The organism is Caulobacter sp. FV2ps19 (assembly GCF_058681035.1).
The window spans coordinates 1,451,498-1,680,031 of the sequence record NZ_CM178729.1; the positions used below are offsets into that span (position 1 = coordinate 1,451,498).

At 67.5% G+C, this 228,534-nt stretch carries 198 protein-coding genes and 4 pseudogenes (2 of these 202 only partly in view); 96 read left to right on the plus strand and 106 right to left on the minus strand.

Translation table 11 applies throughout. The annotated features are described in order from the left end of the window. Positions 1–293 carry the beginning of a tetratricopeptide repeat protein gene (locus ACW18B_RS07070; protein ID WP_492050698.1) on the minus strand. The gene continues 526 nt to the left of window position 1, outside the view, so the window shows 293 of its 819 coding nt (coding positions 1–293); the start codon lies at positions 291–293; the stop codon falls past the left edge of the window. A gap of 84 nt (positions 294–377) precedes the next feature. Here ACW18B_RS07070 and ACW18B_RS07075 point away from each other — a divergent pair, with 84 nt between their 5' ends. Further along, positions 378–1,781 (plus strand): leucyl aminopeptidase family protein, encoded by a 1,404-nt coding sequence (locus tag ACW18B_RS07075; protein WP_492050699.1) that lies wholly within the window; start codon positions 378–380, stop codon positions 1,779–1,781. Further along, positions 1,778–2,614, plus strand: coding sequence for a C40 family peptidase (locus ACW18B_RS07080; RefSeq protein ID WP_492050701.1), 837 nt, complete (start codon positions 1,778–1,780; stop codon positions 2,612–2,614). The genes ACW18B_RS07075 and ACW18B_RS07080 overlap by 4 nt, the downstream gene beginning before the upstream one ends. A gap of 329 nt (positions 2,615–2,943) precedes the next feature. Here the strand turns inward: ACW18B_RS07080 and ACW18B_RS07085 are convergent, their stop codons facing one another. Beyond that, positions 2,944–3,597, minus strand: coding sequence for a c-type cytochrome (locus ACW18B_RS07085; RefSeq protein WP_492050703.1), 654 nt, complete (start codon positions 3,595–3,597; stop codon positions 2,944–2,946). Positions 3,598–3,741: 144 nt separating this feature from the next. Here ACW18B_RS07085 and ACW18B_RS07090 point away from each other — a divergent pair, with 144 nt between their 5' ends. The 3 genes from ACW18B_RS07090 to ACW18B_RS07100 all read left to right on the plus strand — a co-directional run bounded on the left by ACW18B_RS07090 (position 3,742) and on the right by ACW18B_RS07100 (position 6,005). Continuing rightward, positions 3,742–4,479 (plus strand): 3-deoxy-manno-octulosonate cytidylyltransferase, encoded by a 738-nt coding sequence (locus ACW18B_RS07090; RefSeq protein WP_492050705.1) that lies wholly within the window; start codon positions 3,742–3,744, stop codon positions 4,477–4,479. Beyond that, a complete protein-coding gene (locus tag ACW18B_RS07095) occupies positions 4,476–5,324 on the plus strand; it encodes a prephenate dehydratase (RefSeq protein ID WP_492050706.1) in 849 nt (282 codons plus the stop codon). The genes ACW18B_RS07090 and ACW18B_RS07095 overlap by 4 nt, the downstream gene beginning before the upstream one ends. A 264-nt stretch (positions 5,325–5,588) precedes the next feature. Next, positions 5,589–6,005 (plus strand): MAPEG family protein, encoded by a 417-nt coding sequence (locus tag ACW18B_RS07100; RefSeq protein ID WP_492050707.1) that lies wholly within the window; start codon positions 5,589–5,591, stop codon positions 6,003–6,005. A gap of 113 nt (positions 6,006–6,118) precedes the next feature. On the opposite strand, the gene nadC is transcribed toward ACW18B_RS07100, so the two are convergent. From nadC to ACW18B_RS07120, 4 genes are all read right to left on the minus strand, one after another. Then, positions 6,119–6,970: a carboxylating nicotinate-nucleotide diphosphorylase gene (nadC, locus tag ACW18B_RS07105; protein WP_492050708.1), complete on the minus strand. Its 852-nt coding sequence runs from the start codon at positions 6,968–6,970 to the stop codon at positions 6,119–6,121. Beyond that, on the minus strand, positions 6,967–8,499 hold the full coding sequence (locus tag ACW18B_RS07110) for an L-aspartate oxidase (RefSeq protein ID WP_492050709.1): 1,533 nt from the start codon (positions 8,497–8,499) through the stop codon (positions 6,967–6,969). Before ACW18B_RS07110 ends, nadC begins: the two co-directional genes overlap by 4 nt. A 157-nt stretch (positions 8,500–8,656) precedes the next feature. Continuing rightward, positions 8,657–9,754: a quinolinate synthase NadA gene (gene nadA / locus ACW18B_RS07115; RefSeq protein WP_492051640.1), complete on the minus strand. Its 1,098-nt coding sequence runs from the start codon at positions 9,752–9,754 to the stop codon at positions 8,657–8,659. Between the two features lie 173 nt (positions 9,755–9,927). Further along, complete coding sequence (locus tag ACW18B_RS07120) at positions 9,928–12,189, minus strand: PAS domain-containing protein (RefSeq protein WP_492050711.1); 2,262 nt, start codon at positions 12,187–12,189, stop codon at positions 9,928–9,930. Between the two features lie 196 nt (positions 12,190–12,385). On the opposite strand from ACW18B_RS07120, the gene ACW18B_RS07125 reads away from it, so the two are divergent. The 5 genes from ACW18B_RS07125 to ACW18B_RS07145 all read left to right on the plus strand — a co-directional run bounded on the left by ACW18B_RS07125 (position 12,386) and on the right by ACW18B_RS07145 (position 16,010). After that, entirely contained in the window at positions 12,386–12,865 is a 480-nt protein-coding gene (locus ACW18B_RS07125; RefSeq protein WP_492050713.1) for a Dps family protein, read from the plus strand. Positions 12,866–12,871: 6 nt separating this feature from the next. Continuing rightward, positions 12,872–14,113: a cell wall hydrolase gene (locus ACW18B_RS07130; RefSeq protein ID WP_492050715.1), complete on the plus strand. Its 1,242-nt coding sequence runs from the start codon at positions 12,872–12,874 to the stop codon at positions 14,111–14,113. A 171-nt stretch (positions 14,114–14,284) separates the two neighbouring features. Further along, positions 14,285–14,887: a DUF2975 domain-containing protein gene (locus ACW18B_RS07135; RefSeq protein WP_492050716.1), complete on the plus strand. Its 603-nt coding sequence runs from the start codon at positions 14,285–14,287 to the stop codon at positions 14,885–14,887. Beyond that, positions 14,887–15,135, plus strand: a complete 249-nt coding sequence (locus tag ACW18B_RS07140; RefSeq protein ID WP_492050718.1) for a helix-turn-helix domain-containing protein — start codon at positions 14,887–14,889, stop codon at positions 15,133–15,135. The genes ACW18B_RS07135 and ACW18B_RS07140 overlap by 1 nt, the downstream gene beginning before the upstream one ends. A gap of 26 nt (positions 15,136–15,161) precedes the next feature. After that, positions 15,162–16,010 (plus strand): alpha/beta fold hydrolase, encoded by an 849-nt coding sequence (locus ACW18B_RS07145; RefSeq protein ID WP_492050720.1) that lies wholly within the window; start codon positions 15,162–15,164, stop codon positions 16,008–16,010. Between the two features lies 1 nt (position 16,011). Here the strand turns inward: ACW18B_RS07145 and trxB are convergent, their stop codons facing one another. After that, the gene (trxB, locus tag ACW18B_RS07150; protein WP_492050722.1) at positions 16,012–17,019 is read right to left on the minus strand and encodes a thioredoxin-disulfide reductase; all 1,008 of its coding nucleotides are present in this window, start codon (positions 17,017–17,019) and stop codon (positions 16,012–16,014) included. Positions 17,020–17,079: 60 nt separating this feature from the next. Between trxB and ACW18B_RS07155 the strand changes: the two genes are divergently transcribed. Next, the gene (locus ACW18B_RS07155) at positions 17,080–17,295 is read left to right on the plus strand and encodes a hypothetical protein (protein ID WP_492050724.1); all 216 of its coding nucleotides are present in this window, start codon (positions 17,080–17,082) and stop codon (positions 17,293–17,295) included. 20 nt (positions 17,296–17,315) lie between these two features. On the opposite strand, the gene ACW18B_RS07160 is transcribed toward ACW18B_RS07155, so the two are convergent. Continuing rightward, the gene (locus ACW18B_RS07160; RefSeq protein WP_492050726.1) at positions 17,316–17,549 is read right to left on the minus strand and encodes a type II toxin-antitoxin system HicB family antitoxin; all 234 of its coding nucleotides are present in this window, start codon (positions 17,547–17,549) and stop codon (positions 17,316–17,318) included. Between the two features lie 426 nt (positions 17,550–17,975). On the opposite strand from ACW18B_RS07160, the gene pseI reads away from it, so the two are divergent. After that, the gene (gene pseI / locus ACW18B_RS07165; protein WP_492050729.1) at positions 17,976–19,031 is read left to right on the plus strand and encodes a pseudaminic acid synthase; all 1,056 of its coding nucleotides are present in this window, start codon (positions 17,976–17,978) and stop codon (positions 19,029–19,031) included. 12 nt (positions 19,032–19,043) lie between these two features. Here pseI and ACW18B_RS07170 read toward each other — a convergent pair whose 3' ends face one another. From ACW18B_RS07170 to ACW18B_RS07250, 17 genes are all read right to left on the minus strand, one after another. Further along, positions 19,044–19,904: an SDR family oxidoreductase gene (locus tag ACW18B_RS07170; RefSeq protein ID WP_492050730.1), complete on the minus strand. Its 861-nt coding sequence runs from the start codon at positions 19,902–19,904 to the stop codon at positions 19,044–19,046. Positions 19,905–19,953: 49 nt separating this feature from the next. Continuing rightward, on the minus strand, positions 19,954–21,255 hold the full coding sequence (locus ACW18B_RS07175; protein ID WP_492050732.1) for an NAD(P)-binding protein: 1,302 nt from the start codon (positions 21,253–21,255) through the stop codon (positions 19,954–19,956). A gap of 220 nt (positions 21,256–21,475) precedes the next feature. Beyond that, a complete protein-coding gene (locus ACW18B_RS07180) occupies positions 21,476–22,189 on the minus strand; it encodes a hypothetical protein (protein ID WP_492050734.1) in 714 nt (237 codons plus the stop codon). A gap of 87 nt (positions 22,190–22,276) precedes the next feature. After that, positions 22,277–23,263 (minus strand): UDP-2,4-diacetamido-2,4,6-trideoxy-beta-L-altropyranose hydrolase, encoded by a 987-nt coding sequence (gene pseG / locus ACW18B_RS07185; RefSeq protein WP_492050736.1) that lies wholly within the window; start codon positions 23,261–23,263, stop codon positions 22,277–22,279. Next, positions 23,260–23,976, minus strand: a complete 717-nt coding sequence (locus tag ACW18B_RS07190) for a cytidylyltransferase domain-containing protein (RefSeq protein WP_492050738.1) — start codon at positions 23,974–23,976, stop codon at positions 23,260–23,262. Before ACW18B_RS07190 ends, pseG begins: the two co-directional genes overlap by 4 nt. Positions 23,977–24,178: 202 nt before the next feature. Then, the gene (locus tag ACW18B_RS07195; protein WP_492050740.1) at positions 24,179–24,442 is read right to left on the minus strand and encodes a GIY-YIG nuclease family protein; all 264 of its coding nucleotides are present in this window, start codon (positions 24,440–24,442) and stop codon (positions 24,179–24,181) included. A 219-nt stretch (positions 24,443–24,661) separates the two neighbouring features. Continuing rightward, positions 24,662–25,915: a mitochondrial fission ELM1 family protein gene (locus ACW18B_RS07200; protein WP_492050742.1), complete on the minus strand. Its 1,254-nt coding sequence runs from the start codon at positions 25,913–25,915 to the stop codon at positions 24,662–24,664. 103 nt (positions 25,916–26,018) lie between these two features. Beyond that, positions 26,019–26,492 carry a transcription elongation factor GreA gene (greA, locus tag ACW18B_RS07205; protein ID WP_492050744.1) on the minus strand — a complete coding sequence of 158 codons (474 nt, stop codon included), beginning with the start codon at positions 26,490–26,492 and terminating at the stop codon, positions 26,019–26,021. A gap of 135 nt (positions 26,493–26,627) precedes the next feature. Then, complete coding sequence (locus tag ACW18B_RS07210; RefSeq protein WP_492050746.1) at positions 26,628–28,235, minus strand: methyl-accepting chemotaxis protein; 1,608 nt, start codon at positions 28,233–28,235, stop codon at positions 26,628–26,630. Continuing rightward, positions 28,232–28,579, minus strand: a complete 348-nt coding sequence (locus ACW18B_RS07215) for a hypothetical protein (protein ID WP_492050747.1) — start codon at positions 28,577–28,579, stop codon at positions 28,232–28,234. The genes ACW18B_RS07210 and ACW18B_RS07215 overlap by 4 nt, the downstream gene beginning before the upstream one ends. A 108-nt stretch (positions 28,580–28,687) precedes the next feature. Further along, a complete protein-coding gene (locus ACW18B_RS07220) occupies positions 28,688–29,350 on the minus strand; it encodes a glutathione S-transferase family protein (protein WP_492050749.1) in 663 nt (220 codons plus the stop codon). Between the two features lie 101 nt (positions 29,351–29,451). Beyond that, positions 29,452–30,678 (minus strand): TraB/GumN family protein, encoded by a 1,227-nt coding sequence (locus tag ACW18B_RS07225; RefSeq protein WP_492050751.1) that lies wholly within the window; start codon positions 30,676–30,678, stop codon positions 29,452–29,454. A 30-nt stretch (positions 30,679–30,708) separates the two neighbouring features. Then, complete coding sequence (locus ACW18B_RS07230; RefSeq protein WP_492050753.1) at positions 30,709–30,987, minus strand: DUF1294 domain-containing protein; 279 nt, start codon at positions 30,985–30,987, stop codon at positions 30,709–30,711. Continuing rightward, positions 30,987–31,415: a hypothetical protein gene (locus tag ACW18B_RS07235; RefSeq protein ID WP_492050755.1), complete on the minus strand. Its 429-nt coding sequence runs from the start codon at positions 31,413–31,415 to the stop codon at positions 30,987–30,989. Before ACW18B_RS07235 ends, ACW18B_RS07230 begins: the two co-directional genes overlap by 1 nt. A 352-nt stretch (positions 31,416–31,767) precedes the next feature. Further along, positions 31,768–35,058 (minus strand): carbamoyl-phosphate synthase large subunit, encoded by a 3,291-nt coding sequence (carB, locus tag ACW18B_RS07240; protein ID WP_492050756.1) that lies wholly within the window; start codon positions 35,056–35,058, stop codon positions 31,768–31,770. A gap of 367 nt (positions 35,059–35,425) precedes the next feature. Further along, complete coding sequence (locus ACW18B_RS07245; protein WP_492050758.1) at positions 35,426–36,601, minus strand: patatin-like phospholipase family protein; 1,176 nt, start codon at positions 36,599–36,601, stop codon at positions 35,426–35,428. Positions 36,602–36,731: 130 nt separating this feature from the next. Then, positions 36,732–36,938: a cold-shock protein gene (locus ACW18B_RS07250; RefSeq protein WP_108504542.1), complete on the minus strand. Its 207-nt coding sequence runs from the start codon at positions 36,936–36,938 to the stop codon at positions 36,732–36,734. Between the two features lie 309 nt (positions 36,939–37,247). On the opposite strand from ACW18B_RS07250, the gene ACW18B_RS07255 reads away from it, so the two are divergent. After that, complete coding sequence (locus ACW18B_RS07255) at positions 37,248–37,418, plus strand: hypothetical protein (protein ID WP_492050759.1); 171 nt, start codon at positions 37,248–37,250, stop codon at positions 37,416–37,418. Between the two features lie 5 nt (positions 37,419–37,423). Here the strand turns inward: ACW18B_RS07255 and pgsA are convergent, their stop codons facing one another. Continuing rightward, positions 37,424–38,041: a CDP-diacylglycerol--glycerol-3-phosphate 3-phosphatidyltransferase gene (pgsA, locus tag ACW18B_RS07260; protein ID WP_492050761.1), complete on the minus strand. Its 618-nt coding sequence runs from the start codon at positions 38,039–38,041 to the stop codon at positions 37,424–37,426. Between the two features lie 202 nt (positions 38,042–38,243). Here pgsA and ACW18B_RS07265 point away from each other — a divergent pair, with 202 nt between their 5' ends. Then, positions 38,244–39,890: a sensor histidine kinase gene (locus ACW18B_RS07265; protein WP_492050763.1), complete on the plus strand. Its 1,647-nt coding sequence runs from the start codon at positions 38,244–38,246 to the stop codon at positions 39,888–39,890. On the opposite strand, the gene ACW18B_RS07270 is transcribed toward ACW18B_RS07265, so the two are convergent. Together ACW18B_RS07270 and ACW18B_RS07275 are read right to left on the minus strand one after the other, a co-directional pair. Next, positions 39,877–40,434, minus strand: coding sequence for a hypothetical protein (locus tag ACW18B_RS07270; RefSeq protein WP_492050765.1), 558 nt, complete (start codon positions 40,432–40,434; stop codon positions 39,877–39,879). The genes ACW18B_RS07265 and ACW18B_RS07270 overlap by 14 nt on opposite strands. Before the next feature lie 364 nt (positions 40,435–40,798). Continuing rightward, a complete protein-coding gene (locus tag ACW18B_RS07275; protein ID WP_492050766.1) occupies positions 40,799–41,056 on the minus strand; it encodes a hypothetical protein in 258 nt (85 codons plus the stop codon). Between the two features lie 244 nt (positions 41,057–41,300). Between ACW18B_RS07275 and ACW18B_RS07280 the strand changes: the two genes are divergently transcribed. Further along, positions 41,301–41,633, plus strand: a complete 333-nt coding sequence (locus ACW18B_RS07280) for a hypothetical protein (RefSeq protein ID WP_492050768.1) — start codon at positions 41,301–41,303, stop codon at positions 41,631–41,633. A 10-nt stretch (positions 41,634–41,643) separates the two neighbouring features. On the opposite strand, the gene ACW18B_RS07285 is transcribed toward ACW18B_RS07280, so the two are convergent. Beyond that, entirely contained in the window at positions 41,644–43,350 is a 1,707-nt protein-coding gene (locus tag ACW18B_RS07285; protein WP_492050770.1) for a methyl-accepting chemotaxis protein, read from the minus strand. A gap of 301 nt (positions 43,351–43,651) precedes the next feature. On the opposite strand from ACW18B_RS07285, the gene ACW18B_RS07290 reads away from it, so the two are divergent. Next, positions 43,652–43,849, plus strand: a complete 198-nt coding sequence (locus ACW18B_RS07290; RefSeq protein WP_492050772.1) for a hypothetical protein — start codon at positions 43,652–43,654, stop codon at positions 43,847–43,849. Between the two features lie 492 nt (positions 43,850–44,341). On the opposite strand, the gene uvrC is transcribed toward ACW18B_RS07290, so the two are convergent. From uvrC to ACW18B_RS07305, 3 genes are read right to left on the minus strand one after another with little or no spacing between them, the layout of a single operon-like run. Further along, positions 44,342–46,249, minus strand: coding sequence for an excinuclease ABC subunit UvrC (gene uvrC, locus ACW18B_RS07295; RefSeq protein ID WP_492051641.1), 1,908 nt, complete (start codon positions 46,247–46,249; stop codon positions 44,342–44,344). Between the two features lie 17 nt (positions 46,250–46,266). After that, on the minus strand, positions 46,267–46,611 hold the full coding sequence (locus tag ACW18B_RS07300) for a type II toxin-antitoxin system RelE/ParE family toxin (RefSeq protein ID WP_492050774.1): 345 nt from the start codon (positions 46,609–46,611) through the stop codon (positions 46,267–46,269). After that, positions 46,542–46,838, minus strand: coding sequence for an antitoxin (locus ACW18B_RS07305; protein ID WP_492050776.1), 297 nt, complete (start codon positions 46,836–46,838; stop codon positions 46,542–46,544). The genes ACW18B_RS07300 and ACW18B_RS07305 overlap by 70 nt, the downstream gene beginning before the upstream one ends. Before the next feature lie 61 nt (positions 46,839–46,899). On the opposite strand from ACW18B_RS07305, the gene ACW18B_RS07310 reads away from it, so the two are divergent. Together ACW18B_RS07310 and ACW18B_RS07315 are read left to right on the plus strand one after the other, a co-directional pair. Next, on the plus strand, positions 46,900–47,520 hold the full coding sequence (locus ACW18B_RS07310) for a TIGR02466 family protein (RefSeq protein ID WP_492050778.1): 621 nt from the start codon (positions 46,900–46,902) through the stop codon (positions 47,518–47,520). Positions 47,521–47,609: 89 nt separating this feature from the next. Then, positions 47,610–48,638, plus strand: coding sequence for an AI-2E family transporter (locus tag ACW18B_RS07315; protein ID WP_492050780.1), 1,029 nt, complete (start codon positions 47,610–47,612; stop codon positions 48,636–48,638). Between the two features lie 9 nt (positions 48,639–48,647). On the opposite strand, the gene ACW18B_RS07320 is transcribed toward ACW18B_RS07315, so the two are convergent. The 3 genes from ACW18B_RS07320 to ACW18B_RS07330 all read right to left on the minus strand — a co-directional run bounded on the left by ACW18B_RS07320 (position 48,648) and on the right by ACW18B_RS07330 (position 52,743). Continuing rightward, on the minus strand, positions 48,648–49,952 hold the full coding sequence (locus ACW18B_RS07320) for a serine hydrolase domain-containing protein (RefSeq protein WP_492050781.1): 1,305 nt from the start codon (positions 49,950–49,952) through the stop codon (positions 48,648–48,650). Between the two features lie 160 nt (positions 49,953–50,112). Beyond that, positions 50,113–50,808, minus strand: a complete 696-nt coding sequence (locus ACW18B_RS07325; protein WP_492050782.1) for a DUF998 domain-containing protein — start codon at positions 50,806–50,808, stop codon at positions 50,113–50,115. A 264-nt stretch (positions 50,809–51,072) separates the two neighbouring features. After that, a complete protein-coding gene (locus tag ACW18B_RS07330) occupies positions 51,073–52,743 on the minus strand; it encodes a M20/M25/M40 family metallo-hydrolase (RefSeq protein ID WP_492050784.1) in 1,671 nt (556 codons plus the stop codon). Between the two features lie 321 nt (positions 52,744–53,064). On the opposite strand from ACW18B_RS07330, the gene ACW18B_RS07335 reads away from it, so the two are divergent. After that, positions 53,065–53,286: a flagellar hook protein FlgE gene (locus tag ACW18B_RS07335; protein ID WP_492050786.1), complete on the plus strand. Its 222-nt coding sequence runs from the start codon at positions 53,065–53,067 to the stop codon at positions 53,284–53,286. Between the two features lie 127 nt (positions 53,287–53,413). Here the strand turns inward: ACW18B_RS07335 and ACW18B_RS07340 are convergent, their stop codons facing one another. Further along, a complete protein-coding gene (locus ACW18B_RS07340) occupies positions 53,414–54,340 on the minus strand; it encodes an AraC family transcriptional regulator (protein WP_492050787.1) in 927 nt (308 codons plus the stop codon). Positions 54,341–54,532: 192 nt separating this feature from the next. Here ACW18B_RS07340 and ACW18B_RS07345 point away from each other — a divergent pair, with 192 nt between their 5' ends. Continuing rightward, positions 54,533–55,573, plus strand: coding sequence for an NAD(P)-dependent alcohol dehydrogenase (locus ACW18B_RS07345; protein ID WP_492050789.1), 1,041 nt, complete (start codon positions 54,533–54,535; stop codon positions 55,571–55,573). Positions 55,574–55,629: 56 nt separating this feature from the next. Here the strand turns inward: ACW18B_RS07345 and ACW18B_RS07350 are convergent, their stop codons facing one another. The 4 genes from ACW18B_RS07350 to rpoD all read right to left on the minus strand — a co-directional run bounded on the left by ACW18B_RS07350 (position 55,630) and on the right by rpoD (position 60,958). Beyond that, a complete protein-coding gene (locus tag ACW18B_RS07350; protein ID WP_492050790.1) occupies positions 55,630–56,154 on the minus strand; it encodes a hemerythrin domain-containing protein in 525 nt (174 codons plus the stop codon). A 314-nt stretch (positions 56,155–56,468) separates the two neighbouring features. Next, complete coding sequence (locus ACW18B_RS07355) at positions 56,469–58,181, minus strand: vanadium-dependent haloperoxidase (RefSeq protein WP_492050792.1); 1,713 nt, start codon at positions 58,179–58,181, stop codon at positions 56,469–56,471. Between the two features lie 37 nt (positions 58,182–58,218). Then, on the minus strand, positions 58,219–58,590 hold the full coding sequence (locus ACW18B_RS07360) for a hypothetical protein (RefSeq protein WP_492050794.1): 372 nt from the start codon (positions 58,588–58,590) through the stop codon (positions 58,219–58,221). Between the two features lie 412 nt (positions 58,591–59,002). After that, a complete protein-coding gene (gene rpoD, locus ACW18B_RS07365; RefSeq protein WP_492050796.1) occupies positions 59,003–60,958 on the minus strand; it encodes an RNA polymerase sigma factor RpoD in 1,956 nt (651 codons plus the stop codon). Positions 60,959–61,615: 657 nt separating this feature from the next. Between rpoD and ACW18B_RS07370 the strand changes: the two genes are divergently transcribed. Both ACW18B_RS07370 and ACW18B_RS07375 read left to right on the plus strand, forming a co-directional pair. Then, complete coding sequence (locus ACW18B_RS07370) at positions 61,616–61,897, plus strand: BrnA antitoxin family protein (protein WP_492050798.1); 282 nt, start codon at positions 61,616–61,618, stop codon at positions 61,895–61,897. A 332-nt stretch (positions 61,898–62,229) separates the two neighbouring features. After that, positions 62,230–62,478, plus strand: a complete 249-nt coding sequence (locus ACW18B_RS07375) for a hypothetical protein (RefSeq protein WP_492050800.1) — start codon at positions 62,230–62,232, stop codon at positions 62,476–62,478. A gap of 106 nt (positions 62,479–62,584) precedes the next feature. On the opposite strand, the gene dnaG is transcribed toward ACW18B_RS07375, so the two are convergent. Next, a complete protein-coding gene (dnaG, locus tag ACW18B_RS07380; RefSeq protein WP_492050802.1) occupies positions 62,585–64,480 on the minus strand; it encodes a DNA primase in 1,896 nt (631 codons plus the stop codon). A 213-nt stretch (positions 64,481–64,693) separates the two neighbouring features. On the opposite strand from dnaG, the gene ACW18B_RS07385 reads away from it, so the two are divergent. Next, positions 64,694–65,716, plus strand: a complete 1,023-nt coding sequence (locus ACW18B_RS07385; protein ID WP_492050804.1) for a sulfate ABC transporter substrate-binding protein — start codon at positions 64,694–64,696, stop codon at positions 65,714–65,716. Between the two features lie 210 nt (positions 65,717–65,926). Here ACW18B_RS07385 and ACW18B_RS07390 read toward each other — a convergent pair whose 3' ends face one another. After that, a complete protein-coding gene (locus tag ACW18B_RS07390; protein ID WP_492050806.1) occupies positions 65,927–66,658 on the minus strand; it encodes a 2OG-Fe dioxygenase family protein in 732 nt (243 codons plus the stop codon). Further along, positions 66,655–67,038 carry a group III truncated hemoglobin gene (locus ACW18B_RS07395; RefSeq protein ID WP_492050808.1) on the minus strand — a complete coding sequence of 128 codons (384 nt, stop codon included), beginning with the start codon at positions 67,036–67,038 and terminating at the stop codon, positions 66,655–66,657. Before ACW18B_RS07395 ends, ACW18B_RS07390 begins: the two co-directional genes overlap by 4 nt. A gap of 145 nt (positions 67,039–67,183) precedes the next feature. On the opposite strand from ACW18B_RS07395, the gene ACW18B_RS07400 reads away from it, so the two are divergent. Next, the gene (locus ACW18B_RS07400) at positions 67,184–68,269 is read left to right on the plus strand and encodes an acyltransferase family protein (RefSeq protein WP_492050810.1); all 1,086 of its coding nucleotides are present in this window, start codon (positions 67,184–67,186) and stop codon (positions 68,267–68,269) included. Positions 68,270–68,320: 51 nt separating this feature from the next. Here the strand turns inward: ACW18B_RS07400 and ACW18B_RS07405 are convergent, their stop codons facing one another. Continuing rightward, complete coding sequence (locus ACW18B_RS07405) at positions 68,321–69,025, minus strand: HAD family hydrolase (protein ID WP_492050812.1); 705 nt, start codon at positions 69,023–69,025, stop codon at positions 68,321–68,323. A gap of 291 nt (positions 69,026–69,316) precedes the next feature. Here ACW18B_RS07405 and ACW18B_RS07410 point away from each other — a divergent pair, with 291 nt between their 5' ends. Beyond that, the gene (locus tag ACW18B_RS07410) at positions 69,317–71,344 is read left to right on the plus strand and encodes a glycoside hydrolase family 43 protein (RefSeq protein WP_492050814.1); all 2,028 of its coding nucleotides are present in this window, start codon (positions 69,317–69,319) and stop codon (positions 71,342–71,344) included. Between the two features lie 76 nt (positions 71,345–71,420). On the opposite strand, the gene ACW18B_RS07415 is transcribed toward ACW18B_RS07410, so the two are convergent. From ACW18B_RS07415 to ACW18B_RS07445, 7 genes are all read right to left on the minus strand, one after another. Then, entirely contained in the window at positions 71,421–71,999 is a 579-nt protein-coding gene (locus tag ACW18B_RS07415; protein ID WP_492050816.1) for an SCO family protein, read from the minus strand. Beyond that, positions 71,999–72,448, minus strand: coding sequence for a copper chaperone PCu(A)C (locus ACW18B_RS07420; protein WP_492050818.1), 450 nt, complete (start codon positions 72,446–72,448; stop codon positions 71,999–72,001). Before ACW18B_RS07420 ends, ACW18B_RS07415 begins: the two co-directional genes overlap by 1 nt. Positions 72,449–72,476: 28 nt before the next feature. After that, a complete protein-coding gene (locus tag ACW18B_RS07425) occupies positions 72,477–73,919 on the minus strand; it encodes a PepSY-associated TM helix domain-containing protein (RefSeq protein WP_492050820.1) in 1,443 nt (480 codons plus the stop codon). An 11-nt stretch (positions 73,920–73,930) separates the two neighbouring features. Further along, positions 73,931–76,249: a TonB-dependent receptor gene (locus tag ACW18B_RS07430; RefSeq protein ID WP_492050822.1), complete on the minus strand. Its 2,319-nt coding sequence runs from the start codon at positions 76,247–76,249 to the stop codon at positions 73,931–73,933. 61 nt (positions 76,250–76,310) lie between these two features. Then, positions 76,311–76,685: a DUF2946 family protein gene (locus ACW18B_RS07435; RefSeq protein ID WP_492050824.1), complete on the minus strand. Its 375-nt coding sequence runs from the start codon at positions 76,683–76,685 to the stop codon at positions 76,311–76,313. 175 nt (positions 76,686–76,860) lie between these two features. Continuing rightward, positions 76,861–77,001 (minus strand): hypothetical protein, encoded by a 141-nt coding sequence (locus ACW18B_RS07440; RefSeq protein WP_492050826.1) that lies wholly within the window; start codon positions 76,999–77,001, stop codon positions 76,861–76,863. A 110-nt stretch (positions 77,002–77,111) separates the two neighbouring features. After that, the gene (locus ACW18B_RS07445; protein ID WP_492050828.1) at positions 77,112–77,396 is read right to left on the minus strand and encodes a DUF1272 domain-containing protein; all 285 of its coding nucleotides are present in this window, start codon (positions 77,394–77,396) and stop codon (positions 77,112–77,114) included. Between the two features lie 242 nt (positions 77,397–77,638). On the opposite strand from ACW18B_RS07445, the gene carA reads away from it, so the two are divergent. After that, positions 77,639–78,823, plus strand: coding sequence for a glutamine-hydrolyzing carbamoyl-phosphate synthase small subunit (gene carA / locus ACW18B_RS07450; RefSeq protein ID WP_492050830.1), 1,185 nt, complete (start codon positions 77,639–77,641; stop codon positions 78,821–78,823). Between the two features lie 60 nt (positions 78,824–78,883). Further along, complete coding sequence (locus ACW18B_RS07455; protein ID WP_492050832.1) at positions 78,884–79,594, plus strand: hypothetical protein; 711 nt, start codon at positions 78,884–78,886, stop codon at positions 79,592–79,594. 14 nt (positions 79,595–79,608) lie between these two features. On the opposite strand, the gene ACW18B_RS07460 is transcribed toward ACW18B_RS07455, so the two are convergent. Further along, a complete protein-coding gene (locus tag ACW18B_RS07460; protein WP_492050834.1) occupies positions 79,609–81,231 on the minus strand; it encodes a carboxylesterase/lipase family protein in 1,623 nt (540 codons plus the stop codon). A gap of 205 nt (positions 81,232–81,436) precedes the next feature. On the opposite strand from ACW18B_RS07460, the gene ACW18B_RS07465 reads away from it, so the two are divergent. Then, positions 81,437–81,784: an endonuclease domain-containing protein gene (locus ACW18B_RS07465; RefSeq protein WP_492050836.1), complete on the plus strand. Its 348-nt coding sequence runs from the start codon at positions 81,437–81,439 to the stop codon at positions 81,782–81,784. A gap of 58 nt (positions 81,785–81,842) precedes the next feature. Here the strand turns inward: ACW18B_RS07465 and ACW18B_RS07470 are convergent, their stop codons facing one another. From ACW18B_RS07470 to putA, 3 genes are all read right to left on the minus strand, one after another. Next, positions 81,843–83,168, minus strand: coding sequence for a glycoside hydrolase 5 family protein (locus ACW18B_RS07470; RefSeq protein ID WP_492050838.1), 1,326 nt, complete (start codon positions 83,166–83,168; stop codon positions 81,843–81,845). 71 nt (positions 83,169–83,239) lie between these two features. Beyond that, entirely contained in the window at positions 83,240–84,772 is a 1,533-nt protein-coding gene (locus tag ACW18B_RS07475; protein ID WP_492050839.1) for a PAS domain-containing hybrid sensor histidine kinase/response regulator, read from the minus strand. 393 nt (positions 84,773–85,165) lie between these two features. Then, positions 85,166–88,255 carry a bifunctional proline dehydrogenase/L-glutamate gamma-semialdehyde dehydrogenase PutA gene (putA, locus tag ACW18B_RS07480; protein WP_492050841.1) on the minus strand — a complete coding sequence of 1,030 codons (3,090 nt, stop codon included), beginning with the start codon at positions 88,253–88,255 and terminating at the stop codon, positions 85,166–85,168. Between the two features lie 419 nt (positions 88,256–88,674). Between putA and ACW18B_RS07485 the strand changes: the two genes are divergently transcribed. Next, a complete protein-coding gene (locus tag ACW18B_RS07485) occupies positions 88,675–89,142 on the plus strand; it encodes an Lrp/AsnC ligand binding domain-containing protein (protein ID WP_492050843.1) in 468 nt (155 codons plus the stop codon). Between the two features lie 251 nt (positions 89,143–89,393). On the opposite strand, the gene ACW18B_RS07490 is transcribed toward ACW18B_RS07485, so the two are convergent. From ACW18B_RS07490 to ACW18B_RS07500, 3 genes are read right to left on the minus strand one after another with little or no spacing between them, the layout of a single operon-like run. Further along, positions 89,394–90,791 carry an efflux transporter outer membrane subunit gene (locus tag ACW18B_RS07490; protein WP_492051642.1) on the minus strand — a complete coding sequence of 466 codons (1,398 nt, stop codon included), beginning with the start codon at positions 90,789–90,791 and terminating at the stop codon, positions 89,394–89,396. A 4-nt stretch (positions 90,792–90,795) separates the two neighbouring features. Further along, positions 90,796–93,945, minus strand: coding sequence for an efflux RND transporter permease subunit (locus ACW18B_RS07495; protein ID WP_492050845.1), 3,150 nt, complete (start codon positions 93,943–93,945; stop codon positions 90,796–90,798). A 12-nt stretch (positions 93,946–93,957) separates the two neighbouring features. Beyond that, positions 93,958–95,106: an efflux RND transporter periplasmic adaptor subunit gene (locus ACW18B_RS07500; protein ID WP_492050847.1), complete on the minus strand. Its 1,149-nt coding sequence runs from the start codon at positions 95,104–95,106 to the stop codon at positions 93,958–93,960. Between the two features lie 193 nt (positions 95,107–95,299). Between ACW18B_RS07500 and ACW18B_RS07505 the strand changes: the two genes are divergently transcribed. Beyond that, on the plus strand, positions 95,300–95,896 hold the full coding sequence (locus ACW18B_RS07505; protein ID WP_492050849.1) for a TetR/AcrR family transcriptional regulator: 597 nt from the start codon (positions 95,300–95,302) through the stop codon (positions 95,894–95,896). A gap of 557 nt (positions 95,897–96,453) precedes the next feature. After that, positions 96,454–97,275, plus strand: a complete 822-nt coding sequence (locus tag ACW18B_RS07510; RefSeq protein WP_492050851.1) for a flagellin — start codon at positions 96,454–96,456, stop codon at positions 97,273–97,275. A gap of 55 nt (positions 97,276–97,330) precedes the next feature. Here the strand turns inward: ACW18B_RS07510 and ACW18B_RS07515 are convergent, their stop codons facing one another. Together ACW18B_RS07515 and ACW18B_RS07520 are read right to left on the minus strand one after the other, a co-directional pair. After that, a complete protein-coding gene (locus ACW18B_RS07515; protein ID WP_492050853.1) occupies positions 97,331–98,947 on the minus strand; it encodes a family 43 glycosylhydrolase in 1,617 nt (538 codons plus the stop codon). Between the two features lie 335 nt (positions 98,948–99,282). Then, positions 99,283–100,719 carry a sugar porter family MFS transporter gene (locus tag ACW18B_RS07520; RefSeq protein ID WP_492050855.1) on the minus strand — a complete coding sequence of 479 codons (1,437 nt, stop codon included), beginning with the start codon at positions 100,717–100,719 and terminating at the stop codon, positions 99,283–99,285. Between the two features lie 351 nt (positions 100,720–101,070). Here ACW18B_RS07520 and ACW18B_RS07525 point away from each other — a divergent pair, with 351 nt between their 5' ends. Beyond that, positions 101,071–103,272 (plus strand): TonB-dependent receptor domain-containing protein, encoded by a 2,202-nt coding sequence (locus ACW18B_RS07525; protein ID WP_492050856.1) that lies wholly within the window; start codon positions 101,071–101,073, stop codon positions 103,270–103,272. Between the two features lie 199 nt (positions 103,273–103,471). On the opposite strand, the gene yghU is transcribed toward ACW18B_RS07525, so the two are convergent. Then, the gene (gene yghU / locus ACW18B_RS07530; RefSeq protein ID WP_492050858.1) at positions 103,472–104,347 is read right to left on the minus strand and encodes a glutathione-dependent disulfide-bond oxidoreductase; all 876 of its coding nucleotides are present in this window, start codon (positions 104,345–104,347) and stop codon (positions 103,472–103,474) included. Between yghU and ACW18B_RS07535 the strand changes: the two genes are divergently transcribed. The 4 genes from ACW18B_RS07535 to ACW18B_RS07550 are packed head-to-tail and all read left to right on the plus strand — an operon-like array spanning position 104,346 to position 106,207. Beyond that, a complete protein-coding gene (locus ACW18B_RS07535) occupies positions 104,346–104,753 on the plus strand; it encodes a ribbon-helix-helix domain-containing protein (protein WP_492050860.1) in 408 nt (135 codons plus the stop codon). The genes yghU and ACW18B_RS07535 overlap by 2 nt on opposite strands. Further along, on the plus strand, positions 104,750–105,082 hold the full coding sequence (locus ACW18B_RS07540; RefSeq protein WP_492050862.1) for a type II toxin-antitoxin system RelE/ParE family toxin: 333 nt from the start codon (positions 104,750–104,752) through the stop codon (positions 105,080–105,082). The genes ACW18B_RS07535 and ACW18B_RS07540 overlap by 4 nt, the downstream gene beginning before the upstream one ends. 10 nt (positions 105,083–105,092) lie before the next feature. Then, a complete protein-coding gene (locus ACW18B_RS07545) occupies positions 105,093–105,530 on the plus strand; it encodes a hypothetical protein (protein WP_492050863.1) in 438 nt (145 codons plus the stop codon). Then, complete coding sequence (locus tag ACW18B_RS07550; protein ID WP_492050865.1) at positions 105,527–106,207, plus strand: HTTM domain-containing protein; 681 nt, start codon at positions 105,527–105,529, stop codon at positions 106,205–106,207. The genes ACW18B_RS07545 and ACW18B_RS07550 overlap by 4 nt, the downstream gene beginning before the upstream one ends. A gap of 215 nt (positions 106,208–106,422) precedes the next feature. Here the strand turns inward: ACW18B_RS07550 and ACW18B_RS07555 are convergent, their stop codons facing one another. The 8 genes from ACW18B_RS07555 to ACW18B_RS07590 all read right to left on the minus strand — a co-directional run bounded on the left by ACW18B_RS07555 (position 106,423) and on the right by ACW18B_RS07590 (position 116,290). Further along, positions 106,423–107,979 carry a GH39 family glycosyl hydrolase gene (locus tag ACW18B_RS07555; RefSeq protein ID WP_492050867.1) on the minus strand — a complete coding sequence of 519 codons (1,557 nt, stop codon included), beginning with the start codon at positions 107,977–107,979 and terminating at the stop codon, positions 106,423–106,425. 202 nt (positions 107,980–108,181) lie between these two features. After that, positions 108,182–109,963 (minus strand): xylonate dehydratase XylD, encoded by a 1,782-nt coding sequence (gene xylD / locus ACW18B_RS07560; RefSeq protein WP_492050869.1) that lies wholly within the window; start codon positions 109,961–109,963, stop codon positions 108,182–108,184. Then, positions 109,947–110,822, minus strand: a complete 876-nt coding sequence (locus tag ACW18B_RS07565) for an SMP-30/gluconolactonase/LRE family protein (RefSeq protein WP_492050871.1) — start codon at positions 110,820–110,822, stop codon at positions 109,947–109,949. The genes xylD and ACW18B_RS07565 overlap by 17 nt, the downstream gene beginning before the upstream one ends. A gap of 124 nt (positions 110,823–110,946) precedes the next feature. Then, on the minus strand, positions 110,947–111,696 hold the full coding sequence (xylB, locus tag ACW18B_RS07570) for a D-xylose 1-dehydrogenase (RefSeq protein WP_492050873.1): 750 nt from the start codon (positions 111,694–111,696) through the stop codon (positions 110,947–110,949). A 5-nt stretch (positions 111,697–111,701) separates the two neighbouring features. After that, positions 111,702–113,138, minus strand: coding sequence for an aldehyde dehydrogenase family protein (locus ACW18B_RS07575; protein ID WP_492050875.1), 1,437 nt, complete (start codon positions 113,136–113,138; stop codon positions 111,702–111,704). Positions 113,139–113,166: 28 nt separating this feature from the next. Next, complete coding sequence (locus tag ACW18B_RS07580; RefSeq protein WP_492050877.1) at positions 113,167–114,336, minus strand: fumarylacetoacetate hydrolase family protein; 1,170 nt, start codon at positions 114,334–114,336, stop codon at positions 113,167–113,169. Between the two features lie 262 nt (positions 114,337–114,598). After that, on the minus strand, positions 114,599–115,654 hold the full coding sequence (gene xylR, locus ACW18B_RS07585) for a transcriptional regulatory XylR (protein WP_492050879.1): 1,056 nt from the start codon (positions 115,652–115,654) through the stop codon (positions 114,599–114,601). 210 nt (positions 115,655–115,864) lie between these two features. After that, on the minus strand, positions 115,865–116,290 hold the full coding sequence (locus tag ACW18B_RS07590) for a type II toxin-antitoxin system PemK/MazF family toxin (protein WP_492050881.1): 426 nt from the start codon (positions 116,288–116,290) through the stop codon (positions 115,865–115,867). 160 nt (positions 116,291–116,450) lie between these two features. Here ACW18B_RS07590 and mobA point away from each other — a divergent pair, with 160 nt between their 5' ends. After that, entirely contained in the window at positions 116,451–116,981 is a 531-nt protein-coding gene (gene mobA, locus ACW18B_RS07595; protein ID WP_492050883.1) for a molybdenum cofactor guanylyltransferase, read from the plus strand. 20 nt (positions 116,982–117,001) lie between these two features. Here mobA and ACW18B_RS07600 read toward each other — a convergent pair whose 3' ends face one another. Both ACW18B_RS07600 and ACW18B_RS07605 read right to left on the minus strand, forming a co-directional pair. Beyond that, complete coding sequence (locus ACW18B_RS07600) at positions 117,002–118,372, minus strand: sulfite reductase subunit alpha (protein ID WP_492050885.1); 1,371 nt, start codon at positions 118,370–118,372, stop codon at positions 117,002–117,004. After that, positions 118,369–119,373 carry an FAD:protein FMN transferase gene (locus ACW18B_RS07605; RefSeq protein ID WP_492050887.1) on the minus strand — a complete coding sequence of 335 codons (1,005 nt, stop codon included), beginning with the start codon at positions 119,371–119,373 and terminating at the stop codon, positions 118,369–118,371. The genes ACW18B_RS07600 and ACW18B_RS07605 overlap by 4 nt, the downstream gene beginning before the upstream one ends. Positions 119,374–119,376: 3 nt before the next feature. On the opposite strand from ACW18B_RS07605, the pseudogene ACW18B_RS07610 reads away from it, so the two are divergent. Beyond that, a pseudogene (locus ACW18B_RS07610) lies at positions 119,377–119,519 on the plus strand (hypothetical protein); the annotation flags it as partial. 4 nt (positions 119,520–119,523) lie between these two features. Here ACW18B_RS07610 and ACW18B_RS07615 read toward each other — a convergent pair. The 3 genes from ACW18B_RS07615 to ACW18B_RS07625 are packed head-to-tail and all read right to left on the minus strand — an operon-like array spanning position 119,524 to position 121,576. After that, positions 119,524–120,414, minus strand: a complete 891-nt coding sequence (locus ACW18B_RS07615; protein ID WP_492050888.1) for a DUF4198 domain-containing protein — start codon at positions 120,412–120,414, stop codon at positions 119,524–119,526. Between the two features lie 12 nt (positions 120,415–120,426). Continuing rightward, positions 120,427–120,942 carry a DUF2271 domain-containing protein gene (locus ACW18B_RS07620; RefSeq protein WP_492050890.1) on the minus strand — a complete coding sequence of 172 codons (516 nt, stop codon included), beginning with the start codon at positions 120,940–120,942 and terminating at the stop codon, positions 120,427–120,429. A gap of 10 nt (positions 120,943–120,952) precedes the next feature. Beyond that, positions 120,953–121,576 carry a PepSY-associated TM helix domain-containing protein gene (locus ACW18B_RS07625; protein ID WP_492050892.1) on the minus strand — a complete coding sequence of 208 codons (624 nt, stop codon included), beginning with the start codon at positions 121,574–121,576 and terminating at the stop codon, positions 120,953–120,955. Between the two features lie 641 nt (positions 121,577–122,217). Here ACW18B_RS07625 and ACW18B_RS07630 point away from each other — a divergent pair. The 4 genes from ACW18B_RS07630 (at position 122,218) to ACW18B_RS07645 (ending at position 131,970) form a co-directional block, all read left to right on the plus strand. Then, positions 122,218–124,143, plus strand: a complete 1,926-nt coding sequence (locus ACW18B_RS07630; RefSeq protein ID WP_492050894.1) for a M61 family metallopeptidase — start codon at positions 122,218–122,220, stop codon at positions 124,141–124,143. 343 nt (positions 124,144–124,486) lie between these two features. Next, the gene (locus tag ACW18B_RS07635; RefSeq protein WP_492050896.1) at positions 124,487–126,898 is read left to right on the plus strand and encodes a glycoside hydrolase family 3 N-terminal domain-containing protein; all 2,412 of its coding nucleotides are present in this window, start codon (positions 124,487–124,489) and stop codon (positions 126,896–126,898) included. A 165-nt stretch (positions 126,899–127,063) separates the two neighbouring features. Beyond that, positions 127,064–128,992 carry a sialate O-acetylesterase gene (locus ACW18B_RS07640; protein WP_492050898.1) on the plus strand — a complete coding sequence of 643 codons (1,929 nt, stop codon included), beginning with the start codon at positions 127,064–127,066 and terminating at the stop codon, positions 128,990–128,992. Between the two features lie 59 nt (positions 128,993–129,051). Further along, the gene (locus tag ACW18B_RS07645) at positions 129,052–131,970 is read left to right on the plus strand and encodes a glycosyl hydrolase 115 family protein (RefSeq protein WP_492050900.1); all 2,919 of its coding nucleotides are present in this window, start codon (positions 129,052–129,054) and stop codon (positions 131,968–131,970) included. A gap of 109 nt (positions 131,971–132,079) precedes the next feature. Here ACW18B_RS07645 and ACW18B_RS07650 read toward each other — a convergent pair whose 3' ends face one another. Both ACW18B_RS07650 and manD read right to left on the minus strand, forming a co-directional pair. Continuing rightward, positions 132,080–132,829, minus strand: coding sequence for a FadR/GntR family transcriptional regulator (locus tag ACW18B_RS07650; RefSeq protein WP_492050901.1), 750 nt, complete (start codon positions 132,827–132,829; stop codon positions 132,080–132,082). 122 nt (positions 132,830–132,951) lie between these two features. Beyond that, the gene (gene manD / locus ACW18B_RS07655; protein WP_492050903.1) at positions 132,952–134,163 is read right to left on the minus strand and encodes a D-mannonate dehydratase ManD; all 1,212 of its coding nucleotides are present in this window, start codon (positions 134,161–134,163) and stop codon (positions 132,952–132,954) included. A gap of 281 nt (positions 134,164–134,444) precedes the next feature. On the opposite strand from manD, the gene ACW18B_RS07660 reads away from it, so the two are divergent. The 4 genes from ACW18B_RS07660 (at position 134,445) to ACW18B_RS07675 (ending at position 142,958) form a co-directional block, all read left to right on the plus strand. Beyond that, positions 134,445–136,571, plus strand: a complete 2,127-nt coding sequence (locus ACW18B_RS07660; protein ID WP_492050905.1) for an alpha-glucuronidase family glycosyl hydrolase — start codon at positions 134,445–134,447, stop codon at positions 136,569–136,571. Positions 136,572–137,042: 471 nt separating this feature from the next. Then, on the plus strand, positions 137,043–138,623 hold the full coding sequence (locus ACW18B_RS07665) for a methyl-accepting chemotaxis protein (RefSeq protein ID WP_492050907.1): 1,581 nt from the start codon (positions 137,043–137,045) through the stop codon (positions 138,621–138,623). A gap of 52 nt (positions 138,624–138,675) precedes the next feature. Next, positions 138,676–139,575 (plus strand): alpha/beta fold hydrolase, encoded by a 900-nt coding sequence (locus tag ACW18B_RS07670; RefSeq protein ID WP_492050909.1) that lies wholly within the window; start codon positions 138,676–138,678, stop codon positions 139,573–139,575. A gap of 299 nt (positions 139,576–139,874) precedes the next feature. Beyond that, positions 139,875–142,958 carry a TonB-dependent receptor gene (locus ACW18B_RS07675; RefSeq protein ID WP_492050911.1) on the plus strand — a complete coding sequence of 1,028 codons (3,084 nt, stop codon included), beginning with the start codon at positions 139,875–139,877 and terminating at the stop codon, positions 142,956–142,958. Positions 142,959–143,442: 484 nt separating this feature from the next. On the opposite strand, the gene ACW18B_RS07680 is transcribed toward ACW18B_RS07675, so the two are convergent. The 4 genes from ACW18B_RS07680 to ACW18B_RS07695 all read right to left on the minus strand — a co-directional run bounded on the left by ACW18B_RS07680 (position 143,443) and on the right by ACW18B_RS07695 (position 149,677). After that, entirely contained in the window at positions 143,443–144,954 is a 1,512-nt protein-coding gene (locus ACW18B_RS07680; protein ID WP_492050913.1) for a tryptophan halogenase family protein, read from the minus strand. Continuing rightward, positions 144,951–146,468 carry a tryptophan halogenase family protein gene (locus ACW18B_RS07685; protein WP_492050915.1) on the minus strand — a complete coding sequence of 506 codons (1,518 nt, stop codon included), beginning with the start codon at positions 146,466–146,468 and terminating at the stop codon, positions 144,951–144,953. The genes ACW18B_RS07680 and ACW18B_RS07685 overlap by 4 nt, the downstream gene beginning before the upstream one ends. Before the next feature lie 195 nt (positions 146,469–146,663). Next, complete coding sequence (locus ACW18B_RS07690; RefSeq protein ID WP_492050917.1) at positions 146,664–148,163, minus strand: tryptophan halogenase family protein; 1,500 nt, start codon at positions 148,161–148,163, stop codon at positions 146,664–146,666. Continuing rightward, complete coding sequence (locus tag ACW18B_RS07695; RefSeq protein WP_492050918.1) at positions 148,160–149,677, minus strand: tryptophan halogenase family protein; 1,518 nt, start codon at positions 149,675–149,677, stop codon at positions 148,160–148,162. Before ACW18B_RS07695 ends, ACW18B_RS07690 begins: the two co-directional genes overlap by 4 nt. Before the next feature lie 448 nt (positions 149,678–150,125). On the opposite strand from ACW18B_RS07695, the gene ACW18B_RS07700 reads away from it, so the two are divergent. The 3 genes from ACW18B_RS07700 (at position 150,126) to ACW18B_RS07710 (ending at position 156,314) form a co-directional block, all read left to right on the plus strand. Beyond that, positions 150,126–153,263: a TonB-dependent receptor gene (locus ACW18B_RS07700; protein WP_492050920.1), complete on the plus strand. Its 3,138-nt coding sequence runs from the start codon at positions 150,126–150,128 to the stop codon at positions 153,261–153,263. A 145-nt stretch (positions 153,264–153,408) separates the two neighbouring features. After that, positions 153,409–154,572, plus strand: coding sequence for an endo-1,4-beta-xylanase (locus tag ACW18B_RS07705; RefSeq protein ID WP_492050921.1), 1,164 nt, complete (start codon positions 153,409–153,411; stop codon positions 154,570–154,572). Positions 154,573–154,616: 44 nt separating this feature from the next. Further along, entirely contained in the window at positions 154,617–156,314 is a 1,698-nt protein-coding gene (locus ACW18B_RS07710) for a glycoside hydrolase family 43 protein (protein ID WP_492050922.1), read from the plus strand. A 109-nt stretch (positions 156,315–156,423) separates the two neighbouring features. Here ACW18B_RS07710 and ACW18B_RS07715 read toward each other — a convergent pair whose 3' ends face one another. Both ACW18B_RS07715 and ACW18B_RS07720 read right to left on the minus strand, forming a co-directional pair. Continuing rightward, complete coding sequence (locus ACW18B_RS07715) at positions 156,424–157,167, minus strand: DUF1353 domain-containing protein (protein WP_492050923.1); 744 nt, start codon at positions 157,165–157,167, stop codon at positions 156,424–156,426. Positions 157,168–157,352: 185 nt separating this feature from the next. Next, complete coding sequence (locus ACW18B_RS07720) at positions 157,353–157,487, minus strand: hypothetical protein (RefSeq protein WP_492050925.1); 135 nt, start codon at positions 157,485–157,487, stop codon at positions 157,353–157,355. 265 nt (positions 157,488–157,752) lie between these two features. Here ACW18B_RS07720 and ACW18B_RS07725 point away from each other — a divergent pair, with 265 nt between their 5' ends. Beyond that, a complete protein-coding gene (locus tag ACW18B_RS07725; protein ID WP_492050927.1) occupies positions 157,753–158,256 on the plus strand; it encodes an FKBP-type peptidyl-prolyl cis-trans isomerase in 504 nt (167 codons plus the stop codon). 177 nt (positions 158,257–158,433) lie between these two features. On the opposite strand, the gene rutA is transcribed toward ACW18B_RS07725, so the two are convergent. The 4 genes from rutA to rutB form a co-directional block, all read right to left on the minus strand. Continuing rightward, the gene (gene rutA, locus ACW18B_RS07730) at positions 158,434–159,492 is read right to left on the minus strand and encodes a pyrimidine utilization protein A (RefSeq protein ID WP_492050929.1); all 1,059 of its coding nucleotides are present in this window, start codon (positions 159,490–159,492) and stop codon (positions 158,434–158,436) included. Positions 159,493–159,734: 242 nt separating this feature from the next. Beyond that, positions 159,735–160,553 (minus strand): pyrimidine utilization protein D, encoded by an 819-nt coding sequence (gene rutD / locus ACW18B_RS07735; protein ID WP_492050930.1) that lies wholly within the window; start codon positions 160,551–160,553, stop codon positions 159,735–159,737. Positions 160,554–160,759: 206 nt separating this feature from the next. After that, entirely contained in the window at positions 160,760–161,149 is a 390-nt protein-coding gene (gene rutC / locus ACW18B_RS07740) for a pyrimidine utilization protein C (RefSeq protein WP_492050932.1), read from the minus strand. 133 nt (positions 161,150–161,282) lie between these two features. Then, positions 161,283–162,044, minus strand: coding sequence for a pyrimidine utilization protein B (gene rutB, locus ACW18B_RS07745; RefSeq protein WP_492050934.1), 762 nt, complete (start codon positions 162,042–162,044; stop codon positions 161,283–161,285). Between the two features lie 77 nt (positions 162,045–162,121). Between rutB and rutR the strand changes: the two genes are divergently transcribed. The 3 genes and pseudogenes from rutR to ACW18B_RS07760 form a co-directional block, all read left to right on the plus strand. After that, complete coding sequence (gene rutR, locus ACW18B_RS07750; protein ID WP_492050936.1) at positions 162,122–162,907, plus strand: HTH-type transcriptional regulator RutR; 786 nt, start codon at positions 162,122–162,124, stop codon at positions 162,905–162,907. Positions 162,908–162,916: 9 nt separating this feature from the next. Further along, entirely contained in the window at positions 162,917–163,807 is an 891-nt protein-coding gene (locus ACW18B_RS07755; protein ID WP_492050937.1) for an oxygenase MpaB family protein, read from the plus strand. Next, positions 163,780–163,884 (plus strand): annotated as a pseudogene (locus ACW18B_RS07760) (hypothetical protein); the annotation flags it as partial. The gene ACW18B_RS07755 and the pseudogene ACW18B_RS07760, both read left to right, overlap by 28 nt. A gap of 61 nt (positions 163,885–163,945) precedes the next feature. Here ACW18B_RS07760 and ACW18B_RS07765 read toward each other — a convergent pair. Beyond that, entirely contained in the window at positions 163,946–164,719 is a 774-nt protein-coding gene (locus ACW18B_RS07765; RefSeq protein ID WP_492050939.1) for an SDR family NAD(P)-dependent oxidoreductase, read from the minus strand. 161 nt (positions 164,720–164,880) lie between these two features. Between ACW18B_RS07765 and ACW18B_RS07770 the strand changes: the two genes are divergently transcribed. Beyond that, positions 164,881–166,539 (plus strand): sensor histidine kinase, encoded by a 1,659-nt coding sequence (locus ACW18B_RS07770; RefSeq protein WP_492050941.1) that lies wholly within the window; start codon positions 164,881–164,883, stop codon positions 166,537–166,539. A gap of 53 nt (positions 166,540–166,592) precedes the next feature. On the opposite strand, the gene pbpC is transcribed toward ACW18B_RS07770, so the two are convergent. Further along, positions 166,593–168,743: a multimodular transpeptidase-transglycosylase PbpC gene (gene pbpC / locus ACW18B_RS07775; RefSeq protein ID WP_492050942.1), complete on the minus strand. Its 2,151-nt coding sequence runs from the start codon at positions 168,741–168,743 to the stop codon at positions 166,593–166,595. 54 nt (positions 168,744–168,797) lie between these two features. Here pbpC and ACW18B_RS07780 point away from each other — a divergent pair, with 54 nt between their 5' ends. Further along, entirely contained in the window at positions 168,798–169,286 is a 489-nt protein-coding gene (locus tag ACW18B_RS07780) for a YcgN family cysteine cluster protein (protein ID WP_492050944.1), read from the plus strand. Between the two features lie 254 nt (positions 169,287–169,540). On the opposite strand, the gene ACW18B_RS07785 is transcribed toward ACW18B_RS07780, so the two are convergent. Beyond that, the gene (locus ACW18B_RS07785; RefSeq protein ID WP_492050945.1) at positions 169,541–170,059 is read right to left on the minus strand and encodes a DUF1993 domain-containing protein; all 519 of its coding nucleotides are present in this window, start codon (positions 170,057–170,059) and stop codon (positions 169,541–169,543) included. Positions 170,060–170,321: 262 nt separating this feature from the next. Between ACW18B_RS07785 and ACW18B_RS07790 the strand changes: the two genes are divergently transcribed. From ACW18B_RS07790 to ACW18B_RS07800, 3 genes and pseudogenes are all read left to right on the plus strand, one after another. Continuing rightward, complete coding sequence (locus tag ACW18B_RS07790) at positions 170,322–170,759, plus strand: response regulator (protein ID WP_492050947.1); 438 nt, start codon at positions 170,322–170,324, stop codon at positions 170,757–170,759. Positions 170,760–170,813: 54 nt separating this feature from the next. Beyond that, positions 170,814–171,260, plus strand: a complete 447-nt coding sequence (locus ACW18B_RS07795) for a hypothetical protein (RefSeq protein WP_492050948.1) — start codon at positions 170,814–170,816, stop codon at positions 171,258–171,260. Next, positions 171,253–172,395, plus strand: a pseudogene (locus tag ACW18B_RS07800) (DNA-packaging protein); the annotation flags it as partial. The gene ACW18B_RS07795 and the pseudogene ACW18B_RS07800, both read left to right, overlap by 8 nt. 21 nt (positions 172,396–172,416) lie before the next feature. On the opposite strand, the gene ACW18B_RS07805 reads toward ACW18B_RS07800, so the two are convergent. Then, entirely contained in the window at positions 172,417–172,851 is a 435-nt protein-coding gene (locus tag ACW18B_RS07805; protein ID WP_492050950.1) for an endonuclease domain-containing protein, read from the minus strand. A gap of 194 nt (positions 172,852–173,045) precedes the next feature. Between ACW18B_RS07805 and ACW18B_RS07810 the strand changes: the two genes are divergently transcribed. The 11 genes and pseudogenes from ACW18B_RS07810 (at position 173,046) to ACW18B_RS07860 (ending at position 178,982) form a co-directional block, all read left to right on the plus strand. After that, on the plus strand, positions 173,046–174,203 hold the full coding sequence (locus ACW18B_RS07810) for a phage portal protein (protein ID WP_492050951.1): 1,158 nt from the start codon (positions 173,046–173,048) through the stop codon (positions 174,201–174,203). 134 nt (positions 174,204–174,337) lie between these two features. Beyond that, positions 174,338–174,580 (plus strand): hypothetical protein, encoded by a 243-nt coding sequence (locus ACW18B_RS07815; protein WP_492050953.1) that lies wholly within the window; start codon positions 174,338–174,340, stop codon positions 174,578–174,580. A 133-nt stretch (positions 174,581–174,713) separates the two neighbouring features. Next, positions 174,714–175,130 carry an HK97 family phage prohead protease gene (locus tag ACW18B_RS07820; protein ID WP_492050955.1) on the plus strand — a complete coding sequence of 139 codons (417 nt, stop codon included), beginning with the start codon at positions 174,714–174,716 and terminating at the stop codon, positions 175,128–175,130. Between the two features lie 147 nt (positions 175,131–175,277). Then, entirely contained in the window at positions 175,278–176,504 is a 1,227-nt protein-coding gene (locus ACW18B_RS07825) for a phage major capsid protein (RefSeq protein ID WP_492050957.1), read from the plus strand. Positions 176,505–176,666: 162 nt separating this feature from the next. Then, positions 176,667–176,936 (plus strand): head-tail connector protein, encoded by a 270-nt coding sequence (locus ACW18B_RS07830; RefSeq protein WP_492050959.1) that lies wholly within the window; start codon positions 176,667–176,669, stop codon positions 176,934–176,936. Further along, complete coding sequence (locus ACW18B_RS07835; RefSeq protein ID WP_492050961.1) at positions 176,933–177,334, plus strand: DUF3168 domain-containing protein; 402 nt, start codon at positions 176,933–176,935, stop codon at positions 177,332–177,334. The genes ACW18B_RS07830 and ACW18B_RS07835 overlap by 4 nt, the downstream gene beginning before the upstream one ends. A 2-nt stretch (positions 177,335–177,336) precedes the next feature. Continuing rightward, positions 177,337–177,446: pseudogene (locus ACW18B_RS07840) on the plus strand (hypothetical protein); the annotation flags it as partial. A gap of 33 nt (positions 177,447–177,479) precedes the next feature. After that, positions 177,480–177,896, plus strand: coding sequence for a phage major tail protein, TP901-1 family (locus ACW18B_RS07845; protein ID WP_492050962.1), 417 nt, complete (start codon positions 177,480–177,482; stop codon positions 177,894–177,896). A gap of 107 nt (positions 177,897–178,003) precedes the next feature. After that, entirely contained in the window at positions 178,004–178,285 is a 282-nt protein-coding gene (locus tag ACW18B_RS07850; RefSeq protein WP_492050964.1) for a GTA-gp10 family protein, read from the plus strand. Then, positions 178,282–178,464 carry a phage tail assembly chaperone gene (locus ACW18B_RS07855; RefSeq protein ID WP_492050966.1) on the plus strand — a complete coding sequence of 61 codons (183 nt, stop codon included), beginning with the start codon at positions 178,282–178,284 and terminating at the stop codon, positions 178,462–178,464. The genes ACW18B_RS07850 and ACW18B_RS07855 overlap by 4 nt, the downstream gene beginning before the upstream one ends. Then, positions 178,461–178,982 carry a phage tail tape measure protein gene (locus ACW18B_RS07860; RefSeq protein WP_492050967.1) on the plus strand — a complete coding sequence of 174 codons (522 nt, stop codon included), beginning with the start codon at positions 178,461–178,463 and terminating at the stop codon, positions 178,980–178,982. The genes ACW18B_RS07855 and ACW18B_RS07860 overlap by 4 nt, the downstream gene beginning before the upstream one ends. A gap of 86 nt (positions 178,983–179,068) precedes the next feature. Here ACW18B_RS07860 and ACW18B_RS07865 read toward each other — a convergent pair whose 3' ends face one another. Further along, positions 179,069–179,530 (minus strand): DUF805 domain-containing protein, encoded by a 462-nt coding sequence (locus tag ACW18B_RS07865; protein WP_492050968.1) that lies wholly within the window; start codon positions 179,528–179,530, stop codon positions 179,069–179,071. Between the two features lie 254 nt (positions 179,531–179,784). Between ACW18B_RS07865 and ACW18B_RS07870 the strand changes: the two genes are divergently transcribed. The 7 genes from ACW18B_RS07870 (at position 179,785) to ACW18B_RS07900 (ending at position 190,897) form a co-directional block, all read left to right on the plus strand. Next, positions 179,785–180,417 carry a phage distal tail protein, Rcc01695 family gene (locus tag ACW18B_RS07870; protein WP_492050969.1) on the plus strand — a complete coding sequence of 211 codons (633 nt, stop codon included), beginning with the start codon at positions 179,785–179,787 and terminating at the stop codon, positions 180,415–180,417. Continuing rightward, positions 180,417–181,061, plus strand: a complete 645-nt coding sequence (locus ACW18B_RS07875) for a phage/gene transfer agent baseplate hub protein (protein ID WP_492050971.1) — start codon at positions 180,417–180,419, stop codon at positions 181,059–181,061. Before ACW18B_RS07870 ends, ACW18B_RS07875 begins: the two co-directional genes overlap by 1 nt. Before the next feature lie 74 nt (positions 181,062–181,135). Beyond that, complete coding sequence (locus ACW18B_RS07880) at positions 181,136–181,732, plus strand: NlpC/P60 family protein (protein WP_492050972.1); 597 nt, start codon at positions 181,136–181,138, stop codon at positions 181,730–181,732. Between the two features lie 64 nt (positions 181,733–181,796). Further along, positions 181,797–185,603: a baseplate multidomain protein megatron gene (locus tag ACW18B_RS07885; RefSeq protein WP_492050974.1), complete on the plus strand. Its 3,807-nt coding sequence runs from the start codon at positions 181,797–181,799 to the stop codon at positions 185,601–185,603. A gap of 95 nt (positions 185,604–185,698) precedes the next feature. Continuing rightward, entirely contained in the window at positions 185,699–186,640 is a 942-nt protein-coding gene (locus tag ACW18B_RS07890; RefSeq protein WP_492050976.1) for a DnaJ C-terminal domain-containing protein, read from the plus strand. Positions 186,641–186,922: 282 nt separating this feature from the next. Beyond that, a complete protein-coding gene (locus ACW18B_RS07895; RefSeq protein ID WP_492050977.1) occupies positions 186,923–190,165 on the plus strand; it encodes an autotransporter outer membrane beta-barrel domain-containing protein in 3,243 nt (1,080 codons plus the stop codon). Between the two features lie 3 nt (positions 190,166–190,168). After that, a complete protein-coding gene (locus ACW18B_RS07900) occupies positions 190,169–190,897 on the plus strand; it encodes a response regulator (RefSeq protein ID WP_492050979.1) in 729 nt (242 codons plus the stop codon). Positions 190,898–191,021: 124 nt separating this feature from the next. On the opposite strand, the gene ACW18B_RS07905 is transcribed toward ACW18B_RS07900, so the two are convergent. The 5 genes from ACW18B_RS07905 to ACW18B_RS07925 are packed head-to-tail and all read right to left on the minus strand — an operon-like array spanning position 191,022 to position 195,533. Further along, positions 191,022–191,918: a flagellin gene (locus tag ACW18B_RS07905; protein ID WP_492050981.1), complete on the minus strand. Its 897-nt coding sequence runs from the start codon at positions 191,916–191,918 to the stop codon at positions 191,022–191,024. Beyond that, positions 191,918–193,621 (minus strand): flagellar hook-associated protein FlgK, encoded by a 1,704-nt coding sequence (flgK, locus tag ACW18B_RS07910; protein WP_492050983.1) that lies wholly within the window; start codon positions 193,619–193,621, stop codon positions 191,918–191,920. Before flgK ends, ACW18B_RS07905 begins: the two co-directional genes overlap by 1 nt. A 5-nt stretch (positions 193,622–193,626) precedes the next feature. Then, positions 193,627–193,944 carry a hypothetical protein gene (locus ACW18B_RS07915; protein WP_492050984.1) on the minus strand — a complete coding sequence of 106 codons (318 nt, stop codon included), beginning with the start codon at positions 193,942–193,944 and terminating at the stop codon, positions 193,627–193,629. Then, positions 193,941–195,218 (minus strand): flagellar hook protein FlgE, encoded by a 1,278-nt coding sequence (gene flgE, locus ACW18B_RS07920; protein WP_492050985.1) that lies wholly within the window; start codon positions 195,216–195,218, stop codon positions 193,941–193,943. Before flgE ends, ACW18B_RS07915 begins: the two co-directional genes overlap by 4 nt. 9 nt (positions 195,219–195,227) lie before the next feature. Next, complete coding sequence (locus ACW18B_RS07925; protein ID WP_492050987.1) at positions 195,228–195,533, minus strand: flagellar hook assembly protein FlgD; 306 nt, start codon at positions 195,531–195,533, stop codon at positions 195,228–195,230. 237 nt (positions 195,534–195,770) lie between these two features. On the opposite strand from ACW18B_RS07925, the gene ACW18B_RS07930 reads away from it, so the two are divergent. The 8 genes from ACW18B_RS07930 to ACW18B_RS07965 all read left to right on the plus strand — a co-directional run bounded on the left by ACW18B_RS07930 (position 195,771) and on the right by ACW18B_RS07965 (position 203,750). Then, positions 195,771–196,598: a flagellin gene (locus ACW18B_RS07930; protein ID WP_492050988.1), complete on the plus strand. Its 828-nt coding sequence runs from the start codon at positions 195,771–195,773 to the stop codon at positions 196,596–196,598. Between the two features lie 104 nt (positions 196,599–196,702). Further along, positions 196,703–198,409, plus strand: a complete 1,707-nt coding sequence (fliD, locus tag ACW18B_RS07935) for a flagellar filament capping protein FliD (protein ID WP_492050989.1) — start codon at positions 196,703–196,705, stop codon at positions 198,407–198,409. After that, complete coding sequence (locus tag ACW18B_RS07940) at positions 198,393–198,767, plus strand: flagellar protein FliS (protein ID WP_492050990.1); 375 nt, start codon at positions 198,393–198,395, stop codon at positions 198,765–198,767. Before fliD ends, ACW18B_RS07940 begins: the two co-directional genes overlap by 17 nt. A gap of 129 nt (positions 198,768–198,896) precedes the next feature. Continuing rightward, on the plus strand, positions 198,897–199,535 hold the full coding sequence (locus ACW18B_RS07945; protein WP_492050991.1) for an RNA polymerase sigma factor: 639 nt from the start codon (positions 198,897–198,899) through the stop codon (positions 199,533–199,535). Next, the gene (locus ACW18B_RS07950) at positions 199,483–199,704 is read left to right on the plus strand and encodes a hypothetical protein (protein ID WP_492050992.1); all 222 of its coding nucleotides are present in this window, start codon (positions 199,483–199,485) and stop codon (positions 199,702–199,704) included. The genes ACW18B_RS07945 and ACW18B_RS07950 overlap by 53 nt, the downstream gene beginning before the upstream one ends. A 55-nt stretch (positions 199,705–199,759) precedes the next feature. Further along, positions 199,760–200,482, plus strand: a complete 723-nt coding sequence (locus tag ACW18B_RS07955; RefSeq protein WP_492050993.1) for a response regulator — start codon at positions 199,760–199,762, stop codon at positions 200,480–200,482. Further along, complete coding sequence (locus ACW18B_RS07960; protein WP_492050994.1) at positions 200,479–202,497, plus strand: ATP-binding protein; 2,019 nt, start codon at positions 200,479–200,481, stop codon at positions 202,495–202,497. The genes ACW18B_RS07955 and ACW18B_RS07960 overlap by 4 nt, the downstream gene beginning before the upstream one ends. Before the next feature lie 173 nt (positions 202,498–202,670). Further along, positions 202,671–203,750, plus strand: a complete 1,080-nt coding sequence (locus ACW18B_RS07965) for a hypothetical protein (protein ID WP_492050995.1) — start codon at positions 202,671–202,673, stop codon at positions 203,748–203,750. Positions 203,751–203,783: 33 nt separating this feature from the next. Here ACW18B_RS07965 and ACW18B_RS07970 read toward each other — a convergent pair whose 3' ends face one another. Further along, positions 203,784–205,178 (minus strand): DUF4832 domain-containing protein, encoded by a 1,395-nt coding sequence (locus ACW18B_RS07970; RefSeq protein WP_492050996.1) that lies wholly within the window; start codon positions 205,176–205,178, stop codon positions 203,784–203,786. A 52-nt stretch (positions 205,179–205,230) separates the two neighbouring features. On the opposite strand from ACW18B_RS07970, the gene ACW18B_RS07975 reads away from it, so the two are divergent. Next, entirely contained in the window at positions 205,231–205,383 is a 153-nt protein-coding gene (locus tag ACW18B_RS07975) for a hypothetical protein (protein ID WP_492050998.1), read from the plus strand. A gap of 36 nt (positions 205,384–205,419) precedes the next feature. Here the strand turns inward: ACW18B_RS07975 and ACW18B_RS07980 are convergent, their stop codons facing one another. The 7 genes from ACW18B_RS07980 to ACW18B_RS08010 all read right to left on the minus strand — a co-directional run bounded on the left by ACW18B_RS07980 (position 205,420) and on the right by ACW18B_RS08010 (position 215,744). Then, positions 205,420–208,146 (minus strand): TonB-dependent receptor, encoded by a 2,727-nt coding sequence (locus ACW18B_RS07980; RefSeq protein ID WP_492050999.1) that lies wholly within the window; start codon positions 208,144–208,146, stop codon positions 205,420–205,422. Between the two features lie 269 nt (positions 208,147–208,415). Then, positions 208,416–209,150 carry an HAD family hydrolase gene (locus ACW18B_RS07985; RefSeq protein ID WP_492051000.1) on the minus strand — a complete coding sequence of 245 codons (735 nt, stop codon included), beginning with the start codon at positions 209,148–209,150 and terminating at the stop codon, positions 208,416–208,418. Further along, on the minus strand, positions 209,143–210,120 hold the full coding sequence (locus ACW18B_RS07990) for an N-acetylglucosamine kinase (RefSeq protein WP_492051001.1): 978 nt from the start codon (positions 210,118–210,120) through the stop codon (positions 209,143–209,145). The genes ACW18B_RS07985 and ACW18B_RS07990 overlap by 8 nt, the downstream gene beginning before the upstream one ends. Beyond that, entirely contained in the window at positions 210,120–211,283 is a 1,164-nt protein-coding gene (locus ACW18B_RS07995) for an SIS domain-containing protein (RefSeq protein WP_492051002.1), read from the minus strand. Before ACW18B_RS07995 ends, ACW18B_RS07990 begins: the two co-directional genes overlap by 1 nt. Further along, positions 211,276–212,574: a D-tagatose-bisphosphate aldolase, class II, non-catalytic subunit gene (locus ACW18B_RS08000; RefSeq protein WP_492051003.1), complete on the minus strand. Its 1,299-nt coding sequence runs from the start codon at positions 212,572–212,574 to the stop codon at positions 211,276–211,278. The genes ACW18B_RS07995 and ACW18B_RS08000 overlap by 8 nt, the downstream gene beginning before the upstream one ends. A gap of 180 nt (positions 212,575–212,754) precedes the next feature. Continuing rightward, the gene (locus ACW18B_RS08005) at positions 212,755–213,663 is read right to left on the minus strand and encodes an EamA family transporter (protein WP_492051004.1); all 909 of its coding nucleotides are present in this window, start codon (positions 213,661–213,663) and stop codon (positions 212,755–212,757) included. Next, positions 213,660–215,744: a glycoside hydrolase family 36 protein gene (locus ACW18B_RS08010; RefSeq protein ID WP_492051005.1), complete on the minus strand. Its 2,085-nt coding sequence runs from the start codon at positions 215,742–215,744 to the stop codon at positions 213,660–213,662. Before ACW18B_RS08010 ends, ACW18B_RS08005 begins: the two co-directional genes overlap by 4 nt. A gap of 132 nt (positions 215,745–215,876) precedes the next feature. Here ACW18B_RS08010 and ACW18B_RS08015 point away from each other — a divergent pair, with 132 nt between their 5' ends. Both ACW18B_RS08015 and ACW18B_RS08020 read left to right on the plus strand, forming a co-directional pair. Continuing rightward, positions 215,877–216,980 carry an amidohydrolase family protein gene (locus ACW18B_RS08015; RefSeq protein ID WP_492051006.1) on the plus strand — a complete coding sequence of 368 codons (1,104 nt, stop codon included), beginning with the start codon at positions 215,877–215,879 and terminating at the stop codon, positions 216,978–216,980. Positions 216,981–217,011: 31 nt separating this feature from the next. Then, positions 217,012–218,922, plus strand: a complete 1,911-nt coding sequence (locus ACW18B_RS08020) for an NPCBM/NEW2 domain-containing protein (protein ID WP_492051007.1) — start codon at positions 217,012–217,014, stop codon at positions 218,920–218,922. 5 nt (positions 218,923–218,927) lie between these two features. Here the strand turns inward: ACW18B_RS08020 and agaR are convergent, their stop codons facing one another. Then, on the minus strand, positions 218,928–219,737 hold the full coding sequence (agaR, locus tag ACW18B_RS08025) for a transcriptional repressor AgaR (RefSeq protein WP_492051009.1): 810 nt from the start codon (positions 219,735–219,737) through the stop codon (positions 218,928–218,930). Between the two features lie 544 nt (positions 219,738–220,281). Here agaR and ACW18B_RS08030 point away from each other — a divergent pair. The 8 genes from ACW18B_RS08030 (at position 220,282) to ACW18B_RS08065 (ending at position 225,900) form a co-directional block, all read left to right on the plus strand. After that, on the plus strand, positions 220,282–221,112 hold the full coding sequence (locus ACW18B_RS08030) for an alpha/beta fold hydrolase (protein ID WP_492051011.1): 831 nt from the start codon (positions 220,282–220,284) through the stop codon (positions 221,110–221,112). Between the two features lie 126 nt (positions 221,113–221,238). Beyond that, positions 221,239–221,721 carry a DNA starvation/stationary phase protection protein Dps gene (dps, locus tag ACW18B_RS08035; protein ID WP_492051013.1) on the plus strand — a complete coding sequence of 161 codons (483 nt, stop codon included), beginning with the start codon at positions 221,239–221,241 and terminating at the stop codon, positions 221,719–221,721. A 52-nt stretch (positions 221,722–221,773) separates the two neighbouring features. After that, a complete protein-coding gene (locus ACW18B_RS08040) occupies positions 221,774–222,454 on the plus strand; it encodes a hydrolase (protein WP_492051015.1) in 681 nt (226 codons plus the stop codon). Between the two features lie 83 nt (positions 222,455–222,537). Further along, entirely contained in the window at positions 222,538–224,394 is a 1,857-nt protein-coding gene (locus tag ACW18B_RS08045) for an amidohydrolase (RefSeq protein ID WP_492051017.1), read from the plus strand. 2 nt (positions 224,395–224,396) lie between these two features. Further along, positions 224,397–225,062, plus strand: coding sequence for a YoaK family protein (locus ACW18B_RS08050; RefSeq protein ID WP_492051019.1), 666 nt, complete (start codon positions 224,397–224,399; stop codon positions 225,060–225,062). A 4-nt stretch (positions 225,063–225,066) separates the two neighbouring features. After that, positions 225,067–225,309 carry a DUF1427 family protein gene (locus ACW18B_RS08055; protein WP_492051020.1) on the plus strand — a complete coding sequence of 81 codons (243 nt, stop codon included), beginning with the start codon at positions 225,067–225,069 and terminating at the stop codon, positions 225,307–225,309. Beyond that, positions 225,306–225,464, plus strand: coding sequence for a XapX domain-containing protein (locus tag ACW18B_RS08060; RefSeq protein WP_492051022.1), 159 nt, complete (start codon positions 225,306–225,308; stop codon positions 225,462–225,464). Before ACW18B_RS08055 ends, ACW18B_RS08060 begins: the two co-directional genes overlap by 4 nt. Continuing rightward, positions 225,457–225,900, plus strand: a complete 444-nt coding sequence (locus ACW18B_RS08065; RefSeq protein WP_492051024.1) for a DoxX family protein — start codon at positions 225,457–225,459, stop codon at positions 225,898–225,900. The genes ACW18B_RS08060 and ACW18B_RS08065 overlap by 8 nt, the downstream gene beginning before the upstream one ends. 45 nt (positions 225,901–225,945) lie before the next feature. Here the strand turns inward: ACW18B_RS08065 and ACW18B_RS08070 are convergent, their stop codons facing one another. Continuing rightward, positions 225,946–226,251, minus strand: a complete 306-nt coding sequence (locus ACW18B_RS08070) for a hypothetical protein (protein WP_492051026.1) — start codon at positions 226,249–226,251, stop codon at positions 225,946–225,948. 234 nt (positions 226,252–226,485) lie between these two features. Here ACW18B_RS08070 and ACW18B_RS08075 point away from each other — a divergent pair, with 234 nt between their 5' ends. Beyond that, positions 226,486–228,534: the 5' portion of a sensor histidine kinase gene (locus ACW18B_RS08075; protein ID WP_492051028.1), read on the plus strand. 981 nt of this gene lie beyond the right edge of the window; only the first 2,049 of its 3,030 coding nucleotides appear in the window; it begins with the start codon at positions 226,486–226,488; its stop codon lies beyond the right edge, outside the window.

A 228,534-nucleotide genomic window follows, 5' to 3' on the forward strand; every position in this document is an offset into this window, starting at 1 on the left:
GTCGTGGTGGCGATGGCGTCGTCATAGCGGCCCAGGGCGCGCAGGGCCTGGGCCAGGCCGACCCCGGCCTCGGCGTCGCGACCATCGGCCTCGAACTCCGATCCCCAGAAGGCGGCGCGGGCCAGAGGGTCGGCGCGGCGGGCCTCGGCGCGCTGGGCCGGCGTGGCCTTGCGCGGCGCGGTCTGGGCGCCGGCGACGGCCGGGCTGGACGCCTCGGCGGCCTGGGCCAGCGGGGCCGCCAGCAGCAGGGCGGGGGCGAGAAGGGTTGCGAGGCGCGTGAGCTTGCGACACATGGAAGGCGAGACTCCGGACGGTTCGCGCATCCTCGCCGCGCGCCCCTCAAGGAATCGTTAAGCATAATTTCGAAGGGCCGCGACATGTTGGACACCCATCACATCCTGCCGTCCGAGACGGAAACCGCGATCCCGGTCCATCCCCTGTTCGAGGCCGAGCTGGAGGCCTATCTGGCGGCGCGGCGGCCGTCAGCCCGCGCCTTCGCCGGCCAGGCGCAGTTCAAGGCCAAGGCCGGCCAGATTCTGGTTCTGCCGACGGCCAGTGGCGAGATCGAGCGGGTGTTGATGGGGCTGGGCGGCCACACGACGGTGGATCCGGGCCTGTTCCGCGGCCTGGCCGCCAAGCTGCCGGCCGGCGACTATCGCCTGGCCCGCCTGCCGCGTGGCCTGGACGCCCAGGAAGCGACCCTGGCCTTTGCCCTGGGCCTCTATCGCTTTGACCGCTATCGCAAGCGCACCGCCGAAGCTGGCCCCCGCCTGATCGCGCCCAAGGGCGTCGACCTCCAGGCCCTGCTGGCGATCAGCCACGCCTGCGCCCTGGCCCGCGACATGGTCAACACCCCGGCCAATGACATGGGCCCGCTGCAGATCGAGACCATCGCCCGCGAGATCGCCGAGCAACACGGCGCGACGATCTCGGTGATCACCGGCGATGACCTGCTGGAGCAGAACTATCCGGCCGTCCACGCCGTGGGCCGCGCCGCCGTCCCGCATCGCGCCCCGCGGATGATCGAGATCCAGTGGGGCGACCCTTCGCATCCCGTGCTGGCCCTGGTCGGCAAGGGCGTGGTGTTCGACACCGGCGGCCTGGACATCAAGCCCTCGGCCGGCATGCGGCTGATGAAGAAGGACATGGGCGGCGCCGCCCACGCCCTGGCCCTGGCGCGGATGGTGATGAGCGCGAAATTGCCGGTCCGTCTGGTGGTTCTGACCCCGGTGGTCGAGAACGCCATCAGCGGCGACGCCATGCGGCCTGGCGACGTGCTGCAGACCCGCGCGGGCCTGACGGTCGAGGTGGGCAACACCGACGCCGAGGGCCGGCTGATCCTCGCCGACGCCCTGACCCGCGCCGCCGAGCACAAGCCGGTCCTGACCCTGGACCTGGCCACCCTGACTGGCGCGGCCCGGGTGGCCATGGGGCCGTTCGTGATCCCGTTCTGGACCCCCGACGACAAGCTGGCCCAGCAGATCGAGGCGGCGTCGAAGACCACCTTCGATCCCCTGTGGCGGCTGCCCCTGTGGGACGGCTATCGCGAGGCGATCGACAGCGACATCGCCGACCTGAAGAACGATCCCGATGGCTGGGCCCAGGCCGGCGCGACCACGGCCGCCCTGTTCCTGCAGCGGTTCGCGCCCACCGAGGGCAGCTGGGCCCATTTCGACGTCTATGCCTGGAACCCCAAGAGCCGGCCGGGCCATCCGACCGGTGGCGAGGCCCAGGCCATCCGGGCGCTGTTTGCGATGCTCAAGAGCCGGTTCGCCGCATGAGCGCCCCCGATCGTCGTCTGACCCTGACGCGCGACGGCGTGGCCGACCAGCGCCTGGAGGGCCTGGTCGCCGCCGAGCGCTATCCCACCGTCGTCGCCATGCGGGTCGTCGTTCCTGTCGCGGCCCTTCGCAAGGCGCCCGAGCCCGAGGCGGAGCAGGAAGATCAGCTGCTGTTTGGCGAACGCTTCGATGTCCTGTTCGAGGACGGCGACTTCGCGTTCGGCCAGGCCCGGCGCGACGGCTATGTGGGCTATGTGCTGCGCGAGGCCCTGTCGCCGCCCATGCTGGCCCCCAGCCATCGGGTGGCGGCGATCCGCACCTACGCCTTCAGTCAGCCCGACATCAAGTCGGCGATTGTGGGCCTCTTTAGCCTCAACGCCCTGGTCACGGTCGAGGCGCAGGAGGACCGGTTCGTGAAGGCGGCCCGCTCGGGCTGGATCATCGCGGCTCATCTGGGCGCGATCGGCACGGGCGAGACCGACTATGTCGCCGTCGCCCAGCGCTTCCTGGGCGCGCCCTATCAGTGGGGCGGCCGCGAATCCGTGGGCCTGGACTGTTCGGCCCTGGTCCAGCAGTCGCTGGCGGCCTGCAACCGTGCCTGCCCGCGCGACACCGATCAGCAGCGGGCGTTCTTCCCGGAAATCGCCGAATCGGAGCGCCGTCGCGGCGACCTGGTGTTCTGGCCGGGCCACGTGGCCATCCTGCTGGACACCGACACCATCCTGCACGCCAACGCTCACCACATGATGGTGGCGGTGGAGCCCCTGGAGCAGGCCATCGCCCGCATTGCAGCGGCCGGCCTCGGCGCGCCGTTGGGCTATCGGCGGGTGTGAAAAAGATCCCCGCGGAGGAGAGCTGCGCCTAAGCGAGATGGGCGGGTTCAAGCCTCTGCGGGGCTTCAAAAATCTCGCCTTCCTGGGCCTTGTGCCCAGGACCCATGCTGGGGCAGGCCGTGATTGCGGTCTTAGTCGCGGCTGAACGGCCCGGAACACAGACCCAAACTCGCATCGACGGCGCCATGGGTCCTGGGCACAAGGCCCAGGAAGGCTACTTTTTGCGCCTGATCCCTGGGCGATTGCCCCCGCCTGCGGGGGCGAGATCAAAACAATAGGGCCGCGAAGCGAACTTCGCGGCCCTGATGTTCAGTGCGGTTGAAAACCGGTCAGTGCGCGGCGGCCGGAGCCGGCGCCGGAGCGGCGGCGGCGTCAGCGGCGGGAGCCGCCGCGCCTTCGGCGGCCGGAGCCGCTTCGGCGGGCGCGCCGGCCGGCTTGGGGGCCGGCACCGGCAGGGTCGAGCCCAAGGTGTGCAGATAGGCGATCAGGGCGACGCGATCTTCCGGCTTCTTCAGACCGATGAAGCTCATATTGGTGCCCGGAATGTACTTCCCCGGAGCCTTGAGGAATTCGTACATGTGGTCGTAGTCCCACTGCGCGTTCTTGGCGCCGAATTCGGTCATGGCCGCCGAATAGGCGAAGCCCGGGTGAGCGCCCGGCTTGCGGCCCTCAACGCCATAGAGGCCCGGACCGATACCGTTGGCGCCCGAGGGATCCAGCTTGTGGCAGGCCTGGCACTTGGCCGAGATGGCCTGGCCCGCAGCGATATTGGCCGGAAGCAGCAGGGCCGTGCCCCAGTCGGGCGCGACTTCCACGGCCGCGGCGGCGCCGCCGGCTGTGGGTTCCTCGACCGCGATCTCGTAGCCGGCCTTTTCGAGTTCGGGCTTTTCAAACATCACGGTCGATGCTTCACGCAGACCGAAAATGATCAGGCCGGTCAGCAGCACGCCGCCAGCAATCTTGTTGAACGTCAGGTCGCTCATCTCAGCCTTGTCAGCCTCTTACCGGGCCGCCTGGGGCGGCGCCAAACACCACGGCGGGGAATCCCCCACGCGCGCCTCTTGTTGCGCTCGCGTCTCTTACACGCTACCGCCCCTCGCGCAACCGGGCAGGAGCGATTTGAGATCATGAACCCCATTGTCCTGATCCCCGCCCGCATGGCGGCGGCCCGTCTGCCCAACAAGCCGCTGGCCGATATTGGCGGGCTTCCGATGATTGTCCGGGTGCTGAACCAGGCTTTGAAGGCCGATATTGGTCCTGTGGCCGTGGCGGCGGGCGATATCGAGATCGTCGAGGCCGTACGTGCGGCAGGTGGTCGCGCCGTGCTGACCGATCCGGCCTTGCCGTCGGGCTCGGACCGAATCCTCGCCGCCCTGGCTGACCTGGATCCCCATTTCGAGCACGATGTGGTCATCAACCTGCAGGGCGACATGCCGTTCGTGGATCCGGCCGTGCTGAGCGCCTGCGCCGGTCTGCTGGATGATTTCGGCGATTGCGACATCGCCACCGTCGTCGCGACCGAGGCCTCGATCGCCGATCGCAGCAATGTCGACGTGGTCAAGGCCGTGCTGGCCATGGAGGACGACGGCCTCAGTGGCCGGGCCCTCTATTTCACCCGCTCCACCCTCTTTGGCGACGGCCCGATCTGGCGCCATATCGGCCTTTATGGCTATCGCCGCGAGGCGCTGGAGGCGTTCACCGCCGCGCCGCCTTCGGCGCTGGAAAAGCGCGAAAAGCTCGAGCAACTTCGCGCCATGGAGCTGGGCATGACCATCCGCGCCGCCGTGGCCGCCGAGGCCCCGATCTCCGTCGACAATCCGTCCGATCTCGAAGCCGCCCGTCTCCAGGCTGGAAAACAAGCATGAGCATCCTCAAGAAGATCGCCTTCCAGGGCGAACCCGGCGCCAACAGCCATGAGGCCTGCCGCACCTTCTTTCCCGACTATGAGGCCTATCCCTGCGCGACCTTCGAAGAGGCGTTTGAGGCGATCAAGACCGGCGTCTGCGTCCTGGGCATGATCCCGATCGAGAACTCGATCGCCGGCCGCGTCGCTGACGTCCACCACCTGCTGCCGGCCGCGGGCCTGAAGATCATCGGTGAGCTGTTCAAGCCGATCCGCTTCCAGCTGATGGCCAATGCGGGCGTCAAGCTGGCCGACATCAAGGTGGTGGCCTCGATGCCGATCGCCCTGGCCCAGTGCCGCAACAGCCTGCGCAGGCTGGGCGTGACCACCGAGGCGGCCGGCGACACCGCCGGCGCGGCCAAGGCCCTGGCGCTCAAGCCCGACCCGACGCGCGGCGCCGTGGCCCCGGCCCTGGCCGCCGAGATCTATGGTCTGGACATCCTGGCCAGCGACATTGAGGACGAGCGCCACAACACCACCCGCTTCCTGGTGATGACCGCCGATCCCAACCCGCCGGCGCCGGCCTTCACCCATCGCTGCGTGACCAGCTTCGTGTTCAAGGTGCGCAACCTGCCGGCCGCCCTCTACAAGGCCATGGGCGGGTTCGCGACCAACGGCGTCAACATGACCAAGCTGGAAAGCTACATGGAGAACGGCGCCTTCACGGCCACCTTCTTCTACGCCGAGGTCGACGGCCGCCCTGAGGACCGCAACCTGGCCCTGGCCTTCGATGAGCTGAAGTTCTTCTCCGAGACCTTCGAGATCCTCGGTGTCTATCCGGCCGACCCGTTCCGGGACCGGACGTAGGGGGTCGATCTCCAACATTTAACGAGAGCTCGCCTTCCCAGGCCTTGTGCCTGGGATCCAGGGCGGCCGGGACTTCCGAGCGACGTGAGTGTTCCTGGCCCTTCAACCGCGCCAATCTCTCTCGTCTGCGCCTGCCTCAAACAGAGGGCCCTGGCGCAAGGCCTGGGAAGGCGGGCTGTGTTTGCCCCAACGTCAGGCTTCGCAATAACGTCGTTCTGCGTCTAACCTCCCCGAACAACAAAACGTCCGGGGAGGGACGCACCGATGAATACCCTGATCGCGCCGGTGATGGCGCTGGTGGCCTGGTCGCTGGTGATCTGGCTGGTGATGTATGTCCGCCGGATCCCGGCCATGGCCAAGGCCGGCGTCAAGCCGCAGGACGCGGCCTTTCCGGGCTCGCTGGACATCCTGCCGGCCGGCGCGCGCCAGGCGGCCGACAACTACAACCATCTGATGGAGCAGCCGACCATCTTCTACGCCGCCGCCCTGGCGATCAGCGTGGCGGGTCATGGCGACGATCTGGCGATGACGCTGGCCTGGGCCTATGTCGGCCTTCGGGTGCTGCACAGCCTGGTGCAGGCGACGGTCAACATCGTCAATCTGCGCTTCCTGCTGTTCGCGACCTCGACCCTCGCCCTGGCGTGGATGGTGGTGCGGGAGTGTTTGCGGATCTTTGCCTAAACGCCGCTCATCCCCGCGAAAGCGGGGACCTAAGCTGAGCTCGTGAACAAGAGCTGTGCATAGCGAACCTCCTGAACCTGCTTGGGTCCCCGCTTTCGCGGGGATGAGCGGGTTTAGGGGACCGCGTCCAGCCCGATATCCAGAACCGCCGCCGAGTGGGTCAGGGCTCCGACGCTGATCACATCGACGCCCGTCTGCGCGATGGCCCGCACCGTGGTCAGATTGACCCCGCCAGAGGCCTCCAGCACCGCCCGGCCCTTGGCCAGGGCGACGGCGGTGCGCAGGTCATCGAGGCTGAAATTGTCCAGCATCACCACGTCCGGGCCATGCTTCAGCGCGTCTTCCAGCTGATCCAGGCCGTCGACCTCGACCTCGACCTTCACGAGATGGCCGGCGAAGGCGCGGGCCCGGCGGACGGCTTCGCCGACCCCGCCGCAGGCGGCGACGTGGTTGTCCTTGATCAGGATGGCGTCATCCAGGCCAAAGCGGTGATTGATCCCGCCGCCGCAGCGCACGGCGTATTTCTCCAGCGCCCGCAGGCCCGGCGTGGTCTTGCGGGTGTCGACAATCACCGCGCCCGTGCCCTCGACCAGGCGCACATAGGCCCGGGTCAGGGTGGCGATCCCCGACAGCCGGCCCAGCAGGTTCAGCCCCACCCGTTCGGCGGCCAGCACGGCGCGGGCGTTACCTTCCGCACGGGCCAGCACAGTTCCCGGCGCGCAGTCGACGCCGTCGGGCGTGACGACTTCGAAGGTCGCCGCCGGGTCCATCGCCGCGAGGGCCAGGCGCGGGCAGGAAACTCCAGAAACCCTCCCATCCTGCCGGCTGACATAAGCCACCGACAGCCGCGCATCCGGATCGATACAGGCCTGACCGGTGATGTCGCCGGCCCGGCCCAGATCCTCGGCGAGGGCGGCTTCGATCAGGGGGCGAATGAGCAGGTCGGGGAGGGGCGAAAGGATCATTCGGCGGCGTAGCGGACGGCGGCGCCCGCACTCTCAAGGGTGACGAAGGTGCGCACGCCGAGCGCGTCGGTGGCCGGGAAGTCGGACCGGCAGTGGCCGCCCCGGCTCTCATGGCGGGCCAGGGCGGCCTCGACGATCAGGCGGGCGGCGATCAGGGTGGGGCAGGGGCCGTGCAGGGCTTCCAGGGCCGCGACTTGGCCTTGCAGTCGGGTCAGGCCGCCGGCGTCGCGGATGACCCCGGCGTCGCGGCTCATGGCCTGGCGCAGGGTCTGCAGGGCGCTCTCAGGCAGGTCGGGCAGCGCCTCGTGCGCCACCGGCGCGCCGCGGTCGTGGGTTTCCGACGCCGCCGCACGGCCGGCCCGGGCCCCGAACACGGCCGCTTCGAGCAGGGAGTTGGAGGCCAGGCGGTTGGCGCCCTGCACCCCGGTCGCGGCGCATTCGCCGGCGGCGTAGAGGCCAGGCAGGGAGGCGCGGCCCTCAAGGTCGGTGGCGACCCCGCCCATGTGATAGTGCACCGCCGGAACCACCGGGATCATGGCGCGGCGCGGATCGACGCCGCCGCTCATGCAGGCCTCGAACACGGCGGGGAATTCGGTCGGGAAATGCGCCCCGACCACGACCGTGGCGTCCAGGAAGGCGCCGCGACCGGCCTCGCGCTCGGCATGGATGGCGCGGGCCACCACGTCGCGCGGGGCCAGTTCCATCGCCGGGTGGTAGTCGGCCATGAAGGCGCGGCCATCCGCATTGCGCAGGATCGCGCCCTCGCCGCGCAGGGCCTCGGTGGCCAGGGGCGCGGGATCGCGGCCGATGTCGATGGCCGTGGGGTGGAACTGCACGAACTCGGGATCGGCGATCACCGCCCCGGCCAGGGCGGCCAGGCCCAGGCCTTCCCCGCGCACCTCCCGGGGCGTGGTGGTGACGGCGTAGAGGCCGCCGACGCCGCCGGTGGCCAGGATCACGGCGGGCGCGATGATCTCGACCAGCGCGCCGTCGATCTGCGCCAGAACCCCCACGACGCGGCCGGTGGCGTCTTGCAGCAGCCGGCGGGCGCGGGCGTTTTCGCGGATCTCGATCGACGGTTCAGCGCGTACGGCGGCGATGACGGCGGCCATGATCGCCGCCCCCGCCCCGTCGCCGCCTACGCGAGCGACGCGGGCCCGCGAGTGGGCGGCTTCCAGGCTGAGCACGAAATCGCCGCCGGGCTTGCGGTCGAAGGGCGCGCCCAGGGCGGCCAGGGCGCGCACGGCGTCGGGACCTTCGGTGGTCAGCAGGGCCACGGCCTGGGGATCGCAAAGACCCGCGCCGGCCGCCATCGTGTCCGCGGCGTGCAGTTCAGGCGCGTCCTGCGCCGACAGCGCCGCCGCCATGCCGCCCTGGGCCCAGGCGCTGGAGCAGCCGGTCGCCAGCGGCGTCGGCGACAGCACCAGCGCCTTGCCGGCGGTTCCGTCCACCGCAGCGAGGGCGGCGCTGAGGCCGGCCAGACCGGCCCCGAGGATCACGGGGCCGTCGAAGGTGAGGCGGTCGGTCATTTCACACTCCACTCCCTTCCCCCTGGATGGGGGAAGGGCCGGGGATGGGGGTGAACGCGAAGCGTTCAGCCATCGGCGAAAGGCGGGCGGGGCGGGCGTGGCTGAACCTCAGCATCACCCCCATCCCAACCCTTCCCCCATCGAGGGGGAAGGGCTTTTAGATCAGGTCCACATCCACGTGATGCCGGGCTTTCACCAGGTCGTAGCGGGCGGGAACCCGGGGCGGCGGCAGGTCGATCATCCGCTGTACGGCCAGGCGGGCGCGGTCGGCGATGGCGGGATCCACCGTCACCTCGAACTGCTCGTTGACCAGGGCGTCGTGGATGTTCTGCAGGGTGATGCGCTTCATGTGCGGGCACAGGTTGCAGGGGCCGATGAACTGGGTGCCCGGCGACTCCGCCTGAACGTTGGAGGCCATCGAGCACTCGGTGATCAGCACCACCTGCTTGGGTTTGCGCAGGGCGACATAGTCGTTCATCGCGGCCGTCGAGCCGGCGAAGTCGGCGGCGTCGAGGATCTCGGTCGGGCATTCGGGGTGGGCCAGGATCTCGGCGCCGGGATAGGCCAGCCGCATCTCGGCGATGTCGGCGGCGGTAAAGCGCTCGTGCACCTCGCAGCGACCCTGCCAGGCGATGATCCTGACGTCGGTCTGGCGGGCCACATTGCGGGCCAGGAACTCGTCTGGGATCAGGATCACCTTGTCGACGCCCCATTCGCGGGCCGCCCATTCCACCACCTGCACCGCGTTGGCGCTGGTGCAGCAGATGTCGGTCTCGGCCTTCACCTCGGCGGTGGTGTTGACATAGGTGACCACCGGCACGCCGGGATAGCGGGCCTTGATCATCCGCACGTCGGCGCCGGTGATGGCCGAGGCCAGGCTGCAGCCGGCCTTCAGGTCGGGGATCAGCACGCGCTTGTCCGGCGCCAGCACCTTGCTGGTCTCGGCCATGAAGTGAACGCCGGCCTGGACGATGATCGCCGCGTCGCTGGCGGCCGCCTCGCGGGCCAGGCCCAGGCTGTCGCCGACGAAATCGCCCACCCCGTGGAAGATGTCGGGCGTCATGTAGTTGTGGGCCAGGATGACGGCGTTCTTCTCGCGCTTGATCCGGTTGATCGCGGCGATCAGCGGCGCCTGGAGGCGCCATTCCAGCGGCGTGACATGGTGCTTGACCTTGTCCCACACGGCGGCGGTTTCCGCCTCGATCTGTGCGGTGAAGTCCGCGGGGGTCTGGGTCGCGGCGAAACCGTCGGCCATCTGATCCTCACTTATGCTCAACATGAGCATTTCCTGGGTCTCAAAAAACGCCGGAGCAGAGGGATCCGTTCCGACGCCCCACTTATGCTGAAAGTGAGCATAAGTGACGAAAGACATATAGACCTTTGTGAAGGGATTGCAAAGGGTGTCGCTACGCCAACCGGGGACGAGCTCTAGCCCGCCCGCGCCGCGCTCAGCGCCCGCGCCAGGCTGTCCATGGAGAACGGCTTGTTCAGGAACGGCCAGGCGCCGGCCTCGGCGCGGGCCTGCTCGCCGCCGGTATAGCCTGAGCACAGCACCACCGGCAGGTCGGGCCGGGTCGCCGCCAGATGCTCGGCCAGGTCCACGCCGCTGCGGCCGCCGGGCATGATCACGTCGCTGAGCACCAGCTGGATGGCGGGGTCCTGTTCGAGCCGCTGGAGCGCGTCGGCGACATCGGCGGCCCGCACCGCCGTGTGGCCCAGATCGCCCAGCATGGCCCCGACCAGCTCGGCCACCTCGGCGTCGTCCTCGACCAGCAAGATCCGCGAGGGGATCTGGGCGGGCAGGTGCTCGACCGTCACGGCGTCGCCGGTCTCTGGCGCCTCGGCGATCGGCAGCAGCATGGTCACGCAGGCGCCCTGGCCCGGCTGGCTGACGATCTCCACCGAACCGCCGCTTTGCCGTGCGAAACCATAGACCTGGGACAGGCCCAGACCGGTGCCCTGACCGGTCGGCTTGGTGGTGAAGAAGGGCTCGACCGCCCGGGCGATGGTCTGGGCGTCCATGCCCGTTCCGGTGTCGCACACGGCGACGCGCAGATAGGCGCCGGGGGGCGCATCGCCCACCGGCTTGTCGAGGGTCACCGGACCGGTCTCGACAATCACCTCACCACCCGCCGGTGTGGCGTCGCGGGCGTTGACCACCAGGTTCAGCAGGGCCGCCGCGAACTGGCCGGAATCGATCAGGGCGTGGCGGGGCCCGCCGGCCAGCCGCAGCTGGAAACTATAGGAGTCGCCCAAGGCCCTCCGCAGCAGGTCCTCGTTGTCGATGATCAGCCGGTCGATGCGAGAGACTTCCGGCCGCAAGGGCTGGCGGCGCGCAAAGGCCAGCAGGTGCTGGGTCAGTTTCTCGCCCCGCTTGGCGGCGGACAGGGCGGCGGCGACCATCCGCTCGCGCCGGGCCAGGTCGTCGGGATGCCGATCCACCACGTCCAGCGCCCCGATGATCACCGTCAGCAGGTTGTTGAAGTCGTGGGCGACCCCGCCGGTCAGTTGGCCGATCGCCTCCAGTTTCTGGGACTGGAACAGCGCCGCCTGGGCTGCGTCGCGTTCGGCCAGGGCGGCCTGGACGCGCTCGGCCAGCAGGTCATTGACGCCCGCCAGATCGACCTGGGCCTGCTTGATGTCGGTGATGTCGAAGGCGATGCCGATCAGGCCGTCCATCGATCCGTCCGGGGCGAACCGTGGCTGCGAGAAGGATTTGAGCCACCGCATCACGTTGTCGGCGCGGCGATAGCGCGCCTCCAGGGTGAAGGGCTTGCCTGAGGACTCGCCGGCGATCTGGGCGGCCAGAATGTCGTCAAGATGCTCGGGGTCCAGCCGGGTGCGCCAGTCCAGGGTCAGGGTCTGCTCGTACGGCAGGCCGGCGAAGTCGACATAGGCCTTGTTGACGAACTCGCGCAGGCCGCCGGGCCGCGACACCCACATCAGGGCCGGGGCGCTGTCGGCCAGACTGCGAAACCGGGCCTCGCTCTCGCGCACCTGCTGCTCGGCGCGGCGGCGGTCGGTGATGTCGAAGTTGACGCCGACCATGCGTACGGCGCGGCCGGCCTCATTGCGCAGCATCCGGCTGCGGGCGTGGACCCAGCGCTCGCCCTGGCTCTGATCGGCCAGGCGGAACTCGACCTCGCACGCGTCGCCGGCCCGAACCGAGGCGCGGATGGTGTCGGTGACCATCTGGCGGTCGTCGGGATGGATCAGGGCGTTCATGCGCGGCCAATCGACCGGATCGTAGGGCGCAACGCCCAGGTTGCGTCGGGCGTCGAACGACAGGCTGAGGACGTCCCTGACGATGTCCCAGTCCCACGGGCCGACGCCGGCGGCGGATTGCGCGACCTGCAGGCGCAGTTCGGCGTCGTTCTGTTCGTGGCGGGCCCTGGCCAAGCCCTGGAGGGCGTCGCGCAGACCCTCGCAGACGGCGGCGGTGACGCCGCCGGAGACCAGGAAGATCACCAGGCTGGCGATCTCGTTTTCGGACAGAGCCCTGTCGTGGCGGCCCGCCCAAAGCCACGCCGCGAAGGCCGCGCCGCCGATGATCGGGGCCAGGCCCCACCGCCAGCCCGCATACAGCGTGACCAGCACAATGGCCGGGAAAAAGGATTGGGTCGCGCCGACCCCGTCGCTGAGGCCCAGCAAGGCGACGCGCATCAGAACGGCGGCGGCGATGGCGATCATCGTCGCGAGGACGCAACGCCAGGCGGGCGGTGGAACAGAGGGGATCAGCCAGGCGCTTATCACCCCGTAGAGGCGTCTGCGCTCCTCGGAATTCAAGACTGAGGGGTCCTGGCTCACCTTTGTCGCTCTCCGGCCAAACAAGGCTTGCCAAGAGCATGGACGAGCTTACCTAGAACAAGCAACACGGGAGATTATGATGGCTGTCGCGCCCAACACCGGACTGTCGGCTAAGCAACGTTCCGAGATCGCTTCGGGGCTGAACAAGGTGCTCGCCGACAGCTATGCGCTCTATCTGAAGACCCACGGCTATCACTGGAACGTGCGGGGGCCCAACTTCCAGTCGCTGCACGTCCTGCTGGAAGGTCAGTACACCGAGGAGTGGGCGGCTCTGGACACCATCGCCGAGCGCATCCGCGCCCTGGGTGAGTTGGCGCCGCAGGGCTATGCCGCCTTCGGCAACCTCTCCAGCATCAAGGACGGCGATCCCGAGCAGGACTGGGAAGCCATGCTCAAGGAGCTGAAGGCCGACAACGAGACGGTCATCGCCACCCTGCGCGCGGCTTTCCCGGCAGCCGATGAGGCCGGCGACGAGGCCACCGCCGACCTCTACACCCAGCGTCTTCAGGCCCACGAAAAACATGCCTGGATGCTCCGCGCGACCTTGGGCGGCAAATAAGACTTCGTGCCACTACCCAGCTCAACCGGCCTGGCCCGGGCCGTCGCAGGACTGATCGTCCTGGGCGGCCTTTCGGCCTGCGCGACCTATTATGTGCCCAGCGGCTATGGTCGCGAGGCCGGTCTGGCCCGGATTACGCGCGGCTTTTCCGACGCCGCCCTGACCCGCTATGTCGCCAATATGGATCCGGCCATGCTGGCCCTGGCGCGACGCCACGACCCGCGTCCGCACAAGGACTACTGGGGGCGGGTCGCCGGCTGGGAGCGGCTGGACCTGGCCGCCATCCCGCGCTTTTCGGACCTGACGCCGGGCTTCGACGACGCCCGCATCATCAACGCCCTGCGCCGTCCCGCGCCCCTGCCCATCGAGCCGGCGCGGCCGTTCGTGCTGAAGGCCTCGGCCACCGATCGGGTCAAGGCGCTGCGGTGCCTGGCCCAGGCGGTTTATTTTGAATCCGCCTATGAGCCGGTCGCCGGGCAGGAAGCCGTGGCCCAGACGGTGCTGAACCGCCTGCGTCACCCCGGCTATCCCAAGACGGTCTGCGGCGTGATCTATGAGGGCGCGGCGCGGGCCACCGGTTGCCAGTTCAGCTTCGCCTGCGACGGCTCCCTGGGCCGCGAACCCAACCCGGTGCTGTGGGCCACGGCGGAATCGGTGGCGCGGCGCGCCCTGAACGGCTTCGTCATGAAGGATGTCGGCGTCGCCACCCACTATCACGCCAGCTATGTGTCGCCCTATTGGGCCCCGACCCTGGTCAAGCTGCGGCAGGTGGGCCAGCACATCTTCTATCGCTGGACCGGGCCGTCGGGCACGCTGGCGGCGTTCAGGGGCAAGTATCGCGGCGGCGAGGACGTCACCGCCGACATCCTGCTGGCCGCCGACGCCCGCACCCTGGAAGCCGCGCCCGCCGAGGCCCGCGCCGCCGGCGCGGTGGTCAATACCGAGGTCCTGGCCCAAGCGCAGGCCGCGGGGCTGGTGCCCACCGTCATGCCGCCCGGCGCGCGTCTGGTCATGACCCCCGACGCCGGCGCGCCCGGCGGCGAGCGACTGAAGGTCGAGGGCATGGTCGCCGGTCGCCGTATCCCGACGCCCGAAGAGATCGCCCAGATCAACAAGGCGCTCGACAAGCTGGATGGCGCGGCCGCCGAGCCCGACAAGCCGCCGGTGGTCGAACCTCCCAAGCCGCCTCCGCCGCCGCCGCCCAAGCCGAAACCGCGCCCGCCCAGCCTGTTCAATCCGCTGAACTAGGGGGGGCTTTCCCGCACTTAGAAATCCGCGCCTCGGCGCGGGTGGCGGGTGGCGGGTGGCGGGTGGCGGGTGAGGGGTGCAGGACTTGTTTTTCCGACGGGTTTGAACTGCCGTCACATATCGTTTGACAGAAAGTTTTTTCTGTTTGATCGTGGTGTCGCGGAGGACGCCATGGCTACGATCGTCAAGTTGCAACCGCCTGTTCGCAGGCCGGTGAAGCCGCCCGAAAGCGTCGCCCAGCGCCGGGTGCGGATCGGTAGCGGCTGGATCGCCGGATTGTTCACCGGCCTGTTTTCGCTGTCGGCCCTGATCCTGGCGGTAGCGATCGGCGTGATGCTGTTCTATCGTGGCGAACTGGTCCGGATCGGGCCCGACAACTGCTATATCGGCGAGGCGCCGGCCAATACTGTGGCGTTCGGTTCGCTGCCGCTGGTTCATCGCCTGGTCTATGTGCTGGTCGGCATCGTGCGGGCGACCCCGATCCTGATGATCTTCTGGAGCCTGCGCGCGCTGTTTGGCCACTATGCCAGTGGCGAAGTGTTTTCCAAGGCCGCCGCGGTGCGCTTCGGCGCGATCGGCGCCTGGCTTTGCGCCTATGCCGTCTCGCCGTTCCTTTGTCATCTGGCGCTCAGCGCCACCGGCTACGAGATCGACAAGAACTGGGCCCATATGGCCAGCCTGCAGGCCTTTGTGCTGGGGTTGCTGGTGCTGGTGATCGGCCAGGTGATGCAGGTCGGCCGCGAAATCGAGGAAGATCGGGAGGCGTTCGTCTGATGCCTATCGTCCTTCGCCTCGATGTGATGCTGGCCCGCCGTAAGGTGCGCTCCAACGTCCTGGCCCGCGCCATCGGGATCACCGACGCCAACCTCTCGCTGCTGAAGTCCGGCAAGGTGAAGGGCGTCAAGTTCGAGACCCTGGAGGCCATCTGCGCCTATCTGAGCTGCCAGCCCGGCGACATCCTCGAATACCAGCCCGAGCAACCGCCAGACGTCCAAGGCCATGAGCTGAAACGCGTCGGCTGACGACGCGCAGAACCGGAGATCTTTCGATGAGAATTTCAACGTCCGCCCGGGCGATCGCGGCCGGCTGCCTGCTGTTCTGCGCCACCCGCGCGACGGCGGCGCCCAGGTTCCTGGACGTCGACGGCGGCAAGCTCGCGTACGAGACCTGCGGCGCGGGACCTCAAGCCGTTGTTCTGCTGCATGACGGCATCCTGCACTCGGCCGCCTATGACGAGGTGTGGCCGCTGCTCTGCCAGCGCTATCGCGTCATGCGCTATGACCGACGCGGCTATGGCGCATCGCCGGCGTCTTCTGGTCCCTATACGCCGGCCGTGGACCTGGCCGCGCTGATGAAGGCGGTCGACATGCCGCACGCCACCCTGGTGGGGTCATCTTCGGGCGGCGGCGTGGCTGTGGATTTCGCCCTGGCCCATCCTGAGGCGGTTGATCATCTGGTGCTGGTCGGCCCGTGGGTGAGCGGCTTCGACGCGTCCTACGGCTTTCTGGCGCGCACCCTCAAGCTCTTGGTCCTGTTCAAGCTGGGGGCGGTCAACAGCGCCGTGAAGGACCCCTACATCCTGACCAAGGGCGCGAGGGCCGAACGCAAGCGTGTGGCCGACCTGCTGCGCGCCTACCCTGGCAATGTCACCGCCGGGACCCGGGAACAGCCGCTGGCGGCGGACATGCCGCGCCTGGGCGAAATCCGCGCGCCGACCCTCATTCTGGTCGGCGCGGTCGATATCAAGGACGTGCAGGAGCAGGCCAAGGCGATCGAGGCCGCGGTCCCGGGCGCACATCGGATCATCGTGCCGGCGAGCGGGCACCTGATGTATCTGGAGCGTCCGGAGGCCTTCGCGGACTACGTCATCGACTTCATCAACGCGCCGCGCCGCTAGATCACCAGACCCCGATCTTCTCGGCCTCGGCGTGGCTGATCGGGTGGTGGGCCTTCCTGTGGTCTTCCTCGGCCAGAAAGCGGACGGCTTCCAGGGCGGCCATGCAGCCCATGCCGGCGGCGGTGACGGCCTGGCGGTAGATGTCGTCGGTGACGTCGCCGGCCGCATAGACGCCGGCGATCGCCGTCGAGGTGGTGCCGGGCTTGACGGTCAGATAGCCGCCCGCATGGGTTTCCAACTGGTCCTTGAACAGCTCCGACGACGGGGCGTGGCCGATGGCGATGAACACGCCGTCGCACTTCAGATCGGTCGTCTCGCCGGTCTTGACGTTCTTCAGCCGCACGCCCGTGACCCCCATGGGATCGGTGTCGCCGGTGACCTCGTCGATGGCGCTGTCCCAGACCACCTCGATCTTGGGATGGGCCAGCAGGCGCTCCTGCAGGATCTTTTCCGCCCGCAGCTCGTCCTTGCGGTGCACCAGGGTGACCTTGCTGGCGAAGCTGGTCAGGAACAGGGCCTCCTCGACGGCCGTGTTGCCGCCGCCGACCACCACGACCTCCTTGTTGCGATAGAAGAAGCCGTCGCAGGTGGCGCAGGCGCTGACGCCAAAGCCCTGGAACCGGCTCTCGCTGGGCAGGCCCAGCCACTTGGCCTGGGCGCCGGTGGCGATGATCACCGTCTCGGCCAGCCAGTCCTGGCCGCTGTCGGTGGTGATGTGGAACGGCCGCTTGGAGAGGTCGGCGCTCAGCACGATGTCGGTGACGAACTCCGTGCCGACATGCTCGGCCTGGGCCTTCATCTGGTCCATCAGCCACGGGCCCTGGATGACGTCGGCGAAGCCGGGATAGTTCTCGACATCGGTGGTGATGGTCAGCTGACCACCGGGTTGCAGGCCGGCGATCAGCACCGGCTGCAGCAGGGCGCGCGCGGCATAGATGGCGGCGGTGTAGCCGGCGGGGCCTGAACCAATGATCAGGCAGCGGGTGTGGCGGGGTTCGGGACTGGTCATGGGCGCTGATATAGTGTGAATTCGTCGCAGTGGCGATAACAGCCACGGGAGGAAACCATCATGAAGCGCGGAGTTTTTCTGGGCCTGGGTCTGGTTGTTCTGTTCCTGGGCCTGGCCAATTTCTGGATCGGCCATGTCGCGCTCGGCGCGGCGCTGATCGCGCTGTTCGCCGGCCTGGTCGCCGTCTCGGCGGCGATCACCTGGCGCGAACGTCAGGCGTCGGGGCGTGACCAGCCGCGCAAGGTCACCGAGATTGACGCCTCGTCCATGATTTAGCGGTTAAGGCGCCGGTCAGCCTAACCCGCGCGGCGCACGCGTCGGTAATAGGGATCGGGAGGGGGGATTTTGCGGCCTTCAGCGCGCGCCTGTTCAATCCACTCGGCGATAGCGCCCTGAACGTTTTGCACGGCCTCGGTTTCGGTTTCTCCATCCGACATGCAGCCGGGGAGGTCCGGGACGGTCGCAAGAAAGCCGCCGCCATCCTCGGCGGAGATCGGCTCGACGATGACGCTGTAGGTCGCGTTAGGCATCGTTGGCGGGTCCCATTGCCCGTCTAATGTAGGTCACAAGATGTTTTATGTACACGGGCTTGATGGGGCGACGGGCCGGAATCGTAAGGATTTCAGGGGCTGTAGGGTGAGAGATTTTATAGTGCGAGCCGCCTCCTGACGGCGCTGTGCAGGTCACGCCAAAATAACGGCAGACCAATTCCACATCGGCAATGCGCCAATCCCCGATAGGGTTCTGCGCCATGGCGGCGAAGAGCTTTTCTGCCTGTGACAAATGGCCCCCGCAACTGTGTTGAAACGCGCTCACCATAGGCTGGATCTTGCCGAAAGCTGTCTGGTGGAAATTTCTAGACTGATCCCTTGAGGTTGTATCGTCTGCGCCGGTTGACGCCTCGTCCATGATTTAGCGGTTAAGTGGGCGGAAACCTCGTTTTCGAGCGCCGCCCCATGACCGCTTCCCCCTCGATCACCATTGCCGGCCGTCCGATCGGCGCCGACCACGCGCCCTATGTGATCTGTGAACTGTCGGGCAATCACAACGGCAGCCTCGAGCGCTGCCTGACCATGGTCGACGCCGCCGCCGCCACCGGCTGCGACGCCATCAAGATCCAGACCTACACCGCCGACACCATCACCCTGGATGTCGACCGGCCCGAGTTCAGGATTCACGGCGGGCTATGGGACGGCCGCACGCTCTATGAGCTCTATCAAGAGGCCCAGACGCCGTTCGAATGGCATGCGGCGATCTTCGAGCGCGCCCGGCAGCGCGGGGTGACGATCTTCTCCAGCCCGTTCGACGAGACGGCGGTGGATCTGCTCGACAGCCTGGGCGCTCCGGCCTTCAAGATCGCCTCGTTCGAGGCCGTCGACATCCCGCTGATCCAGTACGCCGCCAGCAAGGGCAAGCCGCTGATCATCTCGACCGGCATGGCCAATCTGGACGAGATGGAGGCGGCGCGCGACGCCGCGCTCTCCGCCGGGGCCGCCGGCGTGATGCTGCTGCACTGCGTGTCCAGCTATCCTTCGACCTTCGCCGACGCCAATGTGCGGACGGTGGCCGACATGGCCCGGCGCTTTGGCTGCCCCGTCGGCCTGTCGGACCACACGCCGGGCTCGGCCGCCTCGGTGGCGGCGGTGGCGGTCGGGGCCTGCGCTGTGGAAAAGCATTTCACCCTGGCCCGGGCCGACGGCGGCCCCGACGCCGCCTTCAGCCTGGAGCCGCTCGAGTTCAAGGCCCTGGTCGACGACTGCAAGAACGCCTGGTCGGCGCTGGGCGCGGTCAATTACGACCTGCTGGGCTCCGAGCGCGGCAGCCTGCTGTTTCGCCGCTCGCTCTATGTCACCGCCGACGTCAAGGCCGGCGAGCCCCTGACCCGGGCCAATATCCGCTCGGTTCGCCCCGGCAACGGCCTGCCGCCGGTCGAGCTGGACAAGGTGCTGACCGGCAAGGCCTCGCGCGACCTCAGCCGCGGCGAGCCGCTGGACTGGTCGATGGTGGGGTAGGGGGCTTCGCCCTCACCCGTTCCGCAACAACCCCAGCCGCTTGCCGACGATCCGGTCGAGGGTCCGTTTGGGCAGGACGCCGGTCATGAACACCTGGAACGGGTCGGGCGTGACCACGTAGCGGGTCTTGGGACGGGGCGTCGTCAGCGCGGCGTGCACGACCTCGCCGATCCTCTCCGGCGGCAGGCCGGACTTGCCCAGCGACAGCATGAAGGCCCGCAGGCGCTCAAGGGCCGGCGCATAGACGGTGTTGGCGTAGCGGCTGACATCGACCTTGTCGGCCTTGTCCCAGATCGGCGTGGCCACCGCGCCGGGCGCGACGATCACCACCTCGACCCCGAACGGCATCATTTCGCGCCGCAGGGATTCCGACAGGCCCTCAAGCCCGAACTTGGTGGCGCAATAGGGACCCATGAATGGATTGGCGTTCTTGCCGCCGACCGAGGAGATGTTGACGATCCGGCCCGGATCCTTGCGCGCAGGCGATTGCGCGCCCAGCAGCGGCGCGAAGGCCTGGGTGGCGATGACCACCCCGGTCAGGTTGACGTCCAGTTGCTGGCGAAACTCGTCGACCGACAGATAGAGCAGGGGGCCGGCGACCGCGATGCCGGCATTGTTGACCAGGCCCGTCAGGGTGTCGCCCTTGAGCGCGGTCTGGACCTTGCGGGCGGCCGCGCGAACCGCGACCTCGTCGGTGACATCGAAGACCATCGGCGTGAAGGCCGGGCCGAACGCGCTCCGCAGGCGCTGGGCGTCGGCGGCCTTGCGGACGCTGCCGAACACATGGAAGCCCTGTGCGATCAGCACCTGGGCGGTGGCCCAGCCGATGCCGGTGGACACGCCGGTGATCACGACGGACTTGCGTGGACTCATAGGATTGTCTCCCCCTGACTTGGGGGGAAGATGACGGAAGTGAACGCTGTTATCCAGTGGCCAGCGATGATGCGGGCGACACCCGCGCGCTCATGCCGTCGCGGCGTCCGTTCATCGCCGCCGCCGGGCTGCGCCGAGCGGTCGCGAGGGCGGCGCTGACCTGCGCCAGTTTGGCGGTCTTGGCATGGCGCTCCCAGGCGCAGGGAATGAAATGGTCGCCGAACCTGTGGTTCAGGGCGTCGCGCAGCGCCTTTTGCCCTTCGATGAAGGCCATCGAGGGATAGATCTCGCGGGGCTGGATGTCGCTGTGCAGCAGCGCCCCGACCTTCAGCGCGCCAAAGCCCGACAACAGCACCCGCATCTCGGTGGGCAGGTGGTTCAGGTCGGCCTCGCGCACGCATTCGGCCGTCGCCAGGGTCTGGCCGCCACTCTGGTACAGAGAGACCCGGAAGGCCGCGCCCTGGGCGGTGAAGTTCTGGACATGGACCGGGCAGGGACCGTCAAACGTGACGGCGAAGACGTAGGTGAAGCAGCTCTTGGTCGCCAGGTTGGGCGTCGGCAGGCCAAGAGGCTTGAGCAGCGGGGTCGGATCAGCGGTCCAGACCACCGTCTCGTCGGCCTGCGGCGCGGCCAGCAGGGCGCAGGGCGAGGCCAGGACGTTCAGCTCGACCTTGACGCCCAGCCGGTTCAGGGCCGCGTGGCACGTATCGAACAGGGCCGAAAAGCCGCCGACGGGCAGGCTCGCGGTCAGGTTGGCGCCGTGGCCCGACAGGCCGCGCGGAATGCCGTACAGGTCGTCCGCCCAGGGATCGCTCGCCTTCATCGCCGCCAGCGCGCCCAGGTCGGCGGTGGCGGGGAACACCCGGTTGATGGCCAGGGGGCGGGCGGCCTCGCCATGCACCGTGTCCAGATCGACGTCCAGGCGCCAGCGGCAATAGGCCTCCAGCCGGGTTGCGATCGCCTCGGGATAGGCGGCGATGCGGGCGGCCAGACTGTCACTCGCCGGCTTGACGATCCGGGTCACCGCGCAATCCACGGTCGGCCCGCCGAAGTCCCAGGTGAACACCCGGCGGCCGTCAGCCCCCAGGCTGACCGAGCCGAAGCGGTTGTCGAAGGTCTCGAACCGGGCGCCGTGGGCTGTCAGGGTCTCGACGATGGGATCGCCGGGGCCGCCGAAATCGTCGCAGCGGTCGCGCATCTCGCGGCCATGAACCACCTTGGGCCGGGCTTCGCCGCCCAGGGTCGCGAACCGCTCCTGGATCGTGATGTCGCGCCAGCCCAGGCGATGGGCCTCGAAGGCCGCCAGGATGCCGGTCAGGCCGCCGCCGACGATGCGCACGCGATCGCTCATGAGACCGAGCGCCCGTCGACCCGCGGCGTCTCCGGCCCGGTGGCGCCGGCGAACGCCCCGGCAGGGTTCAGGCCCTCAAGGTCGGGCTGTGCGGGCATGGCGATCAGAGTCCGGGCGTGAAATGTCAGGCCGAAGACTCCGGGTGAAGGCCCGAAGACTTTGTTAAAGATCGTCCGTTCACGGCGGGCGCTTTGTCGCACCTCGTCGTGTCACTGCCCGTCTAACGCCGTCGCACATTGGCTTCAGGCGTCAGCCAACTGCCCTGCAGTTTCACGCCGCAGGGGGATGAGCCCAGACGCAGATCGCCCTGGCGGTCCCTGGGCTTTCGACCGGGCCCGAACACGACGGAGCACTTGAACAGGGGGACATAGGCGGCGCCGGGCGACACCCCGCCGCCGGCCGCCTCGCCGGGCGCGCCCTGATAGGCCGCCGCGACCTGGTCGAAATAGGCCCGCTTCTCCGGATCGATCGGCGCGGCATAGGCCTGCGCCGAAGTGCTGCGTCGGCCCAGCGTCTCCGCGCAGGCCTGGCGCTCCTCGGGCGAGAGCTTGTTGAAGGTCGCGCGCGCGCATCCGACGCTGGCGCGAAGCGCCGCGCGCAGGGTGTCGGGGGCGACAAGGCCAGGCGGCGCGGGGGTTCCGGGCTGGGCTGGTGTCGGCGGGGCGGGGCTCGGTGCGAGGTCGCGCGTCGCCTCGGCGGGGGTGTCAGGTCCGGTCCGGGGCTGAGGAGGTCGCGTGGCCGGCGCCGTCTCTCTCGTCCGGTCCGGTCTGAAGGGCTCCACCAGGGTCACCGACAGGACCGCCAGATCGGCTTGTGGGCCCGGCAGGCGGGGCGAGGCCTGTCGGGCCAGCCAGGCCAGGGCCAGGGCGTGGACGACCAGCGACAGGGCGACAAAGCCGTAAAGCCGGTTTCGTGACCGCCCAATCCCTGTCATCCGGTCCCCGAACCCGCGCCCCCTGCGCCGCAGACCTGGCGCGTGGCGCAGCAGATCCCGCCCCTGTGGCGAAAGCGCGGCAGGGGTTTAACGCTGTGGAAGCCGCTCCAGAAACGCCGCCGCCACCCGCGCCGCGCCGCCGCCGTCGCAGACCTGGGCGCTGGCCGTCGACAGGGACGCGCGCACGTCGGGTTCGGCGATCAGCCGGTCGATCTGCCGTCCAAACGCCGTGTCGAAGCCGCTAGCCGCGACGTCGAGGCACAGACTGGCGCCGGCGGCCGCCAGGGCCGTAGCGGCGGGGACCTGGTTGTCGGCCAGGATCAGGGTCAGGGTCGGCAAGGCCAGGGCGCAGCGCTCCCAACTGGTCGAGCCGCCGGCCCCGACGGCCAGGTCGGCTTTCAGGGTCAGCTGCGGCATGTCCGGGGTGTCGACATGCAGGACCAGGCGCGGATCGCTCATCGCCCTCAGGCGCGGCAGGCTGGGCGCGCCGCCGCCCAGCACCACGTCCAGCACGATGTCGTCGATGCGGGGCAAGAGCAGGTCCACGACCTGGCCGGTGATCCCGCCCACATCGGTCAGGCCCAGCGAGACCAGGATCCGCTTCACCCGGCCCCCGGCCGTCCGGCGGACCAGGGCCTGTTCGCGCAGGGCCGCGAAGGCGGGCCTCACGGGCGCATGGCGGGGCCCCAGCAGCAGGGCGGCCAGCGGCGGGACCAGACCGGCATAGTCTTCGGCGGTGCGGGCCGGGCCGGAGTCGAGCACCAGATCGGCCTCCAGCGGCCGGTTGGCCAGGTCGTCGATCACCAGGGTCGGACGGCCCCTGGCGCACGCGCGGTGGTCGGGGGCGGCCAGGCCATAGTGGTCGAAGACCACGGCGTCGAACGGCTCGGCGGCGGTGGTTCGCTGGGTGTCGGGGGCGAAGGCGTCCAGCACCGCCTCGACCGCCGGCCGGGCCAGAAAGGCGCAGGTCGCGCCCGCCTGGCTCAGGGCTTGGGCCAGGGTCAGGCTGCGCATCACATGACCGCCGCCCACGGCGGGCCCGGCGTCGCAGACGAAGAGGATGCGGGGGCTCATCCGCGCCGGTCCCCGCCGTACATCGCAAGGTCCGGCCGTCTGGCGACGAAGGCCTTGATGTCGGCCGAGCTGAACGCGCGATTGGCCGGATAGAGGTGGTCATAGACCGTGGCGACAAAGGCGTAGTCGTCGGGGCGGTCGATCGTCCAGCGGATCTCGCCCTCGCCGGGGGCGGCCGGCAGCCAGGCGATCTTCCACTGATCTGGGGTGTTCCGGACGCCCCAGGTGATGGGCTCGCGGGCCTGCTGGGCGTCAGCCCGGGCGGCCGCGCGACGCAGGCCGGCGGCGGTGATCACCTCGACCTCCAGCCCCCTGGGCCAGGCCGCGCCGTCGGGGCTGTTGCTCGTGCAGTCGGCGTCGCTCGACAGATGCAGGTCGATGGTGGCGTCGATCAGGTCGGGATCGGCCAGGGGGGCGTCGGCGGTCAGTCGCACCACATGGTCGGCGGGATGGGCGTCCAGCACACCGATGAAATGTTGCAGCCCCTTGCCCATGGGCCCGCGATGCACGGCGATCCCTTCGCGGCGCACGGCGGCCTCGATCGCGTCGTCCTCGGGCTGGTCGCTGGTGGCCACCACCAGCCGGTCGATGCGCCGCGAGCGCGCCACCCGCTCGATCTGCCGCACGATCATCGGCTGGCGCAGGATCGGCATCAGCGCCTTGCCCGGCAGCCGGGTGGAGCTCATGCGGGCCTGGAGGACGGCGAGGATCATGGGACAGGTATCGCCCGTTCCGATCAATTGACGCAACTCAAACCGCTTTTCCGGGCCTGGCGCCCAGGACCCAGGACCCAGGGCTGGGTTTGGTGATGCGCTGCCCCTTGCGCGCCGTCGGTGTGGGCGTTCACTCGCTTGATCAGAGCGAGCTGACGCATGGGTCCTGGGCACAAGGCCCAGGAAGTCGGGGGCTATTTGCCTATGGCAAGCCAGGACACAGGTCGTCCCAGAACGGGTTGTCGCGTTCGATCAGATTGATCTTCCACTGGCGCGGCCAGCGCTTAAGGCTGCGTTCCCGCTGGAAGGCCGTCGGCATGTCCTCGTGCGTTTCGTACCAAACTAGGCGGGTCAGCTTGTAGGTCTTGGTGAAGCCAGGAAGCAGTCCTTCTCTGTGCTCCCAAACGCGGCGCGTCAGATAGCCGGTCGCCCCGATGTACAGCGTGCCGAGTCGCTGGTTGGTCATGATGTAGACGGCTATCCAGTGACCTTCCCTTATGGGTTGAGTGTATCAAAAAATCAATTTGAAGCAATATCCATCGCCTTCCTCGCCCTTGTGGCGAGGACCCATGGCGTGGCTTGGTGTTGAGGTGCTTCAGCAGCGCGCCGCCAGTGTGGGCGTCCATTCGCCTTAGCCGCGCGAGCTGACGCATGGGTCCTGGGCACAAGGCCCAGGAAGGCGGGATTATTGAGGTTTGGGCTTGGCCTGAGGTTTCGCGCGCGGTTTGGCGGCGGCCTTGACCGGCGCCTTGGCCTTCGTCGCCGCCTTGGGCTTGGCCGAGGTCCTTGCGGCGGCGGGCGAAGCGGGCTTGGCGCGGGGTTTGCGCGCGGGCTTGGGTTTGGCTGGCGGTTCCGGCGCGACCTGAACCACGGGCTCCGGCGGCGTCTCGATGACCGGTTCGGGCGCAGGCTCGGCCTCAGCCAAAACCTCTTCAACCGCCGGCGTCTCGCCCCGCATTCGCGCGAGGACCTCGCGCGCCGCGCGGCCGGTTTCGTCGACGGGCTCATAGGTCCAGCCGTGGAACGCCCCGCCATAGGGCCGGGCCGCGCCCTGACGTTCCAGCTCTTCATGGAACAGGCGGAACTTGAGGCTCTGGCCCTCCATCTTCAGGATGAAGACGGGCTTGCCGGTCGAGGCGGCCTCGGTGGCCATGTTGGTGGAATCCTCGCTGACGAGGATGTAGTCGGCCGCCGCCAGGAAGGCGAAATAGGGGTTGGGGCCTTCGCCGTCCCAGATCAGGCCGGGCAGGTGGCGCAGGCGAGCGGTCAGCAGGGCCCGAGCCGGCTCGGGCGTGCGGCGCGAGAAGGTCATCAGCAGGGAGCCGCCTTCCTGCTCCAGCGGGATCTGGATCTGGTGAGCCATCTGGGCGGCGCGCTCGACCGGCAGATCAAAGGCCTTGGACTTGCCGCCCAACAGCACCGCCACGCGCGGACGGGGCAGGGCGTCGAGCTGCGCCCTGAACTGGTCGTATTCGCTGGCCAGTCGTTGGTCCGTCACCCGGTGCGGCGAGCCGGTGATCGACAGGATGTTGTCGCCCGACAGCCGGTCGTGCTTGGGCGGGATCACCAGGTCGAACATCTGCGGCGGGACGCGCGGATCCTGGATCTGGACCACGAAGGTCTTGCCGCCCGACCAGCGCTTGGCGCGGATCGACAGGGGCAGGGTGGCGCGGCCGGCGGCGATCCACAGATCGGGCCAGGGAGCCTTGATGTCGCTCTCGGGGGTCAGCCAGTGTCGCGGCAGCAGGTTCAGCCACCAGGGCAGACGGCCGATGCGGCCGGTCCAGCCGACCCGCTTGATCTCGACCCGGGCCTCCTGGCCGCCCGCGCGCGCCGCGCGCGCCACCGCCTCGGCCAGACCGACAGCTTGGGCCTCGATGCCGGCGCGACCATCCGAGATGGCCCAGAGGATCAGTGGAGGCGGGGCGGGTTTCTTCAAGACGGTATCCGGCGCGCAGTCATGCAAACAAGGCCGCCCCAGGGGGGCAGCCTTGCTCATGGCCTCGCTTTATGGCGCGGGTGGGGCCGTGGAGCCAGAGGCTCTACAGCCACTCCACCTTGAGGATCTCGTAAGCCTTGACGCCGCCGGGGGTATAGACCTCGACAACCTCGCCGACTTCCTTGCCGATCATCGCGCGCGACAGCGGCGAGGACAGCGAGATGCGGCCTTCCTTCACGTCGGCTTCGTGGTCGCCGACGATCTGGTAGCGGGCCTCTTCCTCGGTGTCCTCGTCGACGACGCTGACCGTCGCCCCGAATTTCACGTGACTGCCCGACAGCTTGGAGACGTCGATCACCTGCGCACGGGCGATCTTGTCCTCGATCTCGGCGATACGGCCTTCGATCCAGCCCTGACGCTCCTTGGCCGCGTGATATTCGGCGTTTTCGGAGAGGTCGCCATGCTGGCGCGCCTCCGAAATCGCCGCGATCACGGCCGGACGTTCGATCGTCTTCAAACGCTTCAGTTCATCGTCGAGGGTTTGATAACCCCCGGCGGTCATCGGCACTTTTTCCATTGCGGATTTTAGCTCGGTTCGCCGAATGAGGAGTATTCGTCCGATCGCTGGCGCGCGCGACCGGGGGCTGAAAGGATAAGAGGGGCGTTCAGGATAAGCAAGGGGGCGAGGCTGCCCTTGAGTGAACTGTATCCCTTAGGCCCTCAGTCGTTCAGGAACCCGACCCCCGCCCTGGGCCGGCAGCTGGAACTGCGCGACCAGCTCGGCCAGGCCCGCCGCATCGGCGTTCAGGGCGCGGGTGGCGGTGGCGGTCTCGTCGACCATGCCGGCGTTTTCCTGCAGCACATGATCCATCTGGTTGACCGCGCCGTTCACCTGGCTGAGGCCCTGGGCCTGGCTCTGGGCCGAGGCGGCGATGTCGGAGACCAGCGAATCGATCTCGGCGATCTGGGCGACGATGCGGTCCAGGGCCTCGCCGGTGCGACCCACCAGACCGACCCCGGCCTCGACCTGCTGGGTGGAGGTGGAGATCAGGGTCTTGATCTGCCTGGCGGCGTCGGCCGAGCGTTGGGCCAGGGCGCGGACTTCCTGGGCGACGACCGCGAAGCCGCGACCCGCCTCGCCCGCCCGGGCGGCCTCGACCCCGGCGTTCAGGGCCAGGAGGTTGGTCTGGAAGGCGATCTCGTCGATCACGCCGATGATGTTGGTGATCTGGCTGGAGCTGTGCTCGATGGCTCCCATGGCGGCGACGGCCTCGCTGACCACCTCGCCGGAGCGGCGGGCGTCAGTGCGGGCCTGGGCGACCACCTGGGCGGCCTTCTTGGCGCCGGACGCGGTCTGACCGACCGTGGTGGTGATTTCGTCCATGGCGGCCGCGGTTTCTTCCAGGCTGGCGGCCTGGCGCTCGGTGCGCCGCGACAGCTGGACGGCGGCGTCGGCGATCTTGTCGGAGCCCTGTTGTACGCCGACCACGCGGCCGTCGATGACGATCAGGGCGTCGGCCAGCTTGGTGGCGGCGGTGTTGAAGTCGGCGCGAAGGGTTTCGAAGGCCTCGGCGAAGCGGGTGTTGAGGCGGATGCTCAGGTCGCCCTGGGCCAGGCGCGAGAGAGCCTGGGCGAGAGCGGCGACGGCGTCGGTGCGCTGACGCTCGGTGGCGGCCTGGGTCTCGGCATGTTGCACCCGACCGGTCTCCTCGGAGCGGCGGGCCGCCTCGGCGGCCTCATTGGCGCTGCGGGCCTGGCCGACGGCGTCCTCGGCCTTGGCCAGGGCGGCGGCCGAGATGGCGAACATCTGGCTGACGCTGGAGGTGACGGCCATCAGCACGCCGGCCTCGACGATCAGGATCACGGCGTGGACGATCACCCGGCCCAGGCTGGCCGAGCCGGGGAAGACGGCGGCGGGCAAGAGGTAGCTGAGGCCCAGATGGTGGACGGCGACGGTGGCGGCGGCCGCGGCGATCACCATCCAGTCGCAATAGATGACCAGCATGGCCAGGGCGGCGAAATAGGCCATGTGCATGTCGGTCTGCCAGGCGTGGCCGCCCAGGGCCGCGACCAGCAGGGACACCTGCGCCATCAGGGCCACGCCGGTCAGGGCGCGTCCCGTCGAGCCGCTCGGCGCCAGGCGCAGGGCCAGGGTCGCGCCCGCCGCGGCGATCAGGCTGGCGATGGCGATGCCCAGGATCGGGCCATGGACGCTCAGACGCGCCCCGAGCACGATGGGCGCCATCAGCCAGGTCGCCAGTACGATCATCCGGCCTCCCGCCCGGCGTTGGGCTTCGAGGCTCGAAAAGGTGAAGGTCATAGGCTTGCTTCCTTGGGCGCACAGATGCCCGCGAGGTCGGGATCAAGGATCAACAGGGCGCCGGCCGACCGGGCGCGGTGCGCCAGGTCGGCCGCGTCGCCGCGGAGAATGAGGATGAAGGGCGCGCCGCCGGCGGCGGCGATGTCGCCGGCCGAACCGGCCGCCGCGAAGGCCTGGGACGGGGTCCACCACGGCGGGAACACCGCCGCGACGCGAGAGGGATCGCGTGGGGCGGCGTTGACGCCGACGGCCGCCAGCAGGCCGGCGGCAATCGCCAGGCTGGTGGCGATCACCAGAGTGAGGACCTGGGTCTCGTTACCGGCGGTTTTGGTTGTCTGGACCATGGAGGTTCACGCCCTCGCCATCCGAGGGATTGTCGAATGTGGCGTTCACCAAGTCACAATGAGGGTTCAATTTGTCTTAACCCTGGCGCGGGTGCGACGTTGTGACTGTCAGGCGTAGTCGTAGGGGCCGCCCCGCTTCAGGGCCGCCTGATAGGCGGGGCGGGCGTGGATGCGATCCAGGAACGCTTTGACCTTCGGGCGCGAGGCGGCCCCCGCCCGGGCCGCGCCGGCCTCCAGCGGGAAGCTCATCATGATGTCGGCGGCGGTGAAGGCCTCGCCGGCGAACCAGGCCGACCTGGCCAGTTCATCGTCCCAGTAGTCGATATGGGCCTTCAGCTGCGGATCGATGAACCCGCTCTGGGCCTTGTTGGCCACGGCCTTGACCAGCCCGCGCAGCAGGCCCGGCGCCCGGGTGGGCAGGGCGGTGAACACCAGCTTCAGCAGCAGCGGCGTCATCGCCGAGCCCTCGGCATAGTGCAGCCAGTAGGTGTAGCGCAGGCGCTCGGCGGTTCCGGCCGGCGGGATCAGCCGGCCCTGGCCGTAGGTGTCGAGGATGTAGTCGATGATCGCCCCGGTCTCGGCGATGACCTTGCCGTTGTCGGTGATCACCGGCGACTTGCCCAGCGGGTGGATGGCCCGCAGCTCCACCGGGGCCAGCATGGTCTGGGGGTCGCGCTCATAGCGCTTGACCTCGTAGGGAACGCCCAGCTCCTCCAGCAACCAAAGCACCCGCTGGCTGCGGGAATTGTTCAGGTGATGGACGATGATCATGGCGTGAGGGCTCCGCTTTTGCCCCAGAGTGGCGGGGCGCCGCGCGCGTCAGTCAAGGTGGGATCGGCGCCTGGCTTCGTCGAGGCCCATAACCCACCGCGTTAGGGAGCGCGCGGCGGGGCCCAGTCAGAGCCGCGCACGACGCCGACAAGGCGCACATAGTCGGTGGCCGGGGCCTTGGGATCGTCGGGGACAAAGTTCTGACCCATGGTGGTCGTCACGGTCACGAAATCCGGGCCGGTCGCATAGGGCGACCCCGGCGCGGCCAGGTCGAACAGGGTGACGCTGCCAGGCGTCGTGGCGGCGCGCAGGTCGGCCGAGCCCTCGACCTTGATGATCGGGCCGTCGGCGTTGAACTGGTCCATGCGCATCATCTTTACGCCGGTGGGCAGGGGCGCGGGGATGACCACGGTGCTGTCGAGCAGCACCAGCGCGATGCTGACCATCGACTTGGCGGCCGGCAGAGTCGACTGGCGCACGCGGGCGGCGAACGGCGGGGCCTTGTTCACCGGGGCCTGCAGCACGTGATAGACGCCCCACAGCCCATAGGCCGGGCGATCGCCCAGCGCGCCGGACGTCACCAGGTGCTCATAGCCGGCGAAGATGGTGCTCTCGCGATTGCCGCCCCCCGCGCGCTGGGTCAGGCCGGCCTTCAGGGCCGCGCGGGTGACCGGATCGCCGCCGGAAGAGGCGTTCAGCCACAGCAGAGCCAGAGCCGCGCGGTCCTTTTCGGTTTTGACGGCCGCGAAGTCTTCAGCGCTGGGCTTGGCGCCGGCGGCGGTCAGCCAGTCCAGCAGCAACGGCCAGTCCTGAATGGCGTCCAGACCCCAAAAACGGATGCGTCTATCGGCCGGCAGGGTCTGGTTGAGAGCGCGGATCTTGCGGATCTTGTCTTCGAACAGCTGGTTGCCCCACTGGGCGGTGTTGGTCCAGAAATCGAACACCCGGTCCAGATCGGCCTCGTCGCCGGTGGCCAGATAGCGGTTGAAACGCTCGGCCTGGACCGGATCGATCTCGGCCACATAGTCCCTCAGCCCCACCCGGCGATTGAGCTGCGTCAGCAGTTGCAGGTCGATGGCCTGGGGCGCCGCGGCGCCATGGCTCTCGCCCAGCAGGATCAGCCGGGCGCCATAGAGATCGGCCGGCAGGTTCAGACTCAGCGGACCGGTCACCGGGCCCGAGGCGACGATGTGGGCTTTCAGATAGTCGACCTTGGCCGGCTCGATCGTCTCGACCAGGGCCTCGGCGGGCAGGGGCGGCGGCATCTGGGCGCGGGCGGCGGCGGCCGGGGCGAGGGCGACAAGCAGGGCGGTGAGGAAAAGGCGCATGGCCTTTTAACGCACGCCCTGCGCGAGCTTTCAATCGGGCGCGAACCGCACCGCAGCCATGACGACGAGAGTGATCGTTTGCAGGAACAGGATGAGCATCAGCCAGGCGCTGAAGGGCTGCTTGCGGGTCTTGTGGCGCAGGGTGTGGCGGGCCAGGAGGGCGGCCGGGCTGCCGCCCAGGGCCGCCAGGGTCAGCAGGGTGCGTTCGGGGATGCGCCGCTCGCGCCGTCGCGCCGCCGCCTTGTCCCAGCCGAAGACGGCGAAGGTCAGCAGATTGATTCCCAGGATGGCGATGGCGAGCAGCAGCATCAGGACGCGTCGAGCGGCCGCAGATCCGGCTCCACCCAGCCGCGCCGGGCCTCGACGCTGAACAGCCGTTCGCGCGACCAGAAGGTCAGCGGCCAGGCCTTGTCGCCCATCGGGGTGGCCAGCAGGCGGGCGGCGGCTTCGCTGTCGCCGAGGCCGGGCGGCAGGGCGGCGACGAAGGCGCGGATGGCGGTAAGATAGGCTTGGGTGATGGTCTCGTGATAGCCGCTGGTATCGTCATTCACCCCGCCGACGGCGACGTTGTAGCTGCGGATGATCTCCGGCATGTCGCGCTCCAGCCCGGCGTCACGGGTGCGCACCAGCCGCAGGGTGGCGGTCAGATGCGCGGCATGGGTCCACTGGTCCTTGGGCAGGGAGTGGTCCAGCAGGCGCGCGGCGAGGGCGGCGACTTGCGCGTCGGTGTAGGTCATCAGCGCAGCTTAGCGGGGGCGGCGGGCCGGCTCAATTGGGGCTCGTAACACCCTCGCGATGATCGCGCCGTTCAGGGGCGGGATCGTCAAGAGGGGGTGCTGGCGGGCACAGACCTTCAATAAATTCAGAAATCTTGCCTTCCTGGGCCTTGCGCCCAGGATCCACGGTTCAGGAGCCGCTGAGTTGGGTCCGGATTCTGGGCCTTTCAGCCTCAAACAGCTCAAGACATCAGAGCCTGCCGCTGGCATGGGTCCTGGGCACAAGGCCCAGGAAGGCAGGGTCTTTTAGCGCCTTGATCCATGGGCGACGGTCCCGCCCTGCGGGGGCGGGACCGTCGCGGCTGCGTCGCCGCTAGTAGCTTTGCAGCGGCCGCACATCCAGCGCTTCAGCCGGGGCGATGGCGATGGCCTGGGCCGCCGCCAGGGCGCCGGCTGAGGTGGTGTAGTAGGGCACCTTCATCATCAGGGCGGTGCGGCGGATCTCGAAGCTGTCTTCCAGGGCCTGCTTGCCTTCGGTGGTGTTGAACACCAGCTGCACGCCGCCGTTCTTCATCAGGTCGACAATGTGCGGCCGGCCTTCCAGCACCTTCTTGACGTAGTCGACCTCGATGCCCTGGGTGGCCAGATAGGCGCGGGTGCCTTCGGTGGAGATCACCGTAAAGCCGGCCGCCTGCAGCAGGCGCACGGGCTCGACGATCCACGGCTTGTCGCTTTCCTTGACCGAGACGAAGGCGGTGCCTTCGCGGGGCAGGGTGACGCCGCCGCCCAGCTGGCTCTTGGCGAAGGCGCGGGCGAAGGCGGGGGCCATGTCGGCCTCGCCCTCGCGCTTCCAGTCCAGACCCATGACCTCGCCGGTCGAGCGCATTTCCGGGCCCAGCACCGTATCGACGCCGGCGAAGCGGGCGAACGGGAAGACCGCTTCCTTGACCGCGATATGGTCATAGGGCTTGTCGACCAGGCCAAAGCTTTTCAGCGTCTCGCCGGCCATGATCCTGGCGGCGATCGCGGCCACCGGCTGACCAATCGTCTTGGCCACGAACGGCACCGTGCGCGAGGCGCGGGGGTTCACTTCCAGCACATAGATGCGCGGGTTGGCCGAGTGCGGCTCCTCGATGGCGAACTGCACGTTCATCAGGCCGCGCACGTTGAGGGCCAGGGCCATCTTGACGGTCTGGCGCTTCAGTTCTTCCACGGTCTCAGCGCTGAGCGAGAAGGGGGGCATCGAACAGGCGCTGTCGCCCGAGTGGACGCCGGCTTCCTCGATATGTTCCAGCACCCCGGCCACGAACACGTCGGTCCCGTCGCACAGGGCGTCGACGTCCACTTCCGTGGCGCGGCTCAGATAGTGGTCCAGCAGGATCGGGTGCTCGAACGAGATCTCGCCGGTGTTGAGGATGTAGCGTTCCAGCTGCTCGTGATCGCGGATGATCTCCATGCCGCGGCCGCCCAGCACGTAGGACGGGCGCATCACGAACGGGAAGCCGATCTCTTCGGCGGCCACGCGGGCCTCGTCCCAGGTGCGGGCGATGGCGTTTTCGGGCTGGGCGATCTTCAGGCCGTCCAGCAGCTGCTGGAAGCGCTCGCGGTCCTCGGCCAGGTCGATGGCGTCGGGGCTGGTGCCCAGGATCGGCACGCCGGCCTCTTCCAGGGCGTGGGCCAGCTTGAGCGGCGTCTGGCCGCCGAACTGCACGATGACGCCGGCCAGGGTCCCGTTGCTCATCTCGACATGCAGCAGTTCCAGCACGTCCTCGGCCGTCAGCGACTCGAAATACAGGCGGTCGGAGGTGTCGTAGTCGGTCGAGACGGTCTCGGGGTTGCAGTTGACCATGATCGACTCGATGCCGATCGCATCCAGGGCGAAGGCCGCGTGGCAGCAGCAATAGTCGAACTCGATGCCCTGGCCGATGCGGTTGGGACCGCCGCCCAGAATGACCGCCTTCTTGCGGTTGGTCGGCAGGCTTTCGCACTCGGGAACCTGGCCCAGGGCGCCGGTCTCATAGGTCGAATACATGTAGGGCGTGGTGGCGGCGAACTCGCCGGCGCAGCTGTCGATGCGCTTATAGACCGGGCGCACGTTCAGGTCCTGGCGGGCCAGGCGAACGGCCTTCTCGGTCGAGCCGGCCAGCTTGGCCAGGCGGGCGTCGGAGAAGCCTTGCGCCTTCAGGGCGCGGAACCCCTGGGCGTCGGTGGGCAGGCCGCCGGCCCGGATCCAGCCTTCCTGGCGGATCAGCTCGGCGATCTGGCGCAGGAACCAGGGCTCGTAGGAACAGGCGGCGTTGACCTCTTCCACGGTCAGGCCGTGGCGGAAGGCCTGGGCGATGACGCGGATGCGGTCGGGGGTGGGCATGCCCAGGGCGCGGATCACCGCGGCCTTGCCGGCGTCGGGATCGTCGGCGCCGTGGATCTCGATTTCGTCAAAGCCGGTCAGGCCGGTTTCCAGACCGCGCAGGGCCTTCTGGACGCTTTCCTTGAAGGTGCGGCCGATGGCCATCACCTCGCCGACCGACTTCATGGCGGTGGTCAGGCTGGCTTCCGAACCCGGATACTTCTCGAAGGCGAAGCGCGGGATCTTGGTGACCACATAGTCGATGCTGGGCTCGAACGAGGCCGGGGTGGCGCCGCCGGTGATGTCGTTCTTCAGCTCGTCCAGGGTGTAGCCGACGGCCAGGCGCGCGGCGACCTTGGCGATCGGGAAGCCTGTGGCCTTGGAGGCCAGGGCCGAGGAGCGCGACACCCGCGGGTTCATCTCGATCACGACCATGCGGCCGTCGGCCGGATTGACCGCGAACTGGACGTTGGAGCCGCCGGTCTCGACGCCGATCTCGCGCAGCACGGCGATCGAGGCCGCGCGCATCCACTGATATTCCTTGTCCGTCAGGGTCAGGGCCGGCGCGACGGTGATGCTGTCGCCGGTGTGGACGCCCATGGGGTCGATGTTTTCGATCGAGCAGACGATGATGCAGTTGTCAGCGGTGTCACGCACCACCTCCATCTCGTACTCTTTCCAGCCCAGGACGCTCTCTTCGATCAGCACCTCGGTGGTCGGCGACAGGTCGAGCCCGCGCAGCACGATCTCCTCGAATTCCTCGAGATTATAGGCGATGCCGCCGCCGGTGCCGGCCAGGGTGAAGCTGGGGCGGATGATGGCGGGCAGGCCGACAAAGGCCAGGCCTTCGCGGGCCTCGTCCATGTTGTGGGCGGCCTTGGACTTGGGGCTTTCGAGGCCCAGCTTGTCCATGGCGTCGCGGAATTTCTGGCGGTCCTCGGCCTTGTCGATGACCTCCGCTTTCGCCCCGATCATCTCGACGCCGAACTTGGCCAGGGTGCCATTGGCTTCGAGCGCCAGGGCGGTGTTCAGGGCCGTCTGGCCGCCCATGGTGGGCAGCAAGGCGTCAGGGCGTTCCTTTTCGATGATCTTGGCGACCATCTCCGGGGTGATCGGCTCGATATAGGTCGCGTCGGCCACGTCCGGGTCGGTCATGATCGTGGCGGGGTTGGAATTGACCAGGATGATCCGGTAGCCCTCGGCGCGCAAAGCCTTGCAGGCCTGGACGCCGGAATAGTCGAACTCGCACGCCTGGCCGATGACGATCGGACCGGCGCCGATGATCAGGATCGAGGAGATGTCTGTTCTTTTAGGCATAGGAAACTCGCGCGCAGAGACACGGTCGCGCACATCCGCGCGCCCGCTGCCGACCATCTTGCAGGTTAAGGCGCCCGTTTAGAGACGGAGTCGGGTCGGCGCAAGTCCCGAACCCGGGTGTGGGGTTAACGGGGTTTTGGGCGAACGCGGCTCGCTGTCGCGCAGGCTGATCTGACAGGCCGATCCCGTCAGGCCGCCGGGCGCGTCCGGCCTTGCAGACGGCGCGGGTCGTCCAACGGGCGGGCGTCGTCGAAACGCCGCCGCGCTAGGACAAGGCGCGTGAAATCGGACTCACGCGCCTTGCTCTAGATTTTTGTTTTCGCGCCGCTTTCGCGGAAAACCGGCGTCCACTTTTCCGCGCGACGCTTTAGTTCTGAACGTGGTCGACCGGCGGGGCTTCCACCGGAACTTCCGGGGCGTTCCAGGCCTTTCCCGTCGAGGCGCGCTCATAGCCCAGCTTGAACAGCGCCTCGCGCGTGGAGGCCTTGAAGTCCAGGCCCGAGGTGTCGAGGTCGACGCCGTCGGGAATGGCGGCAAACAGCAGGCCGCCGCCATTGCGACGGGCGAAGGCGGCGCTGGCGGACAGGTGGGTGCGCAGCAGGGCCTTGCTCATGGTGGCCCAGGACCGGCTGATGATCGACAGGGTGCCGCCCGGGGTGAAGGCGAATTCGCCGCCGATCTTGCCGTTGACGATCACCCGGATATTGCCCGGCCGGGCGACGCCCTGTTCGGGCGTGGTCCACAACAGAAGGGCTTCGGGGGCGACGAAGAACGGAATGGTGACGCCGCCGTCGACATGCATCTCCGACAGTTTGCGGCCCTCGCCCTCGACCTCGACCAGGGTGGGCGGGAAGACGCCGGGGATGCTGGAGGAGGCGACCAGCACGTTCTGGAACAGTTTCAGCGCCGCCTCGTCGCCGCGCGAGGCGATGGCCCCCATGTCCCAGATCACCGTCTGCTCGGTGTCGAGATTGGTGGTGGCGATCAGCAGCCGCCGGCCCCGGGCGTGCTCGACGGCGACGGCGTACAGGAGCGGCGGATCGACATATTTCTCCACCAGGTCGCTCAGGGCCTCGGTGTTGTAGAAGCCGGGCCGGTAGAAGATGTCCAGGCCCCGGCGCTTGAGGATCTTGCCCGCCGCGTCGCCGGTATAGGCCTGGGTCAGGCGCTTGTCCCAGTCGGGGCCGAGGAAGGCGAAGGGGGCGGTCAGGGCCCCGGTGCTGACCCCGGTGACGATGTCGAACTCGGGCCGATCGCCGGCCTTGGTCCAGCCCACCAGCACGCCGGCCCCATAGGCGCCGTTGGAGCCGCCACCCGAGATGGCCAGCACATCGAAGGCCTTCTGGTGGCTGACCCGGTTCCGGGCGGCTTCGGCGAAGCGGACGGCGGCGCCGGCGTCGCTGGCGTTGAAACGGATGCCGGTCAGGCCCTGCGGGGCGACGCCGGTGATCTCGGTGGCGGTGAAGGCGTTGCGGGGCAGCGAGCCGCAGGCGGCCAGGGTCAGGCCAGCCAGCAGGATGATCAGGAGCCGGGCTATGCGCATGCCGTTCAACCGGGTCTGTGAGGATGGCGGCAGACTATAAGCCGTCGGCCAAAACGCAAATAGGCCGGCGCAAGCGCCGGCCTATAGGAAGCTTTGAAGGGCCGCAGCGAACCACGGCCTTCTGACTGGATTAAGCTTGCAGCTGGCCAGCGGACATCTTGCCGCTGCGCTTGTCTTGTTCCAGTTCGTAGGTGATCTTTTGACCTTCGTTCAGCGTGCGCATGCCCGCGCGCTCAACGGCCGAGATGTGCACGAAAACGTCCGAGCCGCCGTCATCCGGTTGGATGAAGCCGAAGCCCTTGGTGCCGTTGAACCACTTAACGGTGCCGGTAGCCATGGTGTGATAGTCCTTTGGATAGTAGTCGCCGCCGGAAGCGTTCCGTTCGTCGATCAAAGTTCGTTGGGGATCGGTAGGCGCGTCCGGCGCTTCCTCGAAGGAAGCATGGAATAGCAGGCCGAACGGCAGCGAATTCGATAGGACGATAATGGGGGCATAAGCGCGCGCCAGCAAGGGGAATCTTGGACGAGGCCTTTTGGGTCCGCCCAGCGCGAATTTCACGCCCCTTCGGGACGCCGTTCGCGAGGCCTTGCGGACGCCTTTATTGCGAGTCATTCTCAAAAAACGATCCAGACTCAGGAGGCGAGAATGGTGCTGAGAACGACGGGCGCGAGCTGGTTGACCCTGATGATGCGCGCCGAGCGAGCCCGGCATCCCAATTGGGGCGTCGACACCGACTGGCTGCTGTACGGGCCGGAGGATCCCGACGTGGTGGCGGACGAGAACGACCCGCCCCAGCAGCTGCTGGCGGCCGAATAGGGCGATCAGGTCAGGGCCTTGCGGGCCGCCTCCCAATATTGGGCGCCGGTGATCAGGGTGATGACGGCGGCCAGCCACAGCAGGCCGTGGATCGCCAGGGTGGCGGGGCCGACCACGTCAGGGGTGTCGGGCAGGCCGAAGGCCGACCACGAGGCCAGCACCATTTCCGCGCCGATCGCCACCAGCTGCAGGGTGGTCTTCCACTTGGCCAGCACGGTGACGGGCAGTTTCAGGCCCTTGCCGGCTCCCACTTCGCGCAGGGCGCTGACGGCGAATTCGCGAAACAGGATCAGGCCGGCCGGCAGCACGATCATGGCGTTGGGACCCAGCGCCATCAGGCCCAGCAGGGCGCCGCAGACCAGGATCTTGTCGCCGATGGGGTCGAGGATCGCCCCCCAGACCGTGACCGCGTTCAGCTTGCGGGCCAGCCAGCCGTCGAAGAAATCGGTGACGGCGGCGACCACGAAGGCCCAGAACGCCCAGCGTTCCAGCCGCAGCTGGTCCTGGGCCGTCAGGCGCTCGCTGAGCCAGGGCACGGCCCCCGCCGCAGCGGCCAGGGCCACGAACATGAACAGCGCCAGGACCAGGCGCGAGGCGGTCAGGATGTTGGGAAGATTCTTCATGATCCGGTTCTAACGCGGCAAACGGGCAAAGGGCTATGGGTTCGCCCGAAAGCACATTGGGCCGAGTTGGTCGTTTTTGCGTGACGTCTGGCCGAAACCGGCTTGCTATACAACCTTGAGAGATTGCACCGAATCTCGCCACCGACGGCCATTCGTCAGCATGGACATTCTCGATCGCTTTGCAGCCAGGATCCGCAAGAGCGTGAATTCCGTTCGCGGGCGTCTGGTGCTGCTGACGATCAGCCTGTTGATTCCGACCGTCTTGGCCATCGCCTTTCTGTTGGCCGGCGCCGAGCGTAAGGGTCGCGATCAATTGCAGGAGCAGTTGTTGACGACCGCCAGGGCGCTTTCAGGCGCCGCGGATCGCCAGGCTTCGGTGGGCATCGCGATTGTTGAAACCTTGGCTAGCGACCAGGCGCTCTTGGACGGTGACTGGAAGGCGTTCGACGCGCGCGCACGCCGGGTCGTGGTGGGGCGCGACGGCCGGGTGGTGATCACCAGAATCAACAAGCCGCAAGGCGGCCAGCAGGTCGTAAACACCGGTATCCCTTACGGGGCGCCTCTGCCTCAGGTTCACATTCCAGCGGAGGCGGTTCGCGACTTCAACGCTGGTGTGACCCGGGTGAGCAATCTGTCGCCGGGTCTTTCCGCCCAAAGGCCCGCGATCCTGGTCAGTACGGCCGTGACCATAGAGGGCGACGTCTATGTCGTGAGCTATGTGATCGAGGCCGCATGGTTCCTCTCGGTGTTTCGGGAGCAGCGCGTGCCCGACACCTGGGTGGCCAGCCTTTTGGATCGCAAGCAGAAGATCATTGCCCGGTCGGTCGAGCAGGAGCGGTGGGTTGGCCATGAGGTCGCGGGCGACAAGTTCCAGACCCTGCGGCAGTCCGACGAGGGCGTCGTGGCCGGCCCGTCGCTGGATCGTATCGAGAGCCTGGGAGCCCATGTCCGCTCGCAAAAGACCGGCTGGACTCTGTTGGTCACCATCCCGCGTACCGAACTGGCGCGGGCGAGGACCCCTTCAGCCTTCGCGGCGGCCGGCGTTTTCCTGTTCCTTCTGGCCCTGGGTCTTGGCCTGGCGCTGTTCTTGTCGCGCGGGATCAGTCGTGAGGTCGGGCAATTGGCCGCCGCCGCCCGCGCCATCGGCCATGGCGGTCAGGTCGTCATGCCGCCGCACGGCGGCCTGGAGGAGATCGACACGATCGGCGCGGCGCTCAGCGCCGCCTCCGGCGAGCTGCAGGTCCGCGAACAGCACCACACCCTGATGATCAACGAGCTGAACCACCGGGTGAAGAACACCCTGGCCACGGTTCAGGCCCTGGCCCGCCAGACCTTCGGCAAGGCTGACACCCGCTCGGTCGAGGTGTTTACCGACCGGCTGGTCGCCCTGTCGGGCGCGCATGACCTGCTGACGCGCGGCGGCTGGCGCGAGGCGGATCTGGGCGAGTTGATGGCGGTCTGCATGGCCGCCCATGGCGGGCGGATCCAGCGGGCCGGGCCGGCGGTCTCGCTGGATCCGCACACGGCGGTGTCCCTGTCGATGGTGTTCCACGAACTGGCCACCAACAGCGCCAAATATGGCGCCCTGTCGGCGCTGGCGGGTGTTGTCAGCCTCGTGTGGCGGATCGACCCGGAGACCCGGATCCTGACCCTCACCTGGACCGAGACCGGCGGTCCGCCGGTCACCGCGCCGGGCAAGCCCGGCTTTGGCACCCGCCTGATCGACGGCTCGATCCGTCGCGAACTGAAGGGCGAGGCCCGGTTTGATTTCCGTCCCGAAGGGCTGGCGTTCGAGGCCGCCCTGCCGTTGCCGCTGGTGGGCGGCGGGCGCTGGGTCAATCCTCGCTAGGGCCCGGCCCGTCCTGTCTCACGCCGTTGACCACGGTGTAACAGCGGCGCTTGCCCAGTTCCGTACCGCAAAAGCCGGGCTCTTCGGCCCCGTCATGCAGCGCCACCCAGCGATCGCGCCGGCACTGGAACCAGGCGCGCTGGAAGGCCAGATGCTCGACGTCCTCGGGGAACACCGGGACATCGTCCACCGAATAGAACCGCACCATGCCGGTCAGGCCGCCGAAGCTGCCGCGTCCATTGACCAGGCCGCACACCTGACCGGTTCGGGTCATCCATACCGCGCCCAGGTCCAGCGGGTTGGTCTGGTTCAGCCGGGCCTTCAGCCCGACCCGCACCTGGCTCCAGGCGGCCCGGGCCCGGGGCCGCTCGTCCAGCAACTGGCGCGGGGTCGGCGGCGGCAAGGGGGCCTGGGCCCGCTCGAACGCCACCAGGTCGGCCACCGCATAGGCCAGGCCGCCCAGCAGGCCCGTCACCACGACGATCGAGATCAGCCGCGCCACTCGCGGCGTGCGGCGCGGCCGGTCCCAGACGGGCAAGGTCATCGGCGTACTCCCCAGCGGCGACGCCGAACTTTGGGGCGGCCCTTGAGGTTTGACAAGTGTAAAAGATTACGGGTCTAAATTTTAAGCCTTGCACGATCAAGGGGCCGGTGAGGGGGCTATCGCCTATCGGAGATAACGCCTGGACGGTGTTCTAAGAAATCCCGCCTTCCTGGGCCTTGTGCCCAGGACCCATGTTGGAGGCCGGTTGCGATGACGGTGTCTTGCGCGGCTGACCGGCCCAGAACGCAGACTCAAACTCGCATCAGTGGCGGCATGGGTCCTGGGCACAGGGCCCAGGAAGGCGAAGTTGTTTGGCGCCCGATCCCTATGCGATAGCCCTCGGGGAAGCGCGGGAGAGGGGAGCCTAGTCCGGTCGCGTCCCGTCCGGCGCGCCGTCCTCGTCCTCCTCGTCGCGGGCGGTCGACTCCGCGCGCGGCGGCGGCGGCGGGTCGGCGGTCAGGAAGGCGCCCAGCAGCATCATCATGCCGGCCAGCGGCGCCAGGGCCCGCTTGGACCGCTTGGCGTTGCGGATCGCCCAGGCGGCCACCGGCGCCAGGGCGGCGATGACGGCCAGGGCGATCAGGGCGGCGGTCAGGTCGGGCATACGCTCAGAAGTGGTCACGCCCGGCCCGGGCGCAAGGCCCGCGCCCCGGCGCCAAAGTTATCCACAGGGGCAAGGTCCGTTTTCAGCGCCCATCCCGTCGCGATCCAGCCCTCGCGCCCGGCGTGGCCGGGACCGAGGTCCTCGACCCCTCGCTGACCCTTTATCCCCCTAGTTTTGGAAATGGAGTCATTTTAAATCAGAGGTTTATAAGAAAATGCCGGTTTCTTATCCCCGCTCCCCGGGGGCGCCTCACACTGGGGGCATGACCCAGACCCTGACCCAAACCTCCGCCTCCGCCCCCGCCTCGTCCCTGAACGCCTGGCGCGATCGTCTGCTGGTCAAGCTGATGGCCGCCCTCGACGCGGCCTGGGACATTATCGACACCAGCGACGACCCGGCCGCGGTCCGTAAGGCCCGTGACCGCGCCAAGGCCTGCGCCGAATTCGCCGCCGCAGCGCGCAAGGTCGCCGCCCTGGCCCTGCCGACCACGGCCTCACGCCCGGCCGGCGGACGGACGGGCCTGGTCGAAGCGGCCGAAACTGCCCCGACCCGCAAGCTGGACCAGCTGAAAGGCGGCGGGCGAGGGCGATTGTAGGCGACCGTCCCTAGCTGGCTCGGGCGAAGCCGGCCTGGGCCCGGGCGCCGCCCGCGCGGTGGGCCGGGGCGGTGTCGAGCATCGTGAAGCGCGAGACGACAGTGGCCAGATCGCGGGCCTCGTGGGTCACGGCGTGGCTGGCGGCGGTGGCCTCTTCCACCATCGCGGCGTTCTGCTGCACCACCTGATCCATCTGGTTGATGGCGGTGTTGACCTCGCCAAGACCGGTGGATTGTTCCTGAGCGGACACGGTGATCTCGGCGACCAGGGCGTCGATCTCGGCGACCTTCTCCACGATCGATTTCAGGGCCTTGCCGGTTTCGCCCACCAGGTTGACGCCTCGGGTGACGCCTTGGGACGAGGTCGAGATCAGGGTCTTGATTTCCTTGGCGGCCTCCGCCGACCGCTGGGCCAGGGCGCGGACTTCCTGGGCCACGACCGCGAAGCCGCGGCCCGCATCGCCGGCCCGCGCGGCTTCGACGCCGGCGTTCAGAGCCAGAAGGTTGGTCTGGAAGGCGATCTCGTCGATGACGCCGATGATCTGGGTGATCTGCTGGGACGAGGCCTCGATCTGGGCCATGGCCTCGACCGCCTGGGCCACCACCTGGCCGGAATGCTCCGCCTCGCCGCGGGTCAGCGACACCGCGGCATTGGTGTCGCGGGCGCTCTGGGCCGACCGCTTGACGGTGGCGGTGATCTCATCGAGCGCCGCCGCGGTCTGTTCCAGGCTGGCGGCCTGCTGCTCGGTGCGGCGCGCCAGATCGTCGGACGCCCGGGCGATGTCGTCGGTCCCGGCGTGGATCGCCGAGGCGCCGGCCGAGACCTGGGCCAGGGCCGCATGCAGGGATTCGGCGGCCGCGTTGAAGTCGACGCGCAACTGGTCCAGCGAGGGCATCAGTTCGCGCTGCACCCGGGCCGTCAGATCCCCCTCGGCCAGCTGCGCCAGGGCCGCGCCGACAAAGGCGACATTGGCCATTCGCGTCGTCAGGTCGGTGGCGAACTTGATGATCTTGATGACCTTTCCCTCGCCGTCGAAGATCGGGTTGTAGGACGCCTCCAGCCAGATCTCGCGTCCGCCCTTGCCCAGCCGGCGAAACTCATCGGCCAGGAACTGCCCCTGGCGCAGCTTGTCCCAGAAATCGGCATAGACTTGGCTGGCCGCATAGGCGGGTTCGGCCAGGATCCGGTGATGTTGGCCGACCAGCTCTTGCCGGCTGTAGCCGGTGACCTTTTGGAAGTTTTCGTTGGCCTCGACGATGACGCCGGTCAGGTCGAACTCGATCACCGCCTGCGACCGGAAGATGGCCTGCAGCACGCTGGCGTCCTCGGCGGCCTTGAGGTTTTCCCTGGTGGTGTCCAGCGCCAGCTTGACGACCTTGACCACCTTGCCGCCGGCCCCCAGCACGGGGGTGTAGGAGGCCTGCAGCCAGATCTCCCGGCCGCCCTTGGCCAGCCGCTTGTACTGGCCGGAGTCAAATTGCCCCGCGCCCAGGCGCGCCCAGAAATCCTTGTAGTCCTGGCCCTGAACATCGCGAGGATCAACGAAGAGGCTGTGATGCTGGCCCTCGATCTCGGCCAGGGCGTAGCCCACGGTCTCGCAAAACAGCGGGTTGGCGGTGAGGATCTTGCCGGTGGGCGTGAATTCGATGATCGCGAAAGATTTCTTGAGCGCCTCGAGCGTCGCGCCCGCGTCGTTCGACCAGGGGAGGGTGGCCATCTTCAGTCTTGCCTCAATGCGGGCGGTATCGCAGGAACGCGTCGCCAGTCTCGCGGTCGACGGGCCAGAGCCCCGACGCTGTCATAGAGCGCCGCAAGACTTAACAAGGCGCCAAACTGTTGAGCACACAGGCGTTTTTGGGGGGGGGAACGGTCAGTGGCAAGTTGTCGCAGGGCTTGCTCGGGGAACGAAGGCTTGAGTTGCTCACCGCGGGCGGAACGCGTGCGGCAAGACCAGTTGGCGCGAGGGCGCCGGTGCAACACGCCTGACAGCGGCCGCCTTTTCGCGTATAAACCCTGGCATGACCAAGGTGGCGAAAACTCCGCCCGCAGGGGCGTCTCAAACGGTTCGTGACGCGAGCACCGGCCAGTTTGTGACCGTACGCGGCGTCGGCGCCCTGAAGGGCCAATTGGCGCTCAAGAAGGGTGTGGACCTGACCAAGCCGATCGCGTCGCAGGCGCTGAAGGGCGCGCGGTCGCCGGCCAAGGCTCCGCTCTAGATCTTGCCGGGACTGCTGCTCGACACCCATGCCTTGTACTGGCTTGTGAGTGGAGACCAGCCCCTGTCGGATGCGGCCCTGACCCAGATCCTCAAACGCCTGCGCGGGCTCTCCTTCTCCCCTCTGGGGCAGGGCTATCGCATATGGGTTGCTGACGGACCCAAGCCTTTAACAAACTCAAAAATCTTGCCTTCCTGGGCCTTGTGCCCAGGACCCATGTTTGAGGCAGGCTTTGATTTGGGCGCTATTCGCGGCTGAACGGCCCGTAACACCGACCCAAGTCCGCATCCGCGGCGCCATGGGTCCTGGGCACAAGGCCCAGGAAGGCTGGGTCTTTTAGCGCCAGATCCATATGCGATAGCCCTGCCTTGCGGGAGAAGGTGGCTCGCGTCAGCGAGACGGATGAGGGGTTGAAAACCCTGTCCGGTTAGGCCTGCGCGACCCCTCATCCGGCGCTGCGCGCCACCTTCTCCCGCAGGGGGAGAAGGGCCCTCACCCCTTCCGGAAGAACCCGTGGATGCGCTCGGCCAGGGCCTGGCTGACGCCGTCGACCTTGATCAGGTCTTCCACCCCGGCGCGGCCGACGCCCTTGGCCGAGCCGAAGGCGTGCAGCAGGGCCTTCTTGCGGCCGGGGCCGACGCCTTCGATCTCGTCCAGGGGGTTCTTCTTCAGGTCCATGCTGCGGCGGGTGCGGTGGGCGCCGATGGCGAAGCGGTGGGCCTCGTCCCGCAGGCGCTGCAGGTAGTACAGAACCGGCGACTTGGGCTCGAGCATGAACGGCGTGTTGCCTGGCATGAAGAACCGCTCCAGTCCGGCGTCGCGGTCAGGACCCTTCGCAACCCCCACCACGGCGATGTCGTCGACGCCCAGCTCGGTCATGATCTCGATCGCCGCGTCCAGCTGGCCCTTGCCGCCGTCGACCAGCACCAGATCGGGCCGGGCGCTGCTGTCGCCGCCTTCCTCTTCCTTGACCAGGCGGGCGAAGCGGCGTTTCAGCACCTCCTTCATCATGCCGTAGTCGTCGCCGGGGGTGAGCTCGGTGTCCTTGATGTTGAACTTGCGGTACTGGCCCTTCATGAAGCCCTCGGGCCCGGCCACGATCATGCCGCCCACGGCGTTGGTGCCCTGGATGTGGCTGTTGTCATAGACCTCGATCCGCTCGGGCGGCGCGTCCAGGCCGAAGGCCTCGGCCACCCCGGCCAGGAGCTTGGTCTGGGCGCCGCCCTCGGCCATTTTTCGGCCCAGCGTTTCCTTGGCGTTGGTCAGGGCATGCTGCACCAGATCGGCCTTCTCGCCGCGCTTGGGCACGCTGATCTCGACCTTGCGGCCGCTCTTCAGCGCGAAGGCCTCGGCCAGCAGGGCGGCCTCGGCGGGCTCGATATTGGCCAGGATCAGGCGTGGAATGGGCTTGTCGTCGTAGAACTGGCCCAGGAACGCGGTCATGGCCTGGGCCGCCTCGCTGACCCCTTCCTCTTCCGCCGCGCCGGTGATGCGGGGGAAATAGGCGCGGTTGCCCCAGTTCTGGCCGGCCCGGAAGAAGAACACCTGCACGCAGGCCTGGCCGCCCTCGATGTGCAGGGCCACCACGTCGGCCTCCTCGACCGTGTCGGGATTGATCTGGCTCTCCTGGGCCACGGCCGAGAGGGCGCGGATCCGGTCGCGCAGCTTGGCGGCGCGCTCGAACTCCAGGTCCTCGGCGGCGGCCTCCATGTCGGCGGCCAGGCCGGCCATCACCGCCCGCGACTTGCCGTTCAGGAAGGCCTCGGCCTGGTCGACCAGGGCCTGATAGTCGGGGATGCTGACCAGGCCGGTGCAGGGCGCCGCGCAGCGCTTAATCTGGTACAGCATGCAGGGCCGGTCGCGGCCCTCATAGACGCTGTCGGTGCACGAGCGCAGGAGAAACGCCTTCTGCAGGATGCTCAGGGTGCGGTTGACCGCCCAGGTGCTGGCGAAGGGCCCGAAATAGTCGCCCTTGATGGTGTGCGCGCCGCGATGCTTGCGCAGTTGCGGCGCGGCGTGATCGCGGCGGATCAGGATCTCGGGAAAGCTCTTGTCGTCGCGCAGCAGCACGTTGAAGCGCGGTTTCAGCGACTTGATCAGATTGATCTCGAGCAGCAGGGCGTCGGCTTCGGTGCGGGTGGTGACGAACACCATGGCCCGGGTGGCGTCGACCATGTGGGCGATGCGGTTGGTGTGGAAACGGCCCTGGGCGTACTGGATCACCCGCTTCTTGAGGCTCTTGGCCTTGCCGACGTACAGCACCTCGTCGTTGTCGCCGATCATCCGGTAGACGCCGGGCCCGTCGGGCAGGCGCGCGGCCTCGTCCTTGATCAGGGCGGCGCCGGTCAGGGCGGGGGCGTCAGAGGTTTCTGTGGGGATGTTGGTCACGCGGGTAGATATAGGCGAGTCCGGCGGATTCAGCGATCTTCGAGGGCGTGGAAGACGCGCAGGATGATCACTTGCCGCAGATGAACGTCGTATTGGATCACATACCCTGCCGACCCGAAAGGAACGACGAGTTCGCGCAGGCCCTCTGGGAGGCGCCGGCCTCTTTCGGGAAACTCTTCGAGGGACCTATAGGCGGTGACGATCGCATCGACGGCCTCGCGCGTGGCGTGAGGCGCGCGCTTTTCCAGCCATTGTCTAAGGCGGTTCAGGTCGCGTCTCGCCGTCGACGAGAATTGGATTGTCCTCATCCGCAAACGCGGGGGTGGGGCTCCGGTGGAGGAAGTTCGGCGTCGGTCCCCCAAGACCGCATCCATTGCTCAATATCTTCGAGAGGAATGCCGCCATTCCGCAAGGTCTCGTCCGCCTCACGACGAAGCTCCGCCCAATAGGCGTCGTCTTCCTTGCGTGGATCGAGCCCCGTGAAGGCGTCGAGCAGCTGGGTAGCGTACTCGTCCAGGCTCTTGCCGAGATCGTTGGACACGGCCTTCATCCGCTCGGCGAGCGCCGCATTGATCTTCAGGGTGTGATCACCATCGGCCATGTTCTAACTATGTTCCATTTCGGGTTTGTCGTCAACGCGCTCGGGCGCTATGACGCGCGCCATGACCACGCGCCCGCTCTTCGTCACCCCGCTGTATCAAGCCAGTCTCGCCGGCGAGAAGGGCTTCGAGACCTTCATCGACGATCTGCACGACGCCTGTATCGCCGTGGCCGAGGAGGACGAGGCCGGTCAGGCCTGGGCGGAACAGAAGGGCTATGGCGGCTACACCTCCTACGCCTCGCTGGACGACCTGCCCCAGCGCGACAGCCTGTTCGCCGATCTCAAGCGCAAGCTCGACAAGCATGCGGCGGCCTTCGCCAAGGATCTGTGTTTCGACCTGGCTGGCGGCAAGCTGGTAATGGACAGTTTCTGGATCAATATCCTCGATCCGGGCGGCCAGCACAGCGGCCATATCCACCCCCACAGCGTGATCTCGGGCACGGTGTACGTGACCATTCCGGCCGGCGCCTCGGCCCTGAAGTTCGAGGATCCGCGCCTGCCGATGATGATGGCCGCGCCCACCCGCCAGGCCGACGCGCCCGAGACCCTGCAGCCGTTCGTCTATGTGCAGCCGCAGGCGGGGACGATCCTGCTGTGGGAAAGCTGGTTGCGCCATGAGGTGACGCCAAACCAGGCCGACGAGCAGCGGATCAGCGTCAGCTTCAACTACGCCTGGCGCTAGCCTTGACGTAACGGCATGCTATGGGCTGGCTGAGCCCTTAAGACCGGCGGCCTTGGCGGCCCTGGTCGCCTCTGATGCATGGAGTGATCTTGAGCAAGACGGGTACGTCGTTCCTCGTGAACTTCGCGGTGGGGGCGGCCCTGCTGTATGTGTTCCGGGGTGTCCTGTGGCCCTTCGCCCTGGCCATGGTGCTGGGCATTCTGATCACCTCGCTGAGCGACCGCATCGTCAAGCTGTTGCCCAGGGCGCGCCGCTGGATGGTGTTCGCCATCACGGCCGTGATCGTGGGCGGGATCCTGGTCGCCAGCATCGCGGTGGTGATCGAGGGCGCCTCGCGGATCGTCGGCGAGATGCCGGCCCTGCTGGCCCGGATCGATCAGTTGCTGGGGATGATCCACCTGCCGCGCGGCGGAGCCCTCAGCCTGGACTCCCTGGCCCAGACCGTCGAGCTCGGCCCGTTCGCCGACCGCCTGCTGACCAGCGTGCAGGGGGCCACGGCGGGGCTGGGCCTGACCCTGCTGTTCCTGTTCTTCCTGCTGCTTTCGCGGCACATGATCGAGAAGCGCGTGGAGCTGATCATCGCCGCCCGCGGCGGTCGGGGCCTAGCCTCGGTTCTGGAGCGCAGCTTCACGGGCGTCGAGCGCTACATGTCGGTCCAGACGGCCACGGGCCTGATGATCGCCGTGGGCTCGGGCGTGGTGATGTTCGCCGTCGGCCTGGACAACGCCCTGTTCTGGAGCCTGGTGATCTTCCTGTTCGCCTATTTTCCGGTGCTGGGCGTGATCATCGGCAGCGTCGGGCCGACCCTGTTTGCCTTGCTGCAGTTTCCCGGCCTGACCCCGGCGATCACCGTCTTTGTCGGCATCCAGATTGTCTCGACCGTCGTCGGCAATCTGGTGCTGCCCAAGATGCAGGCCGACAGCCAGAATATCGACCCGGCCGCCAGCCTGATCGCGGTGGGCCTATGGACGGTGCTGTGGGGCGTGCCGGGCGCCTTCCTGGCCATCCCCCTGACCCTGGCCCTGATGTACGCCCTGGCCCAGTACGACGACCTGCGCTGGCTGGCCGTGCTGATCTCGCACGACGGCGACCCCACGCCGATGGAGGCGGCCGAGTAGGCGCTTGTCCTAGTCGTCCTGATCCAGCCGCAGCCAGTCCTCGACCGGCAAGCCATAGGCGCGGTCGAAGAACTCGGCCTGGAAGCGGAAGGGCAGGCCCGCTTCGCTGTTCCACAGCATCACGATCCCGGTCTTGGTGACCGGGTCGAACATCATGGTCGAGCGATAGCCGTTCACCGCTCCGCTGTGGCCCACCAGCCGGTGGCCCTTATAGGTGAAGCTGCGCATGGCCAGGCCATAGGCGGGCTTCAGCAGCGCCCGCCCGAACGCCGAATTGCCGTAGGCGCGTCCGGTATTGACCCGCGGCCGCTGGATCTCGGCCACGGCCGCGTCCGGCAGGACGGCCCCGGCCAGTCCCATCTGGGCCTGCATCCACGCCGCCAGATCCACGATGCTGGAATTGACCCCGGCGGCGGCGGGCACAAGGTAATAGGCCTCGACCAGCGGGGTCGTGCGGCCGTTGCGGGTGGGCTTGGCCCAGGACTTGGCGGCCTTCAGGCCTTCCATGCCGATGGTCGTGTGGCGCATGCCCAGCGGCTGGAACAGCCGCGCCTGCGCCTCGGCGGCGTAGGACTGGTGGGTGGCGGTCTCCACCACCTCGCGGATCGTGTCATAGGCGATGTTCTGATAGCTGTGGCAGACGCCGGGCGGGCACATCAGCGGCACGGTCCCCAGGCTCTGCCGGATCAGTTTCGGATCACGGCCGCCCTCCAGCCAGCCGTCATAGGCGTTCTTGGGCAGGCCGGTGCGCTGCGACAGCAACTCCTCGACCGTCAGGGTCTCCTGGGCGTCATTGGGCAGGCGCAGGCTGGTGTGGAACTTGCCCAGCGGATCGGTCAGCGACAGCACCCCGTGCTCGGCCAGCACGACGCTCAGGGTCGAGGCCACGGTCTTGGACAGCGAGGCCCAGCGAAACACCGTATCGGCCCCGATCCGCTCGCCGCCCTCGGGCGATGTCGAGCCATAGCCGCGCACGAACGACAGCCGGCCGTTCTCGACCACGGCCACGGCCAGGCCCTGCATGGCCTTGTCGGTCATCATCGTCTGCAGGCGGGCGTCCAGGGCGCGGTAGTTGATGTCGCCGCGCCACGCCTCGGGGGTCAGCGGCGGCTTGACGGGCGGCGGCGTGACAGGGGCGGCCGGCGCCGCGGCCGTCTCCTGAGGGGGTTTGGACGCGTGTGATCCCCGCCAGGCCACGACCCCCAGCGCCCCGGCCCCGACCGTCAGGACAAGCGCCGCGGCCGCCGCCACCCGCACGTCGCGCCAGGGGCGGGGCTGGGAGAGGGCGGTGCGGATCTTGTCGAAAGGGGTCATGCTTTGGGTCGTATCCCTCGTCGCGACGCCGAATCCGCGCCTTGGCCGTCCCTGAAGGGTCTTAGGCCTTCGTCGCGAGGGGGCAAGGTTTGAAGGCCCTATCCGGTGAGGAAACCTCAATGCGGGACAGGGAGCGGACAGCCGTCGCCGCGCGCGCCCTTTAAGCTGACACCGCCTCGATGGCGTCCGCCGCCCGGGACCGCCAGCCGCGTTCCAGGGTCCAGGCGGCGATGGCCAGCCACAGCAGGCCCAGGAAGGCGTGGCCGCGCTGCCAGTAGCCGACGTCATAGCCCGTGCGCACGTTCCACACCCCGGTCAGCAGGGCCAGCACCAGCAGCAGGCCCAGGAACCAGCCCAGCGAGAACTGGGCCAGCCGCCGATGGCCGGGAACGCCCCACAGGGCCCAGGCGGTGAACAGCGGCGCGAACTGGATGGCCAGGCCCACCCCGCAGGCCCGGTGCATCTCGTCGGGCCAGTGGAACAGGCCGGCGAAGATCGCGCCCAGTCCGGTCAGGGCCACCCACAGGCCGGCGAAGGCCGAGACCGTGCGCCGCCCGCCGGCATGCTCCAGCGCATGGGTGAAGCCGGCCCCGGCCAGCAGGCCCGCCGCCCCGGCCAGGATCATGCCCAGATTGAACACCAGCGGATTGGGCGAGGCGGGGCCGCCCAGCTCGCTGATGAACTGGGCGCCGGGATCGAAGCCGGGAAACAGCCTCTGGGCCAGCCACACGTCGGCCACCATGATCACCGGCGTGATCACGCCGACCTTCAGATAGACGCTGGTGCGGGCGGACAACGGGGTAAGCCTCGGAAACTGGGAAGGCGGCAGAATCCCTTCCGCCGCCCTCCGGGTCAATCGCTTTTGCAGGCGCCGGGCCACTTGCCCGGAGGGGCCGGGCACAAGCTTGTAGAAACCTGCAATCCTCGCCTTCCTGGGCCTTGTGCCCAGGACCCATGTTTGAGGCAGGCTTTGCTGTTGGCCCTTCTCGCCGCTGAAAGGCCCAGAGCGCCGCCCTCAATCGGCGCGGGCGGCGGCATGGGTCCTGGGCACAAGGCCCAGGAAGGCGGGAATTTTTGCTCTTATTCCGGAGGCGATAGGCCTTCCCTTAGGTCGTCGCCCCTACTTCGCCGCCGACGGATGTCCCGCCGGCGCGAACCGGCCGCCGAAGAAGTCGCCGGCCTTCCACACCGGGCGGGCCGGGGCGTCAGCCAGTTCGCGGGCGATCTCGTAATTGACCAAGGCGAATTTGGCGGCGGCGTCATAGTCGATCGGCTGGGCCAGGTCGTCGCCGGGCTTGTGATAGTGGGTGGCCAGGAAGTCCTTGAAGGCCTTTTCGCCGCCGTTCTGGAAGCCGGTCATCAGGAACACCGACGGTACGCCCTGCTCGACGAAGCGATAGTGGTCGCTGCGGGTGAACAGGCCCTCCTCGGGCATCGGGTCGGGCGACAGGGCCACGCCGACGCGGCCGGCGGCGCGGGCCACGGCGGCCCCCAGGGTCGAGCGGTCGGCCCCGAACGCCACCACGTCGGTGAACGGATACAGCAGCACCGGCATGTCCAGGTTGACGTCGGCGGCCATGTCGGCCCGCGGCACGGTGGGGTTGCTGGCGAAATAGTCCGAGCCGACCAGGCCCTTCTCCTCGCCGGTCAGGGCCAGCAGCACGATGCTGCGCTTGGGCGGGGTCTTGGCCTCCTTGAAGCCGCGGGCGACTTCCAGAAGGGTGGCGACGCCCGAGGCGTTGTCCAGCGCGCCGTTGTTGATCGTGTCGGCGCCGTCCTTGGCGTGGGTGCTGATGCCGATATGGTCCAGGTGGGCGCTGAGGATGATGGTCTGGGCCTTCAGCCTGGGGTCGCTGCCCTCGATCATCCCGACCACGTTGCGGCTCTCGCGGGTTTCGATCTCGCTCTTCAGCGCCACCGACGCCTTGAACGGCAGGTCAAAGCCCTTCACCGCGCCCTCGGGGGTTTCGGCCGCCGCCATCACCGCGTCCAGGGCGACAGGCGCGCCGGCGAACAGCTTGGCCGCCCCGGCCGGGCTGATCGACAACAGGCTGGGGGCCGAGACGCCGCGCACGTGGCCGACGCCGCTGGCTTCGCGCCAGGTCATCCGCCAGTCGCGATAGCCGTTCAGGCCGCGCGCGAACGGACGGCGCTTCTCGCCGCTGGAGGTGGACAGGCTGATGACGCCGACCGCGCCGCGCCGGGCGGCCTCTTCGCGTTTGACGGCGGCGTTGCCGAAGTGAGCCCGCTCTTCCGTTTGCAAACCGCTGGGGGCGCCGTTCAGCATCACCACGATCTTGCCGGTCACATCCAGGCCGGCATAGTCGTCGCGGCCCTTCTCGGGGGCGACCAGGCCGTAGCCGACAAAGATCAGCGGCGCGGTCAGGGCCAGATCGGCCGCCTGGGCCTGGGCCGAGGGCAGATAGTCCTCGCCAAACGTCAGGGCCGTGGTCTTGCCGTCGGGGCCGGTGACGCCGAAGGCGCCTTCAGAGGCGTTCCTGTAGGCCAGCAGCGGCACATGCTGCTCATAGGCGCCGTTGTCGCCGGCCGGCTTGACGCCCAGCAGGGCATATTGGGCGGCCACATAGTTGGCGGCGATGTCGAAGCCGCGCGTGCCGGCCTCGCGGCCCTCCATCAGGTCGTCCGCCAGAAAGGTCATGTGAGCGCGGATCGCGGCCGGCGACGGCGTGAAGCTGGCCGCAGGGGGCTTGGCCTTGGGGGCGGCGAAGGCGGGTTGGGCGACCATCAGCATGGCGGCGCCCAAAAGGGCTGCGCGGCGCGAAAGGAACATGGCAGGCAAGACTCCACGGCGGGCCCGGCCCGCGAAAGGGGCGAACCTTGGCCAGCGCGGGCCGGAATGTCGAGTTCGGCAAACCTGAACGTTTTGTAATGTTGCGGTCTGGAGATCATGTTCAATTGCGCGATCAGCCATCCACTCTCCGTCTTCCCGGCGAAGGGAAGACGGAAGAAGGGTAGCTCATCGCCCCATTGAGTGTGGGCGTCGACGCCGCGTTTTCGCGCCTGACATGGCTGACGGCGTTTAACCCTTTTTTTACGCGAGCCCTTAACCGCGGGGTGAGAGAACGGGGTTCGAACCGAAGGAACCCTCGCCATGCAGGCTCTCGCCATCGCCGGCGCCGGTATGATTGCCGCCGCAGATCGCCTCGACCAAAGCGCCAAGCGCGTCGCCACCTGGCAGGCTCGTGAAAACGACACCGATCTTGCCAAGGAAGCGGTGGAACAAATCACCGCCAAGACCGAACTCCAAGCCAATGTCGCCGTGATCAAGGTCGCCGACAAGATGACCGGCGCCCTGCTGGACCTGAAGGTCTAGCGCGCCGTATCCCGGATGCCGGTCGCACCCCACATGCGGCCAGCGTTTGGCTTTCCGCTTCCCGGGGCGCTTCCCCCCGAAACCGCGCCGGGGAGCGGACTGATTTGGATTGATCGAGGGCCCAGCCCTATTCCGCCGCCAGGGGCGCGCGCAGGGCCTCGATGTCGCGGGCCGGCGGCAGGCCGTAGAAGCGGCGATATTCGCGGCTGAACTGCGACGGGCTCTGATAGCCGACGCTATATCCGGCCGCCCCCACATCCAGACCTTCGGCCAGCATCAGGCGGCGCGCTTCATAGAGCCGCAGCTGCTTCTGATACTGCATCGGCGTCATGTTGGTGACGGCCTTGAAGTGGTGGTGCAGGGAGGATTCGCTCATCCCCGCCAGCTCGGCCAGGGTCTCGATGCGCAGGGGCTGGGCGAAGTGTTCGCGCAGCCAGGCGGCGGCGCGGGTGATCTTGTGGCTGTGGCCCTCGGCCGTGGCGATGCGCATCAGGCGCGCGCCGTCGGGGCCATTCAGCAAGCGCCAGAGGATCTCCTGCTCGATCAGGGGCCCCATGGCCGCCAGGTCGGCGGGCTGGTCCAGCAGGCGCAGCAGCCGCAGCACCGCGTCCAGCAGCTCCGCCGAAGCGGCGTGGACCGCCACGCCCCGATGGCACTGGGACAGGGCGGGGATCGGCGTGGGGGGCGGCGCGCGGCTGATCAGTTCGCCCAGCCGGCCAGGATTGATCGCCATGCCGACGCACAGGTGCGGCTCGGCGGGGCTGGCTTCGATCACTCGTGAGGTGACCGGCAGGTCCAGCGCCACCAGCAGGCAGTCGCCGACGCCGTATTGCAGCACCGTATCGCCCAGGGTGATGCTCTTGCGGCCCTGCACCACCAGGGCGAAACACGGCCATTGGGCCACATACAGCGGCTGGGTCGGGGCGGTGCGGCGTGTGAAGAACAGGCCCTCGACCGTCGTGGCGACCTCGCGATCCTCCGTGGCGTAACGGGCGACGATCCGGGCGAGCTCGCCATAGGTCTCGTCATGGGGGCGGGAGATGGAGGGGCTCAAGGGCTGGGTTTTCCGGGCTTTCGCGACAGGAGGGTTCTACGCCCGCGCGCCAGACGGGGAAATCGTTTTGGCGGCGCTTTGCAGGATCGTGCAGGACACTTGCAGGATCGGCCTAACGCTGGCCGCCGGGTGCGTGGCATGGGTCGGGCCGTCCGATCCTCCCCGATCGTCCCCCACATCCAAGGATTTCCCATGGCCACTGCCAAAGGCTACGCGGCGCCCGCCGCCGGCGCGCCGCTCGCGCCCTTCACGTTCGATCGTCGCGACCCGAACGACGACGATGTCGTCATCGCCATCAAGCACTGCGGCGTCTGCCACTCCGACATCCACATGGTCGACAACGGCTGGGGCATGAGCGTCTATCCCATCGTGCCGGGCCACGAGATCACCGGCGTGGTCACCGCCGTGGGCTCCAAGGTCAGCCGCTTCAAGGAAGGCGACCGGGTCGGGGTCGGCTGTTTCGTCGACAGCTGCATCGGCTGCGCCACGCGGGATCTCGACCGCGAGCAGTACCTGCCGGGCCTGGTCCAGACCTATTCCAGCCCACAGCCCGGCAGCGACCTGCCCACCTACGGCGGCTATTCGGATCACATGGTGGTCAAGGAAGGCTATGTGCTGTCGATCCCCGACACCCTGGCCCTGGACGCCGCCGCCCCGCTGCTGTGCGCGGGCGTCACCCTCTATTCGCCGCTGCGCCACTGGAACGCCGGTCCCGGCAAGTCGGTGGCGATCCTGGGCCTGGGCGGCCTGGGCCATATGGGCGTCAAGATCGCCCACGCCATGGGCGCCGAAGTGACCGTGCTGAGCCAGACCCTGTCCAAGCAGGCCGACGGCCTGAAGATGGGCGCCGACCACTATTACGCCACCAGCGACGCCAAGACCTTCGAGACCCTGGCGGGAACCTTCGACCTGATCATCTGCACGGTTTCGGCCGGGATCGACTGGGGCGCCTATCTCAACCTGCTGAAGATCGACGGGACCATGGTGCTGGTCGGCGCGCCCGAAGAGCCGGTGCCGCTGAACGCCTTCGCCCTGATCCCCGGCCGCCGCACCCTGGCCGGCTCGATGATCGGCTCGATCAAGGAAACCCAGGAGATGCTCGACTTCTGCGGCCAGCACGGCATCGTCGCCGACATCGAGACCATCGCGATCAACCAGATCAACGAGGCCTATGAGCGCATGGCCAGGAGCGACGTGCGCTACCGTTTCGTGATCGACATGGCGACGCTGTAGGGCGATCGGCCGACAGACGGGGACCCGCCAGGCGGGTCCCCGTCTGTCGGGATGGATCAGTGGCTGGCGAGGCGGGTGCCGTCGAACGTCGGGGTCTCGGGGACCGGCAGGCCGCCGGCCTTGTAGGCGGCGATGAGCTGGGTCTTCTCGGCGGCCATCTGTTCGCCCAGGGCGTCCATGTCCAGGCCGGCCTTGCGGGCCTGGCTGAACAGGCCTTCGACGCGCTTTTCCTCTTCGCCGACATGGTGCTCGATCATCTCCGACAGCACCTTGACCTTGGTGTCGTAGAATTCGTCGTCGGGGCCGCCGGCCTCGATCTCGGCGATCAGCACCTTGGAGGCGTCGTGCTCGACATAGCCTTCCTTCAGCAGGTCTTCCTCAACCTTGCCCTCGCAGGCCGGGTAGAAGATGTCTTCCTCGATCCTGGCGTGGACGGTCAGTTCCATGCAGATCTGCTCGGCCAGGCTCTTCTTGCGCCCGTCGCCCTTGGCGGCTTCAAACTTGGCGAACAGGTCTTCGACCTTGCGGTGATCGGCCTTCAGAAGAGCGACGGCGTCGAGCTTGGGGGCGGCGGTGGCCATGAGGGGGTCTCCTGTTGCGATGTTGGACGTGCGTTGGACCACAACAACGGCGACGCCCGGGAGGCGTTCCGGAGCCTTTGGGGCTTCGTGCGACGGGCTGCGCGCGGCGGCGGGGTGAGCCACGCGGCCAAGCCATGGGGATGCGGACGCCCCGCCTTGAGAGCAGGGCGTCGTTCTCCGTTTTTCGCAGTCACCCGACCGGCGCCTGCAGCGAGGACAACAGAACTTCAACGGGCCGGGCGCATTGACCCAACCGACGGCTGTTCAGCTCTCGGGACGACGCTGGATGGGGTGAGGGCAAGCTCAACGCTGTCCTACTCAAGCGCCGTTACCATGGGCGCGCCGTCGACCGTGATCCGGCCGCCGTCGATCACGACGGTCCTGGGCAACCCATCCGCGCCACGCGCGAACGTGCGGAAGGTGAATACGGGCTTCTCGGCCGAGTCCGTTGAGATCTCGGCGAGGATCTCGGCCGCCAGAGCCTCGCCCAGGATCAGGCTTCGGGTATTGTCCGTGCGCCAGTGAACCCCGCCCATGGAGCGACCCATGGCGACGTTCTGGGCCAGCTTGTTCAGTTCACCTTCGATGGTCAGCGTGTCGGCGACGCCCGGGGCGAGATCTGCGCGCCCGTCGAGGGCGCCTAACTTTGGATCGTAGGCTTTGATCGGATTGGGCGGATCGTAAGGCGTTGAGCGTTCCTTTAGGGTTTTGAAAAGTATAGGCTTATCGATTGGGCCCATATCGAAATAGGCCTTGAGGATCGTGACGCAGGCGCCGGCGACTGTGGCGTGACCCGCGCCGTAGGAGGGGTGCGTTGGGCTGCCCGCAGTGAAGGCCATGGGGAGCAGGTAGCTTTTGTTGTTGGCCATCAGCTCTTTGGCGGCGCTCGTCTTGGCAATCCATTGTGGAAGGCCGTAGGCTCGCTTGTTGCCCGCCACGCCGACATTCTCGACGTGAACCAGGCCGCCATAAGCCTCTGGACGCAGACGTAGATGCACCTGCCACTTCTGGTTCCAGGCGACCTTGAGGGCGCGCGTGGCGACTTCGGAGACCAGCGCCAGGATGTGCGGGCCGCCCAGCACGCCAAAGCCCGCTTCCCGATCAGCGAGGGGCTGATTTGTCGCGTAGGGGTTTCCTGGGGTCCAGGCCGCCTTGCCGGAAAGCAGGATCAGGGCGGCATTGAAATAGGCCTGGTGTAGGGCATCCTTGTTCACGAAGCGGGCCAGGTCGCGCATTGTGGCAATGTAGCGAAGCGTCTCTCCCTCGAAAAAGCTGGCGTTCTCTTCATTGCATTGGCTGTAGGCCCGGCAATTTCGATCTGTCCCACTATTCTGAGCCGCGAGCCAATCTTCGAAATCTGTAAGAAAGTCACACGCCTTTGCGTACGGCCGCAGGCGCTGGTCGATGGTCTGCACGCCGTAGGCGATCGGGCGCAGGAAGAACTGGCTGATCATGGGGCCCAGCTCTTCGCCCGGGAGGCCGAGGCGAAAGAGCGTGTCTGCGGTGAAGGGCGCGAAGGCTGCTGATGTGCCGGGAAGATCCAATCCCGGCCGGATATGTCCTGCGTCCTGGGTGTCCGTTATTCCGTTCGAAAATCTCTGGTTCAGTTCGCCGACGGCTGTATTGGCCCTGGGATCAGAGGACAGGGCGTCGAGCGAAACATCGCGAAACAACGCCATCCAATAGAGTTCGGTCATCTCGGCGGCCGTGGTCTCCGACGTCACGGAGGGCGCCGGGAGCATCGCATAGGCGGTCGACGGGTGGGTCAGGCGGTCAGCGGCGAGGCCACCCTGGGGGTTGGTCAGCTGCGCTACTGTTCCATCGCATGCGGGGCGGGCTTGCCCTTTAGGAACGTGCGCAAAGGCTGCTTTGCCCTGAGTAGCATCCACGAGCATCGTGAATTCGGTCTGAATTACTTCGCCATAGTCATTATGGCGTAGACTCTTGTGAAAACTGCCCACGCCGACGACGTTACTTTTATCAGACTGAGGCCACGTGCGGCTGGTGTCTCCATTGGACTGACGCATATGCTTCTCCGCTGAGGGGTTCAATTTGAATGAGGGGTTAGGGTTTCGAAGTGGTCGAGCAGGCGGTCTCGAAGGCTTTCTCAAGCAGGTCATCGTCCAACGCGCCGTGCAGCGCCGTGCGGGATGTTCCAGCGATGTAGGTGGAGGGGGCTGAGTGAGCCGGTGCGAACAGGCAATGAGGGAAATAGCGAACGCCCTCGATCTCCAGGCCCGATGTGTCTTCGAACTGAGCCAGCGCAAAGAACGCCAAATCAAAGACGAGGTCTTCAACCGCCGCCTCGCGCGCGCAGATGAAGTCTTTGGCGAAGACCTCTCTGGAGATCAAACCTGAGACGACGGTGGTGGCGACTTTCAACGCGAGCCGGCGAGCGAGGGCGCTGTACAGATCCTCTTGAACGTCGACCTGCATTCCGGCGCCCGGCTTTCAGCCGCCCATTTGGCGCGGCCGAGCGGCAGCGCGTCAGATGAACAGCGATGGGTTGATGAACACTGTACTGGAGGTTGGGGTCGCCTAGGTCCGTTCAAAATCGGCCCAAGGTTGTCGACGTCCCATGCCACCTCATGAAATGGCATAAATTCCGAAGAACGTAAATCACCGAACAGTGTTATTTTCCGTGTCGGTGGCGCTGGGGGGTGGTGTGACGTGTAAGGGCAGGTGGCGCAACGGACTGTCTGGAGGGACGCGGAGGGGATCGCACAGACCCTAGAGCAGCCTCCTTCTGGCCCAACAAAAGTCCTTTGCGGGGCACGAGCAGCCCGGATTTCAAGAAAAAGGGCGGCTCTTACGAGCCGCCCTTTTCCGTCTTTCTGATCGAAGCGCCCTAGCTGTCCAGGAAGCTGCGCAGCTTGCGCGACCGCGACGGGTGTTTGAGCTTGCGCAGGGCCTTGGCCTCGATCTGGCGGATGCGTTCGCGGGTGACGCTGAACTGCTGGCCGACTTCTTCCAGGGTGTGGTCGGTGTTCATGCCGATGCCGAAACGCATCCGCAGAACCCGTTCTTCCCGCGGGGTCAGCGAGGCCAGCACGCGGGTGGTGGTTTCCCGCAGGTTGCTCTGGATGGCCGCGTCGATGGGCAGGATGGCGTTCTTGTCCTCGATGAAGTCGCCCAGGTGGCTGTCTTCCTCGTCGCCGATCGGCGTTTCGAGCGAGATGGGTTCCTTGGCGATCTTCAGGACCTTGCGCACCTTTTCCAGCGGCATGGCCAGCTTTTCCGACAGCTCCTCGGGGGTCGGCTCGCGGCCGATCTCGTGCAGCATCTGACGGCTGGTGCGGACGATCTTGTTGATCGTCTCGATCATGTGCACCGGGATGCGGATGGTCCGCGCCTGGTCGGCGATCGAGCGGGTGATGGCCTGACGGATCCACCAGGTGGCGTAGGTCGAGAACTTGTAGCCGCGACGATATTCGAACTTATCGACGGCCTTCATCAGGCCGATATTGCCTTCCTGGATCAGGTCCAGGAACTGCAGGCCGCGATTGGTGTACTTCTTGGCGATCGAGATGACGAGACGCAGGTTGGCCTCGACCATTTCCTTCTTGGCCTGGCGGGCTTCGCGCTCGCCCTTCTGCACGGTCTGGACGATGCGGCGATAGTCGTCGATCGGCACGCCGGTCTCGGTGGCCAGGGCGGCGATCTCGCTGCGGATGTCGGTGACCGAGGTGGCGTCGTTCTCGACGAACTTGGTCCAGCGCACGCCCATGGTCTTGACCTGGTCGGACCAGGCCGGGTTCAGCTCGGAGCCGAAATAGGCCTTCAGGAATTCGCTGCGGCTGATGCCGTAGCTGTCGGCCAGGCGCAGCAGGCGCCCTTCCAGACCGATCAGGCGCTTGTTGATCGCGTAGAGCTGCTCAACCAGGGCCTCGATGCGGTTGTTGTTCAGCTTCAGCGTCTTGAGGTGCTGGATGATCGTCATCGACAAGCCTTCATAGGCGTTGCGATCGGCGTCGGTCAGGTCTTCGCCGCGCAGGCGGCTGCCCACCAGCTTGTCCTGCAGCTTGCGGAAGGTTTCGAACTCGCCGGCGATGGCGTCGAGGATGGCCATCACGCCGTCGCGCAGCTCGCCTTCCATGGCGCTGACCGTCGGGCCGGCGCCGTCGTCGAAATCATCCTCGTCGTCGCCTTCGCCTTCCGGCTTGGGCGCGCCGGCCTCTTCGTCGACGGGCTCGGCCGGCTCGGCTTCCTCATCGGAGGCCGGCTGGGCGGCGACGCCGTTGATGGCGGCATAGGTGCCTTCCAGGTCGATCACTTCGCGCAGCAGGATGCGGCCCGTGCCCAGTTCCTCGCGCCAGACCATGATGGCTTCGAAGGTCAGGGCGCTTTCGCACAGACCCCGGATCATGGTGTCGCGACCGGCTTCGATGCGCTTGGCGATGGCGATTTCGCCTTCGCGCGACAGCAGCTCGACGCTGCCCATTTCGCGCAGATACATCCGCACGGGGTCGTCGGTGCGGTCATAGGCGGACGGCTTGTCCGACGTGATGACCGCCTGGCTGTCCTCGCGGGCGACCACTTCGCCGCCTTCGTTGGTCTCGGCGTCTTCTTCGGCCTCGACGACGTTGACGCCCATCTCGCTGAGCATGGCCAGCGTGTCTTCAATGGCGTCGGGGCTGACTTCTTCGGACGGCAGAACCTTGTTGAGTTCCTCCATCGTCACGAAGCCGCGCGTCTTGGCCTGCTTGATGAACTTCTTGACGCCGGCATCGGTGAGATCGAGCAGGGGACCGTCGCCGCCGGTGGATTCAGTGGCTTCCGTCTCGGTCGTGGAATTGGTGCTCATCAAGGTCTCCGAAGTCGGCGCGGCGTCCCCCGCGAGACGTGGCGCCGAAAAAATTCCAGGTCGAAAAGGGCTCTCCCGCGGCGCGCCGCGTCATCCGATGGTCGGGTCCCAAAAAAATCTCGGCTACAAAGCGCCGCATCTAGCCCGCACTGAACGTTCGCCACGGATGATCGCTCCGCGAGAGGGCTCTCGTCGGAGACGCTGGCGTCTTCAGGCGCGGCATAACGCGTTACGACCTTGAGGGTCCGCGACCACTGGGAGCTGACGTCGGCGGCGAGGGTGACATCCTGTTTCAGGAAGGGCGCGCGCGATGCGACGGCGGCCCGCTTGATGTCAATCAGCTGCTTGGCAAGTCCTTGAGTCGGCAAATGGCGGGCCGGAGGGGCTCTGTCAAGGGTGGAGGGGCTCTTTCCCTCTCCACTTTAACCCCCGTTCTCCCCGGCGAAGGCCGGGGCCCAGATCGAACCCAGGGCGGTTGCGTAGGCTTGGCGATGCCCAAAGGCGAGTCATCCCCAGACGCTCAGGCTGAATCTGGGCCCCGGCCTTCGCCGGGGAGAACGGAAGATAGAGAGCAGGACGTGTTGATCGGCGTGAATTTATGTAGCTACATGATATAGGCTCTGCGCCTTCGAGCCTCCACGAAATTCGGAGCGTGCAATGGCGGGGAACGAAAAGCCTACCAAGACGCCGTGGGTTGACCCTGACGACGCCCCCGAATGGACGGCTGACGTCTTCGAGCGCGCCGAGGTTCGCGACGGCCAGCGCCTGGTGCGTCCGGCGACCGGTACGCTCACCAAGCGTGGACGGCCCAAGCTTGAGCAACCCAAGAAGCAGATCACCTTGCGGCTGGATCAGGATGTCATCGACCGCCTTCGCGCCGGCGGGCCGGGGTGGCAGGGCCGGATCAATGAGATCCTCAAGAAGGCGGTGGCGCTCTGAGCGTCCGCTTGCGGGAGGAAAGCCAAGGCGTGCTTTCGACCCAAAGCGGACCCCAAGCCTTGCTCTGAAAGTGTTCCTCTGACACCGTAGATGGGTAAGCGGAGGGGCTGAGAGTGAAGCAGGGCTCAGGTTCGAAATGGGTGATCAGAATAGTGGCGGTTGTCGTCGCTATCGTGGTCGGCCCACCGCTCGTGGGGGTGATCGTCTTCGCCGTGGGAAGCATGATTTTCCCTCACTAGCGGGGACATCTGAGGTGTCTGTTTTGCGCCTCGTCGCGAACGTCCGCTATCGACCCATTGCGGACATTGAGGCAGGCAGCCAAAGTGCTCGACATGACTGTCCTGACGCGAATTGGCGCACTCGATATCGCCGAAGCTATCGCTGAGCGCATCGGGTCGTATGTGGACATGAACTTCATTCAGTTCTTGGCTGCTGACAGCGAGCGCATCCATTGCTGGTACATGAATAGTGAGGGCGAAGGTCCTTCATTTCGGATCGAGCTCCTCCGAGCACATGGCGGCTGGAAGCTCTATCTGAGCGAACTACCGCCCGCCACCGAACAGGACGTCGAGGTCCCCTAACCACCCTTCCCACCCGTCGGCAGAGTCCGCTCCTGGACCGCTGACCCAAACGTCCAGCCCGACGCGGGCGCGTCCCCAACTCGCGCGACAACCCCAAGCCCGCGCCCTAGCTCTCCCCCCGCCAGAACTCCAGGTGGCTGATCTGGCGCTGCAGCACGGTGATGCGGGTGCGCAGGTCGCGGCTGGCGGTCAGGCTGCCGGCGGTGACGGGTTCGTGGCGCAGGCGTTCCAGGGCCTGCTGGGAATTGGCCACCTCGATCACCGCCTCGTAGCAGGTCGACCACAGGGCGCGGGCCTTGGCGGTTTCCATGGCGGGGCTGAGGAACGGGGCGTCGGCCTGGGCCACGCGTTCGATCTCGGCGATCTGTGAGCCCAGGCCCTTGCGCAACAGGATCTCGCGGAACGGCGCATCGTCATGGATGTCGTCGATCAGGGCCTCGAACACCTCGCGGGCCAGGGGCGACAGGCGCGGATCGCCAAAGCCCACGCGCTCCAGCGCCTCGTCATAGGGGCGGGCCCAGCCGGGATGGTCCAGGGCGGCCAGGGCGACGGCGGCGTGGAAGGGGTTGATGCGGCCGCCGATCTGGGCGCGGGCCACGCCCCGGATGCCGGGGTCGGGCGGCAGGCGCTTGCCGTCCTTCCACTGGGCGCGCGGGGTGAAGGGCCGTCCGCCGCCTTCGCCGTTGCCAAACCCGCCCGGCGTGAAGGCCGTGCGCGGGAACAGGGCGTCCAGCTTGCCCAGCAGATCGTCGCGATAGGCCTGGGCCAGATCCTTGTCGGCGATGGTCGCCGCCGCCGCGCGCAGGCGCTGTTTCAGCCCCGCCTTGCGCTCGGGCGTGTCCAGCGGCTCCAGATCGCGCTCGCGGTTGAACAGCTGCTCGACGAAGGGCGTGGTGGCCGACAGCTGGGCCTTCAGCGCCGCCGGGCCCTGCTCGCGCAGCACGTCGTCGGGATCCTTGCCGCCGCTGACCAGCGAGAACTTGAACGAGCGGCCGGGTTTCAGCAGGGGCAGGGCGCGGTCCATGGCCCGGCTGGCGGCGCGCTGGCCGGCCTTGTCGCCGTCAAAGCACAGGGTGGGCTCGGGATGCAGGCGCCACAGCACCTCCATCTGCTCCTCGGTCATCGCCGTGCCCATGGCCGCCACGGCCGCCACCCCGGCCCGGTGGCAGGCGATGACGTCCATATAGCCCTCGACCACCACCATCGGATTGTCGCCGGTGGGGGCGGCGGCCTGGGCGGCGTGCAGGATCTTGCGGGCCTCGTACAGGCCGTACAGCAGCCGGCCCTTGTGAAAGAGGCTGGTCTCGGGACCGTTCAGATACTTGGCCCGCGCGGCCGGATCCATGGCCCGGCCGCCGAACGACACGGCCTTGCCCCGCGTGTCGGTGATCGGAAAGATGATCCGGTCGCGGAACCGGTCATAGGGCGCGCCGCCGTCTTCCGGCGCGATCAGCACCCCGGCCTCCACGAGGTCGCCCGGCTGGGCGCCCTTGGCGATCAGATAGTCCTTCAGACCCGTGCGGCTGTTGGGCGCGAAGCCGATGTGGAAGCGGCTCCACTCGCTCTCGGGCAGGCCGCGACGCTCCAGATAGGCGCGGGCCGCCTGGCCGACCGGGCGGCGCAGCTCGGCCTCGAACCAGGCGGCGGCCAGCTCCATCCAGTCGCCCAGACCGGCGCGCTTCTTGTCCTCGAAGGCGGCGCGGGGATCGGGCTCGGGCAGGCTCATGCCGGCCTCGGCCGCCAGCCGTTCGATCGCCTCGGTAAAGGTCAGGCGCTCGGTTTCCTGCAGGTAGCTGATGATGTCGCCATGCTTGCCGCTGGAGAAGCAGTGGTAAAAGCCCTTGTCGTCATTGACGAAGAACGAGGGGCTCTTCTCCTTGGTGAACGGCGACAGCCCCGCATATTCGCGCCCCTGCCGCCGCAGCTTCACCGACTTTCCGATCACGTCGGACGGGCGAAGGCGGGATTTCAGTTCTTCAAGGAAGCGGTCGTCGAAGCGCATGGCGGATGGGCTGTAGCATAGGCCATCGCTTGGTCGCGCGCACCAGCCGATCGCGGCGGGCGGGCGTCGGGGCTGTGGATGGCGGCGTCCCCTTTCCAGGCCTTGGCCGGCGGTTCATAAAAGTCTGAAGCCCCATGCAGGTAATCTCTACTGGACAAGTGTGCTTTAAAAAGACCCACTGGCGTCGGTAACGAGATCGAGCGGAGGCTGACGATGGCGCTTTCTATGGACCGGCGTGGCGTGTTGTTCGGGGCGGGCGCTGTGGCGCTGTCGGCCTGTTCGCCCAAGCCCGGGGCGGGCGGCGGCGCGTCCAAGCTGCTCAATGTCAGCTATGATCCCACCCGCGAGCTCTATCGCGACTATAACGCCGTCTTCAACACCTGGTGGACGGGGCAGGGCCATCCGGGCGTCAAGGTCGATCAGTCGCATGGCGGATCGGGCAAGCAGGCCCGTTCGGTGGTCGAAGGGCTGCAGGCCGACATCGTGACCCTGGCGCTGGCGGCCGACATCGACGCCGTCGCCGGCAAGGGGCTGATCCACACGAACTGGCAGTCGCGCCTGCCGCAAAACAGCTGCCCCTACACCTCGACCATCGTCTTCCTGGTCCGCCCCGGCAATCCCAAGGGGATCAAGGACTGGAGCGATCTGACCAGGCCCGGCGTCGAGGTGATCACGCCCAATCCCAAGACCTCGGGCGGCGCACGCTGGAACTTCCTGGCGGCCTGGGCCTACGCCCAGCATGCGGGCGGCTCCGAGCGGGTGGCGCAGGACTATGTCGGTGAGCTCTTCAAGCACGTGCCGGTGCTGGATTCCGGCGCCCGCGGCGCGACCACCACCTTTGTCCAGCGCGGCATCGGCGATGTGCTGCTGGCCTGGGAAAACGAGGCGTTCCTGGCCATCGCGGAACTGGGGGCCGGCAAGCTCGAGATCGTTTCGCCCAGCCTCTCGATCCTGGCCGAGCCGCCCGTCGCGGTGGTCGACTCCGTCGTCGACCGACGCGGGACGCGGGCGGTCGCCCAGGCCTATCTGGAGCACCTCTACGCCCCCGAAAGCCAGGAGATCATCGCCCGGCACTACTACCGTCCGCGCGATCCGGCGGTGGCCGAGACCTACGCCGCCAAGTTCCCCAAGCTGGATCTGGTGACCATCGCCGACTTCGGCGGCTGGAAGGCGACCCAGGCCAAGTTCTTCGCGGACGGCGGCGTGTTCGACCAGATCTACCGCCCGCAGGCCTAGTCCGGCTGGGGCCCATCGACATTCAGGCTTTGGGTCCATTTTTCACCGCCTATCCCCGCGAAAGCGGGGACCCAAGCAGGCTTTCAGGTTGCCGAACGGTGCAGACTTGTCCTGAGACTCGGCTTGGGTCCCCGCTTTCGCGGGGATGACCGGTGTTTTTGGATCCTTCTGGGCCAAAACGCCGACGTTTTGACTGAATGCCGATCCGCTCTAGTTCGGCGGGTCCTGGCGGAAGGTCACCACCAGCACGTCGCGCAGGGCGGGCTGGGCGGGATCGCCCGGTCTGATGGGGGTGACGCCGTGCAGCACGCGGTGGTCGTCCAGGAACACCGCGTCGCCCGGGGCGGTCAGGGTGAAGCTGCCCAGGCTCTTGCCGGTCGGCGTGAAGATGTCGGTGACTCCGCTTTCGACGTTCACCCGATCCACCAGCATGACGATCACCCAGTCGACGCCGTCGCGGTGCGCGCCTTCCGGCGTCGGCAGGCCGATCGCGTCGGCGAGGGCCTCGATGCGGAACTGGTGCAGTTCCACATGCCACGTGGCCGGCGGATCAGCGGTGATGGGGTGGAACAGGTCCAGCCCGGTGGTGATCACCGCCTGGGTCACCGGGTGGTCGGCAATGGCGTCGGTCACCGGTTCGAACCAGCGCTGCACGCCGCCGTTCAGGGCGTTGTAGTCGCGGCTCTGATAGTGCGGCCGGTGGGGCAGGCGGGTGATCGCGCCATGTGCGCCGGACGGCGCGACGGTGAAGGCGGCGAAGCGGCGCCGTCGATAGCGGCCGCCGTCGGCCATGAAGCCGTCCAGCCCCAGATCGTTCCAGCTGTCGGCGAAGCTGGACCAGTCGGCCATCGAAGGCGGGCCCAGCATGGCCAGGGTCCGGGCGGCGGGCGAGCGGACGAAGCCGTCATCGACCAGCGCCTCGCGCAGGGCGGTGGCGTTCAAGCGGCGGCTCCGGGCTGGAGGGGCAGGCTGCGCTTCAGACTGCTGGCGATGCGCTCGGCCCGGGCCCCGATCACGGCGGCGCGGGGCGCGTCGAACAGTTCGGCGCAGGTGGCGTGGAACAGGCCCAGCCAGGGGGTGAACAGGCCCACGGTGATGCCCTCGACCCGCTGGTGCACGGCCATGGGCGAGCCCTTGTAGCCGTGCTCGCCGCGCAGCACTCCGGCCCAGAACCGCTTCAGCGTCGCCAGGTGCTCGGGCCAGCCGTCGTCGCCCACGGCCCGCTCGAAGATCGGCCCCAGGCGATGGTGGCCCCGCACCTTGGCGTAGAAGGTCTCGACCAGGGCGTCGATCTCGGCGTCGGTGAAGGGCTGCAAGGTCATGACCGATAGATGGTGCGCGTGGGGCGCTAGCCAAACCATGATGAGGATCAAATTGCTACTGCCCCCCTCCCCGGGAGGGGTAGGGCGCGCAGCCTCCGGAGGGGCCAGTCTTGACCGTCGCACGGCGCCGGTCCACGCCTGAGCGATGTTCAAGTTACCGCCCCTGAAGCCCGATTCTGACCAGATGCTGCATCTGGACGCCCTGCGGATCGTCGGCGCCCTGATGATCGTGGTGTTCCACTTCAACCGCTTCATCAATCTGGACGGCCGCTGGCAACTGGCCGACGACACCATCAAGAGCTTTTCCCTGGTGGTGGACCTGTTCTTCGTGATCTCCGGCTATGTCATGGCGGCGATCTATACCGGCCGGCTGACCACCCCCGCCCGGTACGGCGACTTCCTCAAGAAGCGGGTCGCGCGGCTGGGGCCGTTGCACTGGCTGACCCTGCTGGTGTTCATCGCCGTCGCCGCGGCGGGGTCCGCGGGGCTGATCAACGACCGCGATCCCAAGCGCTATGACGTCTCGTGCATCGTTCCCAATATCGTCTTCATCCACGCCTGGGGGGTGTGTCACGCCCAGACCTGGAACTTCGTCAGTTGGGCGATCAGCGCCGAGATGGGGATGTATCTGGCTTTGCCGCTGCTGTTCCTGATCACGGCGCGCGGCCCGGTCTGGACGGCGGTCGTCGCGCTCGGCAGTCTGGTCCTGCTGACCTGGCTGTCCCGGAACGGCAGGACCTTCTCGCAATGGACCTATGATTTCGGCGTCGCCCGGGCGATTCCCGGCTTCCTGCTGGGCATGTTGGCCTGGCAGGTGAGGCCTTGGCTGGCCAAGATTCCGGCGGCGCCGTGGGTGATGTGGGCCCTGCTGGCGGGGTTCTGCGTCGCGTCAGGCCTGGGCGCGCCGCGCGACGCCCTGCTGCTGGTGATCTACGCCGTCGGTTTCGCCGGGGTGGCGGCCGACGCCTCCGCGACGCCCGGCCGCGCGACCCTGTGGTTGGCGCCGTGGGCGCAGCTGAGCTTCACCCTCTATCTGTTGCATCCGATCGCGCTGAAGATGGCGCTCGGCTGGGTGGGGCTGGGGCTGTGGAATCTGAACGGCGACGCCATGCGGCTGTGGGTGCTGACCTGGGTGATCCTGCTGATCCCGATCAGCTATCTGTCGCTGATCCTGTTCGAGCGCCCGGCCCGGGACTGGATCGCCAGGCTGGGCAAGCGGTCGGCGCCGTAGCGCCCTTCCGTCGTCTTCTCCTCACCCGCTTGCGGGGGAGGGGGCGCGGCGCTAGCCGTTGGACACGCTATCCACCCAGTCCGGCAACGCGCTGATCGAGCCCAGCTCGACATAGCGACCATGCCCCACCGGCGCCTGCGCGGCCTCATGGGCCCAGACCAGCGGATAGGGGATCAGCGCGCCCCAGGACCCGGCCTCGAGGGCCGGCAGGATGTCCGAGCGCATGGAATTGCCGGCCATCACCGCCTGCTCGGGTCCGGTGCCATGACGGGCGAAGACCCGGCGATAGGTGTCGGCGTCCTTTTCCGAGACGATCTCGACGGCGGCGAACAGGTCGCCCAGACCCGACGAGGCCAGCTTCTGTTCCTGGTGCAGCAGGTCGCCCTTGGTGATCAGCACCAGGCGATAGCGTTGCGACAGGGCCGCCAGGGCGTGCTCGACGCCGGGCAGGGGCTCGATCGGCTCGGTCAGCATCTCGCGGCCCACGGCCAGGATCTCGCGGATCACCCGGGTGTCGACGGCCCCGTCGGTCAGGTCCAGCGCCGTCTCGATCATCGACAGGGTGAAGCCCTTGGCCCCATAGCCATAGAGCCGCAGGTTGCGCTTCTCGGTGGTGGCCAGCTGGGCTTCGATGCGCTCCGCGTCGCCATGCTCGGCCAGCAGATCGACGAACCGCTGATGGGTCAGGCGAAACAGGCTCTCGCAGTGCCAGAGGGTGTCGTCGGCGTCGACGCCGACGGTGGTGATTGCAGTCATTGGGCGCCTGAACTGTTCATCTCGCGCGGATCTCGTCTCGCGGCGGGTTGCCGAGGGGGCCGGGAAATCGGCGGACGCGGGCCGCGTTGACCAGCTTCTACCAGTCGGGCGGCGCCGGGGCGAGGGCGGTGCAACGGGATCGTGGCGCTTGCCCGGTCAAGCGATGTTAGGGTCGAGGCGTAAACCCTTCTCAACGAGACCCGCTGACCCATGTCGACAGCAAGCCGCAAAGTCCCGATCGCGCGCCCATCCTTGGCGACAAGAGGCGGGGCGACCAGAAAGCAGGCCGGCGTGCTGGCCAGGTTCGCGATCGGCCTGGCGCTTGTTCTCTGCCTGCCATCTGAGCAGGCGCAGGCGCTGGAGGCGACCACCCCGCCGCACACCTGGGTCGCCGACCAGGGCGACGGGACCTACGCCAATCCGCTGTTCTATGACGAGTTCTCCGACCCGGACCTGATCCGGGTGGGCGATGATTTCTACATGACCGGCACCACCATGCACGCCATGCCCGGCCTGCCGATCCTGCACTCCACCGATCTGGTCAACTGGACCCTGCTGTCCTACGCCAGCCCGCGCCTGGACCTGGGACCCGGCTTCCGGCTCGAGGACGGCCAGTCGATCTATGGCCGGGGGATCTGGGCCCCGTCGCTGCGCCACCACGACGGCGTCTTCTACATCTTCAGCAACATCAACGGCCAGACGACGCAGAAATTCACCGCTCGCGATCCGCGCGGTCCGTGGACGCGCACGCCCATGAAGCGCAACCTCCACGACCTGTCGGTGCTGTTCGACGATGACGGCAAGACCTATGCGGTCTGGGGTTATCAGGAGATCCGTATCGCCCAGCTCGATGCGGACCTGGTCGACATCGTGCCGGGCACCGAGCGCGTGCTGATCCCCAAGGAGGCGGGGATGGGCGAGGGCTCGCACCTTCTCAAGGTGGGCCAGACCTATTTCATTCTCAGCGCCGAATGGAACGGCATGCGCATGCCCGCCGCGCGGGCCCAGAGTCTGGCGGGGCCCTGGGAGGTCAATCGCGCCCTCAGCGTCGGCGAGGACTTCGGTCTGGCCAAGGGGCGTCGGCTCCAGGGCGACGGACCGCCCTTCACGATCACGCCGCCGGACCCCGCCGGCCGCAACTGGGGCTCGCTGCATCAGGGAACCATCGTCCAGACGCCGGCCGGGGAATGGTGGGGCGTGTCGATGTATGACGCCAACTCCATTGGTCGCCTGACCGCCCTGTCGCCGGTGACCTGGAAGGACGGCTGGCCCTATTTCGGCCTGCCCGGCAACCTGACCCGCACCCCGCGCGCCTGGGTCAAGCCGAAGACGGATGCGCCCTCCGCGCCGCACGCGCCCTATGTCCGCGGCGACGACTTCTCATCGGGCGACCTGCAACCGGTCTGGCAATGGAACCACGCGCCGGCCGACGACCGGTGGTCGCTGAGCGCGCGGCCGGGTTTCCTGCGCCTGCACGCCCTGCCGGCGACCGACTTTCTGGCGGCGCGCAACAGCCTCACCCAGCGCGCGGTGGGCCCCCGCGCGACCGCCACCGCCATCCTGGAGGTCTCGGGCCTGGCCGAGGGCGACGTGGCGGGCCTGGCCCTGCTGACGCGCCCCTATGGCTGGATCGGCGTCAGGCGAACCCCTCAGGGTCTGGTCGTCACCCGGCGTGACGAGCAGACTGAGCGTGAGGCGCTGGCGCCGCTCAAGATCCCGGTTGACGCCAAACGGCTCTGGCTGCGGGCCGCCAGCGACTTCCTGAGCGAACGTCACCAACTGAGCTATTCCTTCGACGGCGAGCACTTCACGCGGCTGGGCGACGACTTTCTTTCGGCCTTCCAGCTGCGCACCTTCCAGGGCGTGCGCTACGGTCTTTTCGCGTTCAACACCGAGGGCCGGGTGGGGGGCGTCGCCGACTTTGACGCCTTCACCCTGGATGAGCCCGACAGGATCAAGGCTCGGCCCCTGGGCCAGGTCGTGCGCTTGCGGCCGGCGGCGCCGAACGCCGCGCTGGGCCCCCTGACCGAGCCGGTGCGTGTGATGGGGCAGGGGCCTGGGCGGGTGCGGCTTGTCCGGGGCGACACCGCCCTGACCATCGCCGACGACGGCGCCGCGACCTGGACCGCGCCCGGCGACGGCCCGCGCCAGACCTTCCAGTGGATCGAGACCCTGCAGGGCGACATCACCCTGATGTCCCTGCAGACCCATCGCTATCTGCGCCTGACGCCCGGATCGGCGGCCCTGGTCGCCGACAGCCCGGGCCCGACGGCCGATGGCGCCGACGGTGCGCGCTTTGTCTGGAGGCCCGCGCCGTGATCCGGAAACTGGCCATCCCGGCGATCGGGCGAGCCGTCGCCCGTGGCGCGCTTCGAGGCGAATGCCGGGCGCTGATCTAGCCCAGCAAGGGCCTCAGGCGCTCAAGGGCCTGATCGGGCGAGCTGCCATAGCCGATCGGGGCCACGAACTGACCGCCCGCGTCGAACAGATAGACCGAGGTGGAATGGTCCATCGTGTATTCGCCGCCCTCGACCGCCACCTTTTGGTAGTAGATGCGATAGGCCTTGGCTGCGGCGGCGATGGCCTGGGGCGATCCCGTCAGGCCCCGGATGCGCGGATCGAAGTTGGACAGATACAGCTTCAGCTGCGGGGCGGTGTCGCGTTCGGGATCGACGGTGATGAAGATCACGTTCAGCCGGTCGGCCTGGGGCCCCAGCCTTTGCAGCCACACGCCGATATCGGCCAGGGTGGTGGGGCAGACCTCGGGACAGTAGGTGAAGCCGAAATAGATCAGGGTCGGCTTGCCCAGCAGGTCGCGGTCGGTGACGGTCTTGCCGTCCACGTCCCGCAGGGTGAAGGGCCCGCCGATCTTCAGCAGCGGCTTGCCCGGGCGACGCAGCAGATAGAGGCCGCCGCCCGTCGCCGCGCCCAGGGCGGCGGCCAGGCCGCCCAGGACGAGGGTCCGGCGGCGCATCAGTGCGCGCCGGCCGGCGGCGGGGCCTTGATGGGCAGGCGCACGGTGACCGCGCCGGCCTTCTCGAAGTTGAGGGTCAGGGGCAGGGTCTGACCGGCCGTCAGCGGACCGCTCAGGCCGATCAGCATGATGTGATAGCCGCCGGGCTTGAGAGCGACGGTCCCGCCGGCCGGGATGGCCAGGCCGTCGCCCAGGCGGCGCATGCGCATGACGCCGTCGGTCATCGACATCTCGTGCACCTCGACGCGCTTGACGCCCGGGGCCGAGCCGCCCAGCAGGCGATCGGGGGTCTTGCCGCTGTTGACGACGTTGAAATAGGCCGCGCCGGTGGGCGCGCCGGGCGGTGTGGCGCGCACCCAGCCGGCTTCGATCCGCGGGGCGGGGGCGGCGGCCAGGGTCGAGGTGGCGACGGCGGCGGCCAGGGTGGCGAGAAAGGCGATGCGCTTCATGGGAAACCTCAGGGGTTGAAACGAAGGGTCAGGCTTGGTGGGGCGCTTGGCGCAGGCCCAGCCAGTGGCGGACGCCGGGGATGTGGCGCAGGGCCAGACGCTCGATCAGGGCGATGGCGATCATCGAGGCGCCCAGTACGGGCAAGAGGACGCCGAACACCACGATCAGGACGCCCACGCCCAAGGCGATGCGGCCCTCCGGCAGGCTGGGCGGCGCGCCCAGTTGCCCTTCCGGTCGCCGACGCCACCAGATCACCACGCCGCTGACGCTGAGGGTGATCAGGCCCAGGGCCGCCAGAACGCCCAGAACCTGGTTGGCGATGCCGAACAGCTGGCCTTCATGGGCGGCGATGCCGTAGCCGATCACCTTGTCGATCGGGTGGCGGCCGGCGAAGTCTTCGGTGCGGATCACTTGGGCGGTGTCGGGATCCAGGGTCAGGGTCACCCGCTGGGGCCGGTTGGGCGTATCCGAACGGGCGGTCCAGTCGGGCGAGGCGTTTCGGCCCTTCCTGTTGGTCGGCGGCGCGATCAGCACCGGCGGGGGCAGGTCCAGGGCCCGCACCGTGGCGACCATGCGGTCGAGCGGGGGCGTGGCGTCCATCGCCATTCCCGACATGTCCATGCCGGCCATATCCATGCCGGTCATGTCCATGCCCGCCATGTGTCCGGCGTGCTCGCCGCCGCCCGAGGCGTCCAGGGCCTTGGCCTCGGCCTTCTCGCCGGCCCGGCCGGCGGACCAGTCCTGTTTGGCGACCGCCGTGCCGGTCAGCTTGCGCACTTCCTTGAAGCTGTCGCCCCAGACCTTGGCCCAGGGCAGGCCGGTCAGCAGCAAAAACAGCACCAGGCCCGAGATCCACACGCCGGTCACCGCATGGATGTCGCGCCAGAACAGCTTGGAGCCTCGGCCCAGGCGCGGATAGACCACCCCGCCCAGGCCCTGGGCCTGACGCGGCCACCACAGATAGAGGCCCGTCACCACCATGACGATGGCCCAGCAGGCGGCCAGCTCGACCAGGATCGACCCCCGGTCGCCCATCAGCAGTTCGCCGTGGATGGTCTTGTCGATCTCCATCAGGCGGTCGTCCTGATGGATCACCTTGAGGATCTGCAGCGTCTCGGGATGGACATAGACGAGGAGGGTCTCGCCCTTCTGGCCAACGACCACGCGGGCGGCGTCATCGGCCTCGCGCCGCACCTCGTAGGTGCGCAGGCGCGAGCCCGGCACGGCCTTGAGCGCGGCGTCGACCTGGGCCTGGGCGCTGACGGGTTTCCCCGTCAGCGTCAGGTGGTCATAGGGCCGGTCCAGCCAGGCCTCGACCTGGGGCTTGAACAGATAGATCGACCCCGTGATCGCCAGGATGACGATGAACGGCGCGCAAAACAGGCCGGCATAGAAGTGCCAGCGCCAGATGGCGCGATAGTCGAAGATCGTTCGGCGGGCCTTGATCAGGGCCGGGCTGGACGCGGTCATGGATCAGACTCCTACCACTTGGTCTTGACGTCGAAGACGAAGGTCCGCTGCGGCAGCGGGTGCGAGACATAGGCCTGGTCGTTGAACAGGTTGTCGATCCCGACGCCCAGCTGGGCCTTGTCGGTCACGTTCCAGGTCACCCGGCTGTCGACCGTGAAATACTCGGTCTGGAAGCCGTAGGCGTCGCCGCGCGACAGGCCGAACAGATCCGAATTGGGCCGCGAGGCGTAACGCCAGCCCAGCGAGGCCTTGACGCTGTCGCTGATCCGGTAGCGAACATTGCCGCTGGACCGCCAGTCGGGGATGCGCGGGAACTTCACGCCCTCGGCGGCGGTGTTGGCGCTGTTCTTGATCGTCTTGGCGTCGATGCGGGTGACATTGGCGTCGATATCCAGGCCCGGGATCAGGACGTCGCTGGCCTCGAGGATCAGCTCCAGGCCGTACTGGCGCACCTTGTCGACGTTCTTGTAGGACGAGACGACGGTTCCATACTGGTTGAGGCCGCTGAAGCTGAAGATCGCGTCCTCGATGTCCTGATAGAACAGGCTGGTGGTCGAGCGCACCTTGCCGAAAGTGCGCCGCAGGATGAGGTTGGCGTCCTTCGACTTCTCGGCCTTCAGATTGGGGTCATAGCTGGTCGGGTCGATCTCGCGGGTGATGTCGTCGAACCGGCCCTGATAGAGCTCGCCCACGGTGGGGAAGCGCTCGGCCGTGCCGACGCTGACCTGCAGTTCGAAGTCGCCGGGGATGCGGCCCTGCAGCGACAGTTTCGGGCTGACCGAGGTTTCCTCGCGCTCGGGATAGGCGCTGTCGACGCGCACGCCGCTGACCTGCTTGCCGATGCCGCCGTCGAAGGCCCGCCAGCTGTCAAAGCGCAGGCCGCCGGTCAGGACGAAATTGCCGTCCAGATCATAGGCGTCTTCGGCCCACACGCCCCACAGGCTGGTCTTGCCGTAGGTCGAGGTCGAATAGACCGGCGCGGTCGCCGTGTGCCAGTTGCTGGTGGCGTAGGTGTCGGTCCCGGACTCGTAGAGGTTGGCGTTCAGGCCCACCCCGATCTCGTGCTTGCCGAAGGTGCGATCCAGGCTGGCGTCGCCGGTCCACCAGCCGGGCTGGGTCTGGCGGCTCTGGGTTCCGGCCCCGTTTGACGCGCCGGTCGCATAGTCCTTCGAAGTGCGGCTGTCCTGGTCGGGGATCCAGTAGTGCGAGAGGTTGAAGGCGGCCTTCCAGCCGGCCAGCGGCCCGGCCAGTTTCAGACCGGCCAGATACTCGGTCCGATCGGTTTCCGAGAAGGTCAGGCCCGTGGCGTTCCAGGTCTTGCCGCCATAGCTGACCTTGCCCTGATAGACCGGGTTGCCGGACGCATCGACCAGCCAGCTGCGCGGATTGGTCAGGTCCTGATTGGTCTTCCAGGCAAAGCCCAGGGCCTGGATGTCCCAGCCGTTGCTGGCGGCATAGCCGACCCGCAGGCGCAGCTGGTCCTGGATCACATGCACCGGCGAGGCGCCGCCGAACACCGGCGTCGCCAGGCGCTTGTCGTCATAGGCCCCGGTGACGGCCGTCCCCGTTCCCGTCGTCGCCGACAGCAGGCTGTAGCTCATCGACTGGCCGGTGTTTTCGAAGTGGCGGAAGCCGCCGCGCACGCTCCACGGGCCGTCGTCCTGCTTGTAGGAGATCCCGCCCTCGGCGCTGTAGCCCTTGAAGGTCTGGTCATAGCCGTATTCCTTGAACGGCATGATCATGGTCTGGGCGTTGGCATAGACCTCGCGGCCCGGCTCGGGCTCGCGGGTGGTGACCGAGATCACCCCGCCCATCGAGTTGCCGCCGTAGCGGGCCGAATAGGGGCCATAAACGATGTCGAATTGCCGCACTTCGGCCGGGCCGACCACGTTCCATTTGGGCGGAAAGTCGTAGCGGTTGCCCAGGAAGTTGGAGACCACGAAGCCGTCGACCAGCACGATGGTGCGGGCGCTCTGGACGGTGTTGGTGCCGCGCAGGGCGACCACGGCGTTGTCGTCGCCGGCGAAGCGTTTGCGCACGAAGAAGTCGGGCGCGTACTTCATCAGGTCTTCGACATTGACGGCGTTGATCGCCTCGAACTCGGTCTGGCCCAGCGAGACGGCCAGACCGCGCGGCACGACGGTGACGGGCTTGTCGCCGCGACCGACGACCAGCACCTGATCGACTTCTGTGGGCGTGGCGGCGGCGGGGTCGGCCGCTTCGGCGACGCGATCATCGGCCAGGGCCAGGGCGGGCAGGACGGCGGGGCTGAGCGCCAGGGCGGCCAGCAGGGCGCGCGCGGAAACGGCGCGGGAAAATACGGGAGACATGAAAAATCCAATCGTCGAACGTCAAGGAGCCGGCGCGCGAGGCGGCCGGCGGCTAGGGGCGTCAGACGATGGCGGGTGGTCCGGTCTTGAACGGCGGCGGGGCGGCCAGGCCCAGGCCCGGACGCTGATGGGCGACCGGCAGCTCAATCGGTGTGAGGGTGACGGCGGCTTCGGCGTGGGCCAGGGTCAGGCTTGGAGCCGGCAGGGGCGTGACGGCGCCGGCGAAGACGCAGCCGTGGTCGGGAGTGGCCTTGCCGCCCGTCGGCTTGGGGGCGGTCTCGCCGGTCGGAACCCCGCCGACGGCGTCGATCGAAACGGTCTTGGCGCCCTGGGCCGTACAAATGACGATGGCGGGCAGGCCGCCCGGCTCCGCGGTCGGCGCGACCATGTAGCCCGCCGGGATCAGGATGCGGACGGCGATCGCGCACACGGCCATCAGCCCGCCGAGGCGCGCCGGTATCCGTGTCAATCGTGACCACCCCAGTCCCATGATCGCTCGCCTACGCCCAATGGCGCGCGCTGTCCAGACGGCCGCGTCGCGACCCGCTCAAAGCCAGGACGCCGCAGGGCGAGGATGGGGTTTGTGGCCAGCGCCGCAGCTTGGCCGCCGGCTAGAACGCCAGGGCCGCCAGGGAGAAGAGGCCCACCGGGACGGCGATGGCGAACAGGCCGCGCACCGTGAAAGCGCCCAGGGCCACGGCCAGTTGGGCGGGCGTCAGGGACGTCATGGGCGTCGATCGCAGATTGGACATGATGATCTAGGCTCTCAAGGCGCACGGGACTTGTCCGGCGCGGCCCAGAGTGACCGATCGTCGTTAATAGCCTGCTTTCATCGGCTGCGACCGATTGTCCGCCCGCAAGATCAGCCCGCCGCCCAGGACGGCGGGGGCTCGGGCCGACTCAGGCCGGCGCAGGCCGGGTGGGCCTTGATCACCCGGCGCAGCGAGGCGGGGAAGCGGTGCAGCTTGCTCTCGGGCCGGATCGGCCGGGCCACCAGATCGCCGCCGCAATTGGGGCAGACGCCGAAGAATCGGGTCTCGGCGCAGTCGGCGCAGAAGGTGCATTCAAAGGTGCAGATCCGCGCCGCGTCGCTGGACGGCGGCAGATCGGCGTCACAGCACTCGCAATTGGGACGCATTTCCAGCACGGCTGACCTCCCCCGATCGGCTCTTTTCGGCCGGGCCATTCTAGGCGATCGGTGGGGTCCGACGCGAGGCTGGTGTTCGCCGATCACGGGAATGTGGCGACCGCTCCGGACTCCCGTGATCACGGGGCTTGACCCTCCGGTCAGCACCCCCTAGACACGCCGCCGTTTGCGCGGCGGGCGGGGTTACACCCGGCCCGCCTTTTTGCGACAATGACCATGCGTTTTTAGGAGGCGCTTCCGAGATGTCCAAAGACCTTCTCCCCCGCGTTTCCTTGCTTGAGGGCGTCACCGGCGTCCTGGCCCTGGCCGACGGCACGATCCTGCAAGGGGTGGGCTGCGGCGCGATCGGCGATGCGGTCGGCGAGGTGTGCTTCAACACCGCCATGACCGGCTATCAGGAAATCCTGACCGACCCGTCCTACATGGCCCAGATCGTCGCCTTCACCTTCCCGCATGTCGGCAATGTCGGCGCGAACGTTGACGACCTCGAGCAGATCTCGGGCGCGTCGGAAACGGCCGCCCGCGGCGCGATCTTCCGCGAGGTTCCCACCGAACAGGCCAACTGGCGCGCCGACAGCGATTTCGACGGCTGGATGAAGCGTCGCGGCATGGTCGGCCTGGCCGGGGTCGACACCCGCGCCCTGACCCGCAAGATCCGCGAGACCGGCATGCCGCACGGCGTCATCGCCCACAATCCCGAGGGCCAGTTCGACCTCGACGCCCTGGTCGCCAAGGCCAAGGCCTGGTCGGGCCTGGAAGGCCTGGACCTGGCCAAGGACGCCTCGACCACCCAGACCTTCACCTGGGACGAGGGCCTGTGGTCGTGGCCGGACGGCTACGCCAAGCTGGACACGCCCAAATACGAGGTCGTGGTCCTCGACTACGGCGTCAAGCGCAACATCCTGCGCGCTCTGGCCCATGTCGGCGCCCGCGCCACGGTGGTGCCGGCCAACACCTCGGCCGAGGACATCCTGGCCCGCAAGCCCGACGGCGTGCTGCTGTCCAACGGCCCGGGCGACCCGGCCGCGACCGGCGACTACGCCGTGCCGGAAATCCAGAAACTGGTCGCCAGCGGCACGCCGGTGTTCGGCATCTGCCTGGGCCACCAGATGCTGGCCCTGGCCCTGGGCGCCCGGACGGTGAAGATGGAACAGGGCCACCACGGGGCCAATCACCCCGTGAAGGACCTGACCACCGACAAGGTCGAGATCGTGTCGATGAACCACGGCTTCACGGTCGACAGCGCCACCCTGCCGGACGGCGTCACCGAGACCCATGTCTCGCTGTTCGACGGCACCAACGCCGGCATCCAGCTGAACGGCAAACCGGTATTCTCGGTGCAGCACCACCCTGAAGCCTCTCCGGGCCCGACGGATAGCCTGTATCTGTTCGAGCGCTTCGCGGGGCTGATGGACGCGGCGAAGTAGGGCGCGTCGGCAAAAATATGTTTCCCCGTGTACTATAGCTTAGGAACGCGGGGGAGATTCATGAGCGGCTTTTGGGAAAACGGGCTCTCTGGAATACTTGGCGCTGCGTTGGGGGCTGGGGCCTCATATTTTGCCAATTGGCAAGCAAATCGGCATTCTGAGAAGATGGCTAGCGCTGCTCGGCGACAGCGGCGGTTGGAACAAACTGCCGCTGATCGCGCGGCGCAAATGGCGCTGGCTTGGCGGGTTAGCGCGATATTTAATCAACACGTGGCATTTGTGCGCGGTATTCACAGATCTATTGAAGAGGACATAAGGAGCGGCGAAATATCAAGGCCTGATGCAGAAATATATGAAGTTTTACTTCCGAGAACTAGTGCGCCGATTTTCGATCGTTATCGCCCGGAAGATTTGACGGTTTTGATCAATTTGGGTGCTCTGAAAGAAATACCGCAGCTGCTACAATTTGAAGCCAACGCCATTTCTCTACAGCACGCCTATGATAGCTATAGTGAATTGCGGATGGAATTTCGCAGGTCGGTATCGTCATTGCCGGCTGTTCTCTCCGAAGAGCAAGCGCGGTCTCTCAAACCTCAGATGCAAGAATTATTTCAGTTGGCAGAGGTGCTGAGGCGTGATGCAAGTGACTGCTACAGTGAAGGTGAAGTTCTGCATCCGAATGTTTCGGAAATTTTATACAATGCATTTGGAGGCATTGGATTTCCTCGAATGCAGCTAAAGCCATTTGATCTTGATGCCCCACCTCAATAGGTAAAACTGTGCCCCTACGTCCCGAACTGCGTGAACGGGACCTTGTTGAACAGCTCCCGTTCCGCCCCGCGCGGGTCGTCGACCATCGCCGAGCTCGGCGTGTTGAACACCAGCGTCTGGCGGCGGGGCAGGGTGTAGGGCTCCCAGGCCGGGATGGTCGGGCAGTTGGGATTGCCGGTGCGGGCGAAGGCGATGAAGGCGTCGCTCATCTGGTGGGACATCGCCACGCTGTCGGGGCCGGTTCCGACGATCGCGCCCCTGGCGTCCAGGGTTCCGAACACCAGGCAGATATCCAGCGTGTGCGGCGCACCCCAGATCCCGCCGTCCTTGGGCGACTTCCAGTCCAGTTGATAGACCCAGGCTGGCGCGCCGGCTTTGGCCCGCTCCTCAGCCTGGATGATCGCGGCCTTCCACGAGCGGCCGGCGGTCGAGGCGGCGAAATAGACGTCCGACGGCGAATAGTGTGGATAGATCCGGCGGTATTCGGCCACCACAGTGGCGGGGTCGATGTCGATGCGGGCGTTGAACTGACCGGGCAGCTTGGCGATCACCTGCTCCCAGCTCATGTCGAACACCTTGGGATCAAAGCCGACGAAGCCGCGGGTCTCGTCATGGGTGTTGCCGCAGATCATCGGGATGTTCAGGCTCTGGGGCGCGGCGTCGGGGAAGAACGGGTGGCGGGTCAGGGACCGCTCGTCCAGCACCGGACCCATATAGACCCCGCCGGTTCCGGCGATCGGGTCGACGGCCTTCAGTCCGGCCAGCATCTGCTCGGCGGGCAGGGCGCGCAGAGCGGCCAGATCGGTGATCCCCAGCTTGTCGAGGAACAGCTGGGCGCGTCTGGTGGCGTTGAACGGGCCGGCGGCGGTGACCTGCTGGCCGCTCATGGTGGCGGCGCGGTGGAACAGGCCCTTGGCGGCGGGCATGGCCATCAGGGTGGCGATCTTGGCCCCGCCGCCCGACTGGCCAAACAGCATCACATTGTCCGGATCACCGCCAAATTGCGCGATGTTGTCGCGCACCCACTGCAGGGCCAGGACCAGGTCCATCTGGCCGACATTGCCGCTGTCGGCGAGGCTGGGATCATTGAAGATCCGCGCCAGATACAGATAGCCGAAGGCGTTGAGGCGGTGGTTGACGGTGACCACCACCACGTCGCCGCGCTTGGCCAGATTTGTCCCGTCGTACCAGGGGCTGGCCCCCGAACCGCCGTTATAGGCGCCGCCGTGGATGTAGAACATCACCGGCCGCTTGGCGCCGTCGGCCAACCCGGCCTTGCCGGCTTTGGCCGGGGTCCAGACATTGAGGAACAGGCAGTCTTCCGAAAGGGTTTCGCCGTCCTCGCCCTGGCCGGTCTGCATCGAGGCCGCGCCATAGGCCAGGGCGTCTTTCACGCCGGTCCAGGGCTGGGGCGGGAGCGGCGGCATGAAGCGTCTCGCCCCGCCGGTATCGGCGCCGTAGCGCAGACCCTTGAAGACCTGGACACCGTCCGCGCTGGTCCCGCGCACCTTACCGGCGGTGGTTGTGACGATGGGCGAGCGCGGGGCTCCGGCCGCAAAGCCCGCGGCGGGCGCCAGGGCGACGGCGCCGCCGGCGATCAGCAGACCACGACGATCAAGGGTGTGAGGGGTGTCCATGGTGTCCTCCGGCGGCTTCTGACGAGCTTCGCGCCAGAGGTAACACAAGCGATGACACCGGTGGACAGAAATTCTCGCAGCCCTCTCCCGGAGGGAGAGGGAGGGGCCCATCGCGCAGCGATGGGAGGGTGAGGGGCTAAGCCCTTTCAGAAAAACCCTGGTTGCTTTGCTTGCGATCCAGCGCCGGAGGATTTTCCATATCGGCATGGACCGAACTGCAACCGCGCGCCGCTTGAGGCAGGCCCAGACCACGCCGGAAGCCCGTCTGTGGGCTATCGTCCGCAACCGCCAACTCGCCGGTTGCAAGTTTCGCCGCCAGGTTCCGATCGACCGCTATTTCGCCGACTTCGCCTGTATCGAGGCACGGCTGGTGGTGGAGTTGGACGGCGCGGTGCATGACGATGAAGAGGCCGAGCTTCGGGATATGGCCCGCACCGAGGTGCTGGAGTCTTGCGGATACACCGTATTGAGGTTCCGGAACGAGGCGGTGATGACCGATCCCGGCGGGGTGGCGGAGGCGATCACCGCCGCGCTCAGGACGGCCAGGCCTTAGCCCCTCACCCTCCCACGCTTCGCGCGGGCCCCTCCCTCTCCCTTTGGGAGAGGGCTTTTTACAGCGCCGCCACCGCCGCCGCGTGGGCCTTGATCACCGCCAGGGTCGAGACGTCCGCGTTGAACACGCCGTAGAGGCCCTGTTCCTCCTGCGGCGGATCGCCGACATAGCTCCTGTCGCCCTTGGCGAACCAGGCGTCGTTGTGCTGGGCGCGGCCCTCGCCGTTCCAGGCCCAGAAGTTGGCGCCGGCGATCGGCCCACCGGTCTTCATGTCGGCGAGGACCAAGTCAAAGATCGTCTTGTAGAAGCGGTCCTTCAGACTGGTCGGGGCGTCGGGAGCCAAGGCGCGGTCGTCGCGGATCAGGCCGAATTCCTCGATCACCAGCGGCTTGTTGAGGGCTTTGGCGAGGGCGATGTGAGCGGTGACATAGTCGCGGCACCTGGCCTCGCCGGCCTCATAGGTCGCCGCCTGGTTCTTCATGTCGATCCAGCCCCAGTTGTTGGGCCAGACGTGCACGGTCATGTAGTCGATGGCGGCGGGCCTGTGGGTTTCGACCACGCAGGCCTCGCGCTCCAGGCAGCCCATGGCGCCTTCGCTGCCGGTGGTGACCAGATGGCGGGAATCGAGGGATTTGATCAATTCCGCCGTTTCGCGGATCCAGCGATAATAGGTCGGCAGGTTGGCGACGCCGAAGGCCTCCGACCCGCCCGGGCGCGGCTCGTTGGCCAGTTGCCAGGCCATGATCGTGGGATCGTCGCGATAGGGCTTGCCGGTGACGGTGCTGGTGCGGCCGACCAGGGTCTTCACATAGTGGCGGAACAGGGCGTTGGCCTGGGCGTCGCCATAGAAGCGGGCCGAATAGTCGGCGAAGTCGGGCCAGGGATGGGCCGGGTCGCCCTGCTGGAACCAGGTCCCGTTCCCGGTCCAGTTCAGATAGGCCGGCATGCCGCCCGACCAGTCCCAGAAATTGTTCAGATAGATCACCGCCTTCATGTCGCGACGGGCCATCTCGGCCAGCACGACGTCCAGGCCGGTCAGCAGGTCGGCGTTATAGTCCTGGCCGGGGCCCCTGAACGTCGGATCCAGCGCCACCTTGGCTGGCGATTGCTCGCCCGAGCCGAGGATCCGCAGATTGGTCACGCCCAGGGCCTTCAGGGCGTCCAGTTCCCGCCCCAGCCGCGCCCGATCGCCATAGGCGGCCGGCGAGCCCAGCCAGGCCCCGTACCAGAGATTGGCCCCGACGAAGCGGTAGGGCTTGCCGTCCAGGGCCAGGCGACCGTCGCTGACGGTGACGAAGCCCTCGGAGCTTTGGACGGCGGCGCGCGCCGCGCCAGCGGCCATAGCGGCGGCGCCGGCCAACATCAGATGGCGTCTGGACAGCATGGCTCTCTCCCCGTTTTGGCTAGCCTAACGGAGGCCGGCGGTCGGGGGGAGGGGAAACCTGGTCCGGATCATCACCCCAGATGGGCTCGGACCGCATCCAGTTGCGCGACGATGATCTGAGGGATGATCGGCTTGGGCGCGAACCCATCAAACCCGCCGACCTGTTTGACCATGTCCTGGCCATCCAGCACATCCGCCGAGATGGCGATCATCGGCAGATGCGTGGAGTGCCCGCGCCCGCGAATGCCGCGCATGGCCTGGATGCCGTCCAGGACCGGCATGCGCAGGTCCATGTAGCAAATGTCGAAATAGCCTTCCGGATGCCGGTCATAGGCGGCCAGCGCGTCCTGCCCGTTGACCGCCAGCGTCACGTCGCAACCCAGCTCGGTCAGCAGGGCGACCATGATCCGCTGCAGGGCGCAATTGTCCTCGGCGACCAGCACCTTCAGGGGCGTTGCGTCCTGGGCCTCGATATCGCGATTGGCCTGGCCCTCGATCTCGACGACGGGGCGGGCGCAAGCGGCGGCGGGGATGGTGAAATGGAAGGTGGCGCCCTCGCCGGGGCTCGCCGTCGCGCCGATGACGCCACCCATGATGGTGACGAGGTCGGCGCAGATCGACAGGCCCAGCCCGACACCGTCGCAGGTGCGGTTGAGGGTTTCGCTTCGCTGCTCGAAGGGCAGGAACAGGCGCGCCGCATCCTCCTGCGGGAAGCCCTCGCCTGTATCGGTGACTTCGCACCGGAGGCGCTCATCGCGCCAGTTCAGATGGAGGGTGATGGAGCCGCGCGGCGTGAACTTGATGGCGTTGTTGACGAGATTGGTCAGGATTTGGCGCAGCCTCAATCCGTCGATCATCAGGGCGGGCGGCAGGCCTTCGGCCCGGACGGTCAGTTCGAGGCCTTTTTCCTGGGTGCGGGGCGACAGGAGTCCTTGCACAGAACACGCGATCGCCAGGGCGTCGGTCGGGGCGCGGTGAATTTCCACACCGCCGGCCTCCAGCTGGGCCGTGTTGAGCAAGTCATTGACCAGCGCATGAAGCACCTGACCCGCCTCCAGCAACTCCGAGACCATGGCCTCCTGTTGGGTCGAAAGGGGGGCTCGGGCCAGCATCTGCGTCATGCCGATGACCCCTGCCAGGGGGGTGCGTAGCTCGTGACTCATATTGGCCAGGAAGCGGCCCTTGGCGGCGACGGCCTGTTCGGCGCGCTCTCGCGCCTGCAGGTTTTCCGCCACCGCCGCCAGGCGTCGGGTCTCGATTTCGGTGACGTCGGTCGCCACCTTGATGATCTTGTAGGGCCGCCCCGCATCATCGAGAACGGGATTGTAGACGCCCTGGATCCAGACTTCTGATCCGTCCTGGGTGACCCGCTTAAACAGGTCGGAAAAGAAATCGCCGCGCCTCAGTCTTTGCCAGAACTCGTCATAGCTTTGGGAGTTGGCCTCTTCGTCGTGAACGAAGATCGCGTGCCGCTTCCCGACGATGTCCTTGAGCGTGTAGCCGAGGGTGTCGAGGAAGTTCGCGTTGGCCGAAAGGATCTCGCCGGTGAGGGAGAGCTCCAGGATGAGCTGCGAGCGATTAAGCGCCGCGAAGGTGGCATCCATCTGCCGCAACCGCATGGGCGGCCCATCACGCGCGACGGGGGCGGGCTTTTTATAGGTCGCCATTAGAACTTTCGATCCCGGAAACTGACTTTCAGTACGCGAATCAAGAACGTTCAACATCGTCTCTGGGCAAGACTAGGGGCGTCACCCCTCCTTAAAATCAACTGTATTCAATGTCGCACCCGTGACATTTCAGAAGGTGGGTAGCGCCAATCGGAATCGTCGTGAAATTTTCTGGGTGTTTCCCAGTCCGTCAGGAGCCGATCTCTGATTTACAGAGATCTTGATCTCCGCCGGCTTTGAGGTTCTGGGCTCGTCCAGGACAGCTTTCGGGAGGCGCGCGGAACGCCTTGCCAACGGCCGCCCGCGCGGCCGCCGCAGGCGCGCCGGTCCTCACAGATTCAGCAGCGCGGGGTCGCCGCCCTGGGCGGTGATGTTGATGCTGACGGCGCGCTCGACGGCGTAGCGCAGCAGGGCGTGGGGGCCGCCGGCCTTGGGGCCGGTGCCTGACAGGCCCTCGCCGCCGAACGGCTGCACGCCGACCACGGCGCCGGTCATCGAGCGGTTGACATAGGCGTTGCCGGCCGGGACCAGGCGCTGGACCTCCGCCGCGAAGCTCTCGATCCGCGAGTGGATGCCCAGGGTCAGGCCATAGCGACGATCCGCCAGGGCGCCGGCGACCTGCGCCAGGTCTTCGGGCGCATAGCGCACGACGTGCAGGACGGGGCCGAACACCTCGCGCTCCAGGAAGTCGGCGGCGGGGATCTCGGCCAGGACCGGAGCGAAGAACGTGCCGCCGGCTGGGGCCGCCAGGACGTGCAGGACCTTGGCTTCGTGCTGCAGGCGCTGCAGGTGCTTGTCGAGGGCGTCCTTGGCCTCGGCGTCGATCACCGGGCCCACATCCGTGACGGCCAGGGCCGGGTCGCCCAGCGCCAGGGCGTCCATCGCGCCCTTCAGGCCCTCGATGATGTGATCGGCGGTGTCGTGAGGCAGGAACAGCAGGCGCAGGGCCGAGCAGCGCTGGCCGGCGCTGCCGAAGGCCGAGACGATCACGTCGTCGATCACCTGTTCGCGCTGGGCGGTGGTGTCGACAAACATGCCGTTGAGCCCGCCGGTCTCGGCGATGAACGGCACGATCGGGCCCTGGCGCTGGGCGAGGGTCTGGTTGATGCGCCAGGCGGTTTCGGTGCCGCCGGTGAAGGCCACGCCGTCCAGGCCTTCATGGCTGGTCAGCACCGCGCCCACCGTCTCGCCACGACCGGGCAACAGGGCCAGCAGGCGCGGGTCCAGGCCGGCGGCGTGATAGAGCCTCACCGCCTCATAGGCGATCAGCGGGGTCTGTTCGGCCGGCTTGGCCAGCACGGCGTTGCCGGCCGCCAGGGCGGCGGCGATCTGGCCGGTGAAGATGGCCAGAGGGAAGTTCCACGGGCTGATACAGACGAACACGCCGCGCCCGGCCAGGCTCAGGGTGTTGGTCTCGCCGACCGGACCCTTCAGCACCTGGCCCGGGCCGAACTGGTCTTCGGCCAGCACGGCGTAATAGCGGCAGAAGTCGACGGCCTCGCGCACCTCGGCGATCCCGTCGCCGAGGGTCTTGCCGGCCTCGCGCGACAGGATGGCGATCAGGCGGTCGATATTGCTCTCAAGCGCGTCAGCCATGGCGCGCAGCACCTTGGCGCGTTCGGCGCCGCCGGCCTGGTCCCAGGCCGGTTGGGCGGCGCGGGCCAGCCGGAAGGCCTGATCGACCTGCGGCAGCAGGGCCTCCGACACCGCGCCGACCACGCGGCCGTGGTCGCTGGGGCTGACGACGGGCAGGGGCGCGCCTCCGGCGCTCAGCTTGCCGCCGATCAGCGGACCGGCCGAGAGGGTGACGGCGTCCAGCGCCGCGACGGCGGCGGTCAGGCGCTCGCGCTCGGCCGCGATCGACAGGTCAATGCCGGCGCTGTTGCGGCGACGCTCGCCATAGACGTGGACAGGCGTGGGGATCTTGGCGTGGCGGTCGGGATGGGCTTCCACGGCGTCGATCGGGTCGACCACCACCTTTTCCACCGGCACCCGCTCGTCGAGCAGGGCGTGGACGAAGCTGGTATTGGCGCCGTTCTCCAGCAGGCGACGGACCAGATAGGGCAGCAGGTCCTCGTGGCCGCCGACCGGAGCGTAGGCCCGCAGGGTAATGCCGTCATACAGGTCGTCGGCGGCGGTGTAGAGCGCCTCGCCCATGCCGTGCAGGCGCTGATGCTCGATCTTCACGCCGGCGGTCTTGGCCATGCGCACCACGGCGGCCAGGGTGTGGGCGTTGTGGGTGGCGAACTGGGCGTAGAGATGCGGCGCGGCGGCGATCAGGGCCTTGGCGCAGACCAGATACGACAGATCGGTGGCGGGCTTGGTGGAATAGACCGGATAGTCGGGCCGGCCGGCGACCTGGGCGCGCTTGATCTCGCTGTCCCAATAGGCGCCCTTGACCAGGCGGACCATCAGGCGGCGACCGGTGTCCTGCGACAGGGCGGCCAGGCGGGCGATCACCTCGGGGCAGCGCTTCTGATAGGCCTGAACGGCCAGACCCAGGCCGGTCCACTCGCCCAGTTCCGGCTCGCGGCACAGGTGGTCCAGCAGCTTCAGCGACAGGGCCAGGCGGTCGGCCTCTTCGGCGTCGATGGTGAAGCTTAAATCATACTTCGCGGCGATCAGGGCCAGCCGCAGGATGCGGGGATAGAGCTCCTCCCACACGCGGTCCTCGTGGGTGGCCTCATAGCGCGGGCACAGGGCCGACAGCTTGACCGACACCCCGTGACCGGCTTCCGGGCCGACCTTGTTGGACAGCTTGCCGACCGTTTCGATGGCGTCGGCATAGGACTTTTCATAGCGCGCGGCGTCGGCGGCGGTGCGGGCGCCTTCGCCCAGCATGTCGAAGCTGCACATGTCGCCGTCATGGGCGGCGCGCTTGATAGCGGCCTCGATGGTGCGGCCCAGCACGAACTGCTCGCCCATGATGCGGATGGCCTGGCCGACGGCGGCGCGGATCACCGGCTCGCCCAGCCGGCCGGCGATCTTCTTGATGAAGCCGGGCAGGTCGCGTTGGGCGTCCTCATCTGGCTCGACGAGCTTGCCGGTCAGCATCAAGCCCCAGGTCGAGGCGTTGACGAACAGGCTGTCGGAGCCGCCCAGGTGAGACGCCCAGTCGGCCGAGCCGATCTTCTCGGCGATCAGCCTGTCGCGGGTGTCGTCATCGGGGGTGCGCAGCAGGGCCTCGGCCAGGCACATCAGGGCCAGGCCCTCGCGGGTGCCCAGGGAGAACTCCTGCAGGAAACTCTCGACCACGCCCTGCTTGCGGACCGATCGGCGGGCCCCGCGCACCAGGGCCTCGGCCTCGGCGCGGACAGCGGCGCGATCCTCCAGGCTCAGCGGCCGTGCGGCCAGCAGATCGGCGATCACCGCGGCTTCGTCGCGATACTTGCCGGCGTCCAGGCTGTCCCAGTCGATCATGCGCTTACCCAGGGCTTGAGGATGTCATCATCGGTATAGGTATGGATCGGCCGAATGTGCTTCGTTTGTCGGGATCTAACGCCGAACGATATTCTGTGTAACTCGGGTTTTTGACTGGTTTGCTCCGGCTGCGATTTGGCGCGCCGCAGGATCGGAGGGCAGGATGCCGCTGAAAGGGCGGGGTGGGAAGGGACGCGACTAGGGGGAGCGCGTCCCTTCCGCCCTGGACGGCGCTCTTGGGGGAAGGCGCCACAGGTGTCCCCTCTTCAGGACGGGGACAGGTCCTCAGGGCGCTGGGATCGTCTGGAGGAACGAAAGCGCCGAGGCCTTGAAGACAATGGGTGGTGTATCGCCGGACTTGCCGAATGTGCTTTGCTTTATGTAGTCATTTTCCGAACGATCTTCGATGAAAGCCCAGAATGACCGCGTCCGCTCTTGATGACACCGATCGCCGACTTTTGCGGGTGCTGCAGGCCGACGGCCGCATCACCAATGCCGAGCTAGCCAAGCAGTGCAACCTGTCGCCGGCCGCCACTTTCGACCGGGTGCGGCGCCTGCGCGAGCGCGGCTATATCACCGGCTATGCGGCCCTGCTGGACCCGGGAAAGGTCGATCTGGGCCTGCTGATCTTCGTCGAAGTGATGCTGGAGCGGACGACCGGCGAGGTGTTCGAGGACTTCGCCGCCGCCGTGCGCCGCGCGCCCGAGATCCTGGAATGCCACATGGTGGCCGGCGGTTTCGACTATCTGATCAAGGCCCGGGTCAAGGACATGGACGCCTATCGCGGCTTCCTCGGCGACATCCTGGTCAGGATGCCCGGCGTGCGCGAGACGCGGACCTATGCGGTGCTGGAAGAGGTCAAGAGCACGGCGCGGTTGCCGGTGTGAGCGTCCTCCCCCTGAAGGGGGAGGCGACCGAAGGTCGGAGGGGGAAGGCGGCAATAAGGCGACGGGCTTCCCCCTCCGATCGCTGCGCGATCTCCTCCCCCTTCAGGGGGAGGATTGGGGGAAGAGGCGCGCGCCGGGCTTGGGGGGGGGCGCGCGCCTCTTCCGGTTCGCCGTCATCGGGGGGGGTGACACGGCGAACCGCCCCCGACCTCTGCCCTGGGAAGGGGGGCCGGGGGAGGGGGGAGGGTCCGTCAGGCGGCGGGGGCGCCGCCGCCGAGGACCTTGTAGAGGGTGACGCGGTTGGTCGCCCGGACCAGTCGCGCCGTGATCAGACCCTGCTGGGCGCTGTAGAGCGTCCGCTGGGCGTCGAGCAGGGTCAGGCTTGAATCGATCCCGGCGTCCTTGCGTTGCTTGGCCAGGCGCTGGCTGTCGCCGGCGGCGGCGACCAGACGTTCCTGGGCTCCGACCCGGTCGGCCACGGTATCGCGCACCGCCAGGGCGTCGGCCACTTCGCGGAAGGCGGTTTGCACAGCCTTTTCGTAGTTGGCCACAGCGATGCCCTGGCTGGCCCTGGCGCTGTCGAGCCCGGCCTTGTTGGCCCCGCCGGCGAAGATCGGCAGGGTGATGCTGGGGGCGAAGCTCCACGCGCCGCTGCCGTTCTTGAACAGGCCGTCAAGCTCGCCGCTGGACGCGCCGGTCGAACCGGTCAGGGCGATGCGCGGGAAGAAGGCCGCGCGCGCCGCGCCGATATTGGCGTTGGCGGCGACCAGCTGATGCTCGGCGGCCAGCACGTCGGGGCGACGGGTCAGGACGTCGGAGACCACGCCCGCCGGCAGGTCGGGCAGGATCTGGGCGGTGACCAGGCCGCCGGCCGGCAGCAGGTCCTCGGGAACCTCGGCTCCGACCACCAGGCGCAGGGCGTTCCTGTCCTGATTGACCTGGGCCACATAGGTGGCGACATCGGCCCGGGCCTGTTCGCTCAGGGTCTGGGCCTGGCGCAGGTCCATGATCGAGGCGGCGCCGGCGTCGACGCGGCTCTGGGTCAGCTTCAGGGAGTCGTCGCGGGCGGCGAGGGTGTCGCGGGCCAGGGCCAGCAGGTCCTCGTCTGCGGCCAGGGTCAGCCAGTTTCCGGCCACTTCGGCGATCAGGCTGATCTGGGCCGTCCGGGCGTTCTCGCGGACCGCCAGCCAGTTTTCGAGCGCGGCCTTGTTGAGGCTGCGCACCCGGCCAAACAGGTCCAGCTCATAGCCGGTGAACCCGACATTGGCGCTGTACTGCTCGGTCTCGACGGCCGAGCCGGTCTGGCTGACCGAGGCCGGCGTGCGGGCCTTGGTCCCCGAGAGCGTCCCGTTGATCCCCGGCAGCAGGGCGGCGCGCTGAACGCCGTACTGGGCGCGGGCCGTTTCGATATTCAGCAGGGCCACGCGCAGGTCGCGGTTTTCCGAGAGGGCCAGTTCGATGGTCCCGGCCAGGCGAGGGTCCTCGAACACCTCGCGCCAGGCCAGGTCGGCGGCCGAAGCCGCCGTTTCCGGCTGGGCCGTCGGCCAGGTCTGGGCGACCGGCAAGGTCGGCCGGACCGTGGTCGGGGCCAGGGTGCAGGCGGTCAGCGAGGTGGCCGCCAGCAGGGTCAGGGTCAGTTTATGAAGCAGCATCTCAGTGGCCCTCGGCCGGGGTAGCGGGAGCCACGTCGTTTTCGTGGCCCTTGTGTTTGGGTTTGAAGGTCTTCTCGACGATCACGAAGAACAGCGGGACGAAGAAGATCGCCAGCAGGGTCGCCGACAGCATGCCGCCGATGACGCCGGTGCCGATGGCGTGCTGGCTCCCCGAGCCGGCCCCGTTGGAAATCGCCAACGGCAGCACGCCGAAGATGAAGGCCAGCGAGGTCATGATGATCGGCCGCAGACGGATGCGGACGGCCTCCAGGGTGGCTTCGGTCAGGCCCATGCCCTTTTCGTAGAGGTCCTTGGCGAACTCGACGATCAGGATGGCGTTCTTGGCGGCCAGACCCATGGTGGTCAGCAGACCGACCTGGAAATAGACGTCGTTGCTGAGGCCGCGCAGGGTGGTGGCCAGCAGGGCGCCGACGACGCCCAGCGGGATGACCATGATCACCGACAGCGGGATCGACCAGCTCTCATAGAGGGCCGCCAGCAGCAGGAACACGACCAGGATCGACAGGGCGTACAGGGCGGGCGCCTGGTTGCCGGCTTCGCGTTCCTGGGCCGACAGGCCGGTCCATTCATAGCCGATGCCGGGCGGCAGCTTGGCGGCGATCTCTTCCATGGCGGCCATGGCCACGCCGGAGCTGACGCCGGCCGCCGGGGAGCCCTGGATATTGACCGACGAGAGGCCGTTATAGCGCTCCAGACGCGGCGAGCCGGACGTCCAGTGGGTGGTGGCGAAGGCCGAGAACGGGACCATCTGGCCGGACGCATTGCGCACGTACCACTTGTCCAGATCCTCGGGGGTCATCCGGAACGCGGCGTCGGCCTGGACATAGACCTTCTTGATGCGGCCGCGATCGATGAAGTCATTGACGTAGGAGCCGCCCAGGGCCGTGCTCAGCGCCGCATTGATGTCGGCGGTGGTCAGGCCCATGGCGCCGGCCTTGGCCTGGTCGACATCGATCTGCAGTTGCGAGGTGTCGTCCTGACCGTTGGGGCGGACGCCCGACAGCTGCGGGTTCTGGGCGGCCATGCCCAGCACCATGTTGCGGGCGTTCATCAGGGCGTCGTGACCCACGCCGCCGGTGTCCTGCAGCTGGAAGTCGAAGCCGGAGGCGTTGCCCAGCTCCTGCACCGCCGGCGGCACGATCGGAAAGACCATGGCGTCCTTGATCTGGGCGAAGGCCCCGAACGCCCGGCCGGCGACGGCGGGGGCTTTCAGCATGGGGCTCTTGCGCTCTTCAAACGGCTTGAGGCTGATGAAGCCCAGGCCGGCGTTTTGGCCGGCGCCGGCGAAGCTGAAGCCCGAGACGGTGAAGATCGACTTCACCGCGTCGTCACCCAGGAAGTGGGTTTCGACCTGCTTGAGCACGCCTTGGGTGCGCGCCTCGGTCGCGCCGGGCGGCAGTTGGACCAGGGTATAGATGGTGCCCTGGTCTTCTTCCGGCAGGAACGAGGTCGGCAGGCGGACGAACAGGACGGCCATCACCAGGATGATCGCGCCATAGATCACCATCCAGCGGACGCTCTTGCCCAGGATGCCGCGCACCCCGTTCTGATAGCGGCCCGACAGATCGTTGAAGCTGCGGTTGAACCAGCCGAAAAAGCCCTTGTCGGCGATGGTGTGGCCCTTGGCGACGGGCTTGAGCATCGTGGCGGTGAGGGCCGGGGTCAGCACCAGGGCGACGACCACCGACAGCAGCATGGCCGAGACGATGGTGATCGAGAACTGGCGATAGATCACGCCCTGCGAGCCGCCGAAGAAGGCCATGGGCACGAAGACGGCCGACAGCACCATGGCGATGCCGATCAGGGCGCCGCTGATCTCGCCCATCGACTTGCGGGTGGCGTCCCGGGGCGAAAGCCCTTCCTCGCTCATCACCCGCTCGACGTTTTCGACCACGACGATGGCGTCATCGACCAGCAGGCCGATGGCCAGCACCACGCCGAACATGGTCAGGGTGTTGATCGAATAGCCGAAGACGGCCAGGATTCCGAAGGTGCCCAGCAGGACGACCGGAACGGCGATGGTCGGGATCAGCGTCGCGCGCCAGTTCTGCAGGAACAGGAACATCACGATGAAGACCAGGACGATGGCCTCGATCAGGGTCTTGACCACCTCATGGATCGACTGGGAGACGAAGGGCGTGGAGTCGTAGGGGACCACGTACTCGTAACCGGCCGGGAAGGCCTTCGACAGCTCGGCCATCCGGGCCTTGACGGCGTCGGCGGTGTTCAGGGCGTTGCCGCCCGGGGCCAGCTTGATGGCCAGGCCCGCGGCGGGGTGACCGTTGAAGCGGGCTTGGGACGCGTAGCTTTCCGCGCCCAACTCGACCCGGGCCACGTCGCGAAGGTGAACCGTCGCGCCGCTCGTGCTGTTCCTGAGGATGATCGCGCCGAACTGTTCGGGGGTCTGCAGGCGCGACTGTGCCGTGATCGTGGCGTTGAGGGCGACGTCCGGGGTGGCGGGCAGGCCGCCCAACTGGCCGGCCGAGACCTGGGCGTTCTGCGCCGTGATGGCGGCGGTGACGTCCGAGGGGGTCAGGGAGAAGCTGGTCAGCTTGACCGGGTCCAGCCAGATACGCATGGCGTATTGCGCGCCGAACAGCTGGACGTCGCCGACGCCGTCGACGCGGCTGAGCTGGTCCTGCAGGTTCGTGGCGACATAGTCGCTCAGGTCGACATTGGTGGTCTTCGGATCCTTGGAATAGAGGCCGACCACCATCAGGAAGTTGCGGGTCGACTTGACCACGCTGAGGCCCTGTTGCTGGACCTCCTGCGGCAGCAGGGCGGTGGCCGTCTGCAGCTTGTTCTGGACCTGCACCTGGGCGATGTCGATGTCCGTGCCGGCCTTGAAGGTCAGGGTCACGGTGGCCGAGCCGGTGCTGTCGCTGGTCGACGACATGTATTCCAGGCCGTCCAGGCCCTTCATCTTCTGTTCGATGACCTGGGTGACGCTGTCCTCGACGGTCTTGGCCGAGGCGCCGGGATAGTTGGCGTTCACGGCCACCTGGGGCAGGGCGATGGACGGATATTGCGCGATCGGCAGGGTGCGGATGGCGAGGACGCCGGCCAGCATGATGACGATGGCGATGACCCACGCGAAGATGGGCCTGTCGATAAAGAAGCGGGAAAGCATGACAGGCTGGCCTTAGCGTTGAGCGGTGATGACGGAGGCCTTCACAGGCATGCCGGGACGAAGCTGCTGCAGACCTTCGACAATGACTTGATCCCCGGCCTTCAGGCCGCTGGTCACCAGCCACTTGGCGCCGACCGTCTGGCCGGTGGTGACGGGGCGGATCTCGGAGACGCCCTTGGCCCCGACCACCATCACCGTGCTGTCGCCCTTGGCGCTGCGGCTGACCGCGGTTTGCGGGATCAGGATGGCGTTCTGGGCGGTGCCGGCGCTCAGCGTGGCGCGGACATACATGCCGGGCAGCAGCACGCCGTTGGGGTTGGCGAAGGTGGCGCGCAGGCCGATCGAGCCGGTGGTCGGGTCAACGGTGACGTCCGAGAACTCGAGGCGACCCGACGTGGCGTAGGTCGAGCCGTCTTCCAGCTTCAGGGTCACCTGGGCCGAGGTGGTGCGGCCGGTCTGGCCGCTGGCCATGTCGCGCTTGAGCTTCAGCAGCTCTGCCGACGACTGGGTCAGGTCGACATAGATCTTGGAGAGGTCCTGCACGGTGGCCAGGGCGGTCGCCTGACTGGCGGTGACCAGGGCGCCGGGCGTCACCGACGACTTGCCGATACGGCCCGAGATCGGGGAGAACACCTTGGTGTAGCCCAGATTGATGCGGGCGGTGTCGACGGCGGCCTTCTGGGCCGCGACATTGGCGGCGGCCTGCTGGTGCGCGGCCTGGGCGTCGTCATTGTCCTGCTTGCTGACGGCGCCGCTCTCGACCAGGGTCTTGTAGCGATCGGCCTTCAGCTTGGCGGCGGTGGCCGTGGCCTGGGCCTGGGCGAGACCCGCCGCGGCGCTGTTATAGGCCGCCTGATAGGTGGCGGGGTCGATCTGGTACAGCGCCTGGCCGGCCCGGACATAGGCGCCTTCTTCAAACAGGCGGGCCTTGATGATGCCGCTGACCTGCGGGCGCACTTCGGAGATCAGCACGGCCGAGGTGCGACCGGACAGCTCGCTGGTCAGGCTGACGGGCTCCGGGTTCGCCACGACCACGCCGACAGGCGAGGGGCCGCCGGCGCCCTGCGCGCCCGCCGCACCCTTGCCTTGCCCGCAGGCGGCGAGGGTCAGCGAAGCGGCGGCGATCACGACGGCCGTGACCGTCATACGAGAAGATTGCATATCGAACCCTGGTTTCAACGGATTGTCGGGCGTCTTGCCCTTGACGAAACGCGCGTGATTAACAATGTGAGAATGAACGTTCATTCTCATTCGGGCTGGACATAGGAGCGAAGGTGTCGCTAGTCAATACCCGTCGGGCCCCCGTTCAGCTTTTGAGTGACCTTGGGGCATGTGAGGCGAATTGGGTTGTGTAATGGTTGAAGAGGCTGCGACGAATCGTCCCTCTGCAGAGGCGCGTCGCCAACAGATTCTGGACGCCGCGTGCGCTCGCGTCCGCACGTCCGGCTTTCACGGCGCCAGCATGGCCGACATCGCCAAGACGGCTGGCCTCAGCGTGGGCCAGATCTACCGCTACTTCGAGAACAAGGAGGCGATCATCGCCGCCATCGTCGCCCAGGACCTGGCCGAGATGCGCGAGAAGTTCGCGGAACTGGAAAAGCAGCCCGGCGATCTGGTCGACAGTATCGGCGACCACATGCCCGAGGCGGTGGAGAGGTGCTACGATCTGAGCCGCGCCGCCCTTGTGCTGGAAGTTCTGGCCGAGGCGGCCCGCAACCCCAAGGTCGCCGCCATTGTCCGCGCCGCCGACCAGCAGGAGCGGGCCCTGTCGCACGCCATGCTGTCGCGCGGTCGCAAGCCGGAATGGAGCGACGCCGAGTTCGAGGCGCGCGCCGAGATGATCGCCGTGATCTTCGATGGCCTGATCATGCGCGCCGTCAACAATCCCGATGTCGACCGCCAGGCCCTGGCCGGCATCGTGCGCCAGACCCTGGAGCGCTTGTTGAGCTGACGTCGGGCTCGGCGCCCTGGCCGGAAACCTAGTGCGGCGCCGGGTCGCCAGCGCCGGCCCGACGGGCGCGGCCGTGACGCCAGGCGGTCCAGGACACCAGGGCGATCAGCACGGTCAGCAGAACCCCAGTAGAGCCGATCGGTCTCGGGCATGACGAACACCTCTCCGGCCCAGGCGCCGGGGCCTGGACTTTGAGACCCCAGGCCTGGGGCGGTTTCGGGGCTGTGCGACATTTGGTCCGTTCGGCCGGCCCCAAGTCTTGTGTGGCGTGAACGGGTCAACGCCACGGGTAGTCCTGATTAATCAGACTGCGACGATTTGTCGCCCTAAATATACTTCTTACTTTAAACAATAGGCAGTTCTTGGGCGAGATCCATCAACTCAAAATGAGTATTAATCTCTTATCTCATAATTAAGTTATGGTCAAATTGTCGCACTATGTTCATTAACTGTCTAATTTCACTCGGAATAAACTGCCTGGTGGGAAATTGCAGCGCGGCAAAAAGCCGACCGGTAGTCAAAATGACGCCGGAAACTTCCGAGAAGGACTATTCGTAATGGCGCTGAACAGCATCAACACGAACAATGGCGCGCTCATCGCGCTGCAGAACCTCAACAAGACCAACATGGACCTCCAGAACGTCCAGCAGCGCATCAACACCGGTAAAAAGGTGGCGAGCTCGAAGGACAATGGGGCGATCTGGGCGACGGCCAAGGTGCAGACCGCCGACGCCTCGTCGCTGAACGCGGTGAAGGACTCGCTTCAGCGCGGTCAATCGACCATCGACGTGGCCCTGGCCGCCGGCGATACGATCACCGACCTGCTGGGCAAGATGAAGGAAAAGGCCCTGGCCGCTTCCGACACCTCGCTGAACACCTCCAGCTTCAATGCCCTGGTCTCAGACTTTGACTCCCTTCGCGACCAGATCACCAAGGCCGCTTCGAACGCCAAGTTCAATGGCGTCAGCATCGCCGACGGCACGACCACCTCGTTGACCTTCCTGGCCAACTCGGACGGTTCGGGCTTCACCGTCGCCGCCAAGACCCTGACCCTGGCCGGCATCGGCCTGTCGACGACCTCGACCTTCACCGATGCGGCCACCGCCAAGACCATGATCACCACGGTCTCGACGGCGCTGCAGACGGCGGCGAACAAGCTGGCCTCGCTGGGCACCAACTCGACCGGCCTGGACACCCACCTGACCTTCGTCGGCAAGCTGCAAGACAGCCTCGACGCCGGCGTGGGCAACCTGGTCGACGCCGACCTGGCCAAGGAAAGCGCCAAGCTGCAGTCGCTGCAAACCAAGCAGCAGCTGGGCATCCAGGCGCTGTCGATCGCCAACCAGTCTTCGTCTTCGCTGCTCAGCCTGTTCCGCTAGGTCCACGAGCCTCGACGACGAAAGGGCGGGTCTTCGGACCCGCCCTTTTTCTTGATCAGGCCAGCGCCCGGTAGGTGAAGTTTCGGAACCGCGCCGAGCCCTTGCCGGCCGCATACAGCCCCGGCTTCAGCATCAGGAAGCCGCCGCGCACATTGTGGTGGTAGCCCGAAACCTCCATGCCCCGGTCAAAGCGCTTCCAGGTCGCCCCGCCGTCTCCGCTGGTATGGAAGCTGACGATGTGGCGGGTATTGCGCAGCCGCATCAGCATCCTTGAGCCGTGCGGATTGGCCGGGCGGCCGCGCTCGATACCGTACTGATGGGTGACGAAGTTCGTCTCGTCGAACCCCAGGCCGCAATAGAGCTGGCGGTCATAGAACAGGATCAGGCCGGCGCGGGTCTCGGGGTCGATCTCGATCTCGCACTCGATCTCATAGGCCTGGTCGCCATTGACGAAGATCAGCGGCGCGCCGCTGCTGGGGGCCTCGCCCGCGCCCTTCAGGGTCATGACGCCGCCCGCGCGGCTGATGCGGCCGGCGTCGCCGGGCTTGGGGTCGAAGAAGTTCCACTGCACGCCGTACTTGTCGGTCGAGAAATCGTCCGACAGCGCCATGCCGTGCGGGACGACCTGGCCGCCTTTCGGTTTGGGCAGGGGCTTGGACAGATCCCCGCCGCCGACCGTGAACCAGCCGTCCTTCGTCCAGGTCACCGGGGCCAGCAGGGTCTGGCGACCCAGGGTGTAGAAGCCGTTTTCATAGCCGTGATAGACGGTCCACCAGTCGCCGGCCGGCCCCTCGACCAGGGTGGCGTGACCGCGCGACCACCACTTTTCGGCGTTGTCGGTGGTGCGCACCACCGGATTGTGCGGGTCATCCTCCCACGGGCCGGCCAGCGACTTGCTGCGGGCCACGATGACCATGTGGCCGGTCGGCGGGCCGGCCGTGCCGCCCACGGCGGTGACCAGATAGTAGTAGTCGCCCTTCTTCATCACCTTGGGGCCTTCGGGCGAGAAGCCCTCGACGTCCCAGTCTTCGGGATAGTGCCAGGGGTCATAGACGTGCTCGGGCTTGCCCACCGTCGACAGGCCGTCGGGCGCCAGCCGGATGCGGTCGCCGCCCGACAGGAACAGCCAGCGCACGCCGTGCTCGTCGACCACGTGGCCGGGGTCGATATAGCGCGGCAATTTCAGGTCGACCGGCTCGCTCCACGGGCCCTCGATCCTGTCGGCCCAGATCACATAGCTGGTGTTGTTGTTGGGCTGCTTGGCCGGCAGGAAGATGTAGTAGCGGCCGTTGTGCTTGCACAGCTCGGGCGCCCAGATCGAGCCGACATTGGTCTTCAGGCTGGCCACGACCGGCGTCCAGTTCACCAGATCCTTCGAATGCCAGATCAGCAGGCCCGGATAGGCGTCGAACGACGAGTGGGTCATGTAGTAGTCGTCGCCGTCCTTCAGGATCGACGGATCGGGATGGTCGCCGGCCAGGATCGGATTGAGGAAGGTCCCGTCGCCCAGATCGGCCTTGCGCTGACCCTCGACGCCCTTGGCCCAGGTTGGGCCGGCGGTCGGGCCGGGCAGGGTCCCCATCTGGGCGGCCTGCGGGGCGGCGGGAACAGCGGCGACGGCCGCGCCGGTCAAGAGCGAGCCCAGGGCTCCGCGGCGGCTGAGGTTGACCATACTCGTTTCCTTCCCACTGTAGCGGCCGCGCGGACTGCGTCGCGCTGGCGTGTCCGGAACCTAGCGGCAAGTTTCGAGCCTTGTCCACCGGTGTCATGGCCATTGGTCTGGCGATACGCCGCCCGTGACCCAAGGACGCCGAAAACGAAAAACGCCCGAGAGCAGGGCTCCCGGGCGTCTGGATGCTCCCCCTCTGGGGAGCTGTCGCCCCCGGGACCGACCGCAGGTCGGCCCGAGGATAAACTCCGCGACTGAGGGGGCATCTGGGCGAACGCCGCGCTGCTCCCTCCGGCCCGCTGGGCCACCTCCCCCAAAGGGGGGAGGATCAGCCCTCATCAGCCCTCCATGTCTTCCAGTTCGGTGCCGCGCGTTTCCTTGATCAGCTTCTGAACCAGGAAGAACGAGACCACGGCGCTCAGGGCGTAGAAGCCATAGGTCATCGGCAGGCTGAACGCGGCCAGGGCCGGGAAGCTGACCGAGATCGCGAAGTTGGCGATCCACTGGGCGAAGCCCGCCACGGCCAGGGCCGAGCCGCGCATCTGGTTGGGGAACATCTCGCCCAGCATGACCCACATCACCGGGCCCCAGCTGAGGTTGAAGAACACGACATAGGCGTTGGCGGCCAGCAGGGCGATCGGACCGACGCCCTCGCCCAGCTGCATCGCGCCATTGACCGTGGTGGCGGTCGAGAAACACCAGGTCAGGACGCCCAGGGTCACGGCCATGCCCACCGAGCCGATCAGCAGCAGGGGCTTGCGGCCAATCCTGTCGATCAGGGCGATGGCGGCCAGGCAGGCCACGATCGAGAGCGTGCCCGACAGGATGTTGATCTTCAGGCTGTCGTCTTCGGTGAAGCCGACCGACTGCCACAGCACCGAGCCGTAGTAGAAGACGATGTTGATGCCGACCAGTTGCTGGAAGACGGCCAGCACCAGGCCCGCCCAGAGGATCGGACGGATCTTGCGGCTCACCGGATCCAGCAGGTCCGAGAATTTCGGCTTGTGGTCCGCCGACAGCGAGGCGCGGATCTCGGCCACCTTCTTGTCGCCCTGGCCTTCGCCGAACAGGCGCGACAGGATCGCCGAGGCTTCGGCGTCCTTGCCCTTGGCCACCAGATAGCGCGGGCTTTCCGGAATGGTCAGCAGGCTGAAGAAGAAGATCGCGGCCGGGATGATCTGCATCCAGAACATCCAGCGCCAGGCGGGCAGGCCCAGCCAGAAGAGGGCCGTGGAGCTGCCGGCGGTGTGGGCCAGGATGTAGTTGGCCACGAAGGCGCCGGTCAGGCCGGTGATGATCATGATCTGCTGCACGGACGACAGCCGGCCGCGGATATTGGCGGGCGTCACTTCCGAGATATAGACCGGGCACAGCACGCTGGCCGCGCCGACGCCCAGGCCGCCGACCAGGCGGAAGATGATGAACACCAGCGAGGTGTCGGAGGCGCCGCTGCCCACGGCGCTGATCAGGAACAGCAGGGCCGAGATGATCATCACGGTGCGGCGGCCCCAGACGTCGGCCAGACGGCCGGCGGCGAAGGCGCCGACGGCGCAGCCGATCAGGATCGCGCCGACATTGAGGCCGGTGCCCAGCTTGCTGAGGTTGAACGCGCTTTCCAGGCCCTCCTGGGTGCCGTTGATGACGCCGCTGTCATAGCCGAACATGAAGCCGCCGATGGTGGCGACCGCCACGATCGCGGCGATGAAGGCCATGTTGACCTTGCCGCCGTCGGCGCTCATGCCGGCGCTGGGTCCCGCGCTGGATACTGAAGCCATTTGTGTCCTCCCATGGCCCGTGGGCCGCGTGTCATTCCCTCGTCGGTCCTTGCTGGACCTCCGGTTGCCGGCGACCTTAGTGTTACCGGTATCAGCACGCAAGCGGTGTGAGGCGACGCTTGGCGGCGTCCGAGGAGGGGTGGCTTTTTGAGGTCGCGAACCGGAATTCTGTGTCGCCGGCGCCGCAGTCCGGGGCCAATCCTCTTGGGTTTGCGTCTTCGGCGCGCTCAACCGCAACATTGCAGAAAAGACATTTGCCCTGCGGAGATCTGCGGGCTTTACGCCTAGAGGTCAGGACCGACCGAGCGCGCGCCGGGTGAGGGTTTGCTGGCCTTGTACCCGGGGTTTGTCGTGCGTCTGAAAATCTCCCTGCTCGCCGCCGCCGCGGTGGTCCTGCCCGCCTCGCTGGCCTTCGCCCAGACAGCGGTGGCGCCGCCTCCCGCAAAGTCGGCAGCCAAGCCCGCGACCGCCGCCCCCACCGCTGTCGAGGGCGTGGTGGTGACCAGCGACGCCAACGCCATGCGCAGCTCGATCGACCGCCGCAGCTACAGCGTCGCCAATGACCTGTCGGCCCACGCCGGCTCGATCAGCGACGCCCTGCGCAACATCCCCTCGGTCGAGGTCGACGTGCAGGGCAATGTCAGTCTGCGCGGCGACGCCAATGTCACCATCCTGATCGACGGCAAGCCTTCGGGCCTGTTCAGCGGCGACGGCAAGGCCGACGCCCTGCAGGCCATGCCGGCCGACCAGATCGACCGCGTCGAGGTGATGACCAACCCCTCCGCCGCCTTCCGCTCCGACGGTTCGGCGGGGATCATCAACCTGATCACCAAGAAGACCCGCAAGGCCGGGGCCAACGGCTCGGTCCGGGTCAACGCCAGCACCGACGGCCGCTACAACACCGGCGTCAGCGGCTCCTACATCAAGGACAAGCTGACCCTGTCCGGCGACGCCAGCTATCGCCACGACGACCAGACGTTCCGCTCGTTCAGCGACCGCTCCACCCTCAACAGGGCCAGCGGCCTGTTCCAGGACAGCCGCCAGTCCAGCCAGTCGGAAGGGTTGGGCGAGTCCGTCAGCCTGCGCGCCAACGCCGACTATGATCTGGACGCCCGCACGCGGGTCAGCGGCGAGCTGCGCTATCGCGGCTTCTCGATGGATACGGACAGCCGCGAAACCTATGAAGGTGAGAACACCGCCGGCCAGGTGATCCGCGCCTATGACCGCCAGTCCAACTTCCAGGTCGACCGCGACAACACCGAGGCCAAGGCCACCTGGCGGCGGCAGTTCAAGGGCTCGGAGCACGAACTGGTCGCCACGATCGATTACGAGACGACCACGTTCGGGCGCGATCTGCGCGCCTTCACCGACAACGTCGCCAGCGCCGATTATTACGAGACCTCGTCCTTCGCCATCGACCAGAGGAAGGCCAATGTCTCGCTGGACTACACCCGGCCTCTGCCCGACAGCGCCAAGCTGAAGACCGGCTTCGATTTCGATCTGGGCCTGCACAACGACTATGACAATCGCGGCGCCACCGGCCCGACGCCGGGCGGCCTGGTCACCGACCCGGCCCGCACCAACCGCTTCGTCTATGACCAGAGCGTCTATGCCGGCTACGTCACCTATGAGCGGCCGTTCGGTGACCTGACGGTTCAGGGCGGCCTGCGGGTCGAGCAGGTGCAGATCGACACCAACCAGATCACCTCGGGCCTGAAGGGGTCCAACGACTATCTGCGGGCCTATCCGTCGCTGTTCTTCAGCTATGCGCTCAGCGACGCCCAACAGTTGCGGGCCAATTACAGCCGTCGCGTCCAGCGCCCACAGGCCCAGGATCTCAATCCCTACCGGGTCTATCAGGACCCGTTCAACTATCGGGCCGGCAATCCCGACCTCGAGCCGCAGGTGACAGACTCGTACGAGCTGGGCTGGCAGTACCGCAAGGGCCAGGCCTACTACCTGGCTACCGCCTACTATCGCCAGAGCTCCAAGGGCGTCACCGACGTGGTCCGCGACCTGGGCGGCGGCGTGCTGCTGACCACCAAGGAAAACCTGGGCGAAGGCCGCAATGGCGGGCTGGAACTGGTGGCCAATGGCCGCCTGACACCGAAGCTGACCTATAATCTCAGCGGCAACCTGTTCTGGAACGAGATCGACGCCGCCAATCTGGGCTTTAACGGGACGCGCTCGGGGACCTCGGCCTCAGGCCGCGCCAGCCTCAACTGGCAGGTCACGCCCAAGGACTTCGTGCAGATCAACGGCTTCACCTCGGGCAAGCGCCTGACGCCCCAGGGCCATCGCGAGCCGGTGCAGATGCTGAATCTGGGCTATCGCCGCAAGGTCAGCGACAAGCTGTCGTTCGTGGTCACGGTCCAGGACGCCCTGGACACCTTCCGCGACGCGGTGATCACCGACGCGCCCAACCTGCGCGATCGCACCGAGCGCCGGCCGCAAGTGCGCTCGATCTTCTTTGGCCTGACCTACAGCTTCGGCGGCGGCAAGCCCAAGCCCCAGGGCTTCGATTTCGACACCGGCGCGGCGGGCGTGGGGTAGTCAAAAACGCCGCTGTTCCCGGCGACGCGAAGCGCAGCCAGGCCGAATCCAAACGACCCGTCTTCCCGGCGAAGGCCGGGACCCAGATTCAGCCTGAGCGTTTTGGGGATGATGCGCCTTCTGATCGAGGCAGTCAGTCCAAATCCCTGGGGTTCGATCTGGGCCCCGGCCTTCGCCGGGGAGAACGGAGGGGAGGGACCTACCCCCCCGCCTCGACCTTGTCCTGGGTCCTGGTGTCGAAGTCGCCGGCGTCGTGGCGTTCGCGCAGCTGGCTGGAGGGTTCGCCGAAGGTGCGGTTGACCATCCGGCCGCGCTTGACGGCGGGGCGGGCGCCGATGGCGTCGGCCCAGCGGATGACGTTCTTGTAGTCCTGCACCGACAGGAACTCGCCGGCCTCGTACAGCAGGCCCTTGGCCATCCCGCCGTACCAGGGCCAGATGGCCATGTCGGCGATGGTGTAGTCCTCGCCGGCGATGAAGGTCGTCTCGCCCAGGCGGCGGTCCAGAACGTCCATCTGGCGCTTCACCTCCATGGCGTAGCGGTCGATCGGATATTCCATCTTGTAGGGCGCATAGGCGTAGAAGTGGCCAAAGCCGCCGCCCAGGAACGGCGCGCTGCCCATCTGCCAGAACAGCCACGACAGGCACTCGGCCCGCGCCGCCGGGGCGGTGGGCAGGAAGGCCCCGAACTTTTCGGCCAGGTGGATCAGGATGGCGCCGGACTCGAAGATCCGGATCGGCTCGGGACCGCTGTGATCCATCAGGGCCGGGATCTTGGAATTGGGATTGGCCGAGACAAAGCCGCTGCCGAACTGGTCGCCCTCACCGATATTGATCAGCCAGGCGTCGTATTCGGCGCCGACATGGCCCAGGGCCAGCAACTCCTCCAGCATGATCGTCACCTTGACGCCGTTGGGCGTGCCCAGGGAATAGAGCTGCATCGGGTGCTTGCCCACCTGCAGCGGCTTGTCATGGGTGGGGCCGGAGATCGGCCGATTGATCGACGCGAACTTGCCGCCGCTTTCCTTGTTCCAGGTCCAGACCTTGGGCGGGACATAGGCGGGGGTGTCGGTCATGGGCGGCCTCCTGGCGTGGGCGGACGTCTTGGCGCGCCCGGTCACAGGCAATGTGGCGGCGTTGGCGGTGCGGCGCCAGAGGGGCGGGCGCAAAAGGCGGCGGTCATCTTGCCCCCGTTCTGAACAGCAGATCGTTCTTGCCAATTTTTGCCAAAGAAACCATCCTTCCGCCATGACGACGATGAACATCTCCTTGCCGGACGCCTTGAAGGTGTTTGTCGATGAACAGGTCTCTGGTCGAGGCTACGGGACCAGCAGCGAATATGTTCGTGAGTTGATCCGCAAGGACCAGGACCGCCAGCGTCTGCGCAATCTTCTGCTGAACGGCGCGGGCTCTGCGCCCGGGGCCAAGGCGGACGCCGGCTATTTCGACGCGCTCAGGGCGCGAGTCCAAAAGCCCGCGTGACGGCCAGGGACGTCATTCCGCGCGCCTTGGCCGAGCAAGACGTCAATGACGCGCTGGACTTCTATCTTGTCGAGGCCGGCCAGAAAGCCGCGCTCGGTTTCATCGATGCGCTCGAGCGGGCCTATCGGCTGATCAGCGAGCGCCCTGGCGTCGGCGCCGATCGCTATGCGTACGAACTCGATCTGCCCGGACTGCGAACCTGGCCTTTGCGGGGCTATCCCTACCTGGTGTTCTACAGGCCGCGCCAAGACCATATCGATGTCTGGCGGGTGCTTCACACCGCCAATGACATTCCGGCCTGGTTGATCGAGGACGGATCGGCGACCTAGGGTGACGCGGATGTTCAAGCCTCTCGCCCTGCTGGCTCCGGCCCTGATTCCGTCGTGGAATTTCTTCGACGTGATCGCGCCTTCGCCGCGTCTCGAATACGCCCTGGGGGCCTCGGCGCGTGGCAAATCTGGTCCGTGGCTGGCCTTTCGGCCCTTGCCGCAGCGAGTGTCGCCGCTGGCCATGCTGGGGCGGCTGGTGTGGAATCCGCGCTGGAACGAGACCCTGTTCCTGGTCAGCTGCGCCGAGCGCTTGACCCAAAACCCCACCGCCCACAGCGAGGACGAGATCTTCCGCCGCATCGCCGCCGACCTGGCGCGTCAGCCGGACGCCGGGGCGCTCAAACCCTGGCTGAGTTTTCGGCTGGTGTTCCTGAGCCGCGAGGATGACGCCCTGGTCGAGACCGAGCTGTTCCGGTCCAGGCCGCGTCTGCGGGCCGATATCCGATGAGCCTGGAGACCGCCGCCCGCCTGACCGAAAGCCTGCTGGCCCTGGCCCTGATCCAGCAGAGCCTGGAACATCTGCGCGGCGGCCGCGACGAGCAGAGGCTGTTCCTGGCCCGGATCGGCCTGTGCGCCCTGGTCCTGCTGGGCGTGGCCTCGCCCTGGCCGCTGGTGGGTCTGGCGGGGCTGTCGCTGCTGATCCTGCACCGCTTCCAGGGCCCCTATAACGGCGGCAGCGACCGCATGGGCCTGCTGGCGCTGTGGTGCCTGACCCTGTCGCGGTTGGCGCCCAACCTGGCCCTGCGCGAGCTGGCCTTCGGCTATCTGGCCGCCCAGCTGATCCTGTCCTACCTGATCTCCGGCGGGGTCAAGATCGTCAATCCCGACTGGCGGTCGGGCCGGGCCTTGCGCGACGTGTTCCAGTTCTCGGCCTATCCGGTGGCCGAGAACCTGCGCCGCCTGGCCGACCGGCCGCGCCTGCTGATGGGGATGTCGTGGGCGGTGATGCTGTTCGAGCTGGCGTTTCCGCTGGCCATGATCTCGCGCCCGACCCTGATCGTCGCCCTGGCGATCGCCGCGACCTTCCACCTGGCCAATGCCTGTCTGTTTGGCCTCAACCGCTTCTTCTGGACCTGGCTGTCGGTCTATCCGGCCATCCTGTGGCTGCAGCACAGGTTGGTGTGAGGGGGGCTAAAGTCCTTACTCTGTTGGGTGATGAGCTACCCCTTCTTCCGTCTCCCCGGCGAAGGCCGGGGCCCAGATTCATCCAGAGCCTTTGGGGATGGCGCGCCTTGGGCCCAGCAAAATCACGCGTACCGTGGGTTCGATCTGGGCCCCGGCCTTCGCCGGGGAGACGGGTAAGGGTTGGAAAGGCTTGAGCTCGAATTGAGCCTACGCCCTCAAGCCCGCGTCAGCGTCACCAGCACGATGTCGTTCTGGCGCATGGGCAGGTCGACGCTGAAGGTCCCCTGGGCGCTCACCGTCACCGCCCGGTCGATCTCGGGCGTGTCGGCCGTCAGGGCGTTCAGCGTCTCGACTTGCTCGGGCGTCAGGCTGCCGGGCGCGCCCATTTCCAGATAGGCGGTGTAGGCGTCATTGGCCTTGAAGCCGGTGCGGAAGGCCTGCAGGCGATAGCGGCCCGGCGCCAGACCGCTGAGCGCCAGCGACACGGGCGGAGCGGCCGAGGTCGGCTGGACCTTGGTGTAGTAGGAGCGGTTGCTGAGCGTCTGGTTCGGGGCCTCGAAATCCCAGACCAGGGCGGCGATCTTGCCGCCGTCAACGGTGGCCAGCACTTCAGGGTCCGCGCCGGGGATTTCGGCGCCGCGCAGCGCGTTGAGGTACTTGTAGGCGAACCAACTGGGCTTGCGGATCCCTTGCGGATTCATCAGGCCAAAGCCGCCCTGGAACGGGGCTGTGGGCGGGCCTGGCTCTTCAAACAGGTCGCTGTACGTCCAGTAGCTCATGCCCTGGATCATCCCCTTCACGCCCTTGAGCTTGGCCAGGATGTAGGCGGCGCTGTGATAGCTGTCGTGGACGGAGTCGCGCGGATTGTAGCTGGTGCTCCATTCGGTGAAATACAGCGGCAGGGTCGGGAAGGCTGACGCGCTGATCTGCTCGCGCACCCGCCGCACGTCGCCGATCACGGCGTCGGGATTGGCCGAGAGCTTGGTGTCTTGCTGACCCTTCTCGTCCAGGAAGCCGCCGTCGACGCCATAGGTGTGGGTGGTGACAAAGTCGATCGCCACGCCGTGGGTCTGGCAATAGGTCAGCAGCTCGGGAACCCAGGCCGCGCCGGCTGTCGAGGGGCCGCCGACCTTCAGGGTCGGGTCGATGGCCTTGATGGTTTTCGAGGTCAGGGCGAACAGGTCGAAATAGACCTTTTGGTCGGCCCTTTCCCAGAAGCCGTCCAGATTGGGCTCGTTCCACACCTCGAAGAACCAGCCGCGCACCTCGGCCTCGCCATAGCGGCCGCGCAGGTGGCGGACGAAGGCGTCGATCAGGGCGGCCCAGTCGGCGAACACCGGATGGGAGCTGTTGCCCTTCCAGTAGAAGATCGTCTGCTCCGAGGTCTTCATGGCCGACGGGGTGAAGCCCAGCTCGATGAACGGCTTGATCCCCATGCCGAGCAGACGGTCATAGAGTTCGTCGATCCTGGTCCAGTCATAGACGATCTGGCCGTCGACCCGCTTCACCGTCCCCAGCACGTCGTGGAAGATGTCGTGGAAGCGCACATAGCGGAAACCCAGCTCGCCGACGGCGGTCTTCAGCTGGCCCAGGCTGTCGTCGCGCAGCAGGGTGCCGGGGAAGTCCGAGCCCACCGACAGGTCATAGAAGCGGTCCATCGGGACGGAAGCCGCCCGGGCGTCCAGGGCGATCCGGCGCGGGCCGGCGGCGGCCAGGGCCGGAAAAGCGGGCAGGGCGGCGGCTGCGGCCATCAGGCGGCGACGGGTCAGCATGGCGGTCTTCCCTTTTTTATAAACCGATCTCCCCGGCCCCCGGGTCGCGCAAAGCGCGCGCCCGAGGATAAACTCCAGCCGGGGCCCAGATTCAGCTTGAGTGGCTGGGGATGATCCGCCTTACGGCCTGGTGAAACAGCCAGGTCAGCGGGTTCGATCTGGGCCCCGGCTTTCGCCGGGGAGAACGGAGTAAAAATAGGCCCTAGTGGTTATGCCGGGGCAGCTTGGCGGCCAGGTCCTGGTACTTGACCGCGAACTCCAGCACCGCGCCGGTGTCCAGCTGGCCGGTATTGGCGCGATAGACCTCCTGCCAGGGCGTCATGGTCGCGGGGACGGGCGGCAGACCCTCCTGGCGGCGCTCGGCGATCACCGCCTCGTCCACCAGGGCGTCGCAGCGGCCGGTGTTGAGATCGACGCGGATCATGTCGCCGGTCCGCAGCCACGACAGACCGCCGCCCACCGCGCTCTCGGGCGAGGCGTTGAGGATCGAGGGGCTGTCGGCGGTGCCCGACTGGCGGCCGTCGCCCAGGGTGGGCAGGCTCATGATCCCGCGCTTGAGCATCGCATCCGGCGGCTGCATGTTGACCACCTCGGCCGAGCCGGGCCAGCCGATCGGACCGGCGCCGCGGATCACCAGCATGGTGTTCTCGTCGATGTTCAGCGCCGGATCATTGATGCGGGCGTGATAGTCGTCCGAGCCGTCGAACACCACGGCCCGGGACTCGAAGATCCCCTCGCGGCCGGGTTCGCTGAGATAGCGGGCGCGGAATTCGGGGCTGATGACGCTGGTCTTCATGATCGCGAAGTCGAACAGATTGCCCTTCAGCACCAGGAAGCCGGCCCGCTCGCCCATCGGCTGGGCGTAGGGGAAGATCACCTCGCGGTCCTTGGTCTCGCGACCTTGCAGGTTCTCGCCCATGGTCTTGCCGGTGACGGTCAGGACGTCGCCATGCAGGCGACCGGCCTGCAGCAGTTCCCACAGCAGGGCGGGGGCTCCGCCGGCCCGGTGGAAGCGCTCGCCCAGATATTTGCCGGCCGGCTGCATGTTGAGGATCAGCGGGATGTCATAGGCCGCCCGCCAGTCGTCGGCGGTGATGTCCAGGCCCGCATGGCGGGCCATGGCCACGATGTGCGGCTGGGCGTTGGTCGAACCGCCGGCCGCCGCCACCAGGGCGATGGCGTTCTCGAAGGCCTGCTTTGTCAGGATGTCGAGGGGCTTGACGTCCTCATAGGCCAGATCGACGATCCGCTGGCCGGTGCGATAGGCCATCTGGCCGCGCTCGCGATAGGGGGCGGGGATAGCCGCGCAGCCGGTCAGGGACAGGCCCAGCGCTTCGGCCACGGCGTTCATGGTCGAGGCGGTGCCCATGGTGTTGCAGTGACCGGCCGAGGGGGCCGAGTCCGAGGCGCGCTGGATGAACTCTTCCTCGTTGATCTCGCCGGCCGCCAGCTTGCGGCGCGAGCGCCAGATCACCGTGCCCGAGCCGACCAACTCGCCGTCATGCCAGCCGTCCAGCATCGGGCCGCCCGACAGCACGATGGTCGGGATGTTGACGGTGGTGGCGGCCATGATCCCGGCCGGGGTGGTCTTGTCGCAGCCCGTGGTCAGGACCACGGCGTCGATCGGATAACCGTGCAGGATCTCGACCAGGCCCAGATAGGCCAGGTTGCGGTCCAGCGCCGCGGTCGGGCGGCGGCAGTTCTCGAAGATCGGATGGACCGGGAACTCCATCGGAATGCCGCCGGCGTCGCGGATGCCGTCGCGGATCCGGGTGACGAGGTCCAGATGGATGCGGTTGCACGGCGAGATGTCGCTGCCGGTCTGGGCGATGCCGATGATCGGCTTGCCGCTGCGCAGTTCCTCGGGCGTGACGCCATAGTTCATGAACCGCTCCAGATAGAGGGCGGTCATGTCGATATGGTCGGGATTGTCGAACCAGTCGCGCGAGCGGAACCGGCGGGGGGGTCTATTGGGGGAGGTCAAGGCGCACCTCGTTCTGGGGCTGGCCGGCGACGCCGACGGGGAGGGCGAACAGGCCGCCGCACAGGGGGAAGGCGGCGAGCTGCTCGTCGCTCAGGCCCTTGCGGGCGGTGGTGAAATACAGGGTCTTGAGGTCAGGCCCGCCGAAACAGGGCTTGGTGACATTGATCGCCGGCAGCTCGACGCGGTCGACCACCTGGCCGTCGGGCGAGAAGCGCAGCGCGCCGTGGCCGCCCCACAGGGCCGTCCAGACATGGCCTTCGCTGTCGACCACCGAGCCGTCGGGCCAGGCGTTCTCGACCTCGACGCGGGCGAATTCGCGCTTGCCCGTCAGGTCGCCGTCGGCGTCGATGTCATAGGCCCAGATCACCTTTTCCAGGGTGTCGGTATGATAGAAGATCCTGCCGTCCGGGCTGACACAGGGGCCGTTGGTGATGCAGACGCCGTCGTCCTGCTTCACCGTCTCGCCGGCCGCGGTCAGCCGATACAGGGCGCCGCTCGGGGCCTCTTCGCCGTCATGCATGGTGCCAAACCACAGCCGGCCCTCGGCGTCGACGGTGGCGTCGTTGGGACGGTTGTCCAGTTCCGGCGGCTCGACCTCGCCCAGGAAGGCGAAGTCGCCGAGCTCGGGCTGGAAGTGGTGCAGGCCGCTCTTCAGCCCGGCGATGAAACCGCCGTCGGCCAGGGGCGCCAGGAAGGTCACCTGGTCGGGCGCGTCGAAGCTCTGCGGTTCGCCGCCGGCCGGATCATAGCGGTGGACCTTGTGGCCCTTGATGTCGACGAACCACACGGCGTTGCCATGCCAGATCGGCCCTTCGCCGAGGGTGGCTTTCAGGTCCCAGACGCAGGTGGCTGTCGACATGTTCACTATCCTTGTCATCCCGGCCGGAGCGTAGCGCAGGGCCGGGACCGCCGGAAACATCGGCGCTTGCCGTGGTCCCGGCTCGGCGCGCTACGCGCTTGGCCGGGATGACAGTTTTTGCGGTCTACCGCCAGCCGGCGTCGATCCAGTACTCATGGCCCGTGCACAGGGCCGCGTCATCCGAGGCCAGGAACAGCACCAGCGAGGCGATGTGGTCGGGCAGCAGGCGACCCGTCAGGCACTGGGCCTTGACGATCTCGGCCTCGCCTTCCGGCGTGTACCACTTCTCCTGGCGCTTGGTCTTGACGTTGCCGGGCACCACGCAGGTGACGCGGATGTCGTCGGGACCCAGCTCGCGGGCCAGGGCGCGGGTCATGCCCTCGATGCCGGCCTTGGCGGTTTCGTAGAGGACCAGATCCTCCAGACCCAGGTGCCAGCTGATCGAGCCGAAATTGATGATCGCCCCGCCGCCGCGCCTGGCCATGCCCGGCGCGACCGCCTGGGCCGCGAACAGCATGTGGCGCAGATTGACGCCGATGCGGTTGTCCCAATAGGCGGGCGTGATGTCGGCCAGCTTGTGGCGGTCGTCATTGCCGGCGTTGTTGACCAGGATGTCGACGTCGCCGATGTCCGCCAGCGTCGCCTTCAGGCCGTCGAGGTCCATCAGGTCGCAGTGTTTGTACACCGGGGCGATGGCCGCGTCGGGCGTCAGCTGCGCGACCAGGGCCTGGGAGTCGGCATCGACGATGTCGAGGAAGATCACCTCGGCGCCCTGGCGCACGAAGCCGGTGGTCAGGCCGGCGCCGATGCCGCTGCCGCCGCCGGTGACGACGACGCGCTTGCCCTTGAGGCTGGGATAGATGGCTGAGGACATGCCGCTTAGGACCACGAATAGGAGGTTTTGGTCTGGGTGAAGAACTCGACCGCCGCGAAGCCCTGTTCGCGGGCGCCGTAGGATGAGCTCTTCGACCCGCCGAACGGCACGTGATAGTCGACGCCGGCCGTGGCCAGATTGACCATGGTCATGCCGGCCTTGGCGTGACGCTGGAAGTGACGGGCATATTTCAGCGAGGTGGTGGCGATGCCGGCCGATAGGCCGAACTCGACGCCGTTGGCGACCTCCAGGGCTTCCTCATAGTCCTTGACCCGGATGGTCGAGGCGACGGGGCCGAAGACTTCCTCGTTGTTGATGCGCATGTTGCGGTCGGTGTCGGCGATCAGGGTGGGCTGCACGTACCAGCCGGGATTTTCCAGCTTCAGACGTTCGCCGCCGGTGACGATGCGGCCGCCTTCGCCCTTGGCGATGTCGATATATTTGTAGCTGGTTTCCATCTGGTCCTGGCTGACCGCCGGACCGATCTGGGTGTTGGGGTCCAGGGCGTCGCCGACGCGCAGGGCGGCGATCTTCTCGGCCAGCAGGGCCACGAACCGGTCGTGGATGCCGTCGGTGATGATCAGGCGCGAGCTGGCGGTGCAGCGCTGGCCGGTGGCGAAATAGGAGCCGTCCAGGGCGATGGCCACGGCGCGGTCCAGATCGGCGTCGTCCAGCACGATCAGCGGGTTCTTGCCGCCCATCTCCAGCTGCACGCGGGCCTGGCGGGCCACGGCGGCGGCGGCGACTTGCGCGCCGACGCCCTGCGAGCCGGTGAACGAGACGCCGTCGACGTCCTTGTGCTTGACCAAAGCATCGCCCATCGAACCGCGGCCGAACAGCATGTTGAACACGCCGGCCGGAGCCCCGCATTCCTGCATGATGTCAGCCAGCACCGAGGCGGTGGCCGGGGTCGGGCCGGCCGGCTTGATCACCACGGTGTTGCCAAACGCCAGGGCGGGGGCGGCCTTCCAGGCCGGGATGGCGATCGGGAAGTTCCACGGCGTGACCAGGGCATAGACGCCGACGGCCTGGCGATAGGTCTGGATCTCGACGCCCGGGCGGGTGCTTTCCAGGTTCTGGCCATGGCGGCGCAGGGCCTCGCCGGCGAAGTACTTGAAGATGCGGCCGGCGCGGACGGTCTCGCCGATGCCCTCGGGGACGGTCTTGCCCTCTTCGCGCGACAGCAGCTTACCGATCTCGGCGCTGCGGGCGATGATGGTCGAGCCCACCTTGTCCAGCAGGTCCGAGCGCACTTCCGGCGAGCTTTCCGACCAGGCCGGGAAGGCGCCGCGGGCGGCGGCGACGGCGGCGTCAACCTCGGCCGCGCCGCCGTTGGGCACGTTGGCCACGACGTCGTTGGTGTTGGACGGGTTGAGGCTTTCGGTCGGGGCGTCCGAAGCGACGCGTTCGCCGCCGATATAGTGGCGCAGGGTGTCGGTCATGGCCGAGCTCCTTCGAAAATAGAGAGGGTTAGAGCAGGCCGCGGCCGGCCAGATTGCGGATCAGGGCCGAGATCCCGAACGTCCAGGGCTTGGCCTGGTCGCAGGTGGTGACCTCGTTCTCCAGCACGCCCAGCTTGGCGGTCGAGACCCGCACCCGGTCGCCGACCTTGTGGGTGAAGCCCTGGCCGGCGGTGTCGCGGTCCTGGATGGGCGCGAACATCGTGCCCAGGAACAAGGCAAAGCCGTCGGGATACTGGTGCTGCTTGCCGAACGCCTGACCGGCCAGCACGGCGGGGTCGCGGCTGATCAGGCTCATATTGCTCTTGCCATCCAGCACGAAATTGTCGCGGCCGGTGATCTTCAGCTCGACCTCGGCCGAGCGGACATCGTCGAGGCTGAAGCCGTCATCGAACAGCCGCACGAACGGGCCGATGGCGCAGGAGGCGTTGTTGTCCTTGGCCTTGCTCAGCAGCAGGGCCGAGCGGCCTTCGAAGTCGCGCAGATTGACGTCATTGCCCAGCGACGCGCCGCGAATCCGGCCCGACCCGTCGCACAGCAGCACGACCTCGGGCTCGGGGTTGTTCCAGTGGCTGTCGGAGCGGACGCCGACCTGGTCGCCCCAGCCCATCGACGACAGGGTCGGGCCCTTGGTGAAGATCTCGGCGTCGGGGCCGATGGCCACTTCCAGATATTGCGACCACAGGCCGTCCTGGATCAGGGTCTGTTTCAGGCGCTCGGCGCCCGGCGAGCCGGGATCGACGCTGCGCAGATCGCCGCCCATGCTGTCGGCCAGCTGGGCGCGGATCTTCAGGGCCTCGGCGGCGTCGCCGCGGGCGCGTTCCTCGATCACCCGCTCCAGGGTCGACACCGCGAAGGTGACGCCGGCGGCTTTGAGACATTGCAGGTCGACGGGAGCCAGCAGCTTGGCGGCGGCCTCGCCGGCGGCGTCTTGCCAGACCGGGCGCAGGTCCAGGGCCTCCAGCGGGCCCCGATCCTCGCCGCGCGGCAGGTCAATGCCCCCATTCTCGCTATTGGGCGCATAGGCGTTCATCAGGTCGGCGACCGTCGGGGCGATCCTCGACATGTCCTCGACCCGGCCGCCGCGCACCAGCACGGGGGTGGGGCCGTCGCCGAAATCGATGCGGCCCAGCAGGGTCGCGTCTTGCCAGTCTTCCGGAAGGAATTGCGTCACGCCCACGGCGTCGTCTCCCTGTTCCGAGCGTCTGCCTTAAAGCCGCGCCCGTTCATGTTCGCGCACTTGTTAGCGCTAACATGTGGGGGCGCGCAAGCGCATATGACCCTCTCCCAGAGGGAGAGGGAGGGGCCCACGCTTGCGTGGGAGGGTGAGGGGTTTGGATGCGTCCGGACAGGGTGGGGCGGCGCGCCGGCCGGCGGCGTAGCCCCTCACCCTCCCACCGCTGCGCGGCGGGCCCCTCCCTCTCCCTCTGGGAGAGGGCGAATTACTTCGGCGCCGGCCCGCTGGAATCCCGGACGATCAGGGTGTGGGGATGCATCAGCTGCCGGGGCTCGCCGGTTCCGTCGCGCTTGCGGCGGATTTCCTCCAGCACCAGATCGACGGCCGCGCGGGCCATGGCGGCGATCGGCTGGTGGACGGTGGTCAGGGCCGGCCAGATATTGGCGGCGATCGAGGTGTCGTCGAAGCCGACGATCGAGACGTCGCCCGGCACGTCCAGGCCCAGGCGATGGGCCAGGCCGGCGGCGGCGGCGGCCATGTCGTCGTTACAGGCGAAGATCGCGGTGGGGCGGTGATCGCCGGCCAGCAGCTTCTCGGCGGCGTCCAGGCCCGAGCGATAGGTGAAATAGCCCTGCTCGACGCGTACGTCCTCGATCGGAATGCCGGCCGCCTTCAGCGCGGTCATGAAGCCGTCCAGCCGCTGCTGGCTGACGCTCTGGTTGGGGTGGCCCTTGATGAAGCCGAAGCGCTTGTGGCCCAGGCTCAGCAGGTGCTGGGTCAGCTCATAGGCGGCGGCCTCGTTGTCGATGCGCAGGGTGGCCATGTCGCTGCTGACCGTACCGGTGGCCACGCCGACGGCGGCGGCGCCGGAGGCCTTCACCTCGGCCAGCACCTGCGGCGACTCGCACAGCGGCGGCGGCAGGATCAAACCATCGACCCCGGTGCGCAGCAGGCGGGTCAGGGTGGCGCCGGCCAGCTCGGGCTCGGCGCATTTCTCGATCACCACCTGGGCGCCGGTGCGGCTGCTCTCGTCCAGGGCCCCGACCAGGAACTCCGACAGATAGCCGGTCGAGGGGTTGTCATACAGCAGGCCGATGCGGAACGGGGCCGAGCCGGCCAGGCTGCGGGCGGCGGGGTTGGGGGCGTAGTTCAGGTCGGTGATCGCCTGCTCGACCAGGGCCCGGGTCTCTTCCTTGACCGTGGTCTCGCGATTGATCACCCGCGAGACGGTCATCGGCGACACCCCCGCGCGCGCCGCGACATCGCGGATCGTCGCGCTCTGGGTGGTGCGGCGCCTCTGGCGCTCTGGCGGCAAGCTCATGGTGGTCCCATCCCGTTTGGGCGCGGAGACTAGACCCGTTCGGGGCGCGGTTGGAAGATGGGGGTGACGCGCAAGAAAAACCCCGCCGAAGCGGGGCTGATCTGCGTCGTGGGCGCGGCTTGCGATGGCCATGGTCCACGACGGCCCCCAAGGGGGGTCTTAGACGCGGATCGCCGAAACGAGAGCCGCTAACCCTCTGAATCTGTGATTTTAGAGGTGTTTTGTCAAGGGGGCGAGGCCGAGGGCGTGGAGGACGCAGGCCCGCACGATTTGAATTTGAGCCGCGCTCAGCGGTTCATAGTGGTAGAGCCGCGCGCCGCCCTCGGCCTTGCCGGTGATCACGAAATCCAGGCGCTGCAGGCCGACCACGGCCACCATGTCGCCCTTGATCCACACGCCCTCGCTCTCCATCCGATCCGGCAGGCGGGGGCGGATGGAGAGCTGAGCATGATAGGGCATGACCGGCTTGGGTGGCGTGGTGCTCAGGGCGACGATCGTACAGAGTCCCGGGCGGGCCTTGATCCTTGGGCTGATCACAACGACCGGCCGGCGTTTGACCATTTCGGGCGGCCTGAAGCCGGAGCCGAAATCGCCAAGCAGGAGCGAGCCCAAGGCGGGGTGCTCGCGAATGGCCATGAGCGCGCTCGCGGATCGCGTGAAACTCAATGCGATCTTGGCGCGAGTTGACGTCAATAATCAATCATGGACTGTTTCACCGTCCGTCCGCATCGCGGGCTGTAACCCGGCTTGCGTGTTGGTCTCGACCGCAACGGCGAGGATGGTTTAAGCCGGGCGCATGATCCCTTTCGGCGCGCTCATTCTCACCGGCGGCGGCTCGCGGCGCATGGGTCGCGACAAGGCCGGCCTCGACTGGGGCGGCGTGCGGGCCGTGGACCGCGTGGCCGATCTGGCGCGGGCGGTCGGGGCGGTCACGGTGCTGACGGTCGGCGCGGATCTGGGCCTGCCGTTTGTGCCCGACCCCGAGCCCGGCGCAGGACCTGTGGGCGGGGTGCTGGCCGGCGAGGCGGCGCTACGGGCCCTAGGTCTGGAGCGCGCTCTGATCCTCGCCGTCGATGCGCCGACCCTCACCGCGGAGGATCTGGCGCCGCTGCTGGCTGTTCCCGCTCCGGGTGCGGCGTTCGAGGGACTGCCGCTGCCGATGATGCTGACCCTCGCCGCCTTGCCGGCCGACGCCGGGGCGGGCTGGCCCTTGCGGCGGCTGGTCGAGCGGGCGGGGCTCCTGGTCCCGCCGGTTCCCGCCGGCGCCGAGGCCCGGTTGCGCGGAGCCAACACGCCGGAGGAGCGGGCGGGGCTGCTTCGGCTATAGCGCCCCCTCCGTCACGCTCCCTAATACACGTCCCGCCGATAGCGCCCCGCGTCGGCCAGCGCCTCCAGGCCGTCGGCGCCGAGGCTGTCGACCAGGGCCGCATGCACCGCTTGCGACATGCCCTCCAGCGACCCGCAGACCATGATGCTGGCCCCGTCGGCCACCCAGGCGCGCACGGCGTCGGCCGCCGCGCTCAGGCGGTCCTGCACATAGACCGGTTTCGCCTGATCGCGCGAGAAGGCCAGGTCCAGGCGCTCGATCACGCCGGACGCTGTCCAGGCCTCGATCTCGTCGCGGAGGAAATAGTCATGGGCGGCGGTGCGCTCGCCAAACAGCAGCCAGTTGCGATGGCGGCCCCGGGCGGCGCGGGCCTTGAGGTGGGCGCGCAGGCCCGCCAGGCCCGTGCCGGCCCCGATCAGGATCAGCGGGGCGTCGCTGTCGGGCGCATGGAAGCTGCGGTTGGTCCGCACCCGGGCCTTCAGGCGCTCGCCCAGCGCGGTCTGTCGGCACAGCGCGCCCGAACCCAGGCCCAGCTGGCCGTCGGGCCCCTGCCGCAGCCGCACGATCAGCTCGACCCCGCCGTCGCAGGGAACAGAGGCGATGGAATAGTCGCGGGCGGTTCCGGCGCCCTCGGGGAGGATCTCGAAGATATCGCCGGCCGACCAGTCCAGGAGCCCGTCAGCCGGTTGCAGCCTGACATGCCACGCCTCGCCGCCCGCGCCGCCCGGATTGAGCAGGCGTCGCTGGGTCAGGGTCCAGTCGCCATAGGCGGTGCGGTTCCAGTCCGTGGCGGCTTCGGCCGCGCCGGTCAGGTCCGCCAGCCGGGATCGCCACAGACCCAGGGCGACCGCATCGCCGTCATCGACCTCGATCCGGTCGAACAGCCGCTCGGCGCCTTGTCCCTCCAGCCAGTCATCCAGCGTCCGGCCGAAGGCGGCGAACTGAGCATAGTCCCGGTCGCCCAGGGCCAGCAGGCCGTAGCGCAGGCCCGGCAGCGCGGTCTGGCCGCCCATCACGTTGCGAATGAAGGCCCGGGCGCTGTCGGGGGCGTCGCCCTCGCCGGTGGTGCTGACCACGAACAGCGCTTGGCTGGCGGCGGCCAGGTCAGCGGCGGTCACGGCGGAAAGCTCGCGCAGGATCACCGGCGCGCCGCCGGCGGTCAGGGCCTGGGCGCTGGCGTGGGCCAGCTCTTCGGCGAAGCCGGTCTGGCTGGCGAAGGCGACCAGGATGGGCGCGCCCGCGCCCCGGGCCAGGGCGGCGGCCTCGCGGCGTTCGGCGCGGCGACGCAGAGCCTGACGCGCGGCGATCAGGGCGCAGAAGCCGCCATAGGCCAGGGCCACGGCGCCGGCGGCGGCGTAGCGCCGGGTCTGCGGATCCAGCGCCTCGATCATGCGTCGAGCATGGCGCTCAGGGCCGGCGACAGGCGCTCTTCCAGACCCCCGGCGGCGCGGCTGACGATCAGGGCCGGCAGGTCGTGGGTCGCAGCGAAGGCCAGGGCGGCGTCGGGACCCATCACCGTCAGGGCCGTGGCCCAGGCGTCGGCGTCCATGCAGGTGGGGGTCAGCACCGTGACGCTGACCACGCCGTGATCGCTGGGCGCGCCGGAGACCGGGTCCAGGGTGTGGGCGTAGCGGCGGCCGTCATGGTCGAAGAAGCGGCGATAGTCGCCCGAGGTCGCCACCGCCAGGCCGTGCAGGGCGACCAGGGTGCGGGGGGTGTCATTGGCGGCCTGGGCGATCTGCGGCGGCCGCTCCAGCTCCACCCACCAGGGCTGGCCGTCGGGGCGGGCGCCGGTCCCGCGCAGTTCGCCGCCGACCTCGACCAGGTAGGATTTCACGCCGGCCCGCTCCAGGGCGGCGGCGGCCTGGTCGACCCCGAAGCCCTTGGCGATGCCGTTGAGGTCCAGCCTCAGGCCGCCGGGCTGGAACAGCACGTCGCCGTCCAGGGTCAGCCGCTTCCAGCCGCCGGCGTTGCGCGCGGTCTCGAGGCTGTCGGGCGAGGGCGGCTGGCCGGTGAAGGGGCGCGGGCCAAAGCCCCACAGGTCGGTCAGGGCGCCCAGGGTCGGGTCGAAGGCGCCGTCCGTGGCCTGGGCGATCTCCAGGGCGCGGCGCAGCACCGTGGTCAGGCCTTGCGGCAGGCGCGTCCAGCTGGCGGCCGCCGAGCGGTTATAGCGCGACAGGGCCGACATCGGGGCCCAGGGGCTCATCTCGGCCACCACCCGGTCGAGGGCGCGCTGCACCAATGCGGTCAGGGCCGGCAGGTCGGCGGCGGGCTGGGCGGTCAGCTTGACCGACCAGGTCGTGCCCATGGTTTGGCCGGCCAGGGCGTGGGCCACGCCGCCCAACGGACGGGCGGGGGCGGTGGTGAGGCGGGGGACGAGGACGCGGGTCATGGTGTGTGCAATCTCATCCTCCCCCGTGGAACGGGGGAGGGGGACCGCGAAGCGGTGGAGGGGGCGGCGGCGGTCGAGGCTGAACGCCCCCTCCGTCACGGCGCGTATTCGCGCCGCGCCACCTCCCCCGCTTCGCGGGGGAGGATGTTCTTAAGGCCGCTGGGCTTCGAGGGTGGCGGTGTAGCTGGCCGAAACGCCGTTGCCGGCCAGGGCCGTGACGGGGGGCGGAGCCGCGCCGGGGGCGCCGCCGCCCATGCCCGGACCGCCGCCGGGAGGGCCGCCGCGACCGGTTTCGCCGCTGCGGAAGCTGGCGTTCAGCCAGTACATGCCCGCTTCCGGCAGGGTGAAGGTCGCCGAACCGTTGGCGTCGGTCTTGACCTTGATCTCGCCCGGCGTGGCCCGCCAGCGCGCGCCGCCCGGAATGATCGTCACCTCCAGGTTGGCGGCGGACTTGCCGTCGAGCAGGAACTCGAAGGTCGCCGGTTCGGTGGCGACGATGTCGTTGGGGTGAGTCACAGGAAGCATTTCCAGGCCCTGGCCGGTGGGCTTGAACACGTTCGTTGTCGGCTTGTCGCGAGTGACGAAGGTCTCGTTGCGATTGCTGCTCTTGATGGTCTTCAGATCGGCGGCGCCGGCCGGAACCGTCTTGGCGAAGTCCTCGGGCGAGCCGCGGAAGCGCTTGACCTCGCCGTTCTCGGTCCAACTGGCCATGACGCTGTTGTTGAAGGTCAGGATCTTCCAGGTGCCGGGCTTGTTCAGCTGCACGTCGAAGGTCGAGCGGTACTGGCCCGTCGCTCCGTTCTGCAGCTTGTCCATAGCGCCGTCCGGGGTCAGCACCATGACACCTTCGAGGCGCATGGGGCGGTGGTCGGGATAGAACAGTTCGTTGGAGATGGCGGCGTCGACGGTCACCCACGAGCCGTCGCCCGACAGCACGGTGAAGGCCGGGACCATCCAGGCGCGGTGGGCGCTGGCGCTCAGGGGCAGGGCCAGGGCCAGCCCTGCAGCGGCGAAGGCGAAGAGGCTGTTCTTCAGGGACATGGGGTTCCTCGCTTACTTGACGGAGACGGTGACGGCGCCGATCTCGGCCCCGCCCTTGACGGTGACCGGCGCGCCGGGCTTGCCCCAGACGAAGGGCACGCGGACGGCTTCATGGCCGCCGACCTCGCGGGCGGCCTCGACCACCAGAGTGTATTGGCCGGGCTTGAGGCCCTTCAGCGCGCCCTTGGCGCCGCTGAACACCAGCTTTTGCGGTCCGGGCGCGCGGGTGGCGCCGCTGATCCCGTCGGCCGGGAAGCTCATCTCGCGGCCGGCCTTGCGCCACCACTGGCGCAGGTCCTTCAGCCACTTGGTCCCGTGGTCTTCCTTGGCGTCGGCGTCGTACCAGACCGCCAGGGTGCCGGCCGCCGAGGCGTTGGCGCCTTCCAGCCAGATCGACACATAGGGCTTGTGATATTCGGCGACCGACAGGCGCGGCACCTCGACCGTGACATTGAGATCGGCGGCCAGGGTGGGCGCGGCGGTCAGGGCCGCGCCGGCAAAGGTCAGGAGAGTGGTCGTACGCTTCACGGATTTCACCTCAGAGGTGGACAAACAGGATGATGAGAATGACGGGGGCGGCCAGGCCGGCGGCCACCAGCGGCCAGGTCAGCGGCCGGGCGCGGGCGTGGAACTGCAGCAGGATCAGGCCGGTGACGGTGAAGATCACGCAGGCGACGGCGAAGACGTCGATGAACCAGGCCCAGGCCTTGCCGGTGTTGCGGCCCTTGTGCAGGTCGTTGAGCAGGGACACCGCGCCGCGCGTGGTCTTCTCATGCTCGACGGCGCCGGTTTCGCGGTCGATCGACAGCCAGGCGTCGCCGCCCGGACGGGCCAGGGCGACATAGACCTCTTGCGGCGTCCATTCGCCCTCGCGGCCGGCGACATCGGCGCCGACGGCCTTGTCCAGCCAGGGCTCGAGGGCGACGGGCAGGGGGCGCTTGCCTTCCTGCGGGCCCTTGGCCAGATCGGCCAGCAACGGGGCGGGCAGGGTGGCCTTGCGGCTGACCACGACGGGCGTCGCCTCGATCTGGCCGGCGTGGTTGAGGGTGATCCCGGTGATCGCGAACAGCAGCATGCCGATCAGGCTGAGGGCCGCGCTGATCCAGTGCCACTGGTGCAGCTGTTTCAGCCAGAACGAGCGGCGATGCGGAGCTGTGGACACGGGAGACGGAAAACCTTGGCCGGGACGTCAGCGCGTTCATACTTGAGAACGAATTGCAATTGCAAGGAAAGTTCGCATCGCTGTGTTGCGCGAAGATTTCAGGCTCGGGACGCCGGGCCGGACAGAGCGGAAATGAAGGGGGAGGCCGACCAGGGCTGGGGGGAATGGGCGCCCTGGCCGACCGATTGGCCGGCGACACTGGCGGGGCCACCGGGTGACGTCACAGTCCGACGCTTTGCCGGGTGACGGCAATCCAGGGCGGTCCCTTAAGGGGTTTTCCTGGCGGCGGCGTTTGTGAGGTGATGGGCGGGATATTGGACGCGCCGACCGGAGCGGTTGGTCCCCGGCCGGCGCTATCGACAGCGCGCTTGGAGCAGGCGGCGATGGCGTGACGTAACGTTATGTTTTCGTCGAGCGCAAGGCGTGTGGGGACCTCAACAGCCTTAACGTCCCCAAATAGAAAGTTAACGCGCGGTTTTGGCGCGGATCTGACGTTGTAGATGAGCTCATGCGCGATTTTTGCGGTTATGGCGACAGGGTTAAAAAGGACGCGGTCAGGGTCGACAACCGGCCCCTTATGGGTTGAAACATCCGTTCTCTGACCGCGGGGAGCACGCCCGCGCGCCATATTGGGGTGTTTCGTGAAAACGCTGTTCTTTTCCGCTTCGGTTCTGTCCCTGGTCTGCACGGCCGCCCTGGCCGAGACCCTGCCGCAACCGTCGGCCCCGGCCCCGGCCATCGCCGCGGCCCAGGACATCCCCTATCCGGGCGCGCTGAAGCTGTCGGTGGACGCCACCGACCTGACCCGCAAGATCTTCGACATTCGCGAAACCATCCCGGTGGCCAAGGCCGGCCCGTTCACGATCTACTATCCGCAATGGGTCCCGGGCGGCCACTCGCCGCGCAATGACCTGGACAAGCTGGCCGGCCTGGTGATCACCGCCAATGGCCAAACCCTGCCCTGGACCCGCGATCCGGTTCAGGTCTTCGCCTTCCATGTCGACGTCCCCGAGGGCGTCAGCGCGTTGGAGCTGAGCTACAAGTTCCTGTCGCCGGTCGAGGCCAAGGTCGGTCGTCAGGTGATGACGCCCGACATGCTGAACCTGCAGTGGATACAGATGGCCATGTATCCGGCCGGCTATTTCACCCGCCAGATCCCGGTCCAGGCCAGCGTCAAGCTGCCCGAGGGCTTCCAGTTCGCCAGCGCCCTGGAGGTGGACAAGACCGAGGGCCAGACCACGACCTTCAAGACCACGCCGTTCGAGACCCTGGTCGACTCGCCGATGTTCGCCGGCCGCTATTTCAAGTCGGTCGAGCTGGATCCGGGCGGCCCCGCGCCGGTGCGTCTGAACCTGTTCGCCGACCGCCCCGAGCAACTGGACTTCACCTCCGACCAGATCCAGGCCCACAAGAACCTCGTCCAGCAGGCCTACAAGCTGTACGGCTCGCACCACTATGACCACTACGACTTCCTGGTCGCGGTCTCGGACACCCTGGGCGGCATCGGTCTGGAGCATCACCGCTCCAGCGAGAACCGTGTCTCGCCGAAATATTTCACCGAGTGGGACAAGACCTATGTCGGTCGCGACCTGCTGCCGCACGAATACACCCACTCGTGGAACGGCAAGTTCCGCCGCGGGGCCGACCTGTGGACCGAGACCCTCAACACCCCCATGCGCGACAGCCTGATGTGGGTCTATGAGGGCCAGACCCAGTACTGGGGCAATGTGCTGTCGGCGCGTTCGGGCCTGCACACCAAGCCGCAAAGCCTTGAGGGCCTGGCCATGGTCGCGGCGCTGTATGACACCCGCAAGGGCCGCGAATGGCGCAGCGTCGCCGACACCACCAACGACCCGATCATCGCCAGCCGCAAGCCGCTGTCCTGGGTGAGCTATCAGCGCAGCGAGGACTACTATTCCGAAGGCCAGCTGGTCTGGCTGGACGCCGATACGCTGATCCGCGAGAAGACCGGCGGCAAGAAGTCGCTGGACGATTTCGCCAAGGCCTTCTTCGGCGTCGATAGCGGCTCGTTCGTGCCGCACACCTATACGTTCGAGACGGTGGTCAGCACCCTCAACGACGTCGTGCCCTATGATTGGGCCGGCTTCCTGAAGACCCGCATCGAGGGCCTGTCGGAGCATGCGCCGCTGGATGGCCTGACCCGCGGCGGCTACAAGCTGGTCTATACCGACGCCCCGACCGACTATTTCAAGGCCGCCGAGACGCGCGGCAAGATCACCAACCTCGCCTATTCCCTGGGCCTGACGGTGGCGGCCGCCGGCGTGCTGAGCGACGTGCAGTGGGGCGGTCCGGCCTTCAAGGCGGGCCTGACCCAGGGCGTGACCCTGGTGGCGGTCAATGGCGAAACCTATGACGCCGACAAGCTGAAGTCCGCCATCAAGGCGGCCGCCAAGCCGGAAAACCCTCTGGTCGAACTGCTGGTCAAGGACGGCGATCGCTATCGGTCGGTCAAGATCGACTATCGCGGCGGGCTTCGCTATCCGCGTCTGGAACGCATCGCCGGAACCCCGGCGCGCCTGGACGACATCCTGGCGGCGCGCAAATAAGGGTTTGAGCCTGAGGCGGCGACGTCAGGGCCGGATATCCGGCCTTGCGACAAAATGCGCAGCCGCGTTCAAGCCTGACTTGGCTTAGAGTGGGGACGTTCAAGACCCCTCTAACTTGAACAACTCCAAGGTCTAAGGGCCCGCCGATGCCCAGGCGGGCCCTTTTCCTTGGGCGCTGGGCCAATCCTGTTTCCTCGTCCTCTCCCTCTGGGAGAGGGATCAGGATGCAAATGAGACCGCTACCATTCTCCCCTTGAGTGGTCTGACAACCTCCCCCATAGTGACGCCCAAGGCGCGCCCTAAGCCGCCAACCAATGAAGCGACCCTCGGGGAAACGAACCAGATGACCAACGCCATCACTCGCCGCACGCTGGGCGTCAGCCTGGCCGCCCTGGCCGCCGCCACCACGCCGATCATCGCCCACGCCGCGGCCAAGGCGGGCGACAAGCCGCTCTACAAGGACCCGGCCCAGCCGGTCGACGCCCGGGTCAACGACCTGCTGGGTCGCATGACGATCGAGGAAAAGGCCGCCCAGCTGATCGGCATCTGGCTGACCAAGGCCACCGTCCAGACGCCGCAAGGCGAGTTCTCGGCGGCGACCGCCGCCAAGAACTATCCCAACGGCCTGGGCCAGATCTCGCGTCCCAGCGACCGTCGCGGCCTGGCGCCGGCCACGGTGGTCGACGCCGCCGCCGGGGCCGAGGACGGCACCAAGGGCCGCACCGCGCTGGAGACCGCCCGCTACACCAACGCCGCCCAGAAATGGGCCGTGGAAAACACCCGCCTGGGCATCCCGATGCTGATGCATGACGAGGCCCTGCACGGCTATGTGGCGCGTGACGCCACCAGCTTCCCGCAGTCCATCGCTCTGGCCTCCACCTTCGACACCGAGCTGGTCGAGAAGATCTTCGCGCTGGCCGCCAAGGAGATGCGCGCGCGCGGCGCCAACCTGGCCCTGGCCCCGGTGGTCGACGTGGCCCGCGATCCGCGCTGGGGCCGCATCGAGGAGACCTATGGCGAGGACCCGCATGTCTGCGCCGAGATCGGCCTGGCCGCCATTCGCGGCTTCCAGGGCAAGACCCTGCCCCTGGCCAAGGACAAGGTGTTCGTCACCCTCAAGCACATGACCGGCCACGGCCAGCCCGAGAACGGCACCAATGTCGGCCCAGCCCAGATCGCCGAGCGCACCCTGCGCGAGAACTTCTTCCCGCCGTTCGAGCGGGCGGTGACCGAGTTGCCGGTGCGGGCGGTGATGCCGTCCTACAACGAGATCGACGGCGTGCCCTCGCACGCCAGTCACTGGCTGCTGACCGACATCCTGCGCAAGGAGTGGGGCTATCAGGGCTCGGTCCAGAGCGACTATTTCGCCATCAAGGAGCTGATCGCCCGCCACAAGATGACCGACAAGCTGGCCGACACCGCCGTGATGGCGATGAACGCCGGCGTCGATGTCGAGCTGCCCGACGGCGAGGCCTATGTGCTGCTGCCGCAGCTGGTCAAGGAAGGCCGCATCCCCCTGGCCCAGGTCGACGCCGCCGTCGCCCGGGTGCTGAAGATGAAGTTCGAAGGCGGCTTCTTCGAAAATCCCTATACGGATGAAAAGACCGCCGAGGCCAAGACCGCCACGCCCGAAGCCGTGGCCCTGGCCCGCGAGGCCGCCCGCCGCGCGGTGGTGCTGCTGAAGAACGACAAGGGCCTGCTGCCGCTGAACGGCAAGGGCTTCAAGCGCATGGCCCTGCTGGGCACCCATGCCCGCGACACCCCGATCGGCGGCTATTCCGACGAGCCCAAGCACGTGGTCTCGATCCTGGAGGGCTTGACCACCGAAGCCAAGGCCCAGGGCTTCCAGCTGGACTATGCCGAGGCCGTGCGGATCACCGAGCGCCGTGTGTGGGCCGCTGACGAGGTGAACCTCGTCGACCCGGCCGTCAACGCCAAGCTGATCGCCGAGGCGGTCGAGGTGGCCAAGAAGGCCGACGTCGTGGTCATGGTGCTGGGCGACAACGAACAGACCAGCCGCGAGGCCTGGGCCGACAACCATCTGGGCGACCGCAACAGCCTGGACCTGATCGGCCAGCAGAACGATCTGGCCAAGGCGATCTTCGACCTGGGCAAGCCCACCGTGGTCTTCCTGCTCAACGGCCGGCCGCTGTCGATCAACCTGCTGGCGCAGCGCGCCGACGCCATCATCGAGGGCTGGTACCTGGGTCAGGAAACCGGCAACGCCGCCGCCGACGTGCTGTTTGGCCGCGCCAATCCGGGCGGCAAGCTGCCCGTCAGCATCGCCCGCAATGTCGGCCAGCTGCCGATCTACTACAACCGCAAGCCCACCGCCCGTCGCGGCTATCTGTTCGACGAGAAGACCAGCCCGCTCTATCCGTTCGGCTTTGGCCTGTCCTACACCAGCTTCGACATCTCGGCCCCGCGCCTGGCCAAGGCCAGCATCGGCCAGGGTGAAAAGGTCGCCGTCGCGGTCGACGTCACCAATACCGGCAAGGTCGCCGGCGACGAGGTGGTGCAGCTCTATATCCACGACGTGGCCGCCTCGGTGACCCGCCCGGTGCTGGAGCTGAAACACTTCAAGCGCGTGACCCTGGCCCCCGGCGCCAAGACCACCGTGACCTTCGAGATCGCCCCGTCCGACCTGTGGCTGTGGAACCTCGACATGAAGCGCGTCGTCGAACCCGGCGACTTCGAGATCATGGTTGGACCCAATTCGGTGGACCTCAAGAAGGCGACCCTGACGGTCGTCTGACCCACCAACCTTGTCATCCCGGAAGCCTCGCAGAGGCTGTCCGGGACCCAGGGGCAAACGCATGGCGGCGGTCCTGGGTCCCGGCTCTCCGCTTCGCTGCGGCCGGGATGACAAGCATTTTGAGACAAAGAAGCCGCTGTGCGAGCGGTCATGAGGGAGTTCTCCATGCGCCTCGTTGCGTCGATCCTGCTCGCCGCCCTGCTGGCCGGTTCCGCCGCCGCCCAGCCTCTGCTCAACGGCCTGTTCTCCGACCATGCGGTGGTGCAGCGCGACCGGCCGCTGCCGGTGTTCGGAACCGCCAAGCCGGGCGAGGCGGTGACGGTGACCTTCGGCGGCCGCACCGCGACCGCCACGGCCGGACCCGACGGAGCCTGGCGCGCCGACCTGCCCCCCACCCCGGCGGGCGGCCCCTATGACCTGACCGCCAAGACAGCCTCGGCGACCCAAACCGCCCACGACCTGCTGGCCGGCGATGTCTGGCTGTGCTCGGGCCAGTCGAACATGGAGCTGAAGGTCGAGGCCGGCAATGACGCCTGGGGCCAGATCAACGGCGTCGCGCCCAACGACGCCATCCGCATGGTGACGATCGAGAAGGCCGACGGCCGCACGCCGCGCGCCGACTTCGCCAAGCCGCCGGTGTGGAAGTCGACCAGCAAGGACAGCGTCGGCCAGTTCTCGGCCGCCTGCTACTATTTCGCCCGCGAACTGCAGAAGACCCAAAAGATCCCGCTGGGCCTGGTCCACGCCTCGTGGGGCGGGTCGGGCCTCGAGGCCTGGATGACGCCGGCCGCCCTGGGCAAGGTCGGCGGCTATGACGACGCCATCGCCACTCTCAACCTGTCGACCCGGGACCCGGTGGCCGCCAACCGCCGCTGGGGCGAAACGATCAAGGCCTGGTGGAGCGCCAAGCCCGCCAGCCAGGCCGCCGCCGCGCCGTGGACCGGGGCGGGGACCTGGACCGCCGCGCCCAAGGACCTGGGCGTCTGGGAGCGCTGGGGCGTTCCGGCCCTGGCCGAGTTCAACGGCGTGGTGTGGTTCAAGGCTGAGGTCACCCTGACCCCGGCCCAGGCCCGGCAGGCCGCCACCCTGGGCGTCGGCCAGGTCGACGAAATGGACACCACCTATCTGAACGGCGTCGGCGTCGGCGCCACCTCGGGCGCCTGGCTGAACCGGTCCTATCCGCTGGCCGCGGGAACCCTGAAGCCGGGCCTGAACACCATCGTGATCGCCGCCTATGACACCTATTCCACGGGCGGCATGTACGGCGATCCCTCGAAACGCGCCCTCGTCCTGGCCGATGGAACGCAGCTGCCTCTGCAGGCCTGGACCTACCGCATCGAGCCCAAGGTCGGCGAGGATCCGCCGCGCGCGCCGTGGGACACCCTGGCCGGGGTCTCGACCCTCTATAACGGCATGCTGGCCCCGATGGGCCCTTACGCCTTCAAGGGTCTGGCCTGGTATCAGGGCGAGACCAATGTCGGGCGCGACAGGACCTACGCCGCCCTGCTGGACGCCTTCATCGCCGAACGCCGCGTGGGCCAGTCGCCCGACATGCCGGCCCTGGTGGTGCAACTGGCCAGCTATGGCGGCTTTGCCGTTCAACCCACCGCTTCGGGCTGGGCCGCCCTGCGCGAGGCCCAGCGCCGCGCGGTGCTGGCCGATCCGCACGCCGGCCTGGCGGTGACCACCGACATCGGCGACCCCAGCGACATCCATCCCGGCAACAAGCAGGACGTCGGCAAGCGCCTGGCCCTGGCCGCGCGCCGCTTGGCCGGGGACGCGGTGACCACCGGTCCCGCGCCGGTCTCGGCCAGCCGCGTCGGCGACACGGTGGTCGTGGCCTTCGAGCAGATCGGCGGCCACATGGTGGCGCGCGGCTCGGACCGGGTGATCGGCTTTGAGCTGTGCGACGCCGCCGGCCAGGGCTGCCGCTGGGCCGACGCCCGCATCGACGGCGCGACCGTGGTGCTGACCGTTCCGCCCGGAGCGCCGGCCGCCAAGGTCCGCTTCGCCTGGGCCGACAGTCCGACCTTCAACCTGTTCGACAGCGCGGGTCTGCCGGCGGGGCCGTTCGAGATGGCGGTAAAGCCGTGACGCTAATCTCCGCTTTCCCCGGCGAAGGCCGGGGCCCAGATTCATCCGGAGCCTTTGGTGTGGACGCGCCTTCGGGCGACGCCAGCGACCCGGGCGGTCGTGGGTTCGATCTGGGCCCCGGCCTTCGCCGGGGAGAGCGGAAGTGGGGAATCGCCGGCGCCCTGTCCGCCCTGGCCCTCGCCGCGGCCCTGGCGCTGGCCGTCGCCCTCACGGCCCCCACCGCCGCGCACGCCGCCGAGCCCGCCGCGATCACGGCGACCGCCGCGCCGGGCGCCTTTCCGCTGATCCGGAACGGCAAGCCCGCCCGGGTGGAGGCCGATGTCACCGACTTCCCCGGCGTGCTGCGGGCCGTGGGCGATCTGCGCGCCGACCTGGCCAAGCTTTCGGGCGGCGTCCCGGCCAAGGACGGCCCCGCCGTCATCATCGGCACGATCGGCAAGAGCGCCGCCATCGACGCCCTGATCGCGTCCGGCAAGCTGGACGTTTCCAGGACCACCGGCCAGTGGGAGGGCTTCGTCCAGCAGGTGGTCGACAACCCGCGCCCGGGCCTGGACCGCGCCCTGGTCATCGCCGGGTCCGACAAGCGCGGTTCGATCTTCGGGGTCTATGACCTGTCTGAACGGGCCGGGGTCTCGCCCTGGACCTGGTGGGCGGACGTTCCCGTTCCGGCGCGCCCCGACCTGTTCGTCGCCCCCGGGGCGCGGGCCGAGAAGCCGAAGATCAAGTATCGCGGCATCTTCCTCAATGACGAGAACCCGGCCCTGTATGGCTGGGCCAACGCCACGTTCGGCGGCTTCAACCACGCCTTCTATGAGCGGGTCTATGAGCTGATCCTGCGGATGAAGGGCGACTATCTGTGGCCGGCCATGTGGGGCAAGGCGCTGTATGACGACGACCCGCTGAACGCCCCCCTGGCCGACGAGATGGGGATCGTCATCGGGACCTCGCACCACGAGCCGATGATGCGGGCCCATGTCGAGTGGGACCGTTACGGATCAGGCCGCTGGGACTATGCCAGGAACCCGGACAAGCTGTGCGACTTCTGGCGCGAGGGCGTCACGCGGATGGGCGCCAATGAGAGCCTGGTCACCGTGGGCATGCGCGGCGACGGCGACGAGCCGATGAGCGAAGGCACCGCCACCCAGCTCTTGGAAACCATCGTCGCCGACCAGCGCAAGATCATCGGCGAGGTCACCGGGAAAGACCCGGCCAAGACCCCGCAGGTCTGGGCGCTCTACAAGGAAGTGCAGGACTATTACGACGCCGGCATGCGCGTGCCCGACGACGTCACCCTGCTGTTCGCCGACGACAACTGGGGCGACATCCGGCGGCTTCCGGAACCCGGAAAGACCCGCGCCGGCGGCTACGGCGTCTATTACCACTTCGACTATGTGGGCGGGCCGCGGAACTACAAGTGGCTCAACACCAACCAGATCGAGCGCACCTGGGAGCAGATGAAGCTGGCCGACGACTACGGCGCCGACCGGCTGTGGATCGTCAATGTCGGCGACCTGAAGCCCATGGAACTGCCGATCGCGTTCTTCCTCGACTATGCCTGGAACCCCGACGCCCTGCCGGTGGAAAAGCTGGCCATCTACACGCGTGACTGGGCGGCGGCGCAGTTCGGGACCGCGCACGCGGTCGAGATCGCGGCGCTCTTGGACGGCTATACGAAGCTGAACGCCCGGCGAAAGCCCGAGCTTCTGGACCCGTCGACCTTCAGCCTGGTCCAGGATCGCGAAGCCGAACGGGTCGAGGCCGAGTGGACCGCCCTGACCACCCGCGCCGACGCCTTGCGCGCGGTGCTGCCCAAGGCCCAGCAGGACGCCTTCTTCCAGCTGGTCTGGTTCCCCGTCCAGGCCAGCGCCAACCTGACCCGGCTCTATATCGCCGCCGGCCGCAACCGGCTGTATGCCCAGCAGGGGCGGATCGAGGCCAACGCCCAGGCCGAGCGCGTGAAGGCCCTGTTCGCCCACGACGCCGCGCTGACGCGGCAGCACGACGCCCTGAACGGCGGCAAGTGGGTCCACATGATGGACCAGACCCATATCGGCTACACCAGCTGGCAGCAGCCGGAGACGAACATCATCCCCGCCGCGGTGACCCTGACTCCCGTGGCCGGCCCGGCGCTGGGCGTGGCGGTCGAGGGGCGCGTGGCGGCCGTCGAAGGCGCGGCCGACCTGCCGATCCTGCATCGCTACGGCGCGCAAAGCCGCTGGATCGACGTGTTCAATCGCGGGGCGGCGCCGCTGGACTTCACCGTTTCGCCGGGCGCGCCGTGGCTGAAGGTGTCGCGCGGACCGGCGGGACCGGGCGGCGATGCGCGGCTGGAGGTCTCGGTCGACTGGAGCAAAGCCCCCAAGGGCGAGCAGCGGGTTCCGGTGACGATCACCGCCGGCGGCGCTAGCCTGGTCGTGACGGCGGTCATCGTGAACCCGACCCGCCAACCGGCCAAGGGCGCCTTCGTCGAGGCCGGCGGCGTGGTCGCCATCGAGGCCCAGCACCACGCCCGAGCGACCACTGTCGACGGGGTGAGCTGGAAGACCATTCCCAATCTGGGCCGCACCCTGTCGGGCGTGGCCGCCTATCCGACGACCGCGCCGTCCAGCCTGCCGGGCAAGGGACCGGCGCTGGAGTATCGGATCGACTTCGAAAAGGCCGGCCCGACCGACCTGACGGTTTACGTCTCGCCCAGCCTGGACTTCCGGGGCGGCGATGGGCTGCGCTACGCCGTGTCGATCGACGGCGCCGCGCCGGTGGTGGTCAACATCATCCCCGACCGCTCGGAAAAGGCCTGGGACAAGGCGGTGGCCGACAATATCCGCGCCCTGACCACCCGGCTGGAAGTCCCCTCGGCCGGTGCGCACCGCGTAACCCTGTGGCGGGTTGATCCGGGCGTGGTCTTCCAGCGCCTGGTGCTGTCGCGCGGACCGCTGAGCGGGAGTTATCTGGGTCCGGCTGAGAGTTTACGTCGATAATATATTATATCTGTAAATCTCAACTTGGCGACCTGATCTGACGCTGGCTATCGTCACCCCGGAGGTGACGCATGGCCACGCGGCGCGAACGGCGACGGGGCGAGGTCCCCTAGATCGCCACCCGTCTGGCGATCGCGCTGCGGCGGGCGCTGGTTTCCTGCTTGGCCTTCTGGACGGCTTCGGTCTCGGTGGCGCTGAGCAGGTGTTCGATCACGCGTTCCAGATGGTCGCGCATGGCCTGGCGCGCGGCGGCGGGGTCGCGGGCCTTCAGGGCCTCGAAGACGCGGCGGTGCTCGTGGATGCGGGGCTCCAGCCCCATGCCGCGGGCGCGGGTCAGGATGTTGCGGGCCAGGGGCGAGCGATTGCGCCACTCCCACAGGTTCTCGATCGTGGCGATGATCGCGCCATTTCCGGTGGCCCGGGCGATGATCATGTGGAATTCGCGGTCGGCGTCCTCGCCGCCAATTTCGTCTTCCTCATGCATGCGCACCATGAGGGTTTCCAACTGGGCCAACTGCGCGTCGTCGATGCTGGTGGCGGCCAGGGCCGCGGCCTCGCCCTCGAACAGGCGTCGGGCCTCGATCAGTTCGAAGGCGCCGATCTCGAGGTCGATCTCGGGTGAAGGGGCGACGGGGCGGACAGCGCCGGTGACATAGATGCCCAGCCCGTGGCGGGCCTCGATCATGCCCAGCATTTCCAGGGCGATCATCGCTTCGCGCAGGGTGGGGCGCGACACCCCGAACTGCTCGGCCAGTTCGCGCTCGGTCGGCAGCCGGTCGCCCAGCTTGTACTGCCCGGCCTCAATGGCGTCGGCCACGGTGTCGGCGATACGGCGGTAGAGCTTGACGTTATCGGCCATGGGCGGTGTTTCGACTCTCGTGCGGCCAAAGGCCAGTGCAGATCGGTTTCACCCCAACTATCGCGCAGATTCTAGTCCTTCGCTCATCATTTCACCCGGTAGCGCCCGTTTCGGGGACCGGCTCACCAGTCGTGCATCGATCCGTCTTCGCGGCGGGCAATCGGCAGATAGGCGGGCTTGTAGGGATAGGTCGCCGCCAGGGCCTCGTCGATGTCGACGCCCAGGCCCGGGGCCTCGCCCGGATGCAGCATGCCGTCAGAGAAGGCGTAGGCGTGCGGGAACACCGCGTCGGTCTCGGGCGTGTGGCGCATATATTCCTGGACGCCGAAATTGGGGATCGACAGGTCCAGCTGCAGGGCGGCGGCCATGCTGACCGGCGACAGGTCGGTGGCGCCGTGGCAGCCGGTGCGCACATTGTGCATCTCGGCGAAGCTGGCGATCTTGCGCAGGTGGGTCAGGCCGCCGGCGTGGACGACCGTGGCGCGGATATAGTCGATCAACTGGTCCTGGATCAGGGTCTTGCAGTCCCAGATCGCGTTGAACACCTCGCCCACGGCCAGGGGCGTGGTGGTGTGCTGGCGGACCAGGCGGAAATTGTCCTGGTTCTCGGCCGGGGTGCAGTCCTCCATCCAGAACAGGCGGTAGGGCTCCAGATCCTTGCCCAGGCGGCCGGCCTCGATCGGGGTCAGGCGATGGTGAACGTCGTGCAGCAGGTGCACGTCCCAGCCCAGGCGCTCACGGGCGGCCTTGAACAGCTCCGGCGCGACGCGCAGGTATTTCTCGGTCGACCAGATCGTTTCCTTGGGCAGGTCGCTGTCGGCCGGCTCGTAGAAGAACTTGTCCTTGGAGACCCCGTAGGTCCCTTTCACCCCGGGCACGCCCGACTGCAGGCGGATGGCCTTGTAGCCCTGCTCGACATAGGCGGCGGCGTTGTCGAGGGTCTCTTCGATGGTCTCGCCATTGGCGTGGCCATAGACCATCACGCCCGAGCGGCTGGCGCCGCCCAGCAACTGATACACCGGCAGGCCCGCAACCTTGCCCTTGATGTCCCACAGCGCCATGTCGACCGCGGCAATGGCCGACATGGTCACCGGCCCGCGCCGCCAGTAGGCGCCCTTGTAGAGGTAGTGCCAGATGTCCTCGATCTGATGGGCCTCACGGCCGATCAGGCAGGGGATGACGTGCTGCGTCAGATAGGCCTCGACCGCCAGTTCGCGACCGTTCAGCGTGGCGTCGCCGATCCCGTAGGTTCCATCCTCGGTGACGATCTTCAGCGTCACGAAGTTGCGCCCGGGGCAGGTGACGATGGTCTTGGCGGCGATGATCTTGGACATAGGACGCTTTCTAGGGGACGCTTGCGGGGCATCGGTCGTGAGGGAGGCGACCAAACGCAGCGCCCTTCAGAGCGCATGGCTGTCCAGTTTCCTCCCCGACTATCGGTTTAGCGGCGGCGGACGGGTTGTCAACCTAGTGGTCAGACCACTAAGACAGAGTGTCTCGACCTCTTACGCCGGCTCACGGGGAAGAGGCGCAACACCAAGCCTGATCGACCCGGCTTTCGTCAGGGGCGATCGCAGAGCGTTCTGGCTCCAGCGAGAGCCCCCGGGAGTGAAACATGCGCCTTCTGACCGTGATCTGCCTGCTGGCCGGCCTTGCCGGCGCCCCTCTGGCCCGAGCCGAGGACGGCCATGATCTTTGGCTGCGCTACCGCCCGGTGGAGGCAGGCGCCGGCTATGCGGCGGCGACGATCGCGCCGGTGGCCGACACCCCCACCTTGACGGTGGCCCGCGCCGAACTGGAACGTGGCCTGACGGGCCTGATCGGCGCGCCGGCCAAGGCGACGACCGGCGGCGTCATCCTGATCGGCACGCCGCAAAGCTCGCCGGCCATCGCCCGCCTGGCCCTGCCGCTGAAGGCCGCCGGCGACGAGGGCTATCTGATCCGCACCGTGAAGATCGACGGCAAGTCCGCCACGGTGATCACCGCCAACAGCGACATCGGCGTGCTGTATGGCGTCTATCGCTATCTGGCCCTGATCCAGACCCGCCAGCCGGTCGCCAGCCTCGACATCGTCTCGGCCCCCAAGGTCAAGCTGCGGATGCTCAACCACTGGGACAATCTGGATCGCACCGTCGAGCGCGGCTATGCGGGCCAGTCGATCTGGGACTGGTGGAAGCTGCCCGACTACAGCGCCGATCCGCGCTATGTCGACTATGCCCGCGCCAATGCTTCGATCGGCATCAACGGCACGGTGCTCAACAACGTCAACGCCAAGGCCCTGAGCCTGACGCCGCGCTACATCGCCAAGGCCGGGGCCCTGGCCGATGTGTTCCGGCCCTATGGGATCAAGGTCTATCTGTCGGCCCGCTTTTCCGCGCCCATCGAGATCGGCGGGCTGAAGACCGCCGATCCGCGCGATCCGGCCGTGGCGGCGTTCTGGAAGGCCAAGGCCGACGAGATCTACAAGGTCATTCCCGACTTCGGGGGCTTTCTGGTCAAGGCCAATTCCGAGGGGCAGCCGGGGCCGCAGGACTATGGCGCCACCCACGCCGACGGGGCCAACATGCTGGCTGACGCGGTCGGCCCTCATGGGGGCGTCGTGATCTGGCGGGCCTTTGTCTATTCGCACGAACAGCCGGACGACCGCGCCAAGCAGGGCTATAGCGAGTTCAAGCCATTCGACGGCCAGTTCCGCGACAATGTGGTGATCCAGGTCAAGAACGGCGCGATCGACTTCCAGCCGCGCGAGCCGTTCCACCCGCTGTTTGGGGCCATGCCCAAGAGCAACCTCGGCATGGAGTTCCAGATCACCAAGGAATATCTCGGCTTCGCCACTCACCTGGCCTATCTGGGCCCGATGTACGAAGAGACGCTCAAGGCCGACACGATGGTCAAGGGCAAGGGCTCGACGGTGGCCAGGGTGGTCGACGGCTCGCTGGACGGCCGCACGCTGACCGCCATGGCCGGGGTGGCCAATATCGGCGCTGACCGCAATTGGAGCGGCTCGCACTTCGATCAGGCCAACTGGTACGTCTTTGGCCGCCTGGCCTGGGACCCCGAGGCCTCCAGCCGCGACATCGCCGCCGACTGGGCGAAGATGACCTTCAGCAACGACAAGCGCTTCGTCGGGCCGGTGGTCGACATGATGATGGCCTCACGCGAGACCGTGGTCGACTACATGACCCCGCTGGGCCTGCACCACCAGATGGGCCGCAGCCACCACTACGGGCCGGGGCCCTGGGTTAGCGGCGGCGAGCGCGCCGACTGGACCAGCGTCTACTACGCCAAGGCCGGCCCCGACGGCCTGGGCTTTGACCGCACCGCCTCGGGTAGCAACGCCGTGGCCCAGTACGCGCCGGCGGTGGGCGCCTGTTTCGCCGACCTCAAATGCGTGGATGAGAAGGACCTGCTGTGGTTCCACCACCTGCCCTGGGACTATCGCCTGAAGTCGGGCCAGACCCTGTGGGACGGCCTGGTCACCCACTATTCGCGCGGCGTGGCCGGGGTGGGGGCGATGCAGAAGACCTGGGCGGACCTGACCCCCTATGTCGACCCCGAACGCCACGCCCAGGTGGCCGACTTCCTGACGATCCAGCACGCCGAAGCCCAGTGGTGGCGCGACGCCTCGGTGGCCTGGTTCCAGAGCTTCTCCAAGCGCCCGCTGCCGGCCGGCGAGGCGGCGCCGGCGCTCACGCTGGAAGACTATGAGGCCATGAGTTTTCCTTATGCGCCGGGCATTTAGGTCACGGCGGCGGCCAGGGGGCCGTCGCCTTGTCCCCTTTTTCTCGCGATAGCTACCCAAAATGAGTACCAACGTTCTCCCAAATTTGCGGTGGTATGACCTCGCCCATGCGCTGTCGGAAAACAAAGCCGTGATTTCTGGGGCATTGTTACGGTTTTGCAAAACACAATTACTGCTTCAATATTGAGAATCCCGCAAAAATTTTCCGCCAGATACCTTAGCGTAAACCGACGTTATTTGACTTATATTGAGGTAAAAATAAGTAGAGAGCCTGTGAAATTTTAGTCTTTAATTGCAAATTCACCATCATCTGACTCTCTATACAAGAAATCTCTCCAGGGTTTAAGTTAAAACGCCGAGTATCGGCGGGCGTGTATTGGGCTCGTTAATCCCCCGTTAGCCATTTTTTACGAGCCTGATGCGACTAAATGTAACAGTGCAAATCGAGTACGGGTGGGGGCTCGGTTAAACATGTGGTTTCGGGAGAAGACCCGAGCGCGACGCGCCGAGAACCGGCGTCTCCGCGAGCTGGAGGGGCTGGCGGCGGCGATGGACCGGTCGCAGGCCATGGTGGAATTCCGCCTCAATGGGACGGTCGTCCGCGCCAGCACGCCTTTCCTGGGGCTGACAGGCTATTGCCCGGCGGAAATCATCGGCTGTCCGCACAGCATGTTTCTTGCCGAAGACGACGCTGACAGCGCTGGCTACCGGGATTTCTGGCGCGCCTTGGGGCGCGGGGAATCGATCACCCGCAAGGTGCGCTGGTACGGCAAGGATCGGACCTCTTTCTGGGCGCAGGCGTCCTACAGTCCGATCGTGAGCGGATCGGGAAAGGTCTCGCGCATTGTTCTGTTCATCACCGACCTGACCGATATCCACGCCGAGCAGAGCCGGCCGCGCAGTCCGACCGCGCGCATCGCCGAGCAGGACGAGGTGATCGCGGTGCTGTCTGACCAGTTCAAGGCGCTGGCCAGGGGTGAACTGGCCACGCGGATCACGGTCCCGTTCGACGCAGCCTATGCCCACGTCAAGGACGAGTTCAACGCGGCGCTGGACGGGCTGGGCGCCACCATGACCGCGATTTCGGCGGCGGCGGGCGGCCTGGGGGCCTCGTCGGACGCGGTCGCCCGCGTGTCGCATGATCTGTCGCGCCGCACGGGGCGGCAGGCGTCGGACCTGCTGGAGGCGCGCACCGCCCTGTCCAAGCTGGCCCTGGCGGCCGCGCGCGGGGCCGAGACCGCTCGCCAGGCGTCAGGCGTCACCGCCGATACGCGCGCCGACGCCGGCGGGGCGCGCAAGGTCATGCGCGAGACGATCAGCCTGATGGGCGAGGTCGAGCAGAACTCTGTCCGGATCAATCAGACCGCGGCTCTGGTCGACGAGATCGCCTCGCGGGCCGGCATGCTGGCCCTGATCTCGGGCGTCGAGGCCGGCCGCAGGGCCGCTACGGGGGGCGGCTTTGCGGTCGTCGCCGAGGAGGTGAGGGGCCTGGCGCAGCGCGCGGCGGAGGCCGCCAAGGCCGTCAGAGACGCCGTGGACGCCAGTCGGGCCCAGGTGGCGCGCGGGGTCCGTCTCGTCGGCGATGTCGACGTCTCCCTTGGCGGCATGACAACCCGGATCACGCAGATCGACAGTCTTGTCGCCAAGGTCGCCAAGGCGGCCCAGGAGCAGGCGGCGGGTCTTGAGCAGATCAGGACGGTCATCAATCGTCTCGACACTGTCGCGCAGGACCATGTCGACATGGTCGGCGAAGCGGCGGTGGTCTCCAGCAAGCTGATCGACGAGGCGGATGATCTGATCCGGGTGATCAGCCCCTATCGCGCCAATGTGACGTCTCGCCCGGCGATGCGCGGCGAGGCCGCCCCGGCGAACCGTCCCGCGCCGGGCAACGCCGTGGCGCAGGCGCAGGCGAGGATCGCCGCCTTTGCGCGCCCCAACGGCGCCGTCGCCAATCCCCCCTGGGAGCTGGATCGGGCGGTGGAGCAGGACTGGGAGCGTGAGGCGGAGCGGCGTTGGGACGAGGCGGCGGCGCGGTCAGCCTCCGCCGTTTGACCTCGCTCAAAGGTCCTCTACAACTTCCGGTGTCGGACATGGGGAGCGCCGGATGGCCAAGGTCGCCGCCAACGGAATTCAGATCGAATACGAAGCCTTCGGTCCCGCCGCCGGAGAGGCGATCCTGCTGATCATGGGTCTGGGTCAGCAACTGACCCGCTGGCCGCCGCCGGTGATCGAGCGCCTGGTCGGTGAGGGCTTCCGGGTCATCGCCTTCGACAACCGCGATATCGGCCGGTCGACCGCGTTCGACGCCGCCGGGACCCCCGACCTGCCCGCCGTGTTCGGCGCCATTGCCGCGGGTCGCAAGCCGGATGTGCCCTACCTGCTGGAAGACATGGCCGATGACGCGGCGGGCCTGCTCGAGGCGCTGGCGATCCGCCGGGCCCATGTGGTCGGGGTTTCGATGGGCGGCATGATCGGCCAGATGCTCGCCGCGCGGCATCCGGCCAGGGTGGCGTCCCTGGTTTCGGTGATGTCGAGCACCGGCAATCCGGCCGTGCCGCCCGCTACGCCGGAGGTCCAGGCGGTGCTGTACTCGCGCCCTGCGGCCAACGACATCGAGAGCCTGACTGACCATGCCCTGAAGGCCCAGATCGTCATCCAGAGCCCGGCCTGGCCGGTGGATCCGGCGATCGAGCGTCCCAAGCTGAAGGCCGCTCTTGAGCGGTCCTACAACCCGGCGGGCGTCGCGCGCCAGATGTGCGCCATGCTGGCCTCGGGCGACCGCCGCGCGGCGCTGAAAGCCATCACCGCCCCAACGGTCGTGCTGCACGGCGACGCCGACCCGCTGGTGCGGCTCGCGGGCGGCGAGGACACCGCCGCGACGATCCCGGGCGCGGAGTTGCGGGTCATCGCCGGCATGGGTCATGACCTGCCGCCGGGCGTCCATGACGCCCTTGTCGAGGCGGTGCGTTCGGCCGTCGACCGGGCCAGAACGGTGTGGCTCTAGCCCCGGGCGCACGCCCGCCGGCGGGCCTCAAACCCCCGGTCAAGTTGGTCTGACCTCACCGGCCCGACCACGGGCATGGTCGGACCGTGGGGCCGCGCCCTGGCCCCAAGGCGTCAGACCGTGGCCGCAAAACCTCACTCACGGAACAATGGTCGGACCTGTCCCGGATTTCAAGGTATGACCACGTTGACTTAAAAGGCCTTACCTCGTAACCGTCGAATCCTGTGACCGCTACCATGTGTCGGCCGCGGTCAAAAAACGAACGAGCGCGCATAGCGTCGTGTCATGGGGAGAGAAACATGCTGTCATCTACACGCCGTAACTCCGGTCGCCGCATGGCCCTGATCGGGGCCACCTGCCTGACGTCAACCCTGTTTGGCCTGGCGGCCCAGGCCCAGACCGCCGCTGCTCCGGCGGCCGGCAGCGACATGATCGAGGAAGTCATCGTCACCGGCTACCGCAAGAGCCTGGCGCAATCGACCGTCGCCAAGCGCGAGACCACCGGCTTCGCCGACGCGATCTTCGCCGAAGACATCGGCAAGTTCCCTGACTCCAACATCGCCGAGTCGTTCAACCGCATCCCCGGCATCACCATCACCCGCGACATCACGGGCGAAGGCACGAACGTCGCCATCCGCGGTCTTGGCTCGAACTTCACCAACGTGACCCTGAACGGCGCCTCGATCGCCGTGGCCTCGTCGGGCGCGACCGACGCGCAGGGCACCGACCGCTCGGTCGACCTGTCGTTCTTCCCGACCGACCTCTTCACCAAGCTGACGGTCAACAAGAGCTACTCGGCCAGCCTGCTGGAAGGCGGCGCGGCGGGTAACATCGACATGCGCTCGGCGCGTCCGTTCGACCGTCCCGGCCAGCACCTCAGCATGAACGTCCAAGGCGTGAAGGCCGACGGCGCCAAGGCGGGCGCCAAGGGCTCGCTGATCGCCAGCAAGACCTGGGACACCTTCGGCGTCCTGTTCGGGGTTTCGGGCCAGCGCCTGAAGACCGACACCCGCGGCTACGAGACCATCGGCTACACCAACCCGAACCTGTCGGCCGCCCAGTGCGGCGCGGCCACGGGCTGTAACGCCACGGGCGGCGGCAACTGGACGATCCCGGGCACGGTGCCGGTCGGCGCGGGCGGCGGCCTGGTGGCCGGCACGGTCATCGACCGCAACTTCCTGCTGGCCAACAACCCCGGCGCCACGATCCAGCAGATCGACAACGGTCTGCTGCCGCGCCTGGGCCGTCCGTCGGCCTCGTACGGCGCCCGCGACCGCCTCAACCTGGTCGGCAGCATCGAGTGGCAGCCGAACGACGACATGAAGTTCTATGTCGACGGCATGTACGGCTACAAGAAGACCGACCTGATCCGCGAAGACATGATGTGGATCGTCCGCAACGGCGCGATCATCCCGACGAACACCAAGTACGACAAGACCGACTGCTCGACCGGCTGCACGGTCACGCAGGGCACCTACGCCAACTCGCAGTTCTTCCTGGAATTCCGTCCCTACCTCGAAAAGACCGAGCTGTGGGGGATCAATCCGGGCGGCGAGTGGCAGATCACCGACAAGCTGAAGGTCGAGGCCCAGGCCAACTACACCAAGAGCACCTTCCACCGCGAAAGCCCGACCTTCGGTCCGGTGACCGCGCTGGGCGTCGGCACGACCGTGGACTACACCTACAATCCCGAAGGTCCGCCGACCATCAAGAGCAGCGTCGACCTGAACAACCCGGCCAACTTCGTCTGGACCGGCGGCCGCCTGAACATGCAGGACGAGAAGCGCTGGTATGAGACCAAGGGCGCTCGCGGCGTGGTCACCTGGGGCGACGAGGCTCTGAACCTGAAGTTCGGCGCCAACTACGACGACATCTCGCGCACCATCCGCGGCTATGACAACAGCGGCGCCTGGCAGAACGCGACCTGCGGCAACAACCCGAGCCTCAACCTGCCCTCGCCGAACAGCCAACCGGCCTGCCAAGGCCTGAACCAGCCGGGCGCCGCGCCGGCCGGCTATCCGACCTATCCGGGCTACGGCACGGGCTCGACGGCGGGTCAGACCGGGACGCTCACCTATGGCGGTTCGCTGATCCCGACCTCGGGCCTGGCCAGCTATCTGAAGCCCGGTCCGGCCGGCTTCGTCACGGTCGACTGGGACAAGGTCAAGCAAGCCTCCAAGTACGACCAGTTCCACGACAACACGCCGGAGTCGGGCGGTTCCAACACCGGCGCCAGCGGCGGCTCCATCAACGAGAAGAACAGCTCGGCCTACACCGAGTTGAACGGCGTCACCCAGGTCAAGGACAGCGACCTGCGCTTCAACGTCGGCGTCCGCTACGTCCACACCAAGCAGACGATCGGCGGCCGCGTGTCGGTGGCCGATCCGCGCAACACCCTGCCGGGCGGCGCTCAGCTCCCGGACGGCTCGCGCTATCCCAACATCACCAACTTCGTCTACACCGAGAACACCTATTCGAAGTGGCTGCCGGCCGCGAACATCGCCTATGACGTGGGCGAGCACGCCGTGGCCCGCGTTGCGGTCTCGGAAACGATGACCCGTCCGGATCCGGCCGCCCAGCTGCCGGGCGTCAGCTTCGGCGCCCCGTCGGCCGACCAGGCCACGATCGGCAACTCGGCCCTGAAACCGTACTTCTCGAAGAACATCGACCTGGGCTTCGAGTTCTACACCGGCCAGGAAGGCGTGATCGCGGTCAATGCGTTCCGCAAGTCGCTGACCGGCTTCACGACCAACAACGTCGTGACCCAGCCGTTCTCGGCCCTGGCCCAGTACGGCATCACCTACGACACCCTGAACGACACCCAGAAGACGGCCATCAACTCGCGTGGCGGCCCGACCCAGGCGCAAGTCCAGGTCCAGTCGCAGATCAACGTGCCCAACAAGCTCACGATCAACGGCCTGGAATTCCAGTGGGTGCAACCGCTGGACTTCCTGACCAGCCGCTTCGGCGTCGAGGGTCTGGGCTTCAACGCCAACGCCACCATCGTCGATCAGACCAGCAACGGTCCGGCGACCGCCTATGGCGTGGCCAAGTACACCTACAACCTGACGGGCTACTACGAGCACAACGGCGTCAGCCTGCGTCTGAGCCAAGTGTACCGGAAGGGCTCGCAGTCCAGCGGCGCCAACCAGAACGGCATCGCCTCGGCCGCCCTGTTCTCGGACGACTACAAGCAGATGGACTTCTCCTCGAGCTACGATCTGGAGAAGATCTTCGGCATGAAGAACGCGCCGCAGGTGACCTTCAACGTCACCAACCTGACCGACGAGTCGCTGCGCTCGTACTTCCAGTACGACAACGCGACCTTCACCTACTACAAGCCCGGCCGTACGTACGTGCTGGGCCTGCGGATGAGCTTCTAAGCTCATTGACCTACGGTCCGGGCCCTTGGGGGTCCGGACCGCGCTTTCTCCCCTCCTCACCTTTTTGCGTGAGCTTCCCTGCGACACGCGAAGTCCACGGCGCATTCCCTTCCCGGAATGCGCCGTTTTTTTGGGTTCAGGCCAGGCCTTGAGAACGCAGGCGAACGGCGCGCCTTGCGCCACACGGCGGGTTGGGTCGGGTCACGCCGTTGGACACCGACAAGCGGACGTCGTGAACTTCCTGGAAGGGGGCGAGCGGGCGCCACACTGCGTCCTTCGAGGCTCGGCTACGCCTCGCACCTCAGGATGAGGAATTCAGTCGCCAAAAAACGCCTCATCCTGAGGCGCCCGCGCAGCGGGCCTCGAAGGACGCACGGCGTTGACAACCGACTAGGGTCGGGAACGGAAATTGGCGACCAGCCCAACACCAGACCTTCAAGATGTCCATCGGCGTGACGCAGGCCGACCAATCTGCCGGCGCCCTCTACATCCCGTCGCAATGGGCGCGGATGAAGTCCAGATGGTCGGGCATCACCTCGGCCGAGCGGGCGATCACCGCCTTGATCTCGGCCATTCGGCGACGCAGCTCGTCGTCGCTCATCACATCGACCATCGGGTCATAGCCCTTGGGCCTCAGGCCCTGGCCGACCATCACCGCGAACCATGAGGTGTCATTGAACAGCTCCTCGTTCTCGCGGAAGATCCGGCCATAGCTTTCAAACACCGCGATCTTGTCGGCCAGATAGTCGGGGATCGCCATCTCGCGCAGATCGTCCCAGTACGGCGTATCGCTGCGCTGGGTGGCCTTGAAGTGCAGGATCAGAAAGTCGCGGATCGTCTCGTACTCGAACCGCATCACCCGGTTGTAGCGATCGATGTCGGGCTGGCGGAAATCGCGGTCGGGAAACATGGCCAGCAGCCGGGCGATGCCCACCTGGATCAGGTGGATCGACTGGCTTTCCAGCGGCTCCATGAAGCCGGCCGACAGGCCGATGGCGACGACGTTCCTGTTCCAGCTCTTCAGCCGGCGGCCGGCGGTGAATTGGATCAGCCGGGGATCGGCCAGGGGCTCGCCGTCCAGATGGTCCAGCAGATAGGCGGTGGCCTCGTCCTCGCTGATATGGGCGCTGGAAAAGGCGTAGCCGTTGCCCAGCCGATGCTGCAGCGGGATGCGCCACTGCCAGCCGGCCGGGCGGGCGGTGGCGCGGGTCATCGGCGCCCGCGAGCCGCCGAGAGCGCAGGGCACGGCCACGGCGCGGTCGTTCAGCAGCCAGTTTGACCAGTCATCATAGCCGGTCTTCAGGGTCTGCTCGATCAGCAGGCCGCGAAAGCCCGAGCAGTCGATAAAGAGGTCGCCGGCGATGACCTGGCCGCTCTCCAGCGTCACCGAGGTGACAAAGCCGCTCTCGCCGTTCTGCTGCACCGAGGCGATCTTGCCCTCCTGCCGCGTCACCCCGCGCGCCTCGGCATAGTCGCGCAGGAACTGGGCGTAGAGGCCGGCGTCAAACTGGAAGGCGTAGGCGATGGAGCCCAGCGGCGAATTGGCCTGGCCGTTGGGTCGCATGAACTTCGACTGCCGCGACCCGACCGTGTTGAGGGAATAGGCCCCTAGATCGTTGTCTTCACCCATGGCGTGCAGCTTCAGCCAGTAGGCGTGGAACGACACCGCCTCCATGTCGACGCCGTAGGGGCCAAACGGGTGGTGATAGCTGTGGCCGATTTCCTTCCAGTCGACGAACTCGATGCCCAGCTTGAACGTCGCCTTGGTCTTGCGGACGAACGCGTTCTCATCCAGGCCCAGCATGCGGTTGAACATGTTGATCTGCGGGATGGTCGACTCGCCCACCCCCACCGTGCCGATGGCCTCGGACTCCACCAGGGTCACGCGCGTGTGGCCGTCCTTGGTCAGGAAACGGCCCAGGGCGGCGGCGGTCATCCAACCGGCCGTGCCGCCGCCGACGATGACCACATGGCCCAGGCGATTGTCGATGATCATGCGGTCGTCTCAAAGGGCGGCGCCGCGCAGTAGCGGGCGATGAAGGCGTCGTGGGTGGGCAGGGCCTCGGCCGTCTGGCGCACCAGGGCCGCCAGACGTTGCAACTGGCCGCGCACCAGCTGCGCGTCCAGGCTGTCGACCAGCGGGTCATAGCCGCGCGGGCGGATGTTCTGGCCCAGCAGCACCGCCAGCCAGCTGGGCTCGGCGAACAGGTCATAGTCCGACTGGAAGAGGCGCCCGCGCGCCGCGAACAGGTCGATCTTGCGCTGCAGGCTCTCGGGGATCTCCATCTCGCGGGCCTCTCGCCAATAGGGCTCGGGGCGGTCATTGGCCTTGAAGTGCAGGATGATGAAGTCGCGGATCAGCTCGGTCTGCAGGCTGGTCAGGCGGTTATATTCGGCGATCTCGACAGGGTCGAAACCCCGGTCGGGGAACAGGGCCAGCAGCTTGGTGATGCCGGTCTGGATCATGTGGATGCTGGTGCTTTCCAGCGGTTCCAGGAAGCCCGACGACAGGCCGATGGCGACGCAGTTCTTGACCCAGGCCTGCTTGCGGCGCCCGGCCTTGAAGCGGATCAGGTTGGGCTCGGCGCGGGCCGGGCCGTCCAGGGTGGCGCGCAGGCGGGCCAGGGCGTCCTCGTCGCTGATATGGCGGCTGGAATAGACATAGCCGTTGCCCGTGCGGTGCTGCAGCGGGATGCGCCAGCGCCAGCCGGCCGTATCGGCGGTGGCGCGGGTATAGGGCGTGAGACCATCGCCGCCGGTCTCGCAGGGCAGGGCGACCGCGCGGTCATTGGGCAGCCAATGGCTCCAGTCCTCGAACCCGGTGTCCAGGGCCTGCTCGATCAGCAGGCCGCGAAAGCCCGAGCAGTCGATATAGAGGTCCGCCTCGATCTCGGCCCCGCCGTCCAGGGTGACGGCGCGGATGAAGCCGTCCTCGCCCCGCAGGCCCACATCCACCACCCGGCCTTCGCGGCGGGTCACGCCCCGCGCCTCGGCATAGGACCGCAGATAGCGGGCATAGAGGCCGGCGTCGAAATGGAAGGCGTATTTCAGGCTCGACAGCACCTGGCCGGGGTCCTTGCTGGGCAGCATGAACTTGCCCATCCGGGCCGCCATGGCCGACAGGTTGAAGTCGTCGAGCGGCTGGGTCGAGCCCTCGCTTTGGGCTTTCAGCCAGATCTGGTGAAACTTCAGGGCTTCGATATCCAGGCCGAAACCGCCGAAGGGGTGCAGATAGCGCGAGCCGGGCCCGGTCCAGTCGACGAACTCGATGGCCAGCTTGAAGCTGGCCCGGGTCGACCGCATGAAGTCGGCTTCGTCGATGCCCAGGATCTGGTTGAAGGTGGTGATCGGCGGGATGGTCGCCTCGCCGACCCCCACCGTGGCGATCTGGTCGCTCTCGACCAGGGTGATCTGCACGCCCTTCAGCACCTTGGCCAGCGCCGCCGCCGTCATCCAGCCGGCCGTGCCGCCGCCGACGATCAGCACCTTGCGGATGGGGTTGGGGGTCATGGGCGCGACCGGCTCATATCGATCAAAGCAACAGAGATGGCCTCCTTAGGCCTTGTGCCCAGGGCCCATGGCTGCGGCTCGCGCTGAATTTCAGGACGTTGCGTGGCCACACAGGGGCTCCAAAGGCCGGCGCCGTGCTGGCGGCCGCCATGGGTCCTGGGCACAAGGCCCGGGAAGGCGGGGATGTTTGGATTTTCAGGCACGGACAACCAGCGCCTGCCCATGGCTCGGCAACCCCTCCGCTGTCTGACGAAAGATCGCCCGCATGCGGTCCAGGGTCGCGCGCGCGCGGTCCAGCGGCATGCGGTCGGCCAGCGGATCATAGCGGGTCGGCAGCACGCCATGGCCGATGAAGGCGGCGATCCAGCTGGGTTCGAGGAAGGTCTCCTCGTCATACATCACCACCCGGCCGCGGCTTTCGAACTGGGCGATCTTGTAGGCCAGGGCGTCGGGCGTCGAGGCCTCCCGGCCCAGATCCCAGATCGCGCCGTCGCGGCGGCCCGCCCGGCGATAGTGGAGGATCGCCATGTCGCGCATGCGCTCGAGCGTCTCCGCGCCCAGGCGGTTGTATTCCCGCGCCGCCACGGGTCCGCCGCCGGGACGCGGGAACAGGGTGATCAGCCGGGCGACGCCGCTCTGGATCAGATGCAGCTCGGTGGAGTCCAGGGCTTCGATCCCGCCTGCCGCGCCGCCGATGGCCACGCAGTTGCCGACCTGGGCCCGTGTTCGCCGGCCGTTCGTCAGGGTCCGGAATTGCGGTTCCGATAGGCCGTCCCGGGCCAGGCCAACCTTGAGCGCTTCCAGCGCCGCCTCATCCGAGGTCAGGTCGGCGCGATAGGTCATCCCGGTGTCCAGGGACCCGCGCAGCGGGATCCGCCAGCGCCAGCCCTGGGCGACGGCTTCGATCTCGGTCAGGGGCGGAGCGTCATCCTGGGCCGGGGCGGAGACCCGCACCGCGCGGTCGGCGGGCAGCAGGTCTGACCAGTCCTCGAACGGCTCGCCCAGGGCCTGGCCGATCAGCCGGGCGGCGGGGCCGGTGGCGTCGATGAACAGCTCGGCCTCGACCCGCTCGCCATCGGCCAGGACCACGGCGTCGATGTCGCCGGTCTCGCCGTTGCGGATCACCTCCGCCACCGCACCCTGTGTCGCCGTGACGCCATGGCGGACGGCCAGGTCGCGCAACACGCCGACATAGAGTCCGGCATCCAGATGCAGGCCGTAGGCGAGGGTCGACAGCGGTGAGCGGGGGTCAGGACTGGGGGCCGCGAACCGGCCCAGCTCGGCCACGACGGCGGCCAGGTTGAAGGCCTCCAGCGGCGCGACCTCGCCGGTCTGGCGCAGGCGGGTCCAGTAGTGATGGAAGCCTACGCCCTCCAGCGGGGCTCCGATTTCGGCGAAGGCGTCGCAATGGGCGGCGCTCGGCGTCCAGTCCTGGAAACGGCATCCCAGCTTGTAGGTCGCCCGCGTGGCGGCCATCAGCGTTGTCTCGTCCAGGCCCAGCAAGGCGTGGAACGACCGCAGGGCGGGCAGGGTGGAGCGCGCGCCGGTCGCCTCCGGCCCGGTCTCGACCACCCGGATCGCGGCCTGCCCAGCGGTGGCGCGCGCCAGGGCGGCGGCGGTCATCCAGGCGTCAAGGCCGCTCCCGATGATGGCCACGCGGCCCAGAGGGAGGGGGCGTTGGGTCGCTGGCGTCATGCCACCGCCCGCGCGTCGCAATGGGCGCGGAGGAAGGCCGCGTGGTCGGGCATCGCCTCGGCCGTGCGCGCCACCGCCGCCTTCAGCTCGGCCAGGGCCCGGGCCGTCCGCGCCGGATCCAGGACGTCGGCCATCGGGTCATGGCTGAGCGGCAGGATGTTCTGGCCCAGATAGACGGCCAGCCAGGACGGCTCCAGGAAGAAGCCGTCGCGATAGTTCACCACCATCCCCCGGTCGCGGAACAGGTCCATCTTGTAGGCCAGGCTGTCAGGGATCGCGGCGGCCCGCCGGTCGATCCAGAACGGCGAGTCGTCGCGCTGGGTGGCGTGATAGTGCAGCACCAGGAAATCGCGGATCCGCTCGAATTCCAGGTCCATGACCCTGTTGTAGTCGTCCTGGTCGGCCTGGGCGCAGTCGCGCTGCGGGAACAGTTCCAGCAGGGTGGTGATGGCCAGCTGGATCAGGTGGATGCTGGTCGATTCCAGCGGTTCCAGGAAGCCGCTCGACAGGCCGACGGCGACGCAGTTGCGGTTCCACTGCTTCTTGCGACGGCCGGTCACGAACCGCAGAAAGCGCGGATCGGCCTGGGCCTTGCCGTCCAGCTTTGAGACCAGAACCCGGGCCGCCTCGTCGTCGCTGATATAGTCGCTGCAATAGACATAGCCGTTGCCGACCCGATGCTGCAGCGGGATGCGCCAGCGCCAGCCGGCGGCGTCGGCGGTGGCGCGGGTATAGGGCGTGGGCGGCTCGACCGCGTCGCACGGCACGGCGGCGGCCCGGTCGCAGGGCAGCCAGGCGGTCCAGTCCTCATAGCCGGTGTGCAGCGCCTGTTCGATCAGCAGGCCCCGAAACCCCGAGCAATCGATGAAGAGATCGCCCTCGATCCGCTGGCCGCTCTCAAGGGTGACGGCCTCGATGAAGCCGTCCTCGCCCCGCAGGCTGACATCGAGAATCTTGCCCTCGGTGCGCGTGACCCCGCGCGCCTGCGCATAGTCCCGCAGGTACTGGGCGTAGAGGCCGGCGTCGAACTGGTAGGCGTAGGAAAAGGTCGAGCCCAGCGACCGGGGGTCGGGGGAGGGCGGGGCGAAGCGGTTGCGACGGGCGGCCATGATCGGCAGGCTGTAGGCCTCGATCGCGTCTGCCTCCCCCCGTGCTCGCGCCCGCAGCCAGTGCTGGTGAAAGGCCACGCCGCCGATCGGCTGACCGAAGGCCCCGAACGGATGGATGTAGCTGTCGCCTTGCCGGCCCCAGTCGCGGAACTCGATGCCCAGCTTGTAGGTCGCCTGGGTCTTGCGCATGAAATCGGCCTCGTCGAGGCCCAGCCTGGCGTTGAAGCTGCGGATATGGGGCACGGTGGCCTCGCCCACCCCGACCGTTCCGATCTCGGCCGATTCCACCAGTTCGATGGTCAGGCGAGCATCGGCCAGCACGGCGCTGAGGGCGGCGGCGGACATCCATCCTGCGGTTCCACCGCCGACAATGACGATCTTCCGGATGCCGGTTGTGTCCGTCATGACGTTCTCCTCCCGGTCTCCCCTTGGCCCGGCCAGACTTGGCGTCTGACCTTGGAGCCGTGGTGCATATCCACCACACTGTCGCCTTTTGTTACCATTCTGTAACCAAAATGGGTACGGGCGACGGGTGTGGCCAGGCCTCTGATCTGCGGATCCGGACCCCGTAAGATGCGAAATCCAGGCGGCAGAGCGTCAAAAACCGCAGATTTCGAGCGTTGAAGCCCTGGGTTCCAGCCCATCGCTACGGGACCGACGGGCCGCTGGCAACGCTTGACATCCAAGGCGCGGCCAAGTGATCTGACCAAAATGGTCGCGGTAACACGACCAATGGTAGCGCTTCAGACGCTAACCAAAAAGGGGAGGAACACACATGGGCTCGATCCAGAAGCCGTTGGTGCGTCGTGCGCACAATTCATTGATTTCAGGCTTGAAATGCGGAGCTTCGGCCGTGGCGCTGGGCGCCGCGATCTGCGCCGTTCCGGCCTTCGCCTACGCTCAGGCCCAGGCTGATGAGCCCGTTGGCGTCGATGAGGTCGTGGTCACCAGCATCCGCCAGAGCCTGAAGAGCTCGCAGTTGCTGAAGCAGTCATCTGACATCATCGGCGACTCGATCACCGCCGAAGACATCGGCGCCCTGCCGGACCGGTCGGTGACCGAGGCCCTGTCGCGCGTGCCCGGCGTGTCGATCAACCGGTTCGCCGCCGGCGTCGATCCCGACCACTTCTCGACCGAAGGCAGCGGCGTCGTCGTGCGCGGCCTGAACTTTGTGCGCTCCGAGCTGAACGGCCGCGACAGCTTCACCGCCAATAACGGTCGAGGCCTCAGCTTCGCCGACGTGCCCTCGGAACTGCTCGGCGGCGTCGACGTGTTCAAAAGTCCGTCGGCCGACATGATCGAGGGCGGCATCTCCGGCACCGTCAACCTGCGCACGCGCCTGCCGTTCGACAGCAGCAAGCGCATCCTGTCGCTGTCGCTGGAGAACAGCTATGGCGACATGGTCAAGTCGTGGAAGCCGACCTTCTCGGTGCTCTACAGCGACCGGTTCGACACCCCCCTCGGCGAGTTCGGCATCCTGGCCAGCCTGGTCGATTCCAAGCTGGAAACCCGCAGCGACGCCATCCAGGTGTCGAACTTCGGTTGCCGCACCAATCTGGGCTCCACGGCGGCCGACTGCGGCAATGGCACGCGAGGCGTGTGGTTCCCTCGCGGCGCGGCGTTCCGGTCGACCAACACCGACCGCGAGCGCAAAGGCCAGGCCGCGGCCGTGCAGTGGAAGAGCAATGACGGCACGATGCAGGCGGCCTTCCAGTACCTGCGGTCGGACTCGACCAGCAACACGACCGAACATGCGATGGAAATCGCCACCGACAACGTCACCAGCAATGGCGACTCGCGTCCGGTGGACGGCACCAGCTTCACCTTCGACGATCGCGGCGTTTTCACCAACGGCGTGATCACCGGCGCCACCGGCTGGCGCGCCGACCAGAACGGCGCCGATCCGCGCACGCCGATCGACGGCCTGCAGTCGAACAATATCCGTCGCGACGAACAGATCTCCAACGTCACGTCCGACTATGGCTTCAACTTCAAATGGACGCCGAACGAGACCTGGGGCTTCCAGTTCGACGCCCAGCACGTCGACTCCACGGTTGACGTTCTCAGCATGGGGATCTGGGCCTCGACGTTCCAGAACGCGTCAATCACGCTGCACGGCAATGACCTGCCGACGGTGCTGTTCACGGCGCCGGGGAGCGGCCTGACACAGTCCAACTGCCTGCCCTACAACAACAATTGCCCGTCCTATGACCGGGGCATGCACAATAATCTGAGCGATCCGTACAACAGCTTCTGGCGCTCGGCGATGGACCACATCGAGCAGTCGGAAGGCACAGAGGACGCCGTCAGGTTCGACGTCGAATACAAGTTCGCCGGTGACACCTGGTTCGACTCCGTCAAGGCCGGCGTGCGCTGGGCCGAGCGGGATCAGACCACCCGCTTCTCGACCTATAACTGGGGCGTTCTCAGTGAAATCTGGGGCGAAGGCGGACCTGTCTGGCTGAGCGACAGGATCGACGGCGTCCCCAGCCCCGACGGCGCGCTGGGCACGACCGGCGTCGACAGCACCAGCAAGGCCATGCTGAACGGCTTCGCCAACTTCATGCGCGGCCAGACGCCCCTGCCGACCGGAACCGACTCTCGCCTGTTCTATAGCGGCAACACCGCCGAGAACTATAAGGCCGCTTCGGACTTCGCCCTGTCGGTCGGCGACGAATGGCGCGCCCGCAACGGCGCCAATGGTTGCGCGCAGAACTGGGTGCCGCTGGCCCAACGCTGTAATGTCATCGCCGGCTCGCCCTTCCTGCCGCAGGAAATCAACCCGATCAACGAGGTCAACAAGGCCTTCTATCTGGTGTCGCGCTTCAAGGGCGACATGGGATCGGCCCGGGTGAGCGGCAATATCGGCTTGCGTTACACCGCCACCAAGCGCGTGGCCGATGGCTTCCAGGCCTTCCCGAACGCCAACTTCTCAACCGACGCCGAGTGCGCGATCGTGCCTGATGGCGAGACGCCGACCCCGTTCTGTCAACTGGCCCCCTCGGTTCGGGCCTCGGCCCGCCTGTGGGCCAATGGCGCGGTCAACGCCACCACGGTCAAGGCCGACTTCAACTACTGGCTGCCCAGTTTCAACCTGAAGGTCGTGATGCCAGGCGGGCTGCAATATCGCCTCGGCGCATCCAAGACGGTGACGCCGCCGGAGATCGGCCTGACGCGCAACTATTATAACCTGGCGATCAACACCAATGCCGACGGCATCAGCAACGGCCAGCCCAGCGGCAATGTCACGGTGGGCAATCCCTATCTGAAGCCGACCCAGTCGACCAATTATGACGCTTCGGTGGAATGGTACTTCGCCTCGGTCGGCTCGCTGACCGTCGCGGCCTTCTACAAGGAGCTCACCGACGTCGCCACCAACACGACGGCGCGCCTGCCGTTCACCAACAACGGCGCAACGTTCGACGTGCTGATCACCACGCCGGGCAACTCCGACGTCAAGGCCAAGGTCAAGGGCTTCGAAATCGGCTATCAGCAGTTCTATGACTTCCTGCCCAAGCCGCTGGACGGCTTCGGCATCAACGCCAACTTCAGCTACATCGACAGCAAGGGCGTGCCGCAAAGCACGCTGTCGGCGACCGACCCCGACGTGGCCGCCGGCCGCGTGACGACGGTCGACACCGGCAAGCTGCCGCTGCAGGGCCTGTCCAAGTACAACGCCAACTTCGCGGCCATCTATGAGAAGGGCCCGATCTCGGCCCGTCTGGCCTATAACTGGCGCTCGGACTTCCTGCTGACGGTCCGCGACGTGATCGTGCCCTTTGCGCCGATCATGAACGAGGCCACCGGCCAGATGGACGGCTCGCTGTTCTATAGCGTCAATCCAAAGGTGAAGATCGGCGTCCAGGGCGTGAACCTGCTCAACGAAACCACCAAGACCACCCAGGTCCTGAACGATGAGCTGCTGAAGACCGGCCGCTCGTGGTTCATGAACGACCGTCGCTACACCGTCGTGGTGCGCGCGAACTTCTAGGGTTCAGACCGCCGCGCCGGCCCCAGGCTCGGGCCGGCGCGGTGGTCTGGAAGCTGTTGCCTCTCCCTCAGGAATTGGCGACTCCTGCACCTCAACCCGCGCATCGTCTCTGGGCGGTGCGCGGTTTTCTTGCCAAGGTCCTTAAATGCGCCAGTCTCCTTCGTCCCTCTCCCGTCGCCAGGCCCTGACCCTGGGCGCCGCCGCTGGAACCCTGGCGGCCGCGCCCGCCTTCGCCGCATCGAACCAAGGTCCGTCGCTGGCCAGCCTGGCCCGCGACAAGGGCCTCTATTTCGGCAGCGCCGTGGGCGCCGGTCCTGTCGGGTCGCTGACCGGCTCGTTCGAGGACGCCCGCTATCGCCAGATCCTGGCCGACGAGTGCAATCTGCTCGTGCCGGAAAACGAGCTGAAGTGGTACGTCTTGCGGGCCGCCGGTCCCGACAGCTTCGCCTTCGAGCGCGCCGACCGCATCGCCGCCTTCGCCAAGGCCAATGGCCAGGCCCTGCGGGGCCACACCCTGCTGTGGCATCACCCGCAGTGGTTCCCGGCCTGGATCAAGACCCACGACTTCGGCTCGGGCCCGGCCCGCGCCGCCAAGGCCGAGGCCATGCTGGTCGAGCACATCAACGCCGTCTGCGCCCACTATCCGCAGATGATCTCCTGGGACGTCGTCAACGAGACGGTTGATCCCAAGGACGGTTCGATCCGCGACACCGTGTTCTCCGACGCCATGGGCCATGAGGCGGTGCTGGACACCGCCTTCCACACCGCGCGGGCGGCCGCGCCCAAGGCGCGCCTCGTCTACAACGACTATATGAGCTGGGAAGTCGGCAACGAAGCCCATCGCACCGGCGTCCTGAAGCTTTTGGAGGGCTTCCGCAAGCGCGGTACGCCGATCGACGCCCTGGGCGTCCAGAGCCATATCGGGGCCGAGAACGCCGACAGCTTCACCGGCTTTGGCCGGCCTCAGGAACAGGCCTGGCGGGCCTTTATCGATGAGGCCGTCGGCATGGGCTATGATCTGCTGATCACCGAGTTCGACGTCCACGACAAGGGCTTGCCCTATGACTTCGCCGCGCGCGACGCTGCGGTGGCCGCCTATGGCAAGGCCTATCTGGATCTGATGCTCGACTACCGCCAGACCAAGGAGGTCATCGCCTGGGGGATGGTCGACAAATATTCCTGGCTGCAGAACCAGTGGCTGCGCGAGGACAAGAAACCCAAGCGGCCGACCCTGTATGACGACGCCTATCAGCCCAAGCCGTTGCGTGAAGCGGTGGCGGCGGCGCTGAAGGCCGCGCCTGTTCGCTAGATCGCCATGGCCGAACGGCCCCTATGATGATGTGGAGTAAGCCGTTGATCCGCCAGACCCTGACCGCCTTCACCCTGGCCCTGATGGTCACCGCCGCCCACGCCGCGCCGGCTGCCGCGCCGGCCCCCGGCACGGCGGCTTTCAGCCAGTTCGTCTATCAGGGCCGCGACCCGGTCGATGAACAGGTCAGGGCGGCCAAGGGCCAGTATCGCAACCCGATCCTGCAGGGCTTCTATCCCGACCCCAGCGTCACCCGGGTTGGAGACGACTACTATCTGGTCAATTCCACCTTCGCCTGGTTCCCTGGCCTGCCGGTCTGGCACTCCAGCGACCTGGTGCATTGGGAGCAGATCGGCAACGCCATCGATCGGCCGGGCATGCTGGACTTCAAGCGCCTGGGCCTGTCGCGCGCCGTGTTCGCCCCGGCGATCGAGGAGCACGACGGCACGTTCTACATCCTCAACACCTGCGTCGACTGTCAGGGCAATTTCCTGATCACCGCCAAGGACCCCAAGGGGCCTTGGTCAGATCCGGTGTGGCTGCCGGAGGTGGGCGGCATCGACGCCTCGATCTTCTTCGACGACGACGGCCGCGCCTGGATCGTCAACAATGACGAGCCGCCCGGCCCGGCCGAATATCAGGGCCACCGCGCCATCTGGATCCAGGAATACGACCAGAAGACCCAGAAGACGATCGGCCCGCGCAGCGTGCTGCTGGACAAGGGCGTGGATCCCTCGACCAAGCCGATCTGGCCCGAGGGGCCGCATATCCTCAAGAAGGACGGCTGGTACTATCTGACCGCCGCCGAGGGCGGCACCGCCGAGGGCCACAGCCAGGTGGTGCTGCGCGCCAAGACCGTGCTCGGCCCCTATGTTCCGTACAAGGACAACCCCATCCTGACCCAGCGCGGGCTGCCCAAGGATCGCCTGCTGCCGATCACCTCGGCCGGCCATGGTGACCTGGTCGATACGCCCGATGGCCAGTGGTGGGCGACCTTCCTGGCCGTCCGGCCCTATGGCGATGATCTCTACAACACCGGCCGCGAGACCTTCCTGCTGCCGGTCGAGTGGAAGGACGGCTGGCCGGTGATCCTCGAGAACGGCAAGACCATCCCCTATGTGGCCACGGCGCCGGACCTGCCCGCGCCCAAGGTCCTGCCCCCGCCCACCAGCGGCGCCTTCACGGCGGCCGAGACCTTCAAGGGTCCTGATCTGCCGCTCAACTGGATGACGATGCGCATCCCGCAAAGCCGTTGGTGGAGCGTCAAGGATGGCGTCCTGACCCTGACCGCGCGCCCCGACAAGCTGGGCGACAAGACCCAGCCCTCGTTCTGGGCCCGTCGCCAGCAGCACATCAACGCCAGCGCCCAGGTCACCGTCCGCGCCAGCCTGAAAGCCGAGGGCGACAAGGCCGGTCTGGCGGTGCTGCAGAACGACGACTTCTATTACTTCCTGGGCGCCGTGCAGTCAGACGGCAAGCCGGTGCTGCGGCTGGAGCGCCGCGCCGGTCCCGCCGATCCCGTCGACGGCGTGGTGGTGGCCCAGGCCCCGCTGCCCCTGAAGCCCGGCCAGTCCATCGACCTGAAGATCACCGCCCGCGGCGGCGAATACGACTTCGCCTACGCGGTGACGCCCGGGGCCTGGACGACGCTGAAGGCCGGCGCAGACGGGACGATGCTCAGCACCAAGAAGGCCGGCGGCTTCGTGGGCGCGATGTTCGGAGTCTATGCGCACGGCCAGTGAGCCGACGCCCCCACCGTCACGCGACTTTGTCGCGCGCCACCTCCCCCGTTTTACGGGGGAGGTGGCTCGGCGCGCAGCGGCGAGACGGAGGGGGCGTGCGGAGCTGGGCTTACTTCTTGGGCTTGGCGCCCGGCCAGGGCAGCTTTTCCTTCACCTGGTCCAGCGGCGTCTTGGTCACCACCACGGGCGGCGGCACGACGACGGCGGGGGCCTTGATGGGATAGGCGCGCCAGCCGCTCTGGATCAGGGCGGTGAAGCCCGTGCAGCGGGGCAGGACCCGCACCGCCCCGGTGCGCGGCTTGGCGAAGGGCGGGGGCTGGCGGATGTCCTGGCGCTTGGGATCGACGAACCACCAGTCGCCGGGCAGGCCATAGCCCTTCTCGCCGCCGGTGCGCACCGCCTGATAGGCCAGGCCGGCCTGGAAGCTTGGCACGCCATACTTGATCATGGCGCGGTAGAAGATGGCGTCGGCCTCCTCGCGCTTGCCCGGCTCGCCGATGGCGTACAGCCAGTCATGGACGATGGCGGCGCGGGCGGTCGGCCCCTGCGGGTCGATGAAGGTCTGGCCGTACCACGGCACGCTGGCGAAGTCGGTGACGTACCAGCGCGGCACGACGATCAGCTTGCCGGTCTCGACGTCGCAATAGGGGAACTCGGCGTCCAGGGTGAACAGCTTGCGGCCGGCCTTGGTCTGGTTGAACAGCACCACCGGCTGCGGCGTCAGCGAGCTGGGCGGGGTGGGGGCGACCACCGGGATATAGACCGTTTCATGGGTCTGGGTGGCGCAGCCGGCCAGCACGGCGGTGGCGACCAGGACGGAGACGGCGAGGAGGGCGGTTCTGATCGGGCGCAAGGCGGGTCTTCGGTCGAGCGGAAGGAAAGCGCGGCTATAGCACCCTTCCGGTGGCGGTTTCGAGGCCGGGCGGGACAAATGCAAAGTCTCGCGCGCGGGCGCCTCCGCTGGGGGCGTTTCTGCAGCAGGAGGGGATGTATGTTCCGGAAAAGGTCAGACGGCAGGGCCGTCCGCCGCACGATGCTCTAGATGAAGTGCAGCTGGGCGACGCCGGCCATCATCACCGCGCCGATCATCACCCAGCCGGCGGCCAGGGCGAACATCGGATAGCGCTGCCACCAGTGGCGTTGGGCGGCGTTGGCGCCGGTGTGTCTGGGCATGGCCTACTCCTCCCTCGGTCTTCGATGGGTGATCGAAGAGCTGATGGTGGACCAAAATGGTTTCCAAAGCTTGGTTATTCTAGGTCACATTCTCGACAAGTGGCTGTGAAATGCGTGAGAACGCGTTCGGTGACGCTGTTCATCTAAACATTTTTCCTTTCAAGCAATTGGATTTGTTCGATATTCGTTTTATCGAAAAGGTTGCGGCGTCAGGGAAAGCGCTTAGTCTATCCCTCTTCAAAAAGATTCTTCGTCAGGACTGTGAATGCTTCGTTTAGCTTGTTTGAGCCTGGGTTTAGCCTTGAGCCTGGGGACCGCCGCCCTGGCCCAGGCGCCCGTGGTGACGCCGCCCCCCAGCTTCAGCCCGTCTCCGACGGCGACCGCCGGCGCGGCCTTCCTGGCGGCCAACGCCAAGGCGCCGGGCGTGGTGACCCTGCCGTCGGGCCTGCAGTACAAGGTGCTGACCTCGGGCCCCAAGACCGGTCCTTCGCCCAAGCTGGGCGACATCATCAAGGTTCACTATGAGGGCAAGCTGCTGGACGGCACGGTGTTCGACAGCTCCTACGACCGCAAGCAGTCCGCCATCATGCCGCTGGACGGCCTGGTTCAGGCCTGGCTGGAAGCCCTGCCGATGATGAAGGTGGGCGATGAGTGGCTGCTGTATGTGCCGCCCGAGCTGGGCTACGGCAATCGCGACGTCGGCCCGATCCCGGCCGGCAGCGTCATGACCTTCCGCCTGCAGCTGCTGGGCATGCTGGCGGTGGATTAGGGTGCGGGGGAGGGGGCGGCCACTTGCCCCCTCCGCGCCTGCGGCGCTCCTCCCCCGGAAGGGGAAGATGAGTCCGTGCTCTTCATCTTCCCCCTCCGGGGGAAGACGGTCGCCCCCGGGTCGCGCGAAGCGCGCCCGAGGACAAGCTCTGCGACCCGTAGGGGGCCAGTCGCCAGCCTATTTCCGGCTCTTCATCAGCGGCTGGATCTTCGTCCCGAAGGCCTCCACCCCCTGCACGAAGTCGTCGAACACCAGCAGCACGCCGGCCGTGCCCTCCACGGCGGCGATGTCGTCCAGCATCCGCGCCACGCTCTCATACGAGCCCACCAGCGTGCCCATGTTGAGGTTCACGGCCGAGGCCGCGTCGGCCAGCTGGGCGGTGTTGGTGGTGGCGCCGGCCGCCGCGTTGGGGGCCGCCTGCTCGGTCAGCCAGGCCAGGGCTTCCTGGTCGGCGCCGTCGCGATAGGACTGCCACTTGGCCTGGGCCTTCTCATCGGTCTCGTCGGCGATGATCATGAACAGGATGAAGCTGGCCACGTCGCGACCGGTCTTGGCGGCGGCGGCCTTCAGCCGGTCATTGACCGGGGCGAAGGCGGTGGGGGTGTTGGTCCCCTTGCCCAGGGCGAAGCTGTAATCGGCATATTGCGCCGTGAAGGCCAGGCCCTCGTTGGACGAGCCGGCGCAGATCAGCTTGGTTTCCTTGGGGTGCGGGCTGACCCGGCAGTCGTTCATGGTGAAGTACTTCCCCTTGAAGTCCGAAACCCCGGTCTCCAGCAGGTCCTTCAGCACGGTCGTGTATTCGGCCAGGTAGTTATAGCGGTCGGTATAGTGGGCCTCGCCCGGCCACAGGCCCATCTGGCTGTATTCGGCCTTCTGCCAGCCGGTGACGAGGTTGAGGCCAAAGCGGCCCGGGGCGATGGAGTCGATGGTCGAGGCCATCCGCGCGGCGATGGCCGGCGGGATGGTCAGGGTGGCGACGGTGGCGAAGATCTTGATCTTCGTCGTCACGGCCGCCAGGCCGGCCATCAGGGTGAAGCTTTCGAGATTGTGCTCCCAGAACTGGGTCTTGCCGCCGAACCCGCGCAGCTTGATCATCGAGAGCGCGAAGTCGAAGCCGTATTTCTCGGCCTTCAGGGTGATCTCTTTATTGAGCTCGAAACTGGGCATGTACTGCGGCGAGGTCTCGGAGATGAGCCAGCCGTTGTTGCCGATGGGGATGAAGACGCCGACCTGCATGGGGGGGGTTCCTTTGGGCTATTGCCCCAGTTCGTGAGTTGAAGGGCCGCCGTCTCGGCCCCTAAAAGATCCGCCTTCCTCGCCCTTGTGGCGAGGATCCATGGCGGGCGCTGGCATTGAGGGGCGGGGAGAGCGCCATCGTTGGCGGTGGGCGCGTGCCCAGTTCAGAGCCAAGCCGGCTCCATGGGTCCTAGGCACAAGGCCTAGGAAGGCGAATGAAGATTGGTGGAAGGAAAACGCCTTCAATCCACCCCCTCCAGAAACCCCAGCAAGGCCGCGTTGAAGGTCTCGGGATCGGTGACCGTATGGCCGTGACCGCCCCAGGGGGCGACTTCCAGCTGGGCGTTGGGCAGGCGCTCGGCCAGCCGCATCGAACAGCTGATGGGCACCAGCATGTCGTCGTCGCTGGCGCTGATCAGCACGGGGTGGGGGATGCGGGGCAGGTCCTCGTCGATGTCGAAGTCCAGCAGGGCCTGGATGCGAGCCTGCATCACCTCGCGCGTCGGGAAGCCGGCCACATGGTGCGGCTCTTCCTGCTCCAGCCGGGCGTGGTTCACCGAGATCCACACCGCCGGATACAGAAACAGCGGCTGGGCGTGGACATAGGCCTCGATCCCGGTGTCGCTCAGCAGGTGAAGGCGGGTGTCGAAACAGCGCCGGATATGCGGATCGGGCCGCGACCAGCCATTGACCACCACCAGCTTGCCCAGCCGATCGGGGTGCGACAGGGCCAGGGCCAGGCCGGCATTGCCGCCGGCCGCGTGGCCGACGACGTGAGCGCGGTCCAGGCCCAGGGCGTCCATCACCTTGACCATGTCGTCGGCCATGTCCTGCACGGCATAGGGCCCCTCGGCGGAGGCGGGCAGGTCGCGGACGCTGCGGCCCGTGCCGCGGTGATCGTAGAGGACGACCGGATAGTTCGCCGTCAGGGCGTCCATCTGCGGGGCCCAGAAGGCGCCCGAGCCGCCCAGGCCCGAGGACAGCAGCACCACCTCGCGCCCCGCCACGGGGCCGCCGTGCAGCTCATAGTGCAGGCCGTCGACGGTTCCGGAAACGATCATGTTCTAAGGTCCATACTCAATTGGCGATGAGCTCTCCGTCTTCCGTCTTCCCGGCGAAGGCCGGGACCCAGATGGAAGACTTTGGGGTTGGCTCCAGAGGCTCGGCATTGATCCAACCCCGCCCTCGCTTGGGGATCTGGACCCCGGCTTTCGCCGGGGAGACGGGTAAGAGTTTGAACGTCTTGAGCCCGCATCGAGTCTGGAGCCTAGCGCTTGCCGATATGGGCGACGGTGGCGATCTCGACCAGGAAGTCGGGCCGCACCAGGCCGCACTGGATGCAGTAGCGGGCCGGCTTGTCGCCGGGGAAGTATTCGGCATAGACCTTGTTGATCGTGGCGTAATTGGCCCAGTCGGTGAGGAAGATGTGGTTCATGGTCACGTCGTCCATCGTCCCGCCGGCGGTTTCGATCACCGACTTGATGGTCTCCAGCACCTGCCGGGTCTGGGCCTCGGCGTCGCCGACATGGGCGACATTGTTGTCCTTGTCGAAGGCCAGGGTGCCCGAGACATAGACGATCCCGTCGGCCAGGGTTCCGGGCGAGAACGGCGCGATCGGCGTGCCCGTGCCGGGCGGGAGGATGATGGTCTTGGGCATGGTGTGTCTCCCTTGATGGATAGGCTTTGCGTCCTTCGAGGCCCGCTGCGCGGGCGCCTCAGGATGAGGAATTTCGTACGGATCACCTCATCCTGAGGTGCGAGCTTGCGAGCCTCGAAGGACGCACGGCGCGTCAGCCCGGCGCCAACTGGCCAAACGCGCCCTTGAAATCCGCCGTCGTCGAGACCCAGCCGAAAAAGGTCTCGATGTTGAACAGGGCCGCCTTCTGCACGAAGTCGGGGCCGGCCTGGTGGGTGGCGTCTTCCAGCACCGTGCCGAAATATTCCAGCATGAAGCCGTCCCTCAGGGTCGACTCGACGCAGACATTGGTGGCGATGCCGACGAACACCAGATGGCGGATGCCGCGCGCCCGCAGCACGCTGTCCAGCTGGCTGTTGAAGAAGCCCGAGTAGCGCGTCTTGTGCAGGCGGATGTCGCCGGGCTCGGGTTTCAGGGCGTCGACCAGCTCATAGTCCCACTGGCCGCGCGCCAGCAGCTTGCCCTGCAGTTCGGGTCTGGCGCGCATGGTCTTCAGGGCGTTAGACTTCCACCAGTTGGGCGAGCCGGGGCCGCCGGCCTCGACATACTGGTCGTCCCAGCCGTTCTGGAAATAGATCACCTGCATGCCGGCCGCGCGGGCCACCGGCAGGATCCCCTGGATCTGCTCGATCACCCCGGCCGCGCCGCTGATGTCGAACCCGGCCAGGTCCAGATAGCCACCGGGCGAGGCATAGGCGTTCTGCATGTCGATGACGATCACGGCGGTGGTCCTGGGGTCCACCGGGATCGGCTCTGGCCGGGCCGGCAGCATCACCGCGTCGGGCGAAAGGGGAGTCATCGGCGCCGGCTCCTGCTCCGACCCTGAACGGTCGGTCTTGCGATCTTCAGACAGCATGGAATACCATCTCCGAGAACAGTGCAATCCGGACCATCCGGTCAAAGTTTGACCATTTGGTCCAAGTTCGAGCCCTGATGACCTCTCCGCCCGCCAAGACCGTCAAGCCCGCGCGCAAGGCCGCCGCCCGGACCGGTGTCGCCAACGCCTCGGGCGCCCGCAAGCTGGTCAAGGCCGCTCAATCCGTAGGCGGGGTCGGGATGGGCGGGGCTGTGGATAACCTGGTCGACTCTGTGGATAACCTGCCTGTGGGCCGTCGCGCCCAGGCCCATGAAATCCGCCGGACCACGATCCTTCAGGCCGCCCAGGGCGTCTTCGCCCGTCAGGGTCTGGACGGGGCCAGCGTCGAGGCCATCGCCAGGGCGGCCGGGCTGTCCAAGGCCAATCTGCTGTACTACTACCCCTCTAAGGACGCCCTCTATCTGGCCGTTCTGGAGCAGGGCCTGTCGCTGTGGCTGCGGCCCTTCGAGCGGTTTACCCAGGGCGAAGACCCGGTGGCGGCCATCGAGGCCTTCATCGGCTTCAAGCTGGAGATGAGCCGCGACCACCCCGAGGTCTCGCGGCTGTTCGCCCTGGAGATGCTGCGCGGCGCGCCCCTGCTGAAACCCGTCCTGGCCGGGCCTCTGAAGACGGTGTTCGAGGCCAAGGTCGCGGTGATCGCCGGCTGGGTGCGCGACGGCCGCCTGGCCCCGGTGGATCCGGCCCATCTGATCTTCTCGATCTGGGCGATCACCCAGCATTATGCCGACTTCGCCGTCCAGGTGCGGGCCCTGACCGGCAAGGGGCTGTCGGACAGGGCCTTCATGGACCAGACCCGCGCGGCGGTGACGGCCCTGGTGCTGGATGGCGTCCGGGCGCGTTAGGGTGGGGTCATGAACGCCGTGTCTCGCGCCATTTCAGACCTGACCCGGATCCCCGGCGGCCCCCGGATCGACTTCGCCGTCCCGGCGGGAGAACCCGCCCTGGCGGCGCCGGATTCGGTGTCGTGGCGGGTGTTCAAGAACCCGGTGGCGCTGTTCGTCGGCGGGATCACGGCGGTGATCCTGGAGCTGGCCGAGCCCCGGGTGCGCTCGGGCGTCTGGGACCATTCCAGCTTCCGGACCGACCCGCTGGGGCGGCTCAAGCGCACCGGTCTGGCGGCCATGGTCACGGTCTATGGCGCCCGCTCAAGCGCCGAGGCGATGATCGCCGGGGTGGGGCGTCAGCACGCCAGGGTGGCAGGGACGACGCCGGACGGAACAGCCTACCGGGCCGATGATCCGGCCCTGCTGGACTGGGTGCAGGCCACGGCCAGTTTCGGCTTCATGGAGGCCTACAGCGCTCTTGTCGCCCCCCTCAGCGACGCCGACAAGGACCGCTTCTACGCCGAGGCCGCCCCGGCCGCGCGGCTTTATGGGGCGACCGGCGCGCCGACCTCGCGGGCGGCGTGGGAGGCTCAGCTCGCGGCGATGACGCCCAGCCTGGAGCGGTCGGAGATCGTGCTGGAGTTCCTGGGTCTCATGCGCACAACCAAGGTCGCGCCGGGCGCGGTCAGCCTGCTGCAGCGGCCTCTGATCCGTGCGGCGGTCGGGCTTGTGCCCGTCGAGGTGCGGGAGGTGTTGGGGTTGGGGCGGGAGTGGCTGCCCCGGCCCTTCGAGCTGCAGGCCATCGCCCTGGCCGGACGGCTGGCCGACCGCATCGCCGTATCCGAGGCGCCGCCGGCCCAGGCCTGTCTGCGGATGGGCCTGCCGGCGGACTGGCTTTACAGAAACGCCCCAAAATAGCTTGTCATCCCGGCCGCAGCGAAGCGGAGAGCCGGGACCCAGGGGCAACCACACTGCGTCAGCCCCGGGGTCCCGGATAGCCTCTGCGAGGCTTCCGGGATGACAAGAAAATTGAGCTATAGCTACGGCTCCGCCACCCTACAGCGTCTGCCCGTCATCCACCGTCACCACCGAGCCGGTGATCGCCTTGGCCGCATCGGAGCACAGCAGCATCGCCATGGCCGCCAGGTCGCTTTCGGCCATCAGCCGCTTCCTGGGGAAGGACGCCACACGGCGCTGGCCGCCTTCCTGGTCAAACCAGTCGCTGTTGAGTTCGGTGCGGATATAGCCGGGGCACAGGACGTTGACGTTGATCCCCTTGCGGGCCCATTCGCGGGCCAGGCTCTTGCCCATCATCGCCGTGCCGGCTTTGGACGTGCAGTAGGCGGTCAGGCCCGGCTGCACCTCGTGCGCCCCGATCGAGGCGACCAGCAGCACCCGGCCCCGGCCGCTCGCCGCCGAGCCGGCCTTGATCATGCGCCGCGCCCCCTCGCGGGCGGTCAGGAACATGCCCCGGGTATTGACCGACAGGATCTTGTCGAAGTCCGCGATGGCCAGGTCCAGAGCCAGGCCTTCCACGTTGATCCCGGCGTTGGCGATCACCGAGTCCGGGGTTCCCAGCCGGGCCTCGATGGCGTCATAGGCGGCGATCACCGAGGCCTCGTCCTCGACGTCCAGGGCGAAAGCGGCGGCGCTGGGGCCGATCTCGGCGACCAGGTCCTGCAGCTTGTCGGTGCGCCGCGCGGCCAGGGCCACCCTGGCGCCGGCGCCGGCGGCGGCTTTCGCCAGATGCGCGCCGATGCCCGAGGAGGCGCCGGTCACCAGCACGATGCGGCCGGCCAAAGCTTGGCCAGCAAGGGTCTGATCGGTCATGGCTCTGGGCTCCCCGTGATTTTGGCCGGGAGGGTGGCGGGGAGAGCCCCGGATGTCGAGGGCGCCGTTAGGTCGGGCGGCGCGGTAATCGCGCCGCAAGCTTATGCGGCTAAGAGCCGCGTTTCATAAGTTGCTATTCATGACCGATCTATAAGGCTGCCATGACTCTCCAGAACCGCCGCCCGAAGAGACCTGGCGAGCGATCCATCCGGTGGATCGTCGGCGCGACGATTGTGATGGTGGCGGCTTCGATTCTGGGAAGCGTTGCGCTGATGCTGGTGGCGGCCCGCACGCTCGATCGCATGGAAAATCTCGACGAGCGCGCCCTGGTTCAGCGCGCCCTTGACCGCGATCTCAAGCGCATGACCCGTGAACTCACCTCCGCTTCGGTCTGGGATAACGCGGTCGGGGCGTTCGCCGGACCTGTCGATGGCCCGTGGTCCGACGCCAATTTCGCGGAGTACTACAGCAAGTATTTCAGCCACGACCTGACCTTCGTCGTTCGCGATGGCCAGATCATCTACGGCTCCATGGGCGGCGCTCGCACGCCTACGCGCGCGCTGGAAACGCTGGCCCGGGATTCGGCCGTCCTTATTGAAAGCGTCAGGGACCGCGCGTCCGTCGTTCACGCCCGAGGCGGGCATAGCCTCGCCTCAGCCTCCACGGCCTCGGGCCTCATCCGATCCGACGACGAACTCTATCTCCTGGTCGCTACCGACATTCTGTCGCAAACATCCAACGCGGCGGAGCGGGATCGCGGCCCGCCGGCGGTCATTGTCTCGGCCCGCAGAATGAGCCCGTCCTTTGTCCGAGGTCTTCAGCAAGACCTTGGCATTGAGGGGCTGGTGGTCACCGACAGGCTGTCCGCGGATCCGCGCGGCGTTATCCTGCGTGACCCGAAGGGCCAGGTTATCGGCGAGGTCACCTGGCCGCCCAGAGCCCCCGGCATGAAGCTTCTGCGTCACGCCGCGCCCTGGATCGGCATCGTTTCCCTCGCCCTCGTCATTTGCGCCGGAGTGCTCTTCGTTCGGGTCGGCGACGCGCTGCGCAGGCTTGATGCGGGGCGCCGGGCCCTGGTCGAGGCCAAGGAGGACGCGGAAGCCGCGAACGCCGCCAAGACACAGTTTCTGGCGAATATGAGCCATGAGATCCGTACGCCCCTCAACGGCGTTCTGGGCATGACCCAGGTCATGGAGATGGACGAGCTGTCCGACCGCCAGAGAGACCGCCTGACGGTCGTCATCGAGTCTGGTCGGGCGCTGCTGAGCCTGTTGAACGACGTCCTCGACATGGCGCGCCTGGAGGGCGATCGGGTGCAGCTCCATGCCGAGGTTTTCGACCTCAGGGAGCTTGTGGCGGGCGTCTGCGCGCTCTTTTCCGGCGCGGCCTCAAGCAAGGCGATCAGCCTGTCCTACGAGGTCGCTGACACCTGCCTGGGCCGCTGGGTGGGAGACCCCATCCGTCTTCGCCAGGTTCTCAGCAATCTCATCGCCAATGCGGTCAAGTTCACCGACAGCGGGTCGGTCGCTGTCCGCGTGGTCCCGGTTCCCCACGGCCTGCGGTTCGAGATCCAGGACACCGGCGCGGGCATAGCGCCCAAGGACCTGCCGCGCCTCTTCAAGATGTTCTCGCAGGTCGATGAGAGCGCCACCCGGTCGCATAGCGGGTCGGGTCTTGGCCTGGCCATCTCCCACGACCTCGTGGCCCTGATGGGCGGCGAAATGGGCGTGGAGAGCACGGTCGGCGTGGGCTCGCTTTTCTATTTCGAGGCGCCCTTGAAAAGCGCTGAGCGTCCGATCGTGAATCTTGCCCGCGGCTAGTCACGCCGGGGCGGCTGAGTCGTCTCTCACGACCCCATAGGGGATCCGCACGGCTAGTACGGCAATTCCGCCGGCTGTCCCTCGGGCGTCGCGGGGGGATTGGCTTCCGACTCCAGGTCCGAGGCGGCGCGGGCGAATTCGGCGGCCAGGGTTTCGTAATAGCCGTTGCGGGGGTCGGGCTCGCTTTCCGGGGTCGGATCGGGCAGCAGCCAGTCGAAGTCGCGGACCGCCAGGTTCTGGTGGGCGGCCATCATGAACCGCCGCCAGATGCTGGCCGGGATGTCGCCGCCGACCACCTTGTTCATCGGCCTGTCGTTGTCGTTGCCGACCCAGACGCCGGTCACATAGTCGGGGGTGAAGCCCACGAACCAGGCGTCGCGCCAGTTCTGGCTGGTGCCGGTCTTGCCCGCCGCCGGACGGCCGAAAGCGGCGCGTTTGGCGGTGCCCTCGGTGACCACCTTCTTCATCATCTTGACCATCATCGAGGCCCGGCCGACGTCATAGACGGCCAGGGGCGCGGCGGCCTGACGGGCGAACACCGGGGCGCCGCCCTGGGTGACGATGCTCTCGATCACATAGGGCTCGAGGCGGTTTCCGCCCTGCTGGAACACCTGGAAGGCCGAGGTCAGCTGCAGCAGGCTGACCTCGTACGAGCCCAGGGCCACCGACAGGTCGGGACTGGGCGGCAGGGTCGTGATGCCGAACCGGCGGACCAGTTCGCCGATCGCCGGACCACCGGCTTCCTGGCCCAGCTTGACGGCGATCGTGTTGGTCGAGGTGATCAGGGCCTGTTCGACGGTCATCGGACCGCGATAGCCGCCGCCATAGTTCTCGGGCGCCCAGTCGCCGAACTTCACCGGCCCGTCGACGCGGATGTCGGTGGGCAGAACGCCCTTGTCGAGGGCGGCGGCGTAGATGAACGGCTTGAAGGTCGAGCCCGGCTGCCGCCGCGCCTGGACGGCGCGGTTGAAGGGGCTCTCGATATAGTCCGTGCCGCCGACCATGGCCCGGATCGCGCCGTCGGCCGACAGCGACAGCAGCGCCGCCTGGCCGGCCCCGGCCCGTTCGCCGTCGAAGGCGATGGCGTGACGCACGACCTCCGAGCCCATTTTCTGCAGGCCCGGATCGATGGTCAGGCGGACCACCAGGTCGGGGGCGTTCTGGCCGGCGATGCGCACGGCCTCGCTGGTGGCGTAGTCCAGCACCCAGCCGTATTCGCCCTCGTTCTGCACGGCCAGCGGCGACAGGCGCGGGGTGTCGTCCAGGGCCCGGCTCTCCTGTTCGGCGGTGATCCAGCCTTCCTTGCGCATGTTGGACAGCACCAGCCGCGAGCGGGCCAGGGCGCCGCTCATGTCGCGGGTCAGGGCCAGGCGCGAGGGCGCCTTGGGCAGGGCGGCCAGCAGGGCGGCTTCCGACAGGGTCAGCTGGCTGGCGGGCTTGTTGAAATAGGTCCGCGACGCGCCGTCGACGCCGAAGGTGTTGGCCCCGAAAAACACCCGGTTCAGATAGAGCTCGAGGATCTCGTCCTTGGTCAGGACCTTCTCCAGCTCGCGGGCCATGACCATTTCCTGCAGCTTGCGCTTGGCGGTGCGGTCGGGGGTCAGGAACAGGCCCTTGGCCAGTTGCTGGCTGAGGGTCGAGGCGCCCTGGATCGTGCGCTTGGCCTTGAAATTGACCACGGCGGCGCGGGCGATGCCGTACAGGTCGATGGGCCCATGCTTGTAGAAGCGCTTGTCCTCGGCGGCCATGAAGGCCAGGGGCACATAGTTGGGCACGTCGGCCAGGGTGATGCGCTGGCCATAGCGCGGCCCGCGCGTGGCGATCACCTGGCCGTTCTTGTCCTCAAAGCGGATGCCGGGCGCGCGATTGACGGCGAACAGGGCCTCGCGGCTGGGCAGTTTTGGCGTGTCGCGCAGATATTTCCACCAGACATAGCCGGCCCCGCCGCCGGCGGCGAGCATGCCCAGCAGCAAGCCGACCAGCAGGGTCTTCCAGATCCAGCCGAAGCGCCGCGAGCGCTTCCTGGCCTTCTGGTGCGCCAGGTCGGCGCGGAACGGTTGCTCGGGCTCTTCCGGCGGCTGGAACGGGTCTTCCGGCGGCTCGCCTGGCGGCGGCGGCGGCGGCGCGCCGAAGGCGGTCTCCGGCCTTTCCGGGGGCTTGGACCCTTCTTCGAAACGGTACGGGGGAAGCGTCCAGTCGTTCACGGTTTCGATACGGCCCTGTTTGGTCTCAGCCTAGTTTGGGTTTAGGACGCCCTGATGATAGCGCGCAAACCTTTCTGGGAGACGAAATCGCTCCTGCAGATGACGGTCCCCGAGTGGGAGAGCCTATGCGATGGCTGCGGACTTTGCTGCCTGGTTCGCTTCGAAGACGAAGATAGCGGCGATGTGATCCCCACACGTGTGCACTGCCAGCTGTTCGATGAGCACCGCTGCACCTGCAAGGACTATGCGAACCGCGCCAGGACCGTGCCCGACTGCGTCAAGCTGACCCCGCACAATATCGAGAAACTGGGCTGGATGCCGCTGTCCTGCGCCTATCGCCGCCTCAATGAGGGCAAGACCCTGCCTGACTGGCACCCCCTGGTCACCGGCGACCCCGACAGCACCCACAAGCAGGGCATTTCGGTGCGCGACCAGACCATCAACGAACTGGCCCTGGAGCATCCCGAGGACGCCATGGAGTTCGTGGCCACCGACCTGATGCATGACCGCGGGGAAGAGTTCTACGAGCCGGACGAGGACTAGACGGCCGCCACTGGCCCCCTCCGCGCTGACCTCATCTTCCCCCTCCGGGGGAAGACGATCGCGCAGCGATCCGTAGGGGGCAAGTAGCTCTCTCCCCCTCGTGACCAGCGACCTGATGTATGACCGTGGCGACGGGGTTTACGAGTCGGACGAGGACTAGACGGCCGCCACTCGCCCCCTCCGCGCTGACGCGCTCCTCCCCCGGAGGGGGAAGATGGAGCGCGCCGTCCGCCAAAAGTTATCCACAGGCTCCGCTAGGTCTTCAGATACTTGATCGCGTGGGCGACGAAGTCGCGCTTGCCCAGGTCGACCCCGTTGTTTCGCAGGATGTCGTAGGCGGTGACGGCGTGGAAATAGAACTGGGGCAGGGACCAGTCGCGCAGGAACTGCAGGCCGGTCATCTCGAACACCAGATCGCCGGGCAGGGTGAGGGTGATCGTCCGGTCGGCCGCCCCGTCAAAGCCCGAGACCGGAGCGCCGTCCACGAAGGCGATCGCCGCGGCGATATGGCCCTTCAGCGCCTCCAATTCGTCGCCCTCGGGCATGCCGGGCTCCGTCACGCCGGTCAGTTTGGCGACGGCGTCGGTGGCCTGGCGGCAGGTGAACCGCACCTGGGCCGACAGCGGGAACATGTCCGGCGCCAGGCGGGCGGCCAGCAGGGCGGCGGGATCCTCACCCCGGCTCTTCGCGAGATCGACGCCCTTGTCCAGCTGGGCCGACAGACCGTTCAGCATCTGCAGGAAGGTCGGGACGGCGAGGATGTGCAGGGTCATGGGGCGGGTTCCGGGACGATTGAGGCCGGCAGGGTTTCCTGTCCCGGTGAGCGGGTCAATGGCCCGAGGGGCGATAACGGTCCGGTAGCGTCGCCATGGCGCGCAGGGTTTTTGCCGCTGTTTTGGATATGAAGCTCAGCCTTTAATATTTTAATCTCTGCCGAAAATACTCGACGCTATCGCTCTATATTTGGATTTATTTTCCGCAAATGGAAACAAAAGCCGATCTTGGGGTTATGTAATCTCGCAAGGATTGCATCTGATGTACGCTCAACAAATTCTGTATGTCGAAGACGACGCGATTGTCGGGTTGTCGACTTGCGAGTTCATGCGCGGCCAGGGCATCCGGGTGCTGGACGCCGACAACGCCGTGACCGCCATGGTCGTGGTGGACCGCAACGGCTATCTGTCGGCCCTGGTCACCGATGTCGAGCTGGGCCCCGGCCCGAACGGCTTCGACATCGCCCGCCAGGCGCGGGCCCTGTACCCCGACCTGCCGGTGGTGTTCGTGTCGGGCACGGCCGCCGCGCGTCACGCGACCGAGGGCGTCGCGGGCTCGGTGTTCATCGCCAAGCCCTGCCACCCTCGCCAGATCCTCGACGCCCTGTTCGGCCTGACCGCTCCAGACCCGACGACGGGGATAAACTGCGCGCAATCCTCTGCGTTCGGCGAATCGAAGCCTTTAAAATCAAGAGCTTGAAACTTTCTCACGCCTTTTGATCAGAGGCGCCCGCTGGTCCCGTATCTTTGTGTCATGGCCCAGAGAAGCGAAGAGATCGAAGCGCTGATCGCCTTCGTCGAGGATGTCGTCACCGAATACTACGCCACCGCGGTGGTCGAGGCGGTTGACGTCACCAAGGACGATCCGGCGACATCCCGACTGAAGACCGCCGAACAGATGGCGCGCGCCGGTCGACACCTGAAACTGTTCCGAGCGAGCGGACGACGCGTGGTCAAGGCGCTAGACGCCCTGCCGAAGCGCGCCGTCTCGCCGGACCCCGAGGAGATTCCGATGGATGCCCCAAGCGAATGGACACCCGAGCGTATCACCCGACTTCATGCCGACGTCCGCCGAAGAATGGTTAAGCTTGTCGCCTCCCGAGATACTAAATCCATGGCTGGAGACGGCGCCGCCGGAAGTGATCGCGGCGTGCCTGCCCAGCCTGAGGCGGACGGATCGCCACCAACACCCCCCGACTGATCCCTGGTCCGCCTGGCTATTCCTGGGTGGGCGTGGGGCCGGCAAGACCTTCGCCGGAGCCCACTGGGTGACCGAGCAGATCGCCCAAGCCCGCAGCATCGCCCTGGTCGGCCCCACCTTTCACGACGTGCGCGAGGTGATGATCGAGGGGCCGTCCGGGCTGAAGGCGCTGTCGCCTTTGCATGACCCGCCGCGCTGGGAAGCCACCCGCAAGCGGCTGGTCTGGCGAAGCGGCGCCGTCGCCTACGCCTTCTCGGCCGAAGATCCCGACAGCCTGCGCGGTCCGCAATTCCACGCCGCCTGGGCCGACGAGTTCTGCGCCTGGCCCAAGCCGGCCCAGACCCTGGCCATGCTGCGGTTTGGCCTGAGGCTGGGCGAGGACCCCCGGCTGGTGGTCACCACCACGCCCCGGCCGATCCGCGCGCTCAAGACCCTGATCGCCGAGCCCGGCGTCGTGGTCACGAGAGCCGGCACGGCGGCCAATGCCGACAACCTGGCGCCCAGCTTCCTGTCGACGCTCAACGGCCTCTATGGCGGCACCCGCCTGGCGGCCCAGGAACTGGACGGGGTGATTGTCGAGGACGAGGGTGGCCTGTTCCGGGCCGAAGACCTGGCGCGCTGTCAGGGCGCGCGACCGGCGCGGCTGGACCGGGTGGTGGTGGCGGTCGACCCGCCGGCCACCGCCACGGGCGACGCCTGCGGCATCGTGGTGGTGGGACGGCTCGAGGGCCGGGCCTTCGTGCTGGCCGACCGCTCGGCCAAGGGCCTGTCGCCCCAGGGCTGGGCCGTGCGGGCGGTGGCCGCCGCCCGCGATTTCGGGGCCCACGCCCTGGTCGCCGAGGCCAACCAGGGCGGCGACATGGTCCGCGCCGTCCTGGCCCAGGCCGACCCGCCCTGCGCCATCAAACTGGTGAGGGCCTCGCTGGGCAAACGGGCCCGGGCCGAACCGGTGGCCGCGCTCTACGAACAGGGCCGGGTGATCCACTGCGGCGCCTTCCCCGCCCTGGAGGAGGAGCTGATGGGCCTGGGGACCTTGGACCTCACCCACAGCCCCGACCGCGCCGACGCCCTGGTCTGGGCGGTGAGTGAGTTGATGCTGGGGGTGGCGCGCAGTCCTCGCCTTCGAACGCTTTGAACCCTTCCCCCCACCGGACCGCTACCCGGTCGTCCGCCCCCGGAGGGGGCGGATGAAATCATCTTCCCCCTCCGGGGGAGGAGGATGCGAAGCATCCGGAGGGGGCAAGGGACGCAGATATGGCCGGATCGCGTCCAGCACGCTGTCCACCGACGACATCACGTCCTGGGCTGGTATCCGCACCGTCCTGATCCCCTGGTCCAACAACCATTGGTCCCGCGCCATATCCCGCGCCGGCCGGCCGTTGACGCAGTGATGGTAGCTGTCGATCTCCACGTCCAGCCGCGCCGCCGGACAGAAGAAGTCCAGCACGTAAGGCCCGATGGGATGCTGGCGACGAAACTTGAACCCGTCCAGCTGACCGCGCCGAAGGGCGAACCATAGGCGCACTTCCGGAGGCGTCATCTCTTTGCGCAGGCGTCGCGCGTTGGCGACGGTGGGCTTGGGCGCGGGCATCTGCGGCTCCTTGGCTGGCTCGCACTTGCCCCCTCCGGGCCTGCGGCCCTCCTCCCCCGGAGGGGGAAGACGAAACGCGCCGATCTCATCTTCCCCCCCTCCGGGGGAAGACGACCGCGCAGCGGTCCGTAGGGGGCAAGTGTCAACGCGCAACTCTAACATGTTCATGATATGTTCTCAACCATGAGGCTCCCATGCCCCTGTTCCGCAAACCCCGCCCATCCGAGCACAAAGACTCCCGCGCCGCCCGGCTGATCGCCCTGACCACCGGAGGCCGGCCGCAGTGGACGCCGCGCGACTATGGCGCCCTGGCGACCGAGGGGTTCGGCAAGAACCCCGTGGCCTATCGCTGCGTGCGGATGATCGCCGAGGCCGCCGCCGCCACGCCGCTGGCGGTGTTCCATGACGGCCGCCGCGCGCCCGACCATCCGCTGCAGGCCCTGATCCACCGGCCCAATCGCGAGCAGGGCGGCCCCGATCTGATGGAGGCGTTCTTCGGCAACCTGCAGGTGGCCGGCAACGCCTATCTGGAGGCGGCGGGGGAGGGCGAGGCCCCAAACTCGCCGATTGGTGAGCTCTACGCCCTGCGCCCCGACCGCATGACCCTGGTCCCCGGGCCGCGCGGCTGGCCCCTGGCCTATGACTATCAGGCGGCCGGACGCAGCGTGCGGATCGGCCGCGACGGCGACGGCTGGCTGCCGGTGCTGCATCTGAAACTGTTCAACCCCACCCATGATCACTACGGCCTGTCGCCCCTCGAGGCGGCGGCCTTCGCCATCGATGTGCACAACGCCTCCAGCGCCTGGAACAAGGCCCTGCTGGATAACTCGGCCAGGCCGTCCGGGGCGCTGGTCTATGCCAATCGCGAGGCCGGCGATCGCTTGAGCGACGAGCAGTTCGAGCGGCTGAAGGAAGAGCTGGCCGGCGTCCATTCCGGCGCCGCCAATGCCGGCCGCCCGCTGCTCTTGGAAGGCGGGCTCGACTGGCGGGCCATGTCCCTGACCCCGGCCGAGATGGACTTCACGCAGGGCAAGCACGCCGCCGCCCGCGAGATCGCCCTGGCCTTCGGCGTGCCGCCGCAGATCCTGGGCGTGCCGGGCGACGCCACCTACGCCAACTATCGCGAGGCCAACGCCGCCTTCTGGCGCCACACCGTCGTTCCCCTGGTCGAGCGGGCCGCCCGGGCCATGACCGCCTGGCTGGCGGTGAAATTCCCCGGCGCTCGCATCGCGCCCGACCTCGACGCCGTCCCCGCCCTCTCCGCTGAACGCGACGCCCTGTGGGCGCGGCTGGAGGGGGCCAGCTTTCTCACCGTCGAGGAGCGGAGACGGCTGGCGGGGCTGGACGGCTAGCTCAGCAGGCCCCCTACGGACCGCTTCGCGGTCGTCTTCCCCCGGAGGGGGAAGATGATCTCATCCGCCCCCTCCGGGGGCGGACGGTCGCGCAGCGACCCGGTGGGGGCAAGTCTTTCAGCAAGGACCCCCTCATGCCCCCCACCCCCAATCGCTGGCGGCTGGACCGTCAGGTCTCGGTCGCCCTGATCGTCGCCGTCGTGCTGCAGGCCGCCGCCGCCCTGATGTGGGCCGGGCGAGCCTCGGCGCGGATTGACGACATGCAACGCCGCCTCGACCTGCAGGCCCCGGTCGCCGAACGCCTGGCCCGCCTGGAGGAACAGGCGATCGCCAGCCGCGCCGCCCTGCAGCGCATCGAAGCCAAGCTGGAGCGCTAAAGCTCATCACTCGCCCCCACCGGACCGCTTCGCGGTCGTCCGCCCCCGGAGGGGGCGGATGAGATCATCTTCCCCCTCCGGGGGAGGAGGGCCGCAGGCCCGGAGGGGGCCAGTCAACGACCAAAGGACTCCCATGACCGACGCCCTGACCCTCGAAGGCTACGCCTCGCTGTTCTGGACCCGCGACCTCAATGACGACGTCACCGCCGCCGGGGCCTTCGCGGCCAGCCTGGCCGAAACCGGCGTCGCGGGCGTCAAGATGCTGCACCAGCACGACGACGCCGAGCCGATCGGCGTCTGGGACGACATCGCCGAAGACGCCCGCGGCCTGTTCGTTCGCGGCCGCATCCTGCGCGCCACGCCCCGCGGGCGGCTCGTCGCCGCCCTGGTCGAGGCCGGGGCGCTGGACGGCCTCTCCATCGGCTTTCGCCAGGTCAAGGCCCGCGCCGACGGCGCCCTGCGGGTGCTGAGCCGGGTGGAGCTGTGGGAGGTGTCGGTGGTGACCTTTCCGATGCTGCCGGGGGCGCGGTTGAGCGTGGTGGGCGCCTGACCAAGAGATCCTCCCCCCAGAGGGGGAGGTGGCCCGAAGGGCCGGAGGGGGACGTGATCCCCCGGCGGCCGACTTCCCCCTCCGTCGCCCCGGTGGGGCGACACCTCCCCCTTCAGGGGGAGGACTTTCCTTAAACCGGAGAACTCCATGAAAGAGACCAAACACGTCCCGGCCCCGCCGGAGGCGCGCACGATGCTGCACGAGGTGCTGGCGGCGTTCGAGAGCTTCAAGGCCGCCAACGACCAGCGGCTGAGCGCCATCGAGACCAAGCGGGCCGATGTGCTGCTGGAGGAGAAGGTCAACCGCATCGACGAGGCGGTGTCGCGGGCCCAGGACCGCCTCGACCGCGCCCTCAGCGACGCGCGCAGGCCCTCTCTTGGCGGTGATGCGCCGCTGGCGCATGTGGATGAGCGCAAGGCCGCCTTCGACCGCTATATCAAGACCGGCGAGACGCCCGCGCTCCTGCTGGAAGCCAAGGGCCTGTCCGAAGGAACCGCCACGGCCGGCGGCTATGTGGCCCCGCCGGAGCTGGAGCGCTCGATCCTGCGTCGCCTTGCGGCGACCAGCCCCATGCGGGAAATTTGCCAGGTGCGCACCATCGGCTCGGGGACCTTCCGCAAGCCGGTGTCGCCCGCCGGCCTGGCCGCCGCCTGGGTGGCCGAGACCGCCGCCCGGCCCGAGACCACGGCGCCGACCCTGGACGTGATCGACTTCCCGGCCGGCGAGCTCTACGCCAGCCCGGCCGCCACCCAGGCCTTGCTGGACGACGCCTATGTCAGCATCGACGAGTGGCTGGCCGAGGAGGTGCAGGACGCCTTCGCCGCCCAGGAAACCACGGCCTTCATCACCGGCGACGGGGTCAACAAGCCCAAGGGCCTGCTAGCCTACACCGCCGCGCCGGAGGCCTCCTACACCTGGGGCCAGGTCGGCTATGTGGCCACCGGCGTGGCGGGCGGCTTCGCGGCGACCAATCCCACCGACAAGCTGATCGACCTGATCTACGCCACCAAGGCCCAGTACCGTCAGAACGGCCGCTTCGTGCTCAACCGCCGCACGGTCAGCCTGGTGCGCAAGTTCAGGGACACGCAAGGCAACTATATCTGGAACGCGGCCCTGCAGCCGGGCCAGTCGGCCAGCTTGCTGGGCTTCCCGGTCACCGAGATCGAGGCCATGCCCGATGTCGCCGCCAACGCCCTGGCCGTGGCCTTTGGCGACTTCGAGAAAGGCTATCTGATCGTCGACCGGGCCGGGGTGCGGGTGCTGCGTGACCCCTACTCGGCCAAGCCGCACGTGCTGTTCTACACCACCAAGCGCGTCGGCGGCGGCGTGCAGAACTTCGACGCCGTGAAGCTGCTGAAGTTCGCGGTGTCGTAGGTCACAAGTCCTCCCCCTGAAGGGGGAGGCGGCGCGAAGCGCCGGAGGGGGAAGGAGCCGCTGAGCTTCAGCCAACTTCCCCCTCCGTCGTCCCTGCGGTCCGACCCCTCCCCCTCTGGGGGGAGGACTTGGTCACCGCCCCCAACCCGAAGAGACCCCCCAATGCCCCAATCCCTGACCCTGGCCGAGGCCAAGGGCTTCCTGCGCGTGGGCGACGCCAGCGAGGACGGCCTGATCAGCCTGCTGATCGACGCCGCCGAGACCCGCGTCGCGGCCGCCACCGCCGTCGCCCTCAGCCCCGCCAGCCCCGCGCCCCTGCGCCTGGCGGTGCTGGTGCTGGTCGCCCACGCCTACGCCCATCGCGACACCGGCGAGCCGTCCCTGGCCCTGGTCGAGCCGTGGCTGGCCCCCTATCGAAAGGCGCGCCTGTGAACCCCGACACCCTGCTGGCCCAGGCCCTGGTCGACGCGCTGAAGGCCGCGCCGTCGGTCGCCGCCCTGGTCAATGGCCGCGTCCACGCCGCCGCCCCGCGCGTCCCGACCTATCCCTGTATCGCCGTCACGCGTCTGGAGAGCCGCCCCTTCGGCGGGGTCGACGGCGAGGGGCTGGAGCATGTGGTCACCCTGAGCGCCGTCTCGCGCTTTGGCGGGCCCGAGGAGGCGCGGGCCGTGGTCGCCGCCGTCCGCGCCGCCCTGCATGACGCCCGCCCGACCATCCCGGGCCGGCGGCTGGTCAATCTGCGCGTCGCCTATGCCGACGTGTTCCGCGCCGCCGACGGCGAAACCACCCTGGGCCTGCTGCGCCTGCGGGCGGTGACCGAGGCGGCTTAGCGATCCGACCACTCGCCCCCACCGGACCTGCTTCGCAGGTCGTCCGCCCCCATAGGGGGCGGATGAACCTCATCTTCCCCCTCCGGGGGAGGAGCGCGAAGCGCGGAGGGGGCCAGTCCACCGACATCAACACGGAGATCCCCCCATGGCCGCTCAAGCCGGCAAGGACATCCTCTTGAAGATCAGCGACGGGGCCCAGGTCCCGAGCTTTGTCAGCGTCGCGGGCCTGCGGGCCCGGACCATCAGCCTCAACGCCAGGACCATCGAGACCACCGACGGCGACAGTTCGGGCCGCTGGCGCGAACTGCTGGCCGGGGCGGGCGTGCGCTCGTGCGCCGTGTCGGGCTCGGGCGTGTTTCGCGACGCGGCGTCGGACGCCCAGGTGCGCCAGAGCTTCTTTGACCAGTCGGCCCGCACCTGGCGGCTGGTGATCCCCGACTTCGGTCAGCTGGAAGGCCCGTTCCTGGTCGCGGCGCTGGACTATGCCGGCGACCACGACGGCGAGGCGGCGTTCGCCCTGAGCCTGGCCTCGGCCGGGGTGGTGACGTTCACGGCGATCTAGATCGGCTGACACTGGCCCCCTCCGGGCCTGCGGCCCTCCTCCCCCGGAGGGGGAAGACGACCGCGAAGCGGTCCGTAGGGGGCAAGTCCTTCAAAGGAAATCCAAAGATGCCACCTCCCAACCCCGCCCGCGGCGAAGTCGTGGTCACCCTGGCCGGAACGTCGCGCCGCCTGTGCCTGACCCTGGGCGCCCTGGCCCGGATCGAGGGCGCGCTGAACCTGGCCGACTGGCGTGAGCTGCCGGCCCGGATGGAGACCCTGTCGGCCCGCGAGCTGCTGGCGGTGCTGGGCGCCCTGCTGGACGGCGGCGGCGAGCCCGCCGAGGTGGGGCCGGTGACGATCCCCGAGGCCGTCGCCGCCGTGGCCGCCGCCCTGGCCGCCTGCGCATGAGCGGCTGGGACGACGCCCTGCGGCTGGCGCTCCGGCTGTCGATCCCGCCGCCGGCCTTCTGGCGGCTGTCGCTGCGCGAGTGGCGGGCCCTGACCGCCGCGCCCGCCGCGCCGGTCCTGGGCCGTCCGGCCCTGGACGCCCTGATCGCCCGCTTTCCCGACGAGGAGTCCAACCCATGAACAGTTTCGAGCCCGACGGCCTGTCGAGCGTTCCGGCCAAAACCGCCGAGGCCGTTGCCGCCCTGGAGTCCCTGAAGGCTCCCGCCGAAAAGGCCGCCCGGTCGATCGACGAGGCCTTCAGCCGGGCCGGATCGAGCCTGGCCAAGTCCCTGGCCCGCGCCGCCGCCGACGGCGAGGTCTCGCTGGCCGAGTTGGCCCGGGCGGTGATCGGTGCGGCGGGCGCGGCCCTGAAGGGCGGCGGTCTGGCCGACGCGGTGTCGGGCGCGGTGTCGGGGGTGTTTTCCGGCGCGCGGGCCGATGGCGGACCGGTCAGCAGCGGCGGCGCCTATCTGGTCGGCGAACGCGGACCGGAGGTGTTTCGCCCGAGCTCGGCCGGTTCGGTCGAGACGCTGGGAAGCGGCGGGCTGTCGGTGACGGTCAATGTCTCGGGCGGCGACGCGGCGGGACTGGCGCGCTCGGACGCCCAGCTGGCCCAGGCCCTGGCGCGGGCGGTGCGGCTGGGCGCGCGGGGGTTGTGAGGCGACTTGCCCCCTCCGGATGCTGCGCATCCTCCTCCCCCGGAGGGGGAAGATGATCCGCGAAGCGGTCCTTAGGGGGCGAGGTTTTAAACCGCCAAGGCCGAGATCGGCGGCGCGGAGCCGTACTTGTTGTCGCCGGGCTGGCCCAGGCTGAAGCCGACCCACAGGGTGAAGGCCAGCCACACCGCGACGGCGACGAAGGCCGAGATGAACAGGCCGCCCAGGGCCGACAGCGCCGCCAGGTCCGGCTCGCCGTGGCTCAGCGCCGCGAAGGCCGCCGAGACGCCGATCGAGATCATCGCGCCGAACACCAGCACGGGGCCAAACACCCAGGGCAGAGCCTGCCACCAGCCAGTCTGACCCATGTCGTGCAGCCGCTTGGAGTGGATGCAGACCGAGGCGTAGATCGAAACCAGGGACAGGGCCCAGCCGATGAACGGCACCCATCCGGCCACCACATTGGCGCCCAGCAGGCACAGCCAGCCGATCCAGAACGCCTGCCGGCCGATGCGGCCTTCGGCGGAAAAGAACAGGGTCTTCCAGTCCATATCAGTCTCCAGTTCGTACCCCATACGTAGGGACAGACCGGCGGCAAGCGAAGTGAAAAGCGGGTCATGACGCAGACTTAATCGTCGGCGGCTCGCGCGCCCCGGCCACTCGCCCCCTCCGGATGCTGCGCATCCTCCTCCCCCGGAGGGGGAAGATGAGATCATCCGCCCCCTCCGGGGGCGGACGGTCGCGCAGCGACCCGGTGGGGGCCCGCGGCGGTTCCAATTCAATCCACCCTTACAAGGAGCGCCCCATGAGCGCCTTTCATGATGTCCGCTTGCCGGCGCGGCTGGCGTTCGGCTGCACCGGCGGCGTCGAGCGGCGCACCGAGGTGGTGACCCTGGCCTCGGGCCACGAGCGCCGCTCCAGTCCGTGGGCCCAGGGGCGGCGGCGCTATCTGATCGCCACCGCCGCGCGGCCGCTGGATGACGCCGCCGAGCTGGTGGCGTTTTTCGAGGCCCGGCGCGGACGACTCTACGGCTTCCGGTTTCGCGATCCGGCTGACTTCAAGTCGTGTCCGCCCTCGGCCCAGCCGGCGGCGGGCGACCAGGCGATCGGGACCGGCGACGGCGCCCGCAAGGCCTTCCCCCTCGCCAAGGCCTATGGGGCCGGCGACGGGGCGGTGTCGCGGGCCATCACCCGGCCGGTCGCCGGCACGGTGAAGGTGGCGGTGGCGGGAACCGTGCTGGCGACGTCGGCCTATGGCGTCGATGCGGCCACGGGCTTGGTCACCCTGACCGTCGCCCCGGCGATGGGCGCGGCGGTCACCGCCGGCTTCGAGTTCGACACCCCGGTGCGCTTCGACATCGACCGGCTGGACGTGCAGATGGAAGGCTTCGCCGCCGCGCGGATCGTCGCCTGTCCGCTGGTCGAGGTGCGGGCCTGATGCGCGCCGTTTCGCCGGCCCTGGCCGCCCGGCTCGAAGAGGGCGCCGCCAGTCTGTGCCACGCCTGGATCCTGACCCGGGCCGACGGCGCGGTGCTGGGCTTCACCGACCATGACCGCGACCTGGTGGTCGAGGGCGTCGCCTGCCGCGCCGCCAGAGGCTGGACCGCCGGGGCCTACGAGACCGCCGCCGGCGTCTCTCCGGGTCTGGCCGCCGCCCTGGGGGCGCTGGACGACAGCGCGGTGACCGAAGCCGACATCCAGGCCGGGCTGTATGACGGGGCGTCGGTCGACTGTCTGCGCGTTGACTGGAGCCAGCCGGCGCTGAGCGTGCGTCTGTGGACGGCCCGCATCGGCAAGATCCGCCGCGGGGGCCAGGCCTTCACCGCAGAGCTGGAGGGACCTCTGGCCGAGCTGGACCGGGTGGCGGGGCGCACCTTCGGGCGGCTGTGCGACGCCGTGCTGGGCGACGCCCGCTGCGGGATTGCGGCCGCCGCCGGCGCGTCTTGCGACAAGCGCTGGGCCACCTGCGTCGAGACCTTCGCCAACGGGATCAACTTTCGGGGCTTTCCCACCGCGCCGGGCGAGGACTTTCTGACCCTCTACCCCTCCGAGGGCGAGCGGCATGACGGGGGGAAAAGGTGAGGGGCGCACCTGTTCCCTTTCCTTGTCATCCCGGCCGCAGCGAAGCGGAGCGCCGGGACCCAGGGGCCAAGGCAATGCGGTTGCCCCTGGGTCCCGGACAGCCTCTGCGAGGCTTCCGGGATGACAAGATTATTGAGGCGAGGGCGTTAGCCCTCGCCGAAGCCCGCCAATGGCTGGGCACCCCCTACCGCCATCAGGCCAGTCGGCGCGGTGTGGGGTGCGATTGCCTGGGACTGGTGCGCGGGGTCTGGCGGGCGCTCCATGGCGACGAGCCCGAGCCGGTTCCGCCCTATCGCCCCGACTGGGCCGAGCTGGGCGAGCGCGAGATGCTGCTGCAGGCGCTGGGGCGCTGGCTGGTCCCGCTGGAGCCGGCCGAGGCGCGAGCCGGCGACGTGCTGGTGTTCCGCATCAGTCCCCAGGCCGTCGCCAAACACTGCGCCATCGTCTCGGCCGACGACCGGATGATCCACGCCTATTGGGGCCGGGCCTGCGTCGAAAGCTGGCTGGGGCCCTGGTGGCGGCAGCGGCTGGCGGCGGCGTTCCGGTTTCCGGAAGGGGCGCAGAACAAAACTCCGATCTCCCCGGCGAAGGCCGGGGCCCAGATCGAGCCCGGAGCGATCGGTGCGCTTGGCGCCTTCGGCAATCGCGTCATCCCCAACGTCTCTGGCTGAATCTGGGTCCCGGCCTTCGCCGGGAAGACGGACTAAAATCAACCTTCAAACCGGAGCCCCCCACATGGCCCAGGTGATCCTGTCTTCCGTCGGCGCGGCCCTGGGCGGGCCGGTGGGCGGTTCTATCGGCGCGCTGCTGGGCGCGGCGGTCGACAGCGCGGCGCTCAACGCCCTGTCGCCGGCCCGGCAGGTCGGACCGCGTTTGCCGGAGCTTCGGCTGACCGGGGCGGCCGAGGGCGCGCCGGTCCCCTGCGTGTTCGGGCGCGGCCGGGTGGGCGGTCAGGTGATCTGGGCGGCGCGGTTTCGCGAGCGGCGGGTCGAGGGCCGGGTGGGCGGGAGCAAGGGTCAGAAGACCACCAGCTACGCCTATAGCCTGTCGTTCGCCGTGGCGGTGGCCGAGGGGCCGATCGACGGGCTGGGCCGGGTGTGGGCCGACGGCAAGGTGATGGACCTGTCGGGCGTGACGATGCGCCTGCACCGGGGAACCGAGGACCAGACGCCCGATCCGCTGATCGAGGCCATAGAGGGCGCGGCCCCGGCCTATCGCGGCCTGGCCTATGTGGTGTTCGAGGACCTGCCGCTGGACGCCTTCGGCAATCGCCCGCCGCAGCTGTCGTTCGAGGTGTTTCGCCGGCCGGGCTCGGCGACGGGACTGGAGGAGCGCCTGACGGGCGTGTGCCTGATCCCCGGGGCGGGCGAGTTCGTTTACGCCACCGACGCCGTGCTGCGCCGCGACGGCCTGACCCGGACCACGGCCGAGAACGTCAACAACACCGAGGGCCGGCCCGATCTGGCCGTGTCGCTGGACCAGCTTCAGGCCCAGCTGCCGACGGTGGATCATGTGACCCTGGTGGTGTCGTGGTTCGGGACCGACCTGCGCTGCGGGGCGTGCCAGATCCGGCCGGGCGTCGATCAGGCCTATAAGGCGACGATCCCGCAGCTGTGGCGGGCCGGCGGGGTGGGCCGCGACGACGCGCACCTGATCTCCGTCCATGATGGCGGCCCGGCCTATGGCGGCACGCCGTCGGACGCCTGCGTGCTGCAGGCCATCGCCGAGCTGAAGCGGCACGGGCTGAAGGTCAGCCTCTATCCGTTCGTGCTGATGGACGTGCCGCCGGGCTCGGTCTTGCCCGATCCCTATGGCGCGGCGGAGCAGGGCGCCTATCCGTGGCGGGGTCGGATCACCTGTCACCCCGCGCCGGACCGGCCCGGATCGCCGGACGGCGGGGCGAGCGCCGCCGCGCAGGTGGCGAGCTTCTTCGGCGCCGCCACGCCGGGGCAGGTGGGACAGGCCGAGGGGCTGCCGACCTTCACGGGGAACGGCTGGGGCTTTCGGCGCATGGTGCTGCACTATGCGCGGCTGGCTCAAATGGCCGGCGGCGTCGATGGCTTCCTGATCGGCTCGGAGCTGCGCGGCCTGACCACGGTGCGCGGGGCGGGCGGGACCTATCCGGCGGTGGCTGCGCTGAAGGCCCTGGCCGCTGACGTTCGGTCGATGGTCGGGGCGGGGACCCAGATCGGTTACGCCGCCGACTGGAGCGAATATTTCGGCCATCAGCCGGCCGACGGCTCGGGCCATGCGGTGTTTCACCTGGATCCGCTGTGGGCCGATCCGGCGATCGATTTCGTCGGGGTCGACTTCTATCCGCCGGTCACCGACTGGCGCGACGGCCAGGACCATCTGGACGCGGCGGCGGGGTTCGGCGGGCCGCATGACCCGGCCTATCTGCGCGCCGGCCTGACCGGCGGCGAGGGCTTTGACTGGTTCTACGCCGGCGACGCCGACCGCGCGGCGCAGCGGCGCACCCCGATCACCGACGGCGCCCATGGCGAGGCCTGGATGTTCCGGCCCAAGGACCTGAAGAGCTGGTGGTCCAACCTCCATCATGATCGGCCCGGCGGGGTGCGTTCGGCGAGCCCGACCGCCTGGGTCCCGCGCTCCAAGCCGATCCGCCTGACCGAGTTTGGCTGTCCGGCCGTCGACAAGGGCGCCAACAGCCCCAACCTGTTCATCGATCCCAAAAGCGCCGAGAGCCGGCTGCCGCCCTATTCCAGCGGCGCGCGCGATGAATACGGCCAGAGGCTGGCTCTGGAGGCGGTGCTGGACTGGATCGCCGACCCGGCCGCCAATCCGGCCTCGCCGGTCTATGGCGGACCTATGATCGCGGCGGCCAGCGCCTGGTGCTGGGACGCCCGGCCGTTTCCCGACTTCCCCGCGCGAACCGAGGTCTGGAGCGACGGGCCCAACTGGGCGCTGGGCCACTGGCTGAACGGCCGCACCGGCGTCGCGCCCCTGGCTCAGCTGGTCCAGGCCCTGGCGGCGCGGGCGGGCGTGACCCTGGATCCGGGCGAGGCCGGCGGGGCGGTGGTGGGCTATGTGGTCGACCGGCCGATGCGACTGCGCGACGCCCTGTCGCCCCTGACCACAGCCTTTGGTCTGGACGCGGTCGAGCGCGGCGATCAGGTGCGGCTGGCGGCCCAGACCGGCCTGGCGACGGCCGTGCTGGACGAGGCCGACCTGGCCTGGCCCGAGGATCGTCCCGCCGCCGTTTCAGCGACGCGCACCCTGGCCGCGCCCGCCCAGGCCCTGCGGCTGCGCTTCATCGACGCCGCCCGCGACTACCAGACCGGGGCCCTGATCGTCCGCCGCGAGACGGGGGAGGGCAGCGCCGACGCCGATGCGCCGATCGTGCTGGCGGCGGCCGAGGCCGAGGCGGTGGCGCGGCGCATGCTGGCCGGGGCGGCGGCGGCGCGGCGCGAGACGACCGTCCACCTGTCGCCCCTGGCCGCCCTGCGGCTGGAGGCCGGCGACCGGGTCGAGTTCCAGGGCGAGACCTGGCGGGTGCTGCGGGTGGATCTGGACGAGCGGCCGCGCGTCACCCTGGCGCCGACGCCCGAAGGGGCCAGCGTCGACGGCGGCCTCGACTGGAGCCCCGCCCCGCCGCGCGAGCCGGTGGGACCGCCGGCGCTGCTGCTGCTGGACCTGCCCGCGTCCAGCGACGACGCCCGGCCGTGGGCAGCGGTGGCCGCTGAGCCGTGGCGGCCGTTCGAGGTTCATGCCGGCGGCGATCTCGACAGCCTGAAGGTCCGCGCCCGCATCGCCGCGCCCGCCACGGTGGGCCAGACCTTGAGCGACCTGCCGCCGGCCTCGCCCCATCGGCTGGACCCGGCGGGGCGGCTGACCGTACGGCTGGAGGGCGTCGCGGCGTCCAGCCGGTCGCTGGCGGCGGTGCTGGCCGGCGACAACGCCCTGGCGGTGCAGGGGGCTTCGGGCGACTGGGAGATGATCGGTTTCACCACGGCGCAGGCCGTGGCCGAGGATGTCTGGACGCTGTCGGGCCTGCTGCGCGGTCAGGGCGACGGCGTGGCCGGCGAGGCGGTGATCCCGGCCGGGGCGTCGGTCGTGCTGCTGGACGAGGCCGTGGCCCGGCTGGAGGTCGCGGCCTTCGAGCGCGGCGCGCCGCTGATCGTCCGCGCCGCCCCGGCCGGGGGGCCGCCCGCCGGGGCGGCGATGAGCGAGGCCGCCCTGACCTGGCGCGGCCGGGCCCTGACGCCCCTGGCCCCGGCCCATCTGCGGGCGCAGACCGTCGGCGGTGACCGCCAGCTGAGCTGGATCCGCCGCGACCGGCTGGGCGGCGATGTCTGGGAGGGTGAGATCCCGCTCAGCGAGGCGAACGAAACCTGGCGGCTGCGCGTTCTCAATGGCGTAGCGGTGGTGCGGGAGGTGATCCTGACCGCGCCGGCCTTCGTCCACACCGCCGCGATGCGCGCCGCCGACCTGGCGGCGGGGACCGCCGGAAGCCTGAGCGTCGCGGTGGCGCAAGGCTCGGCGGCGGTGGGCTGGGGCGCGTCAACGACTCTGTTGCTGTGATAATAATGCAACATTTGACTTGTGCGTCGCCACGAATGGCCTAAGTGAGGTCGGGCTATCCGATCTTTCTGCTTTTTAAGTCTCGAGGACCTTCCTTGGCGCGCGACCCCTATCTGGAACTTGGCGTTTCCCGCACCGCGACGACGGACGAGATCCGCAAGGCCTTCCGCAAACTGGCCAAGCAGTTTCACCCCGACACCAATCCTGACAACAAGGCCGCCGAGGACCGCTTCAAGCAGGTCAGCGCCGCCTTCGACATCCTGGGCGACGCGGCCAAGAAGAAGAAGTTCGACGCCGGCGAGATCGACGCCGACGGCCGCGAGGTGCAGCGCGGCTTCACCGGCGGCGGGGCCGGCAATCCGTTCGGCGGCGGCGGTTTCAGCCGCAGCAGCGGCGGCGGCTTTTCGCGCGGCGGCGAAGGTCCAGAGATCGACCTGGGCGACCTGTTCGGCGACATCCTGGGGCGCAATGCGCGGGGCGGCGGCGGCTTTGGCGGCGGGCAGGGCGGTTTCACGCCGCGCGGCTCTGATGTGCGGGCCCGCCTGGACATCGACCTGGAAGAGGCCATTCGCGGCGGCAAGAAGCGCGTGGCGTTCTCGGACGGCCGCACCATCGATGTCACCATTCCGGCCGGCGCCCAGGAAGGCCAGACCCTGCGTCTGAAGGGCCAGGGCAGTCCCGGCCGCGGCGGTCCCGGCGACGCCCTGATCGAGCTGGCCATCAAGCCGCACCCGATCTATCGCCGTGAGGGCGACACCCTGGTCATGGACCTGCCGGTGTCGATCCCCGACGCGGTGCTGGGCGGCAAGGTCGAGGCCCCTACCCCCGACGGTACGGTGATGCTGGCCGTGCCCAAGGGCTCCAACAGCGGCGCCACGCTTCGCTTGAAGGGAAGGGGCCTGGTCGACGCCCGCGGCAAGCGCGGCGACCTGCTGGCGCGGCTGATGCTGACCCTGCCGGATGCGATCGATTCGGACCTGGAAAAGTTCGCCGAAGCCTGGCGCGCCCAGAAGCCCTATACGCCCAAGCGCAAGTGACGCGGCCGCTCTCATAGGGAGCGAAAGGCTATGCCCGCCAGGCTCGGGTCAAGACCTTGGGGCAAGGCCTAAAAAGCGACATCGGCAGCGCATGACGGGCCCTATCGGCGTGGCCGCCCGATAGGGTGGTGCAAAGACGCGGCCGTCGAACAGCGGGTTTCGCCGCAAACCTGCAACAATGTTCCAGGTCCGACGGGCAAGCTTATCAACGGCGATACGTGCGGGTCATGCCACAGCCATCCCCAGGATCTAGCGAAGGCGGGCACGCCACACAGGTCCTTCATGTCCCGCTACCTCTTCACCACGGTCGCCCTCGCGCCTCTGCTGTTTCTGGCCGGCGGCGCGCGCGCCGAAACCGAGGTCACCAGCAGTTCGCGGACCACGCCGATCGCCACCTCCACGGCAAACGCCGGGGCGGCCGACGACGTGAAGATCACCTCGGACGGGGTGATCAAGCCCACCGTCTCGGGCGCGGTCGCCACGGTCGACAGCGACAACACCCTGACCAACAACGGCGCGCTCTCGACCAATAACGTGTCTGATTCCGTCGGCGTGCTGGTGCTGGGCGGCCATACCGGCACGGTCCTCAACAGCGCCACCATCAGCCTGCTCGAGGACTATGACTATAGCGACGATGACGACGACGGCGACTATGACGGCCTGTTCGCCAAGGGGACCGGGCGCTACGGCGTCCGGCTGACCGGCGACAGCCCGTTCGTCGGAACCATCACCAACGATTCCTCGGGTTCGATCACCCTCGAGGGCAATGACTCGGCGGGCATCAGCCTCGAGTCGGCCCTGACGGGCTCGCTGCTCAATGAAGGCTCGATCAGCGTTACCGGCGATCGCGGCTATGGGGTGCGCAACACCGGGACCATCAGCGGCGACCTGACCAGCACCGGCTCGATCAGCGTGCTGGGCGCAGGCAGCGTCGGGGTGGCGGTCGACGGCGACGTCGCGGGGGTCCTCAAGCTTCAGGGCTCGGTCTATTCCACCGGCTATCGGATCACCAGCCGCTACAGTGACCCGGACGACGAGGCCCTTCTGGACGCCGACGACCTGTTGCAGGGCGGCGGCGGCGTGCGGGTGACGGCCAATGTGGCCGGCGGTGTGCTGCTGGATGCGCCGCCCACCGACACCAATGATGACACGAGCGACGACGAGGACGGCGACGACGTCACCGACAGCAGCGAAGGCACGGCCTCGATCGTCGCCTATGGCTCGGCCCCGGCCCTTCTGATCGGCTCGGACAGCCGCGCTGTGACGGTGGGCGCGGTGGGAACCGGGGATGACGCCTACGGCCTGATCATCAAGGGCTCGGTGACCGCCGCCGGCATCCATGACGGGATCACCGCCACCGGCGTGCAGCTGGGCGGCGACACCGGTCAGACCACCCTGATCACCGGCGGCGTGCGGCTGGACGGCTCGATCACGGCCAGCGCCTACGAGGCCGACGCGGTCGGCTTGAAGCTGAATGCCGGGGCCGTGGCCCAGACCTTGTGGAACACCGGCTCGCTCAGCGCCTCGATCACCGGCGACACCGCCGTGACCGCCACGGCCCTGAGCATCGCCTCCGGCGCCACGATGACCAGCCTCATCAACGCCGGGGCCATCGGCGCCACGGTGGCCGGCGAGGGCGGCTCGGCCTATGCGATCAACGACGCGTCCGGGACCCTCAGCTCGATCACCAACACCGGTACGATCGCCGCCTATGTCTATGCCACCGACGACGAATACGACACCGACGACACCGACACCAAAGCCACCAACGAGACCGTCACCGGCCAGGCGATCGCCATTGATGTCAGCCGCAACACCACCGGCGTGACCATCGTCCAGTCAGGGGTCAATGACGGCGACGACGGCGATGATGACGTCGCCGACACCGATACCGACGGCGACGGCGTGGACGATGCTGACGAGCCCCTGATCCGCGGCTCGGTGCTGTTCGGCTCGGGCGCCGACAGCCTGTCTCTGTTGAACGGCGGCCTGATCGGCGACATCGCCTTTGGCGACGGCGCGGACAAGTTCACCCTGGACGGCGGCGCCTACGCCATCGGGGCGTTGACCGACAGCGACGGCCTGCTGGACATCAGCATCGGCGACGGCAAGCTGTATATTTCCAACGATGAGACGATCAAGGCGACCAGCCTGACCCTCGGCGCCGACAGCACCCTGGTCTTCACCGCCGATCCCGCCGCCGGAACCCAGACCAAACTGGTGGTCGACACCGCCAACATCACTTCAGGCGCGTCTCTGGGCCTGAGCCTGCAGAGCCTGCTGACGTCCCCGACCACCTATACGGTGATCCAGGCCGGCAGCCTGACGGCCGGCGACATCGACCAGGACCTGCTGGGCAACGTCGCCTATCTTTACGTCGCCAAGGGCTATGCCGAGGGCGACAATGTGCTGATCGACGTGCGTCGCCGCACGGCGGCCGAGGCCTCAATGTCGCGCAGCGAGACCAGCGCCTATGACGCGGTGTTTGCGGCCCTCTCGAACGACACCAGCATCGCCGGCGCCTTCCTCAATCAAAACACGCGCGACGGCTTCTTCAATCTGTACGACCAGATGCTGCCCAGCCAGGGCGAGGGCCTGTTCTCGGCCTGGCAGACCGTGCAGCAGCAGATCTCGGCCGCGACGGCCATTCGGCCGGACGGCGCCGAGCGCTATGGCCCAGACAGCGTCTGGGTGCAGGAGATCAACACCCTGGTCCGGCGCGAGGATGGCGACACCCAGGGCTCCGACACCCAGGCGATGGGCGCCGTGGTCGGCTATGAGGTCATGGGCGACGCCGGCGGCGCACTGGGCGTCACCCTGGCACTGGTCAGCCTGGAAGAGCACGACACCGTCGCCAAGGTCGGCGAAAAGACGACGGCCTCCGTCGTCCAGGGGGGCGTCTATTGGCGGCGTTCGACCGGCGGCTGGCGCTTCAACCTCGGTGGCGGTCTGGGCTACAGCCGCTTCAACGGTGATCGCAGCTTCATCAGCGAGGATGTCGACGCCGACGGCACGGCCGATGTGCTGCTCACCAACACCGCCGCCTGGAACGGCGCGATCGCCAGCGCCTTCGCCGGCGTCGCCTATGAGGCCAAGCTGGGCCGGGTCTATCTGCGCCCCGAGGGCCGGCTGGACTATGTGTGGCTGTGGGAAGACGAGCGCCACGAGCACGGCGGCGGCGAGGGCTTCGACCTGACCGTGGCGGCCCGCAAGGCCAGCAATCTGAGCGGTGACCTGGGCCTGGTGCTGGGGACCCAGTACGGAACCGATGTCTGGGTGCGGCCCGAGGTGCGGGTCGGCTACCGCCAGACCCTGGCCGGCAAGATGGGCGATACGGTCGCCAGCTTCTCCGGCGGCTCGCTGTTCACCCTGGCCTCGAGCGCCGACAAGCAGGGCGCGGTTACGCTGGATCTTGCCCTCCGCAGCGGCTCGGCCATGTCCTATCTGGCCCTCGAGGGCGGGGTGGAGGCCTCGCGCAAACAGACCAAATACACGGCCCGTCTGGTCGGGCGAGCGATGTTCTAGACCTTGGAAAAGCGCATCCTCATCCTCGACGGCGACGCTACCGCGCGTCAGGCTATCGGAGCCCTCCTGACCGGCTACGGCCTGCAGACCATCGGCGCGGGCACCGCCCACGAGATGGACCAGATCCTGCGCGAGACGCCGGTCAATCTGGTCATGCTGGATCTGGTTCTGCCCGACGCCTCGGGCCTTTCGGTCTGCACCCGGCTGCTGAACCTGCCCTCGCCGCCGGCCATCATGGTGGTCAGCGAGTCGGGCGACGAATGCGACGTTGTGGTGGGCCTGGAGATCGGGGCCGATGACTATGTGGTCAAGCCGTACCGGCCGCGCGAACTGCTGGCCCGGGTTAAGGCCGTGCTGCGCCGCAGTGAGGATACGCGGGGCGACGAGCCGGCGTCGAACGGGGCGTTCGTCTATCGCTTCGAGGGCTGGCGCTTCAATCCCACGACCCAGGAACTGTACGACCCCTATGGTCGCCCGGTGGCGCTGTCGACGGCCGAGTTCCTGGTGCTCTGGGCCCTGGTGGACCGGCCCAATGCGGTGTTGACGCGCGATGAACTGCGCCAGGGTCCGCCCGACGCCCATTTCCGCTCAGCGCCGCAGCAGGTCAACGTGGCGGTCAGCCGCCTGCGCAGCAAGCTCGACGAAGCGGCCGGCGGCGGTCAGATGATCCGCACCGTGCGTCATGTCGGCTATATCTTCTCGTCGCGCGTCGACCGCGTTCTGGCCGACTGATCGACGCGCCGGAACCCAGGGCCCAGACCCAAGTCGAACTCAAGCCTCTCAAACCCCTACCCGTTTCCCCGGCATTCGCCGGGAAGACGGAAGGAGGGGGCTCATCGCGCCTTGGCGCCGAGCTCTACAGATATTTCGTCAGACTCATCGATGAGAGCGTGCTGATCATCGAGAACAACGCCTCCAGCTGGGTCTGGTACTGGGTGGTCAGCACCGCCGCCTGGGTCAGGTCGGCGTCCTTCAGGTCCGAGACCAGGCCGTCGAGGGCGTCGATCGTGGCGGTGTTGCGCTCCGTTACCGCCTCCAGGGACGAGGCCTGGATGGCGACCTTCTCCTGCAGGGTCCCGATCCCGGTCAGGGCGGTTCCCGCCAGGGCGTAGGCCGAGGCGATCGCGGTGGCGTCGGTTGGATCGGCGGCGACGGTGGCGATGGCCCGCGCCAGGGCTTCAAAGGGCTCGGCGTCGGCTGAAATCGACAGGTTCATCGTCTTGCCATCGGAACCTGAATAGGTTCGGCTGGTCGAGGCCCCCTGATAATAGCTGGTGTCCGCGCCGGCCGAAGGATCGTAGTCGGCGTCGGTGAAGTCGACCGGCGAAACGCCGACCGACTGGCCCGAAAACAGATAGGTGTCGCCCTGCTTGCTGTTGAGCAGGGCCCCCAGGTCGCTTAGCCAGTCGGCGGCGTACTGGGTGATGGTGGCCTCATCCTGGGTGGAGCTGCTCATCATCGAGGCCAGCTGGGTCTTGATGGTGGTGGCCAGGTCGGCGATCGAACCCACCGCCGAATAGGCCGCCTGGACATAGGCCGCCGCCGTGCTGGCGGCGTTGTTGTCGGCCGTCAGGCGGGCGCTCTGGTTGGTCAGGGTCAGCACGCTGGCCGTACTGCCCGCCATGCCGCCATAGGTCTGGGATTTGACGCCCGAGGCCGTCTGGGTCTGCTGGTCGGCCAGCTTGGCCTGGACCTTGAGGCTGGCGGCCAGCATGGCGCTGCTGTGGCCGAAGCTGGAAATGCGGGTGCTCATCAGCTGACCATGCTGATCAGGGTGTCGAACAGCTCCTTGGCCATGGTGATCATCTGGGCGTTGGCCTGGTACTGGGTCTGGTAGTCGGTCAGCAAGGCCAGCTCCTCATCGATATTGACGGCGGTGAGGTTCTGCAGCCGCGAGGTCGCCGCGTCGTAGGCGGCGCTGGAGGTCTCGCTCTGGCTGGCGGCGCTGGAGACCATCGTCGCCGCACCGGCCACGAAGCTGGTCGCATAGGCTGACAGGTTGCTGATCTTGGCGGACTGGGAGCCGGTGGCGGCGAAGGTCGTGCTGGTGGTCAACAGCTTCGACAGGGCGTCGGCGACCGTGCTGTCGGCCACCGCCAGGCTGCCCGTCGCCGACAGGGTCGCGGTCGCCAAGCCTGACATGTTGCTGGACAGACTATCGTCCACGCCGATGTCGGTGGCGTTGCTGCCCGAGAACAGGTCGTTGAACCCGAAATAGTCCGAGACGCCGCTGCCGGCGGCGCCCACCGATGCGCCGATATCGGCCAGGGCGACGCCGTTGGCGCTGTTGGTGGAGGTGATCGACAGTTTGCCGTCGGCGTCGATGCTGGCCGACACGCCGCTGACGCCGTTCAGCGCCGTGATCAGGTCGCTGACGGTCGACATCCCCGAAAGGTCCAGCGTCTGGGTCGAGACCACCCCGCCGTTGGCGTCGACCACGGCCACTTGCAGGCTGCCCGTGGCCGAGAAGGCGTCGGTGGCGCTGACGGTGTCGGCGCTGGTGAGGGTGACCGGGGCCGGAACGGGCGAGCCGCTGTTGGTCACCGCATTGACCTGGGTGATCAGGGTTGTGGCCAGGGCGTCCAGCTTGTCCTGTTCGGCGGGCAAGGTGGTGTCGCGCAGGGTGATCAGGGCGCCCAGCTCACCGTCGCTGAGGCTGGCGGTGACATCCTTGCCGTTCAGGGTGATCCCCGCGATCGAGCCCGGATAGGTCGCGCTGGCGCCCAGCTGTCCGGAGGCGGTGTAGCTCAGCGTCGCCGCGGTGGTGCCCAGCAGGGCGTCGCCGCCGGTGGTGTAGATGCGCAGCTGGTTGTCGGAGGTCAGATAGCTGCTGACGCCGATCAGGCCCGACAAGGTGGTCAGCTCAGCGTCGCGCTGGTCTTGCAGTGATGTGATGTCGCCGCCCTGGGCGGTGACGGTGGCGATCTGGCTGTTCAGCGAGGCCAGGGCCTGGAGCGACTGGTTGACGCTGTCGACCGTGGCGTCGATCTGGTCGTTGGCCTGGGTGCGCAGGCTCTGGATATCGCTCGACAGGGTCTTGACGCTTTGGGCCAGGGCCGAGGCGTCGGAGACCAGCTGGGCCTTGGTGGTGTCACTGGGGTTGGACGCCAGCCCCGACAGGGCGGTCGAGAACGCCGAGAGCAGGCTGGAGATGTCGTCGCCGCTGGTGGTCGAGCCCAGGGCGGCGTCGTACGACTGCATATAGGTGTCGATCGTGGAGTCGCGGCCGGCGGCCGCCGCCGTCTTCAGGACGGTCTTGCTCAGATACGTGTCGCTGGCCCGCTGCACCGTCTCATTCGACACCGTCGAAGTCGCGGACGTCGGCGATGAGCTGACCGTCTTGCGCGTGTAGGTCAGGTCGTCGGCGTTGGCGACATTGGTGTTGGCGACGGCGATCCGGACCTGGGACGCCGTCAGCGCCGAGCCCGCCGCATTGATGATCGAGCTCAGCGACATGGCGATCAGCCCTTGCCGCCGCCGCGCGGGCGATAGCCGGCGTGGGCCGACAGGCCGCGATTGACGGCGGTGATCCGGGCGCGGGCCTCGCTCATTTCGCCGTCCAGTCGCGAGAGCCGCGACGACAGCGCCGCCTGGACGTCGTGCAGGCTGGACAGCAGCAGCAGGCGGTCCTGATCCGTGGCCGCCGCCAGGCCGTCGGCCACGCTCTGGGCCAGGGCGCGAGCCTCCTCGACCGTGGAGACCAGCGGAGCCTCGTGGCCCAAGCGGCGAGAGCGTTCGGCGCGCAGGCGCAGGGTTTCGATGACGCCCATCTCGCTCACCGCATCGCCTGGATCAGGGTGTCGAACATGTCGCTGGTGGTGCTGATCACCTGCGAGGCGGCCGAATAGGCCTGCTGGGCGATGATCATCTTGTTGAACTCGGTGGCGGTGTCGGTGGTCGAGCCTTCCAGGGCCTGGGCCACCAGCGTGCCGGAGCTGCCGTCGCCGGGCAGGTTGACATGCACCTGGCCGGCATTGGTGTTCTCATCATAGACCGTGCCCGAAACATGGGTCAGGCCGCCGGGATTGCTGAAGGTGGCGACGGGGATCTGGTAGATCGCCAGGCTGACCCCGTTGTCGAAATTGGCGGTGACCAGGCCGTTGGCGTCGATTTCGATCCCGGACAGCTCGCCATAGTTGGCGCCGTCCTGTTCGAAGGTCGGGGTGATCGACAGGATCGAGGAGGTCGAGGCGAACTGGGTCAGGCCGTCCGTGCCGCCGGCCGCGCCGAGATCCAGGGTGATCGAACTGGTCGCCGCCCCGGTTGTGAAGCCGGATAGGCTGAGCACCACCGGCGAGGGGTTGGTCGAGGCCAGGCTGCCGTCGGTGTTGAAGGTGACGGTGACCGTCGTGGGCGAAATGGCGCCCGAGGTCGTCGTGGTGTCCGAGGTCAGGGTCGGGTCGGACAGGGTCAGAGACCAGGTGTTGTCGGCGGTCTTGGTCCAGGTCTGGCCCACCGTGTGGCTGACGCCCAGTGAGTCGATGATCTCCATGCTGGTGGAGAATTCCTGGTCGATCGTCGCATCCGCCGGCAGATTGGCTTCCATGGTGACATTGGCCGTCGCCTTGGCCGTGCCGCCGATCGAGTTGAAGTTGATGGTCTCCAGGGCCGACAGGTCGCTGGCGTTGGAGGCCAGGACATTGCCGTCGGCGTCGGTCGCCAGACCCTTCAGATAGTAGCCTTCGCTATTGACCAGATAGCCGTCGGCGTCGGTCGTGAAGCTGCCGTTGCGGCTGTAGGACAGGTCGGTGGCCGCGGCGTCGGGATCGGAGGAGACCACGAAGAAGCCGGCCCCGTCGATGGCGACATTGGTCGAGACCGAGGTGGTCGAGATCACCCCGCCTACCGACAGCGCCTGATTGGTCAGGGCCAGGACCGAGCTGGTCGAGGTGGCCGACCCGGAGGCGCCGCTGACCAGGGACTGGAAGCTGACCTCCTTGGTCTTGTAGGCGGTGGTGGCCGAATTGGCGATGTTCTCGGAGATGGCCGACAGGGCCAGGCTCTGGGCGGTCAGGCCCGACACCGCGGTGGAGAGGGCGGAGGAAAGGCTCATGGCGCGGCTCTATTCCGAGGCCGAGGCGAGCAGCTGGACCTGGGTCAGCAGCGACGACAGGCTGTCTGACATCGTCGTCAGGCTCGACGACATATCCGTCAGTTTGTCGTTCATGCTGATCTGCTGCTCGAGGCCCGAATAGGTCGCCAACTGGTTGGTGAACTCGGTCGGGTCCTCCGGATCCAGCGGGTTCTGGTTCTCCAGCTGGGTCATCAGCAGGTTCAGGAAGTCGGTCGTGCCCAGGGCCAGAGACGAGCTGGTCGACGAGGTCGTCGTGGTCGTGGCGGCGGCCGTGGCGGACGTGATGGCGGTCATTGGAAACCCTCCGGTGACGCCAGGCGGCGCCGATCAAAGGGTTCAACGGGGGCGGGGCGGCGGATGGGGCGGTGTTTTTTTCGCGGCCGCCGCCGGGCCGAGAGGCTGAAAAGAAAAACCGCCCCATCTGCCGCACAGGGCCCGTTCAAAGTTCGAAGCCAGGCCGCGCAGAACGGCGGGTGGTTTCCCGCTCCGGGCGTTCCGGCTGCGGCCTCAAGCAGAGAACCGGATTAGAAAATGCCTGTTATCTCAACCAACACAGCGGCCAATACCGCCCTGCGCTACCTCAACAACAACTCCACCGCGCAGAGCGAGTCCCTTGCCAAGCTGTCGAGCGGCTCGCGGATTGTGAGCGCCAAGGACGATGCGTCCGGCCTAGCCATCGCAACGTCCATGAACGCTGACATCACCGTGCTCAACCAAGCCGCCACCAATGTCACCAGCGGTACGTCCGTGCTGAATACGGCCGACGGCGCCCTGTCCAACATCGCCGACATCCTGCAACGGATGAAGTCGCTGACGGCTCAGGCGCAGTCGGGCAGCTCCAGCGACGATGACCTCAGCTATATCAATGCTGAGTATTCCCAGCTGATGGAGGAAATCGACGACATCGCGTCGACGACCAACTTCAACGGGAACGAGCTGCTGGGAACCAGTGACTACACGTCGACCGACGGCGTCGCCTTCCTGGTCGGCACGAGCAGCAATGATACGATCAGTATCAAGCTCTCGGCCACTGACACGGCGAGCCTTGGCATCGACGCTACCGAGATCACCAGCGCTGAAACGGCCGCCACTGCCATGGACGCGATCGATACGGCGATCACGGCGGTGTCGAAGTCGCGGGCCGAGGTCGGCGCCACCCTGTCGCGCTTCGAGTATCGGGGCGACGTGATCTCCACGTCTCTCGAGAACCTGCAGTCGGCAAAGTCGGCGATCTCCGACGTGGATATCGCTGCGGAACAGACCAACTTCACCAACGCACAGACTCTGACCAGCGCAGCGATCGCCGCCCTCGGGCAAGCGAACTCGATGAGCCAGTCGCTTCTGAAGTTGCTGCAGTAGTCGATCCTGCGGCGAACGCTGGCGTTTCGGCGCCGGCGTTCACGGATCTGGCGGGGGGGCTCTGGTCCTCCCGCCGCCTTTTCCGGTGATCCTTCGAGGCAGTCATGACCAGCACCAGCTCCACCAGCTCCGTCTCCACCTCTGGCTCGTCCAGCTATGTGACGGGCACGATCTCGGGCCTCGACACCGATGCGCTGATCGAAGCGGCGGTGGCGCAGAAGACCCAGCGCGCCGACACCATCGACGCCAAGGTCACCGCCAACAAAACCACGGTGACGGCCTATGAGAGCCTGCAGTCCCTGCTGGAGGCCGTGTCGGACTCGATGTCCACCCTGGCCTCCACGACCTTCAGCGCGCTGTCGACCGCCACCAACGCCTTCGACGAGAAGCAGGCCTATCTGACCGCTTCGGACGGCAGCGACGCCACAGACATTATTGCGGTCAGCGCCGACAGCGACGCGGTCGCCGCCTCCTACGAGATTTCAGTCACGCAGTTGGCCAAGGCCATGAAGGTCGCTTCGTCCAGCCAGAGCGCCACCGCCGGGCTGGCGCTGGACGGCGTGATGTCGCTGGGCGTCAGCGGCGGAACGGCGGTCGAAATCACCGTCACCGCCGATATGACGCTGAGCGATCTGGCCGCCGCCATCAACGCCACGACTACCGACAGCGGCGTCTCGGCCACGGTGGTCACCAGCAGCGGGACGGCCCAGCTGGTGATGTCGACGACCGACGCCAACCAGCAGATCACCCTGTCGACCGTATCGGGCGACGACATTGGTCTGGGCATTGGGCTGACCGACGCCAGCGGCGATTTCGCCACGGTGTTGCAGAGCGCCCAGCCGTCGATCGTCGTCATTGACGGTCTGACGATCACCAGCGACAGCAATGAACTGACGGACGTCGTGCCGGGGCTGTCGATCTCGTTGCTGCAGGCCACGACCGCCGACCAGAGCGTCACCCTCGACATCGAGGCCAACTACGACGACATCAAGACGTCGATCACCGATTTCATCAGCGCCTATAACGAACTGCGGTCCTTCGTGATCACCAACCAGACGGTGGGATCGGACGGCAGCGTGTCAGAAGACGCCGTGCTGTTCGCCGACAGCATTCTGCGCGACGTGGTGCGTCAGCTGAATTCCGTGCTGTCGGGCTCGTCCAGCTCAGCCGGCGGCGACGTGACCAGCCTCTCCGACCTGGGCATCACCTTCACCGACGACAACCAGCTGACGCTGTCGGACGAAACCACCCTCGACAACCTGCTGCTGACCAATCTGTCCAGCATCGCCAGCTTCTTCGAGAGCAACTACCAGACCGACAACGCCAATCTGAAGCTGATGAAGAACGACACGGCCGTGTCGTTCGACTTCACTCTGGATGTGACGGCGACGGACGGCGTGATCAGCGGCGTCTCCGTGAACGGCGACGACAGCCTGTTCACGGTCACGGGCAGTTTGATCACCGGCGTCAAGGGCTCGATCTATGAGGGGCTGTCCTTCGCCCTGGCCTCGGCGACCAGCGGCTCGATCGCCGTGACGATCGACCAGGGCTTCGCCAACAAGATCACCAGCGTTCTGGGCGCCTTCACCGACGCTTCGACGGGCAAGATCCAGATCCAGATCGACAGCCTGGAAGAGATCGACTCCAGCCTGACCACCAAGGCTGACGAAATCCGCACCGCCGCCGAGCAATATCGGACCCGCCTGGTCGCCAAATACGCGGCCATGGAGACCGAGCTGTACGCGGCCCAAACCCTTCAAGAACAGATCAAATCCATCCTAGGAGCCAGCAGCGATGACAGCAGCAACTAACAGCCAGGCGTTCGGGGCCTACGCCGCCGCCGGCCGCCTGAACCTGAGCGGGCGCGAGGTGCTCTCGGCGGTGCATGACGAGCTCTATCGGGCGATCGCCTCGGCAAAATCGGCCCATGAGGCCGGAGTGCTGGATCAAATGTGCCGCGACGCCGCGCGCGCGACCCGGATCCTGACGGTGCTGTCGACGCATCTGGATTTTCAGGCCGCCGGACCAGACGGCGCAATGCTGCGGCGGTTCTACCTTTTCTTGCTGGAGGCGCTGACTGATGCCTCTCGTCGCAGCAACGCGTCACCTTCGTATCAAAAGTCGCTTGAATTGTTACATCCGTTCTGCAAATCACTAAGAGTGAAATGATGAGTATTGGAAAGATTGCGGATAAATAACTGCGTATTTTTTATCTGCATCAATTCGTAATGTGGCACGTCGTTTGCCTTAGTCTGTTTCAGGGATACTTTGAATTGGACTGAGACAATGCCAGGTTCGATGACCGCTGATGTTGCTGACACGCGTTCCGACGAAGCTCTGTTCATGGCGTGCGCGGCCGATGAGCCGGGGGCCTTTCGCCTGCTGGTCGATCGCCACCTGCGGATGGTGCGCCGTCTGGCGCTGAACGTGCTGGGCGACCTGCATGAGGCCGAGGACGTCGCCCAGGATGTCTTCGTCTCGGTTTGGAAGGCGCGGATCGACTGGCGGCCCGAAGCCCGGTTCTCGACCTGGCTGCACCGGATCGCCATCAACAAGGCCATCGACCGGCGGCGGTCGCTGCGGTCCTCGCCGGAACCGCAGGACGTCATGACCCGTCTCGCCGACGCCGATGCCCGCGCGCCGGCGCCGGAAGACGCACAGGGTCGCCTGGAGCGGCTGGAAAGCGCCCAGGGCCTGCGGCTGGCCCTGGATCGCCTTCCGGCCAGCCAGGCCCAGGCCCTGAAGCTGTTCTATTTCGAGGAGTCCGAGGTTAGTAGAATTGCTGACCTCATGGACTGTTCGGAACAGGCGGTGCGGTCGCTCCTCAAACGGGGGCGGCAGGCGCTGAAAACAATTCTCCAGAGACAGAAGAAGATCTGTAGCCATGGACATCGCCCAACTGAAAGCCAATCTCAGCGCCCTGGGGGCGGATCTTGAGCGCTGGCCCCCGGCCGAGGCCGAGGCGGCCATCGCCCTGCTTGCAGGCTCACAGCAGGCTCAGGATCTGTTCGCCGACGCGACCGCCGAGGACCTCCTGCTGTTTGGGGATGGGGCGCCGGAGGTTGAAAGCTTGGCCGATGCGACAATTCGCCGGCTCGAATCCTGAAACACAGCGCCGCCGCCATGGTTCGGCCCTGACCTCTGTGTCATAAATCGCCACCATGATCGCGCCCGACATTGCCGACACCGCCACCGTTTTGCTGGTCGAGGACGACGAGGTCCTGCGCCAGGAGATGGGCGCCTATCTGACCGCCCAGGGCTATGTCGTGCGCGAGGCCGCCAATGTCGTCGCAGCGCGCGAGGTTCTGGACAGTCGAACGGTCGATGTGCTGGTGCTGGACGTCAATCTGCCCGGCGAAAGCGGCCTGTCCCTGTGCCGCCAGATCGCCGGAACCGACGGGCCGGCCATCCTCCTGCTCAGCGCCCTGGGCGATCCGGTGGACCGCATCGTCGGGCTGGAGCTGGGGGCCGACGACTATGTCGTCAAGCCGATCCCGCCCCGCGAACTGCTGGCCCGGGTCAAGGCGCTGCTTCGTCGTCGCACCCAGGGCGTCAAGAGCGGCAAGCCCGCCGCGCAGGTGTTTGCCGGCTTCCGGCTGGACGTCGCCGCCCGGCAGTTGACCGCGCCCAACGGCGTCCTGCTGTTGCTGACGCCCGGTGAGTTCATCATCCTCTTGACCCTGGTCGAGCACGCCCGCTCGGTGGTGTCGCGCGATGCGCTGATGGGTATCGTCGCCGGCGAGGCGGTTGAAACCTTCGGTCGGCGGGTGGACCTGCATATCAGCCGGCTGCGTCGCAAGATCGAGTCACAGTCCGATCAGGAGCTGATCCGGACCTATCGCGGCATGGGCTACATGCTCGACGCCAAGGTCACGGTGGAATGAGCGCCCTGGCTCGCATCACGCGCCGGTGGCCCAGCCCGCCGATCGCCTTTCACATCCTGGCCCTGCTGCTGGTTGGCCTGGTCGCCGCCCAGACCGCCACCCTGGTCCTTACCGTCCTGCTGCCGCCGCCGCCCGCCGCGCAGCACAGCCTGGCCGACATCGCGGCCGGATTGCGCGGCTCCCCCCCCGACCATAATGCTGAAAGCGATCGCCCGTTGGTCCGCACGCTCGAGGCCGAGCCGCCCAGCCTGCAAAGCCCCGGCTGGGTGGCGTCGGACCAGGCCCGCAGCGACCTGGCTGGGCTGCTCAAGGTCGATCCGCGCAACGTCCGCGTGCTGTTCTATGCGCCGCCGCCCTTCGCCGGCACAGAGGAGCGGCGGGGCGCCCACCGGGCGTCGGTCCTGTCAGGCCTGGTGACCTCGACAGCCAATGCCCAACCGGCTGCTCCGGGACCGGGAGGGCCGCCGCCCGGCCCGTTCGGCGGACGGATCGGGGCAGGTGGACCGGGTGTCAGGCCGCCCGGAGTCGGGGCGGCGCCGCCTCGCGGCTTGCCCTTTCCGCCCGGCGGGCTGCCGGGGGCGTCTGCCAATATGCGTCCTGACCGCGACATGGTCCGGCCCCGCTTTCCTGTCCGCCCCGCCTCTGGCGGGGCGTCTGGCTTTGTAAGGCCCGCGGTCGGGGACCTGGGACCTGGCCGATCGGTTCTAAGGTCGGCCCGCACCTATACCGATCCCCTGTTCAGCGCCCCGTTCCGTGTCGTGACCCCGGCGCCGACGCAGGACGATCCCGCCGAACCCCTGGTTCTGGATCCGGTCGCCGACGCGGCGGCGCGGGCGCCCGCGGTCATCACGCCCCCTGTGTCCGTCACCCGCCCGACGCCGCCTCCCGCCTTGGCGGCGGTCGAAGCGCCGGCCCCCGCACCGGGGCCGACCGCGCGGGCGGTTCCCGTCGAGCCAGATAGCGCCGTCGCCGGCCGCACCCTGGCCCCGCCCGTGGCGCGCAACCTCTTTGGCCTGGCGCCCGCCCCCTATATCGAAGGCGATTTCGTCGCCGCCCTGAAGGTCGGCGAAGGGCGCTGGGCGACCCTGCGGCCCAAGCCCGAGGGCTTTCCCAACAGCTGGCAGCGCCGGGTGTTGATGTGGTTCGCCCTGTCCCTGGCCGTGGTCGCGCCGCTGGGCTGGATCTTCGCCCGCCGCCTGGCCGCGCCGCTGGCGGGTTTCGCCTCGGCCGCCGAGCGTCTGGGCCGCGACCCGTCCTCGCCGGTGATGGTCAGCGAAGGTCCGGCCGAGGTCGGGCGCGCCGCCCGGGCCTTCAACGCCATGCAGGCCCGTTTGACCCGCTACATCTCTGATCGCACGGCGATGATCGGGGCCATCTCGCACGACCTTCGCACGCCGCTGGCCCGCATGCGGTTCCGCCTGGAACGAGCCTCGCCCGCCCTGCGCCGCGAGATCAGCCAGGATATCGACCAGATGGAGGCGATGATCAGTTCGGTCCTGGCCTTCATGCGCGACGACGCCGAGGCCGGCATTCGGCGACGGGTGGATCTGCGCTCGCTGCTGGAATGCGTGATCGACGAGGCCGAAGTCACCGGCGCGGCGGTCGAACTGGAGCCTGGCGAGGCCGCCGAGGTCGAGGTTTCGGTGCTGGGCCTGCAGAGGGTGTTCGCCAACCTGGTCGACAACGCCGTGAAGTATGGCGATCGGGCCCGGGTGCGGCTGTATGTCGAGGGCGACGAGGCGGTCACCGAGATTGTCGACCAGGGTCCTGGCCTGCCGCCCGAGGAGCTGGAGCGGGTGTTCACCCCGTTCTATCGCAGCGTCGAGGCCCGCACCTCCAGCAAGCAGGGCGTCGGCCTGGGCCTGTCCACGGCGCGCTCGATCGTCCGCGCCCACGGCGGCGATATCCGGCTGGACCTGCCGGGCGGCGGCCTGCGGGTTCAGGTGCGGTTGCCGGTGGCCCGAAGCGAACGGATGGGCCCCCCGTCGCCCCCGCTGATGCAGGCCGCCGAATAGGCCGCTGACGGGGCGTCCGCAGGCCGTCTGAAGCGTCTCGCTTTTGTATCGGCCACGTCGCGCCGCCGTCGCGCCAGTTGTCGGGGCCGCATAACGTCGAAATCCGCGCGCCACGTCCTCTGATCACGCTGTCCGTCCCGATGGCGGACGGAGATCAGAGCGTGAGGGATTGCGTGTTCATCCATAGCGGATGGCGATGTTCCAGCACCTATGTCTGGAGCCGGTTTCGGGCCCTGCCGACCACCCGGGCCTATTACGAGCCCTGGCACGAGGCCCTGGCCGACCTGACGCCCGACGCCATAGCCAGCCATACGCCCCAGGCCAGCGGCCTGCGCCATCCTGGCGGCGCCCAGCCCTATCTGGCCGAGTTCGCGGACCTGCTGGCCCCCGGCGGCGGCGTGGACGGCTATCAGTCGCGCTTCGCCCTGGACGACTATTTCCTCGATCCCCAAGTCGATGATCCCGACCAGGCGGCCTATGTGCAGCGGCTGGTCGGAGCGGCCCAGGCCCGGGGGCGCGTCCCGGTGCTGGCCTGTTGCCGCACCCTGGGCAAGGTCGGGTGGCTGCGGGCCCAGGCCGGCGGCTTTCACATCGTGCTGATCCGCGATCCGGTGCAGCAGTGGCTGTCGTTCTATTCGCTGCGCAAGCGGCCCAGGCCCACCTATTTCGAGCAGTGCCAGTACCTGATCCTGTCCGAGGCGCCGGGCGGCGCCCCGGCGGCGGCCCTGCTGGGCGCGCCCCGGGTGTCCGGCGCGCTGAAGGCGCGGGTTGCGGCGCTGCGGCGACGCCTCAAGCGCGCGCCGGCCGATGTGTCGTTCGCGGCCTTCATCGCGGTCTATGTGCTGTCCTATCTGAAGGCCCTGGCCCAGGCCGATCTGGTGATCGACGTCGACCGGCTGGGCGCCGACCAGGCCTATGGGCGTGAGATCAGCGCCACGATCGCCGCCGCCACCGGCCTGGCGCCCGACTTCTCCGACTGTGTGGCCCCTGAACCCCACCCCGACGCCTGCGGCGTCGCCTATCGCCACCAGGCGCGCCGGATGATCCGGGCCCTGGATGCGGCCGGCGAGATCACGGCGGATGGACCCTTCCACATCCTGTTCTCGAAGCTGTCCAGCGCCCTGGCGCACCTCGACCCCGAGCCGCCTCGCAGGGCCTGGAGGTTTTGGCGTCCCTCAGGTCTCGATCATCCAGACGCCCTGTCGGCTAGACGCGCCGGGCTCCGCGTCGGGCCGGCAAAGATCGGCGCCTAGCCCCAACGGCCTTTCCCGACCGCCGACGGGTGGCTATAGGACGACGACGGTGGTCCCGACCGCAAAGGCGCCCAGCTGGCTGTCCCATCTCTGACCTTTGGCGCCGTCGTCCGCATTGGCCGGGCGAATGGCGAAGCGGGGATCAGCCTTGAGGCGCAGACCGGCGTCCGGCAGGGCCAGCCAGACCTCCTGGGCGCCCAGCACGTCATCGGGCAGGGCTACGGTGAGCGTTCCGCGGGCCTCCGCCCCCGGCAGCCAGCGGCGAGGATCGGCGCCGCGCGCCGCCAGCCGGCGGACGACGCCGGACTTGCGGTCGCGCAGCAGGATCTCCACCGGCCGTGGATTGTAAAGCCGCGCCCAGCCCGAATTCCGGACCACGAAGGACACCGAAAGCTCACCGCCGCGCGCGAGGGTGGCCGGATGGCTGACGCTGACCAGGGCGAAGCGATAGCCCATGCGGCGGCGCACCTCGTCCATGCACCCCTGCTTGCGCCAGGCGTCATGGAACAGTCGACGGTAATAGTCGTCGTTCAGATAGGTCAGGTTATAGCGCGCCCCTTCGCCCAGAATGTCGGCGCAGGCCGTGCGGGGCAGGGGATCGGGATCATCAGCCGGGTTGCAGGTCTCCCCGCCGAAGGGCGCCAGGTCGCCCTGGTCGTCGCTGTAGCGCCGCTGGCGCTCGCGCAGGTCGGCATCGTCGTCATAGGTGCCGACATCGGTGTCGCTGGCCAGGAAGCAGTCATTGTGAAACCCGATGCGGAAGCCGCCATCCAGCGCCGCGCCCAGCTCGGGCAGCCTTGGCGTCCAGTCCTGCATATAGGGCGGATAGCGAAACTGGATGAAGCGCGTGACCGGCGTCGCCTCAAGCAGGGCGTCCTTGATCCGGGTGCGGCTGGCCGGCGTCGTGAGGTCGTTTGATGAGGTATGCCACTCGCCCCAGGCGCCGATAAAGCCGGCCTGCACGAAGCCGATCACGTCTTCATTGCGGTGGAGCAGCGGTTTGAGCTGGGTCAGGTGCGCCGGCACCTGCGGCAGGGCGGCGTCCTGCGCATCGCGGTACTGGGTCTCGCCCCTTGGATAGTTGTAGGTCGCGCGGACGATCAGCTTCACGCCGCCCTGGCGCGCGGTGTCGAACGCGGCGTCGAGCCTGTCGAGAAACGCCGGGGGCAGGTCGGTAGCGCGGTAGGGCTCGAGGTTGATCCGCGCATAGATCAGGCGGTGGCCCTCGGCGTAGGTCTGGGCCACGAAGGCGGCGCTCAGGGCGTCGAGGTCGGTCTCGGCGGCCCGATAGAAGCCGCGTTCCGGATTGGCGAAGTCCGCATCGGTGAGGCGGAAATCGGCGCTGGCGGCGCCCGACGCAGCGGGCTGGGCCTGGACCGGAAGGGATGCTGCGGCCAGCAAGGCGACGGACAGAAGAGCCGATCGCACGCCTCTGAGCCGTTCATTCATCGGCGCCCATGAAGCCATGATATTGCGCCCTGTGTTCAATCTGGCCTGTGTTCAATCCGGGTTGGCGACGATCCGCCGCCGGTTCCGCCTGAAGGGCGGGACCGGCGGCGGCGGCGTTCCAAAGCATCGTGCGGAAAAGTGGACGCCGGTTTCCCGCAAAAACGATGCGAAAACAAAAACCTAGAGCAAGGCGCGTGAGTCCGATTTCACGCGTCTTGCTCTAGAACCGGTAGCTCACGCCCAGCTTGTAAGAGGCGCCATAGCGGTAGTAGCCCTGCGGCAGCAGCGGGTTTCCGTTGATGCTGTAGGTATTGGCCTCGTCCAGAAGGTTTTGACCTTCCAGCGAGATGTCCATCCTGTCGTTGAACTTGTACGACGCGTGCGCCGTGACCCAGGTAATGGGGTCCGCCTCTTCGTTATAGCCTTCGCCGAGCACGTTCACGGCCGTGGCAAAGCCCTCGGTGTGGTCGCCCGAAAGGCTCAGCGACACCGGGCCGCGCTCATAGAAGACGCCCAGCGAATAGACCGACGGCGCGATGCCCTCCAGCGGCCGCTCCTGGTCTCCGACCCAGCTCTTGGCCCAGTTGCGCGTATATTGCGCCCGGATGCCAAAGCCGTTGTTCATGAAGTGCTGCAGGCCGATCTCGACGCCTTTGACCTTGGCGTAGTCGCCGTTGATCGGACGACTGACGTTGAAGGTGTAGCCCGGTACGCCGATGTCCTGGTTGGGCTCCCAGCTGGTGGTGATCTGGTCCTTGATGTCCTTCTTGAACACCGCGACGTTGAAGATGGAGTTTTGCGCGAAATAGTATTCCAGAGACGCATCGTACTGATCGGCCGAATAGGGCTTCAGCGCCGCATTGCCGCTGTAGATCTGGGTGAACTCGCCCCAAGACACGCTTTCGGTGGTGTTGGTCGGCGCCAGGGTCTCGACCGACGGCCGCGCCATGGTCTTGGCCGCGCCCAGACGCAGACGCAGTTCTTCGGTGATCTTGTAGTTGAAGTTGAACGACGGCAGCACGTAGGTGTAGTCGTTGTCCTGATTGATGGACGTCGGATCGTCATACACCGCCGTGTAGTTGAAGGCGCCGTTTTCGATGATTTCCAGGATCTTGGCGTCCCAGGCCTGGGCGTTGGTCGTGGTGTGCACGACGCGGACGCCGACATTGCCGCTCCAGCGCTGGCCCTCCAGATTGGCCTGCATGAAGCCGGCCCAGGTCTTCTCGGCCACGCGGTAGCTTTGCAGCGGGTTCCACACCGGCGCTGCGGCGGAATAGTCGTAGACGCCGCCGCCCGGCCGCGCTTGGCCGTCATATCCCGCCAGCGCCTTTTGATAGCTGGCGATGTCGAAGGCCAGGAAGGTGCGCGGGAACTGGGCGTCAACCTCGCTCATGAAGTTGGGCAGGTTGAAGCTTTGTGAAATCACGTTGCCGCCGAGGGCGCCGACATTGATCGCATTGTCGCCGGAATAGTAGTCGGCCCCGCCGGTCAGGGAGTTGTTGATCAGGTCACGCGACTTGGTGCGGTCGGTGTAGGTGGCGCCGAACTGGACGTTGTCGAGCCAGCCGTACGCGGTGGCCCAACGGCCCTTGAACGACGCACCGCTGATCTTGTCATCGATATTGTCGCCCTCGAGCGAGAAGTAGTGCGTGTTGAAATCGGAGTCGCTGAACGCGCCGCTGGCCAGGCCGCTGGCCAGGTCGCGGCCGTCGTCGAAATTGACCGTGACGTTGGGAACGCGCGCGCCGCCCAGCTCGATATGGGCCGTGTTCGCCTGGTTCATGCGCAGAACAACATAGCTGTCCTGGCCCCCGGAGTGCCGCTTGGATGTCGAGCGGTAGATGTCGCCGGTCACCGTCAGGCTGTCGGACACTTTCCATTCGGCGTTGGCCCCATACAGCTGGGTTTCAACGACGCGGAACGAGGTCTGGTTGAGCAGCTCCGGATTGAGGCGCATTTCCGGATCGGGATTGTTCATGTCGAAGCTGGTGACGATGCCGTCCTTGACCACGATGTTCGACCAGCGACCGGGCGCGTACAGCGGGTAGAAGGACTGCTGGTAACCGACCTGCGGGGAGTCGAGCTTGGTCGACAGTCCGTCGACGACCAGGCGGAAATTGTCGTTCGGTCGCCATTCGACCTTTGCCGTAAAGGCGTTGCGCTTCTTCTTCTCCAGGATGGAGCCGACGCGGAACTGGCCCGGAGCGATCAGTCCGTATTCCTCGGGATCCAGCTCGCCATTGCCGTTCGGGTCGATATTGCCGCCCCAGGCGTTGCCCCACAGCCAGCTTTCGTCGGTCGGGTCGGGATTGCGCGTCCAGCCGCCGTCATTGCCGGCCACGTCGGTGCGGTCGTCGCGCTTTTCGACGACCACGCCGAACAGGACGCCGATCGTGTCGTCGGCGAAGGTGTTGCTGTACACCGCCGAAAGCTTGCGGCCGTCCAGTTCGGACATCCGGTTGCGATCGCCCTCCAGGCGGATGATGCCCTGCTGGCCGCGCCGGTCGAAGGGGCTGGCCGAGCGCAGGTTGATCAGGCCGCCGATGGCGCCTTCGGTGTTGGCGGCTTCCGCGCCCTTGATGACGTCGGCGCCGCTGATGACGTCTGACGGCAGCACGTCGTAGGCGAAATCGCGGCCCGCCCCGTCGGTGGCCAGGATACGTCCGTTGAAGGTCGACAGGGTATATTCAGGACCCAGGCCGCGGATGCTGACCTTCTGCCCCTCGCCGCCGGCCGTGCGCGAAATCGACACGCCGGTGATGTGGCTGAGCGAGTCCGCGACGTTGTCGTCCGGGAACATGCCCAGTTCCAGGGCGCTGATCGAGTCCTGCACGGTGCTGGCGTCGCGCTTCAGCTTGACGGCCCGGGCGACGCTGGCGCGCACGCCCACGACGACGACTTCCTCGACGGTGGCGTCTTCAGCCGTGCTGGCGGGCGTCTGCGCCATGGCGGCGCCGGCCGAGAGCAGCGCGGCAATTCCTGCGGAAGCCAGAATGGCGCCCCGGTGAGATGGACGACGTGACATAGCGAACCCCTTTTTCTCGCTTGATCGACGGCGCAACATTCCGAAGTTTCGGTCTGCAGCCAAATTATCGTACAAAGGGTAACTATGGTTTCGCAAAACTGTCAAATCGACACTTAACGAAAGTTCGTTTCAAAAACGCTTTCGTTGCAGAAAGGTCGAAATATAGCCAACGGGTCTCGGAAACCCTTCCGTTAGGTCAGGTAAAGGATTCTTGGATCAGGCGCGGCGCAGACCTCCGCCGCCGTCAGGCGGGCCCAGAGCGCCGGCGCGCTGAAATCGGCGACGCTCAGATCGGCCCCGGCGTGAAGCCCGGCTCGCCGTGACGGCCCGGTGATCTCGACGGTGAAGACGCCCGCCGCCAGCGCGGCCGCCGCGCCCGCCTCGGAGTCCTCGAAGGCCATGGCGCAGCCGGCGTCGACGCCAAGTCGCCGCAGGGCTTCCAGATAGGGGAGGGGATCGGGCTTGGCGCGCGGCAGGTCCTCGCCGAGCACAAGGCAGTCGAAGCTGCCGGTCAGGCCTAGCGCCTTCAGGGTGTGCTCGACGTTCGGCCGGGGGCCGTTGGTGACCAGCGCGCAGGCCACGCCGTTCGCCTTCGCCCAGCCGATCAGTTTCAGAAGCCCCGGCATCGGCGTCATCTGCGGGGTCAGGCGGCGGAACAGCGCTTCCTTTTCGTCCGCCAGACCCTGGCGCGCCTCTCCCGAGAGGGCGGGAAAGAAGTGCGCGAAGATCGCCGGGTTGGACTGGCCGGAGACATGGCGCTGAAAGTCGTCGTCGCTCAGCGCGACCCCATGGGCGGTCAGCGTGTCGTTCATGGCCAGGCGGTGGACCGGATCGGTGTCGCTGAGCGTGCCGTCCATGTCGAACAGCAAGGCTTCAAGACGTTCGGGCGGCAAACGCCTGGTCTCCAGCCTCGAGCGGTCAGGCATCGACCGGAAGTCTCACGGCGTGTCCGCTCAGGCGCGCCGCATAGAGGGCCGCGCCAATGGCCGGGCTGTAGCGCGGCGTCACGAGGCGATAGTCCGGCGAATAGGCCGAAAGCTGCTGGCGGAAAGGCTGCAGAATGAGCTCGCCGCCCTGAAACACCCCGCCCGAATAGGACAGGTCCACCGGCTCGCCGGGTTGATAGTCAAGGCGCTGGCGGATGGCCTCCACGATCGCCGCCAGTTCCCGGCCGGCGTCGGCGAAGATGCGGCGGGCGGCGTCATCGCCCTGTTCCGCCGCCCGGGCGACAAGGCGCGACAGGGCGGCGATCCGGTCGCGCTGGGGCGCGGACTTGGCGTAGACATAGGCGCAGATGTCGAGATCGCTTTTCAGTTCGAGCTCTTGCATCAGCAGATCATGCAGGGGGCCGCGGGGCAGGCGCCCGTCGGCCATGCGCGAAAAGGCGTTGAGGCCCTGCACGGCGATCCAGTAGGCCGAGCCTTCGTCGGAGAACACCTCGCCCCATCCGCCGCCGCGCGCCGACAGGCCCTGACGCTCGCCGTAGCCGATCGAGCCCGTGCCGGCGACGATGTTGATGCCGTCCTGGCCGGCGAGCGAGCCGGCCCAGCCGCAGATCATGTCGTTGCCGCAGGCGTAGCGATGATGACCCAGCACCGCCTCGGGGATCACATCGAGAAAAGGCTGGATCTGCGAGTCCTCGCCGTGGGCGGGCAGGCCGAAGAAGGCGAAGGTGACATCCTTCGGCGACGCCCCCGCCTTGTTCAGCACGGCATGCACGCCTTCGTCGAGCAGGGCGTGAAGGTTCTCGAAGCCGATCTGGATATGGTAGCTGGAGCCGCCGTCATGGCGAGCCAGCTCAAGGCCGTTGTGGTCGGTCAGGACGAAGGCGGTCTTCGTGCCGCCGCCGTCGACGCCCAGAAAACAGCCTTCGGACAGCGTCGCTTTGTCGGTCATCAGCTCAGCTCGTGGATGCGTACGCCCTGCACCACGCGGTTGACCGTGCCCGAGGTGTTGGGTTTGTCCGGCCTCAGCCCCAGGCGCAGACACTCGAAGAAGGCGAAGATCTGCGGCGCGACGATATAGGGGAACAGCAGATCGGCGTCGTCGGCCATCTCGAGGCCCTCGATGCGGATCTCGTCGGTCCTGGGCAAGCCCACCCCGTCCTGCGCCGTTATGGCGATGACGCGGGCGGCGTCGTTGTCGCGGCGCAGCTCGTCCAGAAGATCGATATCGTAGCTGCGCGTATAGGCGTTGTTGGAGAAGAAGACGACGATCAGCGTGCGGTCATTGACGATGGTCTTTGGGCCATGCCGGAAGCCGAGCGGTGAATCGAACATGGTCACCAGGGCGCCGTTAGTCAGCTCCAGAAGCTTGAGCCCCGACTCGCGCGCCAGCCCCTGGAAGATGTGGCTGCCCAGATAGACAACGCGCTCATAGCCTTCGGCGGCCAGGGTCTGCATGACGGTGGTGTAGTGGGCGATGACGCTTTCGGTCGCCCGCGCAATGGCGTCGACGCGATCGTTCATGCCCGCAACGCCGCTGAACAGCGCCAGCGCCGCATAGGCCATGCACGAGAAGCTCGAGGTCATGGCGAAGCTGCGGTCGTGGGTCGCTTCGGGAAGCTGCACGGTCAGGCCGCGCGACCCTTGCGCATAGGCGGCCAGGGCGCCTTCGGCGTTACAGGTGATGACCAGATGATGCAGGGTCTTGACCAGGCGGTCGGCCAGCTCGACGGCCGCGACGCTTTCCGGACTGTTGCCGGACCGGCCGAACGAGACGAGCACGGTGGGCGTGTCGGCTTCGAAATAGAGGTGCGGCGCGCAGACCAGATCGGTCGTCGGGATCGCCTCGACCCGGCGCCCCAAGCGGGCGGACAAGACCGGCGCCAGGCATTCGCCGATAAAGGCCGAGGTCCCCGCGCCGGTCAGGATGATGCGCAGGGCAGGCGAGCTCAGAAGCGGCTCTAGAAAGGCCTCGATCTCGACGCGGCGCGCCATCAGCAGCGCCTGGGTCTCGCGCAGCATGGCCGGCTGTTGCGCGATCTCGCGCGCGGTCCACAGACCGCCCAGGCGGTCCAGCTCGGACTCTTCGAGGCCCAGATGAGTGAGGTCAGGCATGAGCAGGCTCCGGCTCGGGGGTGCAAGCGGCGCGATAGGCCTCCAGGGTCGCGCCGATATGGGCGATCACCAGGTTGGCCGGGCTGGGCGTCAGGGCGGTATTGCGCACGGCGGCATAGGCCTCCGGCAGATACTGGCTGATCAGCGCCAGGGGCGGCGGCTTGTTGGTCAGGTTGTCGAACATCGTCGCCTGCGCCGCCGTGATCTGCGGGTCAGGCCAGTAATAGCGGATCCGGTCCGAGAGGCTGTATTGCAGGTCGAACTGCAGGGCCGCCCCGGTGGCGTGGTAGTATTTGGCCCAGTTGCGCGGGTCGGCGTTCATGCGCTCGATGGCGATCTGGCGGAAGCGCGACGCGCCGTCCTCGCCGATCCATTCCCGCTCGATGGCGTCCAGCGCCCAGAAGGCCTCGCGCAGGGCGAAGGTGACGCCCGGCCCGACCTTGAGGATGGCGAAATGGTCCTCGACCAGGGCCTTCAACGCCTTGGGCGTCTGGTAGTCGGTCGAATGGGCCTCGAAGACGATGTGCGGCTGGTTGTCGAGCGCGCGGCTCAGCTCAGCCGCCTTGGCGCGGTCATAGTCGATGACCTTGTGGTGGTCGAATTCGACGCCCGGCTGCACGACCGTGGCGATGACGCGCGGCCAGGCGTCTGACAGCCCCTCGGCCGCGAAGATGACCCGGTGAGCCTCGATGGTCGCCAGCGCCGCCTCGGGCGTGGTGACCTCCAGCTCGGGCAGGTCCTCGGACGCGCCGCCGGGCACCGGCACCTCGGTTCCGATGACATAGACGCAGGACTCGCCGCCGACGCGGTGCTGGGTGTCTTCAGCGATCCGGATCAGGCGGGCGGCGCGGCGGGCGATGGTGTCTTCGGGCAGGGGCGTCGGATCGCCGGCGCACGACATCGAACAGTCAGCGTGGATCTTGCGGAAGCCGGCGGCCACATATTGCGCGATCAGCACATCCGCCTTTTGCATCGCCTCTTCGGCGCTGAGGCTGGTCCACGGGTTTGGCCCCAGATGGTCGCCGCCCAGCAGGACGCGCTCGCGCGGCAGGCCGACCTTGTCGGCGATGGCGTGGACGAAGTCGCGGAACATCTCCGGCGTCATGCCGGTATAGCCGCCGTCCTGATTGACCTGGTTGCACGTCGCCTCGATCAGCACCACGTCGACGCCGGTCTTCAGCGCATGGACGAAGGCCGCTTCGACGACCAGCGGGTGGGCCGAGCAGACGGAATAGATGCCGCACGCCTGACCCGACTTATGCCGGGCGACCAGATCAAGCATGGCCTTCATGAGGGAACCTTTCGGGGATCGGGCGTCGATTCTAACGCGATCGGCATTCTAACGCAATTAAAACAATGAAAACGAAACTCTTGGATTTCGTTTTGCTCTACGCGTTGGCCCGTCTCAGCGGGAAAAAAGAGCGGTCGCCGCAGGAACGACCGCCCAAGTCCGGGGAGGAAAAGCGGCGCTCTACGGCGCCAGAGCCAGAAGGGCCGAGGCGATGACGGCCAGCGCCAGGCCGATCATCTTGAGTTCGCCGGGCACGACGCCGGCGATGAGCAGTGAAATCACCGCCGTGATCAGGGGCCCGCCGGCATTGGTGAGCGGCGCCACCACGATGGCCTTGCCGTAACGAAAGGCATAGACCAGTGACAGCGCGCCTATGGCGTTGAGCATCTGGATGGCGGCCGCCAGCCACGGGCCGTCCCAGCGCCAGTTGATCGGCTTGGAAAAGTCGGTCATCCCGATAGCCACCGGCACGAGCAGCAGGCCGGTCAGCATCATGTAGAAGAAGATGCTTTCGGCGCTCATGCGCGCATTGGCCAGCTTCATGAAATAGGCCTGCACGCCCCAGCACATCATGATGATCAGGGCCAGGGGGAACCAGGACGAGCCCTGCGCGAAGGAGAAGCCCTGCGGCGAAAAGTCGAACAGGGGCAGGGCGACCAGCGCCAGCACCACGCCCAGGGCGCCAAACCTTGTGGTGCGTTCCTTCAGCAGGGCGAACGACATCAGGATGGTGACCAGCGGAGACAGTGAGATAATCGGGAAGATCAGATAGGCCGGGCCCCGCGTCACGGCATAGAAGAGGATCATCTGGCCGCCGGCCCCGGTCAGGCCGATCAGCAGGCCGTACAGGATCGACTTCGGATCGCGATCAAGCTTCCATTTTTCCCGCTGCATGACGATGACCGCCGGCACGATCATGGTGATCGCCCAGACGCAATAGACGAGCGTTTCGGGAAAGCCGCGCTGGGCGGAAATGCCGGCGAACGCACCCCACACGCCCCACAGGCCCACGGTCAGAAGGGCGAAAAGCAGCCAGCGCCGCGACCCCGAGGCCGGGGCGGCGGGCGTCGCCACGGAAGTATCGGTCATGCGTGGCCGCCTTGTTCAGGGATCGCTTCGATCAGCAGGAACCTTTCGAACCTAGCGGGGATGTGCGCGCTGCTCGCCGTCACCGTCCCCAGATCCGTCCCGTTGTAATAGTCGGTGAGGCGGTAGGCGCCCTTGCCCAGACCGCGCAGCTCGACCGGTCCATCCCACTGTGGGGCGTAGAAGGCGTAATAGAGCCGGCCGTCCTTCTCGATCGCATGGGCTTCAGGCTTGTCGAAGCCGATGTCGTACAGCTCGCCCAGATACTGGCCCCTGGGCAACATCTTGGCGTTGTAGAGGTCGGCCCATTTGCGCCACACCCCTTCGCGCTCGGGCGTCAGGCGGAAATTGGCGTCCTTGCCCCGGCCCTCATTGGGCCAGGTGAACTTGGTCGAGATGACCGCGCCGATGCCGACGCTGGAGGCGAAGTCATTGCCGCCGTCGCTCAGTTCGACATGGTCGCCGGCATAGGCCGCGTCACGCCCCATCAGGGCCTTCAGCGACTTGCCTTTCAGGCGCACCTGCCAGGAAGACAGCGGATCCGAGGCCGGAACCTGGTTGACGTAGGGCAGGTTGTGGAAGGCGTAAGACGTGCCGCAGGGGCAGAACTCGACCACGGCCTCGGGATTGGCCTCCAGCGCCGTGTCATAGACCAGCTTCCAGAAGTCCTGGAGTTTCTCGACGGACTCTTCCGGGCGCGCATGGTTGTGGGCCGGATTGTAGCAGGGCGCGACGCCGTTCATGTGCTGGCCGTCCAGCTTCAGGCCCTCATAGCCCCACTCGCCGATGATCTTCCTGACCAGCTTCTGCGTGTAGTCCCGCGTCGGCTGATAGGCCGGGCAGAGATAGAAGGCGTTCCACCAGGTCACGTCCTGCGCCGCGCCGTTGGCGTCCAGCAGCAGCATGTCGGTGTGATCGTGCAGCAGGTCCGAGCCCGGATCGACGGCCAGAGGGGCCAGCCACAGCTTGGGTTTCAGGCCGGCGGCCCGGATCGTTTTCACGAAGGACACCATGTCCGCGTCGGTGCGGAACTTGCGCGGATTCAGCGCCCAGTCGCCCTCGTTGGTCTGCCAGCCGTCGTCGAGCACGGCCCATTTGAAGCCCAGCTCCTTGACCTTGCTGTAAGTGCCTTCGATCTCGGCGATGTTGAAGTCGCGCTCATAGCCCCAGGCGCACCAGATGGCCTCATAGGACCCGTCCGGCGCCTTGGGCGCCGCCAGGCCGCGGTCGGCCATGACGCGCCGGTAGGCGTCGAGCGTCGCATAGTAGTCGCGCTGGTGCACGGTGACGAACGCGTCGAGCGCGGTGAGGCTGTCGCCGGCCTTCAGGGTCACCGCGCGGGCTTCTTCCAGCGCCACGGACGCGCCGTTCGGTGAGGTGACGATCGGCAGCGAGATCAGTTTGGGCGTCAGTTCGATATGGCCCACGGCGATGCCGGCGTCCGGTCGCCAGACATCGGCGATCGGCGTGCCTGAACCGTAGTCGGAGGCGTTCATGCCCATGAAGTTGGCCTGCTCGAAGCCATCCTTCATCGGCTGCACCCAGTCGCGCCGGTCTTCATGGGTGGAACCGGACCACGACCAGAAACCCGCGCCGGAGGCCTTCAGCCTGTGCGCGCCGATCCGGTAGCTTTCGACATCAAGGGGGGCGCCCAGCGCGCGCCGCCAGGTGACCTGCATCAGCGGAAAGCCGGGATAGCGGTCATAGAAGGTCAGGTTGACGGTCTTTTCCAGCCCCTCGGCCGAGGCGCCGCGCACCGTGTGGCGCACCCCCTTGCCATGGGCGTCGCTGACGGGGACCTGGCGGTGTTCGATGAAGTTGAAGCGATCCACCACCGTCCCGCCCTTGAGCGTCAGCGTTTCGGACGCGGCGAAATCGGTCAGGGGGACGGCTTGTCCGGAGAGGCCGGAGATCAGGCGGCTGTTCAGGCCGGCGTCGAACTCGATGGTCAGGGCCTTGTCGCCCGCACGGGCTACGGCCACCGCGGCCCAGGCCCGGCTGGCGCCAAGCGCTCCGGTGGCCAGAACGGTGCTCCCCAAAAGGGTTAGAACGCCGCGTCTGTGCACATGGGGTTCTGTCGTCATGCGCCGCCTCCGTGTGTGTAAAAAGGATCTTGCAGAAGCCGTTTTTAAAAGGCAAACAAAAAGACACACAAACGAAACAATATGTTTCGCTTTCGTTGTTTCGGGGCGCAATTCGAAAAGTTGGAGGGGGTCATGAGGCTCAACAGGCGTTCGCTGCTCGGTCTTGTCGCGCCTCTGGCGCTCCTAGCCGGCGCCCCGATGTCGGCTCACAGCGCGCCGAAAGCCGAGACCTATGGCCTGGCCGACTATGCCGGTGTCCGGAAGTTCGACGCCCACGTCCACGTCAACGTCAGGGATCCGGCGTTTCTGGATCAGGCGGTGGCCGACAATTTCGAGATCCTGTCGATCAATGTCGACTATCCGGCCTTTCCGTCGATCGCCCTTCAGGCCGACGCCGCCCATCACTTCGTCAAGGCGGACCCGGCCCATTTCCACTACGCCGCCACCTTCTCGATGAAGGGGTTCGGCGCAGAGGGCTGGGCGCAAAAGACCAACGCCGCCCTCGACTCCGAATTCCAGCAGGGCGCCCTGGCCGTCAAGGTGTGGAAGAATGTCGGCATGGTCGAGCGCGACGCCGCGGGTCAGCTGATCTTCATCGACGACAAGGGCTTCGATCCGGTCTTCGATCATCTGGCGGCGAAGACCATCCCGCTGATCGCGCACCAGGGCGAGCCGCGCAACTGCTGGCTGCCGGTCGATCAGATGACGACCAAGAACGACAAGACCTATTTCAGCGAGCATCCGGAGTACCACATGTATCTCCACCCGGAGATGCCCAGCTACGAAACCCTGATGGCCAAGCGCGACGCCATGGTCGCCCATCACCCCAAGCTGCGCTTCGTCGGCGCCCACATGGCCAGCCTGGAATGGAGCGTCGATGAGGCGGCGAAGTTCCTCGACGCCCACCCGAACGCGGTGATCGAAACCGCCGCCCGCATGGCGCAGATCCAGTACCAGTCGGTTCGCGACTATCAGAAGGTCCGCGACTTCTTCATCACGTATCAGGACCGCATTCTCTACGGGACGGACCTGACGCTCAATCCCGGCGACAACGTGCAGGACTTCAAGCAGGTGGCGCACGACTACTGGCTGTCGGACTGGAAATATCTGGCCACGGCCGAATCTCAGCGCGTCGACGACATCGACGCCGACGCCCGTGGCCTGGCCCTGCCCAAGTCGGTGATCGACAAGATCTATTACGCCAACGCCAGGCGCGTATTCTTCGCCAAGCACTGACACTGACCGAACGCTAATCTAGAGGGGCTCCATGACCGTCCGTTCCCTGATGGCCTGCGTGGCCGCCGCCAGTCTGCTGGCCCTGTCCGCGCCCGCCCTGGCCCAAACCGACCCTCTGGCGGCCACCGGCAAGTGGTCCATCCCCGAGCGGTCCCAGGCGCGCACGCCGCCCATGGGCTGGAACTCGTGGAACGCCTTCCGCACCGAGGTCGACGAAGCCAAGGTGTTGCGCGCGGCGCAGGTCCTGGTCGACAGCGGCCTGTCCAAGCTCGGCTACACCTATGTCAATATCGACGATGGCTGGTGGCTCAAGCGCCGGCAGTCGGACGGGCGGCTGGAGATCCGCACCGCCATCTTCCCGTCAGCCAAGGGCAAGGGCCAGGACACCAGCTTCCGGCCCTATACCGACCGGCTGCACAGGATGGGGCTGAAGGCCGGCATCTATACCGACATCGGCCGCAACGCCTGCTCGCAGGCCTACGACCTGCATTCCCCCAACCTGCCCGAAGGGACGACGGCCGAACGCGAGGTCGGGCTTCTTGGCCATGTCGATCAGGACATCGGCCTGTATTTCCAGGACTGGGGCTTTGACTACATCAAGGTCGACGCCTGCGGCATCAATGTCTATGGGCCGCAGACCGAGCTGGTCCACAAATACGCCTATGCCGCCGTGCCGCCCCTGATCGACCAGGCGTCGATCAACCGCACCGACGTCCCCGCCGTGCAGGCCCTGTACGCCAGGGTCGCCGAGGCGCTGAAGGCCCACAATCCGGACGGCGACTACATCCTGGCGATCTGCAACTGGGGCTCGGCCGACGTCAGGTCCTGGGGCAAGAACATCGGCCACATGTGGCGCACCAGCGGCGACATCACGCCGACCTGGACGCGCATGCTGCACAATTTCGACAGCGCCTCGACCCGCGCCCTCTACGCCAAGCCGGGCGCGTGGAATGATCCCGACATCCTGTTCATCGGCCAGGGCGATTTCGATCAGAACCACCTGACCGAGGCGCGGTCGCACTTCGCGCTATGGGCCATGATCAATGCGCCGCTGCTGATCAGCTACGACCTGCGCCAGGCGCCGCAGAGCCTGATGGACATCTGGGGCAATGCCCACATCGTGCGGGTCAACCAGGATCCCGGTGGCCATCAGGCCGTCATCGCCTACGCCTCGGACGACGTGCAGATCCTGGTCAAGACCCTGTCCAGCGGCAAGAAGGCCGTGGCCCTGTTCAACCGCGGTCTGGCCAGGACCGATGTGACCCTCACGGCGGCCCAGCTGAAATTCGCCGACGACGCGCCGATCCAGCTTCTAAACCTGTGGGACAAGACCGCGCCGACGCCGTTCACCGGCGAGACCACCTTCACGCTGGAGCCGCGTCAGACCCTGATCTTCGAAGCCTCGGGCGCGCGTCAACTGAAGGACGGTGTCTATCTGTCTGAAATTCCCGGCGCGCTGAACGTGGCGGTTGACGGCGTGACGGCGCCTGAGGCCGATCCGGTCATCCACCGCATGCGCAACGCCTGGGGCGAGACGCGGGGCTCGGGCGAGCGCCCGACCTATGCCGGCTGGGGCGGCGCCCGGGCCGACGCCACGCCTTATGACGAAGCGCTCCGCATCGGCGGTCAGGGCTTTGACACCGGCATCGGGGTGTTGACCAACTCCCGCCTGGAGGTCCGCAACGCCGGACATAGCCGCTTCGAGGCCCAGGTCGGGGTGGACGATTCCACGCGCAATACCAAGGACAAGGTGCGCTTCGCTGTCTATGGCGACGGCAGGCTGCTGGTCCAGAGCCCGCCTGTTGGCTTTGGCGAGGCCCCCCGGGCGCTCGTCGCCGACATCCGGGGCGTCGGCCTTGTCGAGATCGTCGCGCGATCGGAAACCTTGACCAGCGACCGGCCTCTGGTCGTCACCTGGGGAGACGCGGCTCTGCGCCGCTGACGGCGTCAGGCCTTGTAGAGCCTGACCCCAAGACGCTCGGCCGCTTCGTCGATATAGGGCGGAGCGGCGGCGTCGGTGACCAGGCTGTCGAGATCGGCCACATCGATGATCCGGTTCAGGCAGACCTTGCCGAACTTGGAGGCGTCGGTGACCGCGATGACCTCGCGCGCCGTCTCGACCATCTTGCGGTTCAGTTGCGCCTCGGGTTCGTGATGCGTGGTGATGCCGCGCTCGACGTCGAAGCCGTCCACGCCCAGAAACAGCTTGTCCAGCAGCAGGTCGTCCAGCGCGGCCACGGTCTGGGCGCCATAGAAGGCCATGTTCCGGCGGCGCAGTTCGCCGCCCAGCATGACGATCTTGATCTTTCGCTTCTGGTTCAGGACGCCCAACACATCGAAATCGTTGGTGACGACGGTGATGTCTTCCTCGTCCGGCAGGAACCGCGCGATCTGCAAGGTGGTCGTGCCCGAGTCGAGCATGATGGAGTCGCCGGGCTTGACCATCCCGGCGGCCAGCTTGCCGATCCGCTCCTTGGCCTCGGTATGGATGATGCGTTTGGTCTCGATGGCCGGCTCGACATGGGCGTTGACCACCTCCGAGCAGATGGCGCCGCCATAGGCCCGCGTCGCGACGCCGTGTTCTTCAAGATAGTGCAGATCCTTGCGGATGGTCTGCATGGACACGCTGAACAATTCGGACAGGGGCGCGACCTGGACGCTGCCGCGTGTCCGGAGCATGGCCGTGATCTCACGTCGGCGTTCGGACGTATCGCGCGTCACCCTACCGGAACCATCCGCCATTGAACGCATCTCCATCGCCGAATCGCGGCTGCGCGGCGCGGCTTTCGGTATAGGTTCCAACAGGTTGCCTTCTGGCCGGTCCATCGTCAATGGTAGGACAAAAGTATCGGCTCAGCTTGATTGTGTGACACATATGACGCCGGCGGGATCGATTACAATATAAAACGAAAGATATCCTGTCCTTCGGCATGAGGCCTCGTTTGGCGACCGATGTCAGCCGGACGATGCGCGCCGGCTCGGCACTGTGAACATCGCCACGATCGACGATCAGGGCCGAAACCGCCACCGCCCTGGCAAAGGGCCGGGAGGCGGAGGCGCGCGCCATCAGGGCGGATTGATCCAACTCTGGGCGGCATTCTGCAATCCACACGGTCTGACCTGAACGAGACTGCGGTCGTTACGACAGCATGGAGTCTCGGCCTTGACCGCGCATTCGACCCAAGACGGAGCGTCGCGACGCGACGTTCTGACCGCCGTCACCGGCCTCGTTGTGGCGGCAGGACTGCCTGCCACGGCCCTTGCCGCCGGCCTCCCATCATCCGAGCACGGGAAACCCCACATGACGACCATCAAGACCAAGGACGGGACCGAAATCTTCTACAAGGACTGGGGTCCCAAGACCGCCCAACCCATCGTCTTCCATCACGGCTGGCCGCTGTCCGCCGATGACTGGGACGCCCAGATGATGTTCTTCCTGCTGAACGGCTATCGCGTCATCGCCCATGACCGTCGTGGTCACGGCCGTTCGACCCAGACCGACACCGGCAACGAGATGGACACCTACGCCGCCGACGTCGCGGCCCTGACCGACCATCTGGACCTGAAGAACGCTGTCCACATCGGCCACTCGACCGGCGGCGGCGAGGTCGCCCGCTATGTCGCCCGCGCCAAGCCGGGCCGCGTCGCCAAGGCCGTGCTGATCGGGGCCGTGCCGCCGATCATGCTCAAGACAGCCGCCAATCCGGGCGGCCTGCCGATGGAGGTGTTCGACGGCTTCCGGGCGGCCCAACTGGCCAACCGCGCGCAGTTCTTCCACGATGTCGCGGCGGGTCCGTTCTACGGCTTCAACCGTCCCGGCGCGAAGGTGTCGCCGGCGACGGTCGAGAACTGGTGGCGTCAGGGCATGATGGGCGGCACCAAGGCCCATTACGACTGCATCAAGGCCTTCTCGGAAACCGACTTCACCGAAGACATGAAGGCGATCGATGTGCCGGTTCTGCTGATGCACGGCGAGGACGACCAGATCGTGCCGATCGCCGACAGCGCCCTGCTGGGGATCAAGCTGTTGAAGAAGGGCACGCTGAAGACCTATCCGGGCTTGCCGCACGGCATGGCCACCACCCACGCCGACGTGATCAATCCCGACATCCTGGCCTTCATCAAGGCCTGATCCGGCTCGAGGCCGAACGCCCGAAGAGCATGGATCCGCCCAGGCGGGTTCATGCTCTTCGCCGCGTCGGTGTTCTGCAGTCTTCTTTTTCAGTCGCGACGGCCTGTCGCTTTGAGGCGCTTAGCCATGACCTACTCATCGAGACTTGACCTGTCCGACCACGTCCGCAAGCAGGCCGTCGCCTTGCTCCAGGCCCGTCTTTCGGACGCCCTGGACCTTGAGGCCCAAACCAAGCAGGCCCACTGGAACGTCAAGGGCATGCACTTCCTGCAACTGCATCAGCTGTTCGACGCCGTTCATGAAGAGGTCGAGGGCTTTGTCGACCTGATCGCCGAGCGCATCACGACGCTGGGCCATATCGCTGACGGACGCGTCCAGTCGACCGCCGCCGCCACGGGGCTGAACGAATATCCGCTGGCCGCCGCGGGCGGCGAAGCCCATCTGCGCGCGCTGGCCGCCTCGGTCGGGCAATTCGCCAAGCTTGTGCGGGCCGATATCGATCTGGCCACCCAGGCGGGCGACGCCGACACCGGCGACATCTTCACCCAGATCTCCCGGGAAATCGACAAGCAGCTCTGGCTGCTCGAGGCGCACCTCTACACGGCGTGATCGTCCGCACCGGATCTGACTGTCTTCTTTCCAGCCCTCCATGGACTTCGAAATGACCTATCGCGCAAAAGGCCTGATCCATCCGGACGAGACGGTCTTCATCTTTGTCGACCACCAGCCGCAGATGGCGTTTGGCGTCGTCAGCATCGACCGCCAGCAACTGAAGAACAACACCGTCGCCCTGGCCAAGACCGCCAAGCTGTTCGGCGCGCCGATCATCCTGACGGCCGTCGAAAGCGAGGCCTTCTCCGGCTACATCTGGCCGGAGCTTCTCGACGTCGTGCAGCAGACGCCGATCGAACGGTCGTCGATGAACAGCTGGGACGCCGAGGCTCTGGTCGAGGCGGTCCGGGCCACCGGCCGCAAGAAGATCGTCATCGCCGCCCTCTGGACCGAGGCCTGCCTGCTGTTCCCGACCCTGTGCGCCCTCGAAGAAGGCTATGAGGTCTATATCGTCACCGACGCCTCGGGCGGCACCTCCGAGGAAAGCCACAACGCGGCGGTGCGGCGGATGGAACAGGCCGGCGCCAAGTCGATGACGGCTGTGACGGTGCTGCTGGAGCTGCAGCGCGACTGGGCGCTTCGCGACACCTACAACGGCGTGATGGAGATCGTTCGCGAGCACTTCGGCGCTTACGGCATGGGCGTCGATTACGCCTACACCATGGTCCACAAGGCGCCGCAACGCGCGGCCTTCCCGCACAAGGTCGAGGGCGCCGTCCCGCACGGCTAGGTCGCCTGTTCTGCTTCCCACGTTTCACAGATCGCCGACGGTGACGCGCAAGCGCGCCGTCGGCGGCGTTTCCCGGGTGTCGCATGTCCTCCGATCTGATCCTGTTCAATGGCAAGCTGACTACGCTTGATCCGGAAAATCCGCGCGCGACGGCTCTGGCGGTCAAGGACGGGCTGATCGCGGCGGTAGGCCCGGACGCCGAGGTCATGGCCCATCACGGTCCCCAGACCCAGGTGATCGACCTCGCCGGGCGGCGTTTGCTTCCGGGGCTGAACGACAGCCACACCCATCTGATCCGGGGCGGGCTGAACTATCTGCTGGAACTGCGCTGGGACGGTGTGACCTCGGTCGCCGACGCGCTCGACATGCTCAAGGCGCAAGTCGCCGTAACGCCGGCCCCGCAGTGGGTGCGTGTGGTCGGCGGCTTCACCGAATATCAGTTCGCCGAGAAGCGGCTGCCGACCCTCGACGAGATCAACGCCATCGCGCCCGAGACGCCGGTGTTCATCCTGCATCTCTATGACCGCGCCCTGATGAACCGCGCCGCGCTGCGGGCCTGCGGCTATGACCGCAACACGCCCGATCCCCCCGGCGGCGAGATCCAGCGCGATGCGGCGGGCGATCCCACGGGCCTGCTGATCGCGCGGCCCAACGCCATGATCCTTTATGCGACCCTCGCCAAAGGGCCGAAACTGGATCCGGCGGATCAGATCATTTCCACCCGTCATTTCATGCGCGAACTGAACCGCCTGGGAATCACCTCGGTGATCGACGCCGGCGGTGGCTTTCAGAACTATCCGGACGACTATCAGATCATCGAGCGTCTCTCCCAGGCGGGGCTGCTGACGGTCCGGATCGCCTACAACCTGTTCACCCAGAACCGCGGCAGGGAACTGGAGGACTTCCAGTCCTGGAGCCGTCTGATCAAGCCCGGGGCCGGCGACGCCATGTTCCGCCACAATGGCGGCGGCGAGATGCTGGTGTTCTCGGCCGCCGATTTCGAGGATTTCCGCGAGCCGCGTCCCGATCTCCCCGACAGCATGGAGGATGAGCTCTATGCCGTGGTGAAACACCTGGCCGAGAACCGCTGGCCGTTCCGGATCCACGGCACCTACGACCAGTCGATCTCGCGCTTTCTGGATGTCTTCGAGCGGGTCAATCGCGAGGTTCCGTTCGACGGCTTGCACTGGATCATCGATCACGCCGAGACCGTCACGCCGCGTAGTCTCGACCGCATCGCGGCCCTGGGCGGCGGCATCGCCGTGCAGCATCGGATGGCCTATCAGGGCGAGGCCTTCGCGGAGCGCTACGGCCATAAGGCGCTGGAACAGACACCGCCGGTGCGCAGGATGCTGGACGCCGGCCTGCCGGTGGGCATGGGCACCGACGCCACACGCGTCGCCAGCTACAATCCGTGGATCGGCCTCTACTGGCTGGTGACCGGCAAGACCGTCGCGGGTATGCGGATGTATCCGCCGCAGAACCGGTTGGACCGTGAAACCGCCCTGCGCCTCTATACCGAAGGCTCGGCCTGGTTCTCGACCGAGGACGGCAAGAAGGGGGCGCTGAAGGTCGGGCAATATGCCGACGTGATCGTGCCCAGCGCCGACCTGTTTTCGGTGGCCGAGGACGAGATCAAGGATCTCGCTTCCATCCTGACGATTGTCGGCGGCAAGGTGGTCCACGCGGCCGCCGATTTCGGGGCCCTGGCGCCGCCGACCTTGCCGGTCAGCCCCGACTGGTCGCCGGTCCGGCGTTTCGGCGGCTATCAGCACGCCAAGCCCAGCCAGGGCCTCAATCGCCTCGCCCTGCAGTCCTGCGGTTGCTCCAGCGCCTGCCAGGTCCATGGTCACGCCCATGGTCAGGCCTACAGCGCTGACGTGCCGGTGGCGTCCCTGCGCGACTTCTGGGGCGTGCTGGGCTGCGCGTGCTGGGCGTGACCATGCGCCCCGCCACGCGTCTGGCCCTGACCTTTCTGGCCGGGTACTGCGACACCGCCACCTTTGTGAAGATGGGCGGGGTCTTCTCAGCCCACGTCACCGGGAACTTCGTCCTGTTCGCCGCGGCCGTGGCGCGAGGCTTGAAGCCGCAGGACTATCTGAAGCTGGCGACCATGCCGGTGTTCATGGTCGCCGTGGTGGTCGCGACCGCGATCTATGTCACCGCCGATGCCAGGAAAGCGCCGGCGGGCAAGGGGCGGGACCGGGGTTTGGTCCGCGTCCTGGGTCTGATCGCTCTGTCGCTCGCCGCCGCGGCCGGCCTTGGCGTATGGGCGCCCGGCGCCGCGATCGCGGTGACCCTGGTGGTGGTGTTCGCCATGGGCATGCAGAACGGCCTGCACCCCTTCAGTCCTGGCGCCATGACGACGGTGATGACCGGGACGGTGACCAACACGCTCTCGCAGATCACCCGGCGCTGGCTTGATCCTACCGCCGGGGAGCCCAAGCGGGGCGAGGTGAGCACCCTGCTGATGATCCTGAACTTCGTCCTGGGCTGCGCCCTGGCGGCCGTGCTGGTCGATCGGCTGGGCTATGGCTGCCTTTTCGTGGCGGCGGTGATCGCCGCCGTCCTGTGGATCACTGAAACCCGGGTGGCCGGAGCGCGCTGAAACCATGGCGACATCGCAATCTCTCAAGGTGGGCCTGGGCCTTCTGCTCGGCTTCTCGATCGGGGTTGGCTGCCGACTGGCGGACATTCCCAGCCCTGCGCCGACGGCGCTGATCGGAGCTCTCCTGGTTCTGGCCATGACCACGGGCTGGACCCTGGTCGACCGGCTTTTCAGCCATCGCCCGAAGGACAGTGAGCCGCTTTGCGGCGGACCGGTCGGAACGCCGCCGGCGAGGGACGCAGAATGATCCCCGCGATTGTTGGAATCCTTCTGGGCCTCACGATTGGCGGCGTTTGCCGCTTCTTCGACCTGCCGTTGCCGGCCCCGCCCAAGTTCGTCGGGGCGCTTCTCGTCGTCGCAATGACGGTTGGTTTTCTTGTTGGAGGCATGATCAGTGTTTAGGCCGCTGCTTTCCACGCTGAACCTTGTCACCGAGCGACTGATCGAGCGCTTTGATCCCAAGCTCTGGTTCGTGCGGTTCCTGATGGCGGCGATGTTCCTTGAGAGCGGCGTCGACAAGCTGCTCCACTGGTCGAACTATCAGGCCGAGGTGGCCGCGCACCATATTCCCCTGCCCAGTCTTGCCCTGTTGATGGCCATGGTGATCGAACTGGTCGGCAGCGCGGCCCTGCTGGCCAATTTCGCTCTGGCTCCAGCCTTGTTGGCGCTGGCCGTCTATACGATCACGGTCAACGTCTTCTATTTCGACTTCTGGGCCCTGTCAGACGCCGCCGCCGTGATGGCGCGGAAGGAATTCCTGAAGAACCTGGCCGTGGCCGGCGGGCTGCTGGCCTACATGTTTGAGGCCCTGAAGGCTCGCTACCCGACCCGGTCCTGAAAAGGGCTGAGGGCTGATCCGTTCGCCCGTCGCGCCAACGGGGCGCTATTCGTCGATATTGATGATGCGGCGGCCGTAGATCCGGGCGTCGACTGAAAACGCGCCAGGCCCCAGAACGCACAGGGCGGCGGCGTTCAGGGCGTGCAGCGCGAACAGCATGTCCAGACCCTTTGCCGAGAGAATGGCCGAGCCGATGGCGGCCATGCAGGCCAGCCCGGCGCTGAAACGCGTCATGGCGCCCATCAGCAGCGACAGGACCGTCGCAGCGATCAGGCCCCAAACCCACCAGGACACCGGTCCCAGAACAAGCGCGGCGACGACAAGAAGCAGCGCGGCGGAAATCCGCAGCAACAGGAGCGCGACCCCTGAAAGGCCCGCAGGAAAGACAAGGAAAAGATCGATCACGCGAAGACCGTCAACCGCCGACAGTCCTGCGGCCACCCCTAACTGGGCTATACTGCCCTCACCCGAATGGGGGTGACGGCGGGTGCGGCGTCATGGATGAGGTGGTCTCGCGCGATGTCGGTTCAATCTCAAAGTCCGTCTTGCAGACAGTCCAGACCGGTCGCCGCCGGTGCGGCGCCTTTGCGCGCCGCCGCCAGACTTCTTGTTCTCCTCTCGATCATCGCCACGCCGGCCCTGGCGCAGGACAAAATCCGAGCTCTCAGCCACTATGACCATACATCCTGGTCGCTACGCCAGGGCGCGCCGCCGGATGTCTGGGCGCTGGCCCAATCGAAGGACGGTTATCTTTGGCTGGGGACCGGCGCCGGCCTCTACCGATTTGACGGCATCCAGTTCGAGAAGATCGCCCTGCCTCGGGCGGAGGTTCAGAGCGGCGATGTCACCGCTTTGTTGGCGCTCCCCAGCGGTGACCTCTGGATCGGCTACATGGGCGGGGGCGCCACCCTTCTCAGGGACGGCTCTTTCACGCACTATCAGGAAGGATTTCCCAACGGGGCCACCACCCAGATTGTCCAGGATCTCGACGGGGTTCTGTGGGCGGGCACCTATAGCGGCGGACTGGCCAGGTTCGCCGGTGGGCGATGGCGCGAGGTCGGCGCATCGATGGGCTTCCCCCGCGTTCCGGTCTATGCGCTGGCCGTGACGGACGATGGAACGCTGTGGATCGCGGCGGCGTCCACGTCGCTGGGCAAGTTCAGCAACTCACGGCTGATGTACCTGAAACGCGGCGCATCGCGTTTCCAGTCGCCAAAGAGCGGCGCGAACTCTCCGCGCACCTTCGCCCGGGCGCCCGACGGCAAGACCTGGGTTTCCACGGACAAGGGCGGCCTCTATCCGCTGGAAGCCGCGCCCCAGGGGCTGCCGATGCAGCCCCTTCAACGGATGGTTTTCGACGGCTCGGGTTCGTTGTGGGGGACAAAAAGGGGCAAGGGGGTCTTCTACATCCGGCCTCAGCCGTCGGCGGATGGCCGAATGGGCGGTCCGTCGCTGGTCGAGCATTTCGGACGTCGGGACGGGCTTTCCTCGGACATCGCGGCCTCGGTGCTGGAAGACCGCGAGGGGAATATCTGGATCGGCACCAATCAGGGGCTCGACCGGTTCAGGCCCGCCAAGATCGTGCCGGAAACCGCGATCACCGACACATCGCCGGAGGGCTATCTGGCCGCCGTCGGCCCGGACCGGACACTCTATATTACCGCAGGCCGGCAGGTGTATCGGCTTGAGCCTGGCAAGGCCTTGCAGCCTCTGTTCAAGGTTTCCGACATGCTCAAGACCTTGATCGTCGGGCAGGATGGCGCGGTCTGGGCGGGCACCGAGGCCGGCCTCCAGCGCTATAGCCAGGCTGGGCTGCGCCACGTAACCCTGCCGGTTGGCGCGCGAAACGGTGTGGTGCTGTCGAGCACCGAAGATCTGCAGGGCGCGCTTTGGATTGTGGTCAAGCGCCGCGGGCTCTTTCGGCGCGATCAGAGCGGTTGGACCGCCGTCCCGCTTCCCCCTGCCTTGGCCGGCGCGGAGGTCACCCAGGTGACGTCGGACCGCGCTGGCGGTGTCTGGATCGTGTATGAAAAGGGCGTCGTCGTTTGGCGGCGCCGGGACGGTGCGGTCCGTGTGTTCACGGCCGCCGACGGACTGAATGTCGGCGACATACAGATCCTGGTTCCCAACGATAAGGGCGCCCTCATCGGCGGTGATCTGGGTCTGGCCTATTTCGACGGCCACACCATGCGCAGCTTGGGCAGCGAGCGTATTCCTGAACTCGATCGGGTGACCGGGATTGCCCAGACCGACGATGGAGAGACCTGGCTAAACGGCATACGGGGCGTGGTCCGTGTGAACACCCAGGCGCTCTATCGCGCCATGGGTGGGGGGGCAGCCCCAGCCTATGAGGTTCTGGACGTCCGTGATGGACTGCCGGGACCGGGTCAGCAGAATTCAAATGTCAGCACGCTTGTTGAAGTTCCCGACCGTCGCCTTCTGCTCCTGACCAATCAGGGGATCGGCTGGATTGACCGGTCCCGTATCAAGGGAAACACCCTGGCGCCGCCGGTGGTGATTTCGGCCGTGATCGCGGGCGGCAAGACCTATGGCGCCGGAGCCCGACTGCCGGCCGGAACCTCGGCGATACAGATCAATTTCACCGCGCTCAGCCTGGCCAATCCGGAACGCAAT

Coding starts and splice junctions, on each gene's coding strand:
- ACW18B_RS07075 (WP_492050699.1), top strand. CDS start 378: ATGTTGGACACCCATCACATCCTGCCGTCCGAGACGGAAACCGCGATC.
- ACW18B_RS07080 (WP_492050701.1), top strand. CDS start 1,778: ATGAGCGCCCCCGATCGTCGTCTGACCCTGACGCGCGACGGCGTGGCC.
- ACW18B_RS07085 (WP_492050703.1), bottom strand. CDS start 3,597: ATGAGCGACCTGACGTTCAACAAGATTGCTGGCGGCGTGCTGCTGACC.
- ACW18B_RS07090 (WP_492050705.1), top strand. CDS start 3,742: ATGAACCCCATTGTCCTGATCCCCGCCCGCATGGCGGCGGCCCGTCTG.
- ACW18B_RS07095 (WP_492050706.1), top strand. CDS start 4,476: ATGAGCATCCTCAAGAAGATCGCCTTCCAGGGCGAACCCGGCGCCAAC.
- ACW18B_RS07100 (WP_492050707.1), top strand. CDS start 5,589: ATGAATACCCTGATCGCGCCGGTGATGGCGCTGGTGGCCTGGTCGCTG.
- nadC (WP_492050708.1), bottom strand. CDS start 6,970: ATGATCCTTTCGCCCCTCCCCGACCTGCTCATTCGCCCCCTGATCGAA.
- ACW18B_RS07110 (WP_492050709.1), bottom strand. CDS start 8,499: ATGACCGACCGCCTCACCTTCGACGGCCCCGTGATCCTCGGGGCCGGT.
- nadA (WP_492051640.1), bottom strand. CDS start 9,754: ATGGCCGACGGTTTCGCCGCGACCCAGACCCCCGCGGACTTCACCGCA.
- ACW18B_RS07120 (WP_492050711.1), bottom strand. CDS start 12,189: ATGATCGCCATCGCCGCCGCCGTTCTGATGCGCGTCGCCTTGCTGGGC.
- ACW18B_RS07125 (WP_492050713.1), top strand. CDS start 12,386: ATGGCTGTCGCGCCCAACACCGGACTGTCGGCTAAGCAACGTTCCGAG.
- ACW18B_RS07135 (WP_492050716.1), top strand. CDS start 14,285: ATGGCTACGATCGTCAAGTTGCAACCGCCTGTTCGCAGGCCGGTGAAG.
- ACW18B_RS07140 (WP_492050718.1), top strand. CDS start 14,887: ATGCCTATCGTCCTTCGCCTCGATGTGATGCTGGCCCGCCGTAAGGTG.
- ACW18B_RS07145 (WP_492050720.1), top strand. CDS start 15,162: ATGAGAATTTCAACGTCCGCCCGGGCGATCGCGGCCGGCTGCCTGCTG.
- trxB (WP_492050722.1), bottom strand. CDS start 17,019: ATGACCAGTCCCGAACCCCGCCACACCCGCTGCCTGATCATTGGTTCA.
- ACW18B_RS07155 (WP_492050724.1), top strand. CDS start 17,080: ATGAAGCGCGGAGTTTTTCTGGGCCTGGGTCTGGTTGTTCTGTTCCTG.
- ACW18B_RS07160 (WP_492050726.1), bottom strand. CDS start 17,549: ATGCCTAACGCGACCTACAGCGTCATCGTCGAGCCGATCTCCGCCGAG.
- pseI (WP_492050729.1), top strand. CDS start 17,976: ATGACCGCTTCCCCCTCGATCACCATTGCCGGCCGTCCGATCGGCGCC.
- ACW18B_RS07170 (WP_492050730.1), bottom strand. CDS start 19,904: ATGAGTCCACGCAAGTCCGTCGTGATCACCGGCGTGTCCACCGGCATC.
- ACW18B_RS07175 (WP_492050732.1), bottom strand. CDS start 21,255: ATGAGCGATCGCGTGCGCATCGTCGGCGGCGGCCTGACCGGCATCCTG.
- ACW18B_RS07180 (WP_492050734.1), bottom strand. CDS start 22,189: ATGACAGGGATTGGGCGGTCACGAAACCGGCTTTACGGCTTTGTCGCC.
- pseG (WP_492050736.1), bottom strand. CDS start 23,263: ATGAGCCCCCGCATCCTCTTCGTCTGCGACGCCGGGCCCGCCGTGGGC.
- ACW18B_RS07190 (WP_492050738.1), bottom strand. CDS start 23,976: ATGATCCTCGCCGTCCTCCAGGCCCGCATGAGCTCCACCCGGCTGCCG.
- ACW18B_RS07195 (WP_492050740.1), bottom strand. CDS start 24,442: ATGACCAACCAGCGACTCGGCACGCTGTACATCGGGGCGACCGGCTAT.
- greA (WP_492050744.1), bottom strand. CDS start 26,492: ATGGAAAAAGTGCCGATGACCGCCGGGGGTTATCAAACCCTCGACGAT.
- ACW18B_RS07210 (WP_492050746.1), bottom strand. CDS start 28,235: ATGACCTTCACCTTTTCGAGCCTCGAAGCCCAACGCCGGGCGGGAGGC.
- ACW18B_RS07215 (WP_492050747.1), bottom strand. CDS start 28,579: ATGGTCCAGACAACCAAAACCGCCGGTAACGAGACCCAGGTCCTCACT.
- ACW18B_RS07220 (WP_492050749.1), bottom strand. CDS start 29,350: ATGATCATCGTCCATCACCTGAACAATTCCCGCAGCCAGCGGGTGCTT.
- ACW18B_RS07225 (WP_492050751.1), bottom strand. CDS start 30,678: ATGCGCCTTTTCCTCACCGCCCTGCTTGTCGCCCTCGCCCCGGCCGCC.
- ACW18B_RS07230 (WP_492050753.1), bottom strand. CDS start 30,987: ATGCTGCTGCTCGCCATCGCCATCCTGGGAATCAATCTGCTGACCTTC.
- ACW18B_RS07235 (WP_492050755.1), bottom strand. CDS start 31,415: ATGACCTACACCGACGCGCAAGTCGCCGCCCTCGCCGCGCGCCTGCTG.
- carB (WP_492050756.1), bottom strand. CDS start 35,058: ATGCCTAAAAGAACAGACATCTCCTCGATCCTGATCATCGGCGCCGGT.
- ACW18B_RS07245 (WP_492050758.1), bottom strand. CDS start 36,601: ATGCGCATAGCCCGGCTCCTGATCATCCTGCTGGCTGGCCTGACCCTG.
- ACW18B_RS07250 (WP_108504542.1), bottom strand. CDS start 36,938: ATGGCTACCGGCACCGTTAAGTGGTTCAACGGCACCAAGGGCTTCGGC.
- ACW18B_RS07255 (WP_492050759.1), top strand. CDS start 37,248: ATGGTGCTGAGAACGACGGGCGCGAGCTGGTTGACCCTGATGATGCGC.
- pgsA (WP_492050761.1), bottom strand. CDS start 38,041: ATGAAGAATCTTCCCAACATCCTGACCGCCTCGCGCCTGGTCCTGGCG.
- ACW18B_RS07270 (WP_492050765.1), bottom strand. CDS start 40,434: ATGACCTTGCCCGTCTGGGACCGGCCGCGCCGCACGCCGCGAGTGGCG.
- ACW18B_RS07280 (WP_492050768.1), top strand. CDS start 41,301: ATGACCCAGACCCTGACCCAAACCTCCGCCTCCGCCCCCGCCTCGTCC.
- ACW18B_RS07285 (WP_492050770.1), bottom strand. CDS start 43,350: ATGGCCACCCTCCCCTGGTCGAACGACGCGGGCGCGACGCTCGAGGCG.
- ACW18B_RS07290 (WP_492050772.1), top strand. CDS start 43,652: ATGACCAAGGTGGCGAAAACTCCGCCCGCAGGGGCGTCTCAAACGGTT.
- ACW18B_RS07300 (WP_492050774.1), bottom strand. CDS start 46,611: ATGGATGCGGTCTTGGGGGACCGACGCCGAACTTCCTCCACCGGAGCC.
- ACW18B_RS07305 (WP_492050776.1), bottom strand. CDS start 46,838: ATGGCCGATGGTGATCACACCCTGAAGATCAATGCGGCGCTCGCCGAG.
- ACW18B_RS07310 (WP_492050778.1), top strand. CDS start 46,900: ATGACCACGCGCCCGCTCTTCGTCACCCCGCTGTATCAAGCCAGTCTC.
- ACW18B_RS07320 (WP_492050781.1), bottom strand. CDS start 49,952: ATGACCCCTTTCGACAAGATCCGCACCGCCCTCTCCCAGCCCCGCCCC.
- ACW18B_RS07330 (WP_492050784.1), bottom strand. CDS start 52,743: ATGTTCCTTTCGCGCCGCGCAGCCCTTTTGGGCGCCGCCATGCTGATG.
- ACW18B_RS07335 (WP_492050786.1), top strand. CDS start 53,065: ATGCAGGCTCTCGCCATCGCCGGCGCCGGTATGATTGCCGCCGCAGAT.
- ACW18B_RS07345 (WP_492050789.1), top strand. CDS start 54,533: ATGGCCACTGCCAAAGGCTACGCGGCGCCCGCCGCCGGCGCGCCGCTC.
- ACW18B_RS07350 (WP_492050790.1), bottom strand. CDS start 56,154: ATGGCCACCGCCGCCCCCAAGCTCGACGCCGTCGCTCTTCTGAAGGCC.
- ACW18B_RS07355 (WP_492050792.1), bottom strand. CDS start 58,181: ATGCGTCAGTCCAATGGAGACACCAGCCGCACGTGGCCTCAGTCTGAT.
- ACW18B_RS07360 (WP_492050794.1), bottom strand. CDS start 58,590: ATGCAGGTCGACGTTCAAGAGGATCTGTACAGCGCCCTCGCTCGCCGG.
- rpoD (WP_492050796.1), bottom strand. CDS start 60,958: ATGAGCACCAATTCCACGACCGAGACGGAAGCCACTGAATCCACCGGC.
- ACW18B_RS07370 (WP_492050798.1), top strand. CDS start 61,616: ATGGCGGGGAACGAAAAGCCTACCAAGACGCCGTGGGTTGACCCTGAC.
- ACW18B_RS07375 (WP_492050800.1), top strand. CDS start 62,230: ATGACTGTCCTGACGCGAATTGGCGCACTCGATATCGCCGAAGCTATC.
- dnaG (WP_492050802.1), bottom strand. CDS start 64,480: ATGCGCTTCGACGACCGCTTCCTTGAAGAACTGAAATCCCGCCTTCGC.
- ACW18B_RS07385 (WP_492050804.1), top strand. CDS start 64,694: ATGGCGCTTTCTATGGACCGGCGTGGCGTGTTGTTCGGGGCGGGCGCT.
- ACW18B_RS07395 (WP_492050808.1), bottom strand. CDS start 67,038: ATGACCTTGCAGCCCTTCACCGACGCCGAGATCGACGCCCTGGTCGAG.
- ACW18B_RS07400 (WP_492050810.1), top strand. CDS start 67,184: ATGTTCAAGTTACCGCCCCTGAAGCCCGATTCTGACCAGATGCTGCAT.
- ACW18B_RS07405 (WP_492050812.1), bottom strand. CDS start 69,025: ATGACTGCAATCACCACCGTCGGCGTCGACGCCGACGACACCCTCTGG.
- ACW18B_RS07415 (WP_492050816.1), bottom strand. CDS start 71,999: ATGCGCCGCCGGACCCTCGTCCTGGGCGGCCTGGCCGCCGCCCTGGGC.
- ACW18B_RS07420 (WP_492050818.1), bottom strand. CDS start 72,448: ATGAAGCGCATCGCCTTTCTCGCCACCCTGGCCGCCGCCGTCGCCACC.
- ACW18B_RS07425 (WP_492050820.1), bottom strand. CDS start 73,919: ATGACCGCGTCCAGCCCGGCCCTGATCAAGGCCCGCCGAACGATCTTC.
- ACW18B_RS07430 (WP_492050822.1), bottom strand. CDS start 76,249: ATGTCTCCCGTATTTTCCCGCGCCGTTTCCGCGCGCGCCCTGCTGGCC.
- ACW18B_RS07435 (WP_492050824.1), bottom strand. CDS start 76,685: ATGGCCGTGTGCGCGATCGCCGTCCGCATCCTGATCCCGGCGGGCTAC.
- ACW18B_RS07440 (WP_492050826.1), bottom strand. CDS start 77,001: ATGTCCAATCTGCGATCGACGCCCATGACGTCCCTGACGCCCGCCCAA.
- carA (WP_492050830.1), top strand. CDS start 77,639: ATGTCCAAAGACCTTCTCCCCCGCGTTTCCTTGCTTGAGGGCGTCACC.
- ACW18B_RS07455 (WP_492050832.1), top strand. CDS start 78,884: ATGAGCGGCTTTTGGGAAAACGGGCTCTCTGGAATACTTGGCGCTGCG.
- ACW18B_RS07460 (WP_492050834.1), bottom strand. CDS start 81,231: ATGGACACCCCTCACACCCTTGATCGTCGTGGTCTGCTGATCGCCGGC.
- ACW18B_RS07465 (WP_492050836.1), top strand. CDS start 81,437: ATGGACCGAACTGCAACCGCGCGCCGCTTGAGGCAGGCCCAGACCACG.
- ACW18B_RS07470 (WP_492050838.1), bottom strand. CDS start 83,168: ATGCTGTCCAGACGCCATCTGATGTTGGCCGGCGCCGCCGCTATGGCC.
- ACW18B_RS07475 (WP_492050839.1), bottom strand. CDS start 84,772: ATGGATGCCACCTTCGCGGCGCTTAATCGCTCGCAGCTCATCCTGGAG.
- putA (WP_492050841.1), bottom strand. CDS start 88,255: ATGATCGACTGGGACAGCCTGGACGCCGGCAAGTATCGCGACGAAGCC.
- ACW18B_RS07485 (WP_492050843.1), top strand. CDS start 88,675: ATGACCGCGTCCGCTCTTGATGACACCGATCGCCGACTTTTGCGGGTG.
- ACW18B_RS07495 (WP_492050845.1), bottom strand. CDS start 93,945: ATGCTTTCCCGCTTCTTTATCGACAGGCCCATCTTCGCGTGGGTCATC.
- ACW18B_RS07500 (WP_492050847.1), bottom strand. CDS start 95,106: ATGCAATCTTCTCGTATGACGGTCACGGCCGTCGTGATCGCCGCCGCT.
- ACW18B_RS07505 (WP_492050849.1), top strand. CDS start 95,300: ATGGTTGAAGAGGCTGCGACGAATCGTCCCTCTGCAGAGGCGCGTCGC.
- ACW18B_RS07510 (WP_492050851.1), top strand. CDS start 96,454: ATGGCGCTGAACAGCATCAACACGAACAATGGCGCGCTCATCGCGCTG.
- ACW18B_RS07515 (WP_492050853.1), bottom strand. CDS start 98,947: ATGGTCAACCTCAGCCGCCGCGGAGCCCTGGGCTCGCTCTTGACCGGC.
- ACW18B_RS07520 (WP_492050855.1), bottom strand. CDS start 100,719: ATGGCTTCAGTATCCAGCGCGGGACCCAGCGCCGGCATGAGCGCCGAC.
- ACW18B_RS07535 (WP_492050860.1), top strand. CDS start 104,346: ATGGGCGGCCTCCTGGCGTGGGCGGACGTCTTGGCGCGCCCGGTCACA.
- yghU (WP_492050858.1), bottom strand. CDS start 104,347: ATGACCGACACCCCCGCCTATGTCCCGCCCAAGGTCTGGACCTGGAAC.
- ACW18B_RS07545 (WP_492050863.1), top strand. CDS start 105,093: ATGTTCAAGCCTCTCGCCCTGCTGGCTCCGGCCCTGATTCCGTCGTGG.
- ACW18B_RS07550 (WP_492050865.1), top strand. CDS start 105,527: ATGAGCCTGGAGACCGCCGCCCGCCTGACCGAAAGCCTGCTGGCCCTG.
- ACW18B_RS07555 (WP_492050867.1), bottom strand. CDS start 107,979: ATGCTGACCCGTCGCCGCCTGATGGCCGCAGCCGCCGCCCTGCCCGCT.
- ACW18B_RS07565 (WP_492050871.1), bottom strand. CDS start 110,822: ATGTCGACAGCCACCTGCGTCTGGGACCTGAAAGCCACCCTCGGCGAA.
- xylB (WP_492050873.1), bottom strand. CDS start 111,696: ATGTCCTCAGCCATCTATCCCAGCCTCAAGGGCAAGCGCGTCGTCGTC.
- ACW18B_RS07575 (WP_492050875.1), bottom strand. CDS start 113,138: ATGACCGACACCCTGCGCCACTATATCGGCGGCGAACGCGTCGCTTCG.
- xylR (WP_492050879.1), bottom strand. CDS start 115,654: ATGAGCTTGCCGCCAGAGCGCCAGAGGCGCCGCACCACCCAGAGCGCG.
- ACW18B_RS07590 (WP_492050881.1), bottom strand. CDS start 116,290: ATGGCCATTCGCGAGCACCCCGCCTTGGGCTCGCTCCTGCTTGGCGAT.
- mobA (WP_492050883.1), top strand. CDS start 116,451: ATGATCCCTTTCGGCGCGCTCATTCTCACCGGCGGCGGCTCGCGGCGC.
- ACW18B_RS07600 (WP_492050885.1), bottom strand. CDS start 118,372: ATGATCGAGGCGCTGGATCCGCAGACCCGGCGCTACGCCGCCGCCGGC.
- ACW18B_RS07605 (WP_492050887.1), bottom strand. CDS start 119,373: ATGACCCGCGTCCTCGTCCCCCGCCTCACCACCGCCCCCGCCCGTCCG.
- ACW18B_RS07615 (WP_492050888.1), bottom strand. CDS start 120,414: ATGTCCCTGAAGAACAGCCTCTTCGCCTTCGCCGCTGCAGGGCTGGCC.
- ACW18B_RS07635 (WP_492050896.1), top strand. CDS start 124,487: ATGACCAACGCCATCACTCGCCGCACGCTGGGCGTCAGCCTGGCCGCC.
- ACW18B_RS07640 (WP_492050898.1), top strand. CDS start 127,064: ATGCGCCTCGTTGCGTCGATCCTGCTCGCCGCCCTGCTGGCCGGTTCC.
- ACW18B_RS07650 (WP_492050901.1), bottom strand. CDS start 132,829: ATGGCCGATAACGTCAAGCTCTACCGCCGTATCGCCGACACCGTGGCC.
- manD (WP_492050903.1), bottom strand. CDS start 134,163: ATGTCCAAGATCATCGCCGCCAAGACCATCGTCACCTGCCCCGGGCGC.
- ACW18B_RS07660 (WP_492050905.1), top strand. CDS start 134,445: ATGCGCCTTCTGACCGTGATCTGCCTGCTGGCCGGCCTTGCCGGCGCC.
- ACW18B_RS07665 (WP_492050907.1), top strand. CDS start 137,043: ATGTGGTTTCGGGAGAAGACCCGAGCGCGACGCGCCGAGAACCGGCGT.
- ACW18B_RS07670 (WP_492050909.1), top strand. CDS start 138,676: ATGGCCAAGGTCGCCGCCAACGGAATTCAGATCGAATACGAAGCCTTC.
- ACW18B_RS07675 (WP_492050911.1), top strand. CDS start 139,875: ATGCTGTCATCTACACGCCGTAACTCCGGTCGCCGCATGGCCCTGATC.
- ACW18B_RS07680 (WP_492050913.1), bottom strand. CDS start 144,954: ATGATCATCGACAATCGCCTGGGCCATGTGGTCATCGTCGGCGGCGGC.
- ACW18B_RS07685 (WP_492050915.1), bottom strand. CDS start 146,468: ATGACCCCCAACCCCATCCGCAAGGTGCTGATCGTCGGCGGCGGCACG.
- ACW18B_RS07690 (WP_492050917.1), bottom strand. CDS start 148,163: ATGACGCCAGCGACCCAACGCCCCCTCCCTCTGGGCCGCGTGGCCATC.
- ACW18B_RS07695 (WP_492050918.1), bottom strand. CDS start 149,677: ATGACGGACACAACCGGCATCCGGAAGATCGTCATTGTCGGCGGTGGA.
- ACW18B_RS07705 (WP_492050921.1), top strand. CDS start 153,409: ATGCGCCAGTCTCCTTCGTCCCTCTCCCGTCGCCAGGCCCTGACCCTG.
- ACW18B_RS07720 (WP_492050925.1), bottom strand. CDS start 157,487: ATGCCCAGACACACCGGCGCCAACGCCGCCCAACGCCACTGGTGGCAG.
- ACW18B_RS07725 (WP_492050927.1), top strand. CDS start 157,753: ATGCTTCGTTTAGCTTGTTTGAGCCTGGGTTTAGCCTTGAGCCTGGGG.
- rutA (WP_492050929.1), bottom strand. CDS start 159,492: ATGCAGGTCGGCGTCTTCATCCCCATCGGCAACAACGGCTGGCTCATC.
- rutD (WP_492050930.1), bottom strand. CDS start 160,553: ATGATCGTTTCCGGAACCGTCGACGGCCTGCACTATGAGCTGCACGGC.
- rutC (WP_492050932.1), bottom strand. CDS start 161,149: ATGCCCAAGACCATCATCCTCCCGCCCGGCACGGGCACGCCGATCGCG.
- rutB (WP_492050934.1), bottom strand. CDS start 162,044: ATGCTGTCTGAAGATCGCAAGACCGACCGTTCAGGGTCGGAGCAGGAG.
- rutR (WP_492050936.1), top strand. CDS start 162,122: ATGACCTCTCCGCCCGCCAAGACCGTCAAGCCCGCGCGCAAGGCCGCC.
- ACW18B_RS07755 (WP_492050937.1), top strand. CDS start 162,917: ATGAACGCCGTGTCTCGCGCCATTTCAGACCTGACCCGGATCCCCGGC.
- ACW18B_RS07765 (WP_492050939.1), bottom strand. CDS start 164,719: ATGACCGATCAGACCCTTGCTGGCCAAGCTTTGGCCGGCCGCATCGTG.
- ACW18B_RS07770 (WP_492050941.1), top strand. CDS start 164,881: ATGACTCTCCAGAACCGCCGCCCGAAGAGACCTGGCGAGCGATCCATC.
- ACW18B_RS07780 (WP_492050944.1), top strand. CDS start 168,798: ATGATAGCGCGCAAACCTTTCTGGGAGACGAAATCGCTCCTGCAGATG.
- ACW18B_RS07785 (WP_492050945.1), bottom strand. CDS start 170,059: ATGACCCTGCACATCCTCGCCGTCCCGACCTTCCTGCAGATGCTGAAC.
- ACW18B_RS07790 (WP_492050947.1), top strand. CDS start 170,322: ATGTACGCTCAACAAATTCTGTATGTCGAAGACGACGCGATTGTCGGG.
- ACW18B_RS07795 (WP_492050948.1), top strand. CDS start 170,814: ATGGCCCAGAGAAGCGAAGAGATCGAAGCGCTGATCGCCTTCGTCGAG.
- ACW18B_RS07805 (WP_492050950.1), bottom strand. CDS start 172,851: ATGCCCGCGCCCAAGCCCACCGTCGCCAACGCGCGACGCCTGCGCAAA.
- ACW18B_RS07810 (WP_492050951.1), top strand. CDS start 173,046: ATGCCCCTGTTCCGCAAACCCCGCCCATCCGAGCACAAAGACTCCCGC.
- ACW18B_RS07815 (WP_492050953.1), top strand. CDS start 174,338: ATGCCCCCCACCCCCAATCGCTGGCGGCTGGACCGTCAGGTCTCGGTC.
- ACW18B_RS07820 (WP_492050955.1), top strand. CDS start 174,714: ATGACCGACGCCCTGACCCTCGAAGGCTACGCCTCGCTGTTCTGGACC.
- ACW18B_RS07825 (WP_492050957.1), top strand. CDS start 175,278: ATGAAAGAGACCAAACACGTCCCGGCCCCGCCGGAGGCGCGCACGATG.
- ACW18B_RS07830 (WP_492050959.1), top strand. CDS start 176,667: ATGCCCCAATCCCTGACCCTGGCCGAGGCCAAGGGCTTCCTGCGCGTG.
- ACW18B_RS07845 (WP_492050962.1), top strand. CDS start 177,480: ATGGCCGCTCAAGCCGGCAAGGACATCCTCTTGAAGATCAGCGACGGG.
- ACW18B_RS07850 (WP_492050964.1), top strand. CDS start 178,004: ATGCCACCTCCCAACCCCGCCCGCGGCGAAGTCGTGGTCACCCTGGCC.
- ACW18B_RS07855 (WP_492050966.1), top strand. CDS start 178,282: ATGAGCGGCTGGGACGACGCCCTGCGGCTGGCGCTCCGGCTGTCGATC.
- ACW18B_RS07860 (WP_492050967.1), top strand. CDS start 178,461: ATGAACAGTTTCGAGCCCGACGGCCTGTCGAGCGTTCCGGCCAAAACC.
- ACW18B_RS07865 (WP_492050968.1), bottom strand. CDS start 179,530: ATGGACTGGAAGACCCTGTTCTTTTCCGCCGAAGGCCGCATCGGCCGG.
- ACW18B_RS07870 (WP_492050969.1), top strand. CDS start 179,785: ATGAGCGCCTTTCATGATGTCCGCTTGCCGGCGCGGCTGGCGTTCGGC.
- ACW18B_RS07875 (WP_492050971.1), top strand. CDS start 180,417: ATGCGCGCCGTTTCGCCGGCCCTGGCCGCCCGGCTCGAAGAGGGCGCC.
- ACW18B_RS07880 (WP_492050972.1), top strand. CDS start 181,136: ATGCGGTTGCCCCTGGGTCCCGGACAGCCTCTGCGAGGCTTCCGGGAT.
- ACW18B_RS07885 (WP_492050974.1), top strand. CDS start 181,797: ATGGCCCAGGTGATCCTGTCTTCCGTCGGCGCGGCCCTGGGCGGGCCG.
- ACW18B_RS07895 (WP_492050977.1), top strand. CDS start 186,923: ATGTCCCGCTACCTCTTCACCACGGTCGCCCTCGCGCCTCTGCTGTTT.
- ACW18B_RS07905 (WP_492050981.1), bottom strand. CDS start 191,918: ATGAGCACCCGCATTTCCAGCTTCGGCCACAGCAGCGCCATGCTGGCC.
- flgK (WP_492050983.1), bottom strand. CDS start 193,621: ATGTCGCTGAGCTCGATCATCAATGCGGCGGGCTCGGCGCTGACGGCG.
- flgE (WP_492050985.1), bottom strand. CDS start 195,218: ATGAGCCTTTCCTCCGCCCTCTCCACCGCGGTGTCGGGCCTGACCGCC.
- ACW18B_RS07925 (WP_492050987.1), bottom strand. CDS start 195,533: ATGACCGCCATCACGTCCGCCACGGCCGCCGCCACGACCACGACGACC.
- ACW18B_RS07930 (WP_492050988.1), top strand. CDS start 195,771: ATGCCTGTTATCTCAACCAACACAGCGGCCAATACCGCCCTGCGCTAC.
- fliD (WP_492050989.1), top strand. CDS start 196,703: ATGACCAGCACCAGCTCCACCAGCTCCGTCTCCACCTCTGGCTCGTCC.
- ACW18B_RS07940 (WP_492050990.1), top strand. CDS start 198,393: ATGACAGCAGCAACTAACAGCCAGGCGTTCGGGGCCTACGCCGCCGCC.
- ACW18B_RS07945 (WP_492050991.1), top strand. CDS start 198,897: ATGACCGCTGATGTTGCTGACACGCGTTCCGACGAAGCTCTGTTCATG.
- ACW18B_RS07950 (WP_492050992.1), top strand. CDS start 199,483: ATGGACATCGCCCAACTGAAAGCCAATCTCAGCGCCCTGGGGGCGGAT.
- ACW18B_RS07955 (WP_492050993.1), top strand. CDS start 199,760: ATGATCGCGCCCGACATTGCCGACACCGCCACCGTTTTGCTGGTCGAG.
- ACW18B_RS07960 (WP_492050994.1), top strand. CDS start 200,479: ATGAGCGCCCTGGCTCGCATCACGCGCCGGTGGCCCAGCCCGCCGATC.
- ACW18B_RS07980 (WP_492050999.1), bottom strand. CDS start 208,146: ATGGCGCAGACGCCCGCCAGCACGGCTGAAGACGCCACCGTCGAGGAA.
- ACW18B_RS07985 (WP_492051000.1), bottom strand. CDS start 209,150: ATGCCTGACCGCTCGAGGCTGGAGACCAGGCGTTTGCCGCCCGAACGT.
- ACW18B_RS07990 (WP_492051001.1), bottom strand. CDS start 210,120: ATGACCGACAAAGCGACGCTGTCCGAAGGCTGTTTTCTGGGCGTCGAC.
- ACW18B_RS07995 (WP_492051002.1), bottom strand. CDS start 211,283: ATGCCTGACCTCACTCATCTGGGCCTCGAAGAGTCCGAGCTGGACCGC.
- ACW18B_RS08000 (WP_492051003.1), bottom strand. CDS start 212,574: ATGAAGGCCATGCTTGATCTGGTCGCCCGGCATAAGTCGGGTCAGGCG.
- ACW18B_RS08005 (WP_492051004.1), bottom strand. CDS start 213,663: ATGACCGATACTTCCGTGGCGACGCCCGCCGCCCCGGCCTCGGGGTCG.
- ACW18B_RS08010 (WP_492051005.1), bottom strand. CDS start 215,744: ATGACGACAGAACCCCATGTGCACAGACGCGGCGTTCTAACCCTTTTG.
- ACW18B_RS08015 (WP_492051006.1), top strand. CDS start 215,877: ATGAGGCTCAACAGGCGTTCGCTGCTCGGTCTTGTCGCGCCTCTGGCG.
- ACW18B_RS08020 (WP_492051007.1), top strand. CDS start 217,012: ATGACCGTCCGTTCCCTGATGGCCTGCGTGGCCGCCGCCAGTCTGCTG.
- agaR (WP_492051009.1), bottom strand. CDS start 219,737: ATGGAGATGCGTTCAATGGCGGATGGTTCCGGTAGGGTGACGCGCGAT.
- ACW18B_RS08030 (WP_492051011.1), top strand. CDS start 220,282: ATGACGACCATCAAGACCAAGGACGGGACCGAAATCTTCTACAAGGAC.
- dps (WP_492051013.1), top strand. CDS start 221,239: ATGACCTACTCATCGAGACTTGACCTGTCCGACCACGTCCGCAAGCAG.
- ACW18B_RS08040 (WP_492051015.1), top strand. CDS start 221,774: ATGACCTATCGCGCAAAAGGCCTGATCCATCCGGACGAGACGGTCTTC.
- ACW18B_RS08045 (WP_492051017.1), top strand. CDS start 222,538: ATGTCCTCCGATCTGATCCTGTTCAATGGCAAGCTGACTACGCTTGAT.
- ACW18B_RS08050 (WP_492051019.1), top strand. CDS start 224,397: ATGCGCCCCGCCACGCGTCTGGCCCTGACCTTTCTGGCCGGGTACTGC.
- ACW18B_RS08055 (WP_492051020.1), top strand. CDS start 225,067: ATGGCGACATCGCAATCTCTCAAGGTGGGCCTGGGCCTTCTGCTCGGC.
- ACW18B_RS08060 (WP_492051022.1), top strand. CDS start 225,306: ATGATCCCCGCGATTGTTGGAATCCTTCTGGGCCTCACGATTGGCGGC.